At 59.6% G+C, this 230,007-nt stretch carries 209 protein-coding genes and 4 pseudogenes (2 of these 213 only partly in view); 112 read left to right on the top strand and 101 right to left on the bottom strand.

Annotation, left to right across the window (positions count from 1 at the left end; all coding sequences use genetic code 11):
- From C9383_RS10085 to C9383_RS10005, 17 genes are all read left to right on the top strand, one after another.
- Positions 1 to 10, top strand: the 3' portion of a protein-coding gene (locus tag C9383_RS10085; protein WP_025854291.1) for an NAD(P) transhydrogenase subunit alpha part 2. It extends 311 nt beyond the left edge of the window; only the last 10 of its 321 coding nucleotides appear in the window; its start codon lies off the left edge, out of view; it ends in the stop codon at positions 8 to 10.
- Positions 10 to 1,446 carry an NAD(P)(+) transhydrogenase (Re/Si-specific) subunit beta gene (locus tag C9383_RS10080; protein WP_060756465.1) on the top strand — a complete coding sequence of 479 codons (1,437 nt, stop codon included), beginning with the start codon at positions 10 to 12 and terminating at the stop codon, positions 1,444 to 1,446. Before C9383_RS10085 ends, C9383_RS10080 begins: the two co-directional genes overlap by 1 nt.
- 180 nt (positions 1,447 to 1,626) lie before the next feature.
- Positions 1,627 to 3,120 (top strand): succinyl-CoA:acetate CoA-transferase ScpC, encoded by a 1,494-nt coding sequence (gene scpC, locus C9383_RS10075; RefSeq protein ID WP_060756466.1) that lies wholly within the window; start codon positions 1,627 to 1,629, stop codon positions 3,118 to 3,120.
- 318 nt (positions 3,121 to 3,438) lie between these two features.
- Positions 3,439 to 3,654 (top strand): DUF1127 domain-containing protein, encoded by a 216-nt coding sequence (locus C9383_RS10070; protein WP_090367689.1) that lies wholly within the window; start codon positions 3,439 to 3,441, stop codon positions 3,652 to 3,654.
- Between the two features lie 329 nt (positions 3,655 to 3,983).
- Positions 3,984 to 4,304, top strand: a complete 321-nt coding sequence (locus C9383_RS10065) for a DUF2388 domain-containing protein (RefSeq protein WP_060756467.1) — start codon at positions 3,984 to 3,986, stop codon at positions 4,302 to 4,304.
- A 105-nt stretch (positions 4,305 to 4,409) separates the two neighbouring features.
- The gene (locus C9383_RS10060) at positions 4,410 to 4,718 is read left to right on the top strand and encodes a DUF2388 domain-containing protein (RefSeq protein ID WP_081087082.1); all 309 of its coding nucleotides are present in this window, start codon (positions 4,410 to 4,412) and stop codon (positions 4,716 to 4,718) included.
- A 26-nt stretch (positions 4,719 to 4,744) separates the two neighbouring features.
- Positions 4,745 to 5,065, top strand: coding sequence for a DUF2388 domain-containing protein (locus tag C9383_RS10055; RefSeq protein WP_060756468.1), 321 nt, complete (start codon positions 4,745 to 4,747; stop codon positions 5,063 to 5,065).
- Positions 5,062 to 7,023 (top strand): DUF7844 domain-containing protein, encoded by a 1,962-nt coding sequence (locus C9383_RS10050; protein ID WP_060756469.1) that lies wholly within the window; start codon positions 5,062 to 5,064, stop codon positions 7,021 to 7,023. The genes C9383_RS10055 and C9383_RS10050 overlap by 4 nt, the downstream gene beginning before the upstream one ends.
- A 289-nt stretch (positions 7,024 to 7,312) precedes the next feature.
- The gene (locus C9383_RS10045; protein ID WP_060756470.1) at positions 7,313 to 8,620 is read left to right on the top strand and encodes a CitMHS family transporter; all 1,308 of its coding nucleotides are present in this window, start codon (positions 7,313 to 7,315) and stop codon (positions 8,618 to 8,620) included.
- Positions 8,621 to 8,684: 64 nt separating this feature from the next.
- A complete protein-coding gene (locus C9383_RS10040) occupies positions 8,685 to 9,452 on the top strand; it encodes a TerC family protein (RefSeq protein WP_060756471.1) in 768 nt (255 codons plus the stop codon).
- Positions 9,453 to 9,663: 211 nt separating this feature from the next.
- Positions 9,664 to 11,322: a Na/Pi cotransporter family protein gene (locus C9383_RS10035; protein WP_060756472.1), complete on the top strand. Its 1,659-nt coding sequence runs from the start codon at positions 9,664 to 9,666 to the stop codon at positions 11,320 to 11,322.
- 58 nt (positions 11,323 to 11,380) lie between these two features.
- The gene (locus C9383_RS10030; protein ID WP_090367691.1) at positions 11,381 to 12,766 is read left to right on the top strand and encodes a M16 family metallopeptidase; all 1,386 of its coding nucleotides are present in this window, start codon (positions 11,381 to 11,383) and stop codon (positions 12,764 to 12,766) included.
- 68 nt (positions 12,767 to 12,834) lie between these two features.
- Entirely contained in the window at positions 12,835 to 13,866 is a 1,032-nt protein-coding gene (locus tag C9383_RS10025) for a DUF5924 family protein (RefSeq protein ID WP_060756474.1), read from the top strand.
- Positions 13,867 to 13,920: 54 nt separating this feature from the next.
- Entirely contained in the window at positions 13,921 to 15,069 is a 1,149-nt protein-coding gene (locus tag C9383_RS10020; protein ID WP_060756475.1) for an MlaE family ABC transporter permease, read from the top strand.
- A complete protein-coding gene (locus C9383_RS10015) occupies positions 15,066 to 15,869 on the top strand; it encodes an ABC transporter ATP-binding protein (protein WP_060756476.1) in 804 nt (267 codons plus the stop codon). Before C9383_RS10020 ends, C9383_RS10015 begins: the two co-directional genes overlap by 4 nt.
- 1 nt (position 15,870) lies before the next feature.
- Positions 15,871 to 16,809, top strand: a complete 939-nt coding sequence (locus tag C9383_RS10010; protein WP_060756477.1) for an MlaD family protein — start codon at positions 15,871 to 15,873, stop codon at positions 16,807 to 16,809.
- Positions 16,806 to 17,417: an ABC-type transport auxiliary lipoprotein family protein gene (locus C9383_RS10005; RefSeq protein WP_090367693.1), complete on the top strand. Its 612-nt coding sequence runs from the start codon at positions 16,806 to 16,808 to the stop codon at positions 17,415 to 17,417. Before C9383_RS10010 ends, C9383_RS10005 begins: the two co-directional genes overlap by 4 nt.
- Positions 17,418 to 17,510: 93 nt before the next feature.
- Here the strand turns inward: C9383_RS10005 and C9383_RS10000 are convergent, their stop codons facing one another.
- The 5 genes from C9383_RS10000 to C9383_RS09980 form a co-directional block, all read right to left on the bottom strand.
- Entirely contained in the window at positions 17,511 to 18,740 is a 1,230-nt protein-coding gene (locus tag C9383_RS10000; protein ID WP_090367695.1) for a nucleoside recognition domain-containing protein, read from the bottom strand.
- A 95-nt stretch (positions 18,741 to 18,835) separates the two neighbouring features.
- A complete protein-coding gene (gene gltP, locus C9383_RS09995) occupies positions 18,836 to 20,167 on the bottom strand; it encodes a glutamate/aspartate:proton symporter GltP (RefSeq protein ID WP_060756480.1) in 1,332 nt (443 codons plus the stop codon).
- A 746-nt stretch (positions 20,168 to 20,913) separates the two neighbouring features.
- Positions 20,914 to 21,381, bottom strand: coding sequence for an inhibitor of vertebrate lysozyme family protein (locus C9383_RS09990; protein ID WP_090367696.1), 468 nt, complete (start codon positions 21,379 to 21,381; stop codon positions 20,914 to 20,916).
- Between the two features lie 2 nt (positions 21,382 to 21,383).
- The gene (locus C9383_RS09985) at positions 21,384 to 21,548 is read right to left on the bottom strand and encodes a DUF1328 domain-containing protein (RefSeq protein ID WP_003170804.1); all 165 of its coding nucleotides are present in this window, start codon (positions 21,546 to 21,548) and stop codon (positions 21,384 to 21,386) included.
- Between the two features lie 78 nt (positions 21,549 to 21,626).
- Positions 21,627 to 21,917, bottom strand: coding sequence for a hypothetical protein (locus C9383_RS09980; protein ID WP_060756482.1), 291 nt, complete (start codon positions 21,915 to 21,917; stop codon positions 21,627 to 21,629).
- 390 nt (positions 21,918 to 22,307) lie between these two features.
- Here C9383_RS09980 and algB point away from each other — a divergent pair, with 390 nt between their 5' ends.
- Positions 22,308 to 23,654, top strand: coding sequence for a sigma-54-dependent response regulator transcription factor AlgB (gene algB, locus C9383_RS09975; protein ID WP_060756483.1), 1,347 nt, complete (start codon positions 22,308 to 22,310; stop codon positions 23,652 to 23,654).
- Positions 23,655 to 23,664: 10 nt separating this feature from the next.
- Positions 23,665 to 25,452: an ATP-binding protein gene (locus C9383_RS09970; protein ID WP_090367699.1), complete on the top strand. Its 1,788-nt coding sequence runs from the start codon at positions 23,665 to 23,667 to the stop codon at positions 25,450 to 25,452.
- 23 nt (positions 25,453 to 25,475) lie between these two features.
- Here C9383_RS09970 and C9383_RS09965 read toward each other — a convergent pair whose 3' ends face one another.
- From C9383_RS09965 to C9383_RS09940, 6 genes are all read right to left on the bottom strand, one after another.
- A complete protein-coding gene (locus C9383_RS09965) occupies positions 25,476 to 26,252 on the bottom strand; it encodes an N-acetylmuramoyl-L-alanine amidase (protein WP_090367700.1) in 777 nt (258 codons plus the stop codon).
- A gap of 88 nt (positions 26,253 to 26,340) precedes the next feature.
- Entirely contained in the window at positions 26,341 to 28,389 is a 2,049-nt protein-coding gene (locus tag C9383_RS09960; protein ID WP_090367702.1) for a GGDEF domain-containing protein, read from the bottom strand.
- On the bottom strand, positions 28,386 to 29,264 hold the full coding sequence (locus C9383_RS09955) for an endonuclease/exonuclease/phosphatase family protein (RefSeq protein ID WP_090367703.1): 879 nt from the start codon (positions 29,262 to 29,264) through the stop codon (positions 28,386 to 28,388). Before C9383_RS09955 ends, C9383_RS09960 begins: the two co-directional genes overlap by 4 nt.
- A gap of 11 nt (positions 29,265 to 29,275) precedes the next feature.
- A complete protein-coding gene (gene dsbA, locus C9383_RS09950) occupies positions 29,276 to 29,911 on the bottom strand; it encodes a thiol:disulfide interchange protein DsbA (protein ID WP_060756488.1) in 636 nt (211 codons plus the stop codon).
- A 169-nt stretch (positions 29,912 to 30,080) separates the two neighbouring features.
- Positions 30,081 to 30,707, bottom strand: a complete 627-nt coding sequence (locus tag C9383_RS09945; protein ID WP_090367705.1) for a c-type cytochrome — start codon at positions 30,705 to 30,707, stop codon at positions 30,081 to 30,083.
- A gap of 33 nt (positions 30,708 to 30,740) precedes the next feature.
- A complete protein-coding gene (locus C9383_RS09940) occupies positions 30,741 to 31,043 on the bottom strand; it encodes a c-type cytochrome (RefSeq protein ID WP_090367707.1) in 303 nt (100 codons plus the stop codon).
- A 192-nt stretch (positions 31,044 to 31,235) separates the two neighbouring features.
- On the opposite strand from C9383_RS09940, the gene yihA reads away from it, so the two are divergent.
- Complete coding sequence (yihA, locus tag C9383_RS09935; protein WP_025854318.1) at positions 31,236 to 31,877, top strand: ribosome biogenesis GTP-binding protein YihA/YsxC; 642 nt, start codon at positions 31,236 to 31,238, stop codon at positions 31,875 to 31,877.
- 269 nt (positions 31,878 to 32,146) lie between these two features.
- Here yihA and polA read toward each other — a convergent pair whose 3' ends face one another.
- Positions 32,147 to 34,930, bottom strand: a complete 2,784-nt coding sequence (gene polA, locus C9383_RS09930) for a DNA polymerase I (RefSeq protein ID WP_090367709.1) — start codon at positions 34,928 to 34,930, stop codon at positions 32,147 to 32,149.
- Between the two features lie 74 nt (positions 34,931 to 35,004).
- On the opposite strand from polA, the gene C9383_RS09925 reads away from it, so the two are divergent.
- Both C9383_RS09925 and C9383_RS09920 read left to right on the top strand, forming a co-directional pair.
- A complete protein-coding gene (locus C9383_RS09925; RefSeq protein WP_060756492.1) occupies positions 35,005 to 35,295 on the top strand; it encodes a DUF2782 domain-containing protein in 291 nt (96 codons plus the stop codon).
- Between the two features lie 56 nt (positions 35,296 to 35,351).
- Positions 35,352 to 36,305 carry a homoserine kinase gene (locus C9383_RS09920; RefSeq protein ID WP_090367711.1) on the top strand — a complete coding sequence of 318 codons (954 nt, stop codon included), beginning with the start codon at positions 35,352 to 35,354 and terminating at the stop codon, positions 36,303 to 36,305.
- Between the two features lie 56 nt (positions 36,306 to 36,361).
- On the opposite strand, the gene C9383_RS09915 is transcribed toward C9383_RS09920, so the two are convergent.
- Complete coding sequence (locus C9383_RS09915; RefSeq protein ID WP_090367713.1) at positions 36,362 to 37,291, bottom strand: zinc ABC transporter substrate-binding protein ZnuA; 930 nt, start codon at positions 37,289 to 37,291, stop codon at positions 36,362 to 36,364.
- A 58-nt stretch (positions 37,292 to 37,349) separates the two neighbouring features.
- Between C9383_RS09915 and C9383_RS09910 the strand changes: the two genes are divergently transcribed.
- From C9383_RS09910 to C9383_RS09895, 4 genes are read left to right on the top strand one after another with little or no spacing between them, the layout of a single operon-like run.
- The gene (locus tag C9383_RS09910; RefSeq protein WP_060756495.1) at positions 37,350 to 37,832 is read left to right on the top strand and encodes a Fur family transcriptional regulator; all 483 of its coding nucleotides are present in this window, start codon (positions 37,350 to 37,352) and stop codon (positions 37,830 to 37,832) included.
- A complete protein-coding gene (znuC, locus tag C9383_RS09905) occupies positions 37,832 to 38,617 on the top strand; it encodes a zinc ABC transporter ATP-binding protein ZnuC (protein WP_090367715.1) in 786 nt (261 codons plus the stop codon). Before C9383_RS09910 ends, znuC begins: the two co-directional genes overlap by 1 nt.
- Entirely contained in the window at positions 38,610 to 39,398 is a 789-nt protein-coding gene (znuB, locus tag C9383_RS09900; RefSeq protein WP_090367717.1) for a zinc ABC transporter permease subunit ZnuB, read from the top strand. The genes znuC and znuB overlap by 8 nt, the downstream gene beginning before the upstream one ends.
- A 37-nt stretch (positions 39,399 to 39,435) precedes the next feature.
- Entirely contained in the window at positions 39,436 to 40,155 is a 720-nt protein-coding gene (locus C9383_RS09895; protein WP_060756498.1) for a PA5502 family lipoprotein, read from the top strand.
- A 90-nt stretch (positions 40,156 to 40,245) separates the two neighbouring features.
- Here C9383_RS09895 and katE read toward each other — a convergent pair whose 3' ends face one another.
- Positions 40,246 to 42,387 carry a catalase HPII gene (katE, locus tag C9383_RS09890; protein WP_090367719.1) on the bottom strand — a complete coding sequence of 714 codons (2,142 nt, stop codon included), beginning with the start codon at positions 42,385 to 42,387 and terminating at the stop codon, positions 40,246 to 40,248.
- A 265-nt stretch (positions 42,388 to 42,652) separates the two neighbouring features.
- Here katE and C9383_RS09885 point away from each other — a divergent pair, with 265 nt between their 5' ends.
- Genes C9383_RS09885 through C9383_RS09875 form a run of 3 tightly spaced genes read left to right on the top strand, consistent with a single transcriptional unit; the run spans position 42,653 to position 45,157 of the window.
- A complete protein-coding gene (locus C9383_RS09885; RefSeq protein WP_060756500.1) occupies positions 42,653 to 43,660 on the top strand; it encodes a methionine ABC transporter ATP-binding protein in 1,008 nt (335 codons plus the stop codon).
- Positions 43,660 to 44,334 carry a methionine ABC transporter permease gene (locus C9383_RS09880; RefSeq protein ID WP_060756501.1) on the top strand — a complete coding sequence of 225 codons (675 nt, stop codon included), beginning with the start codon at positions 43,660 to 43,662 and terminating at the stop codon, positions 44,332 to 44,334. Before C9383_RS09885 ends, C9383_RS09880 begins: the two co-directional genes overlap by 1 nt.
- A 49-nt stretch (positions 44,335 to 44,383) precedes the next feature.
- The gene (locus tag C9383_RS09875; RefSeq protein ID WP_090367721.1) at positions 44,384 to 45,157 is read left to right on the top strand and encodes a MetQ/NlpA family ABC transporter substrate-binding protein; all 774 of its coding nucleotides are present in this window, start codon (positions 44,384 to 44,386) and stop codon (positions 45,155 to 45,157) included.
- Between the two features lie 65 nt (positions 45,158 to 45,222).
- Here the strand turns inward: C9383_RS09875 and C9383_RS09870 are convergent, their stop codons facing one another.
- The 5 genes from C9383_RS09870 to C9383_RS09850 are packed head-to-tail and all read right to left on the bottom strand — an operon-like array spanning position 45,223 to position 49,146.
- Positions 45,223 to 45,858 (bottom strand): SCO family protein, encoded by a 636-nt coding sequence (locus C9383_RS09870; protein WP_090367723.1) that lies wholly within the window; start codon positions 45,856 to 45,858, stop codon positions 45,223 to 45,225.
- The gene (cyoE, locus tag C9383_RS09865; protein WP_090367725.1) at positions 45,855 to 46,754 is read right to left on the bottom strand and encodes a heme o synthase; all 900 of its coding nucleotides are present in this window, start codon (positions 46,752 to 46,754) and stop codon (positions 45,855 to 45,857) included. The genes C9383_RS09870 and cyoE overlap by 4 nt, the downstream gene beginning before the upstream one ends.
- Positions 46,742 to 47,821 (bottom strand): COX15/CtaA family protein, encoded by a 1,080-nt coding sequence (locus tag C9383_RS09860; RefSeq protein WP_090367727.1) that lies wholly within the window; start codon positions 47,819 to 47,821, stop codon positions 46,742 to 46,744. Before C9383_RS09860 ends, cyoE begins: the two co-directional genes overlap by 13 nt.
- Positions 47,822 to 47,831: 10 nt before the next feature.
- On the bottom strand, positions 47,832 to 48,416 hold the full coding sequence (locus C9383_RS09855) for a hypothetical protein (protein ID WP_060756506.1): 585 nt from the start codon (positions 48,414 to 48,416) through the stop codon (positions 47,832 to 47,834).
- Complete coding sequence (locus C9383_RS09850) at positions 48,382 to 49,146, bottom strand: SURF1 family protein (protein ID WP_090367730.1); 765 nt, start codon at positions 49,144 to 49,146, stop codon at positions 48,382 to 48,384. The genes C9383_RS09855 and C9383_RS09850 overlap by 35 nt, the downstream gene beginning before the upstream one ends.
- Positions 49,147 to 49,179: 33 nt before the next feature.
- Here C9383_RS09850 and C9383_RS09845 point away from each other — a divergent pair, with 33 nt between their 5' ends.
- Complete coding sequence (locus C9383_RS09845; protein WP_060756508.1) at positions 49,180 to 49,383, top strand: twin transmembrane helix small protein; 204 nt, start codon at positions 49,180 to 49,182, stop codon at positions 49,381 to 49,383.
- Between the two features lie 6 nt (positions 49,384 to 49,389).
- Here the strand turns inward: C9383_RS09845 and C9383_RS09840 are convergent, their stop codons facing one another.
- The 4 genes from C9383_RS09840 to coxB all read right to left on the bottom strand — a co-directional run bounded on the left by C9383_RS09840 (position 49,390) and on the right by coxB (position 53,766).
- Positions 49,390 to 50,277: a cytochrome c oxidase subunit 3 gene (locus C9383_RS09840; RefSeq protein WP_060756509.1), complete on the bottom strand. Its 888-nt coding sequence runs from the start codon at positions 50,275 to 50,277 to the stop codon at positions 49,390 to 49,392.
- A 35-nt stretch (positions 50,278 to 50,312) separates the two neighbouring features.
- Positions 50,313 to 50,864, bottom strand: a complete 552-nt coding sequence (locus tag C9383_RS09835) for a cytochrome c oxidase assembly protein (RefSeq protein ID WP_090367731.1) — start codon at positions 50,862 to 50,864, stop codon at positions 50,313 to 50,315.
- Between the two features lie 132 nt (positions 50,865 to 50,996).
- Entirely contained in the window at positions 50,997 to 52,580 is a 1,584-nt protein-coding gene (gene ctaD, locus C9383_RS09830; RefSeq protein WP_090367733.1) for a cytochrome c oxidase subunit I, read from the bottom strand.
- Between the two features lie 58 nt (positions 52,581 to 52,638).
- Positions 52,639 to 53,766, bottom strand: coding sequence for a cytochrome c oxidase subunit II (gene coxB, locus C9383_RS09825; protein ID WP_060756512.1), 1,128 nt, complete (start codon positions 53,764 to 53,766; stop codon positions 52,639 to 52,641).
- 369 nt (positions 53,767 to 54,135) lie between these two features.
- Here coxB and C9383_RS09820 point away from each other — a divergent pair, with 369 nt between their 5' ends.
- Positions 54,136 to 54,783 (top strand): hypothetical protein, encoded by a 648-nt coding sequence (locus C9383_RS09820; protein WP_060756513.1) that lies wholly within the window; start codon positions 54,136 to 54,138, stop codon positions 54,781 to 54,783.
- Between the two features lie 64 nt (positions 54,784 to 54,847).
- Here the strand turns inward: C9383_RS09820 and C9383_RS09815 are convergent, their stop codons facing one another.
- From C9383_RS09815 to C9383_RS09790, 6 genes are all read right to left on the bottom strand, one after another.
- Positions 54,848 to 56,395 (bottom strand): SulP family inorganic anion transporter, encoded by a 1,548-nt coding sequence (locus C9383_RS09815; RefSeq protein ID WP_090367735.1) that lies wholly within the window; start codon positions 56,393 to 56,395, stop codon positions 54,848 to 54,850.
- Between the two features lie 85 nt (positions 56,396 to 56,480).
- Positions 56,481 to 57,212: a carbonic anhydrase gene (locus C9383_RS09810; RefSeq protein ID WP_060756515.1), complete on the bottom strand. Its 732-nt coding sequence runs from the start codon at positions 57,210 to 57,212 to the stop codon at positions 56,481 to 56,483.
- Between the two features lie 216 nt (positions 57,213 to 57,428).
- The gene (locus C9383_RS09805; protein WP_060756516.1) at positions 57,429 to 58,487 is read right to left on the bottom strand and encodes a PA0069 family radical SAM protein; all 1,059 of its coding nucleotides are present in this window, start codon (positions 58,485 to 58,487) and stop codon (positions 57,429 to 57,431) included.
- 80 nt (positions 58,488 to 58,567) lie between these two features.
- Complete coding sequence (locus tag C9383_RS09800; protein WP_090367737.1) at positions 58,568 to 59,878, bottom strand: cytochrome c; 1,311 nt, start codon at positions 59,876 to 59,878, stop codon at positions 58,568 to 58,570.
- A gap of 12 nt (positions 59,879 to 59,890) precedes the next feature.
- Complete coding sequence (locus tag C9383_RS09795) at positions 59,891 to 61,675, bottom strand: GMC family oxidoreductase (protein ID WP_090367739.1); 1,785 nt, start codon at positions 61,673 to 61,675, stop codon at positions 59,891 to 59,893.
- A gap of 2 nt (positions 61,676 to 61,677) precedes the next feature.
- Positions 61,678 to 62,430 (bottom strand): gluconate 2-dehydrogenase subunit 3 family protein, encoded by a 753-nt coding sequence (locus C9383_RS09790; RefSeq protein WP_060756519.1) that lies wholly within the window; start codon positions 62,428 to 62,430, stop codon positions 61,678 to 61,680.
- A gap of 266 nt (positions 62,431 to 62,696) precedes the next feature.
- Between C9383_RS09790 and C9383_RS09785 the strand changes: the two genes are divergently transcribed.
- Positions 62,697 to 63,353, top strand: a complete 657-nt coding sequence (locus C9383_RS09785; RefSeq protein WP_090367741.1) for a dual specificity protein phosphatase family protein — start codon at positions 62,697 to 62,699, stop codon at positions 63,351 to 63,353.
- A gap of 246 nt (positions 63,354 to 63,599) precedes the next feature.
- Here C9383_RS09785 and C9383_RS09780 read toward each other — a convergent pair whose 3' ends face one another.
- Both C9383_RS09780 and prlC read right to left on the bottom strand, forming a co-directional pair.
- The gene (locus C9383_RS09780) at positions 63,600 to 63,872 is read right to left on the bottom strand and encodes a YheV family putative zinc ribbon protein (protein WP_060756521.1); all 273 of its coding nucleotides are present in this window, start codon (positions 63,870 to 63,872) and stop codon (positions 63,600 to 63,602) included.
- On the bottom strand, positions 63,869 to 65,920 hold the full coding sequence (prlC, locus tag C9383_RS09775) for an oligopeptidase A (protein WP_090367743.1): 2,052 nt from the start codon (positions 65,918 to 65,920) through the stop codon (positions 63,869 to 63,871). The genes C9383_RS09780 and prlC overlap by 4 nt, the downstream gene beginning before the upstream one ends.
- A 101-nt stretch (positions 65,921 to 66,021) precedes the next feature.
- Between prlC and C9383_RS09770 the strand changes: the two genes are divergently transcribed.
- On the top strand, positions 66,022 to 66,564 hold the full coding sequence (locus tag C9383_RS09770; protein WP_060756523.1) for a gamma carbonic anhydrase family protein: 543 nt from the start codon (positions 66,022 to 66,024) through the stop codon (positions 66,562 to 66,564).
- On the top strand, positions 66,561 to 67,220 hold the full coding sequence (locus tag C9383_RS09765) for an HAD family hydrolase (protein ID WP_090367745.1): 660 nt from the start codon (positions 66,561 to 66,563) through the stop codon (positions 67,218 to 67,220). Before C9383_RS09770 ends, C9383_RS09765 begins: the two co-directional genes overlap by 4 nt.
- Positions 67,221 to 67,302: 82 nt before the next feature.
- Here C9383_RS09765 and C9383_RS09760 read toward each other — a convergent pair whose 3' ends face one another.
- A complete protein-coding gene (locus C9383_RS09760) occupies positions 67,303 to 68,346 on the bottom strand; it encodes an aminopeptidase (RefSeq protein ID WP_090367747.1) in 1,044 nt (347 codons plus the stop codon).
- Positions 68,347 to 68,472: 126 nt separating this feature from the next.
- On the opposite strand from C9383_RS09760, the gene C9383_RS09755 reads away from it, so the two are divergent.
- Positions 68,473 to 68,895: a PA0061/PA0062 family lipoprotein gene (locus tag C9383_RS09755; RefSeq protein WP_090367749.1), complete on the top strand. Its 423-nt coding sequence runs from the start codon at positions 68,473 to 68,475 to the stop codon at positions 68,893 to 68,895.
- Here the strand turns inward: C9383_RS09755 and C9383_RS09750 are convergent, their stop codons facing one another.
- Positions 68,896 to 69,135 carry a DUF1161 domain-containing protein gene (locus C9383_RS09750; protein WP_090367751.1) on the bottom strand — a complete coding sequence of 80 codons (240 nt, stop codon included), beginning with the start codon at positions 69,133 to 69,135 and terminating at the stop codon, positions 68,896 to 68,898.
- A gap of 153 nt (positions 69,136 to 69,288) precedes the next feature.
- Positions 69,289 to 69,720, bottom strand: coding sequence for an OsmC family protein (locus C9383_RS09745; protein WP_060756528.1), 432 nt, complete (start codon positions 69,718 to 69,720; stop codon positions 69,289 to 69,291).
- A 215-nt stretch (positions 69,721 to 69,935) separates the two neighbouring features.
- Between C9383_RS09745 and C9383_RS09740 the strand changes: the two genes are divergently transcribed.
- The gene (locus C9383_RS09740) at positions 69,936 to 70,937 is read left to right on the top strand and encodes an LLM class flavin-dependent oxidoreductase (RefSeq protein WP_021491416.1); all 1,002 of its coding nucleotides are present in this window, start codon (positions 69,936 to 69,938) and stop codon (positions 70,935 to 70,937) included.
- Positions 70,938 to 70,996: 59 nt separating this feature from the next.
- Here C9383_RS09740 and C9383_RS09735 read toward each other — a convergent pair whose 3' ends face one another.
- Together C9383_RS09735 and C9383_RS09730 are read right to left on the bottom strand one after the other, a co-directional pair.
- A complete protein-coding gene (locus C9383_RS09735) occupies positions 70,997 to 71,221 on the bottom strand; it encodes a DUF1161 domain-containing protein (protein WP_090367754.1) in 225 nt (74 codons plus the stop codon).
- 115 nt (positions 71,222 to 71,336) lie between these two features.
- Positions 71,337 to 71,552 carry a dodecin gene (locus C9383_RS09730; protein ID WP_005783406.1) on the bottom strand — a complete coding sequence of 72 codons (216 nt, stop codon included), beginning with the start codon at positions 71,550 to 71,552 and terminating at the stop codon, positions 71,337 to 71,339.
- 154 nt (positions 71,553 to 71,706) lie between these two features.
- Here C9383_RS09730 and C9383_RS09725 point away from each other — a divergent pair, with 154 nt between their 5' ends.
- Positions 71,707 to 72,033, top strand: coding sequence for an ElaB/YgaM/YqjD family protein (locus C9383_RS09725; protein ID WP_003233664.1), 327 nt, complete (start codon positions 71,707 to 71,709; stop codon positions 72,031 to 72,033).
- A gap of 8 nt (positions 72,034 to 72,041) precedes the next feature.
- Here the strand turns inward: C9383_RS09725 and C9383_RS09720 are convergent, their stop codons facing one another.
- The gene (locus C9383_RS09720) at positions 72,042 to 72,938 is read right to left on the bottom strand and encodes a LysR family transcriptional regulator (protein WP_090367756.1); all 897 of its coding nucleotides are present in this window, start codon (positions 72,936 to 72,938) and stop codon (positions 72,042 to 72,044) included.
- Between the two features lie 109 nt (positions 72,939 to 73,047).
- Here C9383_RS09720 and trpB point away from each other — a divergent pair, with 109 nt between their 5' ends.
- Both trpB and trpA read left to right on the top strand, forming a co-directional pair.
- On the top strand, positions 73,048 to 74,289 hold the full coding sequence (trpB, locus tag C9383_RS09715) for a tryptophan synthase subunit beta (RefSeq protein WP_060756532.1): 1,242 nt from the start codon (positions 73,048 to 73,050) through the stop codon (positions 74,287 to 74,289).
- Positions 74,289 to 75,098: a tryptophan synthase subunit alpha gene (gene trpA, locus C9383_RS09710; RefSeq protein ID WP_090367758.1), complete on the top strand. Its 810-nt coding sequence runs from the start codon at positions 74,289 to 74,291 to the stop codon at positions 75,096 to 75,098. Before trpB ends, trpA begins: the two co-directional genes overlap by 1 nt.
- A gap of 121 nt (positions 75,099 to 75,219) precedes the next feature.
- Here the strand turns inward: trpA and C9383_RS09705 are convergent, their stop codons facing one another.
- From C9383_RS09705 to C9383_RS09680, 6 genes are all read right to left on the bottom strand, one after another.
- Positions 75,220 to 76,524 carry an MFS transporter gene (locus C9383_RS09705; RefSeq protein ID WP_090367760.1) on the bottom strand — a complete coding sequence of 435 codons (1,305 nt, stop codon included), beginning with the start codon at positions 76,522 to 76,524 and terminating at the stop codon, positions 75,220 to 75,222.
- Positions 76,525 to 76,626: 102 nt separating this feature from the next.
- Complete coding sequence (gene dgoD / locus C9383_RS09700) at positions 76,627 to 77,775, bottom strand: galactonate dehydratase (RefSeq protein ID WP_090367762.1); 1,149 nt, start codon at positions 77,773 to 77,775, stop codon at positions 76,627 to 76,629.
- Between the two features lie 48 nt (positions 77,776 to 77,823).
- Positions 77,824 to 78,444: a 2-dehydro-3-deoxy-6-phosphogalactonate aldolase gene (locus tag C9383_RS09695; RefSeq protein ID WP_090367764.1), complete on the bottom strand. Its 621-nt coding sequence runs from the start codon at positions 78,442 to 78,444 to the stop codon at positions 77,824 to 77,826.
- Positions 78,445 to 78,463: 19 nt separating this feature from the next.
- Positions 78,464 to 79,405 (bottom strand): 2-dehydro-3-deoxygalactonokinase, encoded by a 942-nt coding sequence (locus C9383_RS09690; RefSeq protein ID WP_090367766.1) that lies wholly within the window; start codon positions 79,403 to 79,405, stop codon positions 78,464 to 78,466.
- 174 nt (positions 79,406 to 79,579) lie between these two features.
- On the bottom strand, positions 79,580 to 79,906 hold the full coding sequence (locus tag C9383_RS09685) for a DOPA 4,5-dioxygenase family protein (RefSeq protein ID WP_060756682.1): 327 nt from the start codon (positions 79,904 to 79,906) through the stop codon (positions 79,580 to 79,582).
- Between the two features lie 30 nt (positions 79,907 to 79,936).
- Positions 79,937 to 80,887 carry a choline sulfate utilization transcriptional regulator gene (locus C9383_RS09680; protein WP_060756539.1) on the bottom strand — a complete coding sequence of 317 codons (951 nt, stop codon included), beginning with the start codon at positions 80,885 to 80,887 and terminating at the stop codon, positions 79,937 to 79,939.
- Between the two features lie 103 nt (positions 80,888 to 80,990).
- Here C9383_RS09680 and betC point away from each other — a divergent pair, with 103 nt between their 5' ends.
- The 3 genes from betC (at position 80,991) to C9383_RS09665 (ending at position 85,119) form a co-directional block, all read left to right on the top strand.
- Positions 80,991 to 82,505 (top strand): choline-sulfatase, encoded by a 1,515-nt coding sequence (betC, locus tag C9383_RS09675; RefSeq protein ID WP_090367768.1) that lies wholly within the window; start codon positions 80,991 to 80,993, stop codon positions 82,503 to 82,505.
- Between the two features lie 18 nt (positions 82,506 to 82,523).
- Positions 82,524 to 83,438, top strand: coding sequence for a choline ABC transporter substrate-binding protein (gene choX, locus C9383_RS09670; RefSeq protein ID WP_090367770.1), 915 nt, complete (start codon positions 82,524 to 82,526; stop codon positions 83,436 to 83,438).
- Between the two features lie 112 nt (positions 83,439 to 83,550).
- Positions 83,551 to 85,119 carry a SulP family inorganic anion transporter gene (locus C9383_RS09665; protein WP_090367772.1) on the top strand — a complete coding sequence of 523 codons (1,569 nt, stop codon included), beginning with the start codon at positions 83,551 to 83,553 and terminating at the stop codon, positions 85,117 to 85,119.
- A 128-nt stretch (positions 85,120 to 85,247) separates the two neighbouring features.
- On the opposite strand, the gene aroE is transcribed toward C9383_RS09665, so the two are convergent.
- Positions 85,248 to 86,066, bottom strand: a complete 819-nt coding sequence (gene aroE, locus C9383_RS09660; RefSeq protein WP_090367774.1) for a shikimate dehydrogenase — start codon at positions 86,064 to 86,066, stop codon at positions 85,248 to 85,250.
- A complete protein-coding gene (gene hemF / locus C9383_RS09655) occupies positions 86,066 to 86,998 on the bottom strand; it encodes an oxygen-dependent coproporphyrinogen oxidase (RefSeq protein WP_090367776.1) in 933 nt (310 codons plus the stop codon). Before hemF ends, aroE begins: the two co-directional genes overlap by 1 nt.
- Before the next feature lie 160 nt (positions 86,999 to 87,158).
- Here hemF and C9383_RS09650 point away from each other — a divergent pair, with 160 nt between their 5' ends.
- Positions 87,159 to 88,136, top strand: coding sequence for a quinone oxidoreductase family protein (locus C9383_RS09650; RefSeq protein WP_090367778.1), 978 nt, complete (start codon positions 87,159 to 87,161; stop codon positions 88,134 to 88,136).
- Between the two features lie 131 nt (positions 88,137 to 88,267).
- Here C9383_RS09650 and tsaC read toward each other — a convergent pair whose 3' ends face one another.
- The 3 genes from tsaC to C9383_RS09635 form a co-directional block, all read right to left on the bottom strand.
- Positions 88,268 to 88,825: an L-threonylcarbamoyladenylate synthase type 1 TsaC gene (gene tsaC / locus C9383_RS09645; protein ID WP_060756546.1), complete on the bottom strand. Its 558-nt coding sequence runs from the start codon at positions 88,823 to 88,825 to the stop codon at positions 88,268 to 88,270.
- A gap of 54 nt (positions 88,826 to 88,879) precedes the next feature.
- Positions 88,880 to 89,974: a DNA-processing protein DprA gene (gene dprA / locus C9383_RS09640; protein ID WP_090367780.1), complete on the bottom strand. Its 1,095-nt coding sequence runs from the start codon at positions 89,972 to 89,974 to the stop codon at positions 88,880 to 88,882.
- A 63-nt stretch (positions 89,975 to 90,037) separates the two neighbouring features.
- Complete coding sequence (locus C9383_RS09635) at positions 90,038 to 90,814, bottom strand: peptidoglycan-binding protein (RefSeq protein ID WP_090367782.1); 777 nt, start codon at positions 90,812 to 90,814, stop codon at positions 90,038 to 90,040.
- A gap of 135 nt (positions 90,815 to 90,949) precedes the next feature.
- Between C9383_RS09635 and def the strand changes: the two genes are divergently transcribed.
- From def to C9383_RS09610, 5 genes are all read left to right on the top strand, one after another.
- Positions 90,950 to 91,456 (top strand): peptide deformylase, encoded by a 507-nt coding sequence (gene def, locus C9383_RS09630; protein WP_016970668.1) that lies wholly within the window; start codon positions 90,950 to 90,952, stop codon positions 91,454 to 91,456.
- Between the two features lie 69 nt (positions 91,457 to 91,525).
- Positions 91,526 to 92,479 (top strand): methionyl-tRNA formyltransferase, encoded by a 954-nt coding sequence (fmt, locus tag C9383_RS09625; protein WP_090367784.1) that lies wholly within the window; start codon positions 91,526 to 91,528, stop codon positions 92,477 to 92,479.
- Entirely contained in the window at positions 92,476 to 93,786 is a 1,311-nt protein-coding gene (gene rsmB, locus C9383_RS09620) for a 16S rRNA (cytosine(967)-C(5))-methyltransferase RsmB (RefSeq protein WP_090367787.1), read from the top strand. Before fmt ends, rsmB begins: the two co-directional genes overlap by 4 nt.
- 22 nt (positions 93,787 to 93,808) lie before the next feature.
- Positions 93,809 to 95,182 (top strand): Trk system potassium transporter TrkA, encoded by a 1,374-nt coding sequence (gene trkA / locus C9383_RS09615; protein WP_060756551.1) that lies wholly within the window; start codon positions 93,809 to 93,811, stop codon positions 95,180 to 95,182.
- 20 nt (positions 95,183 to 95,202) lie between these two features.
- Entirely contained in the window at positions 95,203 to 95,523 is a 321-nt protein-coding gene (locus C9383_RS09610) for a hypothetical protein (protein ID WP_090367789.1), read from the top strand.
- A 124-nt stretch (positions 95,524 to 95,647) separates the two neighbouring features.
- Here the strand turns inward: C9383_RS09610 and C9383_RS09605 are convergent, their stop codons facing one another.
- Complete coding sequence (locus tag C9383_RS09605; protein ID WP_090367792.1) at positions 95,648 to 96,535, bottom strand: lysophospholipid acyltransferase; 888 nt, start codon at positions 96,533 to 96,535, stop codon at positions 95,648 to 95,650.
- 40 nt (positions 96,536 to 96,575) lie between these two features.
- Positions 96,576 to 97,133 carry a DNA-3-methyladenine glycosylase I gene (locus C9383_RS09600; RefSeq protein WP_090367794.1) on the bottom strand — a complete coding sequence of 186 codons (558 nt, stop codon included), beginning with the start codon at positions 97,131 to 97,133 and terminating at the stop codon, positions 96,576 to 96,578.
- Between the two features lie 81 nt (positions 97,134 to 97,214).
- Here C9383_RS09600 and glyQ point away from each other — a divergent pair, with 81 nt between their 5' ends.
- From glyQ to C9383_RS09580, 4 genes are all read left to right on the top strand, one after another.
- Positions 97,215 to 98,168 carry a glycine--tRNA ligase subunit alpha gene (gene glyQ, locus C9383_RS09595; protein WP_003187265.1) on the top strand — a complete coding sequence of 318 codons (954 nt, stop codon included), beginning with the start codon at positions 97,215 to 97,217 and terminating at the stop codon, positions 98,166 to 98,168.
- On the top strand, positions 98,165 to 100,219 hold the full coding sequence (gene glyS / locus C9383_RS09590) for a glycine--tRNA ligase subunit beta (RefSeq protein WP_090367796.1): 2,055 nt from the start codon (positions 98,165 to 98,167) through the stop codon (positions 100,217 to 100,219). The genes glyQ and glyS overlap by 4 nt, the downstream gene beginning before the upstream one ends.
- Positions 100,220 to 100,221: 2 nt before the next feature.
- A complete protein-coding gene (gmhB, locus tag C9383_RS09585) occupies positions 100,222 to 100,758 on the top strand; it encodes a D-glycero-beta-D-manno-heptose 1,7-bisphosphate 7-phosphatase (RefSeq protein ID WP_161548523.1) in 537 nt (178 codons plus the stop codon).
- 82 nt (positions 100,759 to 100,840) lie between these two features.
- Positions 100,841 to 101,611, top strand: coding sequence for a lysophospholipid acyltransferase family protein (locus C9383_RS09580; protein WP_060756556.1), 771 nt, complete (start codon positions 100,841 to 100,843; stop codon positions 101,609 to 101,611).
- Between the two features lie 181 nt (positions 101,612 to 101,792).
- Here the strand turns inward: C9383_RS09580 and C9383_RS09575 are convergent, their stop codons facing one another.
- Positions 101,793 to 104,072, bottom strand: a complete 2,280-nt coding sequence (locus C9383_RS09575; protein WP_060756557.1) for a CHASE2 domain-containing protein — start codon at positions 104,070 to 104,072, stop codon at positions 101,793 to 101,795.
- 3 nt (positions 104,073 to 104,075) lie between these two features.
- Positions 104,076 to 105,038, bottom strand: coding sequence for a FecR family protein (locus C9383_RS09570; protein WP_090367798.1), 963 nt, complete (start codon positions 105,036 to 105,038; stop codon positions 104,076 to 104,078).
- Between the two features lie 281 nt (positions 105,039 to 105,319).
- Here C9383_RS09570 and C9383_RS09565 point away from each other — a divergent pair, with 281 nt between their 5' ends.
- Entirely contained in the window at positions 105,320 to 106,042 is a 723-nt protein-coding gene (locus C9383_RS09565; protein ID WP_090367800.1) for a response regulator transcription factor, read from the top strand.
- A 102-nt stretch (positions 106,043 to 106,144) separates the two neighbouring features.
- On the opposite strand, the gene gyrB is transcribed toward C9383_RS09565, so the two are convergent.
- From gyrB to dnaA, 4 genes are read right to left on the bottom strand one after another with little or no spacing between them, the layout of a single operon-like run.
- On the bottom strand, positions 106,145 to 108,562 hold the full coding sequence (gene gyrB / locus C9383_RS09560) for a DNA topoisomerase (ATP-hydrolyzing) subunit B (RefSeq protein WP_060756560.1): 2,418 nt from the start codon (positions 108,560 to 108,562) through the stop codon (positions 106,145 to 106,147).
- Positions 108,563 to 108,566: 4 nt separating this feature from the next.
- Entirely contained in the window at positions 108,567 to 109,670 is a 1,104-nt protein-coding gene (gene recF, locus C9383_RS09555; protein WP_034101623.1) for a DNA replication/repair protein RecF, read from the bottom strand.
- Positions 109,671 to 109,690: 20 nt separating this feature from the next.
- On the bottom strand, positions 109,691 to 110,794 hold the full coding sequence (dnaN, locus tag C9383_RS09550; protein ID WP_060756562.1) for a DNA polymerase III subunit beta: 1,104 nt from the start codon (positions 110,792 to 110,794) through the stop codon (positions 109,691 to 109,693).
- Positions 110,795 to 110,832: 38 nt separating this feature from the next.
- Positions 110,833 to 112,338, bottom strand: coding sequence for a chromosomal replication initiator protein DnaA (gene dnaA, locus C9383_RS09545; RefSeq protein WP_090367802.1), 1,506 nt, complete (start codon positions 112,336 to 112,338; stop codon positions 110,833 to 110,835).
- Between the two features lie 586 nt (positions 112,339 to 112,924).
- Between dnaA and rpmH the strand changes: the two genes are divergently transcribed.
- The 5 genes from rpmH to mnmE all read left to right on the top strand — a co-directional run bounded on the left by rpmH (position 112,925) and on the right by mnmE (position 116,853).
- Positions 112,925 to 113,059 carry a 50S ribosomal protein L34 gene (rpmH, locus tag C9383_RS09540; RefSeq protein WP_003213577.1) on the top strand — a complete coding sequence of 45 codons (135 nt, stop codon included), beginning with the start codon at positions 112,925 to 112,927 and terminating at the stop codon, positions 113,057 to 113,059.
- A 13-nt stretch (positions 113,060 to 113,072) separates the two neighbouring features.
- Positions 113,073 to 113,480, top strand: coding sequence for a ribonuclease P protein component (gene rnpA, locus C9383_RS09535; RefSeq protein WP_020302575.1), 408 nt, complete (start codon positions 113,073 to 113,075; stop codon positions 113,478 to 113,480).
- Positions 113,473 to 113,718, top strand: coding sequence for a membrane protein insertion efficiency factor YidD (gene yidD, locus C9383_RS09530; protein WP_003213574.1), 246 nt, complete (start codon positions 113,473 to 113,475; stop codon positions 113,716 to 113,718). Before rnpA ends, yidD begins: the two co-directional genes overlap by 8 nt.
- A 2-nt stretch (positions 113,719 to 113,720) precedes the next feature.
- Positions 113,721 to 115,403 (top strand): membrane protein insertase YidC, encoded by a 1,683-nt coding sequence (gene yidC / locus C9383_RS09525; RefSeq protein WP_060756565.1) that lies wholly within the window; start codon positions 113,721 to 113,723, stop codon positions 115,401 to 115,403.
- Positions 115,404 to 115,482: 79 nt separating this feature from the next.
- Complete coding sequence (mnmE, locus tag C9383_RS09520; RefSeq protein WP_060756566.1) at positions 115,483 to 116,853, top strand: tRNA uridine-5-carboxymethylaminomethyl(34) synthesis GTPase MnmE; 1,371 nt, start codon at positions 115,483 to 115,485, stop codon at positions 116,851 to 116,853.
- A gap of 17 nt (positions 116,854 to 116,870) precedes the next feature.
- Here mnmE and C9383_RS09515 read toward each other — a convergent pair whose 3' ends face one another.
- The 3 genes from C9383_RS09515 to C9383_RS09505 form a co-directional block, all read right to left on the bottom strand.
- The gene (locus tag C9383_RS09515; RefSeq protein ID WP_090367804.1) at positions 116,871 to 119,306 is read right to left on the bottom strand and encodes a TonB-dependent siderophore receptor; all 2,436 of its coding nucleotides are present in this window, start codon (positions 119,304 to 119,306) and stop codon (positions 116,871 to 116,873) included.
- A gap of 91 nt (positions 119,307 to 119,397) precedes the next feature.
- Positions 119,398 to 120,342, bottom strand: a complete 945-nt coding sequence (locus C9383_RS09510) for a FecR domain-containing protein (RefSeq protein ID WP_090367806.1) — start codon at positions 120,340 to 120,342, stop codon at positions 119,398 to 119,400.
- Entirely contained in the window at positions 120,342 to 120,848 is a 507-nt protein-coding gene (locus tag C9383_RS09505; protein WP_060756569.1) for a sigma-70 family RNA polymerase sigma factor, read from the bottom strand. The genes C9383_RS09510 and C9383_RS09505 overlap by 1 nt, the downstream gene beginning before the upstream one ends.
- A gap of 567 nt (positions 120,849 to 121,415) precedes the next feature.
- Here C9383_RS09505 and mnmG point away from each other — a divergent pair.
- The 18 genes and pseudogenes from mnmG to C9383_RS09410 all read left to right on the top strand — a co-directional run bounded on the left by mnmG (position 121,416) and on the right by C9383_RS09410 (position 138,976).
- Complete coding sequence (gene mnmG / locus C9383_RS09500; protein WP_090367808.1) at positions 121,416 to 123,308, top strand: tRNA uridine-5-carboxymethylaminomethyl(34) synthesis enzyme MnmG; 1,893 nt, start codon at positions 121,416 to 121,418, stop codon at positions 123,306 to 123,308.
- Entirely contained in the window at positions 123,305 to 123,949 is a 645-nt protein-coding gene (rsmG, locus tag C9383_RS09495; protein ID WP_060756571.1) for a 16S rRNA (guanine(527)-N(7))-methyltransferase RsmG, read from the top strand. The genes mnmG and rsmG overlap by 4 nt, the downstream gene beginning before the upstream one ends.
- Positions 123,950 to 123,967: 18 nt before the next feature.
- Complete coding sequence (locus C9383_RS09490) at positions 123,968 to 124,765, top strand: ParA family protein (protein WP_060756572.1); 798 nt, start codon at positions 123,968 to 123,970, stop codon at positions 124,763 to 124,765.
- Positions 124,766 to 124,774: 9 nt separating this feature from the next.
- The gene (locus C9383_RS09485; RefSeq protein WP_060756573.1) at positions 124,775 to 125,647 is read left to right on the top strand and encodes a ParB/RepB/Spo0J family partition protein; all 873 of its coding nucleotides are present in this window, start codon (positions 124,775 to 124,777) and stop codon (positions 125,645 to 125,647) included.
- A 148-nt stretch (positions 125,648 to 125,795) separates the two neighbouring features.
- Positions 125,796 to 126,203 (top strand): F0F1 ATP synthase subunit I, encoded by a 408-nt coding sequence (locus tag C9383_RS09480; protein ID WP_090367811.1) that lies wholly within the window; start codon positions 125,796 to 125,798, stop codon positions 126,201 to 126,203.
- A gap of 16 nt (positions 126,204 to 126,219) precedes the next feature.
- Positions 126,220 to 127,089 (top strand): F0F1 ATP synthase subunit A, encoded by an 870-nt coding sequence (gene atpB, locus C9383_RS09475; protein ID WP_024078254.1) that lies wholly within the window; start codon positions 126,220 to 126,222, stop codon positions 127,087 to 127,089.
- Positions 127,090 to 127,221: 132 nt separating this feature from the next.
- Complete coding sequence (atpE, locus tag C9383_RS09470) at positions 127,222 to 127,479, top strand: F0F1 ATP synthase subunit C (protein WP_002555987.1); 258 nt, start codon at positions 127,222 to 127,224, stop codon at positions 127,477 to 127,479.
- A gap of 56 nt (positions 127,480 to 127,535) precedes the next feature.
- The gene (locus tag C9383_RS09465) at positions 127,536 to 128,006 is read left to right on the top strand and encodes a F0F1 ATP synthase subunit B (protein WP_060756576.1); all 471 of its coding nucleotides are present in this window, start codon (positions 127,536 to 127,538) and stop codon (positions 128,004 to 128,006) included.
- A gap of 12 nt (positions 128,007 to 128,018) precedes the next feature.
- Positions 128,019 to 128,555: a F0F1 ATP synthase subunit delta gene (locus C9383_RS09460; RefSeq protein ID WP_090367813.1), complete on the top strand. Its 537-nt coding sequence runs from the start codon at positions 128,019 to 128,021 to the stop codon at positions 128,553 to 128,555.
- 21 nt (positions 128,556 to 128,576) lie between these two features.
- Positions 128,577 to 130,121, top strand: coding sequence for a F0F1 ATP synthase subunit alpha (gene atpA, locus C9383_RS09455; RefSeq protein WP_060756578.1), 1,545 nt, complete (start codon positions 128,577 to 128,579; stop codon positions 130,119 to 130,121).
- A gap of 50 nt (positions 130,122 to 130,171) precedes the next feature.
- The gene (gene atpG, locus C9383_RS09450; protein ID WP_010207685.1) at positions 130,172 to 131,032 is read left to right on the top strand and encodes a F0F1 ATP synthase subunit gamma; all 861 of its coding nucleotides are present in this window, start codon (positions 130,172 to 130,174) and stop codon (positions 131,030 to 131,032) included.
- A gap of 27 nt (positions 131,033 to 131,059) precedes the next feature.
- The gene (gene atpD / locus C9383_RS09445) at positions 131,060 to 132,436 is read left to right on the top strand and encodes a F0F1 ATP synthase subunit beta (protein ID WP_060756579.1); all 1,377 of its coding nucleotides are present in this window, start codon (positions 131,060 to 131,062) and stop codon (positions 132,434 to 132,436) included.
- A gap of 44 nt (positions 132,437 to 132,480) precedes the next feature.
- Positions 132,481 to 132,897, top strand: a complete 417-nt coding sequence (locus C9383_RS09440; protein WP_003177061.1) for a F0F1 ATP synthase subunit epsilon — start codon at positions 132,481 to 132,483, stop codon at positions 132,895 to 132,897.
- 123 nt (positions 132,898 to 133,020) lie between these two features.
- Entirely contained in the window at positions 133,021 to 134,388 is a 1,368-nt protein-coding gene (gene glmU, locus C9383_RS09435) for a bifunctional UDP-N-acetylglucosamine diphosphorylase/glucosamine-1-phosphate N-acetyltransferase GlmU (RefSeq protein WP_090367815.1), read from the top strand.
- Positions 134,389 to 134,597: 209 nt separating this feature from the next.
- Positions 134,598 to 135,365 (top strand): DeoR/GlpR family DNA-binding transcription regulator, encoded by a 768-nt coding sequence (locus C9383_RS09430; RefSeq protein WP_090367817.1) that lies wholly within the window; start codon positions 134,598 to 134,600, stop codon positions 135,363 to 135,365.
- Between the two features lie 10 nt (positions 135,366 to 135,375).
- The gene (glmS, locus tag C9383_RS09425; protein WP_090367819.1) at positions 135,376 to 137,208 is read left to right on the top strand and encodes a glutamine--fructose-6-phosphate transaminase (isomerizing); all 1,833 of its coding nucleotides are present in this window, start codon (positions 135,376 to 135,378) and stop codon (positions 137,206 to 137,208) included.
- A gap of 222 nt (positions 137,209 to 137,430) precedes the next feature.
- Positions 137,431 to 138,240: pseudogene (locus tag C9383_RS09420) on the top strand (TnsA endonuclease N-terminal domain-containing protein); the annotation flags it as partial.
- Between the two features lie 277 nt (positions 138,241 to 138,517).
- The gene (locus tag C9383_RS09410; RefSeq protein WP_235863202.1) at positions 138,518 to 138,976 is read left to right on the top strand and encodes an ATP-dependent nuclease; all 459 of its coding nucleotides are present in this window, start codon (positions 138,518 to 138,520) and stop codon (positions 138,974 to 138,976) included.
- 85 nt (positions 138,977 to 139,061) lie between these two features.
- On the opposite strand, the gene C9383_RS09405 is transcribed toward C9383_RS09410, so the two are convergent.
- A complete protein-coding gene (locus C9383_RS09405; RefSeq protein ID WP_084213678.1) occupies positions 139,062 to 139,403 on the bottom strand; it encodes a helix-turn-helix domain-containing protein in 342 nt (113 codons plus the stop codon).
- Between the two features lie 33 nt (positions 139,404 to 139,436).
- Between C9383_RS09405 and C9383_RS09400 the strand changes: the two genes are divergently transcribed.
- From C9383_RS09400 to C9383_RS09390, 3 genes are read left to right on the top strand one after another with little or no spacing between them, the layout of a single operon-like run.
- Positions 139,437 to 139,805 (top strand): DUF4031 domain-containing protein, encoded by a 369-nt coding sequence (locus C9383_RS09400; protein ID WP_041020115.1) that lies wholly within the window; start codon positions 139,437 to 139,439, stop codon positions 139,803 to 139,805.
- Positions 139,741 to 140,967 (top strand): nucleoside triphosphate pyrophosphohydrolase family protein, encoded by a 1,227-nt coding sequence (locus C9383_RS28375; protein WP_041020114.1) that lies wholly within the window; start codon positions 139,741 to 139,743, stop codon positions 140,965 to 140,967. Before C9383_RS09400 ends, C9383_RS28375 begins: the two co-directional genes overlap by 65 nt.
- Positions 140,964 to 141,641, top strand: a complete 678-nt coding sequence (locus C9383_RS09390; RefSeq protein WP_090367821.1) for a uracil-DNA glycosylase — start codon at positions 140,964 to 140,966, stop codon at positions 141,639 to 141,641. The genes C9383_RS28375 and C9383_RS09390 overlap by 4 nt, the downstream gene beginning before the upstream one ends.
- On the opposite strand, the gene C9383_RS09385 is transcribed toward C9383_RS09390, so the two are convergent.
- The 5 genes from C9383_RS09385 to C9383_RS09365 are packed head-to-tail and all read right to left on the bottom strand — an operon-like array spanning position 141,610 to position 144,701.
- On the bottom strand, positions 141,610 to 142,446 hold the full coding sequence (locus C9383_RS09385; protein WP_090367823.1) for a thymidylate synthase family protein: 837 nt from the start codon (positions 142,444 to 142,446) through the stop codon (positions 141,610 to 141,612). The two genes, C9383_RS09390 and C9383_RS09385, sit on opposite strands and share 32 nt — an antisense overlap.
- A complete protein-coding gene (locus C9383_RS09380; protein WP_268876217.1) occupies positions 142,446 to 143,033 on the bottom strand; it encodes a C1 family peptidase in 588 nt (195 codons plus the stop codon). The genes C9383_RS09385 and C9383_RS09380 overlap by 1 nt, the downstream gene beginning before the upstream one ends.
- A 23-nt stretch (positions 143,034 to 143,056) precedes the next feature.
- Positions 143,057 to 144,073: an ImmA/IrrE family metallo-endopeptidase gene (locus tag C9383_RS09375; RefSeq protein ID WP_041020111.1), complete on the bottom strand. Its 1,017-nt coding sequence runs from the start codon at positions 144,071 to 144,073 to the stop codon at positions 143,057 to 143,059.
- A gap of 9 nt (positions 144,074 to 144,082) precedes the next feature.
- On the bottom strand, positions 144,083 to 144,433 hold the full coding sequence (locus tag C9383_RS09370) for a helix-turn-helix domain-containing protein (RefSeq protein WP_041020110.1): 351 nt from the start codon (positions 144,431 to 144,433) through the stop codon (positions 144,083 to 144,085).
- A complete protein-coding gene (locus tag C9383_RS09365) occupies positions 144,426 to 144,701 on the bottom strand; it encodes a hypothetical protein (protein WP_090372286.1) in 276 nt (91 codons plus the stop codon). Before C9383_RS09365 ends, C9383_RS09370 begins: the two co-directional genes overlap by 8 nt.
- A gap of 922 nt (positions 144,702 to 145,623) precedes the next feature.
- Between C9383_RS09365 and C9383_RS28005 the strand changes: the two genes are divergently transcribed.
- The 4 genes from C9383_RS28005 (at position 145,624) to C9383_RS09345 (ending at position 148,854) form a co-directional block, all read left to right on the top strand.
- Positions 145,624 to 146,316: a hypothetical protein gene (locus C9383_RS28005; RefSeq protein ID WP_143038187.1), complete on the top strand. Its 693-nt coding sequence runs from the start codon at positions 145,624 to 145,626 to the stop codon at positions 146,314 to 146,316.
- A complete protein-coding gene (locus tag C9383_RS09355; RefSeq protein WP_084213676.1) occupies positions 146,313 to 147,155 on the top strand; it encodes a dCTP deaminase domain-containing protein in 843 nt (280 codons plus the stop codon). Before C9383_RS28005 ends, C9383_RS09355 begins: the two co-directional genes overlap by 4 nt.
- Positions 147,155 to 148,192: a thiamine-phosphate kinase gene (locus C9383_RS09350; RefSeq protein ID WP_090367827.1), complete on the top strand. Its 1,038-nt coding sequence runs from the start codon at positions 147,155 to 147,157 to the stop codon at positions 148,190 to 148,192. The genes C9383_RS09355 and C9383_RS09350 overlap by 1 nt, the downstream gene beginning before the upstream one ends.
- A 173-nt stretch (positions 148,193 to 148,365) precedes the next feature.
- Positions 148,366 to 148,854 carry a GNAT family N-acetyltransferase gene (locus C9383_RS09345; protein ID WP_041020105.1) on the top strand — a complete coding sequence of 163 codons (489 nt, stop codon included), beginning with the start codon at positions 148,366 to 148,368 and terminating at the stop codon, positions 148,852 to 148,854.
- A 276-nt stretch (positions 148,855 to 149,130) separates the two neighbouring features.
- Here the strand turns inward: C9383_RS09345 and C9383_RS09340 are convergent.
- A pseudogene (locus C9383_RS09340) lies at positions 149,131 to 149,369 on the bottom strand (DUF1652 domain-containing protein).
- 104 nt (positions 149,370 to 149,473) lie between these two features.
- Here C9383_RS09340 and C9383_RS09335 point away from each other — a divergent pair.
- The 3 genes from C9383_RS09335 to C9383_RS09325 all read left to right on the top strand — a co-directional run bounded on the left by C9383_RS09335 (position 149,474) and on the right by C9383_RS09325 (position 154,551).
- A complete protein-coding gene (locus C9383_RS09335) occupies positions 149,474 to 150,592 on the top strand; it encodes a hypothetical protein (RefSeq protein ID WP_090367829.1) in 1,119 nt (372 codons plus the stop codon).
- A gap of 216 nt (positions 150,593 to 150,808) precedes the next feature.
- Positions 150,809 to 151,930 carry a hypothetical protein gene (locus C9383_RS09330; RefSeq protein ID WP_090367831.1) on the top strand — a complete coding sequence of 374 codons (1,122 nt, stop codon included), beginning with the start codon at positions 150,809 to 150,811 and terminating at the stop codon, positions 151,928 to 151,930.
- A gap of 509 nt (positions 151,931 to 152,439) precedes the next feature.
- Positions 152,440 to 154,551, top strand: coding sequence for a hypothetical protein (locus C9383_RS09325; RefSeq protein WP_090367833.1), 2,112 nt, complete (start codon positions 152,440 to 152,442; stop codon positions 154,549 to 154,551).
- A gap of 81 nt (positions 154,552 to 154,632) precedes the next feature.
- On the opposite strand, the pseudogene C9383_RS09320 reads toward C9383_RS09325, so the two are convergent.
- Positions 154,633 to 154,888 (bottom strand): annotated as a pseudogene (locus C9383_RS09320) (NYN domain-containing protein); the annotation flags it as partial.
- Between the two features lie 429 nt (positions 154,889 to 155,317).
- On the opposite strand from C9383_RS09320, the pseudogene C9383_RS09315 reads away from it, so the two are divergent.
- Positions 155,318 to 155,679, top strand: a pseudogene (locus C9383_RS09315) (avidin-fold protein).
- A 130-nt stretch (positions 155,680 to 155,809) separates the two neighbouring features.
- A complete protein-coding gene (locus C9383_RS09310) occupies positions 155,810 to 157,012 on the top strand; it encodes a Fic family protein (RefSeq protein ID WP_090367837.1) in 1,203 nt (400 codons plus the stop codon).
- 22 nt (positions 157,013 to 157,034) lie between these two features.
- On the opposite strand, the gene pbpC is transcribed toward C9383_RS09310, so the two are convergent.
- The 8 genes from pbpC to C9383_RS09270 form a co-directional block, all read right to left on the bottom strand.
- Complete coding sequence (gene pbpC / locus C9383_RS09305) at positions 157,035 to 159,344, bottom strand: penicillin-binding protein 1C (protein WP_060756583.1); 2,310 nt, start codon at positions 159,342 to 159,344, stop codon at positions 157,035 to 157,037.
- The gene (locus tag C9383_RS09300) at positions 159,325 to 165,135 is read right to left on the bottom strand and encodes an alpha-2-macroglobulin (RefSeq protein ID WP_090367839.1); all 5,811 of its coding nucleotides are present in this window, start codon (positions 165,133 to 165,135) and stop codon (positions 159,325 to 159,327) included. Before C9383_RS09300 ends, pbpC begins: the two co-directional genes overlap by 20 nt.
- Positions 165,136 to 165,279: 144 nt before the next feature.
- A complete protein-coding gene (locus tag C9383_RS09295; RefSeq protein WP_060756585.1) occupies positions 165,280 to 166,212 on the bottom strand; it encodes a phosphatidate cytidylyltransferase in 933 nt (310 codons plus the stop codon).
- A 1-nt stretch (position 166,213) separates the two neighbouring features.
- Entirely contained in the window at positions 166,214 to 166,834 is a 621-nt protein-coding gene (locus tag C9383_RS09290; RefSeq protein WP_060756586.1) for a lysophospholipid acyltransferase family protein, read from the bottom strand.
- 9 nt (positions 166,835 to 166,843) lie between these two features.
- Positions 166,844 to 167,287, bottom strand: coding sequence for a hypothetical protein (locus C9383_RS09285; RefSeq protein ID WP_090367841.1), 444 nt, complete (start codon positions 167,285 to 167,287; stop codon positions 166,844 to 166,846).
- Entirely contained in the window at positions 167,277 to 168,575 is a 1,299-nt protein-coding gene (locus C9383_RS09280) for a phosphatase PAP2/dual specificity phosphatase family protein (protein ID WP_090367843.1), read from the bottom strand. Before C9383_RS09280 ends, C9383_RS09285 begins: the two co-directional genes overlap by 11 nt.
- Positions 168,576 to 168,577: 2 nt before the next feature.
- On the bottom strand, positions 168,578 to 170,332 hold the full coding sequence (locus C9383_RS09275) for a bifunctional alpha/beta hydrolase/class I SAM-dependent methyltransferase (RefSeq protein WP_090367845.1): 1,755 nt from the start codon (positions 170,330 to 170,332) through the stop codon (positions 168,578 to 168,580).
- Between the two features lie 11 nt (positions 170,333 to 170,343).
- Entirely contained in the window at positions 170,344 to 170,964 is a 621-nt protein-coding gene (locus C9383_RS09270) for a CDP-alcohol phosphatidyltransferase family protein (protein ID WP_090367847.1), read from the bottom strand.
- A 185-nt stretch (positions 170,965 to 171,149) separates the two neighbouring features.
- Here C9383_RS09270 and hflK (C9383_RS09265) point away from each other — a divergent pair, with 185 nt between their 5' ends.
- The 8 genes from hflK (C9383_RS09265) to cfaB all read left to right on the top strand — a co-directional run bounded on the left by hflK (C9383_RS09265) (position 171,150) and on the right by cfaB (position 180,325).
- Positions 171,150 to 173,066 carry a protease modulator HflK gene (hflK, locus tag C9383_RS09265; protein ID WP_090367849.1) on the top strand — a complete coding sequence of 639 codons (1,917 nt, stop codon included), beginning with the start codon at positions 171,150 to 171,152 and terminating at the stop codon, positions 173,064 to 173,066.
- A 9-nt stretch (positions 173,067 to 173,075) separates the two neighbouring features.
- Positions 173,076 to 174,077, top strand: a complete 1,002-nt coding sequence (gene hflC / locus C9383_RS09260) for a protease modulator HflC (RefSeq protein WP_161548619.1) — start codon at positions 173,076 to 173,078, stop codon at positions 174,075 to 174,077.
- Complete coding sequence (gene hflK, locus C9383_RS09255) at positions 174,074 to 175,108, top strand: protease modulator HflK (protein WP_060756593.1); 1,035 nt, start codon at positions 174,074 to 174,076, stop codon at positions 175,106 to 175,108. The genes hflC and hflK (C9383_RS09255) overlap by 4 nt, the downstream gene beginning before the upstream one ends.
- Positions 175,105 to 176,991 (top strand): cation-translocating P-type ATPase, encoded by a 1,887-nt coding sequence (locus C9383_RS09250; protein ID WP_090367850.1) that lies wholly within the window; start codon positions 175,105 to 175,107, stop codon positions 176,989 to 176,991. The genes hflK (C9383_RS09255) and C9383_RS09250 overlap by 4 nt, the downstream gene beginning before the upstream one ends.
- 118 nt (positions 176,992 to 177,109) lie before the next feature.
- Positions 177,110 to 177,361: a BufA2 family periplasmic bufferin-type metallophore gene (bufA2, locus tag C9383_RS28370; protein WP_060756595.1), complete on the top strand. Its 252-nt coding sequence runs from the start codon at positions 177,110 to 177,112 to the stop codon at positions 177,359 to 177,361.
- 67 nt (positions 177,362 to 177,428) lie between these two features.
- Complete coding sequence (gene bufB / locus C9383_RS09240; protein WP_090367852.1) at positions 177,429 to 178,274, top strand: MNIO family bufferin maturase; 846 nt, start codon at positions 177,429 to 177,431, stop codon at positions 178,272 to 178,274.
- Positions 178,265 to 179,053, top strand: a complete 789-nt coding sequence (locus tag C9383_RS09235) for an HvfC/BufC N-terminal domain-containing protein (protein WP_090367854.1) — start codon at positions 178,265 to 178,267, stop codon at positions 179,051 to 179,053. The genes bufB and C9383_RS09235 overlap by 10 nt, the downstream gene beginning before the upstream one ends.
- An 87-nt stretch (positions 179,054 to 179,140) precedes the next feature.
- Positions 179,141 to 180,325 carry a C17 cyclopropane fatty acid synthase CfaB gene (gene cfaB / locus C9383_RS09230; RefSeq protein WP_060756598.1) on the top strand — a complete coding sequence of 395 codons (1,185 nt, stop codon included), beginning with the start codon at positions 179,141 to 179,143 and terminating at the stop codon, positions 180,323 to 180,325.
- Positions 180,326 to 180,377: 52 nt separating this feature from the next.
- Here cfaB and cls read toward each other — a convergent pair whose 3' ends face one another.
- On the bottom strand, positions 180,378 to 181,817 hold the full coding sequence (cls, locus tag C9383_RS09225) for a cardiolipin synthase (protein ID WP_060756599.1): 1,440 nt from the start codon (positions 181,815 to 181,817) through the stop codon (positions 180,378 to 180,380).
- A gap of 130 nt (positions 181,818 to 181,947) precedes the next feature.
- On the opposite strand from cls, the gene C9383_RS09220 reads away from it, so the two are divergent.
- Complete coding sequence (locus C9383_RS09220) at positions 181,948 to 182,469, top strand: DUF3617 domain-containing protein (protein WP_090367856.1); 522 nt, start codon at positions 181,948 to 181,950, stop codon at positions 182,467 to 182,469.
- Here the strand turns inward: C9383_RS09220 and C9383_RS09215 are convergent.
- The 6 genes from C9383_RS09215 to folE2 all read right to left on the bottom strand — a co-directional run bounded on the left by C9383_RS09215 (position 182,466) and on the right by folE2 (position 187,749).
- Positions 182,466 to 183,803 carry a dihydroorotase gene (locus C9383_RS09215; protein ID WP_090367859.1) on the bottom strand — a complete coding sequence of 446 codons (1,338 nt, stop codon included), beginning with the start codon at positions 183,801 to 183,803 and terminating at the stop codon, positions 182,466 to 182,468. The genes C9383_RS09220 and C9383_RS09215 overlap by 4 nt on opposite strands.
- 3 nt (positions 183,804 to 183,806) lie before the next feature.
- The gene (locus C9383_RS09210; protein ID WP_060756602.1) at positions 183,807 to 184,367 is read right to left on the bottom strand and encodes a gamma carbonic anhydrase family protein; all 561 of its coding nucleotides are present in this window, start codon (positions 184,365 to 184,367) and stop codon (positions 183,807 to 183,809) included.
- A 70-nt stretch (positions 184,368 to 184,437) separates the two neighbouring features.
- Positions 184,438 to 185,316, bottom strand: a complete 879-nt coding sequence (locus C9383_RS09205) for a metal ABC transporter substrate-binding protein (RefSeq protein WP_090367861.1) — start codon at positions 185,314 to 185,316, stop codon at positions 184,438 to 184,440.
- An 11-nt stretch (positions 185,317 to 185,327) separates the two neighbouring features.
- On the bottom strand, positions 185,328 to 186,194 hold the full coding sequence (locus C9383_RS09200; RefSeq protein WP_090367864.1) for a metal ABC transporter permease: 867 nt from the start codon (positions 186,192 to 186,194) through the stop codon (positions 185,328 to 185,330).
- A complete protein-coding gene (locus tag C9383_RS09195; RefSeq protein WP_090367866.1) occupies positions 186,194 to 186,862 on the bottom strand; it encodes a metal ABC transporter ATP-binding protein in 669 nt (222 codons plus the stop codon). Before C9383_RS09195 ends, C9383_RS09200 begins: the two co-directional genes overlap by 1 nt.
- Entirely contained in the window at positions 186,859 to 187,749 is an 891-nt protein-coding gene (gene folE2, locus C9383_RS09190; RefSeq protein ID WP_090367868.1) for a GTP cyclohydrolase FolE2, read from the bottom strand. Before folE2 ends, C9383_RS09195 begins: the two co-directional genes overlap by 4 nt.
- Before the next feature lie 128 nt (positions 187,750 to 187,877).
- Between folE2 and C9383_RS09185 the strand changes: the two genes are divergently transcribed.
- Positions 187,878 to 189,101 carry an N-acetylmuramoyl-L-alanine amidase gene (locus C9383_RS09185; protein ID WP_090367870.1) on the top strand — a complete coding sequence of 408 codons (1,224 nt, stop codon included), beginning with the start codon at positions 187,878 to 187,880 and terminating at the stop codon, positions 189,099 to 189,101.
- On the opposite strand, the gene C9383_RS09180 is transcribed toward C9383_RS09185, so the two are convergent.
- On the bottom strand, positions 189,098 to 189,466 hold the full coding sequence (locus C9383_RS09180; RefSeq protein WP_060756608.1) for a hypothetical protein: 369 nt from the start codon (positions 189,464 to 189,466) through the stop codon (positions 189,098 to 189,100). The genes C9383_RS09185 and C9383_RS09180 overlap by 4 nt on opposite strands.
- Before the next feature lie 125 nt (positions 189,467 to 189,591).
- Between C9383_RS09180 and dksA the strand changes: the two genes are divergently transcribed.
- The 4 genes from dksA to C9383_RS09160 are packed head-to-tail and all read left to right on the top strand — an operon-like array spanning position 189,592 to position 192,881.
- Positions 189,592 to 189,996 (top strand): RNA polymerase-binding protein DksA, encoded by a 405-nt coding sequence (dksA, locus tag C9383_RS09175; protein WP_060756609.1) that lies wholly within the window; start codon positions 189,592 to 189,594, stop codon positions 189,994 to 189,996.
- 25 nt (positions 189,997 to 190,021) lie between these two features.
- Positions 190,022 to 191,230: a zinc metallochaperone GTPase ZigA gene (gene zigA, locus C9383_RS09170; protein WP_090367872.1), complete on the top strand. Its 1,209-nt coding sequence runs from the start codon at positions 190,022 to 190,024 to the stop codon at positions 191,228 to 191,230.
- Entirely contained in the window at positions 191,230 to 191,874 is a 645-nt protein-coding gene (locus C9383_RS09165; protein ID WP_090367874.1) for a DUF1826 domain-containing protein, read from the top strand. Before zigA ends, C9383_RS09165 begins: the two co-directional genes overlap by 1 nt.
- Positions 191,875 to 191,918: 44 nt before the next feature.
- Positions 191,919 to 192,881: a CobW family GTP-binding protein gene (locus C9383_RS09160; RefSeq protein WP_090367876.1), complete on the top strand. Its 963-nt coding sequence runs from the start codon at positions 191,919 to 191,921 to the stop codon at positions 192,879 to 192,881.
- Here the strand turns inward: C9383_RS09160 and C9383_RS09155 are convergent.
- Positions 192,875 to 193,270, bottom strand: coding sequence for a DUF3301 domain-containing protein (locus tag C9383_RS09155; RefSeq protein ID WP_060756613.1), 396 nt, complete (start codon positions 193,268 to 193,270; stop codon positions 192,875 to 192,877). The genes C9383_RS09160 and C9383_RS09155 overlap by 7 nt on opposite strands.
- Positions 193,271 to 193,387: 117 nt before the next feature.
- On the opposite strand from C9383_RS09155, the gene pdxY reads away from it, so the two are divergent.
- Positions 193,388 to 194,260, top strand: a complete 873-nt coding sequence (pdxY, locus tag C9383_RS09150; RefSeq protein WP_090367878.1) for a pyridoxal kinase PdxY — start codon at positions 193,388 to 193,390, stop codon at positions 194,258 to 194,260.
- Here the strand turns inward: pdxY and C9383_RS09145 are convergent, their stop codons facing one another.
- Positions 194,261 to 194,743 carry an acyl-CoA thioesterase gene (locus C9383_RS09145; RefSeq protein ID WP_016978672.1) on the bottom strand — a complete coding sequence of 161 codons (483 nt, stop codon included), beginning with the start codon at positions 194,741 to 194,743 and terminating at the stop codon, positions 194,261 to 194,263.
- Positions 194,744 to 195,034: 291 nt separating this feature from the next.
- On the opposite strand from C9383_RS09145, the gene C9383_RS09140 reads away from it, so the two are divergent.
- Positions 195,035 to 196,798 carry a cation:proton antiporter gene (locus tag C9383_RS09140; RefSeq protein ID WP_090367880.1) on the top strand — a complete coding sequence of 588 codons (1,764 nt, stop codon included), beginning with the start codon at positions 195,035 to 195,037 and terminating at the stop codon, positions 196,796 to 196,798.
- Positions 196,799 to 196,815: 17 nt separating this feature from the next.
- Here C9383_RS09140 and C9383_RS09135 read toward each other — a convergent pair whose 3' ends face one another.
- The 3 genes from C9383_RS09135 to uvrD form a co-directional block, all read right to left on the bottom strand.
- Positions 196,816 to 197,223, bottom strand: a complete 408-nt coding sequence (locus tag C9383_RS09135) for an SMI1/KNR4 family protein (RefSeq protein ID WP_034129154.1) — start codon at positions 197,221 to 197,223, stop codon at positions 196,816 to 196,818.
- Positions 197,224 to 197,358: 135 nt separating this feature from the next.
- Positions 197,359 to 198,231, bottom strand: coding sequence for a Tim44 domain-containing protein (locus tag C9383_RS09130; protein ID WP_060756617.1), 873 nt, complete (start codon positions 198,229 to 198,231; stop codon positions 197,359 to 197,361).
- A gap of 289 nt (positions 198,232 to 198,520) precedes the next feature.
- Positions 198,521 to 200,704: a DNA helicase II gene (gene uvrD / locus C9383_RS09125; RefSeq protein ID WP_060756618.1), complete on the bottom strand. Its 2,184-nt coding sequence runs from the start codon at positions 200,702 to 200,704 to the stop codon at positions 198,521 to 198,523.
- A gap of 278 nt (positions 200,705 to 200,982) precedes the next feature.
- On the opposite strand from uvrD, the gene C9383_RS09120 reads away from it, so the two are divergent.
- From C9383_RS09120 to C9383_RS09110, 3 genes are all read left to right on the top strand, one after another.
- Complete coding sequence (locus C9383_RS09120) at positions 200,983 to 203,865, top strand: EAL domain-containing protein (protein ID WP_090367882.1); 2,883 nt, start codon at positions 200,983 to 200,985, stop codon at positions 203,863 to 203,865.
- 154 nt (positions 203,866 to 204,019) lie between these two features.
- Positions 204,020 to 204,886, top strand: a complete 867-nt coding sequence (gene hexR / locus C9383_RS09115) for a transcriptional regulator HexR (protein WP_003177007.1) — start codon at positions 204,020 to 204,022, stop codon at positions 204,884 to 204,886.
- 271 nt (positions 204,887 to 205,157) lie between these two features.
- The gene (locus C9383_RS09110; protein ID WP_081087085.1) at positions 205,158 to 205,355 is read left to right on the top strand and encodes a PA3496 family putative envelope integrity protein; all 198 of its coding nucleotides are present in this window, start codon (positions 205,158 to 205,160) and stop codon (positions 205,353 to 205,355) included.
- On the opposite strand, the gene C9383_RS09105 is transcribed toward C9383_RS09110, so the two are convergent.
- Positions 205,285 to 206,259, bottom strand: coding sequence for a LysR family transcriptional regulator (locus tag C9383_RS09105; RefSeq protein WP_090367884.1), 975 nt, complete (start codon positions 206,257 to 206,259; stop codon positions 205,285 to 205,287). The two genes, C9383_RS09110 and C9383_RS09105, sit on opposite strands and share 71 nt — an antisense overlap.
- Before the next feature lie 195 nt (positions 206,260 to 206,454).
- Between C9383_RS09105 and C9383_RS09100 the strand changes: the two genes are divergently transcribed.
- Positions 206,455 to 207,870: an acetyl-CoA carboxylase biotin carboxylase subunit gene (locus tag C9383_RS09100; protein WP_090367886.1), complete on the top strand. Its 1,416-nt coding sequence runs from the start codon at positions 206,455 to 206,457 to the stop codon at positions 207,868 to 207,870.
- Positions 207,871 to 207,881: 11 nt separating this feature from the next.
- Positions 207,882 to 209,690, top strand: a complete 1,809-nt coding sequence (oadA, locus tag C9383_RS09095) for a sodium-extruding oxaloacetate decarboxylase subunit alpha (RefSeq protein ID WP_060756622.1) — start codon at positions 207,882 to 207,884, stop codon at positions 209,688 to 209,690.
- 81 nt (positions 209,691 to 209,771) lie between these two features.
- On the opposite strand, the gene C9383_RS09090 is transcribed toward oadA, so the two are convergent.
- The 3 genes from C9383_RS09090 to C9383_RS09080 all read right to left on the bottom strand — a co-directional run bounded on the left by C9383_RS09090 (position 209,772) and on the right by C9383_RS09080 (position 212,859).
- The gene (locus tag C9383_RS09090) at positions 209,772 to 211,082 is read right to left on the bottom strand and encodes an autotransporter outer membrane beta-barrel domain-containing protein (protein ID WP_090367888.1); all 1,311 of its coding nucleotides are present in this window, start codon (positions 211,080 to 211,082) and stop codon (positions 209,772 to 209,774) included.
- A 155-nt stretch (positions 211,083 to 211,237) separates the two neighbouring features.
- The gene (locus C9383_RS09085) at positions 211,238 to 212,005 is read right to left on the bottom strand and encodes an amino acid ABC transporter permease (protein WP_090372288.1); all 768 of its coding nucleotides are present in this window, start codon (positions 212,003 to 212,005) and stop codon (positions 211,238 to 211,240) included.
- 32 nt (positions 212,006 to 212,037) lie between these two features.
- A complete protein-coding gene (locus C9383_RS09080; protein WP_060756624.1) occupies positions 212,038 to 212,859 on the bottom strand; it encodes an ABC transporter substrate-binding protein in 822 nt (273 codons plus the stop codon).
- 112 nt (positions 212,860 to 212,971) lie between these two features.
- On the opposite strand from C9383_RS09080, the gene C9383_RS09075 reads away from it, so the two are divergent.
- Entirely contained in the window at positions 212,972 to 213,868 is an 897-nt protein-coding gene (locus C9383_RS09075; protein ID WP_090367890.1) for a homocysteine S-methyltransferase family protein, read from the top strand.
- A 72-nt stretch (positions 213,869 to 213,940) separates the two neighbouring features.
- Here C9383_RS09075 and C9383_RS09070 read toward each other — a convergent pair whose 3' ends face one another.
- From C9383_RS09070 to C9383_RS09060, 3 genes are read right to left on the bottom strand one after another with little or no spacing between them, the layout of a single operon-like run.
- Positions 213,941 to 214,612 carry a GNAT family N-acetyltransferase gene (locus C9383_RS09070; RefSeq protein WP_090367891.1) on the bottom strand — a complete coding sequence of 224 codons (672 nt, stop codon included), beginning with the start codon at positions 214,610 to 214,612 and terminating at the stop codon, positions 213,941 to 213,943.
- Positions 214,613 to 214,622: 10 nt separating this feature from the next.
- Complete coding sequence (locus C9383_RS09065; protein WP_060756627.1) at positions 214,623 to 215,069, bottom strand: GNAT family N-acetyltransferase; 447 nt, start codon at positions 215,067 to 215,069, stop codon at positions 214,623 to 214,625.
- Positions 215,066 to 215,704 carry an FMN-binding negative transcriptional regulator gene (locus C9383_RS09060; RefSeq protein WP_090367893.1) on the bottom strand — a complete coding sequence of 213 codons (639 nt, stop codon included), beginning with the start codon at positions 215,702 to 215,704 and terminating at the stop codon, positions 215,066 to 215,068. The genes C9383_RS09065 and C9383_RS09060 overlap by 4 nt, the downstream gene beginning before the upstream one ends.
- A gap of 87 nt (positions 215,705 to 215,791) precedes the next feature.
- Between C9383_RS09060 and pdxR the strand changes: the two genes are divergently transcribed.
- On the top strand, positions 215,792 to 217,333 hold the full coding sequence (pdxR, locus tag C9383_RS09055; RefSeq protein WP_090367895.1) for a MocR-like pyridoxine biosynthesis transcription factor PdxR: 1,542 nt from the start codon (positions 215,792 to 215,794) through the stop codon (positions 217,331 to 217,333).
- A 74-nt stretch (positions 217,334 to 217,407) separates the two neighbouring features.
- Positions 217,408 to 219,678: a hypothetical protein gene (locus C9383_RS09050; RefSeq protein WP_090367897.1), complete on the top strand. Its 2,271-nt coding sequence runs from the start codon at positions 217,408 to 217,410 to the stop codon at positions 219,676 to 219,678.
- Between the two features lie 50 nt (positions 219,679 to 219,728).
- Here C9383_RS09050 and C9383_RS09045 read toward each other — a convergent pair whose 3' ends face one another.
- The 6 genes from C9383_RS09045 to C9383_RS09020 form a co-directional block, all read right to left on the bottom strand.
- The gene (locus C9383_RS09045) at positions 219,729 to 220,820 is read right to left on the bottom strand and encodes a polyamine ABC transporter substrate-binding protein (RefSeq protein WP_090367899.1); all 1,092 of its coding nucleotides are present in this window, start codon (positions 220,818 to 220,820) and stop codon (positions 219,729 to 219,731) included.
- Complete coding sequence (locus C9383_RS09040; RefSeq protein WP_090367901.1) at positions 220,817 to 221,857, bottom strand: histone deacetylase family protein; 1,041 nt, start codon at positions 221,855 to 221,857, stop codon at positions 220,817 to 220,819. Before C9383_RS09040 ends, C9383_RS09045 begins: the two co-directional genes overlap by 4 nt.
- Before the next feature lie 122 nt (positions 221,858 to 221,979).
- Positions 221,980 to 222,972 carry an AraC family transcriptional regulator gene (locus C9383_RS09035; RefSeq protein ID WP_090367903.1) on the bottom strand — a complete coding sequence of 331 codons (993 nt, stop codon included), beginning with the start codon at positions 222,970 to 222,972 and terminating at the stop codon, positions 221,980 to 221,982.
- 65 nt (positions 222,973 to 223,037) lie between these two features.
- Positions 223,038 to 227,642, bottom strand: a complete 4,605-nt coding sequence (locus tag C9383_RS09030) for a coiled-coil domain-containing protein (protein WP_090367906.1) — start codon at positions 227,640 to 227,642, stop codon at positions 223,038 to 223,040.
- Positions 227,643 to 227,756: 114 nt separating this feature from the next.
- Positions 227,757 to 228,734, bottom strand: a complete 978-nt coding sequence (locus C9383_RS09025) for an asparaginase (protein ID WP_090367908.1) — start codon at positions 228,732 to 228,734, stop codon at positions 227,757 to 227,759.
- An 80-nt stretch (positions 228,735 to 228,814) separates the two neighbouring features.
- On the bottom strand, positions 228,815 to 230,007 hold the 3' portion of the coding sequence (locus C9383_RS09020; protein ID WP_090367910.1) for an alanine/glycine:cation symporter family protein. 259 nt of this gene lie beyond the right edge of the window; only the last 1,193 of its 1,452 coding nucleotides appear in the window; its start codon lies off the right edge, out of view; it ends in the stop codon at positions 228,815 to 228,817.

Raw genomic sequence — 230,007 nt, 5'->3', positions numbered from 1 at the left:
GCAGAAGTAATGAGTATGAACCTGGTAACGACGCTCTACCTGATCGCGTCGATCTGCTTCATCCAGGCCCTCAAAGGCCTGTCGCACCCCACTACCTCGCGACGTGGCAACCTGTTCGGCATGCTCGGCATGGCGCTGGCTGTACTCACCACCGTAGGCCTCATCTATAAGCTCGGCGCGGAGCTGGCCACCGCCGGTATCGGCTACGTGATTGTCGGCCTGCTGATCGGCGGCACGGCCGGCTCGATCATGGCCAAGCGCGTAGAAATGACCAAGATGCCGGAGCTGGTAGCCTTCATGCACAGCATGATCGGCCTGGCAGCCGTGTTCATCGCGATTGCCGCCGTGGTCGAGCCGCAATCCCTGGGTATCGTCAAACACCTGGGCGACTCGATCCCTGCCGGCAACCGCCTGGAGCTGTTCCTCGGTGCCGCCATCGGTGCGATTACCTTCTCAGGCTCAGTGATCGCGTTCGGCAAACTGTCGGGCAAGTACAAGTTCCGCCTGTTCCAGGGCGCACCCGTACAGTTCGGCGGCCAGCACAAGCTGAACCTGGTGCTCGGCCTCGCAACATTGGGCCTGGGCCTGGCGTTCATGTTCACGGGCAACCTCACAGCGTTCGCGCTGATGCTGGCCCTGGCCTTCGTGCTCGGCGTGCTGATCATCATCCCGATTGGCGGCGCCGACATGCCCGTCGTCGTATCGATGCTCAACAGCTACTCCGGCTGGGCAGCGGCGGGTATCGGCTTCTCGCTGAACAACTCGATGCTGATCATCGCCGGCTCCCTGGTAGGCTCCAGCGGCGCGATCCTGTCGTACATCATGTGCAAGGCAATGAACCGCTCCTTCTTTAATGTATTGCTGGGTGGTTTCGGCAATACCTCGGACGCCGGCGCGGCGACCGGGTCCAAGGAAGCGCGCCCAGTGAAATCCGGCTCGGCCGATGACGCGACGTTCCTGCTGACCAACGCCGACACCGTGATCATCGTGCCGGGCTATGGCCTCGCGGTGGCTCGGGCGCAACACGCGCTCAAGGAGCTGACCGAGAAGCTGACCCACCACGGCGTCACCGTGAAGTACGCGATCCATCCCGTGGCCGGTCGGATGCCAGGGCACATGAACGTGCTGCTCGCCGAGGCCGAAGTGCCTTACGACCAGGTGTTCGAGATGGAAGACATCAACTCCGAGTTCGGCCAGGCCGATGTGGTGCTGGTGTTGGGCGCCAACGACGTGGTCAACCCAGCCGCCAAGAACGACCCGAACTCACCGATCGCCGGCATGCCGATCCTCGAAGCGTTCAAGGCCAAGACGATCATCGTCAACAAACGTTCGATGGCCAGCGGTTATGCCGGCCTGGATAACGAGTTGTTCTACCTGGACAAGACCATGATGGTCTTCGGCGACGCCAAGAAGGTCATCGAAGATATGGTCAAGGCCGTCGAATAACACTGCGCCAGCGCAATACCCAAAACCCTGGCCTCCGGTAGGCTGGGGTTTTTTATTGGCCTGATGAAACCCGACCAAAGGCTCTAAATCGCCGCCTGGCATTCGACCATGGTAGCGGGCCGAATTTTTTTGAAATCACTAAACTGCGCACCTTGCTTCCGTAGCCTGAGATAACCATTCATGTACCGTGATCGTATCCGCTTGCCTTCGCTGTTGAATAAGGTCATGAGCCCGGCCGACGCCGCCGCACTGATCGAGGACGGCATGACCGTCGGCATGAGCGGCTTCACCCGTGCCGGTGAAGCCAAGGCCGTTCCGCATGCACTGGCGGAACGCGCCAAGACCTCTCCACTGAAAATCACCCTGATGACCGGCGCCAGCCTGGGCAACGACCTGGACAAACAGCTGACCGAAGCCGGCGTGCTGTCCCGCCGCATGCCATTCCAGGTCGACAGCACCCTACGCAAGGCGATTAACGCCGGCGAAGTGATGTTTATCGACCAGCATTTGTCGGAAACGGTCGAGCAACTGCGCAACAACCAACTCAAGTTGCCGGACATCGCGGTGATCGAAGCCGTGGCGATTACCGAACAAGGGCACATCGTACCGACCACCTCCGTGGGCAACTCAGCCAGCTTTGCGATATTCGCCAAGCAGGTCATCGTCGAGATCAACCTGGCGCACAACCCGAACCTGGAAGGGCTGCACGACATCTATATCCCGACTTACCGGCCGACGCGCACACCGATTCCGCTGGTCAAAGTCGACGACCGCATCGGCAGCACTGCGATTCCGATCCCACCGGAAAAAATTGTCGCCATTGTGATCACCAACCAGGCCGACTCAGCCTCAACCGTGACGCCGCCCGACAGCGACACGCAGGGCATCGCCAATCACCTGATCAACTTCCTCAAGCAGGAAGTGGACGCTGGGCGCATGACCAACAAACTGGGTCCGCTGCAGGCCGGTATCGGCAATATCGCCAACGCAGTGATGTGCGGCCTGATCGAATCGCCGTTCGAAGAACTGACCATGTACTCGGAAGTGTTGCAGGATTCGACGTTCGACCTGATCGACGCCGGCAAGCTGAGTTTTGCATCCGGCAGCTCGATCACGCTGTCGGAACGGCGCAATGCCGATGTATTCGGCAACCTGGAACACTATAAAGACAAGCTGGTACTGCGCCCGCAGGAGATCTCCAACCATCCGGAAGTGGTGCGTCGCCTGGGCATTATCGGTATCAATACCGCGCTGGAATTCGACATCTACGGCAACGTCAACTCCACCCACGTCTGCGGTACGCGGATGATGAACGGCATTGGCGGCTCCGGGGACTTCGCCCGCAACGCACACCTGGCGATCTTTGTGACCAAGTCGATAGCCAAGGGCGGCGCGATTTCCAGCGTGGTACCGATGGTCAGCCATGTGGACCACACCGAACATGATGTCGACATCCTGGTAACCGAAGTCGGCCTGGCCGACCTGCGCGGCCTCGCGCCGCGGGAACGGGCCCGCGTGATCATCGACAATTGCGTGCACCCGGCCTACCGCGATGCGCTCAACCGCTACTTCGACGCGGCCTGTGCAATCGGTGGGCATACCCCGCACATCCTGCGCGAAGCACTGAGTTGGCACATCAACTTGGAAGAAACCGGGCATATGCTCAAGGCTTGATTGGTACAGATCCGGGCTGATGCAAACACAGTTTCATCAGCTCGGCAGGTCAAACCACACATCCGTAAAAAACTGTACTGCTGTACCGGTCTTTTCCTACCGAATTATCCTACTCCCTTCACCGAAAATGCCTATTTCGCACTGTTTCAGTGCAGACAGGTACAGTTGCCCCATTTCCGTACAGTACAGCACCTATAAACAGTTAACTGGCCTCTCACAATACAGGTGAACTGTATCTAGAGAGTCTTGCGCGAGAGGAGGATCATTGGCATCAGTTAAACCACTACCTAATCCCGCCACAAGCGGAAGGATGTCATCATGGAACGTACACTCAGTTCCGAACTGTTCTTCGAAGAAAAAGCTGTAAACTCCCAGGCTTCCCTGCCTTTGCGCGCTCTCGCCAACCTGATGTTGTGGCAGCGCCGCATCTCCAGCCGCCACCAACTGGCTCGCCTGGATTCGCGTCTGCTGGCTGACGCCGGTATCAGCGAAGCTCAACGCTACGAAGAGCTGAGCAAGCCGTTCTGGCGCTAATTGGCGCTCGCTGGCCCTGACCCGCCGGGTCCACCGCCAGCACCCTGATTTGTCAAAGCAAAGCCCGCCCCGGGAAACCGGAGGCGGGCTTTGCTGTTTATGGGCGCCGAATCAGCGGCCTGGTTTACGTGGACTAGTACAGTTTTATAAATCCCAAAAAACACCAGTACAATTAAATTGCAGGCTTCCGAACGGACAGATGACGGCTTAATATCCACCACCACGTGGCGAACTTTGTAGAACAGACGTCTGATGCCCAATAGCACCCATGTCCGTTTCACAGTGGCCGCTCTGCGCCGCATTATTTGTCTATCTACAGGAGTTAACCCATGTCCCGTCTCCGCCTGCTGAGTGCTGCTGCCCTGTTGGCCATCACTGCCAACGCCAACGCGAGCAGCCTCATCGTGACCACTGACTCGATCGTCGGTGCGCTCAAAGCCACTTCCGATGCCAGCTCCGATGCAACCTCCTCCTTGCGTGACCACAAGGTGGTACAAGCCGCCCGTGACGACGCCGCCAGCTTCGTCGCCAGCGAAGGCGCCATCCGTGGCGTGAAACTGGAAAGCGCCCTGGCTCACATCCGCCAACAAGCGCCACAGTTGAATACCGCGACTGATGCGCAGTTGGCCCAGGCAATCCTGGCAATCTGATCGCAGATGAAATTCCGGGAGCGCCGCCGCTCCCGGACGCATCGCCGCTGGCTCTCGCCCGGGCATTGCGCTAGCCTTGGCGCTCGCTTTCAGTTGTCGAGACCCATGGCATTTTCATACCGCCTGTTGTTTGTTCCTGTATTGATTTGCGCCTGCTGGTCACCACTGGCATCAGCCTTTGATGTGTCCACCCAGAGCACCGTCATCAGTGCCTATGCCACCAGCAAGGTGACATCAGCGCCCTTTGACAGAAAAAGAATACTGGCCGCCCGGGATGACGCTGCCGCGTATATAGCCACAGACGGCCAATGGCGGGGCGCCCGACTGGAATCCGCACTGGATTACCTGCGCCGTACCCAGCCAAAACTTAACGCCAGCGACCTTGAACTGGCGCAAGCAATTCTCGTCCAATAGTCATCTTTGTATTCTGGAGTTAGTCCATGCGTAGCCCGCTGATCGCCGCCGCTCTCGGCCTGCTGTTGTTGGCCGATGTCGCCCACGCGCAAACCCTGAAAGCCACCAGTAACATCATCGTACGTGCTTCGGCCCGCACGATTGATTTCACTTCGGACACCACCACCTCCATCCGCGATTCCAAAATCGTGCGTGAAGCCCACGATGATGCAGCCAGTTTCGTCGCCTCCAATGGCGAGATCCGCGGCGCCCAACTGGAAGCTGCTTTCGACACCCTGCGAACTCGCGTACCTGAAGCCCGCGATGCCAGTGACCAGACTCTCGCTGAAGCCATCCTCGCACTGTGAGGCGCGTCGCCGCCTGGCTACTGGCCTGGGCTGTGCTGCTGTGTGCAGGTACCGCCCAGGCCAGCCTGCAACTGAGGCTCATAACCGAGGGTTTGAGCCCGGCCGAACAGCAGGCCAGCCAGGCGTTGCTCGATGAAGCGATGCGCTCCCTGCCGCCGCGCTTTATCGAGCAGTTGGACCGGCGCATCGATGTCGGCTGGACCGACAAGATGCCGGAAAACGCCTACGGCCAGGCTTCTCTGGTGTCCGAGCTGGACCTCAACCGGAACCTGCTCGCCAGCCTGACCGATGGCAGCGCCGCCACCCAGAAAACCAATCGCCCCCACGGCACCGTGCGCCGGGAAATGCTCGCCACTGTGCTGCATGAACTGACCCATATCTACGATCGTGCACGCCTATGGTCCAAAGACGACCGCGCTCTGATCAATCGCTGCAGCCGCCAGAACAACATCACCGGCCTGATCGGCCTGCCCGATCAATGCCGGGGTCAGAATGACCGCCGCTTTACCCTCAGCGACGACCCCCGCCTGCTCGACCTTGCCGGCTGGCCGCAATACGTCGGCCGTCGCGGTGAGCGCGAGCAACACAACCATCAAGTTGCGCGCAGCCCGGATCTCTACGAAACCACCAGCCCACTGGAGTTCGTAGCGGTCAACATGGAGTATTTTCTCCTCGACCCCAGCTACGCCTGCCGCCGCCCTGCGCTGTTTCGCTACTACAAGGAACACTTCGGCTGGGCACCACCTGAGCAGGACACCTGCGCCAAGACCTACGCGTTCCTGAATGCCGGCAACGACTTTGCCAAGACGCCGCTGGGTCAGGTCGACCCCGAGCGCGTCTACGAAATCGACTACCTGCTGGCCGAAGCCAACCAGAACCTGGTGAGCCGCTGGGGCCACAGCATGTTGCGCCTGGTAATCTGCGCACCGGGCCGCCCGCGCGGCCCGGACTGTCGCCTGGACCTCGACCAGCACCTGGTGCTGTCGTACCGCGCTTTCGTGGGTGACGTGCAACTGTCGAGCTGGGATGGCCTGGTCGGCAAATACCCGTCGCGATTGTTCGTACTGCCGCTGGCCCAAGTGATCGATGAGTACACCAAGACGGAACTGCGCGGCCTGGCCTCGGTGCCACTGAAGCTCAACCGCCAGGAGATCACCGACACCGTCGAGCACGCCGCCGAAATGCACTGGAGCTACGACGGCAACTACTTCTTCATTTCCAACAACTGCGCGGTGGAAAGCCTGAAACTGTTGCGCAGCGGCAGCGCCAATCCACAACTGACCGGCCTGGATAACATCACCCCCAACGGCTTGCTGGAAGTACTCAGCGCACGCGGCCTGGCCGATACCAGCGTACTTGACGACAAGCGCGAGGCATTGCGCCTGGGCTATCACTTCGACTCGTTCCGCGAACGCTATCAGGCAATGTTTGATGTGCTGCGCAAACGCCTGCCAATCCAGCAGACCCAGGTTGAAGATTGGCTGTCCCTGAGTGCGGCCGAGCGACGACAGTGGTTCAGCCAGGCCGACTTACGCACCAGCGCCGCACTGCTACTGCTGGAACAAGCCAGCTATCGCAGACAGCTGATGCTGGCCCAGGACGAAGTCAAGCAACGCTACCTCAACGCCCGCGAGCTGAAAAACGGTGGCATGGAACAAGCCAACAACACCCTGCAGCAAATCCTCGCCAACAGTGGCTTCCTCAGCCGTCCGGCTGAACTGCTGGGCAGCGGTGGCTACGGCCTGCCGCAACCGTCGGAGTCCAAACGCCTGGAATCGGAAAGCGCCGAGCGCCAGAAGCAATTGCAGTCGTTGACCGGCGATCTGGATAAAGAGGTCAGGGCGCTGCTGGACCCTTCCCGTGCCGACGAGATTGCCGCCTGCGAAGCCAACCTCAAGCAAATGGGCGAGCATCTGCGCCAACTGCACAAGGCCGCCGGCGGCCTCGAACTGCCCTGAAAAATCACTGCCAAACACAGTCCAAATGTGGGTTCTACATAAATTCATAGACCGCGCATCTGCCCACCACCACCTGTTTACTCAGCGAAAGCTGGTTGAAAGGTTTCAAGTCTAGGATCGCCCCACTGTCGGCAACAGACCGACTGTTAACAACAACAATGGTGATTCCCGATGTCCGTCCGTACCCGCCTGTTCAGCCCTACTCCCCCCGTACGCCTCGTGCTTTTCGTTCTGCGCTGACCCCACCCGGTTCGCCATTCCCTAGCCGCGCTACGCCTGGAGTTTCCCTATGCTGACTTTCCTTGGCTTTGCCATGGTCATTACGTTCATGTTCCTGATCATGACCAAGCGCCTGTCCGCGCTGATCGCCTTGATCATCGTACCGATCCTGTTCGCCTTGTTTGGTGGCTTTGCACCGGAGATAGGCCCGATGATGCTCGCGGGCATCACCAAGCTTGCGCCGACCGGCGTGATGCTGATGTTCGCCATTCTCTATTTTGCCCTGATGATCGACTCCGGCCTGTTCGACCCGGCCGTGCGCAAGATCCTCAAGATGGTCAAGGGCGACCCACTGAAAGTCTCGGTCGGCACCGCCGTCCTGGCCCTGGTGGTGTCCCTCGATGGTGACGGCGCCACCACTTACATGATTTGCGTGGCCGCCATGCTGCCGTTGTACCAGCGCATCGGCATGAGCCCGCGAATCATGGCCGGCTTGATCATCCTCGCCGGTGGCGTGATGAACATGACGCCTTGGGGCGGCCCGACCGCACGCGCCGCCAGCGCACTGCATGTGGACCCCTCGGACATCTTCGTGCCGATGATCCCGGCCATGGCCGCTGGTGTGGTTGCCATCCTGGTGATTGCCTACCTGTACGGCAAGCGTGAGCGTGCCCGCTTGGGTGAGCTGCACCTGCAGGGCGATGAAATCGACCACAGCGAGATCAGCGTCTCGCAATACCCGGACGCCCGCCGTCCAAAGTTGATCTGGTTCAACGGCGCGCTGACCTTCGCCCTGATGTGCACCCTGATCGCCGGCCTGCTGCCGCTGCCGGTGCTGTTCATGGTGGCGTTCAGTATCGCCATGATCGTCAACTACCCGTGCCTGCAACAGCAAAAGGATCGCGTAGCGGCCCACGCAGGAAGTGTGCTGGCGGTCGTCGGGCTGATCTTCGCCGCCGGTATCTTTACCGGCATCCTGTCCGGCACCGGCATGGTCGACGCCATGTCCAAGAGCCTGCTGGCGGTCATCCCGGATGCGCTGGGCCCTTACCTGGCGGTGATCACCGCATTGGTGAGCATGCCGTTTACCTTCTTCATGTCTAACGATGCGTTCTACTACGGCGTACTGCCAGTACTCGCCGAAGCCGCCAGCCACTACGGCATCACCGCCGTGGAAATGGCCCGCGCCTCCATCGTTGGCCAGCCCGTGCACTTGCTGAGCCCGTTGGTACCCTCGACCTACCTGCTGGTGGCCCTGGCCGGCATCGAGTTTGGCGATCACCAGCGCTTCACCCTCAAGTGGGCAGTGCTGGTGTGCCTGTGCATAATGTTCGCCGCGTTGCTGATGGGGATTTTTCCGCTGTTCAGCACTCTATAACCGTAACAACCCCACCGCGCGGCGCGACAGCCGCGCGGTTTAACACTCGCTCAAAGGAATACACATGGAATGGCTGACCAATCCGGAAATCTGGATTGCCTTCTTCACCCTGACGGCCCTCGAGATCGTCCTGGGTATCGATAACATCATCATGATTTCGATCCTGGTCAGCCGCATGCCCAAGCATATGCAGGCCCGCACCCGGATCTTCGGCCTGGCCCTGGCCATGGTCACGCGAATCCTGTTGCTGCTGTCGATCACCTGGGTGATGCAACTCACCGCCGATCTGTTCGTGGTGTTTGGCCAAGGCATTTCCGGTCGCGACCTGATCCTGTTCTTCGGTGGCTTGTTCCTGTTGTGGAAAAGCTCCCAGGAGATGTACCACGCGCTCGAAGGCGAAGACGAAACCCACGACGAGCCCAAGGGTGCCGGTGGCAAGTTCATCTACACCATTATCCAGATCGCGATCATCGACATCGTGTTCTCCCTGGACTCGGTGATCACCGCGGTCGGCATGGTGTCCCACGTGCCGGTCATGGTGGCCGCGATCATCGTCGCCGTACTGGTGATGATGATGGCCGCCGGCACCATCAGCGAATTCATCGACAAGCACCCGTCGCTGAAAATGCTGGCGCTGTCGTTCCTGCTGGTGGTGGGTACGGTGCTGATCGCCGAATCCTTCGACGTGCACGTGCCAAAAGGCTACGTCTACTTCGCCATGGCGTTCTCGCTCGCGGTGGAAGCGATCAACATCAAGATGCGCACCGCCATTGCGAAAAAGAAGAAACAGCAGGAGCCGGTGAAACTGCGCAAGGACATTCCGGGTCAATAACCCGAGCCAGACAAAAAAAGAGGCTTTTTAAGCCTCTTTTTTTCATCCACGAAAAGTCGATTTCATGACAGTTTTATTTCAAACCTCACTTTAGCTATGCGATGCTGGCGCAGAGCCCATTCGCCAACTACAGCTTAACTACAAGACGTAGAACGGCACGCGGCAACTTTCCTTCGCTCTTTTTGGAGCGCACCTATACGGGGGGCCGAGCATGCTGACCTTGCTCAATCTGCTTTCCGCCGTGACCCTGCTGATCTGGGGCACGCACATCGTCCGTACCGGCATCTTGCGGGTCTACGGTTCCAACTTGCGCCAAGTCATCGGGCAGAACATGTCCAAACGCTGGTTGGCGTTTGTCGCCGGGATCCTGGTGACGGCCATGGTGCAGAGCAGTAACGCCACGGCCATGCTGGTGACTTCGTTTGTCGGCCAGGGCTTGATGGGGTTGATGCCCGCCCTGGCAACCATGCTCGGCGCCGACGTCGGTACAGCGTTGATGGCGCGGGTGCTGACGTTCGATTTGTCCTGGCTTTCGCCGCTGTTGATTTTTCTCGGGGTGATTTTCTTCCTGTCGCGCAAACAGACGCGGGCAGGGCAGATGGGCCGTGTCGGCATCGGCCTGGGCCTGATCATTCTGGCGCTGCAATTGATTGTCGAAGCCGCCGGGCCGATTACCCATGCCCAGGGCGTCAAAGTCATCTTTGCCTCGCTGACCGGCGATATCTTGCTCGATGCCCTGGTCGGCGCCCTGTTCGCGATGATTTCCTACTCCAGCCTGGCCGCTGTGCTGCTGACCGCGACCCTGGCCGGTGCCGGGGTGATCGGCCTGCACGTGGCCATCGGCCTGGTGATCGGTGCCAACATCGGCAGCGGCGTGCTGGCCTTCCTCAGCACCAACATGCAGAACGCCGCCGGACGCCAGGTGGCCCTGGGCAGCCTGTTGTACAAACTGATCGGCTTGTTGCTGATCATTCCGATACTCGACCCCCTCGTACGCTGGATGGACGGTTTGGACTTCAGCACCCAGGGCATGGTCATCACCTTCCATCTGCTCTACAACGTCAGCCGCTGCTTGATCCTGCTGCCCAGCATCGGCCCGATGGCCCGTCTCTGCGCCTGGCTGCTGCCGGAACAACCGGAGACCAATGGCAAAGCCAAGCCGCGCCATCTGGACCCGGCCGCCCTGGATACACCCAGCCTGGCCCTGGCCAACGCCGCCCGCGAAACCCTGCGCCTGGGCGACCTGATCGACAACATGCTCACCGCCATGCAAGAAGTGCTGCGCGGCAAACAGACCGCCATCACCCAGGAAATGCGCAGCCTCAGCGATGACGTCGAGGCGCTCTACAGCGCAATCAAGCTGTACCTCGCGCAAATGCCCCGCGAAGACCTCAGTGAACACGACAGCCGCCGCTGGGCCGAGATCATCGAGTTGTCGATCAACTTGAAACTGGCCGGCGACCTGATCGAACGCATGCTGCGCAAAGTCCAGCAGCAGAAAACCTCCCAGCGCCGGCAGTTTTCCGAAGTGGGCCTGGAAGAACTCACTGGCCTGCACGGCCAGTTGATCGCCAACCTGCGCCTGGGGCTGTCGGTATTCCTCAGCGCCGACCCGGAAAGTGCCCGGCAATTGCTGCGCGAGAAGCGCCGCTTTCGTGCCCAGGAACGGCGCTTGGCTCACGCCCATGTCAGCCGCCTGCAACGCAAGATCGTACAAAGCCTGGAGACCAGTTCCCTGCACCTGGAACTGATTGCCGACATGAAGCGCCTTAACTCGCTGTTTTGCAGCAGCGCTTATGTGGTGCTGGAAACCTCTGACACCGGTGCGCTCTCCACTGAAGATATTGCCGACATCACCCATTCGCCCTGAACGTACGATGGCGCGTGAAGTCAGTTAACAGTGGACCTCACCCGCCGGGAAGTTTGTTATGCGTCGCCTGTTATTCGCCTGCCTGCTCATGGGTTCGGCATATACCTTTGCCTTTGACCGCCTGCACGTCGAGGGCTACACCTTGCCCAACGGCCTGCAAGTGCTGCTCAAGCCGGGCACCGAACGCGGGCACGTGGCCATCCGCCTGGTGGTCGGTGTCGGCCTGGATGACTTCAGTTGTGAGGACAAAGAACTGCCGCACCTGCTCGAACATGTGCTCTTCAGCGGCATCGACGGCGCAGGCGAGGGTGACCTCGAAGACCGTATGCAAGCCTTGGGCGGCGAATGGAATGCCTATACCAGCAACGCCGACACCACCTTTGTGATCGAGGCGCCGGCACAAAACCAGCGCAAGGTGCTGGACCTGCTGCTGGCCATCATTACCCGCACCGAACTCACCGACGCGCACATCAATGCGGCCAAGCAAGTGGTCGAACGCGAAGACGGAGGCCATTACTCGCACCTGCAACGCTTGCTCGACCGCCAGGACCTGGGCCACAGCGCCAGCAATCAACTGGCTGTCGAACTGGGACTCAAATGCGCCGAACGGGCTCAGGTCAACCACCTGACCCGTAATCAGTTGCAAGCGCTGCGCAAAAATTGGTATGCCCCCAACAACATGACCCTGATCGTCGTCGGCGAGCTCGACAAGGTACTGCCGGCTTATCTGGAACGCACCTATGGTCAACTTGAGCCGGTGGAGCCGAGCGAGCATCGGCCGCTGCCGGAGATCCAGCACGCCGCCGCCAGCCACCGTGACTTGATCCACGGCTGGCTCGGTAACGGCGCCAAGTTGCACTGGCTGTTCCCGGAACCGGTGCTGGACGACCAGCACGATGAAACCTACGACCTGCTCAAGGACTACCTCGACTGGGCGTTGTACCGCCAACTGCGCCTCAAGCACGGTTTGTCCTATGGCCCCTGGAGTGAGCGCGAAGTGCTCGGCGGCGTAGGTTTCCTGAGCCTGAATGCCGACCTTGAGCGGGGCGACCTCGGCGAAGCGGAACAGGTACTGCAAGACCTCAAGACGCAATTGCTCAAGGACGGCCTCGATCCGGCCACTTTCAGCCGCCTGCAACAAGCCGCCATCGCGCGCCAAGCCTGGGCCGTGCAGGGCAACAGCGAGTTGGCCGACTATTACTGGCGCGCATCGGGCGACTACGCCGACGGACACTTCAGCGACCCGGTCAAACGCATCAAGGCGGTTAACCTTGAGCAAACCAACCAGGCCATGCGCCAAGTCTTCAACCAGCCGGGCTATTGGCGCATCGAAAAGCCGCTATTGAGCTATGACGCCCTGACGTGGATCGGTGCCGGCGTGCTGGGACTGATCGCCATGCTATTGATTGGCCTCAGGCTTTATCGCAAACGGATCACGCAATGAAGCACCGCACACCAGGCTAAGACGTTATTCTGTCCGGCGATTTTTCCTACTCCGACTGTGAACCGCCCATGCCAAACCTGCCACCCCTTATCCAGCGAATCCTGGAGCTGATCAAGCGCTACCCCGGGGTGATCGCACTCGGCGGTTTTATCTCGGGCGTGTGCAGCTTCATTCTGGTGGATCGCCAGCAAGGCATGGCCAGTTGGATCGCGGTGATCATGCTAGTGAGCTGGCTGTGGCTGATGCTGGAGAACAGCTTTACCCAACTGTTTGCCAAAGTCTTCAACCGGGAAATCCCCGAGCCCCTGTTGCGCTACGCCACCCAGATGATCCATCAGGAGAGTCTGTTTTTTGTGTTGCCGTTTTTCTTTGTCACCACCACATGGAACAGCGGCCAATCGATCTTCACCGGTTTACTCGGCGCAGCGGCACTGGTGTCGATCACCGACCCGCTGTACTACAAGTGGCTGGCGCCCAAGCGCTCGCTGTTCCTCGCACTGCACACCTTGACCCTGTTCGCCGCGCTGCTCACTGCGCTGCCGATCATCCTGCACCTGACCACCGCCGAAAGTTACAAATTGGCCCTGGGCGTGGCCATGGCACTGTCGATCCCAAGCCTGGCCGCAAGCCTGCCGCTGCGCAGCGTCAAAGGCTGGGCGATGCTGCTGGGGGTGACGGCGGCCATTGGTTGCGCCGGCTGGTTCCTGCGCACCTGGGTGCCGCCGGCCACGTTGTGGATGACTGAGGTGGCTATCAGCACCCAACTGCAAGATCGCACGCCCGGCGATGACCTCAAGGAGGTCAACGCCGCCCAACTGCGCAGCGACGGGCTGTACGCCTATACCGCGATCAACGCGCCGCGCGGCTTGGATGAGCGGATCTATCATGTGTGGAAATTCAATGGCAAAGAGGTTGATCGCATTGCCCTGGATATCCACGGCGGGCGCAAGGAAGGCTATCGCGCCTGGACCCATAAGCAGAACTTCCCGGCGGATTCGGTGGGCCGCTGGCAAGTGCGCGTGCTGACCGAAGACGGGCAAGTCATCGGCGTGTTGCGCTTCAAAGTCACTGACACCGCACAAACGGACAACCCGAAGTAGGGCGGATCGTGCTATTACGTAGCAATTGTGGATAACCAGACAAGCTCGGAGCTTATGACCACCAGTACGACGGCCGGCGCAGCCCACCTCGATACGTCCACCACTCCGCCGTTACTCAGGATTACGGGGGACTGGACGCTTGCCCACTACGCCCACCTGAAAAAGCTGTCGAACACGCTCGACGGCCAATACGACGCCGGTGCCCACATCGACCTCAATGGCCTCGGCACTTTGGATACCGCCGGCGCATCGCTGCTGGTGGAACTGCTGGGCCCGGACCGTATCGAGCACTCCGCCGAGCGAGCCGATTGCAGCCTGTCCGCCGCCGACCGCGCCTTGCTCAAGACCGTCTACCACTCGTTGAATGATTTCTGCGTGCCGCTCAAGGAACCCGAAGAAGCCACCGGCATTCAACTGCTGGCCCGCATCGGCCGAGCGGTAGACACGGTGTGGCAGGACGCGATGAAACTGCTGGGTTTTATCGGCCTGATCCTCGAAACCTTCGCCCGTGGCATTTTGCGCCCCAAACGCTGGCGCCTGACGCCCATGGTGGCGCATATCGAACAAACCGGCCTCGACGCCGCGCCCATCGTGGCCCTGCTGACGTTTCTGGTGGGTGCCGTGGTGGCGTTCCTTGGGGCCACGGTGCTCAAAAGTTTCGGCGCGACGATATTTACCGTGGACCTGGTAGCCTTCTCATTTCTGCGCGAATTCGGCGTACTGCTCACCGCGATCCTGATCGCCGGCCGTACCGCCAGCGCCTTCACCGCGCAAATCGGCTCGATGAAGGCCAACGAAGAAATCGACGCCATCCGCACCCTGGGCCTGGACCCGATGGAACTGCTGGTCCTGCCTCGTGTGTTGGCGCTCTTGGTGGCGCTGCCGATGCTGACCTTTCTGGCGATGCTCTCGGGGATCATCGGTGGCGGCGTCGTGTGTGCGGTGGCGCTGGATATCTCGCCGGCGATGTTTCTCTCGCTGCTGCAATCGGACATCGGTGTGCAGCACTTTCTGGTGGGCATGGTGAAGGCACCGATCTTCGCCTTCCTGATCGCCGCCATCGGTTGCCTGGAAGGCTTCAAGGTCAGTGGCAGCGCCGAGTCGGTCGGCGCCCACACCACCTCCAGCGTGGTGCAATCGATTTTTGTAGTGATCGTGCTGGATGCGGTCGCGGCGATGTTCTTCATGGAGATGGGCTGGTGAGTCGTCTACACCGTGCGCCCACTGAGGCGGTCATTGAAGTACGCGGGCTGTGCAACCGCTTCGGCAGCCAGAGCGTGCACGAGAACCTCGACCTGGATCTGTATAAAGGCGAGATCCTTGCGGTGGTCGGTGGCTCCGGCAGCGGTAAGTCGGTGCTGTTGCGCAGCATCGTCGGCCTGCGCCGGCCCAACGAAGGCGAGGTGCGCGTGTTCGGCAAGAACCTGCCGAACCTGTCGGAACATGAACGCTCGCTGGTGGAACGGCGCTTTGGCGTGCTGTTCCAGAAGGGCGCGCTGTTTTCTTCGCTGACCGTCACCGAAAATGTCGCCCTGCCATTGATCGAACACGCCGGCCTCAGCCGCGCCGACGCCGAGCATCTGGCGGCGGTCAAACTGGCGCTGGCCGGGCTGCCGCTGTCGGCGGCCGACAAGTACCCGGCGTCGCTGTCCGGCGGCATGATCAAGCGCGCAGCCCTGGCCCGAGCGCTGGCGCTGGACCCGGACATCCTGTTTCTCGATGAACCCACCGCCGGCCTCGATCCGATCGGCGCGGCGCAATTCGACCAGTTGATCCTGACCCTGCGCGATGCCCTGGGCTTGAGCGTGTTCCTGGTCACCCACGACCTCGACACGCTATACACCATCACCGACCGCGTCGCGGTGCTGGCCCAGAAAAAAGTGCTGGTGGCGGACGCCATCGATATTGTCTCGGAAACGGACGACGCCTGGATTCACGAATATTTCCACGGCCCCCGTGGCCGCGCGGCGTTGGATGCCGCTCAATCGCTCAACGAGGTATGACATGGAAACCCGAGCCCATCATGTGATGATCGGTCTGTTCAGCGTAATCGTGGTGGTCGGCGCGATGCTATTTGGCCTGTGGCTGGCCAAGTCCAGCGTCGACAGCGCCTTTCAGGATTATGAAGTCGTGTTCAACGAGGCGGTCAGCGGCCTGTCCCAGGGCAGCTCGGTGCAGTACAGCGGGATCAAGGTAGGGGATGTCACCAGCCTGCGCCTGGACCCCAAAGACCCCCGCCGCGTACTCGCCCGCATCCGCCTGGCCGGGCAGACGCCGATCAAGGAAGACACCCAGGCCAAACTGGCCCTGACCGGTATCACCGGCACCTCGATCATCCAGCTCAGCGGCGGTACACCGCAAAGCCCAGTACTCAAGGGCAAGGACGGTAACCTGCCGGAAATCATCGCCTCACCGTCGCCCATCGCACGCCTGCTGAACAACAGCAACGACCTGATGACCAGCGTCAACCTGTTGCTGCACAACGCTAATCGCGTCTTCTCCGGCGAGAACGTCGAGCGTTTGAGCAAAACCCTGGACAACTTGCAGCAAACCACCGGTGCCATCGCCGACCAGCGCGGCGATATCAAAGTGGTGATGCAACAGTTGCTGCAGGTGAGCAAGCAGGCCGGCGCCGCGCTGGAGCAAACCACCACGCTGATGCGTAGCGCCAACGGGCTGCTCAATGAGCAAGGCAAGCAAGCTTTCGGCAGCGCTGAGCAGGCGATGAAATCCCTCGAACAAAGCACCGCGACCCTCAACACCTTGCTGACCGACAACAAGGACTCGGTGAACAGCGGCATGCAGGGCCTCAACGAACTGGCACCGGCGGTGCGTGAACTGCGCGAAACCCTGGGTTCGCTGCGCGCCATCTCCCGTCGCCTGGAAGCCAACCCCAGTGGCTACTTGCTGGGCAGCGACAAGAACAAGGAGTTCACGCCATGAAGCGTGCTTACCAAATGATCGCCCCCCTGGCATTGGCGCTGGTCAGCGCGTGCTCGATCCTGCCCAAGGCCGACCCTTCGGACGTGTACCGCCTGGCCGCGGCCCAGACGGCGACCCAAGGCGCACCGGTCAGTTGGTCGCTGCGTATCGCCAAGCCGCAAACCAGCGAGTTTCTCGACAGCCCACGCATTGCCGTGGTGCCTGATGGCAACCTGATCAGCAGCTATGCCAATTCACGCTGGAGCGACCCATCGCCGGTCTTGCTGCGCAATCGGTTCATGGACGGCTTCCAACGTGATGGACGGGTGACGCTGCTGAGTACCGATGAGACCAACTTGCAAGCCGACTATGAGCTGGGCGGGCAGTTGCAGGCGTTTCAGAGCGAATACCGGGGCAGGGCGGTGGAGGTGGTGATCCGCCTGGATGCGCGGCTGGTGCGCGGCAGTGATCAGCGGATCATCGCCAGCCGGCGATTTGAGGTGCACCAGCCGGTAAGTGATACCAAGGTGCCTGCGGTGGTTGCTGCATTCGGGCTGGCGGGAGACCAGTTGAACAGGCAGGTGGTGGATTGGGTGGTGGCGCAGGGCAATGCTACTGCGAAACGCTGAGGGCCTCATCGGGAGCAAGCCCCCTCCCACAGCTTGAATGTATTCACAGATCAAAATGTGGGAGGGGGCTTGCTCCCGATAGCGGTCTAAGGGTTAGCCAAAGAACCAGTAGCACACCGCAATAGCCGCCACCACGCCGGCAAACTCCGCCAGCAAAGCACACCCCACCGCATGCCTGGCTCGCTGGATGCCCACCGAGCCGAAGTACACCGCCAACACATAAAAGGTGGTTTCCGTACTGCCCTGGATCGTCGCCGCCACCAGCGCCGGGAAGCTGTCCACACCCTTGGTCTGCATGGTCTCGATTAACAGCGCTCGCGCCGCGCTGCCGGAAAACGGCTTGACCATTGCGGTCGGCAACGCGTCGACAAAGCGCGTGTCCAGGCCCGTCCAGGCCACCACATGACGAATGCCTTCCAGGCCGAAGTCCAACGCTCCGGAGGCGCGCAGCACACCCACGGCGCAGAGCATCGCTACCAGGTACGGCAGCAGGTTCTTGGCCACATCGAAGCCTTCCTTGGCGCCCTCGACAAACGCTTCGTACACCTTGACCTTGCGCAACGCACCGATTACCAGGAACAGCATGATCAGGCCAAACAGCGTCAGGTTGCCGAGGATCGAAGACAAGCTTGCCAACGCCGTTGCAGACAAGGTCGCCAGCAACGCCATGAAACCACCCAACACCAAGGCGCCGGGAATCAGGTAGGCCAGCACCACCGGGTCCCACAGGCGCAAGCGCTGCATGATCGCCACCGACAGCAGGCCGACGAGGGTCGAGGCGCTGGTCGCCAGCAGGATCGGCAGGAACACCAGCGTCGGGTCGGCGGCGCCTTGCTGCGCGCGGTACATGAAAATGGTCACCGGCAGCAGCGTCAGCGACGAAGCGTTGAGCACCAGGAACAGGATCTGTGCGTTACTTGCGGTGTTGGGGAGGGGGTTGAGTTCTTGCAGTGCCTTCATCGCCTTGAGGCCAATCGGCGTGGCGGCGTTGTCCAGGCCCAGGCCGTTGGCGGCGAAGTTCAGGGTGATCAAGCCAATGGCCGGATGGCCGGCGGGCACCTCGGGCATCAGGCGCCGAAACAGCGGGCCGAGGGCCTTGGCCAGCCAGTCGACGATGCCGGCTTTTTCAGCGATGCGCAAAAAACCCAACCACAGCGTCAAGGTGCCGAACAGCAGCACCATCACTTCCACCGACAGTTTGGCCATGGCGAAAATGCTTTCCACCATCGCCGCGAAAATCCCGGCGTTACCGCCGACCAGCCATTGCGCCAGTGCCGACACCATTGCCACGACAAAGAAGCCAAGCCACAGGCCATTGAGCATCAGATGAATCCCCCGAAAGATGGGGCGAATGATAGCGGGGCTGACAGAAACGACAAACCCCGGATTTCCCGGGGTTGGTTCAGATCACATTGCTATCAGCTACGGCTGGTCTCGCCGATCACCGAGGCTGTCTTGCTGCGCCAGTGCGGCAGGGAGTTCCAGTAGCGCTCACCCTTGGCGTCGTCGTACATGCCTTCCCAACGGGAGATGACCAATACGGCCAAGGCGTTGCCAATGACGTTGAGTGCGGTACGCGCCATGTCCATGATGCGGTCGACACCGGCGATGAACGCCAGGCCTTCCAGCGGAATACCCACACTGCCCAGGGTGGCCAACAGCACGACGAAGGACACACCCGGCACGCCGGCGATACCTTTGGAGGTGACCATCAGGGTCAGCACCAGCATCAGCTGCTGGCCGACCGACAGGTCGATGCCGTACAGCTGGGCGATAAAGATCGCCGCGATGCTCTGGTACAGCGTCGAACCGTCGAGGTTGAACGAGTAGCCGGTCGGCACCACAAAGCTGCAGATAGCTTTCGGCGCGCCGTAGGCTTCCATCTTTTCGATCACGCGTGGCAGCACGGTCTCGGAACTGGCAGTGGAGTAGGCCAGTACCAGCTCATCCTTGAAGATGCGGATCAGCTTGAGGATCGAGAAGCCAAACAGACGAGCGATCAGACCCAGCACCGCAAAGGCGAAGAACAGGATGGCGACGTAGACCAGGATCACCAGCTTGGCCAGCGGCAGCAAGGAAGCAAAGCCGAAGTTGGCGACCGTCACCGCGATCAGTGCAAAGACGCCGATCGGGGCGTACTTCATGATCATGTGGGTGACTTTGAACATGCTCTCGGACACGCCCTGGAACATTGTCACCAGCGGCTCGCGCAGCTCAGGCTTGAGGCTCGACAAGCCCAGGCCGAACAGCACCGAGAAGAAAATGATCGGCAGCATTTCGCCACGGGCTACGGCGGCAAAGATGTTCGATGGAATCAGGTTGAGAATGGTCTCGATGAACGCATGCTCATGCTGCACTTCAGCAGCCGTGGCGGTGTACTTGGAGATATCGACAGTGCCCAGGGTGCTCATGTCGATACCCGCGCCCGGGTGGAACAGGTTGGCCAACAGCAGGCCGACCACGATGGCAATGGTGGTGACGATTTCGAAGTAAAGGATGGTTTTGACACCAATCCGGCCGAGCTTTTTCGCGTCACCGACCCCGGCAATGCCGACGATCAGAGAGGAAATCACAATCGGGATCACGATCATCTTGATCAGGCGGATAAAGATATCGCCCGCCGGCTGCAACACATTGCTGATCCACCAGGCTTTTTCAGCACTGAAATGGTTGAGCACTGCACCGATTGCGATCCCCAGCACCAAACCGATGAGGATCTGCCAGGCGAGGCTTAGCTTTGCCTTCTTCATGTCATTACCCTTACTTCAAGTGGACTTAAGGCGAATGCGCCAGCTGGAACGCTCGAAAGCGAAAAAGTGTGAGCATCGGCCTCCATGGAAGGTCACCGCAGCGTGGCCGAAATGGCTTACTGGCAGGCGAAAAAAGGCGCAACTATTCCGATGCAAGGGAGCGACGTCTAATGCCGTAAACGCCTACCCTATGCCGAATCGGCATGAGTTTTTTTGATAATAACTGTCCGAATGGTCAGTTCAAATGCGACATATTGTCTGGCAAATATGCCGTGAACCTGCCAAACCCGGCTCGCTCAGAGATGCTGGACGACTTTCAGGCGGTGGCGCAATTGCCCGGAAAATCCATGACCTAGCGCCAGAAGTGTCCTATGGTGCGGCAAAAAATTTCTCGATAGATGGTCACGCCGACATACCCAGTAATGGTTAGTCAGCAGCGAAAGAGAAAATAGTTGCTATGCGCGGTATGCGAAGAGCGGCATGCGAGGCGGATGATGAGAGTCATAAGCTCGCCGCAAGTTCAGCAAGCAAAAAAACACTTGTGAACTTGCGTCGCAGCTTTTCGCCTGACCCGGCCCTCGCGCAGGCACTCCCTGTGCCCGTAGGTCACGCCGATCTCGATCGATCAGAGCAACCCGGCCCCCTGGTCATGCATCGCCCTTGGCGAGCGATGCAGACAGAAAGAAGCGCAGTGGCTTCTTTCTATGGATGAAGGTTTCGTAGACGCTGCAAACGTCAGACGCAACCTAGTACCAATTCGGATCTTTCTTGAGCTGCTCCATCAGCAGCTTTTGCATGCCTTCGTCCGGCTTGCCAAGGAAACGGTAGTCCGCGTGGCGTGTCGGCGACTTGTCCGCCGGCAACCCGGCCGGTACCTGTACCAACATGGCGTAGGCGTGCTTCTTGTCATAACTGAACGCGACGATCAGACGTTTGCTGCGACAGGTGTCTGCCGTCTCGCAGAGCGGCCCCACCAAGTACTTGTCGCCATCCTCTTCGACGGCATTCATCTGCTCGGCCGAGCCCGACAGGTTCATGACCCATTCCGGCAGGCGCTCTTCTTTCTTCACCACGCCTTGCCAGGTCTCACGAAACTGCGAATCGGAACTCAGCAACTCGTTGGCCCGGGATTGGCCGTCATTGGCGGCCATTGCCCAGCCACTGCCGCCCAGAAGCAGGACGGCAGCCAAGGTTTTAAAGGACGAAGTGGTCATAGTCAGCCTCGGCCGCGACGACCAAAGAAGAACGAAGCGATGAACATCACCAGGAAAACCACGAACAGGATCTTGGCGATACCCGTAGCGGTGCCCGCGATACCACCGAAGCCCAAGACGGCAGCCACAATGGCGATGATCAGAAATGTGATAGCCCAACTCAACATGGTGATTCTCCTTACGCTTCTATAGGGGTAACAGGGGTATTACCGTGCAGCCGCTCAACCAGAACGACCTTTTCTTGCCTAGAACACCCAACGTTCTTGGACGGGCAGTTCGCCCAGGGTGGAATCCTGATCGACCACTCTCAATTGCGGAGCCGTCACGTTGCCAAGAGAACGGCTCTCAAGAGAAGAGAAATGGGTCTGGGTCATGATCGGACGTTCAAACTGAGGGACTTGCTGCTGATGACTCTGCTGCCAAGCCTGCATTTGCTGCCCGACAATCAACGTGACCATCAGCGCCAGGCTGGCAAAAAGACCTTGCTGCAAACGCAGGGACGAAATACGCAGTTGGCTGAGGTGTTGACGAGTCATGCTGTATTTCTCCCGCATTCTGATTATTCGTTCATGACACTGTTGGGAGAGTTATTGCAGAGTGCATGCCAGTTTTTTTAAACAAAAAAACTCAATAAAATCAGAATGTTACGACTTTGCTTTGAAGGCGCCGCCCAGCATCCTGCACGATGCCCTGCCCAGGGCCGTGCGAATTGCACGATAGCCAATGGTCGGGTAAAGGGATCGAAAGCCTTCATCGAGTTGCCGAAGTGGCACGAAGGCATGAATACGCCACTAATCAGCGGGTTTGTAGGAAGGCGCGCAGATAGCTGCACGAAGATGCTTTTTATGAATCAGAATGAACCATGCAACTTGCCCGATTATTCCGGGACTAACCACCATCATTCATAGTTAAGGAGCGCGGGACAGATGGAATCAGCCAAGGAACTTCAAGGCCGCATTCTTTTAGTGGATGACGAATCCGCAATCCTGCGCACGTTCAGATACTGCCTGGAAGACGAGGGCTACACCGTAGCCACAGCCAACAGCGCCGCCCAAGCCGATGCCTTGATGCAACGCCAAGTGTTCGACCTGTGTTTCCTCGACCTGCGTCTGGGCGAAGACAACGGTCTGGATGTACTGGCCCAGATGCGCATCCAGGCACCGTGGATGCGTGTGGTGATCGTCACCGCGCATTCGGCCGTGGATACCGCCGTGGACGCCATCCAGGCCGGTGCCGCCGATTATCTGGTCAAGCCATGCAGTCCTGACCAATTGCGCTTGGCCACGGCCAAGCAGTTGGAAGTGCGCCAATTGTCGGCACGCCTGGAGGCGCTGGAAGGCGAAGTGCGCCAACCCAAGGACGGCCTCGACTCTCACAGCCCCTCCATGATGGTGGTGCTGGAAACCGCACGCCAAGTGGCGGGTACCGACGCCAATATCCTGATCCTGGGCGAGTCCGGTACCGGTAAAGGTGAATTGGCCCGCGCCATTCATGGTTGGAGCAAGCGCGCGAAAAAATCCTGCGTCACCATCAATTGCCCGTCGTTGACAGCGGAGTTGATGGAGAGCGAGCTGTTCGGCCACAGCCGCGGTGCGTTTACCGGCGCCAGCGAGAGCACATTGGGCCGGGTCAACCAGGCCGATGGCGGTACGCTTTTTCTCGACGAGATCGGCGACTTTCCACTCACGTTGCAACCCAAGTTACTGCGCTTTATCCAGGACAAAGAGTACGAGCGTGTCGGCGACCCGGTGACCCGACGGGCCGATGTGCGCATCCTCGCAGCCACCAACTTGAACCTGGAAGACATGGTGCGCGACGGCCGCTTCCGGGAAGACTTGCTCTACCGCCTCAACGTCATCACCCTGCACCTGCCGCCGCTGCGCGAACGCAGTGAAGACATCCTGACCCTGGCCGACCGTTTCCTGGCGCGGTTCGTGAAGGAGTACGCACGGCCCGCCCGAGGGTTCAGTGATCAGGCACGCGAAGCGCTGCTCAACTATCGCTGGCCGGGCAATATCCGTGAGCTGCGCAACGTGGTGGAGCGGGCCAGCATCATATGCCCTCAGGAGAAGGTCGAGATCAGCCATCTCGGCATGGCTGAACAGCCGACCAACAATGCGCCACGCATCGGCGCGGCGCTGAGCCTGGACGAGCTAGAGAAAGCGCATATCGGCGCTGTGCTCGCCACCAGCGACACCCTGGACCAGGCGGCACGCACGCTGGGCATCGACGCGTCGACCCTGTACCGCAAACGCAAACAGTACAACCTGTGAAACACACCCTATGAAGCTTGCGATGAAACTGCGTACTCGGTTGTTCCTGAGTATCTCAGCGCTGATCAGCGTCGCCCTGCTGGGGTTGATCCTGGGCCTGGTCAGCGTCATGCAAATGGCCAAGACCCAGGAGTCATTGATCCGCAGCAGCTTCATCAACCTGGAACTGGGGCTCAAGCTGCGCCAGAGCCTGGGCGACCAGTTGATCATGATGCTGGAAAAGCCGCCTGACACGCAGGCGTTGCAAGCCTCCAAGCAACACTATTTCGAACTGCTGGACCAGGGCATCGCCCATGAACAGCAAAACGGTCGCGGCAATGGCTTCAGCCAGGCGCGCATCGACTACCAGAACCTGCTGGAAGCGTTTGACAAATCCCAGCAGCCATCGCCGCCGCCCGGCAGCAGAGAACAACTCACCGAAGCCTTCAACGTGTTGCGCAACGGCCTGATTGTCGATCATAAGCAGGCTCTGGAAAACATCAGCAACAGTGAACACGAGTCCCGGGAACGCGCGCTGGTGATCTCCGGCCTGCTCGGGCTGGTCGGGCTTGCGGTGCTGATCATCGGTTTCATCACGGCACATGGCATCGCTCGACGCTTCGGCGGGCCTATCGAAGCGCTGGCTAAAGCCGCCGACAGGATCGGGCAGGGCGACTTTGAAGTCACCCTGCCCATCTCCTCAGCAGCAGAGATGAACCAGCTGACGCGCCGCTTCGGCATCATGGCCGAAGCATTGCGCCAGCATCAGGCGACCAATGTCGACGAGCTGCTGGCCGGTCAGCAACGCCTGCAAGCGGTGCTCGACAGTATTGATGACGGCCTGCTGATGATTGACCGCCAAGGCTGCCTGGAACACCTCAACCCCGTGGCACAGCGCCAGTTGGGGTGGGACGAGGAACGCCTCGGCCAAGGCCTGGGCGAGGCTCTCGCACGCCCGGAAATGGATGAACAACTGCAACTGGTGCTGCGCGGCGGCAATCTGGAGCGAGCACCGGAAGATCTGGAGGTGGAAGTCGAAGGCGAGTTGCGCCTGCTGACCTACAGCCTGACCCCGGTGAGCCATACTCAGGGGCATATTCTCGGAGCGGTGATGGTGCTGCACGACGTTACGGAGCAGCGCGCCTTTGAGCGAGTGCGCAGCGAGTTTGTCCTGCGCGCCTCCCATGAGTTACGCACGCCGGTGACCGGCATGCACATGGCCTTCGGCTTGTTTCGCGAGCGCGCAAAGTTTCCTGAAGAGTCCCGGGAAGCGGACTTGCTGGATACGGTCAACGAAGAAATGCAGCGCCTGATGCAGTTGATCAACGACTTGCTGAATTTTTCGCGTTACCAGAATGGCCTGCAGAAACTCACTCTGGCGCCGTGCGATATCACGGACTTGCTGGAGCACGCCCAAGCGCGGTTTGCGGAACCGGCGAATGCACAACACATCGAGTTGCTGGTGGAAGCCCAAGCCGATTTGCCGCGACTGCACGCTGACCAGGCCCAACTGGAGCGCGTGCTCGACAATCTGCTGGCCAATGCCCTGCGCCATACCGCCGAAGGCGGGCAGATTCGCCTGCAGGCCCGTCGCCATGGCGAACGAGTGATTATCAGCGTGGAGGATAACGGCGAAGGTATCGCGTACGGCCAACAGGGACGCATCTTCGAACCTTTCGTACAAGTGGGCCGCAAGAAAGGCGGCGCCGGCCTCGGGCTGGCGCTGTGCAAGGAGATCGTGCAATTGCACGGGGGCCGAATGGGTGTGTACTCACGGCCAGGGCAGGGCACGCAGTTCTACATGGCACTGCCCTTGTAAGCGAGCATTTACCCGCCTGGCGATTAGCGATGGTTCAACGCACTCAGGATCGCAGCACTTTCGGCATCCGGCGTGCCGTCAAACAGCGATGGCCTGAAATGCATCTGGAAAGCCGCTATTACATGGCGCGTGGCGACATCCAGCTCGCCGGTTTGAGGTGTCTGGTAGCCCAGGCGCGCCAGCTCTTCCTGGAACCAGGCCACGCTCGGCAACTGCGCTGCATACTGCGCCTGGAAACGAGCGACTGCCTGCGCGTCCGGCCAGACTCCCAACCCTTCGGCCGCCAACCGCTTCCACGGAAACAGTGGGCCTGGATCAAGCTTGCGCAGCGGCGCGATATCGCTGTGACCGATGATGTGCTTAGGGTCAATTCCGTTGCGCTTGCTGATGTCTTTCAACAGCACGATGAGTGATTGTACCTGCGCCTCGGAGTACGGGTACCAGACGCGGCCCGTCGGGGTGTCGCGATACCCCGGGTTGACGATTTCGATACCGATGGAACTGGAGTTGAGCCAGGTGCGCCCCAACCACTCGCTTTCGCCTGCATGCCAGGCCCGCTGGCTCTCATCCACCAACTTGTAGATAGTGCCCGAGGCATCGTTGCCGATCAGGTAATGGCTGCTGACCTGGCCGTGGGTCAACAGGGCCAAGGAACGCTCAAGGTTGGCGGAGGTGTAATGGACGATGACGAACTGTATGCGGTTGTCGTGGTTCGCCGAAGGGTGGCTGGTATCGAGACGGGGGCCGCTTGCACAGCCGGCGAGTAGTAGAAACACAAAAGCGATGTACAGGGATTTCATGGCAGATCACGTTACACTGAAGACGATAATGCAACAGTGTAACGTATGAAGGGTAGCGCGGCGGTCAAATCACAAAATGGAACATCTTTTAAGCCGCCAGCACCTTGTTACGTCCCGCCGCCTTGGCCCGGTACAACGCCTCGTCAGCACGCTTGAGCGCTAGATCACTACGCTCACCCGGCAGAAACTGCGCCACGCCCATGGACACCGTGATCGTCACCGGCTCGCCTTTGAAGTGGAACGGACACGCTTCAATCGCCGCACGCAGCACCTCACCCACGGCCAAGGCATCGGCCAGCAATGAGTCGGGCATCAGCAACACAAACTCCTCGCCACCAAAACGCGCAATAAAATCGCTTGGCCGCAGGCGCTTGCTCAGCACGTTGGCGATGATCTTCAAGACTTTGTCACCGGCCAGGTGCCCATAACCGTCGTTGATGCGCTTGAAATGGTCCAGGTCCAGTATCGCCAGCGACAAGCTGTTGCCGCGCTGGTGCCAGGCATTGACCTCCTGATCCAGGCGCTCACTCCAGGCGGCGCGGTTAGGCAGGCCGGTGAGCGGGTCAATCAAGGCTTTCTGACGCTGCACCTCCAGGTGTTCGCGATAGCCTTGAGCTTCCTGCTCCATGCTCGCAACCCGCTCAGCCAAGCCCTTCAAACGCGCCGCCACTTCCTGTTCACGCTGGTCGCGCTGCTGCTGATGCTCATCCATGGTGCCGAGCAAACCTTCAAGATGGCTTTCCAGCACCTGCTTGAGACTGTTCAGGTCGGACGCTTCCTGTACGCTGCTTTGCAAGCCATCGACCTGTTCACGAATCTGCGTATCCAATTCGCGCGCGGCCGAACGGCTATCGGCGTGGCCGTCACTGGCAACCTGCAAATGGCCTTGAAACGCTTCGAGACGCTCGTTGAGCTGCTTGAGATAAGCCTCGAACTCATGCTGGCCGCTGTCGGTGATCGCCAGCATCAACACCGCCAGGTCATCCAGGATCGGCAGCAGCTCGTACCAGTTCAAACCATTGGCCAGACGCTCGCGCATGGCCTCGGCCTGGGGCCGGTGGCGTTCGGGCAGGTCGAGGTCTTCCAGCAAGCCGAGCAAAGTGCTTTCGATATGTTTGGCGACCGAGCTGTAGGACGGCTCGGGCGAGTCGGGCAGGGCGTAGACGCCGTCCGCTTGCAACGCATCAGGGTCGGGTTCGGCGCTGTCCAGCACAGGCGGGAGCGACAGGCTGCCGATGGCCGTCGCCTCCACCCTGTCGACTTGCACCTCGGGCGCTTCGATAAAAGCGGCGAGCGCACTCTCCGATGCGGGCGCCTCCGGAGGCGGTTCCGGCGCCTCAACGTCAGGGGCTTCGACAGGTAGGGCAGCGGCTGCCGACTGCGCAGGGGCTTCAAAGACAAACGTTTCGCTGGCGACCTGGGCCTGCGCAACGGGCACACCGGGTTCAGGCGGCGACGCCGCCGGCGCTGATGGCGCTGGCTCGAATGCCCGCAACGCTTCGGCCAGCGCCTCGGACTGCGCCGTTTCCTGGGGCTCGGGCGCAGGTTTTGGCGCCCCCGGCTGCGGCGTAGCTACCGGGACCGGCTCGCCGGCTTCGGTTGCAGCATCTTTACTGCCGAACAGGCGTTGCAGCAGACCCGGCCCTGAACGGGGGCTTTCGCTGTCCGGCTCCAGGTTGTCCAGTGCCTGCCCTTGCAGGCTACTGAGTTCACTCAGGAGCAACGGTATCTCCCGCGCCTGCCCGACACGACCATCGAGTTGCTTGGCGAAGGTTTTCAGCGGGCGGGCCACTTCACGGGGCAGCGGTAACTTCTGCAACTGGGCGACCAGGGCCGTGAGCGCAGTGCTGATCTGGTCAACCCGGGTTTCGCGGCGCTGCTCCGAATCCAGCACGGCTTTTTCCAGACGCGGCAGCAAGGCGGCGAGGGCGGCATCCATGTCGTCGCTGCGCACGATGTCGCGCATTTCCTTCATGCATTGATCGACTGCGCGGTCCGTTCCTTCAGCGGCCAGCGTGCTGCGTACCAGCCCACGGCGCAGCAGGTCGAGGCGGGCAGCCCAGCGGCGTTCGAGCTTGTCTTGTTGCTCGATGCTCTTGAGGTATTTCTCTTTCCAGCGCTGGGCGTCGTCGCTCATGCAAGGGGTCCGCTGGTGCCTGGGCTCAACGCGGGCAATGCATCTGCCGTGAGCGAACCCGGCAGACGAATCTCGACCGCGACCGGCAGGTGGTCGGAAATGGGCTGCGCCAAAACCTGCACACTTTCGAGCGTGAGGGTAGGGCTCAGCAGGATATGATCCAGACAGCGTTGCGGGCGCCAACTGGGGAACGTGGCTTCGACTTGCGGCGCCAGTAACCCAAGGTCACGCAACGGGGAATTCTGCAACAGGTCATTGGCATGGGTGTTCATGTCACCCATCAGCACCTGATGCTTGTAGTTGCCAATCAGCTCACGCACGTAGGCAAGCTGGAGGTTGCGCGTACGCCCTCCGAGCGCCAGGTGCATCATCACCACCACCAGGGCTTCGGGGCCTTCGCCGAAGCGCACCAGAATCGCCCCACGCCCTTTGGGGCCTGGCAATGGATGGTCTTCGATGGCAGTTGGCTTCAGGCGGCTGAGCACACCATTACTGTGCTGTGCCAGGCGCCCGAGGTTGCGATTGAGTTGCTGATACCAGTAGGGGAAGGCCCCCAACTGAGCCAGGTGCTCCACCTGATTGATGTAGCCGGAGCGAATGCTGCCGCCATCGACTTCCTGCAAGGCGACCAGATCGAAGTCGTTGAGCAGGTTGCCGATTTTTTGCAGGTTGCCGGCCCGCCCGTTATGCGGCAGCAGATGCTGCCAGCCACGGGTAAGGTAGTGGCGGTACTTCTCGGTACTGATGCCCACCTGAATATTGAAACTGAGCAGGCGCAAGCGACTGTCAGCCGGCAAGCCTGTGGACTCCAGATGATGCTCGTTGACCCGCGGCTCATGCAGGCCTACGACACGTTCGGTACCCCGGCGGCGCATGGTGAGCCCCCTTACTTGGCGGCGCGCTCTTTGGCGATCAATTGGTCTGCAACGTTGAGGACAGCTTCCGGACCACCAGCAGTGCCGAGGTCGAAACGGTATTTACCGTTGACGATCATGGTCGGTACGCCTTGCACGCCATACTTCTGCGCGAGTTCCTTGGCCTGCTTGATCTGGCCCTGGATAGCGAAAGAGTTGAAGGTGGCGAGGAACTTGTCCTTGTCGACACCCTGGGTGGCGACGAAGTCGGCCATTTCTTCCGGCTTGGTCAGGCGCTTGCCTTGTTTCTGGATCGCGTCGAATACGGCGTTATGGACCTTGTGCTCAACACCCATGGCTTCCAGGGTCAGGAACAATTGGCCGTGGGCATCCCATGGGCCGCCGAACATGGCCGGGATGCGCTTGAAGTTCACGTCGGACGGAAGTTTCTCAACCCAAGGGTTGATGGTTGGCTCAAAAGCGTAGCAATGCGGGCAACCGTACCAGAACAGCTCCACGACTTCGATCTTGCCAGGCACCGAAACCGGTACAGGGTTAGGCAATTCAACATAGGTTTTACCGGCTTCAAGCGGCACATCGGCAGCTTGTGCCGTCATGCCGAAGAGGCTGGCGGTAACGAGAGCGGCGCTGAGGATCAGATTACGCATGCTTTACTCCTGGACAAATAAAGTCGCCTCACGCGACCTTTGTTATGACAGGTCTACGCGGACATGATTTCGTTAGTGTAACGGCAGCGGCCACAAAAAAGGGCGGCCTAAGCCACCCTTTTTATGCTTGCATCGATGGATTAATCGAGCGTTAACGTCGCCGGCCCTGTCAGTGCAGCCCTTGGATGTAGCTGGACACTGCGTCGATATCTTTATCCGAAAGCTTGGCAGCAATGTCGCCCATCATTTTGTTACCCGCATCGCCATCGATATAACGAACTTTCTCGCGGAAATCCTTCAATTGCTTGGCGGTGTATTGGGCGTGCTGGCCACTCAGATGAGGGAAGCCTGCAGCGGCGAGACCGCCGCCGTCCGGGATGTGGCACGCCTTGCAGGCGGGCATGCCACCAATAGGCTGGTCTTCAGCGAGCTTGCCACCTTGGAACAATGCCTGGCCTTTTTCGACCAATTTCGGATCGGCAGCTCCCACACTGCCTTTCTGGCTGGCAAAATACGCCGCGATATCTGCCAGGTCCTGATCACTGAGGTTGGTCAGCAAGCCGGTCATTTCCAGCACCGTGCGCTTGCCATCCTTGATGTCGTGCATCTGCTTGGTCAGGTAACGCTCACCCTGGCCGGCCAGTTTGGGGAAGTTCGGCGCCGGGCTGTTGCCATCCGGTCCATGGCAAGCACCACACACGGCGGCTTTCGCCTGGCCCGCTGTAGCGTCGCCTGCAGCATGGGCAACACCGGTGATGCCCAAGGTCAACAGCAGACTCACGATCAGTTTGTTCATCAGCTAATCCAACTACGGCTAAGGGTTTAAGAGTTATCTACCGGGTTTACTCGCCATCAATTCAATGACGGCCTGGTAATCCTCAGTACTGCAGTCCATGCACAAACCACGCGGCGGCATTGCCTTGAAACCCTGGGTTACGTGTTGCACCAGCGTATCCATGCCCTGCGCCAGTCTGGGCGCCCACGCTGCCTGATCACCCCGTTCAGGGGCGTTGGGCAGTTGGCCGGCATGGCAAGCCACGCAAACTCGGTTGTACACCGCTTCCGGTTCCTGTGTAGCCTGAGCGCCATAAAGCGGAATCAGGACACCAAAAGCGAGCAACCTGCGGGTCATACATCGACCTTTTCAGGGTTTGAGAGCGTTTTGCGTTCTAATGCGCAATGAAGGTCTTTCGCTCCCGTGAACTTCATCCTTCGCTGGGACAAAGCACACACAAAATCTGCGGCATTATATACTGGCGCTACTGAAACGGAAACGACACCGCTTGCCGCACCCTTTCTCGGCACCGCCCACATCGGAAATCTCATGCAACTCAAGAATCCCATCCTCGGTCTGTGCCAACAGTCCACGTTCATGCTCAGCGCCGCCAAAGTTGACCAATGCCCAGATGACGAAGGTTTTGAAGTCGCCTTTGCCGGTCGCTCCAACGCCGGCAAATCCAGCGCACTGAACACCCTGACCCATGCCAGCCTGGCGCGCACCTCGAAAACCCCGGGCCGCACGCAGCTGCTCAATTTCTTCAAGCTAGACGATGATCGGCGTCTGGTCGACCTGCCGGGCTACGGTTACGCAAAAGTACCTATCCCGCTGAAGCTGCACTGGCAGCGTCACCTGGAGGCTTACCTGGGTGGCCGCGAGAGTTTGAAGGGCTTGATCCTGATGATGGACATCCGTCATCCAATGACCGACTTCGACTTGTTGATGCTCGACTGGGCCGTAGCCAGCGGCATGCCGATGCATATCCTGCTGACCAAGGCCGACAAGTTGACCTACGGCGCAGCCAAGAACACGCTGCTCAAGGTCCAATCGGAAATCCGCAAAGGTTGGGGTGATGCGATCACCATCCAACTGTTCTCGGCACCCAAGCGCATGGGCCTGGAAGAGGCTTACACCGTGCTGGCCGGCTGGATGGAATTGGCGGACAAGGGCGCTGAAATCGCGGAATAACTTTTCTGCGGGCAAAAAAAACCCCGGACTTCGTATGGGGAGGGGAAGTTCGGGGTTCAAGTTCCGGACCGCTAGGGCGGGGTCCAGATATCTGCCAACACTTAACACAACATAGGAGCATTGAAGGGCTTCACCACCCATTCAGTAACTCTGAGTGGCAGTTCACGGGTTAAGTTCCGGCAGATCCAAAAAACTATTGGAAATAACCAGTATCGATTTCTGATCTAAAGCGCCCTGCCATCACGGTTGGTGATGGCAGAGCCGCCAAATCAGTGCGCCTCGTCCCAGTTATTGCCCACTCCCACATCCACCACCAACGGCACATCCAATTGCGCCGCCGCACTCATGTGTTCGCGGATCTTTTCGCTGACTTGCGCCACCAGGTCTTCACGCACCTCAAGCACCAGTTCGTCGTGCACCTGGAGGATAACCTTGGCATCCAGACCCGACTCCGTCAGCCAGTCATCCACCCGCACCATGGCTTTCTTGATGATGTCCGCCGCGGTGCCTTGCATCGGCGCGTTGATCGCCGTGCGCTCGGCGGCTGCGCGGTCCTGGGGTTTATTGGAGTTGATGTCGGGCAAATACAGCCGACGCCCGAAGAAGGTTTCTACATAGCCCTGGTCGGCAGCCTGGGCGCGGGTGCGCTCCATATATTCGCGAACGCCCGGGTAACGTGCGAAGTACACATCGATGTAGGCCTTGGCGGTCTTGGTATCGACTCCAATATCCTTGCCGAGCTTCTGCGCCCCCATCCCGTAGATCAGGCCAAAGTTGATCGCCTTGGCACTGCGACGCTGGTCGGACGTGACCTCGGCCAACTCGACCTTGAACACCTCGGCGGCCGTCGCCGTATGCACGTCCAGGTTGTTGCGGAACGCGTTCATCAGGCCCTCGTCCCTGGACAAGTGCGCCATGATCCGCAATTCGATCTGGGAATAATCCGCCGCCAGCAGTTTGTAGCCCTTGGGCGCGACGAATGCCTGGCGAATCCGCCGCCCTTCGGCGGTCCGCACCGGTATGTTCTGCAGGTTCGGATCGCTGGAAGACAAACGCCCCGTTGCCGCCACCGCCTGGTGATAAGACGTGTGAATGCGCCCGGTGCGTGGGTTGATCTGCTCCGGCAGCCGGTCGGTATAGGTGCTTTTGAGCTTGCTCATGCTGCGGTACTGCATCAGCACCTTGGGCAACAGGAAGTCATCTTCGGCCAGCTTGGCCAGTACTTCTTCAGCAGTCGACGCCTGGCCTTTGCCGGTCTTCTTCAATACCGGCAGGCCCAGTTTCTCGTAGAGAATCGCCCCTAGCTGCTTGGGCGAGCCCAGATTGAACGCCTCACCGGCGATCTCGAACGCCTGACGCTCCAACTCAACCATCTTGTTGCCCAGCTCGATGCTCTGAACGCCCAGCAGATCCTTATCCACCAAGGCTCCCTGACGCTCGATCCGCGCCAACACCGGCACCAGTGGAATCTCGATGTCGGTCAGTACGCCGGCCAGGCTTGGAATGGCCGCCAGTTGCGCATGCAGCGCCTGATGCAGACGCAAGGTCACATCGGCATCTTCCGCCGCGTAAGGACCGGCTTGTTCAAGCGGGATCTGGTCGAATGTCAGCTGCTTGGCGCCCTTGCCGGCGATGTCCTGGAAACTGACGGTGTCGTAGTCCAGGTACTTCTTGGCCAGGCTGTCCATGTCGTGCCGGGTTGCCGTGGAGTTGAGCACATAGGATTCGAGCATGGTGTCGAAGGCGATACCACGTACGGTAATGCCCTGCGTCGGGTCGCCGCCGATGGCGCAGTTGGCCAGGATGTTCATGTCGAACTTGGCGTGCTGGCCGACCTTGAGCTTGGTCGGATCCTCCAGCAATGGTTTCAACGCGAGCAACACGCTGTCGCGATCCAGCTGCGGCGGCGCGCCGATGTAGGAATGCGTCAACGGAATGTACGCGGCTTCATGGGGCTGCACCGCGAATGAAACCCCGACCAGCTGTGCCTGCTGGGCGTCGATGCCGGTGGTTTCGGTATCGAACGCGAACAACTTCGCGTCATTGAGCTTCTGCAGCCAGGTATCGAAGGTCGCCTGGTCAAGGATTGTGGTGTAACGCGCCTCGACAGGTGCAACCACCACCGCCTCCACGACGGCCTCAGCAACGGGCGCCGTATTGAGCTCCACGCGCTTGGCATCACGCTGGATCTCGTCAAACCAGCTCTTGAACTCCAGCAGCGTGTACAGCTCCAGCAGCTTTTCACGATCGGGTTCGATCAGGTGCAGGTCTTCCAGGCCGACGTGCAGCGGCACATCACATTTGATCGTCGCCAGTTGGTAAGAAAGGAATGCCATCTCCTTATGCTCTTCCAACTTGGCCGGCAGGGTCTTGGCCCCACGGATCGGCAGGGTCGGCACGATATCCAACTGCTCATACAGCTCTTTGATCCCACCATTCACGCCCACCAGCAAGCCGGAAGCGGTCTTCGGACCAATACCCGGAACGCCCGGAATGTTGTCAGACGAATCCCCCATCAACGCCAGATAGTCGATGATCTGCTCCGGAGCGACGCCAAATTTCTCCTTTACGCCTTCGATGTCCATCGAACTACCGGTCATGGTATTGACCAAGGTAATGTGCCCATCGACCAGCTGCGCCATGTCTTTGTCACCCGTGGAAATCACCACCGGTCGGTTGGCCGCTGCGCTACTGCGGGCCAGGGTGCCGATCACGTCATCGGCCTCGACGCCTTCGACGCACAACAGCGGGAAGCCCAGGGCAATCACGCTCTGGTGCAGCGGCTCGATCTGCAGGCGCATGTCATCGGGCATGCTCGGGCGATTGGCCTTGTATTCGGCGTACATGTCATCGCGAAAAGTCCCACCCTTGGCGTCAAACACCACGGCGAAAGGGCTGTCCGGGTACTGCTTGCGCAGGCTTTTGAGCATGTTCAACACGCCCTTGACCGCACCGGTCGGCAGGCCTTTGGAAGTGGTGAGCGGTGGCAGCGCGTGGAACGCACGATACAGATAAGAAGAACCGTCCACCAGGACGAGGGGGGCTTGGCTCATGAGCAGGATCAACCTTTTCGGCGGGTCAGGCGCTAGAATAGCCGGACCAATGACGACAAAGGGACAAGGTTATCATGCGTACATTCAATCGCCTGCTCCTCACTGGCTTGATTGCACTCGCTCCGATGGCTGCCATGGCGGCAGACAGCGCCCCTTCGGGCGATCCGGAAGTTACCATTCGCACGGAAGGCGACAGAACCATCCAGGAGTACCGCCAAAACGGTTTCCTGTACGCAATCAAGGTCACTGTAAAGGGTGCCCCACCGTATTTCCTGGTGCGCGCGGACGGAACCGACGCGAACTTCATCCGCTCTGACCAGCCGGATATGCTGATCCCGTCATGGAAGATCTTCGAATGGAAATGATTTCTTAACTTCAATTGGCGCCGCACATCACGGCGCCCGTACTGGCAGTTTTAACCATGTCTGTGTTTACCCCCCTGGCTCGGCCCGAGCTGGAAACCTTTCTCGCCCCTTACGGGCTCGGCCGCCTGCTTGATTTCCAGGGGATTGCCGCTGGCAGCGAAAACACCAATTTCTTTATCAGCCTGGAACAGGGCGAATTCGTCCTGACCCTGGTTGAGCGCGGCCCCGTCGCGGAGATGCCGTTCTTCATCGAGTTGCTCGACGTGCTCCACGACGCTGACCTGCCAGTGCCCTATGCGCTGCGCACCACCGACGGCGTCGCCCTGCGCACGCTGGCCGGCAAACCGGCGCTGCTGCAACCGCGCCTGGCCGGCAAGCACATCAAGGACGCCAACGCCCAGCATTGCGCCCAGGTCGGCGACCTGCTGGGCCACCTGCACCTGGCCACCCAAGGCGAGAAGGTGCTGGAACGCAAGACCGATCGCGGGCTGGAGTGGATGCTCAGTGAAGGGGCACAGCTGATTTCGCACTTGAACGAAGCGCAGCAAAGCTTGCTGCAAGCGGCATTGACCGAGATCGACGCCCACAAGGCCGAGATCCTGGCCTTGCCACGCGCCAACGTGCACGCCGACCTGTTCCGCGACAATGCGATGTTTGAAGGCACGCATCTCACAGGATTGATCGACTTCTACAACGCATGCTCCGGCCCGATGCTGTACGACGTGGCGATCGCCCTGAATGACTGGTGTTCGGATGCGCAAGGCGTGATTGATGGGCCGCGTGCCCGCGCACTGCTGGGCGCCTACGCGAGCCTGCGGCCGTTCACGGCGAAGGAGGCCGAATTGTGGCCGACAATGTTACGGGTGGCTTGTGTGCGGTTCTGGCTGTCACGGCTGATCGCCGCTGAGTCGTTTGCCGGGCAGGATGTGCTGATTCACGACCCCGCCGAGTTCGAGCACCGCTTGGCGCAGCGCCAGCAGGTCACGATCCAACTGCCGTTCGCCCTTTAAAGGACCCACTCGGTCAAAAAATGTGGGAGCAAGCCAGCTCCCACATGCGTTAACCGTCAGAGCGACTCCAGGCACCCGGCCAAATCGTTACCCAGCTTCTCCAGCACCTGCTCGTACCCTTGAGCCGTGGCCGGTGTGTAGCCGCCCAATGCATCCAGCTCCGCCAACTTCACCGGCAGGCCGGCCACCAGCGTCTCAGCCAAACGCGGACGCAATGGCGGCTCACTGAACACACATGTCTTGCCCACTTCCTGCAGGCGCGTGCGCATCGCCGCGACGTGCTGGGCACCCGGCTGCACTTCGGCAGCCACGCTGAACACACCGGTGTGCTTGAGCCCATAGGCGTCTTCGAAGTAATCAAAGGCCTCATGGAACACGAAGTAGGGTTTGTCGCCGATGGTCGCCAGGCGAGCCTTCAACCGTGCGTCCAACGCATCCAGACGCTCATCGAAAGCCTTCACGTTACTCTGATAACGCGCGGCATTGGCCGGGTCGGCAGCGCTGAGATCAGCAGCCATGCGTGCCGCAATCACCCGCGCGTTGACCGTCGATAGCCACAGGTGCGCATCCAGGCTGCCCGGGCGATGATCGTGGTCATGTTCGTCGGCTTCGTCAGCGTGGGAGTGGCTATCTTCGGCGAAACGACGCAGCTTCATGCCTGGAAGATCCTGTACCGCGACGGTCGGCAGGCTACGCCCCTTGAGCACACGCGGCAGGAAGCTTTCCATGTCAGGGCCGATCCAATACAGCAGGTCCACCGACTGTACGCGCCGCACGTCGGATGGGCGCAAGGCATAGTTATGCGGCGATGCACCAGGCGGCAACAAGACCTCCGGGATCGCCACGCCATCCTGCACGGCAGCGGCAATCAGCTGCAACGGCTTGATGCTGGTCAACACCTTGACCTCAGCCTGAGCGGCTGCGGTAACGAACAAACTGGTGACAAATACGACAAAAACGGGAAAAAGTCGGAACACGATGACCACTCGATGGCGTAGGAACGGGTAACATAATAACGTCTCTATCAAATGTCTGTCGCCGCTCATGCCTAAAACACCGCTTGCCAGCCGTCCCCACGACCACTCCCACTGCGTGCATACCGCGCTGTCGGAAGCCGACACCCTGTGTACGCAGAAGGGCCTTCGCCTGACCGCATTGCGCCGTCGGGTGCTGGAACTGGTGTGGCAAAGCCACAAGCCGCTGGGCGCCTACGACATTCTTGGCGTGCTCAGCGAGCAGGACGGCCGCCGCGCCGCGCCGCCGACCGTATACCGCGCGCTGGACTTCCTGCTGGAGAACGGCTTGGTGCATCGCATTGCCTCCCTCAACGCCTTTGTCGGCTGCAGCCATCCGGAGCATGCGCATCAAGGCCAGTTCCTGATCTGCCGGGAGTGCCACGCCGCCATCGAGCTTGAACAGAAAAGCATCAGCGACGCCATCATCCAGAGCTCCGCCGACGTCGGCTTCAAGGTTGAAGGGCAAACGGTCGAAGTGGTCGGGCTCTGCTCGGGTTGCCAGGGGGCTTGATGAGCAACGCGTTAATCCGCCTGGAACAGGTCGCGGTCACGTTCGCCGGGCAAAACGTACTGGATAACATCGCGCTGAGCGTCGAGCCCGGGCAGATCGTCACGCTGATCGGCCCCAATGGCGCGGGCAAGACCACCCTGGTGCGTGCCGTGCTCGGTTTGCTCAAGCCCGACAGCGGCCGTGTATGGCGCAAACCCAAGCTGCGTGTCGGCTACATGCCGCAGAAGCTGCACGTCGATCCGACGCTGCCCCTGTCGGTACTGCGCTTTCTGCGCCTGGTGCCCGGTGTCGACCGTACCCGCGCGCTGGCCGCGCTCAAGGAGGTCGGCGCCGAGCAGGTCATCGACAGCCCGGTGCAAAGCATCTCCGGCGGCGAAATGCAGCGCGTCTTGCTGGCCCGCGCCCTGTTGCGCGAGCCCGAACTGCTGGTACTGGACGAACCTGTACAAGGCGTCGACGTCGCAGGCCAGGCCGAGCTGTACAGCCTGATCACCCGCCTGCGCGACCGCCATGGCTGTGGCGTGCTGATGGTCTCCCACGACCTGCACCTGGTGATGAGCACCACCGACCAAGTGGTGTGCCTCAACCGCCATGTGTGCTGCTCCGGCCACCCGGAACAGGTCAGCGGTGACCCGGCCTTCGTCGAGTTGTTCGGCAAGAACGCGCAGAGCCTGGCGATCTACCACCACCATCACGATCATGCCCATGACTTGCATGGCGCCGTCGTGACTGATCCGGCCAAATCTCATACCCACGTTCATGGAGATAGCTGCAAGCATGGCTGATTTTCTGCTCTACGCCCTGCTGGCAGGCTTGGCTTTGGCATTGGTGGCGGGCCCATTGGGCTCGTTCGTGGTCTGGCGGCGCATGGCCTATTTCGGCGACACCCTGTCCCACGCCGCCCTGCTGGGCGTCGCCTTGGGCTTTTTGCTGGATGTGAGCCCGACCCTCGCCGTCACCGTGGGCTGCCTGCTGCTGGCGGTCCTGCTGGTGACGCTGCAACAACGCCAGCCGCTGGCCTCCGACACGCTATTGGGCATCCTGGCTCCAAGCACCCTGTCCCTGGGCCTGGTGGTACTGAGCTTCATGCACGAAGTACGCATCGACTTGATGGCCTACCTGTTTGGCGATCTGCTGGCGATCAGCCCTAGCGACCTTGCCTGGATACTCGGCGGCAGCGCCGTCGTACTGGTTTTGCTGGTAACCCTGTGGCGCCCGTTGCTGGCAATCACAGCGCATGAAGAACTGGCCACGGTGGAAGGTTTGCCGGTGCCAGCGCTGCGCATGGCCCTGATGCTGTTGATCGCGGTGGTGATTGCTGTTGCGATGAAGATAGTCGGCGTATTGTTGATCACGTCGCTGCTGATCATTCCCGCCGCAGCCGCCCAGCGCCATGCCCGCTCCCCCGAGCAGATGGCCATCGGCGCCAGCCTGCTGGGGATGCTGGCAGTGTGCGGGGGCCTGGCGCTGTCCTGGTTCAAGGACACGCCCGCAGGACCGTCGATTGTGGTAACGGCGGCCGCCCTGTTTCTGCTGAGTTTTGTCCTGCCCCGTCGAGGGGTGTAGACTTGCTCGCTTTTTGCGCAATTAGAGAGTCGCAGGAATGAAGCCGTTCAACGCCCGTTATCTGCTCCTTGCCGCATTTTCCCTGCTGCTGGGCGCCTGCCAAAGCACACCGCCGGCCGCTCCCGCAGCCCCGGATGCGCGTGCCGTGGCCATCGCGCAACTGGAGCAAAACCTGGCCAGCAGCGAGCTGGCCACCGCTGAAGATCAACTCGCCGCATTGCAGGCCCAGTCGCCTGACGACCCGGCCCTGGAAACTTACCAACGCCAGTTGGCCGAAGCCTACCTGCAACGCAGCCAGATCGTCTTGCAAAAGGGTGACGTCAACGCCGCCGCCACGGCGCTGAGCCGTGCACGCGCATTGATGCCCAAGGCGCCCGCGCTGACCGGCGGCGTCAACAACGCCATCAGCCACGCCCGCAAAGCCGAGCTGGATAAGGCCGAAGCGGCGTTGAAAGCCGCCGAAACCAAGCCTGTCGCCAAAGTCATCGACCCGGCAGCCGAAAGCACGACCGTGGCGCTGAACCTCACCGACATAGAAGAACTTCGCCATCAACTGGATGCGATTGCCACCGACGTGGTGAATTACCAGTGCGACGTGAGCATTCAAGTGCCGCGCACCCAGGACTACCCATGGCTGTCCACCTTGCTGAGCAAACGGGTGAAGCGAATTGATTCGGGATATGACCTGAAGATCCACCGGCAGATTCTGAAAAAGATCCCGGCGCAGGTTGTGCTGATTCCGCGCAAAACCCAGTAAAAGCATCGGGAGCAAGCCCCCTCCCACACTTGAAAACTTCATCATTCAAGTGTGGGAGGGGGCTTGCTCCCGATAGCGTTCTGCGATCACTTAAGCCGGAATAGCCTTGGCCTTCGGTTCACGCTCCCACACCCGATGCTGGGCAATCGCGGCAAAAAACGCCTTGAATACTTTTGCATCCGCTCCCACGATCAACCCCGCATCCACCTCAAGCTTGAGCAGCTCCAACAAGGGTTTGGCATCACCGGCAACGGCAATCGCCTTCAGGTGCTTGTACGCTTCCAACAGGTAGTGCAACGCCACGCCATCCCCGCTCAGCGCCTTGATCGACTCCTTACCGCCCGGAACAAACACCGCATCAAACGCAATGGACGGCATGCCCTCCATCGACGCATCTACCGCCAGGCTCTTACCATCAGCGGTCTTCACCGGTGCTGAAGTCGGCCCCAGCAACTTGGCGTGCGCACCTTCGGCTTCCAGCGCTGCCTTCAACGCCGCAATCGCCGCACCATCCACACCGTTAGCCGCCAGAATCGCGACTTTGCGCGTTTTGATATCGCCCGACAGCAGGTTCACCTGGCTCAAGGCCGGCGACACTTTCAACGACGCCTTACGTGGCGGCACCGTACCTTTGGTCGGCGCCGGCAAGCCCAGGTTCTGTGCAACGCGCTTGGCCAGTTCCAGGTCGATATTGGCCAGGATCTCATTCACCTGGCGAGCACGGATGAACTCGCGCTCCACCTTGCCCAACTCGAAGCTGTAGGCCGCGATGATGTGCTCTTTCTCGTGATGACTCATGCTGTTGAAAAACAGCGTGGCTTGCGAGAAGTGATCACCAAACGACTCGCTGCGCTCACGCACCTTGTTGGCGTCGACGCGCTCGTAATAGCTTTCGAAACCACCATTCTCGGCAGCCGGAGGCGTTTCTTTCGGCCAACCTCCGTCAATCGAATTCGGTTCGTATGCGGCACGCCCCTTGTCGATCACCGTACGGTGTTGGGCATCGCGCTGGCCGTTATGGAAAGGCACGACCGGACGATTGATCGGCAATTCGTGAAAGTTCGGGCCACCGAGTCGGCTGATCTGAGTATCCGTGTAAGAAAACAGACGGCCTTGCAGCAACGGATCATTGGTGAAGTCGATACCCGGCACGATATGGCCTGGGCAAAAGGCGACCTGCTCGACTTCGGCAAAGAAGTTGTCCGGGTTGCGGTTGAGCACCATCTTGCCCAGCGGTGTCACCGGCACCAGTTCTTCGGGGATGATCTTGGTCGGGTCGAGCAGGTCGAAGTCGAACTTGTGCTCATCCTCTTCGGCTACGATTTGCACGCCCAACTCCCACTCAGGGTAGTCGCCACTTTCAATCGCTTCCCAAAGGTCACGACGGTGGTAATCGGTATCTTTACCGGCAAGCTTTTGCGCCTCGTCCCACACCAGCGAGCAGGTGCCGACTTTCGGGTGCCAGTGGAACTTCACAAAGCTCGACTGACCTTCGGTGTTGATCATGCGGAAGGTGTGAACGCCAAACCCCTGCATGGCGCGCAGGCTTTTTGGGATGGCGCGGTCGGACATGGCCCACAGCACCATGTGCGCCGACTCCGGCTGCAGCGAAACGAAATCCCAGAACGTATCGTGAGCCGAACCACCGGTAGGAATCTCGTTGTGCGGCTCAGGCTTCACCGCGTGTACGAAGTCAGGAAACTTGATGGCGTCCTGTATGAAAAATACCGGCATGTTGTTGCCAACCAAATCGAAGTTGCCTTCGTCGGTAAAGAACTTCACGGCGAAGCCGCGCACATCGCGCACGGTGTCGCCCGAACCCCGAGGGCCTTGCACGGTGGAGAAGCGCACAAATACCGGGGTTTTATGCTCAGGATTGCGCAAAAACCCGGCCTTGCTCAGCGCCGAGTGGTTCTCATAAGTCTGGAAATAACCATGGGCCGCGGTACCCCGGGCATGCACGATGCGCTCCGGGATGCGTTCATGGTCAAAATGCGTGATCTTTTCACGCATGATGAAGTCTTCCAGCAACGAGGGGCCACGGGCGCCAACTTTCAGGGTGTTCTGGTTGTCAGCAATCTTCACACCCTGGTTGGTGCGCAGGGCCTGGCCGGTAGCATCGGAGCGAAACTCCTCCAGCGCTTGCAGCTTGGCGTTGGTATTGCCACGGTCCAGGGTGTCGGTCCCCGCAAGTTCACTCTTTGGCGGGGTGACTGGCTTTTTAGTACTCATCGGGCAAAAACTCCTTCTTAAGTGGCCAGAGCGATCCCCGGCTCTTCTAGAACAACCCCCAGGCACGGCACCTGGGGATTTCGAATTGCCTAAGTAGTGACTGATCCCTTTATGCACCGTTCCTTTTTTATGACCTTTGATCGCGTTATTGCCAAATCGCTGGTTGAATGCGAAATAAATGCTAAGAAACGCTATACGGACAGGCTAAAATGCGCGCCCGGCTAACCGCTGCTCCCTTTTCCATGCGCCCCACAAGGTTCGCTACGTGATCGAGTTTCATAACGTCCATAAAACCTACCGCGTCGCCGGTAAGGAAATCCCCGCCCTGCACCCCACCAGCCTGCGCGTCGAAAACGGCCAGGTATTCGGCCTGATTGGCCACTCCGGGGCGGGTAAAAGCACACTGCTGCGCCTGATCAACCGCCTGGAGCAACCCAGCGGCGGCCGAATTACTGTCGACGGTGAAGAAGTCACCGCCCTGGACGCCAACGGCCTGCGTCGTTTCCGCCAGCAAGTCGGGATGATCTTCCAGCACTTCAACCTGCTGGCCTCCAAGACCGTCGCCGACAACGTGGCGTTGCCGCTGACCCTGGCCGGCGAATTGTCACGCAAGGACATCGACCTGCGCGTGGCCGAGCTGCTCGCCCGCGTCGGCCTGTCGGACCACGCCAGGAAGTACCCGGCGCAGTTGTCCGGCGGCCAGAAGCAACGCGTCGGCATCGCCCGTGCCCTGGCGACCAAGCCGAAAATCCTGCTGTGCGACGAAGCCACCAGTGCCCTCGACCCACAGACCACCGCTTCGGTGCTGCAACTGCTGGCCGAGATCAACCGCGAGCTGAAGCTGACCATCGTGCTGATCACCCATGAAATGGACGTGATCCGCCGCGTTTGCGACCAAGTAGCCGTGATGGACGCCGGTGTGATCGTCGAGCAAGGCTCGGTCGCCGAAGTGTTCCTGCACCCTCAGCACCCGACCACCAAGCGTTTCGTGCAGGAAGCCGATCAGATCGATGAAAGCGAGCAACGGGATGACTTTGCCCATGTACCGGGTCGAATCATTCGCCTGACGTTCCAGGGCGAAGCGACCTACGCGCCGCTGCTGGGCACCGTCGCTCGTGAAACCGGTGTGGACTACAGCATCCTGGCCGGTCGTATCGACCGCATCAAAGATATTCCCTACGGCCAACTGACCCTCGCCGTTACCGGCGGGGACATGGAAGCCGCTTTCGCCCGCTTTACTGCGGCAGACGTCCACATGGAGGTTCTGCGCTAATGGAAGTCCTGTTGAGTTTCTTCGCCAATATCGACTGGTCCGAAATCTGGCTCGCCACCGGCGACACCATGACCATGCTCTTCGGCTCGCTGTTCTTCACCGTACTGCTCGGCCTGCCGCTGGGCGTGCTGCTGTTCCTGTGCAGCCCGCGCCAACTGTTCGAACAGAAGGGCCTGTACGCGTTGCTGTCGCTGATCGTGAACATCCTGCGCTCGTTGCCGTTCATCATCCTGCTGATCGTGATGATCCCGTTCACGGTCCTGATCACCGGCACTTCGCTGGGTGTGGCCGGCGCGATTCCGCCACTGGTGGTAGGTGCTACGCCGTTCTTCGCACGCCTGGTGGAAACCGCCTTGCGTGAAGTGGACCGCGGCATCATCGAAGCCACCCAATCCATGGGCGCCAGCACCCGCCAGATCATCACCAACGCGTTGCTGCCCGAAGCACGCCCCGGCATTTTCGCGGCAATTACGGTGACAGCAATTACACTGGTTTCCTACACCGCCATGGCCGGCGTGGTCGGCGCCGGTGGTTTGGGTGACCTGGCGATCCGCTTCGGCTACCAGCGTTTCCAGACCGATGTGATGGTGGTCACCGTGGTGCTGCTGTTGATCCTGGTGCAAATTCTGCAAACCGTCGGCGACAAGCTGGTGGTGCACTTTTCTCGAAAATAACGGCCATTGCCGGCCCTGCCGGCACATGCCCGAACAAGGAGCTTGCTGGATGAAAAAACTACTGGTTGCTTTCGCCGCCGTTGCCGCGTTTTCCGCCCATGCTGCCGAGACCCTCACGGTCGCCGCATCGCCGGTGCCACACGCAGAGATCCTCGAATTCGTGAAGCCGGCCCTGGCCAAGGAAGGCGTGGACCTGAACGTCAAGGTCTTCACCGACTATGTACAGCCGAACGTACAAGTGGCTGAAAAGCGCCTGGATGCCAACTTCTTCCAGCACCAGCCGTACCTGGACGAGTTCAACAAGGCCAAGGGCACTCACCTGGTGAGCGTCGGCGCGGTGCACCTGGAACCCCTGGGCGCCTACTCCAGCAAGTACAAAAAGCTGGAAGACCTGCCGGACGGTGCCAACGTGGTAATCCCGAACGACGCCACCAACGGCGGCCGCGCACTGTTGCTGCTGGCCAAGCACAACCTGATCACCCTGAAGGACCCGGCCAACATCCTGTCGACCATCAAGGACATCACCGCCAACCCCAAGCACCTGAAATTCCGCGAACTGGAAGCCGCCACCTTGCCGCGCGTGCTGACCCAGGTCGACCTGGCGCTGATCAACACCAACTACGCCCTGGAAGCCAAGCTGGACCCTTCCAAGGATGCGCTGGTGATCGAAGGCAACGACTCGCCTTACGTGAACATCCTGGTGACCCGTGAAGACAACAAGGATTCGGATGCGGTGAAGAAGCTGGTGGCAGCCCTGCACACGCCTGAAGTAAAAGCGTTCATTCTGGAGAAGTACAAGGGCGCGATTCTGCCGGCGTTCTGATCCAACCTAGTGATCGTTCCCACGCTCCGCGTGGGAAAGCAGCCCGGGACGCTCTGCGTCCCGCTTCATTTGCGCTGTAGCAAAACCGGCAACTGCGCCACCAGCTTCTGGTTGTTCAACGGCGCGCGAATAAACCCACGCTGCGTTCCATCCGGCCCGATCAGCGCCAGGTTGCCGCTGTGGTCGACGGTGTAGTTCGGCTTGCTGGTATCAGCCGGAATGAACGGAATGCTCACGGCATTCGAAACCTTCTGCACCTCCTCGACATTCGCGCCGGTCAGGCCTTGGAACTGCGGGTCGAAATAGCCCAGGTACTGTTTGAGCTGGGTCGGCGTATCGCGGTTCGGGTCGACACTGACCAGGATCACCTGCAGCTTGTCCAGCGCCTCCTTGGGCAGTTCGCTCTTGATCTGACGCAGCTGCGCAAGCGTCGTCGGGCAGATGTCCGGGCAGAAGGTGTAGCCGAAGAACAGCAGGCTCCACTTGCCTTTCAATTCGTTGACCAGCACGGGCTGGCCGTCCTGATTGGTCATGGTCACCGGCGGCAACTGGCGACTCTGGGGCAGCAAGATGATGCCGGCGTCGATCAGCGCGGTAGGATCACCCTGACCCTTGCCCGAAAGCACTTTATTGACGGTCAGGCCCATGATCAACGCGACGATGGCCACCAGGATAAACACGGTTTTTTGAGTTCGGGTCATAGGTTCAACAGTAAGTAGTGGTCTACGAGCAGGGCGATAAACAGCAAAAACAGGTACCCGATAGAGTACTTGAAGGTGCTGATCGCCGCGTGCGGCTTGCTGCCACGGTACAGCACCCAGGCCCATTGCAGAAAGCGCCCACCCAATACCAGCGCACAGGCCAGGTACAGCAGGCCGCTCATGTGAATCACATACGGCATCAAGCTCACCGCCAGCAAGGCGAAGGTATAGAGCAAGATATGCACCTTGGTGTAATGCTCGCCGTGAGTAACCGGCAGCATCGGGATATCGGCCTTGGCGTATTCCTCCTTGCGGTGAATGGCCAGGGCCCAGAAGTGTGGCGGGGTCCAGGCGAAGATAATCAACACCAGCAACAACGGCTCGGCGCTGACGTGCCCGGTGACGGCAACCCAGCCCAGCAGCGGCGGAGCCGCACCGGCCAGGCCGCCGATAACAATGTTTTGCGGGGTCGCACGCTTGAGAAAACCGGTGTAGATCACCGCGTAACCGAGCAACGAGGCCAACGTCAGCCACGCCGCCAGTGGGTTGGTAAACACCAACAACAGAACCAGGCCCGCAACCGCCAGAAACAATGCAAAGGCCAACGCGGCCACTGGAGAGACCCGCCCCTCGGCTAATGGCCTTTTATGGGTGCGCGCCATCACCGCATCGATCCGTCGATCCACCACATGATTGACCGCCGCCGCGCCACCGGCACACAGGGCAATGCCCAGGTTACCGAACACCAGCACCGTCCATGGCACGCCCGCCCGGGTGGCGAGGAACATGCCCACCAGAGACGTGATGAGCATCAGCACTACCACTTTAGGCTTGGTCAGCTCCAGGTAGTCACGCCAGATCGCCTGATCGTGACGTGCGCCGATCAAGGCCGCCATGGCATTTCTCCCTTGAGCGTAATGAGGCCCGACACCTGTTTGCGCGCAATGAAGCGCCAACCGAACGGCAACTGATTGCGCACCTGGACCAGGCTGGTACGCGCGTGGTAATTGACCAGCACCAGCGTCAGCAACAACGCCGCGCCCCCCGCGTTATGCGCGACGGCCACCGGCAGCGGCAGATGGAAATACACATTGCTCAGGCCCAGGCCGATTTGCGCCGCCAGGGCGATCAGCAGCAAGCCCGCCAGCCGGGTCATACCCACGGCGCGCAACTGCCAGGCCAGGCCGAATAACACCACCGTGACGATAACCGCGCCGATACGGTGGGTCAGGTGGATGGCCGTGCGCGCATCGCTATCAAGCTGCCCGCCCAGGTAGTTGGGACCGATGTGCTGGGTCAGGTGAAAACCATTGGCAAAGTCCGCCGCCGGCCACCACTGGCCGTGGCACGTCGGCAGGTCGATACAGGCCACCGCCGCATAGTTGGAACTGACCCAGCCGCCCAGCGCAATCTGCCCTATCACCAGCACCAACCCTGCCGTTGCCCAATATTGCAGGCGCTTGGGCACGATCAACGCGGGCAACACGCCGGACAAGCGCAGGGTCAGCAGGAACAGCAGGCTCAGGGTCGCAAAGCCGCCCAGCAGATGGCCGGTGACCACCTGCGGCCACAGCTTCAATGTCACTGTCCACATACCGAATGCCGCTTGGGCGAACACCACCGTCAGCAAGAACAGCGGCAATTTTACCGGCTGGCCGGGGTCACGCCGATGGCTCCACGAACGCGCCGCCAACAGCACGATCAGCACGCCCAAGGTGCCGGCAAAGTAGCGATGAGTCATTTCGGCCCAGCCTTTGTCCGCCTCCACCGGCGAGTCGGGAAAATGCAGCTCGGCATGGGCCAACTGGGCTTCGGTCTTGGGCACGCTGATAAAGCCGTAGCAACCGGGCCAGTCCGGGCAACCCAGGCCGGCGTGGGTCAGGCGGGTGTAGGCACCCAACAGCACGACCAGCAGCGCCAGCAAGGTGGCAAACAACGCGAGGCGAAATCCAGGTTTGGCCATGACGATGCCCTTATCCGATGTTCGACAGTTTCAGCAGCAGGCGCAGGTCGTTGAGCAGGTCCTTGCCCTTGACCTTGGCGTCGTAGCGCAACACCAGGTTGCCGTGAGGATCGACGATCCACAGTTGCGCCTCACCCGGTGCGGCAGCGTCTTTGGTGAAGGTCGACAGGTCCAGCGCGTAGCGCTGCAGTTGCGGGTACTCGGCCTTGAGCCTGGCCTCGTACTCAGCGCTCACCGGCTGGGCACTGGCCAGTGCGTGGCTGGCCCGGGAAGCATCGCGGCCCAGGCTGATTTGCAGCTGGCGCGCCAGGTACACCAGTTGCCGGCAATCGTCGGCGCAGGGGGCGGGCGCGGTGACCAGCAGTTGCCAGCGCTCTTCATCCGCCTGCACGCCGATGTCGGCGCGGGTCTGGCCGTTGCCGATCATTTCACCGTGGTAGCTGCGACTGTCCGGCACCCAGAACTGCAACTTGTACATGAAGGTGGCCAGCACCATTGGCCCGATGACCATCATCAGGATCAACATCAGCTGCCAGCGGCCTTTGCGCCGGGCAGGGGCCTCAGACATGCTGGGTGGATTCATGGCCGCTCCCATGGGACTTCTCCTTCTTGTTGTGCCATCCGAGGTAGAGGTAAAGCGCCAGCAACGCCAGTGCCATGGCGAACCACTGCACGGCATATCCCAAGTGTTTTTCCGGGCCCATGGCGACCACCGCCCAGGTGGTGTCGTACGTACCAGGGCCGGGCTCGGCGCGCAGCTCGTAGGCGAACCCGCTACGGCCCAACTCGGCCCACAACGCGGCGGGGTGCAGGGCGGTGAGCAGGCGCGGCCATTGCCGAGTTGCCGGGTCGGCCTGCAACTGGAAGGTTTCGCCAGGGGCGACGTACACCCAGGCGTCCAGATTCACAGGGGGTTCAGGTGTGGTGAAGACCGGTGGCGTGCGCCGGTCCGGCCAGGGCAGCCAGCCACGATTGAGCAGCAACCACAGGCCGCTGGCCTGGTCGTGAAACGGCTGCAGCAGTTCCACCCCCGCACGGCCGTCGCGCATGCGGTTGTCGAGCAGCACGCTATGTTCGCCGTCGAACTGACCACGCAAGCGCACGCGGTGGAAGGCGGGATCGGCCATGTCACCGAGTTGCGCGCCGCTGATCGGGTCGGCCACGCGCCGCTCGGCGTAACGGTCCACCAGCAGCTGTTTTTCATGGCCGCGAGCCAACTGCCAGAACCCCAGGCCCACCATCAACGGCAGCAGCACCAGCACCACCAACGTGGGAGCGATACCGGGGCGAAAGCGCGCGATAGCACTGGCTATAATGGTTTTCATCGCCCCTCCCTATAAACGCCCTGGAGCCAGACCATGCTCAAAGCCGCCATTGCCCTGATGCTGATAGCGACTGTCGTGAGCCTATTCAGCGGCTTGTTCTTTCTGGTCAAGGACGAGGGCCACTCCAACCGCCTCGTCACTGCTCTGACCGTGCGTGTCGTCCTGGCCGCAATCACCGTGGGCTTGATCGCCTGGGGCTTTTTCAGCGGCCAGCTGGTTTCTCATGCGCCGTGGTAAGGCGCCTCACAGCACATAAACGAAGAAAAACAGGCCGATCCACACCACATCCACGAAATGCCAATACCAACTGGCCGCCTCGAAGCCGAACTGGTGCTCGGCATTGAAATGCCCACGCAAGATGCGCATCAGCATCACAAACAGAATCAGGGTGCCGATGGTCACGTGAGCGCCATGGAAGCCTGTGAGCATGAAGAAGGTTGCTCCATACACCCCCGAACCCAGGGTCAGGCCCAGCTCCTTATAGGCGTGCATGTACTCCTCGGCCTGGAAGCCCAGGAACGCCCAACCCAGTAGCACGGTGAGCGCCAGCCATAATTTCAGCGCGCCACGATGACCTTTACGCAACGCGTGATGGGCAATGGTGATGGTCACGCTGGAGCTGACCAGCAAGATCGTGTTCACCAGCGGCAAGCCCCAAGGACTGATGGTGCCTTCCGGCGGCGGGAAGAGTTTCGGGTCCGGGTTGTTGAGCAGCGGCCAGGTGAATTCGAAATTCGGCCACAACATGTGCGCGATGCCTTTATGACCTTCACCGCCCAGCCATGGGCCGGACATGTGCCGTACATAAAACAGCGCACCGAAGAACGCGATGAAGAACATCACCTCGGAGAAGATGAACCAGGTCATGCCCCAGCGAAACGAACGGTCCATCTGCGGGCTGTACAAACCGGCGCGACTTTCCTTGATCACCGCGCCGAACCAGCCGAACAGCATGTAGGCCAGCAGCAGGCCACCGACGAAAAAGATCCACGGCCCGTGGGATTCCGGACGCGCCGCCTTCAGGTCGTTGAACCACACGCCCAGGCCGTACACCGTGGTCAACATGCCAAACGTGGCAATTATGGGCCATTTGCTTTGCGCTGGTACGTAGTACGTATCATGAGACGACATGTATTCGCTCTCCTGATTGAGGGGGCAAACAGTAGCTAGCCGCCGCTGCGGACGGCCACCGGCGGCTGGCGCGCAGTGATGTCAAACAGCGTGTACGCCAGGGTCAGATGCTTTACATCCTTGGGCATCGCCCGGTCGACGATGAAGCGCACCGGCATCTCGATACGCTCACCTGGCTGGAGCACCTGCTGGGTAAAGCAAAAGCATTCGGTCTTATGGAAATACATCGCCGCTTCGGCCGGCGAAATGCTCGGCACCGCCTGGGCCGTCATGGCTTTGTCGGTGGGGTTGTAGGCCACGAACAGCATCTCGGTGACCGCTCCAGGGTTGACCACCACCTCGTCAGCCTTGGAGTGAAACTCCCAGACCATATCGATCGCGTTGGTGGACAAGAACTGCACACGCACCTGGCGCGTCGGATCGACCACCTGCTCGCCCTCGTACTGCCCGGCGGTCTTGCCGTTGATGCCGAACGCCTTGCACATCACGTCGTAGATCGGCACCAGGGCGAAGCCGAAAGCGAACATCGCCACCACCAGGATCAGCAGTCGCGTGACGAGGCGCTTGATGGGTATGGACTCAAGCATGGTGCACACCCAATGTGGGAGGCGAGTTGCTCCCGATAGCCGTATCACTGCAAATGATAGTGTCGACTGGCACACCGCCATCGGGAGCAAGCCCCCTCCCACAGGGAGCCGGTTCGCCATACAGAAGGGGGTTCATTTGACCTCCGGCGGCGTGGTGAAGGTGTGGTACGGCGCGGGTGAGGGGATACTCCACTCCAGGCCCTCGGCCCCGTCCCACGGCTTGGCCGGCGCAGGGGGGCCGCCGCGGATGCACTTGATCACGATGAACAGGAAGAAGATCTGCGTGGCGCCAAACATGAATGCACCGATGGACGACACCATGTTGAAATCGGCGAACTGCAGGTTGTAGTCCGGCACCCGGCGCGGCATGCCGGCCAGCCCGACGAAGTGCATCGGGAAAAACGCCATGTTCATGCCCACGAAGGACAGCCAGAAGTGCAGCTTGCCCAGGGTTTCGTCATACATGTGACCGGTCCATTTCGGCAGCCAGTAATAGGCCGAAGCGAAGATGCCGAAGATCGCCCCAGGCACCAGTACGTAATGGAAGTGCGCCACCACAAAGTAAGTGTCGTGGTACTGGAAATCCGCCGGAGCGATTGCCAGCATCAGCCCGGAAAAACCGCCGATGGTGAATAGAATCACGAAGGCCACGGCGAACAGCATCGGCGTCTCGAAGGTCAGCGAGCCTTGCCACATGGTGCTGACCCAGTTGAACACCTTCACCCCTGTCGGCACCGCGATCAGCAGCGTGGCGTACATGAAGAACAACTCGCCCACCAACGGAATGCCGACCACGAACATGTGGTGCGCCCACACGATGAACGACAGGAACGCAATGCTCGCCGTGGCGTACACCATCGAGGTGTAGCCGAACAGCGGCTTGCGCGAGAAGGTCGGGATGATCGAGCTGACGGCGCCGAAGGCCGGCAGGATCATGATGTACACCTCGGGGTGGCCGAAGAACCAGAACACATGCTGGAACAGCACCGGATCACCACCACCAGCGGCGCTGAAGAAGCTGGTGCCGAAGTGGATGTCCATCAGCATCATGGTCACGCAACCGGCCAGTACCGGCATCACCGCGATCAACAGGAACGCCGTGATCAGCCAGGTCCAGACGAACAGCGGCATCTTCATCAGCGTCATGCCCGGCGCGCGCAGGTTGAGGATGGTGGCGACCACGTTGATCGCGCCCATGATCGAACTGACGCCCATGAGGTGGATGGCGAAAATAAAGAACGTCACGCTTTCCGGCGCGTAGGTGGTGGAGAGCGGGGCGTAGAAGGTCCAGCCGAAGTTCGGCCCGCCGCCCGGGGTGAACAGGGTCGAGACCAGCAGCAGGAACGCCGCCGGCAGCAACCAGAAGCTGAAGTTGTTCATGCGCGGCAGGGCCATGTCCGGCGCGCCGATCATCAGCGGGATCATCCAGTTGGCCAGGCCGACGAAGGCCGGCATCACGGCGCCGAACACCATGATCAAGCCATGCATGGTGGTCATCTGATTGAAGAACGCCGGCTGCACAATCTGCAGGCCCGGCTGGAACAACTCGGCACGGATCACCATGGCGAACGAGCCGCCAAGCAGGAACATGGTGAAGGCAAACCACAGGTACAGGGTGCCGATGTCTTTGTGGTTGGTGGTCAGCACCCAGCGCATCAGGCCCTTGGCGGGGCCGTGGGCATGGTCGGTATGACCATGGTCGATCACAGTGCTCATGGCCGTTCTCCTGCACGCGAGTGGGCGGATGGGTTCAAGGCATACGCAGTGAAGGCAGTCATTGGCTTTGCGCCTGTTTCAGAGCCAGCACGTCTTTGGGCGTGACCATGTCGCCTTTGTTATTGCCCCAGGCGTTGCGTTCGTAGGTCACCACGGCGGCGATATCCACTTCCGATAGCTGCTTGCCAAACGCAGCCATGGCGGTACCGGGCTTGCCGAAGTAGACGCGGTGCAGGTGGTCTTCCTTCGGCCCGGTGGCGATCGGCGAGCCTTTGAGTGCCGGGAACATCGGCGGCAAGCCCTGGCCTTCGGCCTGGTGACAGGCTACGCACGTGGTGTGGTAGATCTTGTCGCCACGGGCCACCAGTTCGTCGAGCGTCCACTCTTTGGAGGTCAGTTCCTGCAGTTTGGCCGCTTCTGCTTTGCGTTCGCCAAGCCAGGTGTCGTAGTCGGCCTTGGATTTGACATCGACCACGATCGGCATGAAGCCGTGGTCCTTACCGCACAGCTCGGCGCACTGGCCACGGTAGATGCCGGGCTTCTCGATACGGGTCCAGGCCTCGTTGACGAAGCCGGGGATGGCATCGCGCTTGACCGCAAAGGCCGGCACCCACCAGGAGTGGATCACGTCGGCAGCCGTCACCAGAAAGCGCACCTTGGCCCCCACTGGCAGCACCAGCGGTTGATCGACTTCCAACAGGTAATGCTCGCCCTTGGTGGCCTGGTTATGAATCTGCTCGGCGGGCGTGGCCAGGTTACTGAAGAACTCCACATCCTGGCCCAGGTATTTGTAGTGCCACTTCCACTGATAGCCGGTGACCTGGATATCGATATCCGACTCACTGCTGTCATAGATGTTGATCAGGGTCTTGGTCGCCGGAATGGCCATGGCCACCAGGATCAGGAAGGGCACCACGGTCCAGAGAATCTCCACGGTCGTGCTTTCGTGGAACTTCGCCGCCACCTGGCCTGTAGAGCGACGGTGCAGGATCATCGACCAGAACATCGCGCCAAACACGACGATGCCGATCACCACACAAATCCAGAAAATGGTCATGTGCAGGTCGAACACGGCGTGACTGACTTCAGTCGCCCCTGGCGCCATATTCGTTGTCCAGGCGGCGTGTGCCTGGCCGAATACCGACCACAACAGGAGGCCCATCCAAACATGTGGATGTCGCGTCATTGCGGGTTCCCCTTTATGTTTCTTGTTATCCCGCCGGTTTGCACCTGCGGCGAAGGGAGCGGCTTCCATACTGCTTACAACCGCCAAGCCTTGCCTGCTTCATGCAGTTGGGCGTCATCAGCTAATTGCGTACAAACCCGAGTATAGACAGCACCTGCAACCCCGCAATGTGTAGGGGCAAATCAACAAAAATCGACGGGCGGAGCTAATAAAACAGGGGGCGCAAACGTTTATCCGACGCGAGATGGCAATTCGATATAACCGCTGTGCATAACCATGAAATAATTATGACAAATGCATCTTAGGTGCTCGTATAAACGAGCTACCTTATCCTCTCCCTTTTCCTACGCCTGTTTCACTGGAGTTTTCATGAACACCGCCGCATTGCGCGAGCAGATTTCCCGTGCCCATCAACACGAAGCCACTACGGGCCAGCTTGCCCAGCAGCTGGAAAAACAATTGCCGCACCTGCATTCGGCCATCGCCCTCACTGACGGTGATCGCAACATTGTCATGACTCGCTTCGTGACGGCCTACATCGACCTCGTTCCCGATTTGCTGGAAGCCGCCAATGACGTGGCTCGCGAAGCCGGCATTGAAAGCCAGATCAAGCCGGTGCTGAAGATCGCCGAGCACTTCTTCCTGCAGCCCCCTGCAATACTGGCAGGGCACGAGGGCCTCGACGGCCTGCTGGACGAAGCCTACCTGGCCCATCGCCTGGTGGAAGAGGTCAACGATCTGTATATCAAGCACTTCGGCCAACCGCTGATTCCAACCGATACCACCGTGGCCAATTTGATTGCTCACCAATTGATCGGCGAGCAATTCGCCAATCAGCTGGATGAGGCGGTGCATCTGGCGGTAGATGAAATGCTCAACGAAGAGAACTTTGCGCTGGAGTCGGTGGAGGCCTATCGCGAGACACTCAAGAGCCCGGATACGGAAGCGGCGTGGAAACGCTGGCCGTGCCTGTCGCGGCAGCTGGGGGTGGAGTTGTCGCTGGATCAGCCTGCCTGAATTTTCCGGCCTGCAAAGATCAAGTGTGGGAGGGGCTGGCCCCCTCCCACAGTTTCCGGCTGAATCAGCTAGTAGAAGGCGCCGACCCGATCCCCACGGTGGTACGCACCCGACCTTCCAAACGTCGTTTCAACCCACGCGCCTCGATCACCAGCGTAGACCCCTTGGCCGCATTCGCCCGGCCCCATTCTTCCAGCAACTCCAGGCAGGAATGGTCGATATAACTCAGGTTGTTCAGCGGCACATGCACGGTAGTCCCCGCCGGCACCGTCGACAGCACCTGGGTCAGTACCGGCACCTTCAAGAAGGTCGCCGCACCCGTCAGGCGCAACTCCATCTCGCCCTCTTGCGGCAGGTCGATCAGGCTCACCTTCAAGCGTGACGCCTTGAACGCCAGCTTCACCAACGTGAGCCCGAAGCCCACCAGCACGCCCGTCAGCAGATCGGTGAAGATGATCGCCAACGCCGTCGCGGCATAGGTGAACATCGGCATGCGCCCATAGCGTCCCAGCGCCTTGAACGCCTTGATGTCCACCAGTTTGATCCCGGTATACACCAACACACCCGCCAGACTCGCCACCGGAATACTTTGCAGTACGCTCGACAGCAGCAAGACGAAAGCCAACAGCCACAAACCGTGGAACATGGCCGACATGCGGGTAGTGGCGCCGGCTTGCACGTTGGCCGAACTGCGTACGATCACACCCGTCATCGGCAACGCGCCGACCAGGCCACACAGCATGTTGCCCACGCCTTGAGCCGACAACTCCTTATCGAAATCGGAGCGCTGGCCGCTGTGCATCCGATCGACCGCCGCTGCAGAGAGCAAGGTCTCTGCGCTGGCAATAAACGCCACGGCAAACGCGGCGATCAACAACTGTGGGTCGGCCAGGTTCAGCAGATCGCTGGGGCGCAGCCAGTCGATGGCATCGGCAAGGTTTTCCGGCACTTGCACGCGCTTGACCTGCAAGGCCAGCACCAGGCTGACAACGGTCGTCAGCCCCACACCCAATAGGGCACCGGGAACGAAACGCAGGCTTTGCGGGCGCAATTTATCCCACCCATACATCACCAACATCGTCGACAAGCCGAGCAGGCCGGCCTGCCAACCAAGGCCACCGCCAAGGGTCGGCATCGCCTCGCCCAGCGCAGCCGGAAAGCCCGCCAGGTTCGCCAGCCCCGAGGGCTGGGGCGCGCCGTCGAGCATCACGTGAATCTGCGACAGCACGATCAGTACGCCGATCCCCGCCAACATGCCGTACACCACCGCCGGCGCCGTCACGCGGAACCAGCAACCCAGGCGCAAGCGGCCCGCCACCAGTTGCAGAAACCCCGCCAGCAGCAAGATCGGTCCCAGCATCAACATGCCGTGCTGGCGTACCAGTTCAAATACCAACACCGCCAACCCCGCCGCCGGGCCACTGACCTGCAACGGCGAGCCCGCCAACCAACCGACCACCAGGCCACCGATGATCCCGGTGATCAGCCCCTTGGCCGGCGGCATGCCGGAAGCGATCGCAATGCCCATGCACAGGGGCAGGGCAACCAGAAACACAACCACGGAAGCTAGCAGCTCCCGTGGCAGTACAGCTTTCAATTGAGCAGCACGCATGATGACTCTCCCGAGGCATTCGCCGGGCGCGGCAAAGCCTGGCTGCATCCATGGCAGCCACCGCTCTACCCGGCAGGGAAGTGTTTTAGAAGCGCGCTTTAGGCGTCGCGGAAGGAATCGGCTCGGTGCCGTTCAACGGTCGAAATGCCGCTGTTTCCGCATCGTAGGCCCGAATTTCGCTGGTCTCGATGTTGTAGATCCAGCCATGGATGAACAAGTGACCATTGGCCATGCGCGAAGCCACGGACGGGTGGGTGCGCAAATGTTGCAGTTGGGCGATGACGTTTTCTTCGGTCACCAACTTCATGCTCTCGCCTTCAGTGGCGCAGTCGCAGTTGTCATGGACCATGGTCTTGGCGACCTCGGCATGACGCAACCAGGCTTTGACCGTCGGCATCTTTTCCAGCGTGTGCGGGTTGAGTACCGCACGCATGGCGCCGCAATCGGAATGCCCGCACACAATGATGTGCTGCACACCCAGGGCGAGTACCGCGTACTCGATCGCGGTGGAAACACCCCCGTTCATCTGGCCGTAGGGCGGCACTACGTTGCCGACGTTACGGGTCACGAACAGGTCGCCAGGGGAGCTCTGGGTGATCAGTTCGGGCACGATGCGCGAGTCGGCGCAGGTAATGAACATCGCCCGTGGGCTCTGGGCCGTGGCGAGTTTCTTGAAAAGCTCTTCCTGCTGCGGGAAGACGTCGTGATGGAAATGCAAAAAGCCGTCAACGATATGCTTTAGCGCTGCATCGGCGGATTCCGCCACCTGAGGGGCTGAAGCCGACGCAGCCAACGGCTGTTTATCCTTGTCACTCATGATTCATCCTCTTGATTAATGCAGGGGGAGTATTCAGGTCAGATCGACGCCAGCCAGTAAAATTCCTACAGCGGCGAAGCAGACTTATCAGTCACTCGCGGAACAAGGTAACCATCGAAACTTAACTCAAACTGAATGAACCGCTCTAGATCGCGGGTTTCAGTGATATCAAAACGCGACTATTCCTACAGAAACAGTGCGACATTCCTAGGCAGTTTACAGCAATGCCATTTGTCTGCCCGGTGGGCAGAACGCTGTGCAGTCCAGGTTGAAGCCTTCCCGACGGTTCAGCCCCAGCCGCTTGATCGCCTTGCTGAAGCGCTGCGCCAGCAAATCGGCAAACGGCCCTTCGCCGCGCATGCGCACGCCGAAACGGCTGTCGTACACCTCGCCACCCCGCACCTGGCGCACCAGGCTCATCACATGGGCCGCACGCTGCGGGTAATGCGCCGCCAGCCACTCCTCGAACAGCGGCGCCACTTCCAGCGGCAGGCGCAGCATCATGTATGCCGCGCTTTGCGCGCCGGCCGCGTGAGCTTCAGTGAGCAGGCTTTCGAGTTCGCTGTCGTTGATCATGGGGATCATCGGCGAACACAGCACGCCCACCGGGATGCCCGCCTCACGCATCACCCGAATCGCCCGCAACCGCGCCTTGGGCGCCGCCGTGCGCGGCTCCAGGATGCGCTTGAGTTCGTCGTCCAGGCTGGTGAGGCTGATCATCACCGCCACCAGACGCTGGCGGGCCAGCTCGGCCAGCAGGTCAAGGTCGCGCAATATCAGCGAGCCTTTGGTGATGATCGTCACCGGGTGCCGGTAGCGCAGGAGTACTTCGAGAGTTTGCCGGGTGATCTTGTACTCACGTTCGACAGGCTGGTACGGGTCGGTGTTGGACCCAAGGTTGATCGGCGCGCAGACATAGCCGGGCTTGGACAACTGTTGCTCCAGCACATCGGCGGCATTGGTCTTGGCGATCAGCCGGGTTTCGAAATCCAGCCCTGGCGACATGTCCCAATAGGCATGACTGGGCCGTGCATAGCAGTAGATACAGCCATGCTCGCAGCCGCGATAGGGGTTGATCGAACGATCAAACGGCAAGTCCGGCGAGTTGTTGCGGGTGATGATGGACTTGGCCGTTTCGATACGCACTTCGGTGCCTTGGGTCGGCGGGACCTCCTGAAACCAGCCGTCGTCCTCGGCCACGCTGACGGTAGGCGCAAAGCGGTTGTGCAGGTTAGTGGCCGTGCCCCGGCCACGGGGCGGCAGCGCAGTAGACATGAAAACGCCTCGGTACTGTTTTTATATACAGTATCGAGGCGCAAGGTTTCTGACCAGTGCCGTTTGGCGGCCAGTGCGGATCAGTGCTTGTTCGTCACTTGCCCAAGGTCATCGCCGGAGGTAGTGCGCATATCACTCTTGCGCAGGTCTGCCACATCGCTGGCCTTCACGGGGGCCCCCTTGTTACCCCAGCTGCCGCGAACGAAACTGACCACATCCGCCACTTCCTGGTCCGATAGACGCCAGGCGAAAGCGGGCATGGTGAAGGTCGACGGTGCGGTGTGGGTCGCCGGCAAGGTACCGCCATTCAACACGATGTTGATCAACGACGTGGCATCCGTCGTCTGCAGTACCGGGTTACCCGCCAACGCCGGGAACACCCGCGTATAACCATGGCCGTCCGTGCGATGGCAGGCCGCGCAATTGTCGATGTAGACCGACGCGCCCGGCTTGCTGTCATCGCCTTTCCACAATGCCTCAGCCACCTGTTTGTCGTACTGGTGCGGCTGATCCTGCGGATCGACCGCCGGCAGGCTCTTGAGGTAACGGGCGATCGCCGTCAGGTCATCTTCCGACATGTACTGCATGCTGTGGACTACAACGTCGCTCATGCCACCAAACACGGCGCTGCGATCACTGCGGCCGGTCTTGAGGAATTGCACCAGCTGCGCTTCGCTCCAACTGCCAAGGCCGTCCTTGTGGTCGCCACGCAGGCTTTTCGCGATCCAGCCTTCCAGTGGCGCACTGCCGGACAGGAACGCGTTGCCGTCAGTCGCACTCAGGGCTTTTTCCTGCATGGTCAAGGCACGCGGTGTATGGCAAGCGCCGCAATGGCCCAGGCCTTCTACCAGGTAAGCGCCACGGCTGATTACCGGGTCGGCCGCAGCCTGGGCCGGTTGCGCCTGAACAGCCGGGGCAAACATCCAGCGCCACGCCGCCAAGGGCCAGCGCATGCTCAAGGGCCAGGGAATCTCGCTGTCCTTGTTCGCTTGGGCGACCGGCTCGACACTCTTCATGAAATACGCGTACAACGCCTGCATGTCGCTGTCGCTGACGCGTGCATAAGACGGGTAGGGCATCGCCGGGTAAAGCGTACTACCGTTCTTGGCGACGCCATGGCGCACGGCCTTGTCGAAGTCTTCGAAGCTGTAGTCGCCCAGGCCCGTCTTGTCCGGCGTGATGTTGGTGGAATAGATCACGCCGATCGGGGTTTCCATCGGCAGGCCACCGGCAAAGGGCTTGCCGCCCTTGGCGGTGTGACAGGCCACGCAGTCGCCGGCGCGGGCCAGGTATTCGCCCTGTTTGATCAAATCGGTTTCAGCCGCACTGACCGAGCAACTGCTGAATAACCCCAGTGAGGCCGCCAAAGAGGCGATAACGAATGCTTTCATGCTCATCGCTCCTTATGCCTGTACCAGCGGGCCGGGGTTTTTCAGGTACTGCTCGCGGATCGCCCGCGCCGACCAATAGGTCAACGCCGCCACCAGGCCGGTAGGGTTGTAGCCCAAGCCTTGTGGGAACGCGGAAGCCCCCGGGACAAACACGTTGTGCACATCCCAACTCTGCAGATAGCGGTTCAACGCACTGGTCTTCGGGTTGGTGCCCATGATCGCGCCGCCGTTGAGGTGGGTAGTCTGGTAGGACGCCGTGTTGAAGTGCTCCCCGACCTTTTTACCGAGTACGGCAATGGCTTTGGGGTTCATCGCTTCGGCGACCTTGCCCATTTTCTCGATCATGAATCGGTTCATCTTGATGTCGTTTTCCTGCCAGTCGAACGTCATCCGCAGCAGCGGTTGGCCGTACGCATCGCGGTACACCGGGTCCAGGTCCAGGTAGTTACCCCGGTAGGATTGATGAGCGCCGTGGGCGTCCATCGATACTTGGTGGGTGTAGTAATCCGCAGTGGCGCGTTTCCAGGCACTGCCCCAGGCCGGGGTGCCCGGTGGGTTGGAGGTACCGGCAATCGGCCGGCTACCCGCCTGGTTGACCCACATCGGCGAGCCGCCAACAAAGCCGTGTGGCCCATGGTCGAAGTTGTCCGCGTTGAAGTCGTCGATGGCCACGCCATTGCCGCCCGCACCGATGAAGTTGTTGGTGTGGGTGTCCTTGTCGAAGAAGGCTTTGATGGTGCCCATGTTCTGGTAGGCGAAGTTCCTGCCCACCACGCCCTCATTGGTAATCGGGTCGTAGGGTTTGCCGATTCCCGACAGGAGCAGCAAGCGCACGTTATGGAACTGGAAGGCACCGAGGATCACCAGATCCGCCGGCTGCTCGCACTCCCGGCCCTGGGCGTCGATGTAGCTTACGCCGGTGGCTTTTTTCCCGGTGCTGTCGAGGTTGACCTTGAGCACGTGGGAATTGGGCCGCAGCTCGAAATTCGGCACTTGGCGCAGAGCCGGCAGGATGTTTACGTTCGGCGAGGCCTTGGAGTACATGTAGCACACGTAACCGCTGCAGAAACCGCAGAAGTTGCACGGCCCCATCTGCGCGCCGTAGGGGTTGGTGTACGGCCCCGACGTATTGGCCGATGGCAGGTTGTAAGGCTTGTAACCGACCTCGGTAGCGGCTTTCTGAAACAGCTGAGCGGAAACGGTATTTTTTTGCGCCTCCAACGGGAACGGGTTGGAGCGGTCCGGCGCATACGGGTTGCCGCCACGGCCTTCACCCACCAACTGGCCTTTGACGGTCCAGGCCTGGCCGGAGGTGCCGAAGACTTTTTCCGCGTAGTCGAAAAACGGCTCCAGTTCTTCATAGCTGACGCCGAAGTCCTGGATGGTCATGTCTTTGGGAATGAAATTCTTGCCGTAGCGCTCTTCATAGTGGCTGCGCATGCGCAGCTCGATCGGGTCGACGCGAAAATGCACCCCCGACCAGTGCAAACCCGCACCACCTACGCCATTGCCCGGCAGGAACGCACCCAGCTGACGGTTAGGCAGGGCGACATCATTCACACTGTGGCGAATGGTCACCGTCTCCTTGGAGATGTCCTGAAAGAGTTTTTTACGCACGCTGTAGGTCAGTTCGTCGATGACCTGGGGATAGTTGCCGTCCGGGTAAGTGTCCTGCATCGGGCCGCGCTCCAGCGCTACCACGTTGAGGCCGGCCTCCGTCAGCTCCTTGGCCATGATCGCGCCGGTCCAGCCAAAGCCTACGATCACCGCATCCACTTTCTTCATGATGGTCGCCACGTTTATGCCCTCTCGCCGCGGATGGAAACAGCCGGGAAGGGGTATTGCTCGTTGCGTTCCACCCAATCCATGAAATCGGCGCGGGCGCCGGGGAAGCCGATCATGGTCCAGCCGACCATACCTTTGTTGCCCCCGTGGATCGGGTCGCAAAAGAAACCTTCCTTGGTGTTTTGCAGCAGCAGGTTGAAGAACATCTTCGCCGGCACCGCTTCAAAATGTGCACTCACTTCACTACCGCCCACCTCAAGACGACGCAGCATGTCATCCTGGGTAGCGCTGTCTTGCGCAGCAAAAACTTTACCGTTGAACGCTTTCGACCATGCATCCGTCGCGGCGATACCCAGGCGGTAGATCTCCTTGGGCACCAATTTGCTCTGCCAGCCCATCTCGGGAGCTGCATCGGCATTGAACGGGCCTTGCATGAACCACAGCGCGCCACTGGCGTAAGGCGTGTTCATCTGACGGTCGATATATTCCGGGGCTCCCGCTTCCAATGCGCCAGGGCCCTGGGCATCGGCGGGAATCAGTCGGGCGACGGCAGCGTTGATAAACGCCCATTCTTCAGCGGTGAAATAACTCGGCTCGTAGGCTTTATCGCTCGCAGGCACCTTGGCCGGTGCCGCCTGGGCAGGCTCCGGCGTGGCCATCAGCATTGAACCGCCAAGGCTGGTGCTGGCAACCGTGACCACCGGGATCAAGGTCAAGGATTTGCGCAAAAAGTCGCGCCGCGGGTTGTCTTGATCTTGATCAGACATGGGGGCACCTCATCATGGGGTCACGGGTTTATCCGCCACTTCTGGGAGCAGCGTGAAGGCATGGATTCACAGGCATGAAACATCCTGGCAACCAATAGTTACAAATGATAGCAGCCTAAGGATTTGGAATAGTCAACTGAGCTGCAAAAAAACAGCAGATCAGTACCGACTGTTCACAATTCTTTGACGAGGGCCTCACGCCCTGTTGACCGCCTGTAGGCGAATCTGTGGCCCATCAGCCATTTCCCTATTCGGTTACATAGCGCATGTTCAAGATTCGATTGCTGCCCGCCTTCGGCCTGGTGTTCATGGCACTGTTCGCAAGCGTTCACGCTCAAGCCGAGGATGCCCCGTCGACGCGCTCGCCGGAATGGGCCCAGCCCGTGGGCGACCAATTCAACCTGCACCAGATGACGCCTACGCTCTATCGCAGCGCGTTGCCGGACAGCAGTGCAGTACCTGTGCTGGAAAAACTCAAGATAGGTACGGTCATCAATTTCCTGCCGGAATCGGACGCCAGCTGGCTGAAATCGACGGATATCAAACAGGTTCAACTGACCTATCGCACCAACCATGTCGACGACACCGACGTGCTCGCGGCCCTGCGCGCCATTCAGCAGGCCCAGGCCAACGGCCCGGTGTTGATGCACTGCAAACACGGCTCTGACCGCACCGGCCTGATGGCAGCGATGTATCGCGTGGTCGTGCAGGGGTGGAGCAAGGAAGAGGCGCTGAACGAAATGACCCTGGGTGGCTTCGGCACCAGCAATGGCTTCAAGGACGGCGTTCGCTACATGATGAAAGCCGATATCGACAAATTGCGCACCGCCTTGGCCAATGGCGATTGCAGCACCAGCGCCTTCGCCCTGTGCTCGATGAAAAGCTGGATTACCACGTCGCAAAGCGACGAGAAAAAGCTCTGACTACACGCCATTGAGCCGCAAAAAAAAGCGGGCTGTAGAACACATGATCTGTAGTGAGCGGGCTTGTCCCGCGCTGGGTGGCGCAGCCGCCCCAAACCCAGGCACCTTGGTCCCCTGAAATACCGCGGCGTCTTTGTTGGGGCGGCTTTGCCACCCAGCGCGGGACAAGCCCGCTCACTACAGGGTCTGGTTGCGGCAGGTTCTTTTAACTGACTGGCATCAGGGCACTGGGTGCCCCGCTTTTTTTTAGTCTTTTTTCAGCTTCGGATTAGGAAAAAACTGTACCGCCTGCACCTTCGGGTCAGGCGCTTTCAACGCCGATGTATTGACCCGCGTGCCCAACTCCCTGGGCACCGACAGCCCTTGATCATTGAGCGTATCGGTATAGCCGCAGGCCACGCATTCACGATGTGGCACGCTGTCCTCGGTCCACATCTTCAGCTTGTCCGGCTCGCTGCACGCCGGGCAGACCGCCCCGGCGATAAATTGCTTTTTGGTAATCACAGGCCCTTCACTCATGCTGCCGCGTCCTCACTCAGGCCGCTGTGGCGCAAGAGTGCGTCAATCGACGGCACGCGTCCGCGGAAATCGACGAACAGCACCATCGGTTCCTGGGAACCGCCACGGGCCAGGATCGCCTCACGGAAGGCACGGCCAGTCTCGGGATTGAGCACGCCGTCTTCTTCGAATTTGGAGAAGGCATCCGCCGACAGCACTTCGGCCCACTTGTAGCTGTAATAACCCGCCGCGTAACCACCCGCGAAGATATGCGCGAAGCTGTTGGGGAAGCGGTTGTAGGCCGGCGGGCGCATCACCGAAACCTCATCACGCACGCCCTCGAGCACCTGCGCGACCGTGCGGCCATCGCCGTGAGTGGCGTGCAGTTCGAAGTCAAACAGCGAGAATTCCAACTGGCGCACCATCATCAGGCCCGACTGGAAGTTCTTCGCCGCGAGCATTTTCTCCAGCAAGTCCTGCGGCAGCGGCTCACCGGTTTCATAGTGACCGGAGATCAATGCCAGGCCTTCCGGCTCCCAGCACCAGTTCTCCATGAACTGGCTCGGCAACTCCACCGCATCCCAGGCCACACCGTTGATACCGGACACGCCCGCATGCTCAACGCGGGTCAGCAGGTGGTGCAGGCCGTGGCCGAACTCGTGGAACAAGGTGGTCACTTCGTCGTGGGTCAGCAGCGCAGGCTTGCCGCTGTCGGCCGGGGTGAAATTGCACACCAGATTAGCCACCGGGCTTTGCAGCACGCCGTCGATCGTGCGGCGGCGGTCGCGGGCGCCGTCCATCCAGGCACCGCCACGCTTGTTGGCGCGGGCGTACAGGTCGAAGAAGAAGCGGCCGACATGCTGGCCGTTTTCCTTGATTTCAAACAGACGCACGTCCGGATGCCAAGTATCGAAACCTTTTTGCTCGGCGATCTCGATGCCGTACAGACGCTGCACAATGGCGAACAACCCGCTCAACACTTTGTCGATCGGGAAGTAGGCGCGCAGGGCCTCCTGGGACACGCTGTAGCGCTGCTCTCGGAGTTTTTCACCGTAGAAACCGCTGTCCCAGCTTTGCAAGTCGGCGCAGCCTTGTTCGGCGGCGTAAGCCTTGAGCTGTTGCAGGTCCTGGGCGGCAAACGGCTTGCTGCGCTTGGCCAGGTCACGCAAGAAACTCAGCACCTGGTCACTGGACTCGGCCATCTTGGTGGCCAGGCTCAGTTCCGAGAAAGAGGCGTAGCCCAGCAGTTGAGCAAGCTCCTGACGCAGGTCGAGGATCTGTTCCATCACCGGCCCGTTATCGTTCTGACCGGCATTCGGGCCTTGGTCCGACGCACGTGTGCAATAGGCCGCGTAGACTTCTTCGCGCAGGGCGCGGTCCTGGGCGTAGGTCATCACCGCGTAGTAGCTCGGGAACTCCAGGGTGATCAGCCAACCGTCGAGCCCCTTGGCCTGCGCGGCAGCGGCCATTTGTGCCTTGGCCGAGTCGGTCAGGCCAGCCAGGCGGGCCTCATCGGTCACATGCTTGGTCCAGGCCTGGGTGGCGTCCAGCAACTGGTTGGAAAATTTGCTGCCCAGCTCCGACAGCTTGCTCTGCACTTCGGCGTAACGTTTTTGCTGCTCAGGCGGCAAATCGATACCCGACAGGCGGAAGTCACGCAGGGCATGTTCCAGGATAGTTTTTTGCGCCACGTCGAAGCCGGCCGCTTCCGGGCTGTTGGCCAAGGCTTCGAAAGCCTGGAACAGTGCGCGGTTCTGGCCCATTTCAGTGGAGTAGGCGCTCAACGCGGGCAGACATGCCTCGTAGGCTTCGCGCAGTTCGGCGCTGTTGCACACGGCGTTGAGGTGGCTGACCGGGCTCCAGGCGGCGCCCAGGCGGTCGTTCAGTTCGTCCATCGCCAGGACCAGCCCGGCCCATGTCGGATTTTTACCCTGGCTTTGCAGGATGCCTTCGATGGCGACACGGTTGTCGGCGAGGATCTGTTCGATGGCCGGCTGGACGTGCTCGGCACGGATCGCCGAGAACGGCGGCAGGTCGTAGGACTGCAGAAGTGGGTTGTTCGCGCTCACGGTTGGCACCTTGGCTGAGGAAACGGATAAGACAAAGATGGGGCCATCTTAATTACAATCAATGCCCACCGCAGCTATCAGCAAAAGAGAGAGAGGCTATCGTGACCCTTCGCAGCTATCAGAACCACACGCCAACCCTGGGCGCCGGGGCGTTTGTCGATGTTTCGGCGGTGGTGATCGGCGATGTCGAAATTGGCGCCGACAGCTCGGTATGGCCATTGACCGTGATTCGCGGCGACATGCACCGTATCCGCATCGGTGCGCGCACCAGCGTGCAGGACGGCTGCGTGTTGCATATCACCCATGCCGGCCCCTTCAACCCGGACGGTTTTCCACTGCTGATCGGCGATGACGTGACGGTCGCCCATAAAGTCATGCTGCACGGCTGCAGCGTAGGCAGCCGGGTGTTGATCGGCATGGGCAGCATCGTCATGGACGGTGCCGTGGTCGAAGATGACGTGATCATCGGTGCCGGCAGCCTGGTGCCGCCGGGCAAGAAACTCGACAGCGGCTTTCTGTACGTGGGCAGCCCGGTTAAACAGGTTCGCGCACTGACTGACAAGGAGCGCGCCTTTTTTACCTACAGCGCCGCGAACTACGTGAAGCTCAAAGACCTGCACCTGGCCGAAGGATTCGATCAATGACCTTGCATTACCCCACCGTACTGTTCGACCTGGATGGCACCCTCACCGACCCGCGCGAGGGCATCACCCGCTCGATCCAGTACGCCCTCGGCAAGCTCGGCATTGATGAGCCGGACCTGGCCAAGCTGGAACACTTCATCGGCCCGCCGCTGCTGCAAGCGTTCATGCAGTACTACGGTTTCGATGAAGCCAAGGCGTGGGAAGCGGTGAACTTCTACCGCGAGCGCTTCAAGGTCACCGGGCTCTATGAGAACCGCGTGTTCGACGGCGTGATGCCCTTGCTCGAAGCGCTGAACGACCAAGGCCGCCAGCTATATGTGGCGACCTCCAAGCCGTGGGTATTTGCCCGCGAGATCGCGCGGCATTTCGACTTTGCCCGGCACTTCAAGGTGATCTACGGCAGCGAGCTGGATGGTACGCGCACCAACAAGGTCGAGCTGATCGCTCACTTGATGCACGAAGAGCAGTTGGACCCGGCCACCACCTTGATGATTGGGGATCGCAAGCATGACCTGATCGGTGCACGAAGCAATGGGCTGGATTCGGCGGCGGTAGGGTATGGGTTTGGCAGTTTTGAAGAGCTGAATGCCGAGAAGCCGACTTGGCATTTTGAAACGCTGGATCAGATGCATCAGGCGTTTATGCGGCGCCCTTGAGGGCGCTATCGGGAGCAAGTCGAATCGTCGCACCGAGCGTACACAGTGAAAATGTGGGAGGGGGCTTGCTCCCGATAGGACCCTAGAGGCCAGCACCCTCCAACTGCTTCAACGCCGCCTTGCGCTGCGCCACCGGCAACCCGCCCAGCTTTTCCACCGCCGCAAAGAACTTCACCCAATCCCCACCTTGCTGCCTGAACAACGCGGCAAACGCAGGCACCCACTGGTCATACAGCCCGAACGGCAATAGCCGCGCGTTGTTCATCGGCTGGTTGATCCACCCGTCATACCGCTTATCGCCACCCCACTGGCTGTCGCGCATCCGCCGGTACTCACTGCGCAAGCGCTCGAATTCCGCCGCCTTGGCCTGGCGCATCACGTCCGCGGCCAATGGCTGGGCGTAGAGTTTTTCCAGGCGTTTGCGGGTGTCGAGGATCAGCCGGATAAATTGATCACGTTGCAACAACGCCGCATCACCCAACGGCGCCAGACCGCGTGCCGCACGCCATTGACGGGTGCCTTCCTGCTCCACGAAGTTGGCGTAGGACTCATTGAACTCAGTGTCGTCCTTCACATAAAAGCGCTGGTGCGCCAGCTCATGGAAGATCAGCGTCGCCAGGCGCTCATCACCCCAGTTCATCATGGAGCTCATGATCGGGTCATCGAACCAACCCAGGGTCGAATAGGCTTCTACGCCGCCAATCGACACATCCATGCCACGCTGCCGCAACGACGCCGCTTCACCTCGCGCCGCGCTTTGGTTGTAGTAACCGCGATAAGCCACGCAGCCGGCGATGGGGAAGCAGTGGGTCTCGGGCGAGAGAGAAAATTCCGGCGTGGCGAAGACGTTCCAGACTACATAAGGCCGACCAATGTCGGCATACAGCCGGTAACTCCGGTTGTCAGGCAGGTGCAAGTGTTCGCTGGCAAAGGCCCGCGCCTTCTGCGCTTGCTTGAGGTGATCGCGCAATACCTGTGGGCGAGACGGATCTGCGATGACCTCGGAAACCGGCTCCCTGGCCCGCAATAGTTGCCACTGGCCGCTGGCCAATTGGCTGTAATAACTCACACTGGAACAGCCGCTGAGCAGCACAACCAGCAACCCTGGAAGAAAACGCCTGACCATGCCCCAATGACTCCTGGGTAAATTGCCCGCCAGACTAGCCTGCCTGCGCGGCAGTTTTCCATGGCGTGGCATGTTTATACTGGTCGCGAGCCTGCTTGCATCTTTCCCATCGCCTGAGTGCCCGCCATGCGCCAGCTTTTGTTTTGCACCACAGCCTTGTTTCTCAGCGCTTGCGCCTCAACCCCGATTCCCCCGGTCGACCCGCATCAGGCCTGGATTGATTTCGCCACGCCGACGCCGGGCGCCAAACTGGTCATGGCCCAGCGCCTGGACGGCAAGAACCTCAACGACGGACGCTTCTTCCAGGTGCCACCCGGCAGCCATGAGCTGATGGTGCGATTTGATTTTGAGGTGCCCACGGGTGGCAGCTTGGGTGGCCTTGGGCAGATGACTGACCGTACCTGCTTCATTACCCTGCAGTACGATCATTTCGAGGCCGGCCAACGCTATCGCCTCGAAGGGCGCTCATTGGCCTACACGCCGAATATCCGTTTGTATAACGCCGCCCGCCAATTGCTGGCTGAAGAGCGCAGCGTCAACTGCCTGTGATCAGTCGTTGTTTTTTTGGTAGATGATGCGCTTGGTGCCGTTTTCACAGGAACCGACAATCATGGCGATGTCATGCTTCTCGGCTTCTTCGGCGGTGATGATTTCCAAGGTGTAGGACGGAATCGCCTTGGCCTGGATCTTCACCTCGATCTCTTTCCTGAGCTCTTCACAATCTTTTGGCGCGGCCACAACCGAAGTAGCCAACGCACCGCAAATGATCGCCAAGGCAAAACGTTTCATGTGTGAAGCTCCCTGAATGCCTGCGCACGGGTGTGCGCTCGAGGCTGCATAGCCTATACGACCGCATCCGGGAAACACGAGTTCTGATTTAACGCAGAACAAAGTGTGGAAGGGGCGGTGCGGCTTGGCCCCTTCCACATTGGATGGGCTGAGTCAGTTGACGAGCGTGGCATCCAGGCTGATTTTCGCATTCAGCACCTTGGATACCGGGCAGCCTTCCTTGGCCTTTTTGCTCAGCTCATCGAACTGCGCCTGGCTCGCGCCCGGGATCTTGGCTTTCAAAATCAAATGCACGGCGGTAATCGCAAAACCACCGTCCACTTGGTCCAGAGTGACCTCCGCCTGGGTGTCGATGCTGTCAGCCTTGAGACCTGCATCGCCAAGAATCATGGAGAACGCCATGGAGAAACAGCCGGCGTGGGCAGCACCAATCAACTCTTCGGGGTTGGTGCCTTTGCCGCCCTCGAAACGTGCCTTGAAGCCGTAGGGCGCTTCGCGCAACACGCCGGTTTCGGTCGAGATGGACCCCAGGCCTGTCTTCAGATCGCCTTCCCAATGAGCCGATGCTTTTTTCTTGATACTCATAGCTATCTCCTCGAACGGTGGTTTTGCGTCAGTAGGGTTCTGAGGATAGAAGCTTTTGCAAAGTTCACTTTGTCGGAAAAACCTAGTGCGCCAGTAGGAAATTTATGATCACCTATTGAATCTCGGGTATATGCCCTCATTGCATGAACATGCACAGAAGCGGCAGGTTTTGGTTCGTCTATTTAAGCCTGCGCACCCAATGGAGAAGCTGGCTTATGAAATCGCTGTCCGACGTGAAGTTCTCGACCCTCGACCTCGTACCTGTACGGGCCAATGGCAGTCCGGCCCAGTCATTGCGCAATTCCCTGGACCTGGCCCAGCACGTAGAAAAATTCGGCTACAACCGTTTCTGGGTGGCCGAGCACCACAACATGGATGGCATCGCCAGCTCGGCCACCTCAGTCCTGTTGGGCTACCTGGCCGGTGGCACCTCTACCATCCGTGTCGGTTCCGGCGGCGTGATGCTGCCCAACCACGCACCGCTGGTGATTGCCGAACAGTTCGGCACCCTGGAAAGCCTCTACCCCGGCCGTATCGACCTGGGCCTGGGCCGCGCCCCCGGTTCCGACCAGATGACCGCCCGCGCCCTGCGTCGGGAGCGTTCCGGCAGCGCCGACGATTTCCCGGAAGACGTGGCCGAACTGATGGCCTACCTCGGCCCACGCACGCCTGACCAACGGGTAATCGCTGTGCCGGGCACGGGCACCAACGTACCGGTGTGGCTGCTCGGCTCGAGCCTGTTCAGCGCGCAACTGGCGGGAGAGCGGGGGTTGCCCTACGCCTTCGCCTCGCACTTCGCACCGCGCCTGATGCATGAGGCTATTCGCGTCTACCGCAATCACTTCAAGCCTTCAGCCGTGTTGGATAAGCCCTACGTGATGCTCGGCATTCCGCTGGTAGCGGCCGATACCGACGAACAGGCCGATTACCTGGCCACCTCGGTGTACCAGCGCATCCTCGCACTGATGCGCGGGCAGAGCCTGGTGCAGCGCCCACCGGTGAAAACCATGGATGGCCTGTGGCTGCCGCATGAGAAGGACGCGGTTGGCAGCTTCCTTGGCCTGGCGATGGTGGGCAGCCCGGCGAAGATCCGCGCCAAACTGGAAGTGTTGATCGAACAGACCGGCGCCGATGAGCTGATCTTTACGTGCGACCTGTACGAACACGCTGATCGCATTCATTCCTACGAGCTATTGGCGCAGTTGATGAAAGGCTGAAGCCCAGGCGAAAAAAAACCGACGCACTCGCGTCGGTTTTTTATGTCTGGAACACGGAATCAACCGCGCTTGTAGACAATTTCCTTGGTGCCGGCTTCGCAGCTGCCGATCACTTTGCCATCGGCGGCAGCGCCTTTAGCGACCACATCCAGCGAGTAATGCTGAACGCCTTTCGCATCGAGCTTGGCCGCGAGTTCGCTTTTCAGCTCTTCACAAGGCTTGCCAGCTGCCATTGCTGTGCCGGCAACGCTCAACAAACTTACCGCTAACAGAAACTTCTTCATCCGTTACTTTCCTTGCGCTGATCGAAAAGAGCGTGCCGACGCACGTTGCATCGGCACCCTAAGGTTGTAGCGCAGGTTATGGCAATCGGCCAGTCAGCAAGTTCAACCGGCGAGATCAACTACTGGCAATTCGGAACCCCACCTTGAGCGTGACCTGGAAGTGCGCGGCCTTGCCGTCCTTGATGTGACCACGGGTTTCAGTCACTTCAAACCATTCCAGATGCTTGATGCTCTTGTTGGCCTCGGCCAGGGCGTTGTTGATGGCGTCTTCGATGCTGGTGGTCGAGGAGCCGACCAGCTCGACTTTCTTGTAGGTGTGATGATCAGACATGGCGTTTCTCCTGAGGGCTTTAGTCAGCGTAGCAGTCAATGTTGGTAATGCTTCTGGCGACTGCTCGTAGGTAAAAGTTCAGATTTACTGCACTTTCTGAAACCGCCGCAGTCGGTATCTACACACGTCACTCAATCACTTCAGGAGAGTCCAAATGGCCAACACTTCTCTACGCAAAGCCTCGCTGGAAAGCATGGAAGCGGAGATTTCCAGCCTGCTCAAATCCCTTGAGAGCCTCAAGGATGATGCATCCGATGAGTCGCGCAAAACCCTGAAGGCCCTGAAAAGCAATGCCGAGAATGCCCTCAAGCACTCTCGTCACCTGATCAGCGACGCCTACGAAGAAAGCAAAGTCAAACTGCGTGAAACCGGTGTTGCTACCCGCGACTACGCACAAGAGCATCCCTGGACCACCGCCGGTGTCGCCGTTGGCGCGCTGGGCCTGCTGGCCGCTTACCTGCTGTGCAAACGCGGTGACTGATTAACCGGCTATCCCGGCTCGCGCAACAGCTCAGCCTTGAGCCACTGCGCCAGCTGCCGAGCGCGCCCGTCCGCGGCGCGCTTGGGTAGCCACAACGCCAAGTGCGCCGGGGTTTCACTGAACCCCCACGGCGCCACCAGGCGTCCAGCACGCAGGTCCTCTGCCACCAGCGGCTGTGGCGCAATCGCCACTCCAAGCCCGGCTACCGCCGCCTCCAGCAAATAATACAAATGCTCGAAACCCTGGCCGTGTTTCAAAGCGCCGGGATCGATGCCGTGGTGCCGCGCCCAACTGGGCCAAGCTTGCGGGCGTGAAGTGGTGTGCAACAGCGCCTGGCCGCACAAGGCTTGCGGCGCAGCCTCCCGCAATTGTTCGAAGCCGGCGAAACGCGGGCTCATGACCGGCCCGATACGCTCGCTGGCCAACTCGTACACTTGCATATCCGCCGGCCACGGCGGCTCGGCGAAGACCAGCAGCGCATCCAAGCCTGGCCGGCGCGGGTCAAGGTCGCCTTCACCCGCCGACAGGTGCAGACGCAAATCCGGCAGGTCGGCATTCAAACGGCCCAGACGCGGGATAAACCAGCGCGCCAGCAAACTCCCCGACAAACCGAGCACAAAGGGTGCATCCGCGCCGCTTTGGGTGAGTTCCGCGCACACATCCCGCAAGCGCTCGAAGGCCTCGGCACTGGCATCTCGCAGCCGGACGCCCGCATCTGTGAGTTTAAGGCCTCGGCCTTCCTTGCTGAAAAGACTGACACCCAAGTGCTCTTCCAGCACTTTCAGCTGACGGCTGACCGCGCCATGCGTGACGTGCAGCTGCTCGGCAGCCAGGCTGACGCTATTGAGGCGGGCTGTGGCTTCAAAAGCACGCAGGGCGTTAAGGGGCGGGAGGTCTCGGCTCATCTGTGAGTTTTCCTGACAGGTTGCGGCGATCTTATCGGTTTTCAGCGTAGCGTGTGAGGGGTAGAGTGGCCCTCATTGTTTCTACACCCATTTTTTCCTGGAGCGTCCCATGACTCAGTCCCAGACCGATCTACGCAACGGCCCAGACGCCAACGGCCTGTTCGGCGCGTTCGGCGGCCGTTATGTCGCTGAAACCCTGATGCCGTTGATCCTCGACCTGGCCCGTGAATACGAAGCGGCCAAGATCGATCCGGCGTTCAATGAAGAACTGGCCTACTTCCAACGCGACTACGTCGGGCGTCCAAGCCCGCTGTATTTCGCCGAGCGCCTGACCGAGTTCTGCGGCGGCGCCAAGATCTACCTCAAGCGCGAAGAGCTGAACCACACCGGCGCACACAAGATCAACAACTGCATCGGCCAGATCCTGCTGGCACGACGCATGGGCAAAAAACGCATCATTGCCGAGACCGGCGCAGGCATGCATGGCGTGGCCACTGCCACCGTGGCCGCGCGTTTCGGCCTGCAATGCGTGATCTACATGGGCACCACCGACATCGAGCGCCAGCAGGCCAACGTGTTCCGCATGAAGCTGTTGGGTGCCGAAGTGATCCCGGTGGTCGCCGGCACCGGCACCCTCAAGGACGCGATGAACGAAGCCCTGCGTGACTGGGTGACCAACGTCGACAGCACCTTCTACCTGATCGGCACCGTGGCCGGCCCACACCCTTATCCGGCGATGGTGCGCGACTTCCAGGCCGTGATCGGCAAGGAAACCCGTGACCAGTTGCAAGCCCAGGAGGGCCGTCTGCCGGACAGCCTGGTGGCGTGCATCGGCGGTGGTTCCAATGCCATGGGCCTGTTCCATCCGTTCCTGGACGATAAGAGCGTGCAAATCATCGGCGTTGAAGCGGCCGGGCACGGCATCGAAACCGGCAAGCATGCCGCCAGCCTCAACGGCGGCGTACCGGGCGTGCTGCACGGCAACCGTACCTTCCTGCTGCAGGACGACGACGGTCAGATCATCGACGCCCACTCGATTTCCGCCGGCCTCGACTACCCCGGTATCGGCCCTGAACACGCGTGGTTGCACGATATCGGCCGCGTGCAATACACCTCGGTCACCGACGATGAAGCCTTGGATGCGTTCCACAAGTGCTGCCGCCTGGAAGGGATTATTCCTGCCCTGGAAAGCGCCCACGCCTTGGCTGAAGTGTTCAAACGCGCGCCGACCCTGCCGAAGGATCACTTGATGGTGGTCAACCTTTCAGGCCGTGGCGATAAAGACATGCAAACCGTGATGTTCCACATGGAACACTCTCAACAAGAGCAGTCCAAGCAGGAGAAACACTGATGAGCCGCCTGCAAAGCCGCTTCGCGCAACTGAAAGAACAGAACCGCGCCGCCCTGGTCACTTTCGTCACCGCCGGTGACCCGGGCTATGACACTTCGCTGGCGATCCTCAAAGGCTTGCCTGCCGCCGGTGCCGACGTGATCGAGCTGGGCATGCCCTTCACCGACCCGATGGCCGACGGCCCGGCTATTCAGCTGGCCAACATCCGCGCCCTGACCGCCAAGCAGAACCTGGCGAAAACCCTGCAGATGGTTCGTGAATTCCGCAAAGACAATCACGATACGCCGCTGGTGTTGATGGGTTACTTCAACCCGATCCACAAGTACGGTGTGCCGCAGTTCATTGCCGACGCCAAGGCAGCCGGAGTTGATGGCCTGATCGTGGTCGACATGCCGCCTGAGCATAACGCTGAGCTGTGCGACCCGGCCCAGGCTGCTGGTATCGACTTTATCCGCCTGACCACACCCACCACCGATGATGCGCGCCTGCCAACCGTACTCAATGGCAGCTCCGGTTTCGTGTATTACGTATCGGTGGCCGGCGTGACCGGCGCCGGTGCCGCCACCCTGGAGCACGTCGAAGAGGCCGTGACCCGCCTGCGTCGGCATACCGAACTGCCGATCAGCATCGGCTTCGGTATCCGCACGCCGGAACAGGCAGCGGCCATCGCACGCCTGGCGGACGGTGTGGTAGTGGGTTCGGCCCTGATCGATCACATCGCCACGGCCAAGAATGATCAGCAAGCAATCGATGGCGTTTTGAGCCTGTGCGCGGCGCTGTCGGAAGGTGTGCGTAACGCCCGTCGGTAAGCGTGGTAGGTGAAGTTCCTGATACAGAGGAATCAGCCCGCTCGTGCATGAGCCTGAACCGCAAGCCCAAGGGATTTCGAACCGCGTTCGAAATCCCTTTTTTGTTGTGGATGCGATGTCGTTAAAGTTCGATCCGCTCGACCTTGCCGACCAGCAACACGTAAGAAAGCGCCCCAAGCAATGCCAGCACCGCAATGTAGGTAATCGCCGGCGCAAATGAGTCGCCACTGGCCAGGAAGCCAATCACGATCGGCGTGGCGATCGCCGACAGGTTGCCGATGAAGTTGAACACCCCGCCGGTCAAGCCCAGCAGTCGCGCCGGTGCCAGGGTCGAGACCAGCGACCAGGTGATCGACGCCAGGCCATTGCCGAAGAACGCCACCGCCAGGAAGGCGATGACCCACGCGGTGGAGTCGACATAGTTGGCCCCGATGATCGCCGTGGAAATCAACAGCCCGCCAATGATCGGCAACTTGCGCGCAAAACCCACTGACGCGCCACGGCGAATCAGCCAGTCGGAAAAAATCCCGGAGCACAGTACGCCGACGAAGGCCGCGAGGAAGGGCAACGACGCCAGCAGACCGGACTTGATGAAGTCCATGCCGCGATATTTCACCAGGTAGGTCGGGAACCAGGTCAGGAAGAACCACAGCGTCGAGTTCAGGCAGAACTGCCCCAGGTAGATCCCCCAGAGTTTGCGCTTGCTCAGCACGATGCCCAGGTCGGCCCAACTGAACGGCGCCTTGACGGTTTTCGCCTGCATGTCCACCAGGCCGCCGCCCTCACGGATCAACGCGATTTCAGCCGCATTGGCGCCTTTGAAATCCTTCGGCTCGCGGTACACCGCATACCAGATCACCGCCCAGAGAATGCCCACGCCCCCCGTGACGACAAACACCATGTGCCAGCCGAAGGCGTGTTGCAGCCAGGCCAGTACCGGCGTGAGAAACGCCAGCCCGACAAATTGCCCGGAGGTGTAGACGCCAATGGCGGTCGCCCGCTCACGCTCGGGAAACCAGGTGGTGACCACACGGCTGTTGATCGGATAAGCCGGCGCTTCCAGCGCACCCACCGCCATGCGCAACACGAACAGCGCGATGAAGCTTGCGGCAAAGCCCAGCATGACAGTGGCGATGGACCACAACAGCAACGCAGCCGTATACAGAATTCGCGGCGGCACCCGGTCCACCAGCCAACCGCCGGGAATCTGCATGGCGGCGTAGGTCCAGCCGAAGGCGGAGAAGATCAGCCCGACATGCACCGGGTCGATACCCAGCTCACTGGTCAGCGCCGGGGCGGCAATCGACAGGTTGCTGCGGTCGAGGTAGTTGATCACCACGGTGATGAACAACAACAGCATGATGAAGAAACGCTTTCTGCTGGGCGTGACTAAAGAAGCCTGTCCAGTAAAGGATTCAGGGTGCATGGGGTGCCTCTTTTTTATGTTTGTTGAGGTCTGGCCTGACGGCCTGAAGAAACCGAATCAACTGTGGGAGGGGGCTTGCTCCCTCCCACATTTAGCTGGAAGTCACCACTCGGCAAAGCTGCCATCGGCATGGCGCCAGATCGGGTTGCGCCAGCGATGGCCGATAGCCGCGCGTTCGACCACATATTCCTCGTTGATCTCGATGCCCAGGCCTAGCCCGTTGGGTATCTTCACGAAGCCCTGGTCATAGTCGAACACGCCCGGGTCGCGCACGTAGTCGAGCAGGTCATTGCTCTCGTTGTAGTGAATGCCCAGGCTTTGCTCCTGGATAAACGCGTTGTAGCACGCAGCGTCCAGTTGCAGGCACGCCGCCAGGGCAATCGGGCCCAGCGGGCAGTGCAGGGCAAGGGCCACGTCGTAGGCTTCGGCCATGTTGGCGATCTTGCGGGTTTCGGTGATACCTCCGGCGTGGGACGCATCCGGCTGGATGATGTCGACATAGCCTTCGCTGAGCACACGCTTGAAGTCCCAGCGCGAGAACAGGCGCTCGCCCAGCGCAATCGGGGTGCTGGTCAGCGGTGCCAGTTCCTTGAGCGCTTCGTAGTTTTCACTGAGCACCGGCTCTTCGATGAACATCAGTTTGTAGGGGTCCAGTTCCTTCATCAGCACCTTGGCCATGGGCTTGTGCACGCGGCCATGGAAGTCGACGCCAATGCCCACGTTAGGGCCGACCGCATCCCGCACAGCGGCAACGTTGGCCAAGGCCAGGTCGACTTTTTCGAAGCTGTCGACGAACTGCAACTCCTCGGTGCCGTTCATTTTCACTGCGGTAAAGCCACGCGCCACCGCCTCTTTCGCGGCACGGGCGGTATCGGCCGGGCGGTCGCCGCCGATCCATGAATACACGCGGATCTTGTCGCGCACCTGGCCACCGAGCAGGTCGCTGACGGACACGCCGAGGGCCTTGCCCTTGATGTCCCACAACGCCTGGTCGATACCGGCCAGCGCACTCATGTGCACCGCGCCGCCACGGTAGAAACCGCCGCGATAGAGCACGGTCCAGATGTCTTCGATATTGCGCGGGTCTTTGCCGATCAGGTAGTCGGACAGTTCTTCGACGGCCGCCGCCACGGTATGGGCGCGGCCTTCAACCACAGGCTCGCCCCAGCCGGTCACGCCCTGGTCGGTTTCGACTTTGAGGAAGCACCAGCGCGGCGGAACGATGAAGGTCGTCAGTTTGGTGATTTTCATCTGTTATCTCTCTTATAGATGCAGCGCCCGTGGGCGCGGAACTTGAAGTCAGCTCAGGCTGTTCCAGGCGGCGACATACGCCTGGGCGCGGCTCGCGACCTGATCCACCGTCATACCCGGCTTGAACAACCCGGAACCCAGACCGAACCCTTTGGCGCCGGCATCGATGAACACCTGCATGTTGTCCGGGGTAATGCCGCCCACCGGCAACAGCAACGTGCCCGCCGGCAATACCGCCAGCCACGCCTTGATCACCGACGGGCCCATTTGCTCGGCCGGGAACAGCTTCAACACGTCGGCGCCTTCGGCCAGGGCGGCAAATGCTTCGGTCGGCGTGGCCACACCGGGCGACAGGAACAGGCCCGCCGCTTTCGCTGCGCGCAAGACCTTGGCATCGCTGTGCGGCATCACGATGACCTGGCCACCGGCGGCTTTCACTTGCTCGACCTGCTCCGGGGTCAACACTGTGCCCGCGCCGATCAGGCAATCGGCAGGCAGGCCATCGCGCAGCGTGCGGATGCTGGTGTAGGGGTCGGGCGAATTCAGCGGTACTTCGATGACGCGAAAACCCGCCTGGTACAGCACCTGGCCGATCGCCAGGGCTTCGTCCGGTCGTACGCCACGCAGGATTGCGATCAAACCGTTGCGGGCGAGCGCTTGCTTGAGCATGTCAGGTCTCCAATGCAGGTTAAGTGAGCCCGGCGGCCACCGCCAGTTGCCACAGGCCACGCTCGGTGGCTTCCTGCGCCAGGCTGACGTGATCGAAGCCGCACAGGGCGAGGGCGCGTTGGTAGCGGGCGCAGAGGGCGGCGGCGCCGACCAGGATGATGGGTTGGTGTTTGGCGCCGACCGGCAGGCCGGCCAGTTCATGACCGATGAGCAAACCGGACAGGTAGTCAGGCTGTTGTTCGGGCGCCAACTCGCCGGTCAGCCCGAGCGTGCGCGCACTGAACAACGTCGACAGCACGCCGCGTTGGCCATCTTTGGAGAGCGCCACCTGCACGCCCCGATCAAAAGCGTCGGCCTGGAAGTATTCGGATATTTGCTGAGTACGCCCAAGCAGGCTGTGTTTGCTCAACACCGCGAACAGCTCGCCGGTCATGAAGGTGTCGAAGTGGGTGATACGCCCCTCGACCACCTCGACCCATTTGGAATGGCTGCCGGGCAGGCCGATCAATACGTCGGCGCCAAGCCCCTGCAGCACGCCCAGCACTTGGGTTTCTTCGCCACGCATCACATTGGGCAGACCGACCTGCTCAATCACGCCGGGCACGATATGCACGTCGATTCCACGCAAGCTGCGTACCCGATGCAGAGCGTTGCCGAGGCTGGCGACGTTCACTGGCGTATTGCGATAGGCCGCCTCGCTCCAGCCCTGGGCGCTGCCGACCATGCCGCAGGCGATCACGGGCAGGTCGGGCCGGGCATCGAGCCAGTCACCACACGCCGCATCGAATGCCAATTCAAAGCCATCACGACAGTACACACCCGCGATATCCCGGGGCTCGCTGGGCAAATGCATGATGCCCCACGCCAGCGAGCGCTGCTCCAGCACCACACCTGCGGGGCCGAGTTTATAAGCACGAAGGGAACTGGTGCCCCAATCGAGCGCGATCAATTGCGCCTGCATCGCTTCACCTGAATGAGTGGTGATGAAAAAAGCTGATGGGCGAATATAAACCTATGCTTGCGCACATCTCAATATATAAATATCAATCCCACATAGTGAGACGAGACGAGATAAATCCTACTCCGTTTGCCCTTTTTGCGGGGAGTGGAACAAGACGTTATCTGATAGGGGAAGTTAAAAAGCCGACAAGTCCAGTTCGCGCATCGCCCCCATCCAGATCGCATAGTCGGTGTGATCCTTCAGGTCATCGCCGGTTTCGGGGTGCAGGAACACCACCAGACCCTCGCGGTGCAAGGCCAACCACGGCAGCACCACACCGATGTACTCCGGCTCGAAAGCCAATTGGCAGCTCCAGTCCGGGTGCGGGCCCACCGGCCGTTCGTGCACTCGACCCATGCGTAACGGGAACAGCTTGGCCGCGTCTTCGCACAGGGTGCGCGCCTGCTCGATCGTACTGGCGTCGAAGTAGATATGGGCGTGATAGCCCTTGATACGTTGCATGATGAAATCCGCGTCCACTGTGCGCCGATCCTAGACCGCAATCGACGGCAGGGCCAGTCCGGTCAGGGACTGCGCGCTGCTGGCCTGCTCCGCCAGCAGCCAATCGACAAAGCGCTCGATCAACTGCCCCCGGCGTTTGCGCTGGGGCTGCACGACGTAATAACCGAAACGCGAGATCACCGTGTCGCTGATCGGCCGGCACAGCCAGTTCTGCTGCAACAGGTTATCCACCAGGTGGCGCCAGCCGATGGCTACGCCCTGACCGGCAATCGCCGCCTGGATCAGCAGTGTGTAGTTGTCGAAACGCAACTGGCCTGGCGTGGGTGCCGTGGTGATCCCTAACTCGCGAAACACACCGCTCCAGTCGAACCACTGGCTGTTGTTCTCCTGACGCAGGTGCAGCAGGGGAAAATCCTGCAAATTCGCCAGGGTCAGCGCTGTGGTCTGCTCCTTGAGCCACTGCGGGCTACACACCGGGAACACTTCTTCGTTGAACAGCCACAGGCTGTCGCCCTGCTTGAAACGCCCGTCGCCGAACAGCACCGCCACATCGATATCACTGCGCAAGGTGGCGTGGTTACGTTCGCTGGTGACCAGGCTGACATCGACCTGCGGGTTGGCCTGGTGGAAGCGGTGCAGGCGCGGCATCAGCCAGTAAGCGGCGAATGCGAAGTCGGTGGCCACTTGCAGCACTTCATGCTGGCCCTGCTGGGTGATCGCGCTCAGACCTTGGTTGATGGCCTGCAAGCCACCCTGGGCATGCTCGAACAGCAGGGCACCCGCGTCGGTCAATTCGATGCCACGGTAGATGCGATCAAACAGGCGAATCGACAGCTGTTCTTCGAGCCGCTTGATCTGCTGGCTGATGGCCGGTTGAGTGGTGCCCAACTCCATGGCGGCCGCCGTGAAGCTGCGATGTCGCGCCGCCGCTTCGAATACGCGCAACAGGTCGAGGGATAGATCACCGAGGGCTTCATACATTAGCTGTACTTATCCTAGACATTGTATTTCATGGGCTTTACCCAATTTTTCATGGGCTGCATGCTCATTCGCATAAACACCGCCTATGGAATGCCGAAGCCCCATGAAGCGCAAGAACATTCTTTTCATCATGGCCGATCAAATGGCCGCGCCACTGTTGCCGTTCTACGCACCGTCCCCGATCAAGCTGCCGAACCTGAGCCGCCTTGCCGCACAGGGCGTGGTGTTCGACGCCGCCTATTGCAACAGCCCGCTGTGTGCACCATCGCGCTTCACCTTGGTCAGCGGCCAACTGCCGAGCAAGATCGGCGCCTACGATAACGCGGCGGATTTCCCCGCCGATGTACCGACGTATGCCCACTACCTGCGCCGCCTCGGCTACCGCACCGCGCTGTCGGGCAAGATGCATTTCTGTGGCCCCGACCAGTTGCATGGCTACGAGGAGCGCCTGACCAGCGACATCTACCCCGCCGACTACGGCTGGGCGGTGAACTGGGATGAGCCGGACGTGCGCCCCAGCTGGTACCACAACATGTCCTCGGTACTGCAAGCCGGTCCGTGTGTGCGTACCAACCAGCTCGACTTCGACGAAGAGGTGGTGTTCAAAGCCCAGCAATACCTGTTCGACCATATCCGTGAGGACGGCGATCAGCCGTTCTGCCTGACGGTGTCGATGACTCACCCGCACGACCCGTACACCATTCCCAAGCCGTTCTGGGAGCTGTACGACGATAGCCAGATCCCTTTGCCGACGACCCCGCCCCAGGCCGATCTCGACCCGCACTCCCAACGCCTGCTCAAAGTCTATGACCTGTGGGACAAGCCGCTGCCTGTGGATAAGATCCGCGATGCGCGGCGTGCTTATTTCGGTGCTTGCAGCTATATCGACAGCAATGTCGGCAAGCTCTTGCAGACCCTGGAAGACACCGGCCTGGCCGAGGATACGATCATCATCTTCTCCGGCGACCACGGCGACATGCTCGGCGAGCGCGGCCTCTGGTACAAAATGCATTGGTTTGAAATGGCCGCCCGCGTACCGTTGCTGGTCTGGGCACCGGGGCAATTCGCCGCCGGCCGCGTGGCCCACGCCGTGTCCACCGCCGACCTGCTGCCGACCCTGGTGGAACTGGCCGGCGGCGAGCTGGACCCACGCCTGCCGCTGGACGGCCGCTCGCTGGTGCCGCATTTGCAAGGGCAGGGCGGGCACGACGAAGTGTTCGGCGAATACATGGCCGAAGGCACCATCAGCCCGCTGATGATGATCCGCCGTGGCGCCTACAAATTCATCTACAGCGAAGACGACCCTTGTCTACTGTTCGATGTGCACAACGACCCGCACGAGCGGGAGAACCTCAGCCAGTCGCCGGAGCACCGCTCACGGTTCGAGGCGTTCTTGAGCGAGGCGCGAGCCAAATGGGACATCCCGGCGATCCACCAACAGGTACTCGCCAGCCAACGCCGCCGTCGTCTGGTGTTTGAAGCCCTGACCCAGGGCAAGCTGAAGAGCTGGGATCACCAGCCACTGGTAGACGCCAGTCAGCAATACATGCGCAACCATATCGACCTCGACGACCTGGAGCGCAAGGCACGTTATCCACAACCCTGCCAAAACCAATAAAGACACAGAGGGAAGGCCATGCAAAAGCTAACGGTAGTACTGGGTATCCTGGCGCTCGCCAGCGCCAATGTGTACGCAGACGCCAGTTGTGAAACGGTGAAAATGGCTGATCCCGGCTGGAGCGATATCGCCGCCACCAATGCCATCACCGGTTTTCTACTGACAGGCATGGGCTACAAACCCAAGGTCGACACCCTGGCGGTGCCGATCACGTTTGGCGGGCTCAAGGATGGCCAGGTGGATGTGTTCCTGGGCAACTGGATGCCGGCACAACAGGGCTTCTATGACAAATTCGTGGCCAATGGCGATGTAGTGCAACTGGCGAAAAACCTCGACGGCACCGAGTTCACCCTCGCGGTGCCGGACTACGTGTGGGACGCCGGCGTGCATGACTTCAACGACCTGAACAAGTTTGCCGACAAGTTCGACAAGAAGATCTACGGCATCGGCTCCGGCGCGCCGGCGAATATCTCGTTGCAGGAGATCATCAAGAAGAACGACTTTGATCTGGGCCAATGGAAGCTGATCGAGTCCAGCGAACAGGCAATGCTCGCCGAGGTGTCACGCTCGGTCAAAAAACAGAAATTCGTCTCCTTCCTCGGCTGGACGCCGCACCCGATGAACGTGCAATTGAAAATGCACTACCTCAAGGGCGGCGAGAAGTATTTTGGTGACACCGGCAGCGTGTATACCTTGACCCGCAAGGGTTACGCACAGGCGTGCCCGAATGTCGGGAAGCTGCTGACCAACCTGAGTTTCACCCAGGAGATGGAGAACAGCATCATGGCCGAGGTCGCCAACAACAAGGTCAGCAATGCCGATGCGGCGAAGGCGTGGATCAAGGCGAATCCCGCAGTGTTGGACAAGTGGCTCGACGGGGTGAAGACCACGGATGGCCAGGAGGCCCTGCCGGCTGTCAAAGCCAGGCTCTGACATCCGACGCGATCCAAGTGCGGGAGGGGCGGAGCGACGATTCGACTTGCTCCCTCCCACCGGGATCGGTGCCTGCTGATATTCTGCGCCAAACCTACAGACCGAGCCTTTCATGCCCCGGCCCAACCGCCACACACTTTTTCCCTTTCTCGCCTGGCTCCCGCGCCAAACCCGCGCCAGCGTGGGGCGAGATGCAGTCGTTGGCCTCAGCGGCGCAATCCTCGCCCTGCCACAGTCGATTGCCTACGCACTGATCGCCGGTCTCCCGCCCGAATACGGCCTGTACGCGGCAATCATCCCGGTACTGATCGCCTGTCTCTGGGGCTCCTCCTGGCACCTGATCTGCGGCCCTACGGCGGCGATTTCCATCGTGCTGTACGCCAGCATCAGCCCCTTGGCGATACCCGGATCGCAGGACTACATCACCTTGATCCTCCTGCTGACATTCCTGGCCGGCGTTTTCCAGTGGCTGCTGGGCATGCTGCGCTTCGGCGCGCTGGTGAATTTCGTCTCTCACTCGGTGGTACTGGGTTTCACCCTGGGTGCCGCCGTGGTGATTGCCCTGGGCCAGTTGCCCAATCTGCTGGGCCTGGATTTGCCGAGCCAGGCCACGGCAATCAATAGCCTGCTGGCGCTGATCGACCATGGCGGCGAGTGGGACCAGGCGTCACTGGCCCTGGGGCTGGGCACCTTGTTGGTGGGCGCGTTGCTCAAATACTGGGTGCCACGCTGGCCAACGCTGTTGATCGCCTTGGCCCTCGGCAGCCTGGCCGTCTGGCTGTGGCCGGCGATGTTCGGGCATGTCGCGCGGGTCAGTTCGTTTGTTGGCAAGCTGCCGCCATTCAGCCCGCTACCGATGGACCTCGATCTGCTGCTGCGCCTACTGCCCAGTGCAGTGGCGGTGGGGATGCTGGGGCTGGTGACCAGCCTGTCGATAGCCCGCTCTTTGTCGGCCCGTTCACAGCAATTGCTCGACGCCAACCAGGAAGTCCGCGCGCAGGGTTTATCCAACATTGTTGGTGGATTTTTCTCGGGCTACTTGTCAGCCGGTTCCTTTACCCGCTCCGGGCTCAGCTATGAAGCAGGCGCGTGCTCGCCGTTGGCGGGGGTGTTTTCCGCGCTGTGGGTGGCGCTGTTCGCGTTGTTCGGCGCCGCATTGATCGCCCACATCCCCATTCCGAGCATGGCCGCGAGCATTCTGTTGATTTGCTGGGGCCTGGTGGACCATCGCGGCATTCGTGCGTTGTTCCGGGTGAGCCGGGCCGAGTTTGTGGTGATGGGCCTGACCTGCGTCGCCACCTTGCTGCTGGAGCTGCAAACGGCGATTTATGCCGGGGTGCTGGCCTCGCTGTTTTTCTACCTCAAGCGCACCTCGCAACCGCGCGTCCAGCAGTGGCGTGACGGCGACGAAGATGTCCTGCGGATAGGCGGCTCGATCTTCTTCGGCGCCAGCCATTACCTGCAAGTACGTCTGCAAAGTCTGCACGGCCAGCGGGTGGTCATCGAGGCGCAGCAGATCAACTTTATCGACTATTCCGGCGTGGAGATGCTGCACCAGGAGGCACGGCGATTGCGGGGCTTGGGACGCAGCTTGACCTTGCGCCGGGCCCGGCCGCAGGTGGTGGAAGAGTTGAAGAAACTGGAGGGAGCCGACAACTGCCCCCTCCAGTTCGAAGACTGAACGCAGTCAAACATGTGGGAGGGGGCTTGCTCCCGATTGCGGTGGTTCAGCCAAGTAATTCTTGGCTGACACACTGCAATCGGGAGCAAGCCCCCTCCCACAGTAGCGGTGCCCACATCAGATTGGAGCTAGATGAGTTGGCGGCGTAGTTCAGCCAGCACCGGTGCCGAAGCCGGGCGCACACCGCGCCACAGGAAGAACGCTTCCGCCGCCTGCTCCACCAGCATGCCCAGGCCATCCATCGCCACGGCCGCACCTTGTTCAGCGGCCCAGCGACAGAACGCAGTCGGCTCCTTGGCGTACATCATGTCGTAGCAAAAGGTCTTGCCGGGTTCGATCAGGCTGCCGGCAATCGGCGGTACATCGCCTGACAGGCTGGCGGACGTGGCATTGATGATCAGGTCTACCGGCTCACGCAGCCAGTCGAAACCGCTGGCGGATACCGGGCCGAGATCGTCGAACAGCTCTGCGAGCAATTCGGCCTTTTCGACCGTACGGTTGGCGATGATCAACGAGGCCGGTTGTTCCGCCAGCAACGGTTCCAATGCCCCGCGGACTGCACCGCCGGCGCCCAGCAGCAGGATGCGCGCGCCTTTGAGCGTCAACCCGGCGTTTACCGTCAGGTCGCGCACCAAACCCGCGCCGTCGGTGTTGTCGCCCAGCAGGGTGCCGTCGGCCAACTTGCTCAAGGTGTTCACCGCACCGGCGCGTTGGGCGCGCTCGGTCAAGGTATCGGCCAGACGGTAGGCTTCTTCCTTGAACGGCACAGTGACGTTGGCACCCCGTCCTTGCACAAAGAACTCACGGGCACAGCCGGAGAAATCCTCCAGCGGTGCGAGCAAGGTGTTGTAATCCAGTTGCTCGCCGGTCTGCTCGGCAAACATACGGTGGATCAACGGCGATTTACTGTGGCCGATGGGGTTACCGAATACGACATACCGATCCATCAGACAGCCGCCTTGGGCGCAATCAGGCCAAGCCAGTCTCGGTCTTGCAGGAAGTAGTCGGTGAGCCGCGCTTCTTCGCTGCCGGCTTCGGCTTTCCAGTCATAGCTCCAGCGCACTTGCGGCGGCAGCGACATCAGGATCGACTCGGTACGCCCACCCGACTGCAGGCCGAACAAAGTGCCACGGTCGTAGACGAGGTTGAATTCCACGTAGCGGCCGCGACGGAATTCCTGGAATTCGCGCTGTTGCTCGGTGTAGGGCATGGCTTTGCGGCGCTGTACTATCGGCAGGTAGGCATCGATGTAGGCATCGCCGATAGCGCGGATGAAGGCGAAACAGGTGTCGAAGTCCCATTCGTTCAAGTCATCGAAGAACAGCCCGCCGATACCGCGCGGTTCGTTGCGATGCTTGATATGGAAATAGCTGTCGCACCAGGCTTTGTAGCGCGGGTACACCTGCGGACCGAACGGCGCACAGGCCTGCTCGGCCACACGATGCCAGTGGATGCAGTCTTCTTCGTTTCCATAGTAAGGCGTGAGGTCGAAGCCGCCACCGAACCACCATACCGGCTCTTCGCCGTCTTTTTCGGCAATGAAAAAGCGCACATTGGCGTGGGACGTCGGCACATGCGGGTTGTGCGGATGGATCACCAGCGACACCCCCAACGCCTCAAAGCCGCGCCCGGCCAGCTCAGGGCGATGGGCACTGGCAGAGGGTGGTAGGCCGCTGCCAAACACGTGGGAAAAGTTAACGCCGCCTTTTTCAATGACCGAACCGTCTGCAATCACACGGGTGCGACCGCCACCGCCGGCAGGCCGGGTCCAGGCGTCTTCGATAAAGCGAGTGTCCGTCTCGAAGGTTTCCAGGGCGCTGCAAATGCGGTCTTGCAGGTCGAGCAGGTAGGCTTTAACAGCCTCAGTGCGAGTAGTCATGGCATCACCTTGAATCGGGCAAAGCTACGCGAGGCCATCGGGCGTCGGCGGCAAATGGGCGCACAGGATAACACCGCACCCACGCGCGTCGCAGTTGACGAAGATCAAGCTTAGGAGTCCGATAGCAGGCCACGCGATTCGATCTCAAGGAGAAGTGCAGATGGCCAAACGTATCCAGTTCAGCGCCCATGGCGGTCCCGAAGTACTTGAATATGTCGACTACACGCCCGCAGAGCCGGGCCCGCAACAGGTTCGCGTGCGTAATGAGGCCATCGGCCTGAACTTCATCGACACCTATTTCCGCAGCGGCCTGTATGCACCGCCAGCGTTACCATCGGGGCTGGGCGCCGAAGGTGCCGGGGTGGTCGACGCGGTCGGCAGTGAAGTCTCTCAATTCAAGGTCGGCGACCGTGTGGCGTATGGCAGCGGCCCATTAGGCGCCTACAGCCAACTGCATGTGTTGCCCGCAGCCAACCTGGTGCACCTGCCGGACGAGATCAGCTTTGAACAGGCTGCCGGTGCCATGCTCAAGGGCCTGACCGTGCAATACCTGCTGCGCCAGACCTATGAACTCAAAGGCGGCGAAACCATTCTGTTCCACGCCGCGGCCGGGGGCGTGGGCTCCCTGGCCTGCCAATGGGCCAAAGCCCTGGGCGTCAAGCTGATCGGTACCGTGAGCTCGCCGGAAAAAGCCGCCCTGGCCAAATCCCTCGGCGCCTGGGAAACCATCGACTACAGCAAGGAAAACGTCGCACAGAGCGTATTGGAATTGACCGACGGCAAGAAAGTACCGGTGGTATACGACGGTGTGGGCAAGGATACCTGGCTGACCTCACTGGACAGCGTGGCACCGCGTGGGTTGGTGGTGAGCTTCGGTAACGCGTCGGGCGCGGTCGATGGGGTGAACCTGGGGATCCTGGCGGCCAAGGGTTCGCTGTATGTGACCCGTCCGACACTGGCGACCTATGCCAACAACCCGGAGAACCTGCAGGCAATGGCCGATGATTTGTTCTCGATGATCAAGAGCGGCAAGGTCCGCATTGATATCAACCAGCGCTATTCGCTGGCTGAGGCGGCGAAAGCGCAAACGGAATTGTCGGGACGGCGCACGACGGGGTCGACCATTCTGTTGCCGTAACACGATAGATCTGTAGAGGTTGTGAGGGCCTTATCGCGAGCAAGCCCGCTCCCACATTTTGATCGGATTCCAACTGAAGGAACGCGGTCAAGTGTGGGAGCGGGCATGCTCGCGATGGCCACACCTCGGCCTCAGGACGGCCGCACCACCTCACCCGTCGCCAAATCACGAATCAGGCTCGGGTTCTTGCGCCCACCCAGGGCGCCACCCAGCACCACGTCCAGTTGGCCACGGAAATATTGCTCTACACGCAGCCGCGTGCGCGCCGCCGGGCGCCCCTGAGGGTTGGCCGATGTGGAAATCAACGGCCCCACCAGCGAGCACAAATCCCGCACCAGCGGATGGTCACTCACCCGTACCGCCACCGTGTCATGCACACCGGTCACCCATTCAGGCAGCAAGCCCTGATGGGGCACCAGCCAGGTATTCGGCCCCGGCCAGGTACTGGCCATGCGTTCGATCCAGGTATCCGGGAAATCTTCAAAGAGAAAATCGAACTGGCGAATATTGTCCGCCACCAGGATCAAGCCCTTATCCACCGAGCGGTTCTTGATCGCCAGCAGCCGGTCCACCGCTTCTTCATTCCACGGGTCGCAGCCCAGGCCCCAGACCGCCTCGGTCGGATAGGCAATCACCGCGCCTGCGCGAATTTCTCGTGCGGCTTCCAGCACACGCCACCTGTTGACCATTGTTCACTCTCCGGACTAAAGCTCTGCGCAGTTTACCGATCTTCGTTACAAAACCTAGGGGCGCGCGAGCCAGCGGCCACTCTCGCAGATCACTTGGCCTTCGAGCTCCAACTCCGTCAGCGTCGCCAGCACTTGGGATAACGGCCGCCCGCTGGCAATCGCCAAGCCTTCGCTGGTATGAGGCGCGGCATGCAGCAACGCCACCAGCGGATGGGTGACCGGCATGGGGGCAGGACGAGACAGGGCCTGCCAACCGCGCAAACCTTCCAGAATATGCTCGATGGTTTCGACCAACACCGCGCCATCGCGGATCAACTGGTGACACCCCTTGGCACCCGGATGATGAATGGAGCCCGGGATCGCATACACCTCGCGTCCTTGCTCGGCCGCCAGCCGTGCGGTAATGAGCGAGCCGCTGGCCATGCTGGCTTCAACCACCAATACGCCCAGCGACAAGCCGCTGATGATCCGGTTGCGCCGGGGAAAATTACCCGCTTGCGGCGCCGCATCCAGCGGAAACTCGGAAACGACGGCACTGCCTTGGTCAATCATTGCCGCCGCGAGCTTTCGATGGCGCTGTGGATAAAAATTTTCCAGGCCCGTGCCCAGCACGCCGATGGTCTGGCCACCCACCTCCAATGCCGCCTGATGCGCCGCGCCGTCTATGCCCAGCGCCAAGCCGCTGGTGATAACAAAGCCCGCACTCGCCAGGCTGCGCGAAAACGCGGCGGCCGTGTCCATGCCGGGACGGGAAGCGCGACGGCTGCCGACCATCGCCAGCTGGGGTTTTTCCAGGATCGCAGGGTCACCGGCAACGAACAGCAACGGGGGGGCATCGTCGATCTGGGCGAGTAGCGCGGGATACTCAGGCTGGTCCCACATCAGTAAATGCTGGGCCGGGCGGGCTAGCCAGGCCAAGGCAGCACTCGCGCCATCACGGATTTCAGGGCTGCGTCGAGCCTCGGCACTGATGGCCGGCAACCCGAGGGAACGCCAGGCACTGGCGGGGGCGCTGATGGCCTTTGAAGCGCCGCCGAACGCTTCGATCAAAATGCGAAAACGCTTGGGGCCCAGTTCCGGCAGCCTGTGCAAGCGTAGTCGGGCTTCCAGTTCGGCAGGCGAAATTTCATCACTGTTTATCGGATACATCTGATCATCCTTGACCGGAACAAGCTGTGGATAACTCTGTTGGTAACTTATTTAGCAGGCTATTTATTGCGTTGGATTGGCCGTCACGAAACGGTCCATCACCGCCAGTGAGCGCGAGGCACTCAGTACCAGGCCGTAACTGAGTTTTTCAAAGGTACGAAACACCAGCAGGGTGCCAGCACGCTCGTCGGGAAGTGGCGTCGGGGCGCCGGTGAGGATGTCGCGGACAGTGGAACCGCTCTTGATCACCGTGAGCAATTGGCCTTCGACCATGCCGTCGCGCCGGCCTTTATTCAGGGTGACGGCGTCCAGCACGCCAATCTGAGTGACGCCCTTGGGGATATCAATGATTTGCCCTTCGATAAAAGGCGCGGATACCCCAGCTTCCAGCCTTGCCGGCGCGACGGGGTGCTCAGCGCGTAGCAGACGGTCGCCTGGGCGGACTTCCTGGGTCACGCGCTGCACGGCCAGGGTAGTGAGATCACCGGCCGTCACAAAACGTGCGGTGCCGATGTCGTCGGCATTGATGCCCAGCAGTTGCTGAGTGTGCGGGTCGGTGTAGGTTTTGCCGCGCCGGAAAATCCCATAGCTGGCCTGGGACGGGTCGAGAGCACCGCGGGCATACACCCGCTCGCCATGGGCGCCCAACACCCGCCCCGCCTCAGCCGCAACAATGTAGGGCGCCCGGTCCAGATCCTGGGGCGTATCGAGAATACGGTTATGCAATAAGAAGCGCTGGATAGCCTGTTGCGTCGGTTGATCCAGGCGCTGTACAGGCTGGGGCAGCAGGGCCGTGGCGAACGGGGCCCACAGCAGCAAGACGAGTAGCGATTTCCTCATGGGGTCAATCTCCTTTATTATGTGCGTTCGCGTGAAATGCCATGGCCTGTGCGGCTTTTGAGCGTTTCACACCGGCTGTCTGGGTCCATCCCAACGCCGATTTGCCTCTACCTCACATGTGCAGCAATTACGCTTATGGCTATTTTGAACATCCTCGAATTCCCCGACTCGCGCCTGCGCACGATCGCCAAACCGGTGGCCGTAGTGGACGACAAGGTTCGTCAGTTGGTCGATGACATGTTTGAAACAATGTATGAAGCCCCGGGCATCGGCCTCGCCGCCACCCAGGTCAACGTGCATCAGCGCGTCGTGGTCATGGACCTGTCGGAAGATCGCAGCGAACCCCGGGTGTTCATCAACCCCGAGTTCGAACCGCTGACCGAAGAGATGGGCGAATACCAGGAAGGTTGCCTGTCGGTACCGGAGTTCTACGAAAACGTCGAACGCCCGCTACGCGTGAAGATCAAGGCCCTGGACCGTGATGGCAAGCCCTACGAGTTGATCGCCGATGGCCTGCTGGCGGTATGCATCCAACATGAGTGCGACCACCTCAACGGCAAGCTGTTTGTCGATTACCTGTCCACGCTCAAGCGCGACCGAATCAAGAAGAAGCTGGAAAAAAAGCATCGCCAGCAAGCTTGATGCCCGTCTTCCAAAGGCTTGCTGCGGCAAGCCTTTTTCTTTTGTGACTGCTTTTAACCGAGAACTCCCATGACCGAGCCACTGCGCATTGTTTTTGCCGGCACTCCCGAATTCGCAGCCGAACACCTCAAGGCGCTGCTTGCCAGCCCTTATGACATCGTCGCGGTGTATACCCAGCCGGATCGTCCGGCCGGGCGCGGGCAAAAACTGATGCCAAGCCCGGTCAAGCAGTTGGCGCTGGAACACAACATCCCTGTGCTGCAACCACCCAGCCTGCGTAATGCCGAGGCTCAGGCCGAGTTGGCCGCACTGCAGCCGGACCTGTTGGTGGTCGTGGCCTATGGCTTGATCCTTCCACAAGCGGTGCTGGACATCCCCCGCCTGGGTTGCATCAACAGTCACGCCTCGTTGCTGCCACGCTGGCGCGGCGCAGCCCCCATCCAGCGGGCGGTTGAGGCGGGTGACCGCGAAAGCGGGGTGACCGTGATGCGCATGGAGGCGGGCCTGGATACCGGCCCGATGCTGCTCAAGGTCACCACCCCGATCACGGGCGAAGACACGGGCGGCAGCCTGCACGACCGTCTCGCCGAGCTGGGCCCGCCGGCGGTGATCCAGGCTATCGCCGGCCTCGCAACTGGCACACTGCCAGGCGACGTACAGGATGACAGCCTGGCCACCTACGCCCACAAACTGAATAAAGACGAAGCGCGTATCGACTGGAGCCGCCCGGCCGTGGAACTGGAGCGCCTGGTGCGCGCCTTCAACCCGTGGCCGATCTGCCACAGCACGCTCAATGGCGAGGCCTTGAAAGTACTGGCCGCGACCTTGGCCGAAGGCAAAGGCGCTCCCGGCGAAATCATCGGCGCCAGCAAAGACGGCCTGGTGGTGGCCTGCGGTGAACAGGCACTGTGCCTGACCCGTCTGCAATTGCCTGGCGGCAAAGCACTGAATTTCAGCGACTTGTTCAACAGCCGTCGTGAGAAATTTGCCCTCGGCACGGTTCTCGGGACGGTCGCCCAATGAACCCGCGTCTGGCCGCCGCCAAGGCCCTCGCCGCCGTTCTCAACGGCAAGGCTTCGTTGAACAGTTCGCTGCCCACTCAGCTGGACAAGGTTGAGGACCGCGATCGCGGTTTCACCCAAGACCTGGCATTTGGCACCGCCCGCTGGCAGCCGCGCTTGTCGGCACTGGCGGCCAAGCTGCTGCAAAAGCCGTTCAAGGCCGCCGATGCGGATGTGGAGGCGCTGCTGCTGGTCGGCCTCTATCAGTTGCTCTACACCCGCGTGCCGGCCCATGCCGCCATCGGTGAAACCGTCGGTTGCGCCGACAAGCTGAAAAAGCCCTGGGCCAAGGCCCTGCTCAACGCCGTGCTGCGCCGCGCCCAGCGCGAGAGCGAAGCGCTGCTGGCCGAGCTGGAGCACGACCCGGTAGTGCGCACCGCTCACCCCCGCTGGCTGCAAAAAGCCCTGAAAGCCTTCTGGCCGCAGCAATGGGAAGCCATTTGCGCCGCCAACAATGCGCACCCGCCGATGATCCTGCGGGTCAACCGCCGTCATCACAGCCGTGATGCCTACCTGCAATTGCTGACCACGGCCGGCATCAACGCCACACCGTGCGTGTACAGCGTCGACGGTATTGTGCTGGAAGCCGCCACTGACGTACGCAGCCTGCCGGGCTTTGCCGAAGGCTGGATCAGCGTGCAGGACGAAGCCGCACAACTGGCCGCCGACCTGCTCGACCTGGCCCCCGGCCAACGCGTGCTCGACTCTTGCTGCGCACCGGGCGGCAAGACCTGCCACATCCTGGAAGTCGAAAAGGACCTGGCGGGTGTGGTCGCGGTCGACCTGGAAGCCAAGCGCCTGGTACGTGTGCGTGAAAACCTCGCACGCCTGGGCCTCAACGCCGACCTGATCGCTGCCGACGGCCGCGACACCGCCAGTTGGTGGGACGGCAAACCTTTCCAACGTATCCTGCTGGACGCGCCGTGTTCCGCCACCGGCGTCATCCGCCGTCACCCGGACATCAAGCTGACCCGCCAGCCCGACGACATCGCGGCCCTGGCCGTGCTGCAAGGCGAACTGCTCGACGCCTTGTGGCCGACCCTGGAAGTCGGCGGCATCCTGCTCTACGCCACCTGCTCTACCTTGCCCACCGAGAACACCGAGGTGATCCAGGCCTTCCTCGCCCGCACCAGCGGCGCGCGCGAACTGGACCTCGCCACGGCCGCCGGGATCAAGCAGCCCCACGGCCGCCAACTGCTCGCACAGGAAGGCGGCCACGATGGTTTCTACTACGCCAAACTGATCAAAATCGCCGCCGCACGCGGCTGAATGGTTTTAAGGGAGTGACCGGATGAAAATCATCATCCTTGGGGCAGGGCAGGTTGGCGGTACGCTGGCAGAACATTTGGCCAGCGAAGCCAACGACATCACGGTGGTCGACACCGACAGCGAACGCCTGCGCAACCTCGGCGACCGCCTGGACATCCGCACTGTGCAAGGCCGCGCGTCATTCCCGACGGTGCTGCGCCAGGCCGGCGCCGACGATGCCGATATGCTGGTGGCCGTGACCAACAGTGACGAAACCAACATGGTTGCCTGCCAAGTCGCCCACACCCTGTTCCACACCCCGACCAAGATCGCCCGCGTGCGTGAAGCGGCCTACCTGACCCGTGCGGGGCTGTTCGACAACGACGCGATTCCAGTGGACGTGCTGATCAGCCCGGAACAGGTGGTCACCCACTACATCAAGCGCCTGATCGAGATACCCGGCGCCTTGCAGGTGATCGACTTCGCCGAAGGCAAGGCACAATTGGTGGCGGTGAAGGCTTACTACGGTGGCCCGCTGGTCGGCCAGCAACTGCGCCAGTTGCGCGAACACATGCCGAATGTGGAAACCCGCGTAGCGGCTATTTTCCGACGCGACCGGCCGATCCTGCCCCAGGGCGATACGGTGATCGAGGCTGACGACGAGGTATTTTTCATCGCAGCCAAGGCGAATATTCGCGCAGTGATGAGCGAAATGCGCCGGCTCGACGAGAGCTACAAACGCATCGTGATCGCGGGGGGTGGGCAGATCGGCGAACGCTTGGCGGAGGCGATTGAAAGCCGCTACCAAGTGAAGATCATCGAGATGAGCCCGACACGTTGCCGGTATTTGTCCGACACGCTCGACAGTACCGTGGTGCTGCAAGGCAGTGCCTCGGACCGCGACCTGCTGATGGAAGAAAACATTGCCGACGCGGATATCTTCCTGGCCCTGACCAACGATGACGAAGCCAACATCATGTCTTCCCTGCTGGCCAAGCGACTGGGCGCGAAGAAGGTGATGACCATCATCAACAACCCGGCCTATGTCGACCTGATTCAAGGGGGCGATATAGACATCGCCATCAGCCCGCAGCTGGCCACCATTGGCACCTTGCTCGCCCACGTGCGCCGTGGCGATATCGTCAGCGTGCACTCCCTGCGCCGGGGCGCGGCGGAGGCCATCGAGGCGATCGCCCACGGTGATGCGAAATCGAGCAAGGTGATCGGCAAGGCCATCCGCGATATCGGCCTGCCACCGGGCACCACCATCGGCGCGATCATTCGTGATGAAGAAGTGATCATCGCCCACGACGACACGGTGATCGCCACGGGCGACCATGTGATTTTGTTCCTGGTGGATAAAAAGCATATCCGCGATGTGGAGAAGTTGTTCCACGTGGGGCTGAGCTTTTTCTGACACAAAAGGAGTACACCGGCATGCTCGAATCCCTGGAGAAAATGCTCGCCAAGGGTGTCGATAATTCCCTGCTGCGCTTTGGCTTGGGCAAGGGTTACCTGGACCTGAAGGACAACGCCAAGGCAGCCGAACATTTACGCAAGTGCGTCGAGTTTGACCCGAAGTATTCGGCGGCGTGGAAGTTGCTGGGCAAGGCGCAGGCGGGATTGGGTGATATCGCTGCGGCGCGGCTGGCGTGGGAGAAAGGGATCGAAGCGGCCCAGACCCATGGCGACAAGCAGGCCGAGAAAGAGATGACGGTGTTCCTGAAGAAACTCGACCGTCAGCCCCGACCGGAGTGAAATGTGGGAGGGGGCTTGCTCCCGATTGCAGTGTGTCAGCCAAGAATTCCTTAGCTGAACCACCGCTATCGGGAGCAAGCCCCCTCCCACATTGGGTTTTGTCTGGGTATTGAGCCAGTGGGGCCTAGTACCACCGCGCCTCGCCCGGCGGGCGCTTCTTGAAGCGCTTCATGCTCCACATGTACTGGCTCGGATACGCGCCAACATAACGCTCCACCACCTTGCTCATGGCAGCGCAGGACGTGGCGGTGTCGGTGCTGTACATGTCTTCCGGCGCCGCTTCCAGGATCACTTTGTAGCCTGATCCATCCGGCAACCGTAGCGCATGCAGGAATACACCCACGGCCTTGTGGCCTGCGAGCATGTTCGGCACAAACTTGCTGGTCAGCGCCTGAGTGGCGAAGAACGGCACGAAGATCCCTGCCGTTTCGGCCGGCTCCGGGTCGGCGGGGATGCCGACCTGGCCGCCTTTGCGCACTTCCTTGATCACGCTGAGAATGCCTTCCTTGGTCGACGCCGCCACGCGGTTACCCAGTTGCACCCGCTGTTTTTGCAGGAGTTCATCCACCGCCTTGAGCTTCGGCGGGCGGTAGAAAATGATCGGTTTGCATTGGTTGCAATAGAAGTGATTGAGCACTTCCCAGTTGCCCAGGTGGCTGGTGATGCCCACCACGCCTTTGCCTGAGGCCAGGGCTTGGTGCAGCACTTCCAGGCCTTCGACTTCGCGCACCAGGTCGATGGAGCGCTGGGCCGGCCAGATCCAGGCACAGGCGCTTTCGGTCAGGGATTTGCCGATATCCATCAGGCTCTGGCCGACCAGCCGCTCGCGAGCGGCCGGGTCCATGTCCGGGAAGCACTTGGAGAGGTTGATCCGCACCGTGTCGCGAGAGCGGTTGGGGGTTTTCCACATGATCCAGCCAATCGCCGTGCCGACGGCTTGAACGGCGCGCCAGGGCAGCAGGGCAAACAACCGGAGAGCGCCTACCAGCAAGGCGCCTTTAAACTTTTCCACAGGTCACTCCTGATCGTGTGTGGTGCGCAAAGCGGGCATTCTAACCGGCGTTGGCCAACTGCGCGTAACGGTCACAGTCCTGGGTGTGGTCCATGACCATGCCGCTGGCCTGCATGAAGGCATAGCAGATGGTCGGCCCGACAAAGGTGAACCCGGCCTTTTTCAGGGCCTTGCTCATGGCTTCGGCCTCGGGGGTAATTGCCGGGACTTCGCTGCGGTCCTTGAAGTGATTGACCTTGGGCACGCCGCCAACGAAGGACCAGAGCCACCCCACCGGGTCTTCCAGGGCCAGCCAGGCAGCGGCATTGCGCCGGGTGGCGTTGAGCTTCAAGCGATTGCGCACGATACCCGGATCGAGCATCAAGGCTTCGATCTCAGCGTCGTTCAGTTTCGCCAGCCGTTGCGCATCGAAACCGAACAACACCTTTCGATAATGCTCGCGTTTGCGTAAAACGGTGATCCAGGACAGGCCCGCCTGGAACCCTTCGAGCAAAAGCAACTCGAACAAACCCTGCGCATCGCGCAGCGGCGTTCCCCACTCCTGATCGTGATATGCCATGTACAGCGGATCTTCAGAACACCAAAAGCAGCGTGGCATAAGGCTCCAGGGGGTGGTAGCAGGGCCGAATCGGGTATACTCCCGCTCTTTAAATCGCAGCCCAAGTAACAGGTGAATTTCGTGAGCCAGCCTACGCCAGCCGTGCGTACCTTCCAAGACTTGATCCTCGCCCTCCAGCAATACTGGGCCGAGCAAGGTTGTGTGGTACTTCAGCCCTACGATATGGAAGTAGGCGCCGGCACTTTCCACACCGCCACGTTCCTACGGGCCATCGGCCCGGAAACCTGGAACGCCGCTTATGTGCAGCCCAGTCGTCGCCCGACTGACGGCCGCTACGGCGAAAACCCGAACCGTCTGCAGCACTACTACCAGTTCCAGGTGGTCTTGAAGCCGAACCCGGACAATTTCCAGGAGCTGTACCTGGGCTCGTTGAAACATGTCGGCCTGGACCCTCTGGTCCACGATATCCGTTTCGTCGAAGACAACTGGGAGTCGCCGACCCTGGGCGCCTGGGGCCTGGGCTGGGAAGTGTGGCTCAACGGCATGGAAGTGACGCAGTTCACCTACTTCCAGCAAGCGGGCGGCATCGAGTGCTACCCGGTGACCGGCGAAATCACCTACGGCCTTGAGCGCCTGGCCATGTACCTGCAGGGCGTGGACTCCGTCTACGACCTGGTGTGGGCAGACGGCCCGTTCGGCAAAGTGACCTACGGCGATGTGTTCCACCAGAACGAGGTGGAGCAGTCCACCTACAACTTCGAACACGCCAACGTCGACAAGCTGTTCGAACTGTTCGACTTCTATGAAAGCGAAGCCAAGCGCCTGATCGAACTCGACCAGCCGCTGCCGTTGCCAAGCTATGAAATGGTGTTGAAGGCTTCCCATACCTTCAACCTGCTGGACGCCCGCCGTGCCATCTCGGTAACCGCGCGTCAGCAATACATCCTGCGTGTCCGCACCCTGGCGCGTTCCGTCGCCCAAGCCTACCTGCTGGCACGCGCCAAGCTGGGCTTCCCGATGGCAACCCCGGATTTGCGTGATGAAGTGTTGGCTAAGCTGGAGGCTGCACAATGAGTGCTCAAGATTTCCTGGTTGAACTGGGCACCGAAGAGCTGCCACCCAAGGCACTCAATACCCTGGCCGACGCCTTCCTGGCCGGTATCGAAAAAGGCCTGCAAACCGCCGGCCTGAAGTTTGAAGCGAAGAAAGTCTACGCCGCGCCACGCCGCCTGGCCGTGTTGCTGACCGCCCTGGAAACCCAGCAGCCGGACCGCAGCATCAACCTTGACGGCCCACCGCGCCAGGCCGCTTTCGACGCCGAAGGCAACCCGACCCAGGCCGCCCTTGGTTTTGCCAAGAAGTGTGGCGTGGAGCTGAGCGATATCGACCAGAGCGGCCCGAAACTGCGCTTCAGCCAGGTCATCACCGGCAAGCCGACCGCAAGCCTGCTGCCGACCATCGTCGAAGATTCGCTGAACGACCTGCCGATCCCCAAGCGCATGCGCTGGGGTGCGCGCAAAGAAGAATTCGTACGCCCGACCCAGTGGCTGGTCATGCTGCTCGGTGACCAAGTCATCGACTGCACCATCCTCGCCCAGAAAGCGGGCCGTGATTCCCGTGGCCACCGCTTCCACCATCCCGAAGCCGTGCGCATTACTTCGCCGGCCAACTACCTCAACGACCTGCGTGCCGCCTACGTGCTGGCCGATGCCAACGAGCGTCGAGAGCTGATCAGCAAACGCACCGAAGAGCTGGCTCGCCTGCAGGAAGGCACCGCCATCGTGCCGCCAAGCCTGCTTGATGAAGTGACCGCCCTGGTTGAATGGCCGGTGCCGCTGGTGTGCTCGTTCGAGGAACGTTTCCTCGAGGTGCCGCAAGAAGCGCTGATCACCACCATGCAGGACAACCAGAAGTACTTCTGCCTGCTGGACGTGGACGGCAAGTTGCTGCCGCGCTTCATCACAGTGGCCAACATCGAGAGCAAGGACCCGCAGCAGATCATCGCCGGTAACGAAAAAGTCGTTCGCCCGCGCCTGACCGACGCCGAGTTCTTCTTCAAGCAAGACAAGAAGCAGAAGCTCGAAGACTTCAACCTGCGCCTGCAGAACGTGGTGTTCCAGGAAAAACTCGGCAGTGTCTACGACAAGGCCGTACGCGTTTCCAAGCTGGCTGCCTACATTGCGCCACGTATCGGCGGTGATGCTGAACGGGCTGCGCGTGCGGGCCTGCTGTCCAAGTGCGACCTGGCCACCGAGATGGTTGGCGAGTTCCCCGAGATGCAAGGCGTCGCCGGTTACTACTACGCCCTCAACGACGGCGAGCCGGAGGATGTGGCCCTGGCACTGAACGAGCAGTACATGCCGCGCGGTGCCGGTGCCGAGCTGCCAAGCACCCTGACCGGTGCGGCCGTGGCCATCGCCGACAAGCTGGACACCCTCGTTGGTATCTTCGGTATCGGCATGTTGCCCACCGGCAGCAAAGACCCGTATGCCCTGCGCCGTGCGGCCCTGGGCGTGCTGCGTATCCTGATCGACAAGAAGCTGGACCTCGACCTGACCCAGGCCGTGGTGTTCGCGGTCGGCCAGTTCGGTGCCAAGGTCAAGCAAGCCGGCCTGGCCGAGCAAGTGCTGGAGTTTGTGTTCGACCGCCTGCGTGCGCGTTACGAAGACGAAGGCGTGGATGTTTCCGTCTACCTGTCGGTACGTGCCCTGCAACCGGGTTCGGCGCTGGACTTCGACCAACGCGTGCAAGCCGTACAGGCGTTCCGCAAGCTGCCGGAGGCCGATGCCCTGGCCGCCGTGAACAAACGCGTGTCGAACCTGCTGAGCAAGGCCGAAGGCTTGGGCAACGCCGAAGTCGACCCGGGCCTGTTTGCCGATGCCAAGGAGTTCTCGCTGAACTCGGCCATCGCCAAGGCGGAAAACGCGGTGAAGCCGCTGATCGCCGAGCGTAACTACGCCGAAGCGCTGGCGCGCCTGGCGAGCTTGCGTGAGCCGGTGGATGCGTTCTTCGAGGCGGTGATGGTCAATGCCGAAGAGGCCGGCGTGCGGAAAAACCGTTATGCCATGCTGGCGCGCCTGCGCGGCTTGTTCATCGGCATCGCTGATATTTCCACACTGAGCTGACTATGTTGAAACTGCTGATTCTCGATCGGGACGGGGTGATCAACTATGACTCCGACGCTTACATCAAGTCGGTGGAGGAGTGGGTTCCACTGCCCGGCTCGATCGAGGCCATCGCGCAGTTGAGCAAAGCCGGCTGGACGGTGGCGATCGCCACCAACCAGTCCGGCATTGCCCGTGGCTACTACGACATCGCCACCCTGGACGCCATGCATGCGCGATTGCGCACGTTAGTCGCCGAGCAGGGCGGTGAGGTGGGGCTGGTGGTGTACTGCCCCCATGGGCCGGATGAGGGCTGCGATTGCCGCAAACCCAAGCCTGGCATGTTGAAAACCATTGCAGAACATTACAAGGTGCCCTTGGCTGGGCTATGGTTCGTCGGGGACAGCCTCGGTGACCTGGAGGCGGCCAAAGCCGTCGACTCTCAGCCAGTTTTGGTTAAGACCGGGAAAGGCGAAAAGACCCAGGCGAAAAACCTGCCGGTAGGCACTTTGATTTTTGACGATCTGGCGGCGGTTGCCGCAGAACTTATCAACAACTAGCCGCCCTCGACTTCCTGGCCAAGGACTGTTCGGGAGTGCGCTTTTAACAGGCGGGCCGTGTCCCGCAACGGTAAATGCCGCCATGTCGATCTTGCAGGCCATCAGAACCTTTTTCTTTTACCTGCTGCTGGGCACCAGTTCGTTTCTCTGGTGCACCCTGAGCTTTTTTATTGCGCCTTTTTTGCCGTTCAAGGCGCGTTATCGCTTTATCAACGTCTATTGGTGCCGCTGCGCGTTGTGGCTGACCCGGGTATTCCTCAACATCCGTTTCGAGGTCAAGGGTGCTGAAAACGTCCCGGACCAGCCCTGCGTGATTCTGTCGAACCACCAGAGCACGTGGGAGACGTTCTTCCTGTCGGCCTACTTCTCGCCATTGAGCCAGGTGCTCAAACGTGAGTTGCTGTACGTGCCGTTCTTCGGCTGGGCCATGGCCATGCTGCGGCCAATTGCCATTGACCGTGACAACCCCAAGGCGGCGCTCAAGCACGTGGCCAAAAAAGGCGACGAATTGCTCAAGGACGGCGTCTGGGTGTTGATCTTCCCTGAAGGTACTCGGGTGCCATACGGCACCGTAGGCAAGTTCTCACGCGGTGGTACCGCACTGGCGGTCAACGCGAACCTGCCGGTTTTGCCAATCGCCCACAACGCCGGCAAGTTCTGGCCAAAGACGGGTTGGGCAAAACGCGAGGGCACCATCACCGTAGTGATTGGTGAGCCAATGTACGCCGAAGGTGAAGGACCGCGTGCCATTGCTGCGCTGAATGATCGCGCTGCCGCGTGGAACGAGGCACAACAGCGAGCCATGGGTTCGTTGCCTCCGGAGCCGGTTGTGGTCGAGACTCCGGCTGTATGAGCCTCTGTGGATAACCTGTGTACGGTTTGTTGGCGAATTGATGATTTTCAAACATAACAAACTGATTTTATTACATATTTCTTGATCTTATAAAATCTCGAAAAACGTGCATAAGTTTTTTCAGTCAAAAAAAACCGGTCCTTGTGACCGGTTTTTTATGCACAACTAAAAAGTACGTTTTTTATTCGTCCAAGAGGGGCAGGGAAAGGATGAAGGTAGAGCCTTTTTCCAACTCGCTTTCACACCGGATACGACCACCATGACGCTCGACCACGGCTTTGACCATGGTCAGGCCCAACCCCAACCCTTCGCTGCCCTGGGCCGAATCAAAGCGCCGGTACTGGTTGAACAGCTCGGGCAAGTCGTCAGGCGCAATACCCGGCCCCTGATCGCTGATGCGGCACTCCAGAACACCTTGCCCGCTGCTGTGGCTCAAGCTGACGGTGGTGCCGGACGGCGAGTACTTGATGGCGTTCTCCAGCACATTAAACAGCGCTCGAGTGAGCAGTGATTGATCTGCCGACACCATGGCCTCATCGGCTTCATCCAGGTCGTGGACGAGGTGGATGCCCTTGAGCTGGGCGAGCAACGCCACCTGGTCAAAGGCGTCCATCACCAGCATGGCGAACAGCGTGGGCTGGAACTGATAGCCGTCGGCTTCAGCCTTGGCCAATTGCACAAAGGACTCAGTGAGGCTCAAAGCCCGCTTCACTTGTTGTTCGATTTGAGCAAACACCGGTGACTCGCTGTTGTGCACATCCAGCAGGGCCAATATTGCCGAATGCGGCGCACGCAGGTCGTGGGACAAAAAGCGCAACATCGTCTCGCGGTGTTGCTGGGCCTCGCGCTCCTTGCTCAGGTCGGTCAGGCTCAGCAGCCAGCCGAGGGCGATGTCGCCTTCAGCCGGCAGCAAGGGTGCGAGCTCCATGCGCAAGCTGCGCTGGTGGATGTCACGGAATTCAACAAGCTCCAACGCCGAGAGGGCAGGGCGAACGCCGTTATGCAGCGGTGGATAACCCAAATCAGCGAGCTGTTCGATCAGATTGGCGCTGACCAGATCGCTACCGAACACCTCACGGGCGATGCGATTGGCCAGCAGTATGGTGCCTTGGGGATCGGTAATCAGCGTTGCCACCGGCAGGCACTCCAGACCATCGGCCATGAAACGGCGCGTATCACGTGTGCGGCTGACCGCCTGTTCCAAGGCAAAAATCCGTGCCTGTAACATATCCCCTTTGCTTGCAGGGGCTCGACGACGTTCGGGGAGAACCTTGGGTTCATGATCCAGGCGCGCCAGTTCCCAGCCGAAATAAGCGAGGATCACGCTCAGACGACGCCAGTTCCAGATCAGGTAGCTGAGCAGCAAACCGATCAGACACGCCGCTGGTGGCCACCAGTGCCCCATGCGCAGCAGCAGCCATGCACCCAGCAGAGCGCCAGCCATGCACCCCAGCGTCATCCACAAGGCGTACCGGGGCCGATACAGCAGCAGGCCCAGTAACACGGCCACCAGCGATGTCGCGATCAACGCGGCGAGCCAACCAGGCAGCTCGACAATGCTGCGCTCTTGCAGCAAGCCGTTGAGAACGTTGGCCTGGATCTCCACACCCGCCGTGGTGCCCGCAATCGACGACAGCGGGGTGACAAAACGATCGCCCATTCCAGAGGCAGTGGCCCCCACCAGGATCAGGCGATTGCGCAGCCGCTCAGGGGCGACTTCACCCCGTAACAGGCTGGCGTAGGAGACACTGGGAAAATGGGTATGGGCCGCGATGAACGGGATGCGTATAGCGTAGTCCCGGTGCCACTGCGCGCTGGTTTGCGCCATCGGCTCGCCAGGCATCTCAGACGGTTGGCCGCTTAATGTGTAGGCCAGCCACGCCAATTGCGGTGTGGTAGCACCGGGCGGGCCTTCGCGCAGGTAGAGGCTACGAACCACGCCATCGCTATCCGCTTCAACGTTGATATGCCCAAGCCCCTTGGCGCATTTGAGCAGGGGCAAGAGTTGCGGGTCCGGCTCGCTATAGGTGGCGGCGCCTTCACGCAATAACGGCAATACCACGTTACCTGCGTTGCAAATCGCATCCGCCAGGCGTCGATCATTGGCGGGTACACCTGGCTCGCTGAAGATCACATCGAACAGGATCGCCGCCGGTTGTGCGTCACTCAGGCGGTCGATCAGGTCGGCGTGCAGGCTGCGCGGCCAGGGCCATCGGCCCAGCGCTTTGACGCTCTGATCATCAATCGTCACCAACAAGATGCGCGGGTCCACCGGCAGAGGGGCCAGGCGGCGAAGGCTGTCGTACAGCGGGTTGTTCAGCGCCAGCCCCGGGCTGAGGGACAGGTAGGCGGTGATCGGCAATAGCAGCAGACCTATCCACAACCATTCCCGAACCAGACCGTGGAATAAACGCTGGGCATGGGTAGGCTGGCGTTTCTCGGCCTTGCGCCAGAGCATCATCGGTCAGCCACCGGATGCCTGCGCCTGGGTGGCGGGTGGGTAGTAGAAGATGTCATAAACCCCGGTTTCTCCCTCCAGGCCGTGCTCATCGTAGGCCGACAAACGCACGTGATAGAACGACGCTTTGAGCCCAGTGAAGCTCATTTTCGGCTCGCTGGAAAAGTTTTGCTGCTTGATGTTCAGGAAGGCGCTATCCGTGGCAACTTGCGCACGATAACGCTGCGCCCCCGGTAATGGTCGCAGGTACAAATGCCACACCGGCGCGTCGCCTTTCTGGCCGTCCTGGCCAACCAACACCGGCGCCGGCAGAAGCTCCACCGGCTTGAGTTCACCCTGTCTGGTGAACAACAGTCCCTGGCGCGCATCCACCTTCACTTCGCCGTCGACAGGACCGGTGACCCGCTTTGTGTTCACATCACGGTTGACCGCGACCTGACCGTTGAGCACCTCCAATACCGATTGCTCACCTTCATCGCGTACTCGAAAGTGCGTACCGCGTACCCCCAGCACTCCCACGGGAGTCACGATCTGGAACCGGTCAGAGGCGCTGTCCCGCTTGATCACATAGGCTTCAGCCTGGCCTTGTTCAAGAACGACTTGGGGAATCGACAGCGGTTGCACCGAGCGCAAATGCACCTGCGAATGGGAAGGCAGCACCACTCTCGAACCGTCGCCGAACAACAGGCTGGTGAACGCCGATTCCGAGGTTCTCACGCCTTCTTGCTCATCGATGGTCATGCCTTCTTGCAGAGGGTGCGCCTTGCCCTGGCTGTCCAGCTTCCAGGCGTCCCCTGTCAAATGCAGGACAACCGCCGGCAGCGGCTGGGCACGACAGACAAAATGATCATCGATGTAGGCGGCGCGAGGCGCCGCACAAACAGGCAGGGCGACCAAGGCCATGACCAGGAACGAGGGGAGTGTCCCGTACCCGCTGCGGGGAGAAAAACTCAGGGTGCTTATCGACATGGGGCTTCCATAGTGCGTCTCACAAAAACGCGCAGGTTTTACGCACGTTACACATGCGTCGGCTGATCCTTTTCCTCAGGAGCAGGAGCCGGTATCTTTCCCACATTGGTACTGAAAATTTTCAATGAGTTAACGGCTCTTTGCTATCAGCGTACCGATTGATCCACGGGGTGTTGCGTCTGGCCACAATTATTCAGATTCAACACCAGGTATTTGCTCTGTACGAAATCGCTGTCGAACAGGCCATCGACGGCCGCTATTTTAGTTGAAAGGACCCACCCATGCGTGTCGCAATACTGGATGACGAGCCTGCCGAACTACGCCGGGTTGAACAGACACTGCGACAGATCCCCAGCACTGCGGAACAGCCGTGGTCCCTGCATTTCTTTGAGCGCGGTGAAGACCTTTTGCGCCAGTTACGCCGGGAAACCTTCGATCTGCTGATACTCGATTGGCAACTGCCTGATATCAGCGGCATCGCCCTGTTGCGCTGGACCCGAGAACACATGGAGGTCCCCCCTGCGGTCATCATGCTGACCAGCCGGGACGCAGAGAGCGACATCGTCACGGCACTCAACAGCGGGGCCGATGACTACGTCAGCAAACCCTTCCGCCCCAATGAGCTCAAAGCACGGGTCAGTGCGGTGCTACGCCGTCATGGTTTGCAGAAGCCCGCCACCAGCGAGCTGCAAAGTTTCAATGACCTGACCTTTGACGATGCCGAGTTGACCGTTACCCGTGCGGGTAAACCGATCAATCTGACCGAGAGGGAGTATCGATTGGCCAGTTGCTTATTCGCCAACCTGGCGCGGCCGCTGTCTCGCGAGTACCTGTATGAACGGTTCTGGACCCATGAGGAAATGGTGTCCTCCCGCCCGCTGGATACGCATATCTATCGACTGCGTAACAAGCTGGGGCTGACGGCGGATCGAGGCTGGCAGTTGCTGACCATCTATGGATATGGGTATCGGTTGGAGAGTGTGGCGACGGCCACGTCGGACTAAGATCGGCTATGTTCCACGTGGAGCATTTTAAAAATACATCCCCGCAGCAATAAAAAAGGCCAACGCATAGCGTTGGCCTTTTGCTTTAGCGCGTAGGCTTGATCAGAAGTCCAAGTTGGACACCGCCAAGGCATTGCTCTCGATGAAGTCACGGCGAGGCTCGACCGCATCACCCATGAGGGTGTTGAAGATCTGGTCTGCGCCAATGGCGTCTTCAATGGTCACGCGCAGCATGCGACGCTGGCTTGGGTCCATGGTGGTTTCCCACAGCTGATCCGGGTTCATCTCGCCCAGACCTTTGTATCGCTGGATGGTATGACGCTTGGTGCTTTCAGCCATCAGCCAGTCGAGGGCTTCCTTGAATTCCTTGACGGGCTTCTTGCGTTCGCCACGCTGGATGTAAGCGCCTTCGTCCAACAGAGTGCTCAGTTGAGCGCCCAGGGTAACCACGGTCTTGTAGTCATTGCTGCCGAAGAAGTCGCGGTTGAAGGTGACGTAGTTGGACAGGCCGTGGGAGATCAGTTCGACCTCGGGCAACCACACGCCACGTTCACGATCTTCACGCAGGCTGGCTTTGTAAACCAGGCCGGATTTCTCGACGGTACGCAAGCGCACTTCGTATTGAGCCAACCATTCCTGCATGGCCGCGTGATCACCCAACTGCTCCAGGCTGACCGCCGGCAGGTAGATGAAGTGCTCGGTCAGTTCCTGAGGGTACAGGCGCGACAGACGCTTGAGGGTCTTCATCACCATGCGGAAGTCGTTAACCAGACGCTCCAGTGCCTCACCGGAGATACCCGGCGCCTCGTCGTTCAAGTGCAGGCTGGCATCTTCCAGAGCCGACTGCGTCATGTACTCTTCCATGGCGTCGTCGTCTTTGATGTATTGCTCTTGCTTGCCCTTTTTCACTTTGTACAACGGCGGCTGGGCGATGTAGATGTAGCCGCGCTCGATCAGCTCCGGCAACTGACGGAAGAAGAAGGTCAGCAGCAGGGTACGGATGTGCGAACCGTCGACGTCAGCATCGGTCATGATGATGATGTTGTGGTAGCGCAGCTTGTCGATGTTGTACTCGTCACGACCGATGCCGCAGCCCAGTGCCGTGATCAAGGTGCCGACTTCCTGGGAAGAAATCATCTTGTCGAAACGGGCTTTCTCGACGTTGAGGATCTTGCCCTTCAACGGCAGGATGGCCTGGGTACGACGGTTACGGCCCTGCTTGGCGGAGCCGCCAGCAGAGTCACCTTCCACCAGGTACAGTTCGGAGAGGGCAGGGTCCTTCTCCTGACAGTCCGCGAGTTTGCCTGGCAAGCCGGCAATATCCAGCGCGCCTTTGCGGCGGGTCATCTCACGGGCTTTACGTGCTGCTTCACGGGCACGTGCGGCGTCGATCATCTTGCCAACTACCAGCTTGGCTTCGTTCGGGTTTTCCAACAGGAAGTCGGAGAAGTACTTGCCCATCTCCTGTTCCACTGCGGTCTTCACTTCGGAAGACACCAGCTTGTCTTTGGTCTGGGAGCTGAACTTGGGGTCCGGTACTTTAACCGAGATGATCGCAGTCAAGCCTTCACGCGCATCGTCACCGGTGGTGGCGACTTTGTGCTTCTTCGCCAGGCCCTCGGCCTCGATGTAGGTGTTCAGGTTACGCGTCAGTGCGGAACGGAAACCCACCAGGTGAGTACCGCCATCGCGCTGTGGAATGTTGTTAGTGAAGCACAACAGGTTCTCGTTGAAGCTGTCGTTCCACTGCAGGGCGATTTCCACGCCGATGCCGTCTTCACGCTGGATATTGAAGTGGAACACCTGGTTGACCGCAGTCTTGTTGGTGTTCAGGTATTCAACGAACGCACGCAGGCCACCTTCGTATTTAAACAGTTCTTCCTTGCCGCTGCGCTCGTCCTTGAGAACGATACCCACACCGGAGTTAAGGAAGGACAGCTCACGAATACGCTTGGCGAGGATATCCCAGCTGAAGTGGATATTCTTGAACGTCTCGCTGGAAGCCTTGAAGTGAATCTGGGTACCGGTGGTCTCACTGTCACCCACGATCGCCATGGGTGCCTGAGGCACGCCATGCACGTAGGTTTGCTCCCAGATTTTGCCGCTGCGGCGAACGGTCAACACCAACTCTTCCGAGAGGGCGTTTACTACCGAAACACCTACGCCGTGCAAGCCGCCAGACACTTTATAGGAGTTATCGTCGAACTTACCGCCAGCGTGGAGCACGGTCATGATGACCTCGGCCGCCGAAACGCCTTCTTCTTTATGCACATCAACCGGAATGCCGCGACCATTGTCGCGCACGGTGATGGATTCATCCGGGTGGATGATGATGCTGATGTCGTCGCAGTGACCGGCCAGCGCTTCGTCGATGGAGTTGTCGACCACCTCGAACACCATGTGGTGCAGACCGCTACCATCATCGGTGTCGCCGATGTACATACCGGGACGTTTGCGTACGGCATCCAAACCTTTCAGCACTTTGATGCTGGTCGAGTCGTACGTGTTTTCTTCGCTCATGCCTTCACTCCCGATGGTCGTGGGTCTGGGTGATACGGCCCTGTTCCACGTGGAACAAAGCGACTGGCGTTTCCGTCTGCCAGCCTTCCCTCAATAATTCGTGGTCTACACAGGTGATGAACACCTGGCAGCGTAAGTCTTCCAACAAGCGGCATAGCGAACGGCGGTGCTGCTCATCGAGTTCGGACGGCAGGTCATCCACCAGATAAATACACTGACCGCGCCGGGCCTGGCTAACCAAGTGACCCTGGGCGATACGTAAAGCACACACCACCAACTTCTGCTGGCCGCGCGACAAGATATCCGCAGCGTTGTGTGCGCCCAATCTGAGACGCAAATCAGCGCGTTGCGGGCCAGCCTGTGTATGGCCAATTTGCTGATCCCGTTGCAGGGATGTGGCGAGCACTGCACTCAGTTCACGCTCTTTATCCCATCCGCGGTAGTAGCTCAGCGTCAGCCCTTCGAGATCCAACAGTTCTCTTAAGGTCTGCTCAAAGACTGGTTTCAAGGCTTTGATATAAGCACGGCGGTATTCATCTATTTCGTCGCTGGCCAGGCACAGTTCCCGGTCCCAGGCCGCTTGTGAAGCGGCGTCAAGTGTACCATGCCGCAGCCACGAGTTCCGCTGCCGCAGGGCCTTCTGCAGGCGCTGCCAAGTGGCCATGAATCGTGGTTCCACGTGGAACACACCCCAATCGAGGAATTGCCTGCGAATTTTGGGTGCGCCTTCCAGCAAGCGAAAGCTATCAGGGTTGATCAACTGCAAGGGCAGAATTTCGGCAAGTTGCGCCGCACTACGCGCATTTTGCCCATCAATGCGAATTTGAAACTCCCCACCGCGATCCCGAGATATCCCCAGGCTGCTATGCCCACCTTCAGCCAGCTCAACTTGGCCAAATACCGTGCACGCCAATTGTTCGTACTGGATGACGGGTAACAGCCGAGCACTGCGAAACGAACGGGCGAGCCCTAACAAATGAATGGCTTCCAGCACGCTGGTTTTGCCACTGCCATTAGCGCCGTGGAGGATGTTGATGCGGGGGGAGGGGGAGAAGGTCACCGGGTGCAGATTGCGCACCGCGGTGACCGAGACGCGACTGAGGGACATCTAACTTCTGCTGAGCATAATTACAGGCGCATCGGCATGACAACGTAAGCCGAGTCGTCGTTATCGGATTCTTGCACCAGGGCGCTGCTGTTGGAGTCCGACAGAATCAGGCGAACTTGTTCGGTAGTCATTACACCCAATACATCCAGCAGGTAGCTCACGTTGAAGCCGATTTCCAGCGATCCGCCGTTGTAGTCGACGCCCACTTCTTCTTCCGCTTCTTCCTGTTCCGGGTTGTTGGCCTGGATCTTCAGCTGACCGTTAGCCAGTTGCAGACGGATACCACGGTATTTTTCGTTGGACAGGATCGCAGTACGGCTGAAGGCTTCACGCAACGCCTGACGATCGCCGAGTACCAGCTTGTCACCACCTTTAGGCAGTACGCGCTCGTAATCCGGGAATTTGCCGTCAACCAGCTTGGAAGTGAAGGTGAACTCGCCGGTGGTTGCACGGATGTGGTGCTGACCCAGGACAATGCTGACGTTGCCATCGGGCTCAGTCAGCAGGCGCGCCAGTTCAAGGATACCTTTACGCGGGACGATCACCTGGTGACGATCCGGCTGGCCGATGTCGGCCTTCATCGAGCACATTGCCAAGCGGTGCCCGTCCGTGGCGACAGCACGGATGATGCCTTCCGACACTTCCAACAACATGCCGTTGAGGTAGTAACGTACGTCCTGCTGCGCCATGGCGAAGCTGGTACGCTCGATCAACCGACGCAGCTTGCTCTGTTCCAGGCTGCACGTCAGCGAGCCGGGGCCCTCTTCTACAGTCGGGAAATCATTGGCCGGCAAGGTAGACAGGGTGAAGCGGCTGCGGCCGGCCTTGACGACCAACTTGCCCTCATCCACCTTGATGTCGATCAGGGCGTCGTTCGGCAGGCTCTTGCAGATGTCCATCAGCTTGCGCGCCGGCACCGTGATCTCGCCAGGTTCGGCGGGCTCTTCCAACTGCACACGACCGACCAGCTCGACTTCAAGGTCGGTACCGGTCAGGGACAATTGCTGGCCTTCGACTACCAGCAATACGTTGGAAAGCACCGGCAAGGTCTGTCGGCGCTCGACGACGCCCGCGACCAGTTGCAGGGGTTTCAACAGGGCTTCGCGTTGAATGGTGAAATGCATGGTCTAGTCCCTTGCCTTAATAAGCTGCGCTGGTGTCATCACGTTGTCAGTGTACGCAGCAGGTTCTTGTAGTCCTCGCGAATATCCGCGTCGGATTCCTTAAGTTCGTTGATTTTGCGGCACGCGTGCAAGACCGTGGTGTGGTCACGACCGCCAAATACATCACCGATTTCCGGCAGGCTGTGGTTGGTCAGCTCCTTGGAGAGGGCCATGGCAACCTGACGGGGACGGGCCACCGAGCGCGAGCGGCGCTTGGACAGCAGGTCGGAAATCTTGATCTTGTAGTACTCGGCAACAGTGCGCTGGATGTTATCCACACTCACCAGCTTGTCTTGCAGTGCCAGCAAGTCTTTGAGGGATTCGCGAATCAGCTCGATGGTGATATCGCGCCCCATGAAATGCGAGTGTGCGATAACCCGCTTGAGCGCACCTTCCAGCTCACGCACGTTGGAGCGGATGCGCTGGGCAATGAAGAACGCAGCATCGTGCGGCAGTTCGACCTTGGCCTGGTCGGCCTTTTTCATCAGGATTGCTACCCGGGTTTCCAGCTCCGGCGGCTCGACCGCAACGGTCAGGCCCCAGCCGAAGCGGGACTTCAGGCGTTCTTCGAGGCCCTCGATTTCCTTCGGATAACGGTCACTGGTCAAGATGACCTGCTGGCCGCCTTCGAGCAGGGCATTGAAGGTATGGAAAAACTCTTCCTGAGAACGTTCTTTGCGCGCGAAGAATTGAATGTCATCAATCAGCAAGGCATCCACCGAGCGGTAGAAACGCTTGAACTCGTTGATTGCATTGAGCTGCAGGGCCTTGACCATGTCAGCCACGAAACGCTCCGAATGCAGGTACACGACCTTGGCGTTCGGGTTCTTCTTTAATAGGTGGTTACCCACAGCGTGCATCAAGTGAGTCTTACCCAAACCAACGCCACCATAAAGGAACAGTGGGTTGTAACCATGCTTGGGGTTATCGGCGACCTGCCAGGCCGCTGCACGAGCCAGTTGGTTGGATTTACCTTCGACGAAATTCTCAAAGGTAAAGGTACGGTTCAGGTAACTGGTGTGCTTGAGCGCACCTTCGACCTGCACGGTACGCTGTTCGGCGCGGACCGGGGCCTGCTGCGAACTCGCACCGGCCATTGGGTCGAAGCTGTCGCGAGACGGCTCTTCATTCTCCGAAACATCTTTTTGCGCGGTCGATTTGGCCGGCGCCGGGCTCGGCGTAGCGACAACCGGTGCAACCTGGGCCTGCGACGCGGCAGCGGCCAACGGTGCGTTCGGCGCCGCGCGCGGTGCCGAGCTGCGTTTGCTGCCTATTAATAAGGAAAGCGCAGGTGCAAGGCCGTTGCCATGTTCGTCGAGCAATTCGAGAACGCGGCTCAGGTACTTCTCATTGACCCAGTCGAGAACAAAACGATTCGGCGCGTAGACACGCAACTCGTCGCCTTCGGCTTCGACCTGTAGCGGACGGATCCAGGTGTTGAATTGCTGGGCAGGCAGCTCATCGCGCAATAGTTCCACGCACTGCTGCCAAAGTTCCACTGACACGGATATCCCCTAAGTTGAAAGCCGGTGAGGCAAAAACAGCCGCCATTGTAGCGGTCGGCCGCTCACTTATCCACATGTAGGTTGCCCACAGGGCACCCAAAATCAATGCGTTAACCGCAAAAAAGGCGACCAATGGTCTGTGCATAAGCTCTGTGGATAAACCTGCCTGAGCTCGTTGCAAAAGTGGGGGGGAAAGTCTGTGGCTAACTCCCCTGTGGATAACTGGCTGTTCCACCCACAGCTTATCCGATAGCGCAGCACAGGCAGAGCACCGTTTCTCCCCCGTGTTGTCATTCTCTGTACAGCACGTGAAATATGGCCTCAAGGCAGTTATCCACAGATGAAAGGCTGTCTAGCTTTTATAAGCTTTACAGAAAAGCTTTAAATAACTTCCTTCTCTATTTTTATATCTATGACACTCGACATGAAAGCGAGAAGGCAGAAAAGGGCGCTTTGCCTTTATAGAGATCTAATTAAAGGAAAAGCTGGTTGGAAATTGACCTAGAGGCTTGCTTTCTCTAGAATCGCCGGTCTCTTAAAACGGGGGCCATTCCGGCCCGTTGTGGACGAACCAGGTAACAACGCCATGAAACGTACTTTCCAACCCAGCACCATCAAACGCGCCCGTACCCACGGCTTCCGTGCCCGCATGGCCACCAAGAACGGTCGTGCCGTCCTGTCGCGTCGTCGCGCCAAAGGTCGCGCGCGTCTGGCAGTTTGATAATCCGGCACTGGTGGTGAGTCAGGACTTCAGTCGGGAAAAGCGTCTGCTAACTCCCCGGCATTTCAAGGCAGTCTTTGACTCCCCCACCGGCAAGGTTCCGGGGAAAAATCTCCTGCTCCTTGCGCGTAACAACGATCTGGATCACCCCCGTCTCGGGTTGGTGATCGGCAAGAAGAGCGTAAAGCTCTCCGTTGAGCGCAATCGCCTCAAGCGTCTGATGCGCGAATCGTTTCGCCTCCACCAGGACACTCTGGTTGGTTGGGATATTGTTATCGTCGCGCGTAAAGGCTTGGGGGACGTAGAAAACCCCGAATTGATTCAACATTTCGGCAAGCTCTGGAAACGTTTGGCGCGTACCCACAAGCCAGCACCAGCAGTCAGCACCGAAACTGTAGGGGTAGACAGCCTTGATGCGTAAACTGGCCCTCGTTCCGATCCAGTTTTATCGCTATGCCATTAGTCCTCTGATGGCCAACCACTGTCGTTTCTACCCCAGTTGTTCCTGCTACGCGTTAGAGGCCATAGAAAATCATGGTCTTCTGCGCGGTGGCTGGCTGACCTTTCGTCGTTTAGGTCGCTGTCATCCGTGGAATCCCGGTGGTTATGACCCGGTTCCGCCTATCCCTACCTCCCGTTCTTCTTCGATGGCCGAGTAATCATGGATATTAAACGCACGATCCTGATCGTCGCCCTGGCAATCGTGTCCTACGTTATGGTTCTTAAGTGGAACCAGGACTATGGTCAAGCTGCCCTGCCGACTCAGAATGTTGCTACCAATCAGGCTGCGCCGGCTATTCCGGACACCCCGCTGGGTAACAATGCTTCCGCCAGTGCCGATGTACCCAGCGCGAATGCCGATACCAGCACCCCTGTAGAAACGCCGGTGGTCACCAATAAAGACCTCATCCACGTAAAAACGGATGTGCTCGACCTGGCTATCGATCCACAAGGCGGTGACATCGCGCAGTTGAAACTGCCGCTGTATCCACGTCGTCAAGACCACCCGGATGTTCCGTTCCAACTGTTCGATAACGGTGGCGAGCGTATTTATCTGGCACAAAGTGGCCTGACTGGCCCCAACGGCCCGGATGCACGTGCTACCGGTCGTCCGGTTTATTCGACCGAACAAAAGAATTATCAACTGGCTGACGGCCAGAATCAGTTGAACGTCGACCTGAAGTTCAGCCTCGACGGCGTCAATTACATCAAGCGTTTCAGCTTCACCCGCGGTTTGTACGACTTGAAGGTCACTTACCTGATCGACAACGAAAGCGACAAGCCCTGGAACGGCAACCTGTTTGCCCAGCTCAAGCGTGACAACAGCGCCGATCCTTCTTCCAGCACCGCCACCGGCACCGCGACTTACCTGGGCGCCGCCCTGTGGACAAGTAGCGAGCCGTACAAAAAAGTGTCGATGAAAGATATCGACAAGGGCGCTCTGAAAGAAACCGTCCAAGGCGGTTGGGTTGCGTGGTTGCAACACTACTTCGTGACCGCGTGGATCCCGAACAAGGGTGAAGCCAACCTGGTTCAAACCCGCAAAGACAGCCAAGGCAACTACATCATCGGTTTCACTGGCCCGTCGTTGACCGTCGCGCCAGGTGCCAAGGCTGAAACCAGCGCTACTCTGTATGCCGGCCCAAAAAGCCAGGCAGTGTTGAAAGAGTTGTCCCCAGGTCTGGAACTGACTGTGGATTACGGCTTCCTGTGGTTCATTGCCCAGCCGATCTTCTGGCTGCTGCAACATATCCACAGCATCGTCGGTAACTGGGGCTGGTCGATCATCTTCCTGACCATGCTGATCAAAGGGCTTTTCTTCCCTCTGTCGGCCGCCAGCTACAAGTCGATGGCGCGCATGCGTGCCGTGGCGCCGAAACTGGCTGCGTTGAAAGAACAGCATGGTGATGACCGGCAGAAAATGTCGCAGGCCATGATGGAGCTGTACAAGAAAGAGAAGATCAACCCGTTGGGTGGATGCTTGCCGATTCTGGTACAGATGCCGGTGTTCCTGTCGCTGTACTGGGTTCTCCTGGAAAGCGTGGAAATGCGCCAGGCTCCGTTCATGCTGTGGATAACTGACCTGTCGATCAAAGACCCGTTCTTTATCCTGCCGATCATCATGGGCGCGACCATGTTCATCCAACAGCGTCTGAACCCGGCTCCACCGGACCCGATGCAGGCCAAGGTAATGAAAATGATGCCAATCATCTTCACCTTCTTCTTCCTGTGGTTCCCGGCTGGCCTGGTCCTGTACTGGGTAGTCAACAACGTGTTGTCGATCTCCCAACAGTGGTACATCACTCGTAAGATCGAAGCGGCTACCAAAAAAGCCGCGGCGTAACTTACTCTGTGGATAACCACTCAAGACGCCCCCTAGTGGGGCGTTTTGCTTTCCGTCACTTTTGTTCTGGAACCTGATGATGAGCGCTCCTCGTGAAACCATCGCTGCTGTCGCTACCGCTCAAGGTCGCGGTGGTGTCGGCATCGTTCGAATTTCCGGGCCGCTTGCGGGTGTGGCGGCGCGGGCAATCAGTGGTCGAGAGCTGAAGCCGCGTTTTGCTCATTACGGTCCGTTTCTGGATGCCGATGAAGCCGTGCTGGACGAAGGTTTGGCCCTGTATTTTCCGGGCCCCAATTCCTTCACAGGTGAAGACGTGCTGGAACTGCAGGGCCATGGTGGCCCGGTGGTCCTTGATATGTTGCTGCAGCGCTGCCTGCAACTGGGTTGCCGGTTGGCACGCCCAGGCGAGTTCAGCGAGCGGGCATTCCTCAACGACAAACTTGACCTGGCCCAGGCTGAAGCGATTGCCGACCTGATCGAGGCCAGTTCTGCACAGGCCGCGCGCAATGCTCTGCGCTCGTTGCAAGGCGCCTTTTCCCTGCGTGTGCATAACTTGACCGAGCAACTGATCAGCTTGCGCATTTATGTCGAGGCGGCGATTGATTTTCCGGAGGAAGAAATCGACTTCCTCGCCGATGGCCATGTCTTGGCGATGCTGGATAAGGTTCGTGATGAATTATCCACAGTGCTGCGTGAAGCCGGGCAGGGGGCCTTGCTGCGCGATGGCATGACCGTTGTGATCGCTGGCCGCCCCAATGCCGGCAAATCCAGCTTGCTCAACGCCTTGGCAGGTAGAGAGGCGGCTATCGTCACGGAGATCGCCGGCACCACGCGGGATATCTTGCGCGAACATATCCACATCGATGGCATGCCCCTGCATGTGGTCGACACGGCAGGGTTGCGTGATACCGACGATCAGGTCGAAAAAATTGGCGTGGAACGGGCGCTCAAGGCTATCGGTGAAGCGGACCGGGTACTGCTGGTCGTCGATGCCACAGCACCGGAGGCTGTGGATCCTTTTGCGCTCTGGCCGGAATTCCTTGAGCAACGCCCCGACCCGAGCAAAGTCACCTTGATCCGCAACAAAGCCGACTTGACCGGCGAAGCGATTACCATGGAAACCAGCGAGGATGGCCACGTCACGCTCAGCCTGAGCGCCAAGTCGGCAGGGGATGGCCTGGAACTGCTGCGCGAGCACCTCAAAGCCTGCATGGGCTACGAACAGACCTCGGAAAGCAGCTTCAGTGCGCGCCGCAGGCACTTGGAGGCACTGCGCCATGCCAGCTCAGCGTTGGAACACGGCCGAGCTCAGCTGACTTTGGCGGGTGCGGGCGAGTTGCTGGCCGAGGACTTGCGCCAGGCGCAGCAGCTGTTGGGCGAAATCACCGGAGCGTTCAGCTCCGATGATTTACTCGGGCGAATCTTCTCCAGCTTCTGTATCGGCAAATAACCGAGTTATCCACACTGTCACCAGTTGTATGACACCGTACCCAGCAAGGTACGGCTGTCGCCCCAGTAGCAACGCCCTGCATCGTTGCAACCAGACACATATTCCTTGTCGAACAGGTTCTTGGCATTCAGATCCACCGACCAGTTCTTATCGATCTGATAGCCAACGGACGCATCTACCAATGTCACACTTCCCGCGTCCAATTTCCCGTACAGCGTAGGTGCTGTGTAAGAAAAAGTGCTGTCGAAATAACGCACGCCGCCGCCCAGGGACAGGCCCTTGAGTTGGCCATCGAGGAATCGATATTTGCCCCACACCGACGCCTGGTTACGTGGGACCCCGGTCATCTGATGACCTTCCACCAGCGATGTTGCCGAATCCTTGGTGATCCGTGCGTCGGTATAAGTGTAAGCCGCCGTCACATTCAGATTGGACGTGATATTGCTGTTGACCTCTACCTCCACGCCCTTGGCCCGGCTTTCACCCACCTGGCGGTAGCTATTGGTGGTGGCATCCAGGTAAGTGTCGTCCTGTTTGCGCAGGTCATACACCGACAGGGTCATCGCGGTATCCCAGCCGATCGGCTCGTACTTCACGCCCGCTTCATATTGGCTGCTGGTGATCGGTTTCAGCGGGGAGCCCGCGTTGGAGATCTGCTGCACCGGTACGAACGCGGTGGAATAGCTGACATACGGCGTAAGACCGTTGTCGAACTGATACATCACGCCGCCCTGATAGGTGAACTTGCGATCTTCGGAGCTGGTATTGCTGGCCTTGTTCACCTTGTCGCGGAAATCGCTGTCGACCCAGTCCTGTCTGCCACCGAGCAGTAACAGCCAATGGTCGTACTTGCTTTGGAGCTGTGCATAAACCCCTTTCATCCGCTGTTCGAGCAAAGTGTTCTGCACTGCGATCGGAGTGAGCGGATCGCGCAGGTACACCGGGTTGTACACATTGATGGTGCCGGCAAAGCCCGCGTCCCAGTCCTGATTGAAGGAGGTGCGGTCGTAGCTGGCACCGAACAGCACGGTATTTTCCAGCCCGCCCACCTGGAATTTGCCTTCGAGCTGGTTATCCAGCGAATAGACCATCGACTTGTTGTAGCGATCGTAGGCGGTCATGTTCAATTGCGTGCCGAATCCGCCGTTATTCAAGGCACCAGGCCAGGTCTCATGGCGATTGATGCGTGACTGCATGTAGCGCGAATTCTGACGGAACTGCCAATCGTCATTGAAGCTGTGGCTGAATTCGTAACCGGTGCTCCAGGCTTCGCGTTCAAAGGTGTTCCAGTCCGGATCGCCGAGCATGGTGTGCTTGGAGAGCTTGCCGTTGGGATTTTTCAGTAACGTGCCGGCGGCGGGCAGGCCGAGTTCCAGGTTGGTGTGGTCCTTCTGATAATTAGCCAACAGCGTCAGGGTGTTGTAGTCATCGAAGTTCAGGGTCAGGGACGGCGCGAGGTAGAGGCGATCATCTGGCACGTGGTCGGTCTGGGTGTCGGATTTGCGGCCGAGCAACACAACGCGGCCGAGGATATTGTCGCTGCCATTGAGTGGCCCGGAGATATCCACACCCAATTGGCGCCGATTGTTGGAGCCATAGCCCAGTTGCACTTCGCCTTGCGGAATGGCGGTCGGATGTTTGCTGACCAGATTGACCAACCCACCGGGCGCGTTTTCGCCGTAGAGCAGTGAAGAAGGCCCGCGGAAAACTTCAACCCGCTCCAGGCCATACGGCTCGCTGGTAGTGTCGTACCGATTGCCCTGTACACGCAGGCCGTCTCGCAGCAAGCCGTAGCCATAATCTGTGGCGTTGAAACCGCGAATGAAGAACAGGTCACCGGCCAAGCTATCGCCGGCCGCAAAGGGCGGCGCGAAGATACCCGGGACGTAGCCCAGCACTTCAGTCAGCGTCTGTGACTTCTGGTCTTTGATGCGCTGGCCCGTGACCACCGAGACGGAACGCGGGGTTTCCGACAGGGGTGTACTGGTCTTGGTGCCGATACGGCTGTTTTGCGCCTTGTAACCCACGTCCCGGGCGATGTCCTGATTGAACCCATTCTGTTGATAAGTGCTCACCGTAGTCGGGGCGAGGGTGAGTTGGCCGGAGGGCGCCGCTTGCAGTACATAGCTTCCCGGACCCTGGGCTGCCGCTTGCAACTGAGAATTCTGCAGCAATAGCGCAAAACCCTGTTCCACCGAATAGTCGCCCTCAAGGCCTGACGTCGTAAGGCCCGCAGTTTGCTGAGGCGAGAAGGACAGAATCACATTCGCCCTCGCGGCAAACTGGCTCAGAGCAGTGTCCAGGGAGCCGGCAGCAATGGCGTAGTGTTGAACCGAACTGGCAGCCATGGCACCACTGGATAGCATGGTGGCTGCAGTGACGGTGGTGAGCAGCAGACCATAGGTCATGCCATGGCAGGAGAGTCGTTGGCGAAGCGTAGTAGGAAGGCGCATTAGCGGATAAGCCCTGAAGGTAGCGTCGTGATTATCCTTAGGGCCGTGCCAGGTCAAAAAAAGATAACCCTCTTGTGGATTATTTTTTTGATCAAGCGACGCGCTTTACCGAAACCCAATAGCGTGTGAAGTATTTCACCTGAATCGGCAAGGTCGCTTGCAGGTTGGACAGCACGGCATCGGTGGAGTCCAGTCGAAAAGTCCCGGAAACCCGCAGTCGTGCCGAGGCCTGGTCGCACTGAAGAACGCCGGGTCGATAGCGCGCCAAATCTTCGAGCAGATCGCCAAGCCGGGTATCCAGTACGATGACTTGCCCATCGACCCAGGCAGCCTGGGTTCCCTTATAGGGCTGGTTGGCCTCCACGGCCTGTCGATTGAAGTCCGCGCTTTCCCCGGCTACGAGTAAGCGAGCCTGATCCGGTTTATCCCCAGGCGACAAACTCACGCGGTCTTCCAGGACTCCGACCCGGGTGGAGTCCGGCAACTGGCGTACCGTGAACCGGGTACCTAATGCCTGTACGCGGCCCTGGCGGGTTTCTACATAGAACGGTGTTTGCCCGCCTGACTTGCCAGTATGGATAAGTACTTCACCTTCGCGCAGGCGGATCAAACGCTGGCGCCCATCAAACACCACATCGATGGCTGTGCGGGTATTCAGGTCTATCCGAGTGCCATCGGCCAGTTCGACGCGGCGGTGTTCGCCCACCCGTGTGCGGTAATCGGCCCAGACATTCCCCATCGACGTGTGTTGCTGGACGTTCCAACCCAGATAACCCGTGCCGCCCAGTGCCAGCATCCACTTGAGCACCTGCCGCCTTTGGTGCGTTGTGGATAACGCACGCCGAGTAAAATCCTGCGGCAGGGTGCCAAGGCTGCGTTGCAACTGCTCCATCTGACTCCAGGCGAGCTGGTGGGAGGGATCGTGGTCAAGCCATTGCTGCCAGGCCTGGCGCTCGGCGGCGGTGGGCGGTTGGGATTGAAATTGCACATACCAGATAGCCGCGGCTTCGAAGGTCTTGCGATCGGGGGCGACCATTACAGGCCTGCCATGATCAGAGTGCATTCAGTCAGGGCACGGATCATGTGTTTTTTAACGGTGGTCAGCGACACCTGCAATTGATCGGCAATCTGTTGATAAGTCAGGCCTTCGATCTGTGAAAGCATGAAAATCCGTCGAGCCCGTTCACCCAGCCCCGACAGGGCTTTATCCACAGCCACCAACGTTTCAATGATGATTGCCCGATCCTCCTCGCTGATCGCGGTGGCTTGCGGGCGCTCGGCCATGGTCTGCCGATAGGCCTGTTCAACGGCATGCCGGCGATATCGATCAATCACCAAACCCCTGGCAATGGTCGCCAGATAATCCCTGGGTTCCAGGATTTGCGCGGCGTTCCGGCCGCCCAGAATACGCACGAACGTATCGTGTGCGACGTCGGCTGCATCGCAGGCGTTATGCAATCTAGCCTTGAGCCAACCCTGCAACCAGGAATGGTGCTGCTCATAGATGTGCTGGACTGAAACCGTGTGTGGAGGAAGGGGCATTAGGCACGACAACACAGGTTAATGATAATCGCTATTATTAACTACGCCGCTGACTTCTCACAATAGCCCGCTATCTGAAGCGTTACTCCCTGCATCGAAGGATCCGGGGGAGCTCTGCCGTGCTCGAAACTTGAGCATATCGGTACTTTTCTGTGAGTTAAGCCCTGTGAATAACCGCCCTTGTGCCCGGTTGATAACAAGGCCTGAAACCTGATTAAAAACCCCTCTGTGGATAACGATGCATTTAATCCACAGGCTTAAAGCAGTTATCCAAGGGCCTCATTGGCACATGACCACAACCTTTTGAATCTCTGTACACCCCATAAATAAAGGGATACAGAGGTTTATCCACAGAAAGGTACCTCAGTAGAAATAAACATAAAAACAAAGATCTTATAAATTTCTTTCTTTTTAATTTCTTTTGCTCGTGACTCATCCACAGCTGGTTAAATTTTGTGCAAAGGGTTCTTTAGGAAGGGCTAAGTCCCTATACTTGCCGCCAAAGCTCTAAAACCAGCTCAACCAATCAATTCCTAATTACCTACATAAGCAGGCACGAGGTGCGTGGTGGATTTCCCTTCCCGTTTTGAAGTGATCGTCATCGGCGGCGGTCATGCCGGTACCGAGGCAGCACTGGCGTCAGCACGCATGGGTGTAAAAACCCTGTTGTTGACGCATAACGTGGAAACCCTCGGTGCCATGAGTTGCAACCCCGCCATTGGTGGGATCGGTAAAAGCCATCTGGTCAAAGAAATCGACGCCCTTGGCGGCGTGATGGCTATGGCTACTGATAAAGGCGGCATTCAATTTCGCGTGCTCAACAGCCGCAAAGGCCCGGCCGTGCGTGCTACGCGGGCACAAGCTGACCGCATCTTGTACAAGGCGGCGGTGCGTGAAACCCTGGAAAACCAGCCGAACCTGTGGATATTTCAACAGGCAGCAGATGACCTGATCGTTGAACAGGACCAGGTACGCGGTGTTGTCACTCAAATGGGCCTGCGTTTTTTCGCAGAATCCGTGGTGTTGACCACCGGTACCTTCCTCGGCGGACTTATCCACATCGGAATGCAAAACTATTCCGGTGGTCGTGCGGGTGACCCACCCTCGATCGCCCTGGCAAAACGCCTGCGTGAATTGCCGCTGCGTGTCGGCCGCCTGAAAACCGGAACCCCGCCACGTATCGACGGGCGTTCTGTAGATTTTTCGGTGATGACCGAACAAGCCGGTGATACGCCAATCCCAGTGATGTCGTTCATGGGGTCCAAAGAGCTGCACCCGAAACAGGTCAGTTGCTGGATTACCCACACCAATGCGCGTACCCACGAAATCATTGCCGCGAACCTCGACCGTTCGCCGATGTATTCCGGCGTGATCGAAGGCATCGGCCCGCGTTATTGCCCATCGATTGAAGACAAGATCCACCGCTTTGCCGACAAGGAAAGCCACCAGGTCTTTATCGAACCGGAAGGTTTGACCACTCACGAGCTGTACCCGAACGGGATTTCCACTTCGTTGCCGTTCGACGTGCAAATCCAGATCGTGCAGTCGATTAGCGGCATGGAAAACGCCCACATCGTGCGGCCGGGCTACGCCATCGAGTACGACTACTTCGACCCGCGTGACTTGAAGTACAGCCTGGAAACCAAAGTCATCGGCGGTTTGTTCTTCGCCGGGCAAATCAACGGCACCACCGGCTACGAAGAAGCCGGCGCCCAAGGTTTGCTGGCCGGGACCAACGCAGCACTGCGTGCACAAGGCAAAGACAGCTGGTGCCCGCGTCGCGATGAAGCGTACATCGGCGTATTGGTGGATGACCTGATTACCCTGGGTACTCAGGAGCCCTACCGGATGTTCACTTCCCGGGCGGAATATCGCCTGATCCTGCGCGAAGACAACGCCGACCTGCGCCTGACCGAGAAAGGTCGCGAGCTAGGCTTGGTCGATGACGTGCGTTGGGCGGCATTCTGCAAAAAACGCGAGAGCATCGCGTTGGAAGAGCAGCGTTTGAAAAGCACCTGGGTCCGCCCAGGCACCGAGCAGGGCGACGCGATTGCAGAAAAATTCGGCACGCCGCTGACCCACGAGTACAACTTGCTGAACCTGCTGTCCCGGCCGGAAATCGACTACGCTGGCTTGGTCGAAGTGACCGGACAAGGTGCAGAAGATCCACAAGTGGCCGAGCAGGTCGAAATCAAGACCAAATACGCCGGGTATATTGACCGCCAGCAGGATGAGATCGCCCGCTTGCGCGCCAGTGAAGACACCAAGCTGCCTGTGGATATCGACTACACCGGGATTTCCGGTCTGTCGAAAGAAATTCAAAGCAAGCTGGGGATAACGCGTCCGGAGACCCTGGGCCAGGCTTCACGTATTCCCGGTGTCACTCCGGCAGCGATTTCGCTGTTGATGATTCATTTGAAAAAACGCGGCGCGGGCCGTCAGTTGGAGCAAAGCGCTTGAGTTCGTTGGTCACCGTACAACACGCCGAAGAGTTATCCACAGGTGCACGCCAGTTGGGCGTCGACCTGACCGCCGCCCAGCATGAGTTGCTGCTGGGCTACCTGGCCCTGTTGATCAAATGGAACAAGGCTTACAACCTGACCGCTGTGCGTGATCCCGATGAAATGGTCTCCCGCCACCTGCTCGACAGCTTGAGCGTGATGCCGTTTATCGAAAACGGTCGCTGGCTCGACGTCGGCAGCGGCGGTGGCATGCCCGGTATTCCGCTGGCCATCCTGTTTCCAGAGTCGCAAGTGACGTGCCTGGACAGCAATGGCAAGAAAACCCGCTTCCTGACCCAGGTCAAACTCGAACTCAAATTGGATAACCTGCAAGTTATCCACAGCCGTGTCGAAGCCTTCACACCTGAACAGCCATTCAACGGTATCGTCTCCCGGGCGTTCAGCAGCATGGAGAACTTCAGCAACTGGACCCGCCACCTGGGCGACCGCGATACGCGCTGGCTGGCAATGAAGGGCGTTCATCCAAGCGACGAGCTGTTAGCATTGCCGGCAGACTTCCACCTCGATAGCGAACACGCCTTGGCCGTACCTGGTTGCCAAGGCCAACGCCATCTGCTGATACTGCGCCGCACGGCATGATTGGGAACACAAGCAAGAATGGCTAAGGTATTCGCGATAGCGAACCAGAAAGGTGGCGTGGGCAAAACCACCACCTGCATCAACCTCGCAGCATCCCTGGTCGCTACCAAGCGTCGGGTGCTGTTGATCGATCTTGATCCACAGGGCAACGCCACCATGGGTAGCGGTGTGGATAAACATGGCCTGGAAAACTCGGTCTACGACTTGCTGATCGGCGAGTGCGACCTCACCCAGGCCATGCACTTTTCCGAGCACGGCGGTTATCAACTGCTGCCGGCCAACCGCGATTTGACCGCGGCGGAAGTGGTGCTGCTGGAAATGCAGATGAAAGAAAGCCGTCTGCGCAGCGCACTGGCGCCGATTCGCGAAAACTACGACTACATTTTGATCGACTGCCCGCCGTCGCTGTCGATGTTGACGTTGAACGCGCTGGTGGCCGCCGACGGGGTGATTATCCCCATGCAGTGCGAGTATTACGCACTGGAAGGGTTGAGCGACCTTGTGGATAACATCAAGCGTATCGCCGAGTTGTTGAACCCGAACCTGCAGATCGAAGGTCTGCTGCGGACGATGTTCGACCCACGCCTGAGCCTGATGAACGACGTGTCGGCGCAGCTCAAGGAACATTTCGGCGATCAGTTGTACGACACCGTGATCCCGCGCAACATCCGTCTGGCCGAAGCGCCAAGCTATGGCATGCCCGCGCTGGCGTATGACAAATCCTCACGTGGTGCCATTGCCTACCTGGCATTGGCCGGCGAGATGGTTCGCCGTCAGCGCCGCAACTCACGTACCGCTGCAGCTCAGCCAACTTAAGGAATCCCCATGGCCGTCAAGAAACGAGGTCTCGGACGTGGACTGGATGCACTGTTGAGTGGTCCGACCGTCACATCGCTTGAAGAACAAGCGGTGCAGGCCGATGAGCGCGAGCTGCAACACCTGCCGCTGGACCTGATCCAGCGCGGTAAGTACCAGCCACGTCGGGACATGGACCCCCAGGCGCTGGAGGAACTGGCCAACTCGATCAAGACACAGGGGGTGATGCAGCCCATCGTGGTACGCCCCATTGGTGGTGGCCGTTTTGAAATCATCGCGGGCGAACGTCGCTGGCGTGCCAGCCAGCAGGCCGGCAAGGACACCATCCCGGCGATGGTGCGCGATGTGCCGGATGAAACCGCCATCGCGATGGCGTTGATCGAAAATATCCAGCGTGAAGATCTCAACCCGATCGAAGAAGCGATTGCCTTGCAGCGTTTGCAGCAGGAATTCCAGCTGACCCAGCAACAAGTGGCCGAGGCGGTGGGTAAATCCCGCGTCACCGTTTCCAACTTGCTGCGCCTGATCGCCTTGCCGGAAGTCATCAAGACCATGTTGTCCCATGGCGACCTGGAAATGGGCCACGCTCGTGCTTTGCTCGGATTGCCGGAAAATCAACAGGTTGAAGGGGCGCGACACGTTGTCGCACGCGGCCTCACCGTTCGTCAGACCGAGGCGCTGGTTCGCCAGTGGCTCAGCGGCAAACCTGCACCGGTCGAAGCGGCAAAACCTGATCCGGATATCGCTCGCCTTGAGCAGCGCCTGGCCGAGCGGCTGGGCTCGGCGGTGCAAATTCGCCATGGCAAGAAGGGCAAAGGGCAACTGGTCATCGGATATAACTCCCTCGATGAGCTTCAGGGCGTCCTTGCCCACATCCGCTGAAACATTTGCTTATGTAGCGCGCGATCGGAAAACACTACCCGACAGTTGAATAGGGGCTGAACCGCCCCTATACTCTGCGCGCATTTTGTCGGCACAAATTATGCCAAGTTATTGATTTCCGGCAGCCGACCATTGAGGAGCAAGAGTGATGGAAACCCGCACGCCAAACACGTTGCCGTTCCATCGTTTGGCCGTTTTTCCGGTTTTATTGGCTCAATTTGTCGTTTTGCTGATCGCCGCATTGGCGCTTTGGTACTGGCATGGAGTCGTAGCCGGATATTCAGGACTCTGCGGAGGCCTGATAGCCTTGCTGCCCAATATGTATTTTGCTCACAGGGCCTTTCGGTTTTCCGGCGCCCGAGCAGCCCAGGCTATCGTCCGGTCTTTTTATGCCGGTGAAGCAGGGAAACTGATTTTGACGGCAGTGTTGTTCGCACTGACCTTTGCAGGTGTGAAGCCATTGGCGCCGCTGGCTGTATTCGGCGCCTTCGTGTTGACCCAATTGGTCAGCTGGTTCGCTCCCCTGCTAATGAAAACAAGACTTTCGAAACCTTAGGGCGTTTGAGGCACACATGGCAGAAACAACCGCTTCGGGCTATATCCAGCACCACTTGCAGAACCTGACTTTCGGTCAGCTTCCCAACGGCGGCTGGGGCTTCGCCCATACCGCAGCTGAAGCCAAGGAAATGGGCTTCTGGGCTTTCCACCTGGATACTCTGGGCTGGTCGGTCGCACTGGGTCTGATCTTTGTCCTGATTTTCCGCATGGCGGCGAAGAAGGCGACCTCCGGTCAGCCAGGTGCATTGCAGAACTTCGTTGAAGTACTGGTCGAATTCGTCGATGGCAGCGTGAAAGACAGCTTCCATGGCCGTAGCCCGGTGATTGCACCGCTGGCACTGACCATCTTCGTCTGGGTGTTCCTGATGAACGCCGTCGACCTGGTACCGGTCGACTGGATTCCTCAGCTGGCCATCCTGATCTCCGGCGACCACCACATTCCATTCCGTGCGGTTTCCACCACGGACCCTAACGCCACCCTGGGCATGGCCCTGTCGGTGTTTGCGTTGATCATCTTCTACAGCATCAAGGTCAAGGGCATCGGCGGCTTCATCGGCGAACTCACCCTGCACCCGTTCGGCAGCAAGAACATCTTCGTTCAAGCCCTGCTGATCCCGGTGAACTTCCTGCTGGAATTCGTGACCCTGGTCGCCAAGCCTATCTCCCTGGCCCTGCGACTGTTCGGCAACATGTATGCCGGCGAGCTGGTGTTCATCCTGATCGCTGTGATGTTCGGCAGCGGTCTGCTCTGGCTTAGCGGCCTGGGCGTGGTTCTGCAGTGGGCGTGGGCTGTGTTCCACATCCTGATCATCACCCTGCAGGCCTTCATCTTCATGATGCTGACCATCGTCTACCTGTCGATGGCGCACGAAGAGAACCATTAAGACCAGTCTCGACTAGTCTGATGTCCTTCCCGGTAATACGGGAAGGTGGCCCTAGCGGGCTATGAAACGATTTGTTTTACCGCTTTAAAATCTAAAAACCTAAACCATACGACGTAAAAGTCGGGAGGAAAGATGGAAACTGTAGTTGGTCTAACCGCTATCGCTGTTGCACTGTTGATCGGCCTGGGCGCTCTGGGTACTGCCATTGGTTTCGGCCTGCTGGGCGGCAAATTCCTGGAAGGCGCAGCGCGTCAGCCAGAAATGGTTCCAATGCTGCAAGTTAAAATGTTCATCGTCGCCGGCCTGCTCGACGCCGTGACCATGATCGGCGTTGGTATCGCTCTGTTCTTCACCTTCGCGAACCCCTTCGTTGGTCAACTCGCTGGCTAATCACTCGAATTTTCGAGTGATTAGGGTGATGGACAACGAATGAGCGAGGTGTTGGCGTGAACATTAATGCAACCCTGATTGGCCAATCCGTTGCGTTCTTCATTTTTGTAGTGTTTTGCATGAAGTTCGTGTGGCCTCCGGTCATCGCGGCTTTGCACGAACGTCAGAAGAAGATCGCGGATGGTTTGGACGCTGCCACCCGTGCAGCTCGCGACCTGGAGTTGGCCCAAGAGAAAGCGGGTCATCAACTGCGCGAAGCTAAAGCACAGGCAGCTGAAATCATTGAGCAAGCCAAGAAACGCGGTAACCAGATCGTCGAAGAGGCTGTTGAAAAAGCCCGCGTCGAAGCTGACCGTGTGAAGGCTTCGGCTCATGCCGAGATCGAACAGGAACTGAACGGCGTCAAAGACGCGCTGCGTGCCCAACTGGGTGCCCTGGCGGTCGGCGGTGCTGAGAAGATCCTCGGTGCCACAATCGATCAAAACGCGCACGCGGAGCTGGTTAATAAACTGGCTGCTGAAATTTAAGCGAGGGCGATCATGGCAGAACTGACCACGTTGGCCCGACCTTACGCCAAGGCAGCCTTCGAGCACGCCCAGGCCCACCAGCAGCTGGCCTCTTGGTCAGCCATGCTCGGCCTGGCTGCAGCAGTGTCGCAAGACGGCACCATGCAGCGCGTGCTCAAGGCCCCGCGCCTGACGAGCGCAGACAAGGCCGCCACTTTTATTGAAGTGTGCGGCGACAAGTTTGATGTGAAAGTGCAGAACTTCATCCACGTCGTTGCCGAAAACGACCGTCTCCTGCTTTTGCCGGAGATTGCCGCTCTGTTCGACCTGTACAAGGCCGAAGAAGAGAAGTCGGTAGACGTTGAAGTGACCAGTGCTTTTGCATTGAACCAAGAACAGCAAGACAAACTCGCCAAGGTTCTCAGTGCACGACTCAATCGGGAAGTGCGCCTGCAAGCTTCGGAGGACGCATCACTGATCGGTGGTGTTGTTATCCGTGCCGGCGACCTGGTTATCGATGGCTCGATTCGCGGCAAAATCGCGAAACTTGCCGAAGCATTGAAATCTTGAGTTTGAAGGGGCAGCAGAGCAATGCAGCAACTCAATCCTTCCGAAATAAGTGAAATCATCAAGGGCCGCATCGACAAACTCGATGTGACCTCCCAAGCCCGTAACGAAGGCACTGTCGTCAGCGTATCTGACGGTATCGTGCGGATTCACGGTCTGGCCGACGTCATGTCCGGCGAGATGATCGAGTTTCCGGGCGGCGTCTACGGTATGGCCCTCAACCTGGAGCAGGACTCCGTAGGTGCCGTTATCCTGGGCGCATACCAGTCTCTGGCTGAAGGCATGAGCGCCAAGTGCACAGGCCGCATCCTGGAGGTTCCGGTTGGTAAGGAACTGCTGGGTCGCGTAGTCGACGCACTGGGTAACCCTGTTGACGGCAAAGGTCCACTGGGCAACACCGAGACCGACGCGGTCGAGAAAGTTGCTCCAGGCGTGATCTGGCGTAAGTCGGTAGACCAGCCTGTACAGACTGGCTACAAGGCTGTCGATGCCATGATCCCTGTCGGCCGTGGCCAGCGTGAGCTGATCATCGGCGACCGTCAGATCGGTAAAACCGCTCTGGCCATCGACGCGATCATCAACCAGAAAGACAGCGGCATTTTCTGCGTCTACGTAGCCATTGGTCAGAAGCAATCGACCATCGCCAACGTGGTTCGCAAGCTGGAAGAAAACGGTGCACTGAAAAACACGATCATCGTGGCTGCCAGTGCTTCGGAATCTCCTGCGCTGCAATACCTGGCACCGTACGCCGGTTGCACCATGGGTGAATTCTTCCGCGACCGCGGTGAAGACGCGCTGATCGTTTATGACGATCTGTCCAAGCAAGCAGTGGCTTACCGCCAGATTTCCCTGCTGCTGCGCCGTCCACCAGGCCGTGAAGCTTACCCAGGCGACGTGTTCTATCTCCACTCCCGTCTGCTGGAGCGCGCATCCCGCGTTTCGGAAGAGTACGTAGAGAAGTTCACCAACGGCGCAGTGACCGGCAAAACCGGTTCCCTGACCGCTCTGCCGATCATCGAAACCCAGGCTGGCGACGTTTCCGCGTTCGTTCCGACCAACGTGATTTCCATCACCGACGGTCAGATCTTCCTGGAATCGGCCATGTTCAACTCAGGCATCCGTCCTGCTGTGAACGCCGGTGTTTCGGTATCCCGTGTGGGTGGTGCCGCTCAGACCAAGATCATCAAGAAGCTCTCCGGTGGTATCCGTACCGCTCTGGCTCAGTACCGTGAACTGGCGGCATTCGCCCAGTTCGCTTCTGACCTGGACGAAGCGACCCGTAAGCAACTTGAGCATGGTCAGCGCGTTACCGAGCTGATGAAGCAGAAGCAATACGCCCCTATGTCGATCGCTGACATGGCGTTGTCGCTGTATGCCGCTGAGCGTGGGTTCCTGACTGACGTCGAAATCGCCAAGGTCGGCAGCTTTGAACAAGCGCTGATTGCTTACTTCAACCGCGATCACGCCGACTTGTTGGCCAAGATCAACGTGAAGGGTGACTTCAATGACGAAATCGACGCTGGCCTGAAAGCCGGTATCGAGAAGTTCAAGGCCACCCAAACCTGGTAAGCCGCAGCGGGAGCCGCAAGGCTCCCGCTTGCTAACCTGATAGGTGTTACATGGCAGGCGCAAAAGAGATTCGCAGTAAGATTGCGAGCATCAAAAGCACGCAAAAAATTACCAGCGCCATGGAAAAAGTGGCGGTCAGCAAAATGCGCAAGGCACAAATGCGCATGGCTGCTAGCCGTCCTTATGCGGAGCGTATCCGCCAGGTAATTGGGCATCTGGCCAACGCCAACCCGGAATACCGCCACCCGTTCATGATCGACCGCGAAGTCAAGCGCGTTGGTTATGTGGTTGTGAGCAGTGACCGTGGTTTGTGCGGTGGTTTGAATACCAACCTGTTCAAGGCCCTGGTCAAGGACATGGCGGTAAACCGCGAAAAGGGCGTCGAGATCGATCTGTGTGTTGTTGGTAGCAAGGGTGCGGCCTTTTTCCGTAACTTCGGCGGTAACGTCGTTGCAGCTATCAGCCACCTGGGTGAAGAGCCGTCGATCAATGATTTGATCGGCAGTGTGAAGGTGATGCTGGATGCATACCTGGAAGGCCGGATTGACCGTCTCTCCGTGGTATCCAACAAGTTCATCAACACCATGACCCAGCAGCCAACCGTGGAGCAATTGATTCCACTGGTGGCGACTCCGGATCAGGAACTCAAGCACCACTGGGACTACCTCTACGAACCAGACGCCAAAGAGCTGCTTGACGGCTTGATGGTGCGCTACGTGGAGTCGCAGGTGTACCAGGCGGTGGTCGAGAACAACGCAGCTGAACAAGCGGCGCGGATGATCGCGATGAAAAACGCTACCGATAACGCCGGTGATCTGATCAGCGATTTGCAGCTGATCTACAACAAGGCGCGTCAGGCTGCGATCACCCAAGAGATCTCGGAAATCGTCGGCGGCGCTGCCGCGGTTTAACGGTTCAAATATTCAGAGGATCCAGCTATGAGTAGCGGACGTATCGTTCAAATCATCGGCGCCGTTATCGACGTGGAATTTCCACGCGACAACGTACCGAGCATCTACAACGCGCTGAAAGTACAAGGCGCGGACACTACTCTGGAAGTTCAGCAGCAGCTGGGCGACGGCGTAGTTCGTACCATTGCGATGGGTTCCACCGAAGGCTTGAAGCGCGGTCTGGACGTTGTCGACTCTGGCGCAGCCATCTCCGTACCGGTCGGTAAAGCGACCCTGGGCCGGATCATGGACGTACTGGGCAACCCGATTGACGAAGCTGGCCCGATCGATACCGAAGAGCGCTGGGGCATTCACCGTCCAGCACCTTCGTTCGCCGAGCAAGCTGGCGGCAACGATCTGCTGGAAACCGGCATCAAGGTTATCGACCTGGTTTGCCCGTTCGCCAAAGGCGGTAAAGTCGGTCTGTTCGGTGGTGCCGGTGTAGGCAAGACCGTAAACATGATGGAACTGATCCGTAACATCGCCATCGAGCACAGCGGTTATTCCGTGTTTGCGGGTGTGGGTGAGCGTACTCGTGAGGGTAACGACTTCTACCACGAGATGAAGGACTCCAACGTTCTGGACAAAGTGGCACTGGTTTACGGTCAGATGAACGAGCCGCCGGGAAACCGTCTGCGCGTAGCACTGACTGGCCTGACCATGGCCGAGAAGTTCCGTGACGAAGGTAACGACGTACTGTTGTTCGTCGACAACATCTACCGTTACACCCTGGCCGGTACTGAAGTATCCGCACTGCTGGGCCGTATGCCTTCGGCAGTAGGTTACCAGCCGACTCTGGCTGAAGAGATGGGCGTTCTGCAAGAACGTATCACTTCGACCAAGGAAGGTTCGATCACCTCGATCCAAGCGGTATACGTACCTGCGGATGACTTGACCGACCCGTCGCCTGCGACCACCTTCGCCCACTTGGACGCCACCGTCGTTCTGTCCCGTGACATCGCTTCCCTGGGTATCTACCCAGCGGTCGATCCACTCGACTCGACTTCGCGCCAGCTGGACCCGAACGTGATCGGCCAGGAGCACTACGACACCGCTCGCGGCGTTCAGTACGTGCTGCAGCGTTACAAAGAACTGAAGGACATCATTGCGATCCTGGGTATGGACGAGCTGTCGGAAGCCGACAAGCAGTTGGTAAACCGTGCTCGTAAGATCCAGCGTTTCTTGTCGCAGCCGTTCTTCGTGGCTGAAGTCTTCACCGGTGCTTCGGGTAAATACGTTTCCCTGAAAGACACCATTGCTGGCTTCAAAGGCATCCTCAACGGTGACTACGACCACCTGCCAGAACAAGCGTTCTACATGGTCGGCGGCATCGAAGAAGCGATCGAGAAAGCCAAGAAACTGTAATCCAGGCGCCCGGAAACGGGCGCTCATCAGGTTGAGGCAATCAGATGGCTATGACAGTCCATTGCGATATCGTCAGCGCGGAAGGGGAAATCTTCTCCGGTCTGGTAGAGATGGTGATTGCACACGGCGAACTCGGTGACCTTGGTATTGCCATGGGTCACGCGCCGTTGATCACCAGCTTGAAGCCAGGTCCGATCACTCTGACCAAGCAAGGCGGGGAAAAAGAGGTGTTTTACATCTCTGGTGGTTTCCTCGAGGTTCAGCCGAACATGGTCAAGGTACTTGCCGACACTGTGCAACGTGCTGGCGACCTGGATGAAGCCTCCGCTCAGGAAGCCGTCAAGGCTGCCGAGAAGGCCCTGAACGAAAAGGGTGCGGACTTCGACTACAGCGCTGCTGCTGTACGTCTGGCCGAGGCTGCAGCTCAGCTGCGCACGCTCCAGCAGATCCGCAAGAAGTAAACGGCCATGCCGTCATGCTTCATGCGCGATTGATTAAAAAGGGTAGCCTCGGCTACCCTTTTTCTTTTTTTGTAAAACACTTCTTTGGTCTGAACTCGGACCGCCCAGGATTGGTAGCCATTCATGTCTCTTGAAATCGTCATTCTCGCCGCAGGCCAGGGCACTCGCATGCGTTCGGCCCTGCCCAAGGTGCTGCACCCGGTCGCGGGGAACTCCATGCTCGGCCATGTTATCCACAGCGCTCGGCAGTTGGACCCGCAGCGGATTCACGTGGTGATCGGGCACGGTGCCGATGTGGTACGTGAACGTCTCGCCGCGGATGACTTGAATTTCGTATTGCAAGACAAGCAACTGGGTACTGGCCACGCCACGGCACAAGCCGTGCCGTTCATCAGTGCCGACACGGTGCTGATCCTCTATGGCGATGTGCCGCTGATCGAAGTGGAAACCCTGCAACGCCTGCTCAAACACGTAGTACCCGGCCAGATGGGCCTGCTCACCGTGGAGTTGGACGACCCTACCGGCTACGGGCGCATCGTGCGTGACGCCGACGGCAAGGTTGCGGCCATTGTCGAGCACAAAGACGCCACCGAAGCCCAGCGTGCTATCACCGAAGGCAACACCGGCATTCTGGCGGTCCCGGCCAGTAAGCTTGCTGACTGGATGAGCCGTCTGTCCAATAACAATGCTCAGGGCGAGTATTACCTCACCGACGTGATTGAAATGGCCGTCAGCGATGGCTTGCTGGTCGCTACCGAGCAACCTCACGACCCGATGGAAGTGCAGGGCGCCAACGACCGCAAGCAACTGGCCGAACTGGAACGTCACTACCAACTGCGCGAAGGTCGCCGCCTGATGGCCCAAGGCGTGACCTTGCGCGACCCGGCGCGATTCGACGTGCGCGGTGAAGTCACCGTGGGCCGAGACGTCCTCATCGACATCAACGTGATTCTGGAAGGTCGCGTCGTGATCGAGGACGACGTGGTGATTGGCCCGAACTGCGTGATCAAGGACAGTACCCTGCGCAAAGGTGTGGTGGTCAAGGCTAACAGCCACCTCGATGGCGCGGTGATGGGCGAGGGCAGTGATGCAGGCCCGTTTGCGCGGTTGCGTCCGGGTAGCGTGCTTGAAGCCAAAGCCCATGTGGGTAACTTTGTTGAACTGAAGAACGCCCACCTGGGCCAAGGCGCCAAGGCTGGTCACCTGACCTACTTGGGTGATGCGGTTATCGGTGCACGCACCAACATCGGCGCTGGCACCATCACCTGCAATTATGACGGCGCCAACAAGCACCAGACTGTATTGGGTGAAGATGTGTTTATCGGCTCTAACAATTCACTGGTCGCCCCGGTGAAAGTCGGTAATGGCGCGACCACAGCTGCAGGTTCCACCATCAACCAGGATGTGGATAACTTGCAGCTCGGCGTAGCCCGTGCTCGCCAGCGCAATATCGAAGGCTGGAAACGCCCGGTCAAGATCAAAAAGAGCTGAGTTATCCACACTCTCCCCAGCAACAAGACTCCAGTGTGGGAGGGGGCTTGCTCCCGATAGAGATAGATCAGTCAACGCAGGCGTCGACTGAAACACCTCCATCGGAAACAAACTCTCCTCCCACATTTTCAAGAAATGTTGCTTGACGATCTTTCGACAATAGGTTTTGATTGCGTCCGTTATCTTTCGAACCGAAACTTATCATCACCATGTCGAAACGAAATACCCCCCAACGACGCCACAACATCCTGACCTTGCTCAATGAGCAGGGCGAAGTCAGCGTGGACGTATTGGCCAAGCATTTCGAAACGTCGGAAGTGACCATCCGCAAGGATCTGGCTGCCCTTGAGAGCAACGGCCTGCTGCTGCGCCGTTACGGTGGTGCTATCACCATGCCGCAGGAACTGGTCGGCGACGCCGCTCAGCCCATCTCGACCTACAAGCGCGCGATTGCCCGTGCTGCCGTGATGCGTTTGCGTGAACACGCACGCATCATCATCGACAGCGGCAGTACGACCGCCGCGATGATTCCCGAACTGGGTCATCAACCCGGCCTGGTAGTGATGACCAACTCCCTCCACGTGGCCCGTGCGTTGAGTGAGCTGGAACATGAGCCGGTGCTGTTGATGACCGGTGGCACCTGGGATCCGCATTCGGACTCGTTCCAAGGCCAGGTCGCCGAGCAAGTGCTGCGTTCCTACGACTTTGACCAGTTGTTCATCGGTGCCGACGGCATCGATCTGGAACGTGGCACCACCACTTTCAACGAATTGCTCGGCTTGAGCCGCGTAATGGCCGAAGTCGCTCGTGAAGTGGTGGTGATGGTCGAGTCCGACAAGATCGGCCGCAAGATTCCCAACCTGGAACTGCCCTGGAGCAGCGTCCATACCTTAATTACCGATGATCGCCTGCCGCCTGAGGCCCGCGACCAGATCCAAGCCCGCGGCATTACGCTGATATGCGCGGCAGTCATCTAGGAGAAACACCATGTGTGGAATTGTTGGCGCAGTCGCTGAACGTAGTATTACGGCCATCCTGATCGAAGGCCTCAAGCGTCTCGAATATCGCGGCTATGACAGTGCCGGCGTGGCGGTTTTCACCAACGCGGGCAAGCTTGAGCGCATGCGTCGCCCAGGTAAGGTCAGTGAGTTGGACCAGGCATTGGCCGGCGAGCCGCTGGTAGGTCGCCTGGGCATCGCCCACACCCGCTGGGCGACTCATGGCGCGCCGTGTGAGCGCAATGCTCACCCGCATTTCTCCGGTGACCTGGCTGTGGTGCACAACGGCATCATCGAAAACCACGAAGTGCTGCGCGAACAGCTCAAAGGCCTGGGGTATGTGTTCACTTCGGACACCGACACCGAAGTCATCGCGCACTTGCTGAACCACAAACTCAAGGACCACAGCGACCTGACCAATGCCCTCAAGGCCACGGTCAAGGAACTGCACGGTGCCTATGGCTTGGCCGTGATCAGCGCCAGCCAGCCCGACCGTGTGGTTGCCGCCCGTAGTGGCAGCCCGCTGGTGATCGGCCTGGGCCTGGGTGAGAATTTCCTGGCGTCCGATCAACTGGCACTGCGCCAGGTCACCGACCGCTTCATGTACCTGGAAGAAGGCGATATCGCTGACATTCGCCGTGAAAGCGTGCAGATCTGGGATATCAACGGCCAATCTGTCGAGCGCGAGGCCGTGCAATACCGTGATGGCGCCGAGGCAGCTGACAAGGGTGAATTCCGCCACTTCATGCTCAAGGAAATCCACGAGCAACCGTCCGTGGTGCAACGTACCCTGGAAGGTCGCCTGAGCCAGAACCAAGTGCTGGTCAATGCATTCGGCCCGCAGGCCGCCGAACTGTTCGCCAAAGTGCGCAACGTACAGATCGTCGCCTGCGGTACCAGCTACCACGCCGGTATGGTCGCCCGTTACTGGCTGGAAGAACTGGCCGGCATCCCGTGCCAAGTCGAAGTGGCCAGTGAGTTCCGCTACCGCAAGGTGGTGGTGCAACCTGACACCCTGTTTGTGACCATCTCCCAGTCCGGCGAAACCGCCGACACGCTGGCCGCACTGCGTAACGCCAAGGAGCTGGGTTTCCTCGGTAGCCTGGCGATCTGCAACGTCAGCATCAGCTCCCTGGTGCGTGAGTCCGACCTGACTCTGTTGACCCAGGCCGGTCGTGAAATTGGCGTGGCCTCCACCAAAGCCTTCACCACCCAGTTGGTTTCCCTGCTGTTGCTGACCCTGTCCCTGGGCCAGGTGCGCGGTACGCTCGCTGAAGGTCTTGAAGCGACCCTGGTTGAAGAACTGCGCCGCCTGCCAACCCGTCTGGGCGAAGCCCTGGCGATGGATGCCACCGTGGAAAAAGTCGCCGAACTGTTCGCCGACAAGAACCACACCCTGTTCCTCGGCCGTGGCGCGCAGTACCCGGTAGCGATGGAAGGTTCGCTGAAACTCAAGGAAATCTCCTATATTCACGCCGAAGCCTACCCGGCCGGTGAGTTGAAACACGGCCCGCTGGCCCTGGTCGATGACGACATGCCAGTCGTCACCGTGGCGCCGAACAACGAACTGCTGGAGAAGCTCAAATCGAACCTGCAGGAAGTACGCGCTCGCGGTGGCCAGTTGATCGTGTTCGCCGATGAGAAGGCCGGCATGGCCAACGGTGAAGGCACCCACGTCATTAATATGCCGCACATCCACGACACCCTGTCGCCGATCCTCTACACCATCCCGCTGCAGTTGCTGTCGTACTACGTGGCCGTGCTCAAAGGCACCGACGTGGACCAGCCGCGTAACCTGGCGAAGTCGGTGACTGTGGAGTAAACCGCTGCAACTTGGAGACCCGCCTGTTTCCAAACAATAAAGGTTGTCACAAGCTCCTGCTCCGACCGTACATCGGGGTAGGAGCAGGTCTTGGAAATTAGGATCATGTCCTCTATGGACCTGTGACTGCTGTCCTGGCTGAGCCCGCTCCTGACTTCACCACGCCACGTCCCTCCTGTGCCGTTTCTAGCGAGCGGGTCGCCCAACGATGAGCGACTCGAAATGACATCTGCTCCCGCTGCGCCTGTTAAGCCTGTTTCCTCCAAGCTGATGACTCAGCAGAAAATCGATAGAAGAATCAAATCTGGTCGTGGTAGCGGCGTGAGAGAATCCTATGAACCTTGGATCAGGGTTTGGGACATCAAATCCAAGGGAGTTTCCCACCTAGTATCGGGCGTAAAAATCCAACGCACTCATCACCTCCTATCCAACGCTGAGCGTGACTATCTCACCGTCCTAGAACGTGATAATTCAGTAATCGATATCCGCGAGCAGTACCCCCTCTTAAAGCAAGCCGAAACCCAGGCTATAGCCACGAGCCTTAATTATCGTCATCCGGTCTACCCAGGGATTCAGGTTCCTGTGGTCATGACAACTGACTTCCTAATCGCCTTCCTAGATTCATAAGGCGAAGTCAGGCTGGCTGCCCGCTCTGTTAAACACCGGAAGGAGTTCGAGGATGCAGATATCGGCGTGCGGAATCGAATGGCTGAGAAACTTGCTATCGAAGAAAAGTATTGGTCGATGAGAAATGTAGAGTGGAAGCTAGTTCTGTACGAAAACTTGTCGCGAAACAAGATGGCAAACCTCTCTATTCTGCGGACCTATGCGAACATTCATCCTTCGCTGCCTACAGAAAAGAACATAAATAATTTAATTAAATTTATACAACGGTGTAAAACTGAAAAAATCGCGCTTAAGTTGCTATTAGATAAAGCTTCCAAGTATGTGTATATAAACTACATGGATGTAAAATGCCTTTTTCATCATCTTGGCAGCCTACTCTCTCAGCTGTCAGGATCACTGATGACGGCGTGCCCGAAATATGGATATTTCAATGCTCTGGTCTGCTGCACTCAAACTCCTCATACCTCTGTTCGCCTGTCACCGAGCATCCGCTCAGTGTGCGGTCACTTTGGCGCGCGCCGCCTATAGGAATCACGACTGTCTATGAATTACTTCACCGAAACGGCAGCCAATATCCTTGGTAACAGTAAGCTGCGTACGCCCCAAATCGAGGCCTACATCAAAGCGCAGGACCACTTCGCTAGCTCCGACGAAGACGCGCTGATATAACAACGCTCTGTTCATGGCAACCGAACTGGTTCTGCTGCGGGACGGTGATGAACTCGGACTGCTGCTGATCGAGGAACCTGAGGCCCATCTCCATCCGCAACTGCAGGAGCGCGTTCAGCAGCTCCTCGAACGCACCTCCAAAGCGGCGGAGCCAGATAGCCGCCCTGTTCAGATCATCATGACTACCCACAGCCCATCTCTGGCGGCGGGTGTGGACATCGCAAGCATGACCTTGGTAAACCGTGCGCAACTATTCAGCCTGGCTCACGGAAAGACCAAACTTCTGAAAAGTGATTACGAGTTTTTGAGGCGCTTTATCGATGCCACCAAAGCGAATCTGTTCTTCGCTCGCGGCGTTGCGATCGTGGAAGGGCCAGCAGAAGCGCTGCTGCCCGCTCTCGCTGCGGCTTCAGGATACTCGTTCAGCGAACACGGCATTTCTTGCATTGACGTCGGCGGAGTTGGGCTTTAGGCGCGTGAGCTCTGCTTGTCGTTGTCTCCAAGTCGATGCAAGACCTACTTTGATGGAGCAACGCTGCCAGAGTCAGCTTTAGCGGCTACCCATAAGTCAATTCTTCCAGCACTGTAACTAGGCTTTCGATCGCTCGTGCGCTTATTTGGGAGGATACAATCAGGCGCTCAACGCGGGACAGCAATGGTTCGCTTGTCTCGTTGTTTTGCTTGTAAGGGACGATTTGCAAGAATGTGCAAATATTTTCTATTTTTTTGCTCACGAGCGCAGATTTACCCTGCTCAATTCTAGACAGTTGGGAATGATGGACGCCGCACTCAGAGCCTAATTCTACAAGAGTAAAACCGCGAGAGATGCGCTCTTCGCGGATGCGGTTACCTAGCCATTGGGCAGTTTGCGGGTTGAGTCTTTTGGTCATAATGTGCATAATATTTGCACATTTCGCACAGGGAAGCTAGTCATGGCCGTCTATGTCGATTCTGAAGAGCTCCGCTGGAGAGGGCGCGTTTGGTGTCACTTGGTTGCAGATTCGCTTGACGAACTCCACAGCTTTGCGGCTCGATTAGGGCTCAAGCGTAAGTGGTTTCAAAGCGAGAGCTTTTACCCCCACTATGACGTGACCGTGTCGGTCCGCGCACGAGCTGTTCAGCTCGGTGCGATTAATGCCGATCGCAGACAAATCATCGGGTGCTGCAAGCAGATGCGGGTGCAGATGCAAGCGCAAAGGATGCAACAGCTATCGCTGTTCGATTCAGGAGGATTGCATGGCACCTATTGCCAAACAGCAGGCGACACCACTGTCACTGCCAGAATACGCACTCAAAGCTAACGAAAGTTCACGATTTAAAGACGGCCCAAAAGCATTGCAGAGTTTGCGTTTTGGGTTCTTCGGCGAAGTTGGTGGATTGCTGTCGTCTGTGAAGAAGGCAGAGCGGGATCGTCTTGAGGATCCCCAAAGCCAGGTTGCGGCGGAGGAGTTAGGTGATGCTCTTTGGTATTTGGTGAGTGCTGCCACTTTCCTGGGTATCACGCCTGATGACTTAGGGGTCTACTGTCTAAAAACGCTGAGACAGCGGTTCGGCGAGAACGAGCGTGCCCCCATTACGCCGGTGAGTTTTCGCCAGATTGATTCCCTTATCAATACGCGTCGGGAAGATGGGTCGATCACCAGACCGGTTCAAATGGGTGCGCTGGCCCATGCTGCAGGCATTTTTTGCAACATCCCGGATGCGCAGTTGCGGGCCGGTTCATCTCCCACACAGCTTACGCACTTTGGGAACCTCCTGACAGAACTGGCGCTGTGTTGCGCAAGTTTCAACCTGCATCTTGAGGATGTGGCCAGGGATAATCTGGAAAAGATTAAGAGGCGCTGGCCTGGTGATGACCGACATTACACCCCGTTTTTTGATCCAAGTCCCGAATTCCCATACTACGAACAGTTGCCTAGAGAGCTGAAGATGGATTTCATCGAGCTTCCAGGGCGTAATGGACCTTCTGTTGTCCAACAGCTGAACGGTGTCTTCATCGGCGATCGATTGACGGATAATAGTAACGAGCCCGACGACTACCGGTTTCACGACGTTTTTCACCTAGCTTATATGGCGTACCTCGGATGGTCGCCAGTTATGCGTGGTTTACTGAAACGAAAGCGTAAGTCGAAGCCCGAGATCGACGAAAATCAAGATGGAGCTCGCGCCATGATCATCGAGGAAGGGATAGCCACTTGGATCTTCAATCATGCGAAGCCACGGAAGTTCTACAAAGGGATTGAGGAAGGGGCGCTTGAGTACGGTTTACTTAAGCAGATTCACTCCATGGTTGAGGGTTATGAGGTCGACCAATGTCCGCTGTGGCAGTGGGAGCTTGCCATTCTGAAGGGATTTGAAGTGTTCCGTGAACTGCGTGACAAGCGTTCCGGTAGCGTCGTTGTCGACATGATCAATCATCAGTTAACCTTCCAACCTAAAGACGAAACGAACCCTCTGCAATGACACCCACCTCTTTTGTGAAAGCGCTTGCTAGCCTGTCCCTGGATAACGTGTTCAACCCTTATTCTGATACCTGCCCTGTGTATGATCAGGCAGATGCGGCTGTGTATCGGCGGACGAACCTGCGCACTTACCTTAGCGCCTCGGCGAAAATTGGTGTTGATACCATTTGGATGGGGCGCGATCTTGGCTATCGAGGAGGACGCAGGACCGGATTAGCGTTGACGGACGAATTTCACCTGCCCGAGATGGCGAAGGTGTATCCAGGATGTTCATCACGGCAAGCTACCAAAGGCCCCTTGATAGCAGAACGTACTGCTGCAGAAATTTGGGGGGTACTGAAGGTCATCGATACGCCACCCTTGCTATGGAATGTATTTCCTTTTCACCCTCATGAATCACAAAACCCTTTCACCAATCGGCGTTTCACAGCGCGAGAGCTTGCACTGGTGAGCGAGCTCAACAATTCGCTAATCAAATGGTTAAAGGTTCGTCGAATAGTTGCAATAGGCCAAGATGCCGCAAACTACGCGGCCGCGTTCGGGGTTGAGGTGCTGACTGTTCGTCATCCGAGCTACGGCGGCGTACGAGATTTCCGAGAAGGTATGAGCCGGATCTATAGCATTCCGGAAGGCGTATTAGGTGTCAAAGGACCGCTTCAAGGGACGCTTTTATAAGGGTCTCGTCAATTGGTAACGTTTCCAGCAGCTTACGAGCGGGTCGGATTCCACCCAAGCCAGGATCTAGCTTGGCGTACGTAGAGACACAGGTCATCTTGCCTGGCTCAAAACCCGATTCTGTAGCTACGTATTGCTGAAGCTGAGCCAAGCCGAGCAAATTCCCCAAAGCCCTTTCGGCGTAATAGTGCGACCTGTAAATGGCCGTCAGATCCAGTTTGCCATCCATCAACTTAAAGGTTACATGGCTCAAACAGGGAGATCCCATGTACATATGCCGATCAACGGCTGGGTTGTAAGTTGGCAGCTCGAAACCTATGCCATTGAATGCGTTCTCGATATCAACACTCGGATCACATACACCCAGCTCGTAGGTAGCTTTAAAGTGCTGTTTCCCTTTGACGGCAATGAGCTTCTCGATGATTTTATCGAGAGGGTTGAATGTAGTGCCGTCGTCTTGCTTGCGGTCGATCATACGCAAGGCATAAGTACCCCAGTCGCCTGAAGGCATCCCCCGAGCAATGACCGTCTTGTAACGCGCGTACCAATCGGGGCGACCATATCGTTGATAAATGCGCTGCGGAAAGATTGTACCTGCCGCCGTCATAACGCTTCGTTGAGCATTCTTACGTTGCAGAGCCAAGTCCACGGCCTTTATGACCTCGCGGTCTTCTTCTGTAGCGGACTGAGGCGTGGCTATCTCAATAATGACGTTTGTAGAGTCGTGGCTTTTTTGGCTAGCTAGATAGCGAATACCAGCTAACCAACCTTGCACTACTCGGGATCGTCGAAACACTTCCGTCATTAGTTAGCTCCGTAGATACATGATGCGTGGCAGTTGATATAGGAGTCCGGTAGCCACGCATGGCCGTTCACTCCCCATGTCGAGCCCCAGCTGTTGCATATTAGATAGTGTTCATGACCTGACTGGTCGATTCCATAGCCTACGACCGTAACAGCATGTCGACCGGGGAAGACTCCCGTTTCGAACGCTACTTTTCCATCGATAGGGGTCATAAATGACTTGGTCAGAGAGAGTAAAACGCCCACCGGTTTTCCTGCACCTAGCCACGTCTTGACCAGGGCCAAGTCTGGTGGTATCAGCGCCATATGTGGGCCGTGAAGCGACAACCCCGTGGGTAAAACAGGCAGCGGGTGAATGGGCTCGTCCTGCTGATAAGGGAAGTAATGGTCTTCCGGAAGCCCAGCTGCCGTGGCGGTGATTGCAATTTGGATGTGGAGACCCTGATTCGGCTGCCAGTTCGGACTCTGATGTACCGTGGCGAGATAGGCATACTCAGGGCTCAACAAATAATTTGCGATACAGCCTTTGATCCCCGAAATTGAGAAGGCCACGCACGAGCCCCTGTTTCCCTGGTCTCGAGCATTCATTGGAATTGTAACGAGCGGTTGGATCACGACCTGTCAGTTCCTTGAAGCAAGAATTCCTTGGCCACGGGGGAGAGACCATTGGCCAAATCCTCGTACCGCGCGTACGTGCTGAAACTATCCAGCGGGGGCGCCGCGCGATTCCATGCTTTGCGCTCGCTAAGCAGAAGCTGTGCGGATCCAGATAAGTGATTTGTCTTTGAGCAAACCAGATAGTCCTGGTAGTGCATACCACCCGCGATTAGCGCATTTTCATCATTTGAGCTGGGGGTTGGCATCATCAAAGGCTCAACAGAAAACCCTTCAGACGCTGCCTCGTCTGTGGTCCATACGTAACCTGAACCGGTGTGATTTTTGAGTCGTACGAGAACTTGGTCATCGACGCGAGGTTCCAGAATGAGGTCTCGATCTCGCTCATCCAGCAACCATACGTCCCGTTGAGAATTATCCAGCGGCTTGTCCAGCAGTGATCGCTTGATCGATGCTGGCTGTACACGCAATGCATCGTCGGCGACAGATCGGTCCAATAACTGCAAACGGTTAAGTGACCAGATTGCAGCCTTGTAGCTGATGCCCAATCTGAGCGCGAGCTGGTACAGAATGAAGGGGTGTGCCAGATCAGCCACACTCCAGCCCTTTCGTTTCATAATCTTTGCAACAGCCCATCGTGGTGCGACAAGGCTATAGGCGAACCAATCGGCTTCTAGCTCCTTCTTACTCGCGGTATTGGCATAGTCGAGCTGGTCATCCGTCGTGGTGCCATGATGCAAGAAAAAGTGCCCAAGCTCGTGTGCGCAGGTCATTTGAATGAGCCCGGCGGGGCGCTCTGAGTTAACCAAGATTCCTGGCTGGCCGTCGTCAATAAAAGCGCCAAACAATTTTTCGAGGGGGCGTAGCATGACGACTACGCCTGCAGATTGAGCGATGCGAAACGGGTCAACTCGTGTGTACCCATCTTCTTCGATTCGCCGCTTCGCACCAGAGTCCCTGATAACCTCTGCTGCGCGAGTTGTCACAGCCCTGATCTGACTTTTAGAGAGCATCCCTATCCCCTAACTGGCTTTCGAAGCCCTCAAGAAATCAGCGAAACGAGCGACTTCGTCTACATCTTTCTGGGTCAAACCATTAACGGCTCTGGCCAAGAAAGCAAACTGTTCAGGACCGGAATACGCAGGTTCGCAACCGGTTAACAGATATTCGGCAGAGCGCCGATAAATGCCCGACAGACGTTTCAATTCCGTCGCTTCGACTTTGCGGGTGCCGGTTTCGATGCCGGTGATGGCTGTACGCGGTAGCCCTACAAGCTGGGCGATTTGGGCTTGGGAAAGCCCCATATATTCGCGTGCTGTGCGGAGGCGCTCAGCTATTTGAATTCGTTCTTCATCATTGTCTGTTTCACTCATTTCCCTTACCTAGGTACGTAAGTACCCCCTCAGTAACTTGCTGAATGAATTGATCGCGTGACTCGTAACCACCGTTTCGTATGACCACTTCCACCGGCACCTTCTTGCCCACGATGACGTCAATGTCAATCATCGCTTCACAAGCAGTCAGTGAGTCCATAGGTGCACCTAGATCATTGATAGAGGTAGGATCACTGGCGATGGCAATTTCGCGCTCATCCCAAAACGTGCCGAGTAGCTCTTCAATTTGGTTTTGGATTGAGGTCATTATGATGTCTAAAAATCGAACGATGGCTGTTCCAAAATACAACCATAAATCAAGGTCGATAGCAACAGGCCATTAGTGCTTTGTTGGGGTGGGAATGACTGCATCACTCGCCAAGTTGCGCTTCGTCTGCGTAAAGAAGGCCGGTCGTTGCTTACGATTGTGGAAGGTGACGACCAAGGATAAGGCCAGGTCGCGAGGGAAAAGGTTGCCGATCTGGTGTTCGATGCATGAGCATTCCTGACATTGTGGTCAGAGATCGCCATATCAGCTCTGGTCGTAGGATGAGCTTTGATTTCGGACCGTGTAATCAGCGTGCGTCACTATTTGTGGCTCAAACCCGATCAATATTTAACGAGCTCGATGCCGCGCGTTGAGTTCCAAGCGCGGTAAGTCAGTTCGTCAGACGCGGTCGTGGTATAGAGCGCTGAGGTCAAGGTTCAAACAAGAACACGGCCGCTGTAGCTGCTAGCGAGAGGAGAGCAGCGACGAATCCGTACGAGTAGATCAGGATTTGAGCGACCGTTGGCCTGCCTATAACGCCTACCAAAAGCGGGCCTACTTGCTGCCACATTAAGGCGAGCAGTAATCCAATCGGATAGAACCCCAGTGATTTAGCATCGTTGAAAACCGGCAGCATTAACACTGCGGCGCCCGAAAGAATAATTGGCATAAGGGCCACAACCCCGTATCCCGCGCCCATGGACGTCCTGGTTTTGGACACCAGCAAGCCTGTCGCTAAAGCAGCGCTTGCACCGAAAGACATGAAGCCAAGCCCTGATACCATCGTTTCGCTTAAAATACTAATCTTTCACTTCCGTAGCTGCGGTTAAGCAACGAGCATTGACCAAGGCCGGTAAAATTATCAGGCTGGCATGAGTTCGTCACCAGAAGCCTCATTCCCCACTCAAGGATTTTCTCCGCAATGAAGACCTTAATCCAAGCAGAGGATGGTAGCAAAGCCCTCGTACGCGGCGGGGTATCTCAATGGCCGACCATCATGGACACAGTTCACGACACGTCCAACGCCGCTTTGCTCCACTATTTGGATTTTTTGTTGGCCGACACCTCCCTATTGACTGAAGCCGCACAGCGGTCACATAGGCACCAGTTGGGTTTCATCAAAATCGTGCTGCTTGCAGAAGGTACTGGCGCTTGCCTCCGCTTGCACCTCTGGGATAGGGAATCCGTAGAAAAGGAAGATATCCATTCTCACTGTGCAGATTTCTCCTCGCGCGTCATGCTGGGTCGATTGTCTGAGAACTCCTATGAGCTAACACCTGGTGCGAATTACGCCCGCTTCCGATACAGCTTTGATACTGCCATGGGTTGTAGTGTAGCTGTGGCGGACGGATTGACAGACGTTTCACTAGTTGCAAGCCGCGTTATGTTAGCCGGGGATATTTATACTAAACGAGCCTTCGATCTCCACAATGTGAGTAATGTCACACAAGGTACTTTAACAGTGTCTGCGTGGAGCACTCGTAATACAGAAGCATTAGTTTTGAAGAGTGATTTAGAAGCTTCGGCCAGAGATTGCTCAGCACCAATTGGCATGTCAGAGAGCGAATTGCGTGTCACGTTATGTAGTATTAAAGAAAGGATAATTCGTCGATGATACTCAACGATGCGGAGATAAAATCTCTTTCGAATAAAAGTCCAGGCCTAATATTTCCATTTGACGAAAAAAACAACCTTCGCCTGAGCTCTTATGATCTTACGGTCGGAGATGAATATTATATTGGTCAAAGTGATGGGGCTTTTCCATTTGAAACACAGATGCTGCGGGCATCACAGTCAATTACTATTCCGCCACATGCGGTATGCTTTATTCTTACCGCAGAAAATATTCATTTGCCCCGTAATGTGACCGCTAGGGTTTCGCTGCGAATGACCCACATTTACGCGGGAATGGTGCTGACCTCTCAACCTCCATTTGATCCAACTTATAATGGTAAGGTCGTGGTGATGCTTCATAACCTTTCATCAGCTCCTTATCACTTGAAATGCGGAGAGCGGGTCGCGACTATCGAATTTACAAGATTAACAGCAGCTTCGATTGGCAACCGTGCTCACAGGTCAGTAGGAAGCCTAGAAGCGCAGCTATCTAAGCCGCTTGTAAGCAGTCTTACAGAGATCGCTAATGTCTCCAAAGCTGTACAGGAGAAACTTACTTGGCTAAGTGGACAAATGCTAGTATTTGCAGCGCTTGTTGTGGCTGTGTTGGCTGTACCTGGTTTTTTCTCTTACAGTAGTTTATTAGATCGGATCGGCGAACAGCGCGATCAGATTAAAGATATGAATAAAACGCTAGCTGACTACAAACTTGAGTTTGAGAAAAATAATACTACTACCATCGAACTGAAGCAGCAGTTGGCTGCACTGCAATCGTCTAAGTCTACAGCCGAGTCAAATGTTGTTGCTCCGCAAGTAAGTATCAAGGGTAGGAGGCAGTAATGGTTACAATGTCCGATATTGGTGAAAAAGCATTTTTGAAATCATTGCTTCCCACCCTTCATGCCGCTCCAGAATTCGTTAATGGCTTTGGGCATGATGCGAGTATCATTGATATAGGTCTAGAAGAACTTTTGGCATTCAAGATTGATCGTGCACCGTTTCCAGTCTCGGTACACCGCGGTCTTGGGGATTACCGGACGTGGGGACGCCTTGCGGTAACGGCGAATGTCAGTGATTTGCTAGCGGTAGGAGCCAAGCCTCGTGCCTTGATGCTGTCCATCGTCGTGCCAGGGAATTTCGACGCGAATGATGTTCGCGATATTATCAAAGGTTGCGAAGAAGCATGTGCAGCTCATCAAATTGTATTCTTGGGTGGTGACACCAAGGAAGGGCCCGCAGCTCAAGTGATCGGTGCGGCATTGGGAACAGTTAAAAAAAATTTCGCCTACGGACGAGCCTCTGCGAGCCCAGGGGATTACCTTTTTATAGCAGGACAGCTCGGTGGGTTCGCCGGTGCAGTGGCATTAATGGATGCGGCAACTTCAGATGAAAAAATCCCACAAGAATGGATCGATGTGCTTACCAATCCGAGTGCTCGTATTGGTGAGGGCGCATATCTTAGGGAAACCCTTAGTGTTGTAGCAGCATGTGATTTGAGCGATGGTTTAACTGAGGCCATCAATATTTTTTGTGCAGATGGCGCAGGAATTTGCATCGCTGAAGCCTCTTTACCTATGAACTCGTTAGCTGTCCAAGCTTCTACATGCTATAGCTTGCCGCTCTGGCAGCTGGCCTTCGGCGTGGGAGATTGGGCAATTGCGTGCGTAGTACGTGAGGAGAATATTGATGCATTTCGAGCGGGTATTAGTGCTGAGCTCGAGCTACATGAGGTTGGTCGCTTTAATAATACTGGACGTAAGCTGATTCTTGATCAGTCAGGAGTCGAGTTGGAAATGCCAAATATTATCAACGAGCATTTTCGTCAGCGTGCTGAGGACGACGGTAGCTATTCAGAGGAATTGATGCGCAAGCGCTAATTACGTAGGCTAGCAGGTATCGTTTCTGGCATAGGCTACTCATACTGCTGCGATTTGCATATTGATTTTCTAGCGTGAGGACGGCATCAGCCTAGCCAACGTAAAGCCGTGATCACCTGTACGCAGATTGCTCTCAGGAAGTGAGCAGAAACAAATGCTCAAATGAGGTGAGGATGAATCAAGTAGACGTCAAGGGGCCGCGAGAGTGCTCGGATCGAGAGAGAGAAGAGTTTCTTAAATTGGTTGTCCAAGGCGGTGAGGTGGCAACCCAAGGGCTACCTAATCGTATAATGACCGCAGAGACTTTGGGATTTTTACGGGTCGACAACCGGTTAGTCGGGATAGCGGCAGTTAAGAATCCTAGTGACAGATATCGTAATAAAATTTCTGATCACTCTGGATTTTCATTGCCAGAGCAAACGTTTCTTTACGAGCTAGGCTGGGTGTTTATAGCGCCTGCGGCGAGGGGGAACAAGTATTCCTTTCACTTGGCGAAGGCTGTCATCACGACAGTGGCTGGAGCTGGTATTTTTGCCACTTCTAGGTCAGACAACGTTGCGATGCATCGTGTATTGGCCGAACTCGGGTTTCAAGCTTCCGGAACTGCTTATAAGTCAAAGCACGGCGAGTACGAATTACGACTGTTCACGAAAACTACCTGAAGCATGTGACCCTGAAATGTTGATGCTGATCATCGTAGACCAGCAAGGACACTGCGATATAGGCGGTTACAACCAGTAGTAATCCATTCTCTTGGCTTGCTCAGTAAGGACCGTACAGTCTCGGAGTCGAGCGGCGAAGAAGCGACAGCTTGATTCTCTGCAAACAGCGATAGCGATAAGCCTTCCACAGTAATGTGGGGCTTTTACTTTCTGGCTATGAGGATTGCTCTTCAGATCAGCTACTAAGTCGATGCTTAACGCGCAGGAGACTGAGGTCTACTGAAAGGTCGTTTTCTTCAGGCTCAGCTTGCTGCGCAGTTCTCCAATAAGGTTTGCGATCGCTCGGTTAGAGGTCAAATTATCGGTGGACACAGCGGTCACCAGCAGCTCGATGCGTCCTGTAGCGGGTCGAATATTTTGATCATCAAGGAACTATCGGAATTGGCAGTGCAGGTACAAGTGAGGGGTAGAAAACCACTCTCGATCATATGACGTAGTTCAGGTATTGAGATCATTGCGGGCATCCTTTAGACCGGAGTTTCCCCGTCTCCCTCATATGGCACTTGCGTCAACAAGCAGCTTGAACGTTGAAAACATCACGTGACGATAGGAGTAACACATGACCGACCTTGGCGATATCACCCGCCAGTTTTCCATGGAAGGGGCTACCCATCTCTATTCCAGTTTTCCCGCCATGCTCACGCCAGCGGACCTATACCGCGTCAAAGATAATCCAACGCATAAGGCTGCCCTTTTAGGCTGCAACATTTACCTCATCGTCCGTCGTCAGCGTATTTACCTGAAACCGGAAGGATTTGCTTTAAACGGGCGGACAGTCGCCGGTGAGTTTTTGGTGCTGCGCGAACAAGGTATGACTGCAGTTCCCTTTGTCTATGAAATCAGCCATTCGTCGATCCCAGATGACATTCCAATCGACGACGTTGCGGTAGCTCTCAACGGAACATCGCTGATCGTATTGACTCCCGAAGGTAAGCAATTCATTGCGGTAAACGTCATTGTTGCAGCCGCAAAAAGCGCTTTGGAGCCGCACGACACTGATTTGGAAATACTCTATGTGGGGCAGGGCATTGGACGAACCGGATCACGAACTGCCCTGGATCGCTTGCAGTCGCACAGTAAGTTTCAGCAAATCCTCGCCGAAACCTCAACGCATTTCCCCGAGCGAGAGGTGCTGCTGTTGCTGTATCGATTCGAGCACGGTAAGACGATCATCAGTAATGGAGGCGATTTCAATGTGGAAGCCCAAGCTTCTGCTGAGCAGGATTCGGCTCACCTGGATCGCCTGCGGAACGTCCGGCTGAACCGAAAGGAGGTTGTATCCCTGGCAGAAGCGGGTTTAATCAACTACTTCAAACCGTATTACAACACGCTGCTCAAAACGACTAACTTCTCGTCGAAAGACAAGCTCAAAGTTTTGAAGCAGTTATTGAAGAAAGGGATCGCCGGCCTGGTGGTAGAGCTTTGTTCGGTAAACCTGCGTTCGCGCATCGGCACAGTGCATGCTGTACCCATTGATCTGACGGAGATCATGCCTGTAGAGGTTCTGGACGGGCGAAATATTGAGGAAGAGGACATCAAGGAGCGATGGCAGGAGCAGTTGAAGGAAATGGCGCATTCACACTACGCCAAGTTCGCTCTCACCACTACGCAAGAACGAAACACTTTCCTGCACGGCACTACGTTCATCGGCCAAACTGAGGAGCCATGGAGTTGGTAGGCGTCCGGCTGTACGGTTGCTCGGACACAGACACTTTTGCAAGAAATTGATATCAGTTAGCAGCTTGCTTCCGATTCCGCTTTTCCCACAGGGTTGTGGCCTCAGCAGGCTGCATGCGGGTACCGTGCCGTGTGTGACGCCATCGTGTTCCAGGACAGAAGACGACTGCCGCGCGGTCAAAGGGTCGCCAATTCGAGCAGCAGCTAAGAAAAATCTATGCCACCTATTTATCAAGACGCACAAGAACCGGACTCGGACGGTGAATTCATCGGAACAAAAATCAATAAGTGGAAGGATGGCGATCGCCAAGCAGCGCTTGATCTAGCGACATTTTATGATAACAAGGGTCAGGATGATTTTGCCCGGTATTGGCGGCGAAATGCTGATGCAACAGAGCATCAGAGTCAGGAACTCCTAGCAGCTTTGGCCGTAAAAAACTCCGATCCAGCCTTAGCCCATGAGCTATTTCTGTGTGCTTTCTTTCAGTTACAAGATTGCATCCATGAATTGAGCGCGCTCTATCGGAAGCACAACCATGTGGCTTTGGGGTTGAACTACGACACCTACATCGAAAATGCGCTCTTCTTCACCTCGCTCGCCGAAAAAACTGACGACCTACACCTACACTCCGCGATTCTCACTGGTACGCGACCAGTTCTCTTTCAGACAAAGCCTGGGCCTACGTCTTACGACAATGCACAGTGGGGTGGTGGGTCGCTTTTCGTTGTGTGCTGGGGAGGTGTCGACTTCGCCGTGACTGCCCTTCACGTCATCGAAAACCTTGGTGCTAACAGGAAGGAATTTCGCCTCTTGCTGCCGGAGAGCCCTGTTCCTTTGGACATGTACGGAGGCATCTCGCCCAGTCATGACCTCCCACCGGACAGAGATGAGCTCGATGACATCTACGCCTGGCACATCAAGGGATACCCAGGGTCAAACAACGGCTTTTGGGCTTGGGACCTTGAGCGGTGGAGCAAGCCGGCCACCGATCTCTCGCCAGGCCAGCAACTCTATGCAGCAGGATACCCGGATCTTGATGACCGCTACGATTTCGAGAATTTCAAGATCAACGAAATCGCGGTAATCATCACGGGGGTAGCTGCGGGGGTTCTGCTAGATGGTGTGCACGTCATGGATATCGAGGAGGTTGATCACGATCTGAATTTGCTGAGTGGGGGGCCGGTCTTCGCCAAGTTTGACGACAAGTTTTATTACGTGGGGATGATTCTCCGGGGTAGGTCTCAATCACGAAAGCTGAATTTTCTGGACTCGAAGTATGTGATCAAGCTTCTCGACACCCATAACCAAGGCCATAAGTCTCAGAAAACTACGGATTGACCTGACGGCAGACCACGCGCCGTTTGCCTGCCGCCCGCGATACGCGAACCACTTCAACACGAACGGCCCAGCTTTTTGGCACACGATATTGGCCAGGGGCTGTGTTCACGAATCCAAGGATTTGCTTTGGTGTATCTATCGTTTCGGCGCCGGTCTGCCATGGCATGAAGATAGTGGCCGCACCAACTCACAAAACCAGCGATTTACCCAGTTTTCTCGTACAGTCGCCTGCCTATAGCGCTCGCTGAACCGTGCCGGGCGCGGCGGCTAACGATCTCGCTTGACAATAATTTTTTGCCCTCTACCATTTGCCACAAGCCGGACTGGTTTCGTTCGGTGCTGCTGGCTTCAGCGAATTCTTTGGATACGAAACCATTCTTGCGGTACCGCTTCACCAGAAAAACACATCCTGTTGGATACGAACCTCGACCTTTCAAAAGTCAGGCGCACACCCCAACACAGCCAGCCAGCTACTGTGCGAGACACGTGCCCTGCATTGGGAGATCCACATGCTTCGTATTCCTGTTACAACGTCCGACCTCGACAGTGCTCGGATCAAAAAAACCATTGCCCTCTTCCGCAAGCACTACCCCATTGGTGCACCATCGCTCTCCACTGTGCAGCGCGAATTCGCCGTGCTCATTGGCTACGGCAAGTACAATGAGATGCTCATCAGCGCTCAGAAGCTCGGCCCTGTATATCAAGGGGCCCCGATTCCACTCGCTCAAGTGATCGAGGCCGTGGGCCAACGTATCGCTGAGCAATGGAACCTTCCGGCCGATGACGCGAAAACACTCGCGGGCAAGCTTCACCTCAGCAACCTGGATGCTTGCCGCACCACTGCCCGGCCAGTTCCACCGTCGATCTTGCGTGATGATCGCTTGAGTCCGGCCGTGCACGTGGCCACCCTAGGACTGTCCCATATGTCCGTCTCCGACCTGCTGGCGCTGGGTGCACCTGGTTATTCGTACGCCATCTTCGAAAACGGCGACACCTTCATCTGGGACAAGCTGGTCACTGCGGTCGACCAACTGCGGCCGGAGCTTCTTGAAGCGCTGAAACACGAGCCTCAGTACGCAACGCTCACAGACATGAGCGCGCTGCGTGATGCTTACGTGCGTGATGTGCTGATCCCAGCATCAAGCAAACTGCTAGATGCGGTGCGCCAAAAGGAACTCACTCCGCTGGGGTATGAGACCATTTCGCTGTTCAACGAAGCTGGAGTGTTTCGCGGCCGCAGCCTGATCAACCGTCAGCTGCGCGGCCTGGTACCGGTGATCAGCCGCGACGACGGCGGCCTAACGGAGGCGATGGCCTCACTCGCTGGCGGGCGTGCTCCCCGGCATTTGAATGTCCGGAACCTGGAGGTGGGCGAAGGCAAGGGCCGACTGGTCAGCTTTGTCACTGAGACCGGGGGCAACATGGTCCACGACTACGTTGACAACCAAAACCCTCGCCATCCCGGCCGGACCTACGTCGAGTACGAAGGTGCCGAGCAGATGTATGCGCTTGCGCCACAGGCAGTTCATCACGAGGCAGAAATCAGCCGTCTCATTTCGAAAGGGCTGGCCGACCTGGTGAAAATGAATCCGGTTGATCTGGTTGCCATCGAAGGTGTCGTGCTCGATGACGGTCGTTTTCCTGACGATCTTATGGACATCGCGCCGGGTCCTACGATCGTAGATGGTCAACTGCGGCCACGAACGGTAGCAACTGACCGGTTGTGCGGTCCCAACTTCTACGAGAGGCAAATTACCTATATCCGTCTCCACGACTGGCTCACTGTCGACGACATTCCGCAAACAGTCGTTTCCGCCATGGGCACACCCAACGTGAAGATGGAGCGTGACCACATGTTGACTGAGGCGCTGCCAGCCTACCGAACCGAACTGCATTACGAGCTTGATCGTTCAGTCGCGGCCGCAATCCTTCAGGCGCAGCGCATGATCGCGTCGACTGCCGGCATTCAAAAAGCGTTGGATCTCGCCCAGCGCCACTTGAGCCCTGATCAGGCGTACGTCCGTTTCGCCCAAATCCTGACGCCTGTGATCATCCAGCGGGTAAGTGATCAGAAATTGGTTGCCGCTGGCCAGCGAACCAAGGAAGCCATGCCCGAGCTCGATGACTACAACGACTACGTTGTCGGTGTTGCTCTCGCGATGTCGTCAGACGGGTATTCGCTGAACGTTCCCGGCACTCGCGACTTTCGAACGAAAGCCGCGCTGTTGAGTTGGTTGACCATCTTTAGCCTGCAAGCGGTAGAGAGTGCTCGCGAAACGGCGCGCTTCTCCGCAGACACGCGCGCGTTGCTCGTGAATGCGATCCTGGTGGATGGCTTGGCTATAAAGGACGTGGTGGACGAGGGTAAGGCTCTGACTGTGTTCTTGAGCAAATTGGCTGACCAAGATCGCTACATTCTAGGGGCCAAAAAGTGGAATGCTGACGCAGGCCGCCGTTGGATGGAAGCTCGCAAGCATGGGTACTGGGCCGTGGGGGCGATGGTCGAAGAAACGTCGCGTGATGCTGCCGAAAAACCGGTTTCGGTCTCTAACCTGGAGAAATTGACACACGTGATTCAGCGGGCAGCTGAAAACCAATACCGCGTTGAGCTATTGCCATAACCCCTTCCGAACGCCAACCAGGTACCGGGGCAATTCGCTCCGGTACCTCTTCCACAATTAACGGAATTCGCTTCGCGAGAACTACCAGTACCCAGGCTTAATGGCCTGGTTTTTTGAGCTCCGGTACACGGTCCGTAGATTGAAGCTTGGCCAGTTCTTCTGTCGTAACGATGTGACGCATCCAGTGTGAATGCTCCTTTAAAGAGCCGGGGATCGTTCGCCTGATTTCTTCGCGGTGCGGCAAAATCACGCCGATGCGCAGATCGGGAAAGTCTTCTCGGAGCGCCCGCAGTGCAGGGGTCATATCGGTATCAGCTGAGACCAGCACCAGTTGCTGATGTCCCCACGGAGCGTGACTTGACTCCAGCGATGATCCCCGCACAACGAGTCAGGCTACTACATCTCCCTCTCAACCCCTGCTCTCTAGATACATCCGCCAAGAGCAGAACGCATTCCCGAGTAAATATTGAAGCTGGTCAGCGGAGGTGAAGCGAGGTGCTATCGTCCATAAGATTTAGCGCTGCGTTGGAATACCCCAGCAGTGACCTTAACCATTTCCAATGGTGGATGACTTTGTGACAACCTTTATTGTTTACAGCGGGGCGGTTTTTTTGGAAATTTTGCGTTTTGTGACGGGCTTTATTTACAAAGAGCAAGCGGTATAGTCCCGTGCAGGCCACGGAATACAAAGGGGGGTGTGACAAAGTTTATTATTTCGTCACACCGCCCTGGGTCTCCAGGCCTCCCGTGCAAGGATGCCACTTCGATGCAAACCCCTTCCCAGATTCACCAGCGCTTGAACAACCGCCGATTCACCGTCGCCAATAATGCCCACGGGCTATCCGGCGCGGATACGGTGTTTCATTACCTGGTCGAGGGCGAGGCCATTTCCGGCACCTACCAGGGCGGTCGGATTCGGCTGGGCACGCAAGTCGGGCGAGTGACCGGCCCGGACACTATCGAGTTGCTGTATCAGTGCCTGACCGTGGAAGGTGAGCTGCTGTGCGGTTGGTCGCGTGGCACCCTCGGTGTCGACGCCGCCGGACATACCACGTTGCATTTCAAATGGGGCTGGTTATCTGGGGCGACGGGGGGAGGGAGTCGAGTTATGTGGAGCTAATTGCATAGGTTTAAATAATCAGAAAATAAATCGGAAAATTCTCTACTAAATAGTTGTATAAAAATGTCGAATCATCCCGTTATTATTGGAGATTAGGGGAAAATAGATCCGAAAATAAATCGGAATAAGGTGAGAAAAATGGCGCAGCAATTCATATCCGGAAATCACTGGTTGGAGCCTATCTGGCCATCTTCTGGTTTTCCTGCGTCGATTTTACGTACGGCGGAGACGCTGTCGTTCCGTGCAGGAAAACTCACTGGCTTACTCCCCGAAAATACCGCCATGCGTATCGGCGGGCTGATGCGAATCACCAATAGCTATTACAGCAACCTGATCGAAGGCCAGTATACGGAGCCTGTTACCTTGTCTGCGCGAGTGCCGAGGCGTGACTCCAAAGAGTTGCGCGAATTGGCGGAAAGTCATATCGGCGTTCAGGAGTTGCTAGAGCGGGTGGTGCGACGACCAAAAGCAGTTGACGCGCCTTGGAGCGTTTTCTTTGCCCCTGAATTTATGTCTGTGATACATCGCCGGCTTTTTGTAGGTGCCGGCGATAAGGACTTGCGACTCAGTGACGGTCGATTACTCGCGCCCGGCCAATTGCGGGATACAGCAAAACGTAATGTTCTGGTAGGGGACCATGCTGCGCCTGCGTGGGAGTCAGTCACTCCAATGCTCAAGCGCCTACAGCATGTATACGGCGGGCAACCTGACCTGACTTCACGCATTCTCAGCTCTCTTTCTTATCACCATCGTCTCGCGTTTGTTCACCCATTTGAAGATGGGAATGGCCGAGTGGTGCGCATGATTACGCACTTGCAACTGATGCGTCTGGGGCTCGCATCACCCCTTTGGTCGCTTTCCCGAGGATTGGCGAGAAAACAGGAAGAATATTATGGGCGCTTGCGCGCTGCTGATCAGCCTCGTCGAGGGGACCTCGACGGTCGTGGTCAGTTGACTCAAGGAGGGTTGTTCGAGTTTGTAGAGTTCATGTTGCAAGTCTGTATTGATCAGATGGAGTACGTAGAGAAAGCGATGGACCTTGTAACATTACGCCAGAGACTTGAGAGGGTGATCGGGCTTGAAGGGGTATTCGTAGAGTCCGGGGTGAAACAAGAAATGGCCAAGGCCATCCATATCTTGCTGACTCAGGGCGAAATTGCTCGGGCGGACTTTAAGATTTTCTCTGGTTTGCATGACCGTGTAGCGAGTGATCAGCTTAAGAAGTTGATTGATATGGGGGTGGTTGAAGCGCCTTCGGCAAAGTCGCGTTCGATCTATCCTGGGCTTCCCGTCTGGTTTGCACAGATGATATTTCCGGATCTTCACCGGCGGTTTTACTGAGTCAGGTAACAGAGGTGCCGGTTCACGGCACAAACTCCACCCTCAACCCCCGGCTCGCACTGCGTCCCTGATCATCACTGACCCGCAACCGATACTCTCCCGACTTGCCCGGCCGCCAGTTCAGTGTGGTCTGCGGTGAGCCCTGGCCAATCAACGTCTGGTCGGCAAACCAATACAGCGTCACCGCATCGCTGGCTGCGTTGGCGTTCAGTGGGATGCTTTCCTGTGGTTGGGACAGGCGCAGTTGATAACTGACCTGCGTCAGCGGCGAGCGGATCTGCGGCGCTTCGCTTGAATCACTGATGCGGTTGGGTTGGCAGTTTTTCATCACATTGGGCGGTGTGCGTCGGGGCAGGCCGGCGGCGCGGTACAGGCGCTGTACGTCGCTGGGCCAGAACTCGAAGACTTCTTCACGCGTGTATTGCGGATCGAACGGCGGGCACGCCGCCTTGCCGGTGCGGGTGTCGATCAGCACCGGACGGTGCAGGTTGGAGACGCGAATCGGTGACACGCCAGGGATGTACCAGGTCTTGCGGGTTTGTGGGCACCAGCGGTTGGGCAGTTCGCCGGAGGCTGCGCACACATCGATGCGCACCAGCCCGGCGGGCGGTTTGTCGGCTTTGATCACCACGTTGGGCAAGGCCAGTGGCAGGGCGTCGGCAATGCGGAAGAACAGCGGCGCAGCGGTCTTGGCACCAATAAACGCCGGGTTTGGCCGACCGTCGAAGTTACCGACCCACACCACCAGCACATAGGGACCGACCAGGCCGGCACTCCAGGCATCGTGAAAACCCCAGGACGTGCCGGTTTTCCACGCGGTGCGCCAATGGCGGCCCGGCAAGCCGTCCGGTCGCGGGTTATGGCGCAGCATGTCGCGCACCATGAAGGCGGCCTGAGGCGTCAGCAGTTGTGCGCCGGTGGTTTGCGGTTGTTCCTGCAGATAGCGCAACGGCCGCAGGTGCCCGTCACCCGCGAGCATCACATACAGGCGTGCCAGCTCTTCGGGCGTCATTTCGCCGCCGCCGAGGGCCAAGGCCAAGCCGTAGTGGCTCTCGTTGCGCAGGCCCTTGATCCCGGCTCGTTGCAGCAAACCGTACAGCGAAGGCGATTTGAGCTGGCTGGCCAGCCAAACAGCGGGAATATTACGACTACGGATCAACGCATCGCGTGCCGTCAGTGGGCCGACAAAACTGCCGTCGAAATTTTCTGGCTGGAAGTAACCGAAGTTACTGGGCAGGTCCTTGACGATGCTCATGGGATGAATCACCCCTTGATCCAGTGCCAGCCCATACAAAAACGGCTTGAGCGTCGACCCTGGCGAACGTCGTGACAACACGCCGTTGACCTGACCATGAATGCCTGTGGATAAGTAATCGGCCGAGCCCACCAGCGCCTTGACACTCTGGTCGCGGCTGTCGATCAGGATCGCCGTGGCATTTTCCACACCGGTGCTGCGCCGCTCGGCGATAAAGCCGCTGATCAGGCGTTCCAGAAGTTGCTGCAAGGGCAGGCTGAGGGTGGTGTTCAACTCATTGCCGTTTTGGGACGCCAGCAATTGTTCACTCAGGTGTGGCGCCAGAAACGGGATCTGCTGGCGGTTGCGCGCTTCCAGGGGCAACTCCAGCAGACTGTCGTTGCGCGGGTCTTGTGGATAAGTCTCGCGCCAGTCGGCCATCAACCGCAGCCGCGCATTTTGCAATGACGGCCCAAAGCGCGCGCGCCGCCCCGGCTGCTGTGGAATCACCGCCAGCGCCAAGGCCTCGGACAAGGACAACTGGGTCGCCGACTTGCCGAAGTAGATACGGCTGGCCGCCTCGGCGCCCTCGATATTGCCACCCATGGGGGCCAGGTTCAGGTAGGCCTCAAGAATGTCGTGCTTGCTGTAACGTGCTTCCAGCCAAACGGCCAGGGCCATCTGCTGCAATTTGCCGGGCACTTGGCGGGTGTTCAAATCCCACAGGCGTCGCGCCAGTTGCATGCTCAAGGTCGAACCGCCCTGGCGCTGTCCGCCGCTGTAGGTGGCCATGGCCGCGCGCAGCAACGCCGGGGGATTGATCCCCGGGTGCCAATAGAAATTGCGGTCCTCCTTGAGCAACAAGGCTTCGACCAGTGACGGTGACATGCGCTCCAGTGGGAGCCACAGGCGATACTGCCCGTCATCCGCCAGGGTCATGCGCAGCAGCGAACCGTCGTCAGCCAATACCACCCGTGACGACGTAACCGCTTGCTCCAGCGAGGCGTGGGGCCACAACCGCAGCCCCGCCAGCCCTCCCACCAATAACGCCGCCGTTGCCAGCAGCGGCGTCACGCGTTTAAGGCTTGGTAATTTCAAGCTGGCCTACTTTGCCGCGCCCTTGCAGGGTGGTTTCGTACATGCCCTCGGCGTAAGCCGGTGGCGTATTGAAGGTACCCGCGTTGGTGGCGCGTACACGGTAGACGAAGGTCCCTACGTCGCGCAGCGCGGTGCCGAACAACACCACTCGATCATCCCGCACGTCCACGTAGTCGGGCTGCCAGTTGCTCAGTTCGGTTTCGCCGATCGGCGCTTGCCAGGCGTCCGCCGCTTCGTCGCCGTCTGCAGTTTCCACGTACTCGGCGTCTTCGCCTTCACTTTCCTCGGTGCTGGCGGGCTCCGGCTCCGGCGGCAGGTTATACACAGGCTCGACGCCACCTGGCAGCAGGTCGACCACGGCCACTTGTTGCACCTGATCACGGTCGGTGGCGCGCAGGCGCAGGCGCACCAGGAACTCATCACCCACGGCGACCTTGCTCACCGGCTCACCTTTGAGGTCGAGGTATTCGTGGATGATTTCCAGGCCATTGTTGATCGGCTTGAGCTTGGCGCCCTTGTCGAAGCCGGCCTCGCTGAGCATGTAGAACGCGGCCGGGCCGTCGGTTTTCTCCATCACCAGCTTTTGCGTGGTGCGCGGCACGGCAGCGCGTGGCGGCTGGCCGGCCATCTCCAGCAATTGCTGCTGCTTGTCACTCAGCCAGGCGGTGGCCTTGAGGGTCATGTCGCTCTGCGCACGTTGGCCATAGTTATCCAGCGCACGCAACAGCAGTGCCGCCGAAAGCGAGTTGTAGCGCTGCTCGTTGAGGCGTTTGCCGAGCTTATCCAGCAAGGCTGTCGGCACCTCGTCCAGCAACTCGGGGAAATGCCGCGCCAGCAGGTGCAGGTGTTCGGCATCGTGTACCAGCGGGTCGTAATACAGGCCGTCGCTGTCCCACTTATCCACAAGCGAGCGCCACGGGATTTTACGGAACAGCGTATCGGCCTGGCGATCCTGCTTGAGCAGCTTGTAGCTGGCGGCCAGGTAGGCCGCGCCCAGGTCGTTCTGCCAGCTGTCCTTGAAGTAGCTCTCGTAGCGCTCGCGGATATCGCTCAAGGCGCCGCTTACCAGGATCCCCTGCCGGCTGAGCAGGTAGCTGGCGTAGGCCCGGTTGCGCAATTCCGACAGACCTTCGCTTGGACCATTGGCCAGGTCGGTCAGGTAAGCGTTGGAACGCACCAACAGATCTTCCGGTACGGGCAGCCCGCGCTCCCTGGCTTCGATCAGGAAATCGGTGGCGTACAGGCTGGCGTACGGCGCCACGTCCGGGTTGGCAGCCCACAGGCCGAAGCCGCCGGCCGAGTTCTGGCGCTGGCGCAGCATGCGCACCGCGCCGTTGAATGCCTGCTCGGCTTCGGGGGCGGTGCCACCCCAGATCAGCGCCGGCATGGCCTTGGACACCAGTTGCTCGGTGCAGGCATAGCCGTAGTCATCCAGGTAATGCTTGAGCCCGTTGGCCCACACCAGCGGCGATGCCGCTACGCCCAGTTGCACGTCGCGCAACTGGCTGAACAGCTCGCGGGTCGGCTTGAGCTCTTTGCTGGCGCTGTCGAAACGGCCCAGGCTCAGGGCGACACGGTGCTCACTCAGTGGGCGGATCGACGTGGTTTCGGCGACCTGGATACGTTTGCCATTGGGCAACACCGCAACAAAACGCAGGTCCGCAGAGCCGAGGGTTTCGCCGACCTTGATCTTGAACTCGGCGGTGCCTTCCTTGCGTGGTTGCAGCGACAAGGTGCTGCCTTTGCCGCCCTGCACAGCCAGGCCGTCGCTGGTCTGCACTTCAAACTTCACATCCGCCGCTGCGTCGAGGTTGCTGAACACCCCGGCGCTGACGTTGAACACATCCCCCGGCGCCACGAAGGCGGGCACGTTCGGCGTGATCACAATCGGGCCACGCACTTCGGTATTGGCCTCGCTGACACCGACACTGTCGCTGTCCACCGCCACTGCGAACAGGTGCAGTTTGCCGTTGAAGCTGTCCGGCACCTGGTAATGCAGCACGGTTTCACCGGCCGGCAAGTCCACCAGGCCAGACCACCATGCCACGGGCGGTTGATGTTTGCGCTTGAACGGGTTCAGGTGGTTGGCCAGCGCGCCTTCGGTATCACCACCGGGCGCCGCCCCACTGAGCAGGCGGCTGAATTCAGGCAGGATCAGGTCAAGAATCTGGCTCGTACCGACCTCCAGCGCACGCTTCTGGAAGAAGAAGCCCAGCGGGTCCGGCGCCTGATAACGCGCTACTTGCAGGATGCCTTCGTCCACCGCGTACACCACCGCACGGCCTGGGCGGTCGGCGGTGACCTTGATGTCCAGGGTCTGCCCCGGCTCGATCTTCTCCTGGCCTTCAACCTTCAGCGCCATGCGTCGCGCATCCAGGTTGATGCTGAACGGCACCACGCCGTAGGACAGCGGGCTCATGTACACCTCAGCCGAACCCATATCCCGCACAAACTGCACGTTGACGTAGGCATTGCCCTCAAGCCCGGCCGGCACGCGGATATGTTGCACGCTGTTGGTGCTGTCGGCCTTGAACCACTGCTGGGTGTAGACCTTGTCACGCTCGATGGTAATCAAACCGGCACCGGTATACGGCGCACGCAGGCTGATGGCGATTTCATCACCCGTGGCATAGCTGCGCTTGTCCAGGCGCAGTTGCAGTTCGGCGTTGCGCTCCAGGGAACGCGAAGTGTTGCCACGCCCGGCCACGCTGTAGTCGATCTGGTTGAGCAGGTTGCCATTGGCGTCTTTCAACTGCAGGGTGAAATCCCCCGGCGTGCCGGTGTTCAGGGCCTGCTTGGCGCCTTCCTTCGTCATCGTCAGCGGGGAGGCCGGCTGGCTGATGTTCTTGATGCGCGACTCGTACTTGTAGGTGCCATTGGACTGTTTCACCAGTACCGATACATAGCGATGTTCGACCACTTCAGTGGTCAGGCCGTCTACCGCCAGCGGCGTCAGGTCTGGCGCCACTGCCAGCCAATGCACTTCACGCGGGGTGTCCTTGGCGACGTATGACAGCGAGTCCTGACTTTTCACACCGACCAGGTAAGGCGCAGGCGAAACCAGCAATGCGCTTTGCGCCGCGACGTTACGGCCTCCTTCGGCTTCGAATACCTGGGCCATCACTTGCAAGCGATAGGTGCTGTTGGCAAAACGTTGCAGGTTGAGGTCGAGCACGGCCTGACCGTTGTCGTCGACGGTGGTTTCCGCCAGGTCTTCGGTGTTGGTTTCTTCCAGGCCGTTATTGAGGCGGAAGCGGTAGTCAGGGTACCGGTCAAATGCTGCGAGCGTCGGGCTCAGGGACATTTTCGCGGTGACCCGCCGGCCGACTGCCGGGGCGCCGAACAGGTGCATGGCGGTGACCTTGGCCACCACCTGGTCCGGTGGGATCCAGCCCTGTACCGGGGTGTCGTGCAAGCTCAGGTTGACCTTCATGCGGTCGGGCTCGAAATCGCGGACCTTGAAGCTCACGCTGCCCAAATCGGTGCGCGTCTGCTTCTGGCCAATCAACTGCAAGGTCGCGGTGTATTCGCCGGCGGGGGCGACTTCACTGCTGGGGAAATCGAAACTTTCAAAACCGCTGGCGGACAGCTTCAACGGCTGGCGAATCACTTCCAGACCACGGGGATCGGTGATTTGCAGCTCCACCGGCAGCCCCAGCAGAGCACCTTTCCAATTGCCGCTGCGCACGATCATGCCCAGGTGCGCGGTTTCGCCTGGGCGATAGAGCCCGCGATCAGTGAACAGGTAGGCGCTGAGGCGATCAATCGCACCGTCTTCTTGCAAGCCGCCGACATCGAAGCGCGATAAATCCAGCTGCTGGGACTGACGGGCAATCGGCAGGAACGACTGATCGTTGCCGCGAGTGACCACATACATCAGCGGCGTTTTCTCACGACGCAATTCATCCAGCTTGGCGAAATGCGCATGGCCTTCACTGTCGGTATGACCGCTGGCGACCGGCAGGCCGTTGCGACCCATGATGTCGACTTGCACATCGGCCACCGGCGAACCATTGCTGATGGACTGCACATACACATCGTGGCTGCCGTCGCTGGAGCGTTTGGCGATGATGCCCAGATCCGTCACTACGATGAAACGCAGGTCGCTGGTACTGCTGCGGTCGTATTCGAACGTGCGCGTGGCCGGGTCATCCTGCGGGCTGAGCTTGAGCACGAAAATGCCGCGCCGGCCGCCATTGGCGGTGAGGTAGGGGCTGAGGTCGACATTGTCGTAGACGGTTTTCGCCGGGTCATTGGATGACAGGGGAATCTGCAATGCCTGGCGCTCGACCATGCGATCAAAATATTCGTTGCTGAAATTCGGCCGGGCGAAGCTGCCACTGCTCTGATCCACCAGGTGTTGCAACTGGTTGGGCAGCAGGCGGGCGATTTCCACATGGGCGCCGGGTACGCCACGGGCCATGAACCCCAGGCGTTTTTCACCGTTGAGACTGAGCAACGCGCCGTCAGACAGGAACTGCAACGTGCGAGGGTACGCCGGCATGCTGATCAGCGATGCCGTAGGGTTTTTCGCCAGATAGCCGCCGATGGCCTCCAGGTTGGCAGGAACGCGCACATACAGTGCGCGACCGGCCGGAGCCTTGAATTTGAACGCGTGCAGCGTGTTCAGGGGTTCGACGCTGGGCACGTGGGTCAGGTTGACCTTGGTGCTGCGGGCAAGCAGGGCGTCGTCGATGTCGTTGGCGGAATAGGGGCGCGTATCGTCCTGGGCTTTTTCCGGCAACAGCCAAGCCTGGACCTTACCGGCGATGGTTTCGTCGGCCACGGCGCTGGAGCTGCTGAACATTAATACCGGTTCGGGTTCGCCGCGTTGGTTGTCGACAAAACTCACTTCGGCGCCGGTGAAGGTCAGGCGGTAGCGACCGGGTACGGTGACTTCCGACACCAGCGGCGCCGTGCTGGCGTTGCCGCCGTCGCGGGCCTTGATGCCCTCGTCGAGCTTGGCGCTGACCGGTGTACTTTCCAGTGGGGTGGCCAAGGCCGCGGAGCGCACGTAAGCGTTGAGTTTCTTCTCGTCGAAGGTGATTTCCGGTCGGTTGGGCAACTGCGCGTCGCGGTAGGCCAAACCTTTGCCGAGGGTGATCGACACGCGTTTGCGCAGGTTTTCTTCATCTACCGGGTGGGAAAAATGGAAAGTCGCCACCAGCTGTTTCAGTGTCGGGTTGGACGGGTCCTGATACAGCTCGTTTTGCGCCAGGGTGGCGCGGAACGGTTGGGTGGAGAACTGAGTGCTGTATTGGTCCAGCAGCACGCCGTCGGCCAGCAGGTTTTTCTTGCCCATATCGAGGGTGTAGTGAGCATCGATGGGCCAGTCTTTTTCCGGCACGAACAGCAACGTACGGTCATCGGACCAGCGCCAGGTACCCGCTACGTTTGGTTTCAGGGTGATGCCATGGGTCACCGGCTTGCCAATCGCTGCCAGTGGGGCGACGGACTCGGCGAAGCGCACCTGCAAGTTATCCACAACCGGTTGTGGTTGGGTGTAATCGGTCAGGTTCGGTTTGTGCAGCGAATAACCCACGGTATGGGGTTTGGGCAGGTGTGAATACCACTGCCAGCCATAGAAACCGGCACCCGCCAACAAGGCCAGACCCACAACTGCTGCACCGGCTTGGCGTGGATAAGCGCGAGCCTTGCCGCCCAGGTTGGCCAGGCCTTGACCAATGGCGCGTAGCCAGCGCGGCGGATGCCATTGGCCGAAAACGGCCCCCACCACGGTCAATAAGGCACCGGCAATACGGCGGCTGATCGCTTTCAACGAATCGAACATGGTGAGCATCCCTGGCAAAGTGCGGCTATCTTACACGCGTCTTTGAGATAAAAGATGACGTGAATACATCACAAAATTCTACTGTGGGAGCGGGCTTGCTCCCACATGCTTGATCTTCATTTTTGGGCTTCTGGAGCCTGGGGATCAGGTCCACCAATAGCGCACCAGATGAAAGAAAATCGGCGCTGCAAAGCACACTGAATCCAGCCGATCCAGCATCCCACCGTGCCCTTCGATCATATGGCCCCAGTCCTTCACCCCTCGATCGCGCTTGATCGCCGACATCACGATGCCGCCGGCAAATCCGAGCAAATTGATCAGCAGCGCAATCAAGAACGACTGCCAGGGGCTGAACGGGGTGGTCCACCACAATGCCGCGCCGATCAGGGAGGAGAGCAGGATCCCGCCGACAAACCCCTCCACCGTTTTCGAGGGTGACAGGTTAGGCGCGATCTTGTGTTTGCCGAACAGCTTGCCGCACACGTACTGCAGCACATCCGACAACTGCACTACGATCACAAGATAGGCGATCAGCAACAGGTTGCGACCTTCGTAACCGGGGATGTCGAGGGTCAGCAGTGCCGGTACGAAGGACACGCAAAACACGGCGATCATCAAACCCCATTGCACCTTGGAGGCGCGCTCCAGGAAGTGTGTGCTGTCGCCCCCCAGTGAAGCGAGGATCGGCAGGAGCAAGAACACGTACACCGGAATGAAGATCGAGAAGAGCCCGTACCAATCCGAATAGATGAGCAGGTATTGCAGCGGCAACGCCAGGTAGAACGCGGCCACCAAGGCCGGGTAGTCGCTGCGGCGAGTCGGCGTGAGGGTCAGGAATTCGCGCAGGGCGTAGAACGACACGGCATAGAACAGCAGGATCACCGCGCCGGTGCCGAGCCAGAAGGCGATGCCGATCACGACCACCATCACCCACCACGCATTGATGCGCGCGTTGAGATTGTCGATCACCGCGTTTGGCGTGCCGCGCGTGCGCAGCTTGAGGATCAGGCCGATCAGGGAGGCGAGCACCAGGATCGCGCCGATGCCGCCGAATAACATCAGGGTTTGGCTATCCATGTCAGACGTGCTCCGGAGCAAGGGCGAGCAGGGCGTCGCGGCTGCGGGCGAGGAAGGCGGCCTTGTCTTCGCCGTCCTCCAGTTGCAGCGGCGCGCCGAAGCTGGTGGTGCACAGCAATGGCAGCGGCAGTACGCGGCCTTTGGGCATGACCCGGTTGAGGTTGGCAATCCACACCGGGATCAGTTCGGCCTGTGGGTAACTTTTTGCCAAGTGATACAGACCGCTCTTGAACGGCAGGAGGCCGTCTTCCAGATTACGCGTGCCTTCCGGGAATATGATCAATGAGTCGCCGCCTTCCAGGGCCGTGAGCATGGGTTGCAGTGGGTTATCCACAGGGTCTTTACGCTCGCGGTCGATCAGCACGCCGTTGAACACGCGGTTGATAATGTAGCGGCGCAAGGCACTGGCGTTCCAGTAATCACTGCCGGCCACCGGGCGCGTGAATTTGCGCAGGTTCTGCGGCAACGAGGCCCATAGCAATACGAAATCGCCGTGGCTGCTGTGGTTGGCGAAGTAGATGCGCTGCACCGGCACCGGGGCGCAGCCGAGCCACAGGCTGCGGGCACCGGTGACGGTGCGGGCCATCGAAGTAATCAGCGTGGCGACTACGGGTTCGAACATGGGCGTTCCTTATCCGGCGAAAGGCAGCCAAGGGCTGGCGAGAATCACGGCCAGGGTCAGCAGCGCTTGTGCGCCGAGCAACCAGGCTTGTTTGCGCAGCAATTTCAGCGCGCCACGTCGGCGTTCGGTCCAGGGCCGGCCGACGCGCTTGGCCGATTGCAGGCCCAGGGTCAACAGGGCCTGATCGAGGTCCGGGGTGCGTGCGGTATCGCGGGCGAGCAGGGCGAACAGGTCGGCGTCAAACGCCACACGCAGTGCCCAGTACTTTTGCAGCAGCCCCAGGATAATCATCCACAAGGCCAGCAATAGGCAGACGGTCGAGATACTGGCCATCAGCAGCTGCGCCAGGCCGAACAAAAAACCGAGCACCGTCAGGCCTGTGGATAACTGATCCAGCGAACGCCCACGACGCAGCAGGCTGGCGGTAACCTGGAGTTCCATATCAGCGGGCATCGGGTAGACCCTCCAAAGCTTCACGGTGAGCGGGATGCAGGACCACTTCGGCCCGCGCTGTACGAATGATAGCCAGCGCTTCATCTACCGTAGTGGCACGCCGGCTATGTAGCAGCCAGGCGGCAACGGCGGTGGCGCTGCGCGAGTAACCGAGGGCACAACACACCAGTAATGGGCCGTTCAAGCGCAATTGCTCGATGGCTTGGGCGGCTTGTCGGCACTCGGCCGGAGTGGGGGCGATCAGGTCCAGCACAGGGATGGATTGATAGGCGCGGCCCTGTGGATTAATCGGCAATTCGGCGCAGAGATCGACGATGGCCGTGAATGAATCTTGCTCCTGGATTGTGGGAATTCGCCCTAGCCAAACGTTATCCACAATCAGGTCAGGTTGTGGATGCTTGCGTGTCCACAGGCGTGAGTTTATCCATGCACCCGCCAGGTAGGGCGCATAGAGCCAGCGTGCCGCCGGGGTCAGCCGACCATCGGCGCGTTTCTGAAAGCCCGGCGCGCCGAGGACGAAGTAATTCGCCTTGACCAGACCCAGCGCTACCGCCGGCCACAGCAGCCATAACCACGCCCCGCCCAATACAAACGCCAGGATCACCAGCACCACAGCGCCCAGGCCATACCGCACGCCCAGGCGCCAGCGCCGAGGGTCGTGGGTCAGTCGTGCATTCAGCAGCGGGCTGGGATGCTCTACCGGCCATAACCACACACATATCCATCCCGCCAGGGCGCCTGTGGGTAAGTCGATAAAGTGGTGTTGATAAGTGGTCAGCACCGAAATGCCGATCAAGGCGAACCAGCCGTGCACCAGCCACCGCCACAGCCCACGGGTATGGCGTTGGTACATGACCCACAAGATCACCAACAAGGCGATATGCAGTGACGGTGCCTGGTTGAACGGCTTGTCGAAGCCGGCGAGCACGGCGAACAGCCAGCCGAATATGCCGTGCAGTTCCGGCCGCTCAAAGGTGAAGCGCAGCGGCCAGATGAGGAAGCAACTGACCGCAATAACCTGGGCGGACAGCAGCCGCAGCGCGTGCTGTTTCAACTCATGCCGACTGTTGGGAAGCAGCAGGGAAAACCCGTAAAGCAGGTCGATCGACCAATACGGCACGATGGTCCAGGCCCAGAATGGCATATGGGTTTCCCAGCCGAACACCAGCGTGCCGACGTCGCTGCGTTGGCTGGTCACCCAAGTGGCGAAGCCATAGGTGCTGAAAAACAGCGGTGCCAACAGCAGCAGCCACAGGACGGCAGGTTTCAGTAAACCGGGCTCGCGCATGTTCAGATCTTCTGTGCCAGGGACACGCTGAAAATGCCCCATTCATCCACGCGTTGGGTGATCTTGCGAAAGCCCGCCGCTTCGACCAACTGATCCATTTCCGCCTGGCTGCGACGGCGCATCACCCAGGCTTGGCCCTGGCGGTGGCTGGTCAGTGCACGTGCGATCAATTCCAGTTGCGGGTGCCACGGTTGGCCGGTGTAGACCAGGTAACCGCCGGGCTCCACCGCTTCGGCAAGGCCGGCCAACGAACCGCCGACCATGGTGTTATCGGCGAACAACTCATACAGCCCCGACACCACCGCCAGGGTTGGCTTGGGGTCCAACGCCGCCAGATCCGCCCGGTCAAAGGCATCGCCTTTGACGAACTGCGCGATATCCCCCAGGCCTTTCTCGCGAATCAGTGCGCCACCATCGCGCACGTTGATGTCGCTGTAGTCACGTAGCAGGATCGATTCCGGCAGCGGCGACACGCCCTGCAAGGCTTCCAGAATATAGCGACCGTGGCCGGCGGCAATGTCCACAATGCGTACTTGGCGATCATCGGCACGCAGCTTGGCCATGGCCAAACGCAGCAGTTCCTCGACGTTGAGCTTGCGTTGGCGAATGCCGCGCCAGCCGATGGAGTTGAGGTAGTTGCTGTCGATCATCCGGCCCAGCCCGCCCTTGCCGCTGGGCTTGTTGCGGTACACATAGTCCAGGGTGCTGCCGGAGTCGAAACCGGTGTCGAAGCCCAGTTTCACCCCGTCCGACAGGGTTTTGCCCAGGCCCATGCTGGCGCGGGTCATGCGCCAATACAGGTCGCGCAGGGAATTACGCGGCAGTGGCGCTGCGAGGGCTTCGGACTCGGCGCAGGTGGCGCCCAGCTTATCGGCATCCAGCAATGAGGCGCGGTCCAGCGGCTGGGTGAAGTTTTGCAGGATAAAGCGCTTGGCACTGCTCACGGCCGGGGCGCGGTCGCGTTCGCCAAGGGTGTCGTGGAAGAAGCCAGGGAGGATGTGCAGCTCTTTTTTCAGGCTGCCCAGGCGGTCGAAAAATTGCTGCTGGGGTTTGCGGTGCACCACAAAGTCGGAGCCGGAGATCAGCAACTGCGTCGGCACCTGGATCGCCTGGGCATCGGCGACCACCCGATCAGCCGCTTCGTACAGGCCCAGCAGTACATTCACCGAGATGGCCTTGGTGATCAGCGGGTCGCTGTCGTAGGACTCCACGCGCTGCGGGTCGTGGCTGAGGAACTTGGCCTTGACGTAACTGTTGACGAAAAAATTGCCGCGAAACTTGCGCATCAGCGCCAGGCCCGGGCGTGCGAAGGGCACGTAGAGCTTGACCTTGAACGCCGGGGAGGCGAGCACCAGTGCACGGATTTTCGGCGCGTAATCATGGACCCAGGTCGCCGCGATCACCGCGCCGACGCTTTGCGCGATAACGGCGAAGTTTTCTTCTGCAATGCCGTAGGTGGCGCCAATGTGGTCGCAAAAGGTTTGCACGTCACGGGCGCTGGTGGCGAAGCTGGGGCTGTCGCCACGCTCGCCGGGGGACTGGCCATGGCCACGGGCGTCCCAGGCGAAGAAGTCAAAGTGCGGCAGGTCGAGTTCGTCAACCAGATGGGCAATGCGCCCCGAATGCTCATGCCCGCGATGGAACAACAGGATTGCCTTGCGCGGCTCATCACTCGAAGGTGCGCTGGCCGGCCAGTGGCGGTAGAAAAGCTCGACGCCATCATGAGTCGTGAAGGTGTGCTCTTGTTGTTCGCGCATCGCAAAAATCCTTATGCAATCGGGGAGGTTTGTGCTTCTTTGAGGCCCTGGCGCACACGGTTGACCAGGGTGTAGGCGAGCAGGGCGGCAACCAGCCACATTAGCGTGTCGACCCAACCGGCGCCGAGCCAGCCGAGCGCCACACCGGTGGCCAGCACGCCCAATACAAAGGCACGGTCGCTCTTGCCCATTGGCCCGTCATAGCGGCGTGACGCACCAACCATCGGCCCCAGGACCCCGGCGTATTCGCTGAATACCGCCAACAGCGCTACCAGCACCACCGGAACCAGGCTGACGCCGGGAATCAGCGCGAACGGCAGGATCAGTGCGCTATCTGCGATCACATCACACAGTTCGTTGAGGTAGGCACCCAGGCGCGATTGCTGGCCGAACTCGCGGGCGAGCATGCCGTCGATGGCATTGAGGGCCATACGCAGGATCATCCACACAGGGATCAGCGCAAACAGCCACAGATGTTGGGCAAAGCCTGCGACCAGCAGGCCGACGAGCAAGGAAACGACCCCGGCCAGTACGGTGATCTGGTTGGCGGTGGTGCCATTGTCGTAGAGACGCTGCACGAGGGGGCGCAGCAGGTTTTGAAAGCGTGGCTTGAGTTGGTAGATGGAAATCATGGGGGGTGACGCTTCCTTGTCCGTTAACCCGTAAAAAACCGTTCTGAAGTTTGCCGATAAATCCTCGCCTGCACCAGTGATAGCGCGTGTTTATGGGGGTTTAGTCACGGTCTGCTTCTAAGCGAACAAAAATTTCACGCCTTGTGTTATATGGTAACTAATTGTGTGTAAGCGGGCGTGAGTGGATGCAAGTGGATCTAGAAGCTGACGGCGCTTCGGTTGAGGGCCTGCCGCGTTTTCAACAAGGGTTGTTCCATGCCCGTCGGTTGCGCCAGGCCGGTATCAGCCTGACGACCCTGGCGGTCGCGGGTTGGGTGTTCGCCCTGTTCGTCGCATTGTTCGCCCCGCTATCGATCTGGCCCGTGGTGCTGATCAACTGCTCCTCGGCGTTGCTGGTGCTGGTGGCCGGGTTGCAATCGGCGTGGTGGGTGGCCGATTGGCGCGCCCAGTCGCTGGAAGAGCCGAGCGCCGATGTGCCCGTGGCGGACACGCAAGGTTACACGCGGCTGATCGGGCGTCTGGGTAGTGGCCTGTTGGCGCAGATCGGCACCCCGGTATTGTGGTTATGCGGTTGGTCTCTACTGGTGCTGGTCAGCATCTTCGAGTTCTGGAACCTGGCGTTGCCCGCCGCCGCCGTAGGCCAGTCCGCCAGCATCGGCGCTGCCTTGGCATTGGCGCTGGCCTTCGGTTTGCTGGTGTTCGAGCGCCGCCTGGCCCAGGAAACGCTGACGCAATGGCCGGAAGCCGCGCAATTGGCGCAATTGAGCCGGGTGGCAATCATCTGCCTGGTGATCAGTGCAATTTGCCTGTTGTTTGCCGGTGCCGAATCGGTCTGGCCATTGCGGCTGGCGACACTGATGGGGCTCTTGCCGGCGTTGGTGGCTTTGGAGTTCCTGCTCAGGGGCGTGCTGTCGTTGTTCAGCCCGCGCCAACCGCGCCTCGAACCGCGCTTGATGGCCCAGAGTTTTATTGCCGGGCTGCTGCGCTGGCCGCCGCAACCCCTGCTTGCCTTGCAGCACGAATTGCACAACCGCTTCGGCATCGACCTGCGCCAGATCTGGGCGTTTACCTACATGCGCCGGGCGTTTCTACCAGTGTTGCTGGTGGTTCTCGCCGTGGGCTGGTCGCTGACCGGCGTGCATGAAGTGCCCCTGCAAGGCCGCGGGATTTATGAACGCTTCGGTAAACCTGTTGAAGTCTTCGGCCCTGGCCTGCATGCCGGTTTGCCGTGGCCGCTGGGGCGCGTATTGAATGTGGAGAACGGCGTGGTGCATGAGCTGGCAACCAGCGTCAGCGAAGCCGCCACGCCCGAACTGGCTTCTGCCGAAGGCCCGGCGCCGACGATTGCCAACCGGTTGTGGGACGCCAGCCATGTGAATGACAAGTCTCAGGTGATCGCCAGCAGCAGCGGCGACAAGCAGAGCTTTCAGATCGTCAATATGGATGTGCGTTTTGTCTACCGTATCGGCCTGACCGATCAGGCCGCGCTCGCCGCCACTTACAACAGCGCGGATGTGCCGACGCTGATCCGCAGCACCGCCAGCCGTATTCTCGTGCACGACTTTGCTTCACGCACCCTCGACGAACTGCTGGGTGAGCAACGTACCAGCCTCGCCGATGAAGTGGGCCGGGCGGTGCAGGCAGACCTGAACAAGCTCGACAGCGGTGTGGAAATCCTCGCTACGGTGGTGGAGGCCATTCACCCACCGGCCGGTGCGGCCAACGCCTATCACGGTGTGCAGGCGGCGCAGATCGGCGCCCAGGCACTGATCTCCCGTGAGCGCGGAGCCGCCAGCGAGCAAACCAATCAGGCGCTGCTGCAAGCCAGCACGGTACGTGACCAGGCCCAGGCCAGTGCCCGCGAAGTGAACGCCGGCGCCCAAGCCGCCGACCTGCGTTTTGCCGCTGAACGGAAGGCTTACGCCACCGCAGGCAAAGCGTTCGTGCTGGAACAGTACCTCGGCCAACTCAGCCAGGGCCTGGCCAATGCCAAGCTGCTTATTCTGGATCACCGCCTGGGCGCCGATGGCGCGCCGACGATCGATCTGCGTTCTTTTACGTTGCCGGCTGACCCAATGGCGCCGCGCAAAGCCGTTCAATAAGGAGTTTGTCTGTTGAGCGCTCATTCTCACGATCATGACCACGGTCACCACCACCACCATCATCATGGCCACCACCATCACGGTGATGAACACGCCGCTGGCCCCTTCCCCTGGCGGCGAATGGCCTGGGCCGTGTTGCTGGTGCTGTTTGCGGTGGCGGCGGCGAGCCTGGTGCAGGTGCGTTCCGGCGAAGCCACGGTGATAACGCGCTTTGGCAACCCGTCGCGGGTACTGCTGGAGCCGGGCCTGGGTTGGCGCTGGCCGGCGCCGTTCGAAGCGGCGATCCCCGTGGACCTGCGCCTGCGCACGACCTCCAGCGGCTTGCAGGACGTAGGCACCCGCGATGGCTTGCGCATCATCGTGCAGGCTTACGTGGCGTGGCAGGTGCAGGGCGATGCCGACAATGTGCAGCGTTTTATGCGCGCCGTGCAGAACCAGCCGGATGAAGCGGCGCGGCAGATTCGCACGTTCGTGGGCTCAGCGTTGGAAACCACGGCGGCGAGTTTCGATCTGTCGAGCCTGATCAACACTGACGCCAGCCAGGTGCGCATCGCCGATTTCGAAGCGCAGTTGCGTCAGCAGATTGATCAACAATTGCTCACTACCTATGGCGTGCGCGTAGCGCAAGTGGGCGTGGAGCGTCTGACCTTACCGTCAGTGACCCTCACCGCCACCGTCGACCGCATGCGTGCCGAACGTGAAACCATCGCCACCGAGCGCACTGCCGTGGGCAAGCGTGAAGCCGCGCAGATTCGTTCCGCTGCCGAGCGCGATGCGCGGATCGTGCAGGCTGACGCCACGGTGAAAGCCGCCGATATCGAAGCGCAATCGCGGGTCGAAGCCGCGCAAATTTATGGCCGCGCTTACGCAGGTAATCCGCAGCTGTATAACCTGCTGCGTTCGCTGGATACCTTGGGCACCGTGGTCACGCCAGGCACCAAGATCATCTTGCGCACCGACGCCGCGCCGTTCCGCGCACTGGTCGATGGGCCCAAGGACATCCAGCCATGATCGAGCGTGACAACCCGGACAGCCCATGGATCCAGGCCGGGCGCCTGACCTTCGTGGCGCTGTACGCGGTGACCGTTTTGGCGGCGTTGGCCTGGGCGTTTTCCAACGTACGCCAGATCGACCCGCAGAATCGTGCGGTGGTGTTGCACTTCGGCGCACTGGATCGGATTCAGAATGCCGGGCTGCTGCTGGCCTGGCCGCAGCCGTTCGAGCAAGTGGTGCTGTTGCCGGCGGCGGACCGCGTAATCGAGCGTCGGGTGGAGAACCTGCTGCGCTCCGATGCGGCGACGCAGGCTGATCGCGTGGCCAGTTTCGCCACGCCGTTAAGCGATTCCCTGGCCGGCTCCGGTTACCTGTTGACCGGTGATGCCGGCGTGGTACAGCTGGATGTACGGGTGTTCTACAAGGTCACCGAGCCCTACGCGTTTGTGCTGCAGGGCGAGCATGTGCTGCCGGCCCTGGATCGCCTGGTCACCCGCAGCGCCGTGGCCCTGACCGCCGCGCGCGATCTGGACACGATCCTGGTGGCGCGCCCTGAATTGATAGGCACCGACAACGGCGCCGCCGAGCGCCGCGAGCGACTGCGCGGGGACTTGGTGCAGGGCATCAATAAACGGTTGGCCGAGTTGGCCACTACGGGCTTGGGGTTGGGCATCGAAGTCACTCGCGTCGATGTGCAGTCGAGTCTGCCGGGCCCGGCGGTGAATGCGTTCAACGCGGTACTGACCGCCAGCCAGCAAGCTGATAAAGCGGTGGCCAATGCGCGCACCGACGCGGAAAAACTCACCCAAACCGCCAACCAGACGGCTGACCGCCTGGTGCAGGTCGCCCATGCCCAGGCCAGCGAACGCCTGGCCAATGCCCAGGCGCAAACCGCCACCGTCGCCAGCTTGGCCCAGGTGAAAGACCCCGGCTTACTGCTGCGTCTGTATCGCGAGCGGTTACCGAAAATTCTCGGCCAGGCCGGCTCCGTGACCACGGTCGATCCTAAAGACGACTCCCGCTTGATTATCCAGGGAGCCGAGCAATGAGCGCACCCATGCTGACTTCAGCCGAGCAGCGCAGTGCTGCCCGGCAATTGACCTTGGCCATGCTGGCCCTGGGGTTGTTGATATTGGGCTTGGTGTGGAGCTGGCTGGCGCCGGACCAGACAGGCGTGAGTCAGTTGTTGCTGGGCGTGGCATCGTTGCTGGTGGCCGTACCCGTGATGCGTTCGGCCTGGTACAGCCTGCGTTTTCCCAGCCTGCACGGGATCACCGATCAACTGATCGCCCTGGCCATGCTCGGTGCCTGGGCCACGGGCGATCTGCTGACGGCTGCGTTGCTGCCGATCATCATGATCTTCGGTCACGTGCTGGAGGAGCGCAGCGTGATCGGCTCCCAGGAGGCGATCCATGCCCTGGGCAAACTGACCCGCAGCCATGCGCGGTTGGTGCAGGCCGACGGCAACATTGTCGAAGTGGATAACGGAACGCTGAACACTGGCGATATCGTCGAAGTGCGCGCCGGTGATCGGGTGCCGGCTGATGGCGTGGTGCTGTCGGGGCAGGCGAGCCTGGATACGGCGCCGATCACTGGTGAATCGGTGCCGCTGGAAGCCAGCGTGGGGGTGCAGGTGTTTGGTGGGGCGATCAACCTCGACGGCTTGCTGCGCCTGGAAGTGACCCGCACCGGTAACGAGTCGACCTTGGGCAAGGTGATCGCGCTGATGCAGAACGCCGAACGCTCCAAGCCGCCGATCACACGGCTGCTGGAGCGTTATGCCGGCAGTTATATGGTACTGGTGCTGTTGTTGGCGGCGGTGACCTGGTTTGTGACCAATGACGCCCAGGCAATGCTGGCGGTGCTGGTGGCGGCGTGCCCGTGTGCCTTGGTGCTATCGGCACCGGCCACGGCGATTGCCGGGATCGCCGTGGCGGCCCGGCATGGGATCCTGATCCGCAGCTCGGCGTTCCTGGAGGAATTGGCGGACCTGACCTCGTTGGTGGTCGACAAGACCGGCACGCTGACCTTCGGCACCTTGCGTCTGCAATCGATCGAAACCACCGCACCGGATCGGCAGGTGTTGTTGAATCTGGCGGCCAGCCTGGGTTCGGCCAGCAGTCATCCGGTCAGCCGTGCCTTGGCGGGCCTGGCGGCCCAGGAGCAAATACTCGCACTGACCGACATCCGCGAACGCCAGGGCCTGGGCGTGGTGGCGCAGACCGAACAGGGCGAAGCCGCGCTGGGCCGGCCGGAGTTGTTCGAACAATTGGGTATCGCGACAACGTCCGTTCCGAATCACGACGGCCCGATTGCCGGGTTGGCGTTGAATGGGCAGTTCCTGGCCTGGCTGCTGCTGGCCGATAGCGTCAAGCCGGAAGCACGCCAAGCGCTGCAAGAGCTGCGCGAGCTGGGCCTGGGACGCCAACTGCTGCTGACCGGCGACCGTCAAAGCGTCGCCGACAGCCTGGCGTTGGACGTGGGCATCAGCGATGTCGAAGCGCAGGCCTTGCCGGAAGACAAGCTCAACCGCGTGCTGGGCGAGATCGGCAGTGGTTTCCGTCCGATGGTGGTGGGCGACGGTATCAACGACTCCCTGGCACTGAAGGCCGGTGTGGTCGGCGTGGCGATGGGCGCCGGTGGCGCGGACATCGCCCTGGCATCGGCGGATGTGGTGCTGATCGGCAGTGACTTGCGGCGTCTGGGCACCTGTGTGCGCTTGAGCCGCCAGTGTCGACACACTTTGCAGGTCAACGTCGTCATCGGCCTGGGGTGGACCCTGGCGATCGTGGTGTTCGCCGCCTTTGGCTGGCTGGGGGCCGCAGGCGCAATGATTGCAGCGGTATTGCATAACCTCAGTACGTTGTTGGTGCTGGGCAATGCTGGGCGTTTATTGCGTTTCCAGGAGCCGCTTTTGAAGCTCGAGGAATAATTTCCGGAAGTTTTTTCAAAAGGCTGTAACGCCGCCAAGGGACCTCACTCTAGTGGTGTGTCGAGACTGAACAAACCGTTCAGACCGACACCCACTATTGATCTCTGAGGAACCAAAAATGAACATTAAAAATGCCGTTTCCGGTGCTGCCCTGGCCATCGCTGCCGCCACTATGTTTGCTGGTGTTGCTACCCAGGTACAGGCCGCCGACGCTACTGTTCATTGCTACGGTGTGACTTCTTGCAAAGGCATGAATGACTGCAAAACCGCTGAAAACGCTTGCAAAGGTCAGGCGGTCTGCAAAGGCCACGGCTTCAAGGCCATGAGCAAGGCAGCGTGTGACGCGGCTGGCGGCAAAGTCGGCGAGTAATCGGCAACCGAGTGCAACCGCAGCGGATGCCCTTTGCCGCTGCGGACACTTTGCCCAGGAGTGCATCATGTCCGCTTCCTTTCCGAGTCTGGGTTACGGCCTGGGCCTGCGCAGTGAGTACTACCAGCAGATCCTTGAACAATCACCGGCGGTGGATTGGTTCGAGGTCATCTCCGAGAATTATCTGGTCCAGGGCGGTAAAGCCTTGTATTACCTGGAGGCGATAGCCGAGCGCTATCCCCTGGTGATGCATGGCGTGTCCTTGTCCATCGGCGGGCCGCATGCCCTCGATACCGATTACCTGAAGCAAATCAAACAGCTCGCCGTACGTCTGCAACCGGCGTGGGTTTCCGATCATCTGTGCTGGAGCCGCGGCAGCGCGCATCAGTTGCATGATTTGCTGCCGTTGCCCTATACCGAGGAGAGCCTTTACCACGTGGCGGCCCGTGTTCTGCAAGTGCAGGACGTACTGCAGCGTCCACTGGTGCTGGAAAACGTCTCCAGCTATGTGCGTTCCAAGGCGGATGAATTTACCGAATGGGAATTCCTCAATGCCTTGACCCACCTGACGGGCTGCCAGTTGTTGCTGGACGTCAACAACGTCTACGTCAGCTCGCGTAATCACGGCTTCGATGCCTGGACCTTCATCCGCAACCTGCCGCCACACAGCATTCGCCAACTGCATCTGGCCGGGCATATGGACTACGGCGACTATGTCGTCGATACCCATGACCATCCCGTGTGCGATCCGGTGTGGGCGCTGTATCAACAAACCCTGGAACACCTGGGGCCGATCTCGACGCTATTGGAGCGCGACGATCATTTTCCACCGTTTGAAGAGTTGCTCACCGAGCTGGGCAAGGCCCGTGAACTGGGCGCTGCTGCGCTGGCCAGGAGGTCGCTATGCGCCTGACCGACTGGCAATTGGCCTTTGAGCAGCATCTGTTATCCGCAACCCCGGCGGCCAACAGCGGTTTTGCCGACACGTTGCGGGGGGGGCCGACGCTGGATGTCGACACGGGCCTGGCGATCTATCACAACGCCTACCTGGCGCGGCTGCAGGAAGTGCTGCGGCATGACTTCGGCGCCATCTGGTATTGGCTGGGGGATGATGAGTTTGCGTCTCTGACCGAAGCCTACGTGCGTCGTTATCCGTCTGCCCATTACAGCTTGCGCTGGCTGGGCGAGCGGTTCCCTGCGTTTATCGTCGAGCATTTGGTGGCTGAACAGAGCGCGCCGCTGGCCGAACTGGCGCGGCTCGAATGGGCCTTTACCCTGGCATTCGATGCACCGCAGGGTGAGCCGCTTGGCTTGGATGACATGGCGCAGCTGCCGCCTGCAGACTGGCCGGGTTTACAGGTCGCCCTGGTACCTTCGGTGCAGCAGATGCCGTGCCATTTCAACAGCGTGGCGATATGGCGCGCGAGCAAGGATCAGTCGGACTTCCCCGGCAGTCACGCACTGGCGCCGGCACACATCTGCCTGGTATGGCGACACCAGAACGTGTGCCACTACCGCAGCCTTGAACCTGATGAAGCGTTTGCCCTGGCCGGAATGGTGACCACCGGCTGGAATTTTTCAGAACTGTGCGCGCAATTGGTAGTCACCTATGCAGAGGGTGCGCCACTGCAGGCGGTTACGTGGCTTAAGCAGTGGGTCCAGGATGGTTTGCTCGAACGTAGAGCCCCATAGAAGAGCACTATCAATTCGATAGCCTCCTACTTTGTCTTCTGATGGTCTACCCTCACTCCAGACGTCTGAAACAAGGGGGGACTACTCATGCTCGCGCAACTTCCACCGGCCTTACAGAATCTTCAGCTACCGCTGCGTCTTCGACTCTGGGACGGCCATGAATTCAACCTGGGCCCTGCGCCCAGTGTGACCATCGTGGTGAAGGACCCCACGGTCGTGTCCCAACTGACCCATCCAACGCTCGATTCACTGGGCGAAGCCTTCGTTGAGGGCAAATTGGAGCTGGAAGGCTCCATTTCCGAGGTCATCCGGGTGTGTGACGAGCTCAGTCATGCCCTGATCGACGACGACGAGGGGAGTCGTCCGGTGCGCTCGATCCACGACAAGGCCACCGACGCTGCGGCAATTTCCTACCATTACGACCTGTCCAACGAGTTCTACCAGCTGTGGCTGGATCAGGACATGGCGTACTCCTGCGGTTATTTCGAAACCGGCAGCGAAACCCTCGACCAGGCCCAACAAGATAAATTTCGCCACCTGTGCCGCAAACTGCGGTTGCAGCCGGGTGAGTATTTGCTCGACGTAGGCTGTGGCTGGGGTGGGCTGGCGCGCTTTGCGGCGCGGGAGTTCGGGGTCAAGGTATTTGGCATCACCTTGAGCAAGGAGCAGTTGGCGCTGGCCCGGGAACGGGTGAAAGCCGAGGGCCTGGAAGACCAGGTTGACCTGCAATTGCTCGACTACCGTGACCTGCCTCAGGATGGCCGGTTCGACAAGGTGGTGAGCGTGGGCATGTTCGAACACGTCGGCCACGCCAACCTGGCGCAGTACTGCCAAACCCTGTTTGGCGCGGTGCGCGAGGGCGGTTTGGTGATGAACCACGGTATTACCGCCAAGCACACTGACGGTCGTCCTGTCGGCCGCGGCGCCGGGGACTTCATCGAGCGTTATGTCTTCCCCAACGGCGAGTTGCCGCACCTGGCGATGATGACCGCCGAGATCAGTGAAGTCGGGCTGGAAGTGGTCGACGTCGAAAGCCTGCGCCTGCATTACGCACGCACCCTGGACCACTGGAGCGAGCGCCTTGAGGACAACCTTGAAGCGGCGGCGCAGATGGTGCCGGAGCAGGCCTTGCGGATTTGGCGGTTGTACCTGGCAGGCTGCGCTTATGCGTTTGCGCGGGGCTGGATCAACCTGCACCAGATCCTGGCGGTGAAACCCCATGCCGATGGCAGCCATGAACTGCCGTGGACACGGGAAGATCTCTACCGCTGACGTTCAAGACACCTGAGTTCAAGTGTGGTGAGGGGTTTGCCCCCTCCCACATTTAGAGAATCGGGGAGATCAGTCGTGCGACCCGCATGCCCAGTTGTTGCAGGCGGCGGGTCTCGCGGCTTTCTTCCTGGCTGACTTCATGGGCCAGGGCGAAGTCGTCCATCAGCATTTGCTCAACTTCGCCGGCAAACGCCTCATCCACCGTCAGTAACATCACTTCAAAATTCAGTCGGAACGAACGGTTATCCATGTTCGCACTGCCGATCGCGCTGATTTCGCTGTCCACCAACACCACTTTCTGATGCAGAAAGCCCGGCGTGTAGCGGAACACGCGCACCCCGGCGCGTACGGCTTCGATCGCATAAAGGCTGGACGCAGCGTAGACGATGCGGTGGTCGGGACGTGAAGGCAGCAGCAGGCGTACGTCGACGCCGCGCAGCACGGCCAGGCGCAGCGCGGAGAACACGGCCTCATCGGGGATGAAATACGGGCTGGTGATCCACACCCGCTCGGTTGCCGCGTGGATGGCTTCGACGAAAAACAGTGAGCAGGTTTCATACGAGTCGGCCGGCCCACTGGCGAGCAGTTGGCAGAGTACGCCGTCTTCAGGGTAGGCGTCCGGCAGGATCAGCGGCGGCAACTTGCGCGCGGCCCAGAACCAGTCTTCGGCAAACGACTCTTGCAGGCACGCCACCACCGGGCCGGTCACCTGTACGTGAGTATCGCGCCACGGGGCCAGGGGCGGCTTTTTGCCCAGGTATTCGTCACCGACGTTATGCCCGCCGACAAACCCGGTGATGCCGTCCACCACCACGATCTTGCGGTGGTTGCGGAAGTTGACCTGGAAACGGTTGAGCCAGCCGCTGCGCGTTGCGAACGCCTTGACCTGTACGCCTGCGTCGCGCAGCGATTGCACGTAGTGATGGGGCAGGGCATGGCTGCCGATGCGGTCATACAACATATATACGGCTACGCCCTGGGCAGCCTTTTCCTTCAGCAGAGCATGCAACTGCCTGCCCAGTTCGTCGTCATGAATGATGAAAAACTGGAACAGCACGGCGCTCCTGGCACTGCGGATCGCGTCGAAGATTGCACTGAAGGTGGCATCACCATTGATCAACAAGCGCACTTGGTTGTTGGCCAGGCACGGCATGCGTCCCAGCTTGGGCATTGCGCGCAGCGACGCGTAGGCGCTGGAGTTGCGTGCGGCGAGGGCTTCTTCGACCCAAGGGCGCCAGTTCAGCTCGGCAATGGCGGTGTGCATTTCCTGGTTGGCCTGGCGGCGTGCCTGGATATAAGCGTCGAAGGTGCTGCGGCCGAAGATCAGATAAGGGATCAACGTGAGGTAGGGCATGAACATCAACGACAACGCCCAGGCGATCGAGCCTTGGGCGGTCCTGACGGTCAGCACCGCGTGGATCGCGGCGAGAGTCCCGAGAAAATGCAGCGTGGCAATGAAGTAGGCGAGCAGGTGCGGGCCAAAAAAATCCATGGACGACATATCTCCAGACAATCGACTGCCTAACAGACCATGAACGGCTGCGAATGTCGCTATTTTATTTGCCGTGCAACACTGGCGCCTTTGCGGCGTCTAACGCCCACAATTACCCAGGAGTTACTCGATGAATGCTCGTCTGCTTGGTTTGGCCATGGTTGTTGGATTGTCGCTGCCCGTGGCGGCTCAGGCGCAGATGCTGGCGCCGGGGTTGTGGGAATTGACTACCAGCAATATGAAAGTTGATAACCAGGACTTGCCGGACCTTTCGCTGATCCTCGGTCAGCTCAAGCAACAGATGACTCCCGAACAACGTGCAATGCTGGAAAAGCAGGGCATCACCATGGCCGGCAAAGGCGTGCAGGTGTGCCTCACGCCTGCTCAGGTCGCCTCCGATTCGATCCCGCTGACCGACCCGCAATCGGGTTGCAGGCAGGAAGTGACCGACAAGACCGGCAACCAGTGGAAATTCCGTTTCAGTTGCCCGAAAGCCCAAGGCAGTGGCGTCGCCACCTTCCAGAGCCAGAAGGAGTTCAGCACAACCGTCAACGGCACCTTCAATGCCACCGGCATCCAGCAGAAGGGCAGCCTCGACACCCACGCCCAGTGGCTGGGCAACGACTGCGGTACGGTCAAACCCCGCGCTTAACGCAAAAAATGCAGGGGCAAGCCCTGGCAACTGTCGACGACCTGGCCGTTGTGCCACGCCAGGTGGCCGGACACCAATGTGGTGCTGACGCTGTGGCGAAAGCTGCGTTCGGCAAACGGTGTCCAGCCGCAGCGTGCCAGGATCGGTTGACTGCTGACGGGTTTGCCTTCGGGCTCGGGTCGGATCAGCACCAGGTCGGCCCAATAGCCTTCGCGTAAGTAGCCGCGTTCGGGAATGGCAAACAGGTCAGCCACTCGGTGGCTGGTCTTCGCCACCAGCGTGGTGAGCGGCAGGTGCCCGTCAGCCACCAACTCCAGCAACGCCGGCAACGCATGCTGCACCAGCGGCAGCCCGGACGGCGCCTCTCGATAGCCCAGCTGTTTCTGCGCCCAGGTATGCGGGGCATGGTCGGTGCCGATGACATCCAGGCGATCACTCAACAAGGCACGGCGCAGAGCGTCGCGGTCGGCGCGGGTCTTGATGGCCGGGTTGCATTTGATCTGGTGGCCGAGACGGTGATAGTCGCGGTCATCGAACAACAGGTGGTGCACGCAGACCTCGGCGGTGATGCGTTTTTCAGACAAGGGTTTGTCTTCGAACAGAGCCAGTTCGAGCGCGCTGGTCAGGTGCAACACATGCAACCGCGTGCCGTGACGTTGGGCCAACTCCACGGCAAACGAAGACGAGCGGTAACAGGCCTCGGCATCGCGGATCAGTGGGTGGGCAACGGCGGGAATCCGTTCGCCGAAGCGCTCGCGCAGACGCTGTTCATTGGCCAGGATGCTGGGCGTGTGTTCACAGTGGGCCAGCAGGAGGGTCGGCACTTCGGCAAACAGTCGCTCCAGAATACGCGGGTCGTCCACCAGCATATTACCGGTGGAGGCCCCCATGAACACTTTGACCCCGGCGACTTCCCGTGGGTCGAGGGCGGCCACGGTATCGAGATTGTCGTTGCTCACACCAAAGTGAAAGCCGTAATTGGCCACCGAATTCAAGGCGGCGCGGCGCTTTTTATCGGCCAGCGCCTCCAGGGTCAGGGTGGCAGGGTGGGTGTTGGGCATGTCCATGAAACTGGTGATGCCACCGGCCACCGCGGCGCGGGACTCGCTGTAGAAGCTGCCTTTGTCCGGCGCGCCAGGTTCGCGAAAGTGCACCTGGTCGTCGATCATGCCTGGCAGCAGCCATTGGCCCTGGGCGTCGATCTCCACCGGCTCGTTGCCGCCTTCGATGCTGCCGGCGATTTTCTCGATACGACCATTGGCGACCAGCACATCGGCGTCGAACTCCAGGCCTTCATTGACCAGGCGGGCATTGCGGATCAGCAGGCGGCTCATGGTTCAGAACTCGTTCTGCAGGGCTTTGTAACCCCGCACCAGGTCGACGTTGGTGCGGGCCACATCTTCGGAAAACTCCGAGGCGCTGACACTGACCGGCGGGAACTGCGACAGGTCGGTGTGAGGCCCGATGCGCGTGGTGGACGGCACGTAGAAGGCGGCGGGCAAGTCGCGGCCGTCGACCACCGAGTTGTGGCGCACCACACAACCGTCGCCCACGGCGCAGTTGAACAGCACGCTGTTGAAGCCAATGAACACCCGGTCGCCGACGGTGCAGGGGCCGTGGACGATGGAGCGGTGCGCAATGGAACTGAACTCACCAATCGTCACCGCCGCGCCGGATTTGGAGTGGATGACCACGCCGTCCTGGATGTTGGAGTTGGCGCCGATGGTGATGGGGTCCATGTCGCCGGACGCGTCGACTTCGTCGGCGCGGATCACGGCATAGGGGCCGACGAACACATTCTCGCCGATGATGACTTTGCCGCAGATGATTGCGGTCTTGTCGACGTAGGCCGATTCGGCGATCACTGGGAGATCGCCGGAAGGGTTCTTGCGGATCATGCGTCAGGCTCCGTAATGATAGGGACGTAATTGCCAGGGGCCGTCTTTTCCCGGTCGAGCATGCACAAGGTCATGGTTTGCTCAGGGCGGCGCACAGGGTGTTGAGGTTGTATTCGAACAGCCCGGTGAAAGTGCTGGCCGGGCCTTCTGCGGCGAGAGCGTCGGAGTACAGCGTGCCGCCGATCTGCGCGCCGCTTTCGTCTGCAATCTGCTTGAGCAGGCGCGAGTCCTTGATGTTTTCCATGAACACGGCCTTGACCTTGTCTTTGCGGATCTGGGTGATCAGCGCGGCCACTTCGGCGGCCGAAGGCTCACGTTCCGTCGACAGGCCCTGAGGTGCCAGGAACTGGATGCCGTAGGCCTGGCCCAGGTAGCCGAACGCGTCATGGGAGGTGACGATGCGACGGTTGCCCGCCGGCAGTGCGCCGAATTTGGTTTTGGCTTCGGCCAGCAGGCGGTAGATCTCTTTCAGGTACGCCTGGCTGTTGCGCAGGTAGTCGGCCTTGTTGGCCGGGTCGGCTGCCACCAGCGCCTTGGTGATGTTGTTCACGTAGATTTCGGCGTTGGCCAGGTTGTGCCAGGCATGTGGGTCGGGGATGGTTTCACCGTCTTCTTCCATGGTGTGGGAAATCACGCCTTTGCTGGCGGTGACCACGGTCGCCTGGGTTTCGGTGCTGGTCACCAGGCGGTCAAGCCACGGCTCGAAACCCAGGCCGTTCTTGATAATCACCTTGGCCTTGAGCAGCGCCTTGGCGTCATCCGGGGTGGGCTCGTAGGTATGGGCGTCGGCGTCGGGGCCGACCATGTTGCTGATCTGGATATGATCGCCACCGATCTGGTGGGTGATGTCATCGAGAATACTGAAGCTGGTAACCACCTGGAGTTTGTCGGCGGCCTGGACCATCGACAGCGGTAGCAGCAGGCTGAACAGCACGAGTAGAGCGCGCATCGGGAAACACCTCATTGGGATGTAAGCAAAGGCGGGCGGCGCAGCAAGCCGTGCACCGGACCGAAGACCACGGACAGCAGGTACCCGCCGCCAGCCACCAGCACGATGGCCGGGCCGCTGGGTAGCGAGTAGTAGAACGACAACAACAGGCCCAACCACACCGACAAGCATCCCAGCACCGCCGAGACGGCGATCAACACCGGCAGGCGCCGGCTCCAGAAGCGTGAAGCAATGGCCGGCAACATCATCAAGCCCACCACCATCAACGCGCCGATGGCCTGGAAGCCGATCACCAGGTTCAGCACCACCAGGGTCAGGAACAACCCGTGTGCGAGGGGGCCGAGGCGACTGACGGTTTGCAGGAACAGCGGGTCGAGGGTGTCCAGCAGCAGCGGCTTATAGATCAGTGCCATGGCGACCAGGCTGAAGCCGGAGACCCAGAGCATGCCCGTCAAAGTGGTTTCATCCACGGCCAGGGCGGAGCCGAACAGCAGGTGCAAGAGGTCCAGGCGCTTGCCGGCGATGCCGAGGATCAGCACGCCGGCGGCGAGTGAGATGGGGTAGATGGCGGCGAGGCTGGCGTCTTCACGCAGGCCGGTGCGGCGGGTGATCCATGCGGATAAACCCGCCATGCTCAGACCTGCACCGAGGCCGCCGATGGTCAAGGCAGGCAGGCTGAGGCCGGCGAACCAGAAGCCCAGCGCGGCGCCGGGCAGGATGCCGTGGGCGACGGCGTCGCCGATCAGGCTCATGCGCCGCAGGATCAGGAATACCCCGAGCGGCGCTGTGCTGCAGGCGAGCACCAGGCCGCCGATCAGCGCGCGGCGCATGAAGACGAAGTCATGGAAGGGCATCCACAGGTGGGCGGTGAAATGCATCAAGCCACCTGCATGTGCGGTTGTGGACGGATCAGTTCCTGGCTCGACCCGAACACGCAGCCAGTGCTTTTGATCTGCACCACTTGCTCGGTGTGATGGCGCACGGCGGCGAGGTCGTGACAAACGATGACCACGGTGCGGCCCTCCTCATGCCAGGCATGTACATGTTTCCAGCACAGCGCCTGGCCTTCTTCATCGAGCGCCGCGTGAGGCTCATCCAGCAGCAAGACTGGCGCCTCAGCCAGGCTCATGCGAGCGAGCAGTGCACGCTGCAATTCGCCACCCGACAACGCCATCAATGGGCGGTGCTCAAGGCCGCTGAGGCACCAGTCTTTCAGTACTGTTTGCAGACGCTGGCTGCGTTGCTCCGGGCTGAGCTGGGTGCCCCAGAAGCCGGCGGCGACCAACTCTTGCAGGCTGATGGGGAACTGGCGATCGAGGTGTTGTTGCTGGGGCAGGAACGACAAGCCCCCGCGGCGTGGCACCTCCACGCTGACTTTGCCGGCCAGCGGCTTTTGCAGGCCGGCGATGACTTTGAGCAGGCTGCTTTTGCCGGTGCCGTTGGCACCAATGATCCCGGTGAGGCTGCCTTTTGCCAGCGTGAGATCCAGGGCGGGCGTCAGTGGCTGGCCGGGAGCGCCCCAGCGTAAGGCGGTGCAGGTGATCATGCAGAGGGTCTCGTCCAGCGGCTTTCAGCCACGGCATCATGCGCGTGCAGGCTTTCGGCGTGGATCACTTTCAGGTGGAAGGCTTTGACGGCATCCGAGCGTTTCAAGGCGAGGTTCAGGCGGCGGGCGGCGTCTTCGCAGAACATCAGGTTCTGCCCGTTGGCCAGGGCGAAGGCTTGTTCGTCCGCTCGTTTCACTGCGGTCTGTACGGCGGTACCCAGGGCGGCTTCTGCGGCATTGATCAGGTCAGTGAAGGGCAGGTGCTCGCCTTGCAGTTGAACGTGCAATTGGGCGCTGCTGCGTTGGCTATGAGGAGTGGCAACGATGCCGCTGGCGCTGCCGAGCCAGGTCAACACGTCCGCATGCTGCAACTGGGTATTGGCAAAATCCTGGAGAAATTGCTGCTGAATCAACTGCCTGGCGAGGGCCGCCGAGCATGGGCAGGTTGAGGAGTAGGTAACGTCAATTTTTAGTTCCACGTGGAACATCTGGTTTTCCAGACGCGCTTCGATGCTCACCGGATAGCTTTTCCAGCCGGCCAATGGACTGACGAGAGCCGGGCGTTTCAACAGCAGATCCGTGTGAATACGCAAGTAAGCGTTCTTAGATAATCCTTCATGACTATCGAGAAAACGTTGAAGTACATTACGCAGAAGTGCAGGCGTCAGAAGCTGCTGATCCAGCATTTCCAAGGCCAGGTACAAGCGTGACATGTGAATGCCACGGGCCGCGCCATCGTCCAGGCTGACGCCGGCGTCGGCAGTGGCGGTCAGGCGTTGGCCATCGATAAGGATGGGCAGGGCGATACCGCACATGCCCACCCATTCGAGTGGCAAGGCTTGGCGTGAAGCCTGCGCGGCGATATCCGGCAGAGTCAGCGCATTCATGGGCAGGTCCATCGTTGGAAATAAAAAGACATGTTATATTATAACTATTGAGTCGACGATGATTTTTCTGCTTCAGCCTTTCTTCAGTCAAGTCGAGCAGGGACGCTCCTTTATTTGCGGTATTTGCCATGCACAGACGTCAGCTCCTTAACTTGCTGTTGGTCAGTCCCCTGTTCACCTTGCCTTTGGGGGCTTACGCCACGCAGATTCGCAATGCGCGCCTGTGGCGCTCGGATGACAAACTGCGGTTGGTGCTGGATCTCAGCGGCCCGGTGCAATACAAGACCTTTTCCCTGACCGCGCCGGAACGGGTGATCATCGACCTGAATGGTGCCGGGCTCGCGGGGGATTTTTCTCAGCTGGCATTGAAAAACAGTGGGATCACTTCGATCCGCTCCGGGCATTTCGGCAAAAACGATACCCGTATCGTGCTGGACCTGGCCGCGCCGATGCAGCTCAACAGTTTTCTCTTACCGCCGCAGGATGGCCAAGGTCACCGCCTGGTGTTGGACCTGACTAATGCCACCCACGCGCCTCGCCTGATTGCCTCAGAAACGGCGCCCCCAGCGGTTGCATCAGCGGCGACGTTAGATAAAGCGCACCCCAAGCGTGACATCATCGTGGTGGTGGACCCCGGCCACGGCGGCAAGGACCCAGGTGCCGTTGGCTCCAAAGGCCAGCGCGAAAAAGACGTGGTGCTGTCCATCGCCCAATTGCTGGCTAAACGCTTGAAGCGCGAGAAGGGCTTTGCCGTGAAACTGGTGCGCAATGACGACTTCTTCGTGCCGCTGCGCAAGCGTGTGGACATCGCCCGTCAGCACAAAGCCGATATGTTCATCTCGGTGCATGCCGATGCCGCGCCACGGCTGACGGCCTCCGGGGCGTCGGTGTATGCACTCTCCGAAGGGGGGGCTACCTCTGCCACGGCGCGCTTCATGGCTCAGCGCGAAAACGGCGCGGACCTCCTCGGCGCCACCACGTTGCTCAATCTCAAGGACAAGGACCCGATGCTGGCGGGGGTGATTCTTGATATGTCGATGAACGCCACCATCGCGTCCAGTCTGCAATTGGGCAGCTCGGTACTGGGCAGCCTGCAAAACATCACCACGCTGCACCAGAAACGCGTCGAGCAGGCAGGCTTTGCGGTGCTCAAGTCACCGGATGTGCCGTCGATCCTGGTGGAAACCGGGTTTATCTCCAACACTCAGGACGCTCAGCGGCTGGTGACGGCGCGTCATCAACAAGCGGTAGCAGATGGCCTGTTCGAAGGCTTGAAAAAATACTTCCAGAAGAACCCGCCGATGAACAGCTACATGGCCTGGGTTCAAGAGCAAAAGAACGGCCAGGTCTAACAACCGGTGATACGGCTGCACGTGAACTTGGCGCTGGCACCACCTGAACTGGAGAATCGGTTGAGGGTGGTCCAGCCCACGCGCCGGGTGTAGCCGACCCACGCCTCACCATCGGACGCCAAACCGGTAAAGAACGTCAGCTGGCCGTAACGGCTGTTGGTCTGCGCCCAGTAGCGTTTGCCGATCACTTCGAACCCGCGCAAATACGTGGTGCTGCCGACAGTCGCCACGCTATAGGCGTTCCCCAATGGGTCCACACAGGCCAGCAAGTTGGCGCTGCGCGTGCAATTGGCCAGCAGGCTCGGCGCTTGAGCGTGGGCTTGGCCTGCCGCAGCCAACAAGAGCGCGCACAACAGGTATTTCATCGGGGTTCTCGCAACAAGAGAGTGTTCCAGCATTGCGCCCTTCGTCGTAACGAGCAAGGGGGATTGGCTTATTTGTGTTGTTATACTATAACATTAAAAACCGCCTGACCCATGAACCGTTTCCCATGACTGAGCAAGACCTCCTGGCCCAACCGCCCGCCGATTACATGAATGAGGCCCAGCAAGGCTTCTTCCGCGAGCTGTTGCTGGCCCAGCGCAATGAGCTGCAAGCGCGTATCGACGCCGAGTTCCTGGCGTTACGCGAGCAGGAAACCAACAGCGACCCGGCGGATGTCGGCAGCGCCGAAGAACAGCGCCAATGGCAACTGCGCCTGCTGGAGCGCGAAAAGAAGCTATTGGACAAGATCGACGACGCCTTGGAGCGGCTGGCCCGCGGTGAATACGGCTGGTGCCGTGAGACCGGCGAGCCCATCGGCCTGCAACGTCTGCTGCTGCGTCCCACGGCCACCCTGTGTATCGAAGCCAAAGAACGTGAAGAGCTGCGCGAACGCCATAAACGGGCGATTTGACCGGCCCCCTGATGAGGATTACCTGATGACCCACCGTCTCCCCGTTACTGTGTTGTCCGGCTTTCTCGGCGCCGGTAAAAGCACGCTGCTCAACTACGTCCTGCGCAACCGCGAAAACCTGCGGGTAGCCGTGATCGTCAACGACATGAGCGAAATCAACATTGATGGCAGCGAAGTTCAGCGTGACGTCACGCTCAATCGTGCCGAAGAAAAACTGGTGGAAATGAGCAACGGCTGCATCTGCTGCACCTTGCGTGAAGACTTGCTGGAAGAAGTCGGAAAACTCGCCAAGGAGGGTCGTTTCGATTACCTGCTGATCGAATCCACCGGCATTTCCGAGCCGTTGCCCGTGGCTGAAACCTTCACCTTTCGCGATGAAAACGAGCAGAGCCTGGCCGACATTGCCCGCCTGGATACCATGGTCACGGTGGTCGACGGCATGAACTTCCTGCTCGACTACCAGGCCGCCGACAGCCTGGCCTCGCGGGGTGAAACCCTGGGTGAAGAGGATGAGCGCTCCATCACCGACCTGCTGATCGAGCAGATCGAGTTCGCTGACGTGATCCTGATCAGCAAGATCGACTTGATCAGCAGTCGCGAGCGCGAAGAGCTGATGGCCATTCTTGAACGCCTGAACGCCCACGCGGAAATCATCCCGATGGTCATGGGCGAAGTGCCGTTAGCCAAGATCCTCAACACCGGCCGCTTCGACTTCGAGCGCGCCTCCCAGGCGCCGGGCTGGTTGCAGGAAATGCGCGGTGAGCATGTGCCGGAGACGCAGGAGTACGGCATCGCGTCCACGGCATACCGCGCGCGTCGTCCGTTTCATCCGCAGCGTTTTTTCGACTTTATCGACCGTCCGTGGGTCAACGGCAAGCTGTTGCGTTCCAAGGGGTTTTTCTGGCTGGCCAGCAAACATCAGGATGCAGGCAGTTGGTCTCAGGCGGGAGGGTTGATGCGCCATGGTTTCGCCGGTCGCTGGTGGCGTTTTGTGCCGAAAAGCCAGTGGCCTCAAGATGAGGAAAGCATCGCGGCGATCATGGGCAACTGGCAATTGAGCACCGGCGACTGTCGCCAGGAACTGGTCTTCATCGGCCAGAACATCGACTTCGCCCGGATGCGCGCCGAACTGGACGCGTGCCTGCTCACCGATGAAGAAATGGCCCTGGGCGTCGAAGGATGGCGTCAGTTGGTCGATCCCTTCGGCCCTTGGTATGAAGAGGTTGCAGCCTGATGCTCGCCCCGGTTATCACACCGTTGCCGGTGATCCGCCAGACATGCGGCGAAACCCCACTGACGCTGGCCGACATTCTTGAAGACGGCGTCAACCTGGCACTCTGGCAACGCCCGTTACCGCTGCACATCGCTGAATTTGGTGCATTGCTGGTGGCGCTCAACGAGCCGTTGGCCGAGTCCCTGGTGATCGAGCTTAACCATGAGAATGCCGTACCGGACTTGCAGGGCTTGGCGTCCGGTTGCCGAGATCTGGAAGGCTACGAAGGTTTTATCGCCGATGTGTCGTGGCTGGTCAGCGCCTTTGCGTGTCTGTTGGGCGCCAAGCGGGTGGGGGTGCGCCTGCGGCTGTTGGACAAGGCCATGTGCCCACGTTTTCACGTCGACCATGTGCCGGTGCGATTGATCACCACCTATGCCGGGGTCGGTAGCCAATGGTTGCGCGAAGGGGAGATGGACCGCCGTAAACTGGGGCAGCCGCAGGCCGAACCCGTCGAGCGCATCGAACAGATTCGCTGTGGCGAAGTCGCTCTGCTCAAGGGCACTAAATGGCATGGCAATGAAGGGCATGGTTTGATTCACCGCTCACCAGCGCTCAACGCAGATGAGCGACGGTTGATCCTGACGCTGGATTGGCTTGCATAACCGCGTAGGATCAAGCTTTCTACACGCCCTGAATGATGCCCCTCATGCTGCAGAACATTCCCACCCATGTGATTGCCGGGCCATTAGGGGCCGGCAAGACCAGCTTGATCAAGTATCTGCTTGCCCAGCGCCCGGCCAACGAACGTTGGGCCGTGTTGATCAACGAGTTCGGACAGATCGGCCTGGACGCCGCTTTGCTCACCCAGGAGGACGATGGCATTGCCCTGGGTGAAGTGGCCGGAGGCTGCCTGTGTTGTGTGAACGGTGCACCTTTCCAAGTGGGCCTGGGCCGTTTGCTGCGTAAGGCCAAGCCGGATCGCTTGTTTATAGAGCCCTCGGGCCTGGGCCATCCGGCGCAATTACTCAAGCAACTGCGGGACGCGCCCTGGCAGCAGGTGTTGGCGGTGCAACCCTGTGTGCTGGTGCTGGACGCCCAGGCGTTGGCGGCGGGCAAAGTCTTGCCCGAAGCGCAACGAGAAACACTGGCCCATGCCGGCCTGCTGGTCCTGAACAAGGATGAGTCGCTGGATGCCGCTCAGCGCACGGCTATTGAACGACAACTGCCCGGCTACCCGCTTTACTGGACCCGGCAGGCGCAACTGCCGTTGGCGCAATTGCCAGGCTTGAGTTCAAATGCGACGACGGTTGTGGATAACATCCCAATGCCCATCCGTCTTGCGCAGATCCCGACCGTCTGGAACGACCCCGCGCAGCCTATTTGCCTGAGCCAATCTCAAGAGGGCGGCTGGAGCATCGGATGGCGCTGGCACCCTAGCCAGCAATTCGATACGCGGCGCCTGGATCAATGGCTGGCAAGCCTCGAATGGCGTCGTGCCAAGCTGGTTATCCACAGCGGCGAAGGCTGGGTTTCGGCTAACGCTGTGGATAACAGCCCGCTCAGCTGGCAACCCAGCGAATGGCGGCGCGATTCACGCCTGGAACTGATTTTCAGCGAACCACAGGACGTGGCCGCGTTGCAGCATGCGCTGGCCGCCTGCCGTCAGTGACGGTGTTTGGTGGCATGGTCCTGACGCCACTGGCTCAGCTCAATCACCTCGGCGCTGGGCAGGGGAGTCTTGATCTCGAACGGGTAGGGCGCCAGTTCGATCTGGGCGCTGTGGGCGCCAAACTGGGTAATGGTCCCAGGATGACGGGTTTCTCCGGTCACGGTGAACTCGAAGTTATAGATGCGTGCCAGACGCCGCCGTCCGTTGGCATCCTTCACAAAACCGATGCGTTTCAACGCCACCGCGCCATCGAGCAGTTCGATGTCGAGCTTGGCGCAATGCTGTTTGACCCGTTCCAGCGCCCGCTCGCGCAGGCCGTGGTTGTGCCATACCCAGGCGGCACCGGTCGCCAGCAGCATCAACACAAAGATGTTTCCCAGGGTCAGCATGCGATGAACTCCAACAAAGTGAGAGCAGCTTAACTGTGTCGCTGGTCTGTCGTACAGGCTGCGTTTAGTCGCATACTGCCCGGCCAGAATTTCAATGGCTTTACGGAAATATCCCGCATGAAACGCACACCTCATCTGCTTGCGATCCAGTCTCATGTGGTCTTTGGCCACGCCGGAAACAGCGCCGCCGTGTTCCCCATGCAGCGGGTCGGGGTGAATGTCTGGCCGCTCAACACGGTGCAGTTCTCCAACCACACTCAGTATGGCCAGTGGGCAGGAGAAGTGTTGGCGCCACAGCAAATTCCGGCGCTGGTGGAAGGTATTGCCGCGATTGGTGAGCTGGGTAACTGCGACGCGGTGCTGTCGGGTTACCTGGGCAGCGCCGCTCAGGGGCGTGCGATTCTCACGGGGGTGGCGCGCATCAAGGCCATCAACCCCAGGGCCCTGTACCTGTGCGACCCGGTGATGGGGCATCCGGAAAAAGGCTGCATCGTGCCTCAGGAAGTCAGCGATTTCCTGCTCGATGAAGCCGCTGCCATGGCAGATTTCCTGTGCCCCAACCAACTGGAGCTGGACAGCTTTGCCGGGCGCAAGCCGCAATCGCTGTTCGACTGCCTTGGCATGGCCAAGGCGTTGCTGGCGCGGGGGCCGAAAGCGGTGCTGGTCAAGCACCTGGATTATCCGGGCAAACTCCCGGATGGCTTCGAGATGCTGTTGGTGACGGCGGAAGGTAGCTGGCATTTGCGCCGGCCGTTATTGGCTTTCCCGCGCCAGCCGGTGGGGGTGGGCGATCTGACGTCCGGGCTGTTCCTGGCGCGGGTGTTGTTGGGCGACAGCCTGTTGGCGGCCTTCGAGTTCACGGCGGCAGCGGTGCATGAAGTCCTGCTGGAAACCCAGGCCTGCGCCAGTTACGAGTTGGAACTGGTGCGAGCCCAGGATCGTATCGCTCATCCACGGGTGCGCTTCGAGGCTACATCGATCGGGCTGTGATCAAGCGTCAGCCTTGATTTCCTGGTAGCGCTTTTCCAGCTCCTGGCGGATCTGCCGGCGCTGCTGGGCCTGCACGAACCGGCGTTTGTCTTCGCTGTTCTGTGGCTGCAGCGGCGGTACGGCGGCAGGTTTGCGCTGGTCGTCCACGGCTACCATAGTGAAGAAGCAGCTGTTGGTGTGACGCACCGAGCGCTCACGGATGTTCTCGGTCACCACTTTGATGCCCACCTCCATTGAGGTGTTGCCGGTGTAGTTGACCGAGGCGAGGAAGGTCACCAGCTCGCCGACATGGATCGGTTCGCGAAAAATCACTTGGTCGACCGACAGCGTGACGACATAGCGCCCGGCATAGCGGCTCGCGCAGGCGTAAGCCACTTCGTCGAGGTATTTGAGCAGGGTGCCGCCGTGGACATTGCCTGAGAAGTTGGCCATGTCAGGGGTCATCAATACCGTCATCGACAGCTGGGCGTTTCCGGGTTCCATAGCACACTCACGGGTTGTAGGCATCGGTTGGGGGGCACCTCTGCGGGTGCTGAAATCTTTGCAGCGTTCTCCCTAACGGGACGCCGGTGGGCGGCTTGCCGTCACGCCGGGACCGATCTGTTTCCATATATTGCACCGGCTTTCTGTCGGAAGTCGCGGTGTTAACCTTCAAAAGCCCATCTCAGGGCATTTCTTACGATCAAGGCAGACTTTTCCCTCCGCACTTTGCGACAGTTCAAAGGCGCGGGTGGAAGTGGGAAAAGCGCCGGTACCCTCAAGGAGCCCCTCGCCATGCACGCCATCAGCTTTATCCAGGATCTGGCCGTGATCATGCTGGTGGCAGGGGTTGTTACCATCCTGTTTCATCGCCTCAAGCAGCCGGTGGTGCTGGGTTACATCGTCGCCGGCTTCATCATCGGCCCGCATACCCCGCCGTTCGGCCTGATTCACGACGAAGACACCATCAAGACCCTTGCCGAGCTGGGGGTGATCTTCCTGATGTTCTGCCTGGGCCTGGAGTTCAGCCTGCGCAAGCTGTTCAAGGTGGGCGCCACGGCGTTTATCGCAGCCTTCCTGGAGATCATCCTGATGGTCTGGATTGGCTACGAAATCGGCCGCTGGTTTGACTGGAACACCATGGACTCGCTGTTCCTCGGCGCGATCCTGGCGATCTCCTCGACCACCATCATCGTCAAGGCGCTCAATGACCTGAAGATGAAAAACCAGCGTTTCGCCCAGTTGATCTTCGGTGTGCTGATCGTCGAAGACATTCTTGGCATCGGCATTATCGCCTTGCTGTCGAGCATTGCCGTCAGTGGCACAGTCAGTTCCGGTGAGGTGTTCTCCACCGTGGGCAAGCTTTCACTGTTCATGATTGTGGCGCTGGTCATCGGCATTTTGCTGGTGCCACGCCTGCTGGCCTACGTGGCCCAGTTCGACAGCAACGAAATGCTGCTGATCACAGTGCTGGGCCTGTGTTTCGGCTTTTGCCTGCTGGTGGTCAAGCTCGAATACAGCATGGTGCTGGGGGCGTTCCTGATCGGTGCGATCATGGCCGAATCCAGGCAGTTGCTTAAGATCGAACGCCTGATCGAGCCTGTTCGCGACATGTTCAGCGCGATTTTCTTTGTAGCCATCGGCCTGATGATCGACCCCCAGATCCTGCTGCAGTACGCCTGGCCGATTGCGGTGATCACCGTAGCCGTGGTGCTGGGCAAGATGCTTTCCTGCGGCATGGGCGCCTTTATCGCCGGCAATGATGGGCGCACTTCCTTGCGGGTGGGCATGGGGTTGTCACAAATTGGCGAGTTTTCCTTCATCATCGCGGCGCTGGGGATGACGCTTCAGGTGACCAGCGATTTTCTGTATCCGGTGGCAGTGGCGGTGTCGGCGATCACCACGCTGCTTACGCCGTACTTGATTCGCGGGGCCGACCCACTGTCGTTGAAGCTTGCTGCGGTGATGCCCAAGCGCCTGGGCCGGGTGTTCGGGATGTATGGCGAATGGTTGCGCAGCATTCAGCCTCAAGGGGAAGGCGCGATGCTGGCGTCGATGATCCGCAAGATCATCCTGCAGGTGGGAGTGAATCTGGCGCTGGTGGTGGCGATCTTCTTCGCCGGCAGCTTTTTTGCGGTACGTATCGGTGGGTATCTGCAGGGTTGGATCAGTGATCCGAGCTGGCAAAAGGCATTGATCTGGGGGGGAGCACTGCTGCTGTCGTTGCCGTTTTTGATTGCGGCGTATCGCAAGCTCAAGGCGCTGTCGATGTTACTGGCAGAGATGAGCGTGAAACCGGAGATGGCCGGGCGGCATACCCAGCGTGTACGACGGGTGATCGCCGAACTGATCCCGATCCTGTCGTTGCTGGTGATCTTCCTGCTGTTGGCAGCCTTGTCGGCCAGTATCCTGCCGACCAACAAGCTACTGGTATTGATCGCCGTGGTCACCGCGGCGGTGGCGGCGGTGCTCTGGCGGTGGTTCATCCGCGTGCATACGCGGATGCAGGTCGCCTTGCTGGAGACGCTGGATAACCACAAGGATACGCCGGAGCACTAGAGGTCAGGCAACGGGGCTCAGCTTTCCAGCCACACGTCCCGTGCCCAGTGCCACACCGACTCCCAGGTTTCTTCGGTGACGAGTTCTTCTTCGCCGGACCACAGCACCACGGTGCCGTCTTCTTCGACGCAGTAGTAGTCGTCGCCGTCCTGGCAGATCGGAATCAGGCTGCGGTCAACCCCGGCATCCCAGGCGTTTGCGGCCACGTCGGGCAGGTAGGTATGGGATTGCGGGTCAGTCACGGTCACGGGTTCCAGGCTGCCGTACACCACGTCGCTGACGGTCAGCAGGAATTCGCGGAAGACAAACGGGATATCGATGAACAGCTGTTCCTCGATTTCCACCAACAGGTCTTCGTCAGGCAGTTCCAGAGGAACCGGGACCGGTTCATTGGCTTCACGCAATTGTTCGATGATTTCTTCCACGGCCGGGATCCTCTTGCTAGTTGGCGCGGTTTATAGAGGCGTTTTATACAGTAGCTCGCTATAAGTGCAACCGTGAAATAGAAAACCCCGGAACAGGTCCGGGGTTTTATTACCAAGTGCTCAAGCGCGCAGTTATCAGCCGTTCTGGCGAATACCTGCGACCAGCCAAGGCTGGTTGTCGCCTTGGGCGCGTTCCATGTTCCAGCTTTCGCTGAACACTTCGCCCTGGTCGAAACGCGAGGTCTTCGACACGCCGCTGAAGGTCAGGGTGGCGATGGTCTTGTCGGCGCGATCATCCACACCGTCCAGCTGGACGCGCAGGTCGTCGATGTAGGTCGACTGGAAGCCGTCGCCCAGATCGGCGCGTTCGCGCTTGAGGAACTCCAGCAACTGCGGGGTCACGAACTCGGCGATCTTGTCCATTTCGTTGGCGTCCCAGTGTTGCTGCAGGGACTGGAAGTGGTTGCGGGCAGCTTCGACGAAGCGTTCTTCGTTGAACCAGGCGGGGGCATTGATGACCGGGCGTGCGGACGCAGGAGCAGCCGAACCACCGAAGATCGAACCCATGGCAGGTTTTTGTTCGAACACTTCACGCTGCATCGGCGCGCCGGCTGGAGCCAGGTGCTCCTGTTGCTTGCGTCGACGAGCGGCGATAAAGCGGAAGATCACAAAGGCGATGACCGCCAGGATCAGGATGTCGAAAATCTGCATGCCCTGGAAGCCGCCACCCATGAACATGGAGGCGAGCAGGCCGCCGGCGGCGATACCGGCCAGAGGGCCCAACCAGCGCGAAGCACCGCCGGCCTTGGCAGCAGCGCCCGCGGCACCGGCTGCACCAGCGGTTGCGGCAGCGCCGCCCATGCCGCCGGCGGACGGAGCCATCTGGCTGGTCTGGTGAGTCGGTGCCGAGCCCATGCTTTTGCCGCCACCGAAGCGTTTGGCGTTGGCGTCGAGGCTCATCGTCAGGCCGATGCACAACGCCATGGCGATGCTAAGAAAACGTTTCATAAAGGGAATTCCCATTTGTGGATTGCACGCGCGCCATGTTGCACAGGTGTCGTGACAGTGGCTAGCGACATAATGTTTCGGGCTTTTGCGTAAGACCGATTCCGAAGGGTCTGTAGGACTAGTTACAGATATTGGCCCGCAACGCCGAAAAACAAGGGAGGGCCAGGACTCCTCACACCGATCGTTCCCACGCTCCGCGTGGGAATGCCTCATGTGACGCTCCGCGTCACGACCTGAACGGCGGACGCAGAGCGTCAGGGCTGCATTCCCACGCAGAGCGTGGGAACGATCAGACGGCTTCGAGCTTCGCGTAACCCATCATCAGCCACTTGCTGCCTTCGGCGAAATTCACCTGTACCCGTGCCTGGGCGCCGGCGCCTTCGAAGTTGAGGATCACGCCTTCGCCAAAGATCGCGTGCCTGACCTGCTGGCCAAGGCTGAATGGTGTTTCCGGAATGTCCGAACCGGCAAACATGCTGCTGGAGTTCTGCTGCTGGCCGCCGCCGAACGGGCGGCTGACGCTGTTGGACAGGCGCACTTCCTGAACCAGGCCTTTGGGCACTTCACGTACGAAGCGCGACACCTTGTTGTAGGTCTCGCTACCGTAGAGGCGTCGAGTCTCGGCGTAGGTCATCACCAGGTTCTGCATCGCGCGAGTGATGCCCACGTAGGCCAGCCGGCGTTCTTCCTCAAGGCGACCGGGCTCTTCCAGGCTCATTTTGTGCGGGAACAGGCCTTCTTCCATGCCCACCAGGAACACATAGGGGAACTCCAGGCCCTTGGCGCTGTGCAAGGTCATCAACTGGATACTGTCTTCATGCTCATCGGCCTGGGTATCGCCGGCCTCCAGCGAAGCATGCCCAAGGAAAGCGGCGAGCGGCGTCAGCTCTTCGTCTTCCTCGGTGTTTTCGAAGGCGCGGGCGGCGCTGACCAGTTCCTCAAGGTTTTCTACCCGAGCCTGGCCTTTCTCGCCTTTCTCCGCTTCGTGATAGGCGATCAGCCCGGATTGTTCGATCACGGTCTGGGTCATCAAGTGCAGCGGCATGTCGGCACACTTGGCGGCCAGGTTCTCGATCAGCTCGACAAACACGCCCAACGCGCTGGCGGCGCGGCCGGTGAGGCCTTTATTGGCGATCAGCAGGCGCATGGATTCCCACATCGACACATCGGCATGGCGCGCATGGTCGCGAATCGCTTCGACGGTTTTTTCGCCGATGCCACGGGCCGGGATATTGATCACCCGCTCCAGCGCCGCATCGTTGCCACGACCTTCCAGCAGGCGCAGGTAGGCCATGGCATTCTTGATTTCCGCGCGCTCGAAGAAGCGCTGGCCACCATAGATGCGGTACGGGATACGCTCGCGCAGCAAGGCTTCTTCGAGTACCCGCGATTGGGCGTTGGAGCGATACAGAATCGCGATATCGCTGCGTGCCAGGCCGGTTTTCAGCGCGCTTTCGATGGTTTCCACCACGTAGCGGGCCTCATCGTGCTCGTTGAACGCGGCGTACAGGTTGATCGCCTCGCCTTCGCCTCCATCGGTCCACAGCTCTTTGCCCAGGCGCCCGGTGTTGTTGGCGATCAAGGCGTTGGCGGCCTTGAGGATACCGGCGGTGGAGCGGTAGTTCTGCTCCAGGCGGATGGTGACCGCGTCCGGGAAGTCTTCGGAATACTGGTAGATATTCTCGATTTTCGCGCCACGCCAGCCGTAGATCGACTGGTCGTCGTCACCGACCACCATCAGGCTGTCGCCACCTTTGGCCAGCAGGCGCAACCACGCGTACTGCACGGCGTTGGTGTCCTGGAACTCGTCCACCAGGATGTGGCGGAAGCGTTTCTGGTAATGGGCCAGCAAGCCTGGGTTGTCACGCCACAGGTCAAGGGCGCGCAGCAGCAGTTCGGAGAAGTCGATGACACCGGCGCGCACGCAGGCCGCCTCGTAGGCTTCATAGATACTGCGCATGGTGGCCAGGAACAAATCGCCGCTGGCCTGGATATGTTGCGGGCGCAAGCCCTCGTCTTTCTGCCCGTTGATGAACCATTGCGCCTGTCGCGCCGGCCAACGCTGTTCATCGAGGCCCAGTTCACGGATCACCCGCTTGACCAGGCGTTGCTGGTCGTCACTGTCGAGGATCTGGAAGGTCTGGCTCAGGCCTGCTTCCTGCCAATGTGCCCGCAACAGGCGGTGCGCCAGGCCGTGGAACGTGCCCACCCACATGCCGGCCGGGCTGATGCCCATCAACTGCTCGATGCGATGGCGCATTTCGGCAGCGGCCTTGTTGGTGAACGTCACCGACAGGATGGAATGCGGGGACGCGTTCTCGACCTGGATCAACCAGGCGATACGGTGCACCAGCACTCGGGTTTTACCGGAGCCAGCACCGGCCAGGACCAACTGACGGCCAACGGGGGCCGCTACGGCCTGGCGTTGGGCATCGTTGAGGGAGTTCAGCAAAAGAGAGAGATCATCGCGCATCGGCGCATTCTAGGGTGCTGGGGGGAGACGGGCAAATCCCAATGCCGGGTGGTCGATGCAATGTGTCAGGCGCGGCGACGACCGGCTGTCATTGCGCCGCTGGTGATGACCGGTTGGTCATGGGCCGCAACCCGCGCAGCGTCTCGCTCAAGCTGTGCGGCCGCGATCTTTGCACACAAACATCGAGCGGCTTTTATGACATGGAGCAGTTTGGCCCACGCGTTTGCTTGTGTATGCTCCGTCGACGTTTCGGGCTCACCATTACAAGAACACTGCCTATGACCCTCAGCACCGACCTGCCTGGCACCTCGGCGGCGCCCGCACAGGTCATCCGTAAAGACTATGCAACCGAGATGGCGGTAGAGCGCACGCGTCTGCTGTATCAGGGCTCGCTGCTGCCCACCTTATTAATGCTGGTCAACGGCCTGGTCTGTGCCTGGCTGTTGTGGAGCCCCAAGCTGTACGTGCTGGACAGCATCTGGCTGGTCTGGTTGCTGGCCCTGGTGGCGATGCGCGTCATTCAGGTGGCGGCCTTCGAGTCAGCCATGCCCAGCCGCCAGGCCCAGCCGATCTGGCAGCGCATGTTCATGCTCGGCTCTACAGTCAGCGGCTTGACCCTGGCCATCGCCGCCATTGCGCTGGTGCCGGCAGACAGCTTTATACAACAGGCCTGGGTGTTCGGGCTGCTGGGGGCCGCAGCGTTGTCGGCCAGCGTGGCCTATGCCGTGAGCCTGCCGGCGTTTCTGTCGTTTGCCATGCCGTGTCTGGTGCCGACCATCCTTTATCTGTTCTGGAGCGGTGGCCCGCAGCAGCAAGGCTGGGGTGTGCTGGGCCTGATCCTGCTGGCGTCCTTGAGCCTGGTCGCCTGGCAGGTCAACCGCCTGATCCAGCGCGGGTTGCTGCGACGCTTCCAGAACCAGGCCCTGATCGAGCATCTGCAGCAGGCACAGCAACGCAGTGAACAGTTGAATCAGGAACTGGTACGCGAAGTCGAACAGCGCCGTCAGGTTGAACAGGAATTGCGCGACGCCCAGGCCGGCCTGCAAGACCGCGTGGCACAACGCAGCCAAGAGCTGGACGCCGCCAGCCTTGCCCTGGACAAGAGCGAAGCGCGCCTGGCCATGGCCTTGCAGGCCAGCGAGCTGGGCCTCTGGGACTGGAACCTGCAAACCGACGAAGTCCATCACACCCAGCTCAAAGAGCTGTTCGGGCTGGAGCCGGAGTACGTCACGGCGATGCTCAGCCATCTGAAGCCGCGCCTGCACCCCGAGGATCTGCCGCTGCTCAAGCGTGCCTTGGTCGAACACCTGAAAGGCCGCAGCGAGGACTATCAGGTGGAATATCGCGTGCGTCACGGCGACGGCCATTGGGTGTGGATCGAAGACCGGGGTCGTGCGGTGGAGTGGGCGCCCAGCGGACGGGTAACGCGCATGCTCGGCACTCGTCGTGATATCACTGCCGGCAAGGCGCTTGAAGAGCAGCAGCGCCTGGCTTCAACGGTATTCGAGGCCGCCAGCGAAGGCATTGTGATTCTCGACCCGGATTATGTCTTGATCGCCGTGAACCAGGCGTTCAGCCGTGTCACCGGCTTCGAAATCGACGACATGATTGGCCGTAACGTTGTGGAATTACCCAGCAGCCGCGATGCGCGCCGTCACTTCCCGGTGATCCGCCAGGCCCTGCTCAGCCACGGCACCTGGCAAGGTGAACTGGTGGAAACGCGCAAGAACGGCGAGCTGTATCCGCAGTGGCTACAGCTGAATGTCGTACGTGATGTGCGTGGAAAAGTCAGTCATATCGTGGGCTTTTTCGCCGATTTGTCGGCGCGCCGCGAATCTGAGGAGCGCATGCGCTACCTCACCCATTACGATGAATTGACCGGCCTGGCCAACCGCTCGCTGTTCCGCGAACGCCTGCGTGAGGCCCATGCGCGGGTGCGCCAGGGCGGGCGCAGCCTGGCGCTGCTGCATATCAATCTGGATCGCTTCAAGCTGCTTAACGACAGCCTGGGCCATGAAGTCGCCGACCAATTGCTGCAAAAAATGGCACGCCGCTTGATCAACGCATTGCCCGAGGCCGATACCATTGCGCGGCTGTCCGGCGACGAGTTTGCAGTGCTGTTCGATGCCTACGGCAACCTGTCGAGCCTGGCGCGGGTGGCCACGCGTCTGCTGGCCAAGCTGCGGGTGCCGGTGACGGTGGAGGGGCACGAGCTGGTGGTCAGTGCCTCGATGGGCGTCAGCCTGTTGCCGGATAACGCGCGGGAAATTTCCGCATTGGTCAGTCAATCGAACATGGCCATGCAGCATGCCAAACACTTGGGCGGCAATAACTTCCAGTTCTATACAGACAGCCTGCAAGCCAGCACCCTGGAGCGATTGCAGCTGGAAAACCAGCTGCGCAAAGCCATCGACGAGCGTCAACTCACGGTGTTCTACCAACCGAAACTGTGCCTGGCCACTGGCACCCTGAACGCCGCCGAAGCACTGGTGCGCTGGGAGCATCCGCAGTGGGGCATGGTGCCGCCGGGGGACTTTATCGGTTTGGCTGAAGAGACGGGTTTGATCGCGCCACTGGGCGAATTCGTGCTGCGCCAGGCGTGCTGGCAAGCGTGTGAGTGGCAGCGCCAGGGCCTGGCGCCGATCCGGGTGTCGGTGAACCTGTCGGTGCACCAGTTGCGCCATGGCAAGCTGGTCAGCCTGGTGCGCCAAGTGCTGGAAGAAACCGGCCTGGACCCGCAATACCTCGAGCTGGAACTGACCGAAAGCCAGCTGCTCGACAGCGTCGAGCACATCATCGCGACCTTCCAGCAACTGCGTGACTTGGGGGTGAAACTGGCGATCGATGACTTCGGTACCGGTTATTCGTCCCTCAGCTACCTCAAGCGTATCCCGGTGGACTACGTGAAGATCGACCAGGCATTCATCCGTGGCCTTGGCCAAGGTCGTGAAGACGCCGCGATTACCCGTGCAATCATCGCCATGGCGCACGGGCTGTCGCTCAAAGTGGTGGCGGAGGGTGTGGAAGACCAGCAGCAGCTTGATTTCCTGCGCGCGGAGCGTTGCGATGAAGTGCAGGGCTACCTGATCAGTCGGCCGATGCAGGCGCAGGGGCTGGCGCAATTGTTACGGAAAAATGCAGATTCTCCTTGGCGACCGTGAGAGCGCCTTTATGGCTACCAAAGTAGCTGCCCTTTGATTCAAAGGGCAGCAGGGCGATTTAGTGATGCATCGGACGGGCAAAACGACAATTCTTGTAGTATAACTACAAGCTTGCTACATCCCTGGCGTCTGCCAATAACAAGAGTCCTGCCCTTTGAACCTGTTGCAACATATCGCCCAGTCGCGCCACCTGTTACGCAAATCGGAACTCAAGGTTGCCGATCATGTGCTGCTTGATCCTGCGGCCGTGATGCACAGTTCCATGGCCGACCTGGCCCACAGCGTGGGCATCAGTGAGCCGACCATCGTGCGCTTCTGCCGCGCTATCGGTTGCTCGGGGTTCCAGGACTTGAAACTCAAGTTGGCCCAGAGCCTGGCGGCCGGTGCGAGCTTCGGGCAGTTTGCGATCCATGAAGATGACTCCGTCGCCGACTACAGCCTGAAAATTTTCGACACCACCTTGCACACGTTGATGGAAGTACGCGAGAAGCTCGACCCGGTAGAGCTGCAAAAGGCGGTGACCGCCATGTCCCAGGCCCAGCGTGTCGAATTCTATGGTTTTGGTGCATCCGGCGCCGTAGCGGCTGACGCCCAGCACAAATTCTTTCGTCTGCTGCTGACTGCCGCGGCCTACAGCGACCCGCACATGCAGGCAATGTCGGCGGTGACCTTGAAGCCTACCGACGTGGCGATCTGCATCTCCCAGTCGGGCCGTTCCAAAGACCTGCTGATTACCGCCAACCTGGTGCGCGAAAGCGGCGCCTCGCTGATCACCCTGTGCCCGAGCCAGACACCATTGGCGGAGTTGTCCACGGTCAACCTGGCGATCGATGTGCACGAAGACACCGAGATCTACACCCCGTTGACCTCACGTATTGCTCACCTGGTGGTGATTGACGTGCTGGCGATGGGCGTGGCGATGGCGCGTGGTCCGAGCCTGGTCAACCATCTCAAGAGCGTGAAGCGCAGTTTGCGCAGCCTGCGTCTGTCGCCCAAATCCGTCAAAGCCCTGGACGACTAGAAGCGGTATGCAGATTCAAATGTGGGAGGGGGGCAAGCCCTGATGCCAGTCAGTTAAGCGATTGAGTCGACGACGGATAACCTGTGGGAGGGGGCTTGCTCCCGATGGACTGCGTAACAGGCCCATTTTTGAGGCCGCTGCGCGGCCTATCGGGAGCAAGCCCCCTCCCACATTGGGTTCCTGTGTGTCCAGAATCTTCATCAGGTTGTCATCGCCCCGTCATCCCCCAAGGCCATCCTGAACTCCCCGTACTCGCATTGGGAGACTCCAAATGACCCGGCACTACGAAGACAGCAACAGCACCGTCAAGACCCGTCGCCAACAGGAAGACCAACGCCGCATGGCGTTCCGTCGCGCAATCGAAGACCGCTGCGAAGAGCGTCAACTGCTCCAGAGCTTCAGTGACTACCCGGAGCTCCACTGGCAGGCACCCGTGGCTGCCCAGCGAAGCGCTCAGCCAGCACGCTGATCTGCACCCGTTCGCTGCGGATAAAGCCCAGGAACGCATGCGCCACCGGCGACAGGCGTTTAGCCTTGGCCTGCACCAGGCACCAACTGCGGTACAGCGGCAGCTCCTCCACCGGCAACTCCTTGAGCCCACCGGTGGTCAGCTCCATATTGACGGCGTGGCGCGTGAGCAAGGCCACGCCCAACCCTGCGCTCACGCATTCGCGCTGGGCTTCGGCCGACGCGACTTCCACCGTTTGGGTGAAGTGCACGCGTTTCTCCTTGAAGTATTCCTCGCAGGCCAGTCGCGTGCCGGAACCGGGCTCGCGCAGTAGCAGCGTGTAGGGTTCCAGGTCTTGCAGGCGTAGCGGGCCTTGCAGGCTCAAGGGGTGGTCGAGCGGTGCCACGGCGACGATCGGGTTGTTGAGAAACGGCAGGAATTCCAGGCCCATGTCCTGGGGCACCATAGACATGATGACCAGGTCATCGCGGTTGTCCGACAGCCTGCGAATCACCTGGGCGCGGTTGACCACCGTCAGCTGCAATTGCACTTCGGGGTGTTGGCGCTTGAAGGCCGCGAACAGGTGCGGCACGAAATACTTGGCGCTGGACTCCACCGCCAGCTTCAACTGGCCCTGCAGCGAGCCCTGCATGTCCGACAGTTGCATGTCGAGGTTTTCCAGGCGCCCGAAAATATCGCGACTGGCCCGTTGCAGGGCTTCGGCGGCTTCGGTCATGTAGAGTTTTTTGCCGACGTAATCGAACAGCGGCTGGCCGATCAGCTCTTCCAGCTGGCGAATTTGCAGGCTGACCGCCGGTTGCGTGAGAGACATTTCCTCGGCAGCGCGGCTGTAAGAGCGCAAATCACACACTTCATTGAAAATCTGCAGTTGACGCAATGTCATACGCATCAATGACTTACGCATTTTTAATTCCTGTTGGCGCGGCCTGTCCGGCCAACTATAAGTCTTTACTTATGCCTAACCCAATAATTATTGATTTTTGTTAATTCCTTGAGCGGCTTAGTGTGTGTCACGCGACTGGCTTGAAACATTTGGTCACGCGTCGACCCGGGTCTAGCGGGTCGAAGAACGCAGCAATCGGCTCAAGGGAATTTCCAAGTGATAAAAAAGATCCTGATCGCCAACCGTGGTGAAATCGCCGTACGCATCGTGCGAGCCTGCGCCGAGATGGGGATTCGCTCGGTTGCGGTGTTTTCCGATGCCGACCGTCATGCGCTGCACGTCAAGCGTGCCGACGAAGCCCACAGCATTGGGGCCGAGCCTCTGGCCGGTTACCTGAACCCGCGCAAGCTGGTGAACCTGGCGGTGGAAACCGGCTGCGATGCATTGCACCCGGGCTATGGTTTCCTTTCGGAAAACGCCGAACTGGCAGACATTTGCGCCGAACGTGGGATCAAGTTCATTGGCCCATCGGCCGAAGTCATCCGCCGCATGGGCGACAAGACCGAAGCGCGCCGCAGCATGATCAAGGCCGGTGTGCCGGTGACTCCCGGCACCGAAGGCAACGTCGCCGATATCCATGAAGCCCTTAGCGAAGGCGATCGCATTGGCTACCCGGTGATGCTCAAGGCCACTTCCGGTGGTGGCGGTCGCGGTATCCGTCGCTGCAACAGCCGCGAAGAACTCGAACAAGCCTTCCCGCGCGTCATCTCCGAAGCCACCAAGGCATTCGGTTCGGCGGAAGTGTTCCTGGAAAAATGCATCGTCAACCCCAAGCACATCGAGGCGCAGATCCTCGGTGACAGCTTCGGCAACGTGGTGCATCTGTTCGAGCGCGATTGCTCGATCCAGCGCCGTAACCAGAAGCTCATCGAAATCGCCCCCAGCCCGCAGCTGACACCCGAACAGCGCGCCTACATCGGCGACCTGTCGGTGCGTGCGGCCAAGGCGGTGGGCTACGAGAACGCCGGTACCGTGGAGTTCCTGCTCGCCGAGGGCGAGGTGTACTTCATGGAGATGAATACCCGGGTGCAGGTGGAACACACCATCACCGAAGAAATCACCGGGATCGATATTGTCCGTGAGCAGATCCGCATCGCCTCGGGCCTGCCGCTGTCGGTGAAACAGGAAGACATCCATCACCGTGGTTTCGCGTTGCAGTTCCGTATCAACGCCGAAGACCCGAAGAACAACTTCCTGCCCAGCTTCGGCAAGATCACCCGTTACTACGCGCCCGGCGGCCCCGGCGTGCGCACCGACACGGCGATCTACACCGGCTACACCATTCCGCCGTTCTACGACTCCATGTGCCTGAAACTGGTGGTGTGGGCATTGACCTGGGAAGAAGCCATGGACCGTGGCCTGCGTGCCCTGGACGACATGCGCTTGCAAGGTGTGAAGACCACCGCCGCCTACTACCAGGAAATCCTGCGCAACCCGGAATTCCGCAGCGGCCAGTTCAATACAAGCTTTGTGGAAAGCCACCCTGAGCTGACCAACTACTCGATCAAGCGCAAACCCGAAGAGCTGGCCCTGGCCATCGCCGCCGCCATCGCCGCCCACGCAGGCCTGTGAGGAATACAACAATGACCAAGAAGATTTTCGTAACCGACACCATCCTGCGCGACGCTCACCAATCGCTGCTCGCGACCCGCATGCGTACCGATGACATGCTGCCGATCTGCGACAAGCTCGACAAAGTCGGCTACTGGTCCCTGGAAGTCTGGGGCGGCGCGACCTTTGACGCTTGCGTGCGTTTCCTGAAAGAAGACCCCTGGGAGCGCCTGCGCAAACTGCGCGCCGCGTTGCCTAACACCCGCCTGCAAATGCTGCTGCGTGGCCAGAACCTGCTGGGCTACCGCCACTACAGCGACGACGTGGTCAAAGCGTTTGTCGCCAAGGCCGCCGTGAATGGCATCGACGTGTTCCGCATCTTCGACGCGATGAACGATGTGCGTAACCTGCGCGTGGCCATCGAAGCGGTGAAAGCCGCCGGCAAACATGCCCAGGGCACGATCGCCTACACCACCAGCCCCGTGCACACCATCGACGCGTTTGTGGCCCAGGCCAAGCAGATGGAATCCATGGGCTGCGACTCGGTCGCGATCAAAGACATGGCTGGCCTGCTGACCCCGTATGCCACCGGCGAACTGGTCAAGGCCTTGAAAGCCGAGCAAAGCCTGCCGGTGTTCATTCACTCTCACGACACCGCCGGCCTGGCCGCGATGTGCCAACTCAAGGCCATTGAAAACGGCGCCGATCATATCGATACCGCGATTTCCAGCTTCGCCTGGGGCACCAGCCATCCGGGCACCGAATCGATGGTCGCGGCCCTCAAAGGCAGCGAGTTCGACACTGGCCTCGACCTGGAGCTGCTGCAGGAAATCGGTCTGTACTTCTACGCAGTGCGCAAGAAGTACCACCAGTTCGAAAGCGAATTCACCGCGGTCGACACCCGCGTGCAAGTCAACCAGGTACCGGGCGGGATGATTTCCAACCTGGCCAACCAGTTGAAGGAGCAGGGCGCCCTCAACCGTATGGGCGAAGTACTGGCTGAAATCCCCCGTGTGCGCGAAGACCTCGGTTTCCCGCCGCTGGTCACGCCGACCTCGCAGATCGTCGGCACCCAGGCGTTCTTCAATGTGTTGGCCGGTGAACGCTACAAGACCATCACCAACGAAGTGAAGCTGTACCTGCAGGGTGGCTACGGCAAGGCGCCAGGCACGGTGAACGAGAAATTGCGTCGCCAGGCCATCGGCAGTGAAGACGTGATAGACGTGCGCCCGGCCGACCTGCTCAAGCCGGAAATGACCAAGCTGCGTGGCGAGATCGGCGCGTTGGCCAAGTCCGAAGAAGACGTGCTGACCTACGCCATGTTCCCGGACATCGGCCGCAAGTTCCTCGAAGAACGTGAGGCCGGCACCCTGGCGCCGGAAGTCCTGTTGCCGATCCCAGAAGCCGGCGGCGTGGCCCGCGCCGGGGGCGAAGGTGTACCGACCGAGTTCGTCATCGACGTGCACGGCGAAAGCTACCGCGTGGATATCACCGGTGTCGGTGTGAAGGCTGAAGGCAAACGGCATTTCTACCTGTCCATTGATGGCATGCCGGAAGAGGTGGTGTTCGAACCGCTCAACGAGTTTGTCAGCAGCGGCGGCAGCAAGCGCAAGCACGCCAGCGCGCCGGGTCATGTGAGCACGGCAATGCCGGGCAATATCGTCGATGTGCTGGTCAAGGAAGGCGACGTGGTCAAGGCCGGCCAGGCCGTGCTGATCACCGAAGCCATGAAGATGGAAACCGAAGTACAGGCCGCCATTGCCGGTAAGGTCACTGCGGTGCATGTGGCCAAGGGCGACCGGGTCAACCCGGGTGAAATCCTGATCGAAATCGAAGGCTGATCCACAGCCTTCGACACTACCGCTTAAACCTCGGGGGGCATGTGCCCCCTTTTTTTTGCCTGGCGCTCGGGCGGTCCGGCCTTAGAACGTCATCGCCCACTGCCCCATCAACGCGTGGTTGCGACTGTGGCTGCCGACCTCGGCGGTATAGGCCAGGCCTACGCTATGTTCGGCCGACAGGGCCATGTCCACGCCGGTGCGCAATGCCAGGCTGTCACGGTCCAGGGAGGTGCCGACGATGGTGAATTCACTGTTGAAATCCTCGCGTTTTTCCTGGGCGAAGGACTGGCGCACGCGGCTGTCGACGTTGCCATACAGATGTTTCCAGTGGGTGCTCAGGTGCGGTTTGAGGGCGATGCGGTTACCCAGTGCAAAGTCATGGCTCAAGCGCAGGCCGACGGTGCTACTGAGGTTTTGCTGGGTCTGTGTACCAACGTTCAACGCGCTATAGCCGCCTTTTTCCTGGAAGCGCTCACGTTGGTAGCGCTGCAAGCCGATGCCGGCGAAGGGCTCGGCACGTAGGCCGCCAGTGTCCAGTTGATAGCCAAGCTCTGCGAAAGCGTTTTGGCTCTGAGCGGTGTACTTGCCGGTGAGGGACTCGCGGTAGCCGACGAAGTCAAAATCGACCGTGCGTTTGTTTTGCCCGGTATGCCGGCTGTAGAGCGCGCCCAGGCGCAATGCGAACGGGCCGTCTCGGCGCACGGCGTATCCACCCAGGTGCCAACTGTCCAACTCACCCTGGAACCCCTTGGTGCTCAGGTCGCTGTCCGATTTGCCACCCACTACACCGATCCGCCATGCGTGGTCCAGTGACCAGTCGGCACCCAGCAGCACGCCTTGGGTGCTTTGACTCAAGCCGGCGCTACCGTGTTGGGCATTGAGCCGGCCGCCGCTTCCCAGGCCCTGGAGCCAAAAGCGCCCCGTCTCGCGGGTGTCATTATCCAACTGACGTATTGCCGACAACAGGTTGGCGGTCAGGGGCTGCAGGCTGTTTTGAGTCGCGGTGCCCAGATTGGCGTTCTGGCTGCCGGCCAATTGTTCAAGCGTGGCGGCTAACCGGCCCGGCGCCAGGCTGCCCAGGTAATGGCCATACTCCTCGAGTTGGTGCTTTTCCCATTCGCTCAATGTGTCCGATGCCAGCAGTGCGTCGACTGCGGAGTCCAGCACGCGGGCGACGCTCAGGCCGTTACGGCTGCCGGCATGGTCGGCAAAATAAAACTCTTCAGGCGCAGGCTCCACCGGGCCGACATGCGCTGTTTCGCTGCTCTGCGCGGCTGGCGCAAACCACTCGCTGTCAGGCTCCATATCGCCACGTGCCTGAGCGCAGTGAGCGCTGGTGGCTCCCAGCAGCAGGGTGATAGCGAGTGCGAATTGCTTGTGTATAAACGTCATCTAAACCCACCTCTTCATGTATGAGGCGGTGGAATTTAGCGGGGGGCAGAAGGGATAACTGTCAGGCCGGCGACCCCTCGTTTGCGGGAGATGTCTCTAGTCTGCTGCGATTAAAATTGCGCCCAGGCGGCAGGCCGCGGTGTCCCTTTTGGCCTTCATCGCTTGGCATAACCCTTACCGTAGTGCCGCTCCATACGGGCCTGGATCAGTTCCAGCGCCAGCGACATCACCCAGTAGATGATCGCCGCCGTGGTGAGCATCTCGATATAGCGATAGCTTGAACGACCGTAGGACTGCGCCAGGAACATCACTTCCCACACGCCCATCACCGAGATCAGGGACGAGTCCTTGAGCATGGAGATGAACTGGTTGGTGGCGGGCGGAACAATGGTGCGCATGGCCTGGGGCAGGGTGACGTGCCAGAAGATCGCACTGTCGCGCATGCCCAGGGCCAGGGCGGCTTCGCGTTGGCCATGAGGCACACCCAGGATACCGGCGCGGAAAATCTCGCTCAGGTAGGCGCCATAGTTCAGCGACAGCGCGATGATGCCGGCTACGATAGCGCCCGGCACCAGGCCCAGTTGTGGCAGGCCCAGGTAGATCAGCAGGATCTGGATAAGCAGCGGCGTGCCGCGAAAGAACGAGGCGTAAAAACTCGCGATGCCAAACGCCACGGCACTTTTCGACAGGCGCCCCAGGGCGGCGATAAAACCCAACACCGATGACGTCAGCATTGAGCACAGGCACAGGAAGAGCGTCAGCGCGGCGCCTTGCAGGAAGCCGTTGGGCGCCAAGTGCAGGCCGACCAGGTTGGGCAACTTGTCGAGGATGATCGAGAACTTCAGGTCAAAGCTCAGGAAGAAGCCGGCAAACAGGGCGAACAGCGCCGCCCAAGTAAGGTACAGCCGTGTGCGAAAGCCCAGCAGGCGCTGCAGCAAGGGGGGTCTGGACGGTGTCATCGGCTGATATCGGCGCCAATCCATTTTTGCGACAGCGCGCTCAAGGTGCCGTCCTGTTTGAGCTGGGCAAAGACCTCACGCACCTTGCTGTCCCACGCCGCGTCGCCTTTCTCGATGGCGACCGAGTTGGGCTCCGAGTACAGCGGCTCGCCGGCCAGCTTGAAGCGCTTGTCTTCGGTCAGGCGCGGCTGGGCGGTAACCAGGTTGGTGAGGATGGCATCCAGGCGCACGCCGGCACCCAGGCCGAGGTCCTGGAAGGCGACGTTGTCGGTGTCGTACGGGGCGATCTGCACGTCCTCGAACGGGTACTGCAATGGCGTGTCTTCGGCGCCTTCGATCACCAGGTTCTTGTTCAGGTAGCTTTCGTAACTGGAGGCGCTGGTAAGGCCGACTTTCTTGCCGCTCAGGTCCTTGGCCGTGTGGATGCGCTCGTCCTTGGCATTGACCACGATCACTGCCGGCGAGGCGTAGTACTCCACCGGGAAATCAAACACTTCGGCGCGGGCTTTGCTCGGGGTCATCGAGCAGATGCAAATGTCGTAGCGCCCGCTCCAGCGGCCGGCGGCGATCACGTCCCATGAGGGCGTTTCCAGGCGCAGCTTCACGCCCAGTTTCTGTGCCACAGCCTTTGCCACGTCAACGTCGAAGCCACTCAGCTGGTTCTGGTCGTTGAGGAACGAGAATGGCGGGTAGCTTTCCATCAGCACGCCCACCAGCTCTTTTTTCTGCTCGATGCGATCCAGCGTGGCGCCACCGAAGGCTTGGGTGCAAGTCGCCAGTGTCAGCAGGCCCAAGGCCAACAGGGGTTTAAGTTTCACGAATGACACCTTTAGAAAAAAGAGTTGTGATGCAGCGAATTCAGCGTATTAAATAGTTATAAAAACGACTCTCATAGTGAGTTATTTTCATAAGCTTATGAGTAAAAAGCATATGGGCGCAGAAACAGTGATTCTCGATGGTGGCATGGGCCGTGAACTGCAACGCCGTGGCGCGCCGTTCCGTCAGCCGGAGTGGTCGGCTCTGGCGTTGAGCGAGGCGCCGCAGGCGGTGGAGGCGGTGCATGCGGCTTATATCGACAGTGGCGCGAACGTGATCACCAGCAATAGCTATGCGGTGGTGCCGTTTCATATTGGTGAGCTTCGATTTGCGGCTGAAGGCCAAGCCTTGGCGGATTTGGCGGGTGAGTTGGCGCGGCGGGCGGTGACGGCCTCGGGTAAACATGTACGGGTGGCCGGTTCGTTGCCACCGTTGTTCGGCTCATATCGTCCGGATTTATTTGAAGCGCAGCGTGTATCCGAGTTACTCACACCGCTGGTGCAAGGCCTGGCGCCTCACGTTGACCTGTGGCTGGCGGAAACCCAAAGCTCCATCGTCGAAGCGCGGGCGATCAAGGCCGGTCTGCCTCAGGATGGCAAGCCGTTCTGGCTGTCGTTTACCCTGAAGGACGAAGACACCGACGAAGTACCACGGCTGCGCTCCGGCGAGCCGGTGGCGGACGCGGCCGAGGCGGCTGCGCAGTTGGGCGTGCAGGTGCTGCTGTTCAACTGCAGCCAGCCGGAAGTGATCGGCGCGGCGATTGATGCTGCGCGCCAGACCTTTGAGCGACTGGGCGTAGCGATCCAGATCGGTGCCTACGCCAATGCCTTCCCTCCGCAGCCCAAGGAAGCCACGGCCAACGATGGCCTCGACCCGTTGCGCGACGACCTCGACCCCTCCGGCTACCTGCACTGGGCCGCTGATTGGCAGGCGCGCGGTGCCAGCCATCTGGGCGGTTGCTGCGGGATCGGGCCTGAGCATATTGCGGTGCTGGCCCAGAAGCTGGGGTAGTTGGCCAACGCAACTGCAAATGTGGCAGGGAACCCGTTCCCTGCCACAGGCATCATGCGTCGTCCGGGAGGGTCAGGCCCGGCACTGCGCCAGGGTTTTCAACTGGCCCGATCCCGTCTGATTGGCTTCTGATAACCACGCCTCGAAGCCTGCGCCAATCGCCGCCCATTCCGCGTCGATGATCGAATACCACGCGGTGTCCCGGTTCTGCCCCTTGACCACCATGTGTTGGCGGAATACGCCTTCAAAGCTGAACCCCAGGCGCTCGGCCGCGTATTTGGAGCGGGCGTTGGCGTTGTTGCACTTCCATTCCAGGCGGCGATAGCCCTGTTCGAAGGCATACCTGGCCAGCAGGTACACCGCCTCGGTGCTTTTCGGTGAGCGCTGCATCGGCGCCCCGAAGGTGACGTGGCCGATCTCGATACGGCCTTGGGCCGGGACAATGGACATCAGGCTGAGGATGCCTTGGACCTGACCGCTGGCGCGGTCGATCACGCTGAAAAAATACGGGTCGCTGTGAGCTGCGTGATTATTCAACCAGTCATTGAAGGCGCTGCGCTCAGGGAAAGGCCCGTAAGGCAGGTAGTCCCACAGTTTCGGGTCGGCACCGGGGCCTTGAAGCGCTTGGAACAGATCGTCGGCATGGCGCGCCGGGTCGAGTTTTTCCAGGCGTATAAAGCGTCCTTCAAGCCGTTGCACGGTAGGCGCCGGGACGCCTTTCCAGTCGGCGGGGGAAATGGACATGCTGCGCTCCTTAAAGGCCTTTGCGAAATTGAATGAAACCCGGGCGTTCGGCGATGCGTTCATACAGCTGGATCGCCGTGGCGTTGGTTTCGTGGGTCAGCCAATGGACCTTGCAGCAACCATCGGCCTTGGCGGTGGTGTAGACGAATTCGATCAACTGACGACCGACGCCGGTGCCGCGTTGAGCGGGGTCCACCAGCAAGTCCTGCAGGTAGCAGGAGTTTTCAATGCTCCAGTTGGAGCGATGGTAGATGAAGTTGACCATACCCACCGCCTTGCCGTCCTGCCAGGCCAGCGCCGAATGGGTCGGCTCATTGGCGTCGAGCAAACGCTGCCAGGTGCTTTGGCTCACCGCGTCCGGCAGTTCAGTGTTGTAGAACTGCAAATACGCTTGCCACAACGGCAGCCAGGCGGCGTGGTCGGCAGCAGTCACCTGGCGGATGTCGGTCGGGTTCATTCTGAAACTCCTTGGGGAATAAAGCGCGCGAGGGTCTGGTCACGCACGTCCGGGCTTGCGGCCAGGCCCTCGCGAACGCCGGCAATGTCGGCCGCGCTGCGGTTCTGGCTGAGTTTGCGCTTGCCGATCAGGCGGTCGATCGGCAGGGCGAAGCCGACGATGGCCCTGAGCATGCCGTCAATGTAGTCGGCCGGGGCGTCGCTGACTTTCCACGGTTGGCTGCGATTGCCTTCATGACGGTCGGTGAGGGCACTGACCAGCTTGAGCAAGCGTGCGGCATCGGTGAACACCTCGGCCTTGCCGTAAGCGTGCACGGCGATGTAGTTCCAGGTGGGCACCACTTTGCCGTGCTCGGCCTTGGCCGGATAAAACGCCGGGCTGATGTAGGCTTCGGCGCCGGCAAAGATCACCAGGGCGTCGCTGCCATTTTGCAGCTCTTGCCACTGTGGGTTGGCCTTGGCCAGGTGCCCATAAAGCGTGCCGTTGGGGCCTTCATCGGGGTTGAGCAACAGCGGCAGGTGGCTGGCTTGCAGGCCCTGCTCGCCAAAGGTCACCAACTGCGCCAGGCGGGTGTGCTGGATCAGTTGCTGGATTTCGGGCAAATCATCGAGGGCAAAGGCACGCGGTGTGTACATGGAGATTTTCCTTGGCGAATGCCTGCATCCTAGGCAGGCTATTGGTTCGTTGTAAGAGCCATCTAGGGTCAATTTCATAGGTCCAATATGCCGCCTGTTTTGCCGCCGATGTCATTCAACCCCGCCGGAATCGAGCTGGATCGCTGCCAAGGTCTGACTCGCCAGCTGTATGACGCCTTGCGCCAGCGGGTGCTGGACGGGCGGCTGGTCAGCGGCACGCGCTTGCCGGCTAGCCGTGATTTGGCGGCGGCGTTGTCGATTTCGCGCAACAGCGTGGTGCGCGCTTACGACCAGCTCTACGCCGAGGGCTTTATCGAAAGCCGGGTCGGTGATGGCACCTATGTAGCTCAACTGCCCACGGCAAAAAAACTATCCACAAAACTGTCCACAGGGTTTTCAACAGGCTTATCCCCAACCTTATCCACAAACGTAGCGAATTTGCCGGAAGATCTGGACGACGAAGTTATCCACAGTGCCGGTGTCGAGCGGATAAAAACCAACCACCTGTCTCAGCCTCCGTCGGGTCCGCCACGGGCATTTCGCGTGGGCGTACCGGCGTTCGATCTGTTCCCGTTCGAGGTGTGGGCCAAGCTGAATGGGGCGTTCTGGCGCAAGCCGGATCTGGAGCAACTCTGTTACGGGGACCCGGCTGGCGATGCTCGCTTGCGCGGGTTGATTGCCGCTTACCTGCGCAGCTCACGTGGCTTGCAATGCACGGCTGAACAAATAGTGATCACCAGCGGCGCGCAGCAGGCAATCAGCCTTTGTGCACAGTTGCTGGTAGAGCCTGGTGATGCAGTGGCAGTGGAAAACCCCGGTTATCGTGCTGCCGGCCATGCGTTCGCCCTGGCCGGTGGGCGACTGCACGGAGTACCGGTGGACAACGAGGGTATCGACTGCCAGGTACTCAATACCCTTGCCGATTGCCGCGTGGCTTATGTCACGCCTTCCCATCAATACCCGCTGGGTGTGGTGATGAGCCTGGCCCGACGCCTGGAACTGCTGGCCTGGGCCGAGCGTACGGGCGGCTGGATCATCGAGGACGACTACGATGGCGAGTACCGCTACAGCGGCGCGCCCTTGTCGCCCTTGGCGGCCCTGGCTCGCAGTGGGCGGGTGCTGTATGTCGGCACGTTCGGCAAAGTAGCGTTCCCGGCCTTGCGCCTGGGTTATCTGGTATTACCGCCGGGGCTGGTGGACGCCTTCTCCCGGCGCCGTGCCGTCGACATGCGCCACTCGGAAGTCGGCACCCAGGCGGTGATGGCCGAATTCATGGCGGCCGGGCACTTCCAGCGGCATATCCGCCGTATGCGCCGGGCTGCCTTGAGCCGGCGCAACGCGTTGCTCGCGGGTTGGCCGGACGGGTTGGGGGGTATCGGCGAACTGCCCAGCGTGGCCGCTGGGCTGCACCTGACCGTGCGGGTGGAGACATTGGCGCGCGAACAGCAACTGCTCGCCCAGGCCCGTGAGGTGGGGGTGGAAGTCAACGGCCTGAGCAGTTACTGGCTGCCCCAATCAAGCACGCCGGTTGACCAGCGCGCTGGCCTGGTGATGGGGTTTGCCGCCGTGCCGGAGGTGGAAATTGCACTCGCGCTCAAGCGTCTGCGCGCCGCATGGCAGTCCGGATAATTAACTACCGTCTGGCCGGGTGAAGAGGCCAATACCGTGAGGGCTTCCTGTGTCTTTGCTCTAGGTAGACGATCATGCCCGACCCACTTTCCCCACCCCCCGTTGTCAATGCGCTGCAGTTGCGCACCAGCCAGTTGTTCGCTTTACGCCCCACCCTTGGCACTTTATGCATTACTCAGGCCCAGCTCGATGCCGACCCGGAGGCGGTGCTTGAGTATTACGCCGAGCAGTTGATCGAGTTCTTCTGCGCGCCCGGCCCGGCGTCGGAAACTCGCTGGCGCGAGTTATCGCAGATGCTTGCACAGCGGCTGCGTAAGGTTCTGCGCAAGCAGGCAGATCCCGTCATCCGCAGGCTGCTCCAGGCTGTGCTCGCGTTTCCCGACAGCGGCGAGCGAACCTCCACGATTGAGGTCTATGGCGTTCAACGGCACAACGACCTCGCATTGGCGATCGTGGGGGGCGGTACAACGCTGATCTACTCCGTGAGACATGGCCTTGAGGTTTTTACGTCTGCTCAGCAGGCCGAGGTGTTGGTAGACGCTGAGCGGCTTGAGCATGACGTCTTCGAGGGCTGGGCGCTGTGTGGGCTGGAAGCGGCGTTGCAACGTATCGATGCGATTGACCTCAGTGAACGCCCGCGCCTTGAGCCTCTGGATCGACAACTGGCCTGGGCGACCCGGTTCCGTGATTTCTTCGAGCAGGACCCCGAGCCGCAGGGGCTGCGTGAATCGTTACCGTCCTGGCTGAAAGAAGCCTCGCGCGCGGGGCGATTGGCTTACAGCAGGCTGTTGGTGAGAGCCGCCTGGGCCTATCAGAAATATTGCGCCCGCACCCAACTCGACGACCTGCCGGAGGACGACGCCGCGCACCAAGCCTGCTTCGCTCGGGAAATGGCCATGGACCTGTGCAAGGTGGCGTTGGAATACAGTCTTCAAGGTCTGGCGGGGGTTACGCTCAAGGGTTATTACCGGCTTCGCGCAGCCGTGAGAACTTACGCGACCCATCGTCACGTGCAGGGCGAGCCGATGGTGTTCAGGCGGTTGGCGGATGAGTCAGGCTACCTGATCGGTGCTGGGAGCGATGAGGTCGGCCCCTGGTTGGTGTTTCGGCCGTGGTCGGCACAGGTCTTCCAACAAGTGATGACTGCCCCTGCATCTGGCGCGGTGTTGTCCCAGCCTTTCGCTGAAATGTTCTTGACCCGCAAGATGCTGCTCGCAAGCCCCTTCAAGGCGCAGGTTACGCAAAATGCTCAAGTACCCTGGCGCGACGGCGTTCGCTGGATGCGGCAGGTGGCCCTGCTGCTGGTTTATCCCGCCAGGCCACAAGGCCAGGAGCCTGCGTCGCCACACCCGCGCGTCAAGCGGCTGGATGCCGCGTGGGCGGGGGCACGGCAGGTGCTTTCGGCAGTTCAGCAGCATCAATTGGCGGCGATAGCACACCCGTCAAAGGTAGGCGAGATGATTCATGAGGGGGGTCATAAAGGTCTGCACCTCTTCGATAACGGGCTCGTCTACAACAAGGACGAGAACCACTTCTACGTGCTGTCGCACATTCGCATCAGCCCTGTCTTTAATATCAACAGCCCGGTCTACCAGGTGGTCGATCGGCCGCAAAAGCCCGTAACCCTGGGGCCCGACATCATCAGTGATGACCAAGGTCAGTGGGACATCCGCCGGGTGCCGCGGCTCAAGCGTGATGTGCGAGGGCTGAGTGTGCGTGGGCGTAAAGCATTCGATGCAGGCCAAGCCTCACTGGCCCGGGCCAACCAGGCTGGGGCCGAAACCCTGCGCCCCGGCACGCCACCGGTTGCCGCAGAGGAGCAGTTCGAGCAGCTGGCGCGTGGGTTGGACGACGCTGCCCGCGTGCTTGCGCAATTCACCCAAATCCGCAGCAATGAGGACTGCGTTGCCTTGATCAGCCAATTGCGGGCCACTGCCCTTCAGTTGCGCAACAAAGGTCATCGCCTGCGCATCGACATGACCCGCACCAGCCAGACCCCAACCGTTGGCGATGTGGAATACCTGCTGGGGCAACGTGCGATTTGTATCCGCCGGATCAATGGCCGGGTGCCGGAAACCATCGACGGCACGGTGGACTATCTGCAGGAATACGAAGTACTGGACGTGATGGGCGGCTATCGGCCCCTGTGGTACGCGCACTTTCATTACCCCTTGCTGCACACACCGCCAGACCAGCCCTCCAAGGCGCACCTGAAATTAGCCGCGCAGCGCAGAATGGGCCGCGTCTTTGAACAGGCCGAACGCAGCGCCGGGCGCCACTCTCAGGTCTACCGTGGGCCGATCGGCACACCCTCCGGGCGGCGCATTTTTCTGGATGTGATGTAACACGCACCGGAGCGAGCGACCTCGCTCCGGTGGGCCTTGCCACTGCGTGATCAAGTACCGGATTTGATCTTGGTCCAGGCGCGCGTCCTGGCGCGCTCGGCATCACGCGCCAGGGGTTTCAAGGTGTAGAGCGTTGCCATGGCCGCCTCGGTCGGGTACAGGTTGGGGTTGTTGCGAATGGCTGGGTCGACGTGTTCGGTCGCGTCCTTGTTCGGGTTGGGATAGCCGACGAAATCACTGATCGGCGCAATCACCTGGGGTTGCAGCAAGTAGTTGATGAAGGTGTAGGCGTCTTGCGGGTTCTGCGCACCTTTGGGAATGGCGAGCATGTCGAACCAGATCGGTGCGCCTTCTTTGGGCAGGCGCATGTCCACGGTGACGCCGTTCTTGGCTTCCTTGGCACGGTTGGCGGCCTGGGAAAAACTGCCCGAGTAACCCACGGCCACGCAAAGATCGCCGTTGGCGATATCGGCCATGTACTTGGAGGAGTGGAAGTAGGTGATGTACGGACGGATTTTCATCAACAGGGCTTGTGCCTTGTCGTAATCCTTGGGGTTGCTGCTGTTGGGGTCCAGGCCGAGGTGCTGCAGGGCCAGCGGCAGGATTTCCGACGGCGAATCCAGGAAGGCGACGCCGCATTGCTTGAGCTTGCTGATGTTCTCTTCCTTGAAGATCAGGTCCCAACTGTCCACCGGTGCATCGGGTCCCAGTGCCGCCTTGACCTTGTCTGGGTTGAAGCCGATCAGGATGGTGCCGTACATGTAGGGCACGGCGAACTTATTGCCGGGGTCGTTGGCTTCGATCAGCTTCATCAGCTTGGGGTCGAGGTGGTTCCAGTTGGGCAGCTGGCTGCGATCCAGGGGCTGAAAGACGCCCGCTTCGATCTGCTTGGCCAGGAACACGTTGGACGGCACCACCACGTCATACCCGGAGTTGCCGGTGAGCAGCTTGGCTTCCAGGGCTTCGTTGGTATCGAAGATGTCGTACACCAGTTTGATCTGGGGGTTTTGTGCCTTGAAGTCCTCAAGGGCCTTGGGCGTGATGTAGTCGAACCAGTTGTAGACCTTGAGGGGTTTTTCTTCGGCCTGCGTCGCGCCGCTCAATACGGCGGCGCACAGGGCCAGGGTGGTGAGCATCTTCATTGGGCGGCTCCTGCTTGTTCGAAACCTTCGAGGACGTTGACGGCGTTGATACCGATTTCTGCGACGGCATAGCCGCCTTCCATCACGAACAGCGTGGGCCTGCCAAGACGCGCGATGCGCTGACCCATCGCCAGGTAATCCGGGCTGTCGAGTTTGAATTGCGAGATAGGGTCGTCTTTGAACGTGTCCACTCCCAGGGACACCACAATGACGTCGGCATCAAAGCGCTCGGTCTCCTGGCACGCCGCTTCGAGCGCGGCGCTCCAGGTGTCCCAGCCGGAGCCGGCCGGCAGCGGGTAGTTGAAGTTGAAGCCCTCGCCAGGCCCTTCTCCCAGCTCATCGGCATACCCCAGGAAAAACGGGAACTCAGCCTCCGGGTGGCCGTGGATGGAGGTGAAGAGCACATCGCTGCGGTCATAGAAAATCGACTGGGTGCCGTTGCCATGGTGGTAATCCACGTCGATGATCGCGACTTTTGCATGGCCCTGGTCGAGGAACGCCTGGGCTGCGATGGCGGCGTTGTTCAGGTAGCAATAACCGCCCATCAAATCACTGGCGGCGTGATGCCCGGGTGGGCGGCACAGGGCAAAGGCACTGCGGGCGCCTTGCTGGATCGCCTGCTGCGCGGTGAGCGCTACCTGTGCCGCGCTGTAGGCGGCTTGCCAGGTACCGGCGGTAATCGGCGCACCGCCGTCGAAGCTGTAGTAACCCAGTTGGCCATGCAAGCTGGTGGGCAACACCCGACGCAGGGTGCGGGCAGGCCAGGTGTAGGGCAGCAGGTCACCGTCCTGGCCGTATTCGGTCCAGCGGGCCCAGGCGTTTTTGAAAAATTCCAGATAGTCGCGGCTGTGGATGCGCTGCAGCGGGGCCAGGCCGAAGTCCTGTGGTGCCTGCACCGGCCCCAGGTCGCGGTCCTTGACCCGTTGCAGCACGTGGTCGGCGCGCGACGGCATTTCGAAGCAGGGCATCAATTGCCCGTCCATCAATTCGCAGCGTCCGTGGTGTAGATGGTGATCGTCTGAATAGATCGTCAGCATGGGGGCTCCCGCAGGCATGTTGTTGTGCCTTCAAGTGTTGCGGTGCGGGGGCGGCCAAGAGAATGGCAGGAGCGGCCAGAAGGGGATAAATGTGGCCAAAGACTTTGACCGTAATTCGCCCGCTAATGGCGCATCAGGCTGGGCGCGACCCCACTCCAGCGCATAAACGCGTGGCGAAAACTTGCGGTCTCGCTGAAACCCAATTGTTCGGCGATCTTGTAAATGGGCCATTGCCCTTGTGCCAGCCATTGCTTGGCCTGCTCAAAGCGCAGCTCGTCGAGTAATTGCTGGTAGCTGCAACCTAGCGCATGCAGGTGCCGGCGCAGCGTCCGTGCGGAACAGTTCATCTGCGCCGCCAAGCCGTCCAGGCCGGGCGCGGCGTGCAGTTGCTCGGCCAGCAACTGGCGCACGCGGTTGAGCCAGGCCTGGCGCCCGGTGAATTCGGAGTTCTGTTTGCGGCAGCGTTCGGCCATCGCCCGATGGGTGATGGCATCGGCCAGGGGCAAGGGTTGTTGCAACCACTGGGCGTCGAACGCAAAGCCGTTGTGCCGTGCGTCAAACTGCAAAGGGCAGTCGAAACGCTCCGCGTATCGCGGGTGGTAAGCGGGTGCCGGGTAGTCGAAGCGCGCTTCACGCAACGGCAGCGGGCCGCCGAGCAAGTCATCGCAAATGACTTTCATCGACACCAGGCAAAACTCCACATTGAACGCCGCCAGCGCGGGATTTTCCCGATAGTCGCCGGCGGTCAGCCAAATCTGTTCGCCGTCTTCCACCAGGCTGAGTTCAAAAAGTGTTCCCAACAGCGCCGGGTAGCGTAGCGCCAGGCGCAAAGCGTCACCTAAGGTGGCACTCGTCAACAGCGCATAACCGAGCAGACCGTAGGACGACACGTGCATGCGCTGGCCCAGTTCCAGGCCAATGTCCTGGCGCAGGGCTACGGCATTGGCGCATACGCGCATCTCCTGGCAGGTGGTGATGCGCGTGTCGGCGCGGCGCAGGTCTGCTGTGCCAATGCCGCTGCCGGCCAGTAATACCTCGGCCGGCTGCCCCTGGTCCTTGAACGTCGCCAGGACCAGAGATACGGCGTTGAGAGTCGTGAGGTGTGAATGCAGCATGGGGGACACCCGCGCGAAGAAGTGGCACTGGCGCAGCAAATTGCATGCCGTGCCCCTGGTATCGATTAACGACTGGACTCGGATTTTGGGCGCTCGAAAAACAGCTCACGGGCTTGCTGCAGGCTGATCTCGCTGCGGTAAAAGGCAACGGCTTGTTTGTGGTTCAAGCCTTTGGGCGAGTCGGCGGCGGCGCCCAGGCTGTGCTCGGCTGGAGTCTTCAGGCGGGCAGATAACATGGACTTGTCCGGTGTCCAGTTCGCACTGTAGTGAAAGTGGGCATACCAGAGCACTTCGCGCGTCACGCGGTCGCTGATGGTGTACTCATCCAGATAGTCAGGCGTGTGGGACTTGATTCGACGGCGATTCACGGTTTTCTTGATGGCGATCGTATTGTGTTGTTTAAGCCACTGCACCCCTGTCACGGTAGGAGGAGACAACTTGAGCGCCCTTTGCACCAGCTGGTTACTTTGCTGATAGAGCTGGGCCAACGCGCTATCAATCGCTTTGATCACCTCGCTCGCGGGAAGCGCCATGGCGTCGCTCTCTGTGATGTTATGTTGAGTCAGTGCCTGCTCGATGGCATTGCTTGCCTTCTCCAATCGCTGTGCGTGCTGGTGGTACAGATACTCGATCCCAAAGGGCTCTCGATCGGCGAGGTTGCTGTGGGCACGGGCACGCGCTTGAAAGGCGGCCAGCCCATCGAGCAGTGTCTGGCCCTGATTGATGGCTAGCTGCAGATCCACCTCAGCCGGTTCGGCGGATGGGGACGGGGCCCTCTCGTGAAGCACCCAGACCGCCTTGGATTTTTCATGGTAAGTGGCGAGGATCTGATGGGTCAGCGGTGAGCGAATATCCACCAGGCCGGTTTCCAGCCCGACTTCGTTCAAGCGCGGCTCACCAATCAGCAGGCCACCGTAGCGAGTGTGGATAAACTGTTTCAACGGGCGTGGCGGGGTTGAGGGTGGGGTCGGTCGTCTCCTGAACTCTCCGCGCTCGGCACTCAATACCCCGAGGTTCCTCGCGGCGCGCCGCTGGAAGCCACTCAGCTCGCCGCGCAACTCCTGCAACTGGTCGGTGATGGCGTGCGTGGAGTACTCCACGGGAAAATCCTGCAGGCGTTCGTCCAGCAGTTGAAACTGCTCGACCAGGTTGCTCAAGGTGTCAAAGCGTTCATCCAGGCGTCGATCGCTGCGTTCCTCCAATGTATCGCGCAGGCATTGGATCGCGACATCCGCTGTGTCGATGATGTTGTCTATCTCCGACCAGGCCTCGGGAGCTGTCTGCAAGGTGTCCTTGGGCAGGCACAGGTTGCGGCTTAGCGACACGCGAATGGCCTTCAGGTCGTCAACGTTATAGACCGGCATCGAGCTCTTGAGGGTTTCCAGCAAAACGGCGCCGTCCCTGGCCAGGCTTTTAAGCTCCCGGAATCGGCCGTGCATGTATTCCAGCTGTACAAGCAATTCACCGGTCAGCTCGCGCATCTCGCGAAAATCTTCAATCGGACGCTCCATGGACACCACAGCCTGGCGTTGCAGCTGTTCATGCACGATGCGCCATTTGGGTGTGAAGCGCGAAAGGATTTCGCTCAGCGTAGCTTGGGTCAGTCGGGCCTGGGCCTTGATGTAACTCAAGGCTTTTGGCGCGTATTGCGCCGTGGGTTCGTGCACGTTCATTTCCTTGAGCATCTGCAAGGCCGTCTCGTATTCCGTGCGTTGGGTTTGCAGGGTCTGCAGATAAGTCTGGCGCAGCGCTTCAGTGGATGTGGAAGGCTGCGCATCCATCGCCTGGCGTGCGTTCTGCAACGCCTCCTGGTTGGCTTTTTTCTGGCTTTCGAATATTTCCAGCTGCCGACGTAGCTCCTCTGCTTTTTGTCGTGCCAGCGCGCGGGCTTTGGTGCTCATGAGTTTGGGGCTGCCTCCCCGAAGGCGCAGGCGCGTATCGATGAACCACTGACCCTTGCTGTTGTGAACCAGCGGAGGGCCAGTACGCGAAGGGTTTCGAGCGTCGACAATCAGCACGGTTTCGCCTTCATCCACTGTGACCTGGAACCAGCGTTCGCCTACTGGCGCATACCAATGCTGGCCGCCGCGATACAGGTCTTGCCATGGGCCTGCCTCGTGGTGCGCCTCGCCCAGGGTGTCAGGCTTGCTCACCTTGAAACTGTCCAACACGGTTGCCAGGCGCGGCAGTGCGCGATTGATTGCGCCGCTGACGATCAGGGGCTGGTCATGTACGGCGAGTGCCTCTGCCGAAATCGTCGGCTGTCGGCTGGTTGTCACCGGTTCCGGGGCGGCTGGTGGCCGTGGTGCGGGCATCGGTTCGTTGCGCACTGAACCCGCAGGGGCGCGGCGGCTGGCACTGTGCAAAGTGATGGCCATGCCGATGTTCAGCAGCAAGTCGGTAAGTGTGTTCCAGGTTGTGTCTTGTTCAGGGTGGGCGCGGGTCTCCACCACGTCTTGTAACTCATCCATGATCTGCCAGATCCAGGCGGCGATACCCACGGTACGCGCGAGGAATGGCAAGGCCAGATTGAAGGTCATCCAGCCGGTGCGTTTGAACGTGGCCCAGCGGGCTTCGGCATTGGACACCGATTGCCGGTCGGCGAGGGTGACCAGGGCATTGGCATTGGCGTGGTAGAGCGTCTTGAACTGGTCATCGGTGATTGTGGCCTGGTCCAGAAGCACCGGCCCGCCCATCGTCCAAACCTTGAAGGGGTCGACCATGAAATCGACCACGGCCCAGGGCGAGGGCAGGTCGCCAGGGAATACATAGCGGGCATAGTCAGTGCTCACCGTATCGGGCAGCCAGGCCAGTACGGATTCGCGCAGGTTTACTGATTGCTGCAGGGCATAGAGCAAGTTGCTGGGCGAAGGGAACTGCGACAGGGGGTTGTCGAGCAACGGCCGATACAACAGGCATGGACCGGCGGCCGGGTCCTGGGGACCGATCACGAACATATTGGCGACCTTATCCGGCGTTTTATCTCCTCGGCGAGTCGGCACAAATGCCAGTGGGCGGATCACGATGGGTTGGCCCTGCACTTGCCGGTCACTGGGCTCGGCGCGCATGACGGCTTTCACGTAGGCGTAGCCTTGCTCATCAATGGCGCTTTCGCCGCGTATCTTGCATTGCAATGCCAGCAACGGCAGTTGAATGCGCAGGTGCTCGGCATAGAGCCGCTGGCGTCGGTCGGCCTCCTGTGGGTGCTCCAGCAGTTTTTCCTTGATCAACGCCGGGTAGGTATTCCCGACGTCCACCCGGCTGATCAGGCGTTCCAGGTAGTTGACGGTTAACCATTGCGGCAGCACGAGCGTGACGTGATAACGCAGGGACTTGTTCCCTAATGGCAGAGCGATCAAGTTCTGCAAGGCAAGCTCCGGCAGGGTGAATGCTGTGGTTTCTATTTTTCCGGGGACGGTGAACAGCCCCCAGACCACAGGGCTGCGCACCACGATTTCGAGGTCATCGAGCCACCGCGCATCAGCGTCGGGGTGATCCTTGAGCATTTCGGCTTTCAGCCGTTCAAGCGTGTACGCGTGAAGAGAGCTGATGCCTTCGTCATAGCTGCGGCCTTCGTTGGCACTGTGCAGGGTTGCCAGGTCCTTGAGGTGTCGGGCATAGGCATCCTGGTCAGAGATGGAGGCGCTGGTCAGCCAGTCGGGAAGAGCGTGTACGTATTCCTGCAAGGGCCGTGCGCTGCGTTTGGAACGCGGTGCCGGCGGCTGCGCGGGGTTGTTGCGAGGTGCATCCGGCGTGCCCAGATCAGAAACGTCGATGGCGCCGATATCCTTGACCTGGATGCTGATCAACGCGCAGGCCAGATAATCGAAAAAATCTCCTTCCGGTTCGACGAGGCGCCACCGCTGCTCTTTATTGGCTACCGTCAGCAGTGGCAGGTCTTGACCCAGTGCTTCCAGTGAATGGTATTTCTTGAAACCCGAAAACAATGACTGGGTGAGGATGACTTCGGCCCCCTGCTGTTTGCCAATCAGGACGCTGATCAAGTAATCATCCACATGGTTGGTCTTGCCCTCGGCATCGACTTCGTCGATATCAATCACATAAGCGCGAGGGGCATCGAAGGTCTCCCGCTTGCGTGTCGCGGCATCCGGCGTCTGGAACAGTTGACGCGCCATGAAGCAATCGTCTTCCGTCAAGCCAGGCACCTGGTTGATGTTCCAGAAGTCGCGCAAGATCATCGACAAGCTGTGCCAACGTGAACCACCGCTGTTCTCGATGCTGTTCCAATAGTCCAATTGCGCTTGTTGATAAGCCCGCAACATTATCGGGGCGAGGGTGTTCATCGCACCGGCGATATCGAGGATACGCACCGGTAGGTGCACGGCAGGCTCAATGATCGGTAGCTGGGCCAAAAAGTGTTGGCCTTCGAGGTAGAGCATCGGCAGGGCGAACACCGACTGCACCACGAGAATATCGGTGAGCACCGCATAAACACGGCCAGTGGGGATGACCTGGCCATCCTCGACATCCCATGATGGGGTGCCAACCACGATCATGTTCGGGTCCATATCCCAATCGGGATACAGCGTTTTCAACTGGGCGCGCAGCATGGTTGCGGCCACTTCGCGAAACGCGGGGCCGGTACACATTTGCGCAATCAGCGCATCAAGCAGATCTGGGTCGGGCTCGGTGGAGAGAGATAGAGGCATGGCGCTTCCTGACAGGCGAGATAATGGCAACCGCTCCGGAAAAACCGGAGCGTCGCCATGCTAGGAAGCATCGCGTCAGGAGCGGTGGTGCTTATATACGATGGGGGCCAGCCCTCAGCGCAATTCGCCGCAGAGGTCCAGTTCCACCAGGCGACGGACTTCGCACGCCTCGAGCCCGGCACCGATCAGTGCATTGAGCTTGCCGAATGCCGCCTCACGGGTCATGCCGCCGCCGGACAACACGCCGACGCCACGCAGGCGGCTGCCGGCTTCGTAGACATCCAGCTCCACGCCGCCTTCATGGCATTGAGTGATGGCCACGACCACGATTGCTTTGTCCTGTGCCCGTTGCAGGCTGGCCAGGAACGCAGGATTGTCACTGGGCCCGGTGCCGCTGCCGAAGCACTCGAGGATCAGTGCCTGGATACCGCTATCGATCAGCGCATCCAGTTGCACGGCCGCGATGCCCGGCACCAGCGGCAACACTCCAATGTTGGCCAGGGCCTTGGGCTGACGAAAATCCAGGGCCGCCGGAATGTCACTGGCCCGGGCCACGCCGCTATTGCGCTGCAACGCGGCAAACGGGTGGCGACCAAAGCTGCGGATCTTCGCGCAACGGGTCGGCGCCATCAGCGCGCCGTGGAAATACAGATGAACGCCGGGCGCCAGGCCTTCGCCCAAGGCTGCCAGCGCACCGCTGACGTTTTCCCAGGCATCGCTGTCCGGCACGCCGGCCGGCAGCATGGAGCCGGTGAACACCACGGGGGCCGGCAGCCCCAGCAGTTGGAAGCTCATCGCCGCCGCGCTGTAGGCCAGGGTGTCGGTGCCGTGCAGGATCAGCACGGCGTCGCAGCCGGCGTCCACTGCCTCGACCACGGCGGTGCGCAGGCGCTGCCAGTAAGCGGGGGTCATATTGGCGCTGTCGATCAGCGGGGACATTTCCCGGAAGCGCCAAGCAGGCAATGGCTGGTTGCAAAGCTGTTCGCGCATGCGCGCTTCGAAACCGGATGCGGGCGCCAGGCCATTGGCGCTGGCCTGCATGCCGATGGTGCCGCCGGTGTAGAGCACCATCACGTTGTTAGCTGATTGCATCAAGAAATCTCCTGAACGAAAAACGCCGCCGGGCCCAGAGCATGCCCAAGGCCGGGCGGCGTGTCATCTATCGGCTCTTATTACGCTTGGCGCTGCGCTTGAGCATTCAGTTCAGCCGCCGGGGCACTGTCCGGTTTCACCGGATTGGCCGGCCAGGCCTTGGGGTCCAGATCCAGATCAGGGAACTGGCTGGAATCGAACACCGGCGTCTTGATGCCCGCTGCACGCTGATTGTCGTAGTCGTTCAGGATGCGCATGGCGATCTTGAACAGGAACGCCAGGGCGAACAGGTTGACGAACGCCAGCAGGGTCATGGTGATGTCGGCGAAGGCGAATACTGTGCTCAGGTTCTCGATCGAGCCCCAGAAAATCAGCACCAGCACCAGTGTGCGGTAGCCCATCAGCACCTTGCGGTTGTTGCCGACCAGGAAGCGCAGGTTACTTTCGCCGAGGTAGTAGTTGTACATGATCGATGTGAACACGAACAACGCCAGGGCTACCGAGATGAACATGCGACCCCAGTCACCCACTACAGCCGCCAGGGAGTTCTGGGTCAGGGCAATGCCGTCGCCTTCAAAGCCTGGGGTGTAGAAACCGGAGAGCAGGATCAGCAGCGCGGTGCAGGTGCAGATCACGAATGTGTCGAGGAACACGCTGAACGCCTGGACCACGCCCTGGGCAATCGGGTGTTCTACCGAAGCCACTGCCGCCACGTTAGGCGCGCTGCCCAGACCGGCTTCGTTGGCGAACACGCCGCGCTTCACACCCATGATGATTGCGCTGCCCACCAGGCCACCGAAGGCTTGGTCGAGGCCGAAGGCGCTCTTGACGATGGTCGCGAGCATGGCCGGCACGTGGTCGAACTGCAGCACGATCACGTACAGGGTTACAGCGATGTAGACCAGGGTCTTGACCGGCACCAGCAGGTCGGCAATCGAGGCGATTCGCTTGATCCCGCCGATGAACACCAGGCCCAGCAATACCGCGAGGGCAAGGCCGGTGTAGGTGGTGTCGAGGCCGAAAGCATTGTTCAGCGAGTGGGTCACGGCATGGGCTTGCAGGCCGTTGAAGGCAAAGCCGAAGGTGACCAGCAGCAGGAACGCCATCAGCATGCCCAGCCAGCGTTTTTGCAGGCCGTGCTGGATGTAGTAAGCCGGACCGCCACGGAAGGTGCCTTCGGCGTCAGTGCGCTTGTACAACTGACCGAGAGAGCACTCGATAAAGCTCGAAGACATGCCCACCAATGCGGTGACCCACATCCAGAACACGGCGC

The organism is Pseudomonas palleroniana, from assembly GCF_003031675.1.
Lineage (GTDB): Bacteria > Pseudomonadota > Gammaproteobacteria > Pseudomonadales > Pseudomonadaceae > Aquipseudomonas > Aquipseudomonas palleroniana.
This window is presented reverse-complemented; position numbering and strand designations above follow the sequence as displayed.

Bases quoted from the DNA above. Each gene is read 5' to 3' on its own strand.
- C9383_RS09785 (WP_090367741.1), top strand. From the start codon at position 62,697: ATGTTCAAGATTCGATTGCTGCCCGCCTTCGGCCTGGTGTTCATGGCA.
- C9383_RS10010 (WP_060756477.1), top strand. From the start codon at position 15,871: ATGGAAACCCGAGCCCATCATGTGATGATCGGTCTGTTCAGCGTAATC.
- C9383_RS09690 (WP_090367766.1), bottom strand. From the start codon at position 79,405: ATGCAGGCGCAATTGATCGCGCTCGATTGGGGCACCAGTTCCCTTCGT.
- C9383_RS09780 (WP_060756521.1), bottom strand. From the start codon at position 63,872: ATGAGTGAAGGGCCTGTGATTACCAAAAAGCAATTTATCGCCGGGGCG.
- C9383_RS10030 (WP_090367691.1), top strand. From the start codon at position 11,381: ATGCGTCGCCTGTTATTCGCCTGCCTGCTCATGGGTTCGGCATATACC.
- C9383_RS09965 (WP_090367700.1), bottom strand. From the start codon at position 26,252: ATGAAATCCCTGTACATCGCTTTTGTGTTTCTACTACTCGCCGGCTGT.
- C9383_RS10060 (WP_081087082.1), top strand. From the start codon at position 4,410: ATGGCATTTTCATACCGCCTGTTGTTTGTTCCTGTATTGATTTGCGCC.
- C9383_RS09745 (WP_060756528.1), bottom strand. From the start codon at position 69,720: ATGAGTATCAAGAAAAAAGCATCGGCTCATTGGGAAGGCGATCTGAAG.
- C9383_RS09250 (WP_090367850.1), top strand. From the start codon at position 175,105: ATGAGCGCACCCATGCTGACTTCAGCCGAGCAGCGCAGTGCTGCCCGG.
- C9383_RS09370 (WP_041020110.1), bottom strand. From the start codon at position 144,433: ATGAGTGAAACAGACAATGATGAAGAACGAATTCAAATAGCTGAGCGC.
- yidC (WP_060756565.1), top strand. From the start codon at position 113,721: ATGGATATTAAACGCACGATCCTGATCGTCGCCCTGGCAATCGTGTCC.
- C9383_RS09180 (WP_060756608.1), bottom strand. From the start codon at position 189,466: ATGAAATACCTGTTGTGCGCGCTCTTGTTGGCTGCGGCAGGCCAAGCC.
- znuB (WP_090367717.1), top strand. From the start codon at position 38,610: ATGGCTGATTTTCTGCTCTACGCCCTGCTGGCAGGCTTGGCTTTGGCA.
- atpD (WP_060756579.1), top strand. From the start codon at position 131,060: ATGAGTAGCGGACGTATCGTTCAAATCATCGGCGCCGTTATCGACGTG.
- yidD (WP_003213574.1), top strand. From the start codon at position 113,473: ATGCGTAAACTGGCCCTCGTTCCGATCCAGTTTTATCGCTATGCCATT.
- C9383_RS09380 (WP_268876217.1), bottom strand. From the start codon at position 143,033: ATGAATGCTCGAGACCAGGGAAACAGGGGCTCGTGCGTGGCCTTCTCA.
- C9383_RS09985 (WP_003170804.1), bottom strand. From the start codon at position 21,548: ATGTTGAGTTGGGCTATCACATTTCTGATCATCGCCATTGTGGCTGCC.
- C9383_RS09295 (WP_060756585.1), bottom strand. From the start codon at position 166,212: ATGGATAGCCAAACCCTGATGTTATTCGGCGGCATCGGCGCGATCCTG.
- C9383_RS09610 (WP_090367789.1), top strand. From the start codon at position 95,203: ATGCTCGAATCCCTGGAGAAAATGCTCGCCAAGGGTGTCGATAATTCC.
- C9383_RS09460 (WP_090367813.1), top strand. From the start codon at position 128,019: ATGGCAGAACTGACCACGTTGGCCCGACCTTACGCCAAGGCAGCCTTC.
- C9383_RS09925 (WP_060756492.1), top strand. From the start codon at position 35,005: ATGCGTACATTCAATCGCCTGCTCCTCACTGGCTTGATTGCACTCGCT.
- C9383_RS09570 (WP_090367798.1), bottom strand. From the start codon at position 105,038: ATGTCGATAAGCACCCTGAGTTTTTCTCCCCGCAGCGGGTACGGGACA.
- C9383_RS09850 (WP_090367730.1), bottom strand. From the start codon at position 49,146: ATGAAAACCATTATAGCCAGTGCTATCGCGCGCTTTCGCCCCGGTATC.
- C9383_RS09575 (WP_060756557.1), bottom strand. From the start codon at position 104,072: ATGATGCTCTGGCGCAAGGCCGAGAAACGCCAGCCTACCCATGCCCAG.
- glmU (WP_090367815.1), top strand. From the start codon at position 133,021: ATGTCTCTTGAAATCGTCATTCTCGCCGCAGGCCAGGGCACTCGCATG.
- scpC (WP_060756466.1), top strand. From the start codon at position 1,627: ATGTACCGTGATCGTATCCGCTTGCCTTCGCTGTTGAATAAGGTCATG.
- dprA (WP_090367780.1), bottom strand. From the start codon at position 89,974: ATGTATCCGATAAACAGTGATGAAATTTCGCCTGCCGAACTGGAAGCC.
- C9383_RS10055 (WP_060756468.1), top strand. From the start codon at position 4,745: ATGCGTAGCCCGCTGATCGCCGCCGCTCTCGGCCTGCTGTTGTTGGCC.
- C9383_RS09855 (WP_060756506.1), bottom strand. From the start codon at position 48,416: ATGGGAGCGGCCATGAATCCACCCAGCATGTCTGAGGCCCCTGCCCGG.
- hflK (WP_060756593.1), top strand. From the start codon at position 174,074: ATGATCGAGCGTGACAACCCGGACAGCCCATGGATCCAGGCCGGGCGC.
- C9383_RS09160 (WP_090367876.1), top strand. From the start codon at position 191,919: ATGCTGCAGAACATTCCCACCCATGTGATTGCCGGGCCATTAGGGGCC.
- C9383_RS10000 (WP_090367695.1), bottom strand. From the start codon at position 18,740: ATGCTCAATGGCCTGTGGCTTGGCTTCTTTGTCGTGGCAATGGTGTCG.
- C9383_RS09165 (WP_090367874.1), top strand. From the start codon at position 191,230: ATGCTCGCCCCGGTTATCACACCGTTGCCGGTGATCCGCCAGACATGC.
- C9383_RS09695 (WP_090367764.1), bottom strand. From the start codon at position 78,444: ATGCTCAAGCAAGCGCTCGCCCGCAACGGTTTGATCGCAATCCTGCGT.
- C9383_RS09600 (WP_090367794.1), bottom strand. From the start codon at position 97,133: ATGCCACGCTGCTTTTGGTGTTCTGAAGATCCGCTGTACATGGCATAT.
- C9383_RS09030 (WP_090367906.1), bottom strand. From the start codon at position 227,642: ATGCCTCTATCTCTCTCCACCGAGCCCGACCCAGATCTGCTTGATGCG.
- C9383_RS09895 (WP_060756498.1), top strand. From the start codon at position 39,436: ATGAAGCCGTTCAACGCCCGTTATCTGCTCCTTGCCGCATTTTCCCTG.
- C9383_RS09440 (WP_003177061.1), top strand. From the start codon at position 132,481: ATGGCTATGACAGTCCATTGCGATATCGTCAGCGCGGAAGGGGAAATC.
- C9383_RS09730 (WP_005783406.1), bottom strand. From the start codon at position 71,552: ATGTCTGATCATCACACCTACAAGAAAGTCGAGCTGGTCGGCTCCTCG.
- C9383_RS09070 (WP_090367891.1), bottom strand. From the start codon at position 214,612: ATGTCCATTTCCCCCGCCGACTGGAAAGGCGTCCCGGCGCCTACCGTG.
- katE (WP_090367719.1), bottom strand. From the start codon at position 42,387: ATGAGTACTAAAAAGCCAGTCACCCCGCCAAAGAGTGAACTTGCGGGG.
- C9383_RS09815 (WP_090367735.1), bottom strand. From the start codon at position 56,395: ATGCGTGCTGCTCAATTGAAAGCTGTACTGCCACGGGAGCTGCTAGCT.
- mnmE (WP_060756566.1), top strand. From the start codon at position 115,483: ATGAGCGCTCCTCGTGAAACCATCGCTGCTGTCGCTACCGCTCAAGGT.
- C9383_RS09810 (WP_060756515.1), bottom strand. From the start codon at position 57,212: ATGAGTGACAAGGATAAACAGCCGTTGGCTGCGTCGGCTTCAGCCCCT.
- oadA (WP_060756622.1), top strand. From the start codon at position 207,882: ATGACCAAGAAGATTTTCGTAACCGACACCATCCTGCGCGACGCTCAC.
- C9383_RS09910 (WP_060756495.1), top strand. From the start codon at position 37,350: ATGCCTAAAACACCGCTTGCCAGCCGTCCCCACGACCACTCCCACTGC.
- uvrD (WP_060756618.1), bottom strand. From the start codon at position 200,704: ATGCGCGATGATCTCTCTCTTTTGCTGAACTCCCTCAACGATGCCCAA.
- C9383_RS09565 (WP_090367800.1), top strand. From the start codon at position 105,320: ATGCGTGTCGCAATACTGGATGACGAGCCTGCCGAACTACGCCGGGTT.
- dksA (WP_060756609.1), top strand. From the start codon at position 189,592: ATGACTGAGCAAGACCTCCTGGCCCAACCGCCCGCCGATTACATGAAT.
- C9383_RS09210 (WP_060756602.1), bottom strand. From the start codon at position 184,367: ATGATCCGCAAGAACCCTTCCGGCGATCTCCCAGTGATCGCCGAATCG.
- C9383_RS09155 (WP_060756613.1), bottom strand. From the start codon at position 193,270: ATGCTGACCCTGGGAAACATCTTTGTGTTGATGCTGCTGGCGACCGGT.
- C9383_RS09285 (WP_090367841.1), bottom strand. From the start codon at position 167,287: ATGCCCGCTGATATGGAACTCCAGGTTACCGCCAGCCTGCTGCGTCGT.
- hflK (WP_090367849.1), top strand. From the start codon at position 171,150: ATGCAAGTGGATCTAGAAGCTGACGGCGCTTCGGTTGAGGGCCTGCCG.
- C9383_RS09290 (WP_060756586.1), bottom strand. From the start codon at position 166,834: ATGTTCGAACCCGTAGTCGCCACGCTGATTACTTCGATGGCCCGCACC.
- C9383_RS09680 (WP_060756539.1), bottom strand. From the start codon at position 80,887: ATGTATGAAGCCCTCGGTGATCTATCCCTCGACCTGTTGCGCGTATTC.
- C9383_RS09400 (WP_041020115.1), top strand. From the start codon at position 139,437: ATGGCCGTCTATGTCGATTCTGAAGAGCTCCGCTGGAGAGGGCGCGTT.
- atpE (WP_002555987.1), top strand. From the start codon at position 127,222: ATGGAAACTGTAGTTGGTCTAACCGCTATCGCTGTTGCACTGTTGATC.
- betC (WP_090367768.1), top strand. From the start codon at position 80,991: ATGAAGCGCAAGAACATTCTTTTCATCATGGCCGATCAAATGGCCGCG.
- dgoD (WP_090367762.1), bottom strand. From the start codon at position 77,775: ATGAAAATCACCAAACTGACGACCTTCATCGTTCCGCCGCGCTGGTGC.
- C9383_RS10040 (WP_060756471.1), top strand. From the start codon at position 8,685: ATGGAATGGCTGACCAATCCGGAAATCTGGATTGCCTTCTTCACCCTG.
- bufB (WP_090367852.1), top strand. From the start codon at position 177,429: ATGTCCGCTTCCTTTCCGAGTCTGGGTTACGGCCTGGGCCTGCGCAGT.
- cls (WP_060756599.1), bottom strand. From the start codon at position 181,817: ATGGATTTTTTTGGCCCGCACCTGCTCGCCTACTTCATTGCCACGCTG.
- gmhB (WP_161548523.1), top strand. From the start codon at position 100,222: ATGTTGAAACTGCTGATTCTCGATCGGGACGGGGTGATCAACTATGAC.
- C9383_RS09385 (WP_090367823.1), bottom strand. From the start codon at position 142,446: ATGACGGAAGTGTTTCGACGATCCCGAGTAGTGCAAGGTTGGTTAGCT.
- C9383_RS09140 (WP_090367880.1), top strand. From the start codon at position 195,035: ATGCACGCCATCAGCTTTATCCAGGATCTGGCCGTGATCATGCTGGTG.
- bufA2 (WP_060756595.1), top strand. From the start codon at position 177,110: ATGAACATTAAAAATGCCGTTTCCGGTGCTGCCCTGGCCATCGCTGCC.
- C9383_RS09720 (WP_090367756.1), bottom strand. From the start codon at position 72,938: ATGAGCCGAGACCTCCCGCCCCTTAACGCCCTGCGTGCTTTTGAAGCC.
- C9383_RS09145 (WP_016978672.1), bottom strand. From the start codon at position 194,743: ATGGAACCCGGAAACGCCCAGCTGTCGATGACGGTATTGATGACCCCT.
- C9383_RS09960 (WP_090367702.1), bottom strand. From the start codon at position 28,389: ATGAGCGACGACGCCCAGCGCTGGAAAGAGAAATACCTCAAGAGCATC.
- C9383_RS09065 (WP_060756627.1), bottom strand. From the start codon at position 215,069: ATGAACCCGACCGACATCCGCCAGGTGACTGCTGCCGACCACGCCGCC.
- C9383_RS09870 (WP_090367723.1), bottom strand. From the start codon at position 45,858: ATGACCCGAACTCAAAAAACCGTGTTTATCCTGGTGGCCATCGTCGCG.
- aroE (WP_090367774.1), bottom strand. From the start codon at position 86,066: ATGGATCGGTATGTCGTATTCGGTAACCCCATCGGCCACAGTAAATCG.
- C9383_RS09335 (WP_090367829.1), top strand. From the start codon at position 149,474: ATGACCGACCTTGGCGATATCACCCGCCAGTTTTCCATGGAAGGGGCT.
- C9383_RS10020 (WP_060756475.1), top strand. From the start codon at position 13,921: ATGACCACCAGTACGACGGCCGGCGCAGCCCACCTCGATACGTCCACC.
- C9383_RS09185 (WP_090367870.1), top strand. From the start codon at position 187,878: ATGCACAGACGTCAGCTCCTTAACTTGCTGTTGGTCAGTCCCCTGTTC.
- C9383_RS09105 (WP_090367884.1), bottom strand. From the start codon at position 206,259: ATGCGTAAGTCATTGATGCGTATGACATTGCGTCAACTGCAGATTTTC.
- C9383_RS09480 (WP_090367811.1), top strand. From the start codon at position 125,796: ATGGAAACCCGCACGCCAAACACGTTGCCGTTCCATCGTTTGGCCGTT.
- C9383_RS09195 (WP_090367866.1), bottom strand. From the start codon at position 186,862: ATGATCACCTGCACCGCCTTACGCTGGGGCGCTCCCGGCCAGCCACTG.
- atpG (WP_010207685.1), top strand. From the start codon at position 130,172: ATGGCAGGCGCAAAAGAGATTCGCAGTAAGATTGCGAGCATCAAAAGC.
- zigA (WP_090367872.1), top strand. From the start codon at position 190,022: ATGACCCACCGTCTCCCCGTTACTGTGTTGTCCGGCTTTCTCGGCGCC.
- C9383_RS09120 (WP_090367882.1), top strand. From the start codon at position 200,983: ATGACCCTCAGCACCGACCTGCCTGGCACCTCGGCGGCGCCCGCACAG.
- C9383_RS09845 (WP_060756508.1), top strand. From the start codon at position 49,180: ATGCTCAAAGCCGCCATTGCCCTGATGCTGATAGCGACTGTCGTGAGC.
- gyrB (WP_060756560.1), bottom strand. From the start codon at position 108,562: ATGAGCGAAGAAAACACGTACGACTCGACCAGCATCAAAGTGCTGAAA.
- C9383_RS09330 (WP_090367831.1), top strand. From the start codon at position 150,809: ATGCCACCTATTTATCAAGACGCACAAGAACCGGACTCGGACGGTGAA.
- C9383_RS09045 (WP_090367899.1), bottom strand. From the start codon at position 220,820: ATGAAGATGCTCACCACCCTGGCCCTGTGCGCCGCCGTATTGAGCGGC.
- rpmH (WP_003213577.1), top strand. From the start codon at position 112,925: ATGAAACGTACTTTCCAACCCAGCACCATCAAACGCGCCCGTACCCAC.
- C9383_RS09090 (WP_090367888.1), bottom strand. From the start codon at position 211,082: ATGACGTTTATACACAAGCAATTCGCACTCGCTATCACCCTGCTGCTG.
- pdxY (WP_090367878.1), top strand. From the start codon at position 193,388: ATGAAACGCACACCTCATCTGCTTGCGATCCAGTCTCATGTGGTCTTT.
- C9383_RS09750 (WP_090367751.1), bottom strand. From the start codon at position 69,135: ATGAAACGTTTTGCCTTGGCGATCATTTGCGGTGCGTTGGCTACTTCG.
- C9383_RS09325 (WP_090367833.1), top strand. From the start codon at position 152,440: ATGCTTCGTATTCCTGTTACAACGTCCGACCTCGACAGTGCTCGGATC.
- def (WP_016970668.1), top strand. From the start codon at position 90,950: ATGGCTATTTTGAACATCCTCGAATTCCCCGACTCGCGCCTGCGCACG.
- C9383_RS09050 (WP_090367897.1), top strand. From the start codon at position 217,408: ATGCCCGACCCACTTTCCCCACCCCCCGTTGTCAATGCGCTGCAGTTG.
- C9383_RS09705 (WP_090367760.1), bottom strand. From the start codon at position 76,524: ATGCACCCTGAATCCTTTACTGGACAGGCTTCTTTAGTCACGCCCAGC.
- C9383_RS09940 (WP_090367707.1), bottom strand. From the start codon at position 31,043: ATGACCCGCAGGTTGCTCGCTTTTGGTGTCCTGATTCCGCTTTATGGC.
- C9383_RS09515 (WP_090367804.1), bottom strand. From the start codon at position 119,306: ATGCGCCTTCCTACTACGCTTCGCCAACGACTCTCCTGCCATGGCATG.
- C9383_RS28375 (WP_041020114.1), top strand. From the start codon at position 139,741: ATGGCACCTATTGCCAAACAGCAGGCGACACCACTGTCACTGCCAGAA.
- C9383_RS10005 (WP_090367693.1), top strand. From the start codon at position 16,806: ATGAAGCGTGCTTACCAAATGATCGCCCCCCTGGCATTGGCGCTGGTC.
- coxB (WP_060756512.1), bottom strand. From the start codon at position 53,766: ATGACGCGACATCCACATGTTTGGATGGGCCTCCTGTTGTGGTCGGTA.
- C9383_RS09990 (WP_090367696.1), bottom strand. From the start codon at position 21,381: ATGACCACTTCGTCCTTTAAAACCTTGGCTGCCGTCCTGCTTCTGGGC.
- C9383_RS09075 (WP_090367890.1), top strand. From the start codon at position 212,972: ATGGGCGCAGAAACAGTGATTCTCGATGGTGGCATGGGCCGTGAACTG.
- C9383_RS09880 (WP_060756501.1), top strand. From the start codon at position 43,660: ATGGAAGTCCTGTTGAGTTTCTTCGCCAATATCGACTGGTCCGAAATC.
- C9383_RS09800 (WP_090367737.1), bottom strand. From the start codon at position 59,878: ATGAAAGCATTCGTTATCGCCTCTTTGGCGGCCTCACTGGGGTTATTC.
- C9383_RS09215 (WP_090367859.1), bottom strand. From the start codon at position 183,803: ATGAGCCGCCTGCTGATCCGCAATGCCCGCCTGGTCAATGAAGGCCTG.
- C9383_RS09860 (WP_090367727.1), bottom strand. From the start codon at position 47,821: ATGGCCAAACCTGGATTTCGCCTCGCGTTGTTTGCCACCTTGCTGGCG.
- C9383_RS09130 (WP_060756617.1), bottom strand. From the start codon at position 198,231: ATGAAACGTTTTCTTAGCATCGCCATGGCGTTGTGCATCGGCCTGACG.
- C9383_RS09355 (WP_084213676.1), top strand. From the start codon at position 146,313: ATGATACTCAACGATGCGGAGATAAAATCTCTTTCGAATAAAAGTCCA.
- C9383_RS09740 (WP_021491416.1), top strand. From the start codon at position 69,936: ATGAAATCGCTGTCCGACGTGAAGTTCTCGACCCTCGACCTCGTACCT.
- C9383_RS28005 (WP_143038187.1), top strand. From the start codon at position 145,624: ATGAAGACCTTAATCCAAGCAGAGGATGGTAGCAAAGCCCTCGTACGC.
- tsaC (WP_060756546.1), bottom strand. From the start codon at position 88,825: ATGGTCAACAGGTGGCGTGTGCTGGAAGCCGCACGAGAAATTCGCGCA.
- C9383_RS09110 (WP_081087085.1), top strand. From the start codon at position 205,158: ATGACCCGGCACTACGAAGACAGCAACAGCACCGTCAAGACCCGTCGC.
- trpA (WP_090367758.1), top strand. From the start codon at position 74,289: ATGAGCCGCCTGCAAAGCCGCTTCGCGCAACTGAAAGAACAGAACCGC.
- C9383_RS09650 (WP_090367778.1), top strand. From the start codon at position 87,159: ATGGCCAAACGTATCCAGTTCAGCGCCCATGGCGGTCCCGAAGTACTT.
- C9383_RS09875 (WP_090367721.1), top strand. From the start codon at position 44,384: ATGAAAAAACTACTGGTTGCTTTCGCCGCCGTTGCCGCGTTTTCCGCC.
- C9383_RS09490 (WP_060756572.1), top strand. From the start codon at position 123,968: ATGGCTAAGGTATTCGCGATAGCGAACCAGAAAGGTGGCGTGGGCAAA.
- C9383_RS10070 (WP_090367689.1), top strand. From the start codon at position 3,439: ATGGAACGTACACTCAGTTCCGAACTGTTCTTCGAAGAAAAAGCTGTA.
- C9383_RS09765 (WP_090367745.1), top strand. From the start codon at position 66,561: ATGACCTTGCATTACCCCACCGTACTGTTCGACCTGGATGGCACCCTC.
- hemF (WP_090367776.1), bottom strand. From the start codon at position 86,998: ATGACTACTCGCACTGAGGCTGTTAAAGCCTACCTGCTCGACCTGCAA.
- C9383_RS09805 (WP_060756516.1), bottom strand. From the start codon at position 58,487: ATGTCTACTGCGCTGCCGCCCCGTGGCCGGGGCACGGCCACTAACCTG.
- C9383_RS09390 (WP_090367821.1), top strand. From the start codon at position 140,964: ATGACACCCACCTCTTTTGTGAAAGCGCTTGCTAGCCTGTCCCTGGAT.
- C9383_RS09205 (WP_090367861.1), bottom strand. From the start codon at position 185,316: ATGCGCGCTCTACTCGTGCTGTTCAGCCTGCTGCTACCGCTGTCGATG.
- C9383_RS09505 (WP_060756569.1), bottom strand. From the start codon at position 120,848: ATGCCCCTTCCTCCACACACGGTTTCAGTCCAGCACATCTATGAGCAG.
- C9383_RS09635 (WP_090367782.1), bottom strand. From the start codon at position 90,814: ATGAGGAAATCGCTACTCGTCTTGCTGCTGTGGGCCCCGTTCGCCACG.
- C9383_RS09310 (WP_090367837.1), top strand. From the start codon at position 155,810: ATGGCGCAGCAATTCATATCCGGAAATCACTGGTTGGAGCCTATCTGG.
- C9383_RS09280 (WP_090367843.1), bottom strand. From the start codon at position 168,575: ATGCGCGAGCCCGGTTTACTGAAACCTGCCGTCCTGTGGCTGCTGCTG.
- C9383_RS09685 (WP_060756682.1), bottom strand. From the start codon at position 79,906: ATGCAACGTATCAAGGGCTATCACGCCCATATCTACTTCGACGCCAGT.
- C9383_RS09510 (WP_090367806.1), bottom strand. From the start codon at position 120,342: ATGGTCGCCCCCGATCGCAAGACCTTCGAAGCCGCGGCTATCTGGTAT.
- dnaN (WP_060756562.1), bottom strand. From the start codon at position 110,794: ATGCATTTCACCATTCAACGCGAAGCCCTGTTGAAACCCCTGCAACTG.
- algB (WP_060756483.1), top strand. From the start codon at position 22,308: ATGGAATCAGCCAAGGAACTTCAAGGCCGCATTCTTTTAGTGGATGAC.
- C9383_RS09820 (WP_060756513.1), top strand. From the start codon at position 54,136: ATGAACACCGCCGCATTGCGCGAGCAGATTTCCCGTGCCCATCAACAC.
- C9383_RS09970 (WP_090367699.1), top strand. From the start codon at position 23,665: ATGAAGCTTGCGATGAAACTGCGTACTCGGTTGTTCCTGAGTATCTCA.
- atpB (WP_024078254.1), top strand. From the start codon at position 126,220: ATGGCAGAAACAACCGCTTCGGGCTATATCCAGCACCACTTGCAGAAC.
- atpA (WP_060756578.1), top strand. From the start codon at position 128,577: ATGCAGCAACTCAATCCTTCCGAAATAAGTGAAATCATCAAGGGCCGC.
- cyoE (WP_090367725.1), bottom strand. From the start codon at position 46,754: ATGGCGGCCTTGATCGGCGCACGTCACGATCAGGCGATCTGGCGTGAC.
- C9383_RS09235 (WP_090367854.1), top strand. From the start codon at position 178,265: ATGCGCCTGACCGACTGGCAATTGGCCTTTGAGCAGCATCTGTTATCC.
- C9383_RS10045 (WP_060756470.1), top strand. From the start codon at position 7,313: ATGCTGACTTTCCTTGGCTTTGCCATGGTCATTACGTTCATGTTCCTG.
- C9383_RS09040 (WP_090367901.1), bottom strand. From the start codon at position 221,857: ATGCTGACGATCTATTCAGACGATCACCATCTACACCACGGACGCTGC.
- C9383_RS09945 (WP_090367705.1), bottom strand. From the start codon at position 30,707: ATGAACAAACTGATCGTGAGTCTGCTGTTGACCTTGGGCATCACCGGT.
- cfaB (WP_060756598.1), top strand. From the start codon at position 179,141: ATGCTCGCGCAACTTCCACCGGCCTTACAGAATCTTCAGCTACCGCTG.
- dsbA (WP_060756488.1), bottom strand. From the start codon at position 29,911: ATGCGTAATCTGATCCTCAGCGCCGCTCTCGTTACCGCCAGCCTCTTC.
- C9383_RS09060 (WP_090367893.1), bottom strand. From the start codon at position 215,704: ATGTACACACCGCGTGCCTTTGCCCTCGATGATTTGCCCGAAATCCAG.
- gltP (WP_060756480.1), bottom strand. From the start codon at position 20,167: ATGAAGAAGGCAAAGCTAAGCCTCGCCTGGCAGATCCTCATCGGTTTG.
- C9383_RS10080 (WP_060756465.1), top strand. From the start codon at position 10: ATGAGTATGAACCTGGTAACGACGCTCTACCTGATCGCGTCGATCTGC.
- C9383_RS09980 (WP_060756482.1), bottom strand. From the start codon at position 21,917: ATGACTCGTCAACACCTCAGCCAACTGCGTATTTCGTCCCTGCGTTTG.
- C9383_RS09920 (WP_090367711.1), top strand. From the start codon at position 35,352: ATGTCTGTGTTTACCCCCCTGGCTCGGCCCGAGCTGGAAACCTTTCTC.
- C9383_RS09025 (WP_090367908.1), bottom strand. From the start codon at position 228,734: ATGCAATCAGCTAACAACGTGATGGTGCTCTACACCGGCGGCACCATC.
- C9383_RS09665 (WP_090367772.1), top strand. From the start codon at position 83,551: ATGCCCCGGCCCAACCGCCACACACTTTTTCCCTTTCTCGCCTGGCTC.
- pdxR (WP_090367895.1), top strand. From the start codon at position 215,792: ATGCCGCCTGTTTTGCCGCCGATGTCATTCAACCCCGCCGGAATCGAG.
- C9383_RS10065 (WP_060756467.1), top strand. From the start codon at position 3,984: ATGTCCCGTCTCCGCCTGCTGAGTGCTGCTGCCCTGTTGGCCATCACT.
- C9383_RS09760 (WP_090367747.1), bottom strand. From the start codon at position 68,346: ATGGTCAGGCGTTTTCTTCCAGGGTTGCTGGTTGTGCTGCTCAGCGGC.
- C9383_RS09725 (WP_003233664.1), top strand. From the start codon at position 71,707: ATGGCCAACACTTCTCTACGCAAAGCCTCGCTGGAAAGCATGGAAGCG.
- rsmB (WP_090367787.1), top strand. From the start codon at position 92,476: ATGAACCCGCGTCTGGCCGCCGCCAAGGCCCTCGCCGCCGTTCTCAAC.
- C9383_RS09735 (WP_090367754.1), bottom strand. From the start codon at position 71,221: ATGAAGAAGTTTCTGTTAGCGGTAAGTTTGTTGAGCGTTGCCGGCACA.
- C9383_RS09405 (WP_084213678.1), bottom strand. From the start codon at position 139,403: ATGCACATTATGACCAAAAGACTCAACCCGCAAACTGCCCAATGGCTA.
- C9383_RS10035 (WP_060756472.1), top strand. From the start codon at position 9,664: ATGCTGACCTTGCTCAATCTGCTTTCCGCCGTGACCCTGCTGATCTGG.
- trkA (WP_060756551.1), top strand. From the start codon at position 93,809: ATGAAAATCATCATCCTTGGGGCAGGGCAGGTTGGCGGTACGCTGGCA.
- znuC (WP_090367715.1), top strand. From the start codon at position 37,832: ATGAGCAACGCGTTAATCCGCCTGGAACAGGTCGCGGTCACGTTCGCC.
- C9383_RS09270 (WP_090367847.1), bottom strand. From the start codon at position 170,964: ATGATTTCCATCTACCAACTCAAGCCACGCTTTCAAAACCTGCTGCGC.
- C9383_RS09485 (WP_060756573.1), top strand. From the start codon at position 124,775: ATGGCCGTCAAGAAACGAGGTCTCGGACGTGGACTGGATGCACTGTTG.
- C9383_RS09220 (WP_090367856.1), top strand. From the start codon at position 181,948: ATGAATGCTCGTCTGCTTGGTTTGGCCATGGTTGTTGGATTGTCGCTG.
- C9383_RS09350 (WP_090367827.1), top strand. From the start codon at position 147,155: ATGGTTACAATGTCCGATATTGGTGAAAAAGCATTTTTGAAATCATTG.
- C9383_RS09365 (WP_090372286.1), bottom strand. From the start codon at position 144,701: ATGACCTCAATCCAAAACCAAATTGAAGAGCTACTCGGCACGTTTTGG.
- C9383_RS09790 (WP_060756519.1), bottom strand. From the start codon at position 62,430: ATGTCTGATCAAGATCAAGACAACCCGCGGCGCGACTTTTTGCGCAAA.
- C9383_RS09580 (WP_060756556.1), top strand. From the start codon at position 100,841: ATGTCGATCTTGCAGGCCATCAGAACCTTTTTCTTTTACCTGCTGCTG.
- ctaD (WP_090367733.1), bottom strand. From the start codon at position 52,580: ATGAGCACTGTGATCGACCATGGTCATACCGACCATGCCCACGGCCCC.
- C9383_RS09835 (WP_090367731.1), bottom strand. From the start codon at position 50,864: ATGCTTGAGTCCATACCCATCAAGCGCCTCGTCACGCGACTGCTGATC.
- C9383_RS09410 (WP_235863202.1), top strand. From the start codon at position 138,518: ATGGCAACCGAACTGGTTCTGCTGCGGGACGGTGATGAACTCGGACTG.
- fmt (WP_090367784.1), top strand. From the start codon at position 91,526: ATGACCGAGCCACTGCGCATTGTTTTTGCCGGCACTCCCGAATTCGCA.
- C9383_RS09345 (WP_041020105.1), top strand. From the start codon at position 148,366: ATGAATCAAGTAGACGTCAAGGGGCCGCGAGAGTGCTCGGATCGAGAG.
- C9383_RS09755 (WP_090367749.1), top strand. From the start codon at position 68,473: ATGCGCCAGCTTTTGTTTTGCACCACAGCCTTGTTTCTCAGCGCTTGC.
- glyS (WP_090367796.1), top strand. From the start codon at position 98,165: ATGAGTGCTCAAGATTTCCTGGTTGAACTGGGCACCGAAGAGCTGCCA.
- glmS (WP_090367819.1), top strand. From the start codon at position 135,376: ATGTGTGGAATTGTTGGCGCAGTCGCTGAACGTAGTATTACGGCCATC.
- C9383_RS09840 (WP_060756509.1), bottom strand. From the start codon at position 50,277: ATGTCGTCTCATGATACGTACTACGTACCAGCGCAAAGCAAATGGCCC.
- trpB (WP_060756532.1), top strand. From the start codon at position 73,048: ATGACTCAGTCCCAGACCGATCTACGCAACGGCCCAGACGCCAACGGC.
- C9383_RS10025 (WP_060756474.1), top strand. From the start codon at position 12,835: ATGCCAAACCTGCCACCCCTTATCCAGCGAATCCTGGAGCTGATCAAG.
- C9383_RS09375 (WP_041020111.1), bottom strand. From the start codon at position 144,073: ATGCTCTCTAAAAGTCAGATCAGGGCTGTGACAACTCGCGCAGCAGAG.
- yihA (WP_025854318.1), top strand. From the start codon at position 31,236: ATGCAACTCAAGAATCCCATCCTCGGTCTGTGCCAACAGTCCACGTTC.
- C9383_RS09955 (WP_090367703.1), bottom strand. From the start codon at position 29,264: ATGCGCCGCCGGGGTACCGAACGTGTCGTAGGCCTGCATGAGCCGCGG.
- C9383_RS09430 (WP_090367817.1), top strand. From the start codon at position 134,598: ATGTCGAAACGAAATACCCCCCAACGACGCCACAACATCCTGACCTTG.
- C9383_RS09035 (WP_090367903.1), bottom strand. From the start codon at position 222,972: ATGCTGCATTCACACCTCACGACTCTCAACGCCGTATCTCTGGTCCTG.
- C9383_RS09200 (WP_090367864.1), bottom strand. From the start codon at position 186,194: ATGCATTTCACCGCCCACCTGTGGATGCCCTTCCATGACTTCGTCTTC.
- recF (WP_034101623.1), bottom strand. From the start codon at position 109,670: ATGTCCCTCAGTCGCGTCTCGGTCACCGCGGTGCGCAATCTGCACCCG.
- folE2 (WP_090367868.1), bottom strand. From the start codon at position 187,749: ATGAATGCGCTGACTCTGCCGGATATCGCCGCGCAGGCTTCACGCCAA.
- C9383_RS09300 (WP_090367839.1), bottom strand. From the start codon at position 165,135: ATGTTCGATTCGTTGAAAGCGATCAGCCGCCGTATTGCCGGTGCCTTA.
- choX (WP_090367770.1), top strand. From the start codon at position 82,524: ATGCAAAAGCTAACGGTAGTACTGGGTATCCTGGCGCTCGCCAGCGCC.
- polA (WP_090367709.1), bottom strand. From the start codon at position 34,930: ATGAGCCAAGCCCCCCTCGTCCTGGTGGACGGTTCTTCTTATCTGTAT.
- C9383_RS09275 (WP_090367845.1), bottom strand. From the start codon at position 170,332: ATGCGCGAACAACAAGAGCACACCTTCACGACTCATGATGGCGTCGAG.